Here is a 221,252-nt window from a genome sequence, read left to right as displayed (position 1 = left end):
ACGTTCGAGAAGGACGTCCCCGAACTCGTACGGCGGTACCCGGACAGTCCGCTGCCGAAGCCGGAGATCGACGAGGACGACCCCGCGGTCATCATGTACACGAGCGGTACGTCGGGCCGGCCGAAGGGAGCGGTGCACACGCACCGCAACCTGCTGGCGGTCATCGACTACCTGCGGTGCAGCAGCGCTCTGGCGGCGGAGCTGGGCGACCCGGTCGCCCCCGAGGACCGGCGGCACCTGCTGGCGCTGCCCCTCTTCCACATCGCGGCGCTGCACAACCTCGCCGTCCCCCGGCTCGTGGACGGCGGCACCGTGGTGCTGTACGAGGGCCGCTTCGAGGTGGACCGGGTGCTGCGGCTGATCGGGCGGGAGCGGGTCACCAACTGGGGCGCGGTGCCGACGATGGCGCACCGGCTGATCGAGCACGGCGACCTCAGCGGCTACGACCTGTCGTCCCTGTCGTCCTTCGCACTGGCGTCGGCCCCGTCCACCCCGGCGTTCCACGACCGGCTGCGCGCGGTGCTGCCGGTGGCCCGCCACGCGCTGGCCAACAGCTACGGGCTCACCGAGTGCTGCACCGGCGCGACCGTGGCGACCCCGGCCGACCTCGCCGAGGCCCCGGACAGTCTGGGCAGCCCGGTGGTGGCGGTGGAGCTGGAGGTGCGTGATCCGGCGGGCGTGCCGTTGCCCGAGGGCCAGGAGGGCGAGGTGTGCCTGCGCAGCCCCTACGTGATGCTCGGCTACTGGAACGATCCGCAGGCCACCGCCGAGTCCGTCCGGGCGGACCGCTGGCTGCACACGGGGGACATCGGGGTGGTGCGCAACGGCAGGCTCCGGCTCACCAGCCGGCGCTCGGACCTGATCCTGCGCGGCGGTGAGAACGTGTATCCCGCGGAGATCGAGAACGTCCTGTCCGACCACCCGGAGGTACAGGAGTGCCTGGTGATCGGTGTGCCCCACCCGGACCTGGGACAGGAGGTGGCCGCGGTGGTGGTCACCGACGCGGGCTCCTCCCTCACCGAGGAGTCCCTGGCCGCCTTCCTGAGCGGACGTCTGGCGTACTACAAGGTGCCGTCCCGGTGGCGGGTCACCTCCCAGAGCCTGCCGCGGAACGCCACGGGGAAGGTGATCCGGCGCGAGGTCCGCGTCTGAAGACCCGGGGGGCACGGACCGAGCCGGGGCCGGGCGGGTGGGCCCGGGCTCGTTCCGCGCCCCGCGTCGCGGCCGTGTCCGGGTGCCGGGTGTCCGTGGCCGAAAGGACGCCGGCCGGAGCCGGTCGGCCCCGGCGGGGTGGCCGCCCCCATGCGTCCGGCGCCCTCCGGTGGTCGGAGGGCGCCGGGGTGGGGCTCAGGCGTGGGTCAGCTGGGGCGCGGCAGTTGTTTGGCGATGAACAGGCCCTTGGCCGTCACGCATTCGCGGTCACCGGCCATGAGGGAGCCGACGGTCAGGATCTTGTCGCCGTCCACCGAGACCTGGCGTCCGGTGACCGTCAGCGGCTCGAAGAGCGGGGTGGGGCGCCGGTAGCGCAAGGTCAGTTCGGCGGTCATGCCGGACAGGCCCGCCCAGTGGTTGGCGACGCCGAGGGTGTGGTCGAGGAGCAGCGCCGAGATCCCTCCGTGCACGCAGCTGGGCGGGCCCTGGTAGGGCAGTCCGAGGGTGACGACGCCGCGCACGGAGCCGTCTTCCTGGCCGATGAGTTCCACGGGCGGCGCGAGGGCGTTCTCGGGACCGGTGACGGGGTCGTGGCGCGTGACCCCGCTGCCCTGCCACATGGCGACCAGCCGTTCCTCGCGGTCCGGGGCCTGCTCCAGGAGCTTGCCGGCGAGAGCGTCGAGCTGCTCGGTCACGTCCCCCATGTCGGTGTCCGTGTGGTCGCCGGCCTGGAGCAGGGCGTCGATCAGCCGCCGGGCGGCGGCGGTCGCCGCGTCGACGCCTTCGTCGCGGGCGGCGGAGACCAGCAGCTGCGGTCGTGCCACGCGTGCGGAGGGAACGGGGGTGGGGTGGTCGGTGGTCATGGGGTGATCCTCGCTGTTCCGTGGACGAGCACGGGCGCGTCGTCGCGTTCCGGGCAGGTGGCGTGCAGCAGGAGCCGGTCACCGTCACGCCAGACCGCGGTGCGGACGCTCTCGCCGGGGAAGAGGACGCCTCCGAAGCGTACGGACAGTTCCGTCAGCCTGCTCGCGTCGCCGTCGAGCACTCCGCCGACGAGCGCCTTGGCCATGAGGCCGTAGGAGGCGAGGCCGTGCAGGACGGGCCGGTCGAAGCCGGCGGCCTTCGCGAACTCCGGGTCGACGTGCAGGGGGTTGAGGTCGCCGTTGAGCCGGTAGAGCAGTGCCTGCTGGGTCGTGGTCGGGGCGTCGAGCACGGCGTCGGGGGCGCGGTCGGGCGCGGTCCACCCGGTCCGGGGGCCGGGCTCGCCGCCGAAGCCGCCGGCGCCGCGGGCCCAGATCTGCATCCTGCTGGTCCACAGCGGGTCGCCGTCCGGCCCGGTCGCCGTGGACTCGCGTACGATCACCGCCGCCTTGCCCTTGTCCCACACCTCGGACACGCGGGAGGAGAGGGTGGCCGTGCCGGCTGCCGGCAGCGGGCGGTGGACCTTCAGGCCCTGGCCGGCGTGGAGGATGCGGCGCAGGTCGATCTCGATACCGGGCAGGGCGAAGGAGGGGGCCGGGGCGGTGCCCGAGGAGATGCCGGTGCCGGCCACCATCGCGAAGGTGGGCAGCACCGTCAGGCCGCGTTCGTAGGTGAGGGCGAGTTCCGGTCCCGCGGCGGCGTCGGCGCCCGCTCCGAGGCTGAGGTGGTAGAGGAGCACGTCCCGGGCGGTCCAGGAGATCTTCTGGACGGTGGGGGGCGCGCCGAGCGCCTTGTCACGGTCGATCGTCATGCGCGGGCCTTCTGCTGGGTCGTGGGGGCGGGTGAGGGGTCGCGGGGCAGCCCCAGGATGCGCTCCGCGATGATGTTCAGCTGGACCTCGGTCGTGCCTCCGGCGATCGACATGCAGCGGGAGTTGAGGAACCACCAGGTGGGGTCCTGGCGGGGGCCTTCGCCGGTGAGGGAGGCGTCTCCCAGCCAGTCCATGGCGGTCTCCCACACCTCCTGCACATGCTCGACACCGGTCAGTTTGGCGATGCTGGCCTCCGGGCCGGGCTGCCTGCCGGAGACCGTGCGCAAGGTGGTGCGCAGGCCCAGCAGTCCGCCGGACTGGGCGTCGCAGAGGATGGAGCCGAGGGTGGTGAGCCGTTCGTCGTCCCTCAGCTCGGGTGCCGCGGCCACGAGGTCGAGCAGGGCCTCGCCGCCCGAGCCGAGGGAGGAGTCGTGGGAGAGGGCGACGCGTTCGTTGGCCAGGGTGGTGCGGCTGAGCCGCCAGCCGTCGCCGGGGGCGCCGACGAGCAGGGCGTCGGGGACGAACACGTCGTCGAGGAAGACCTCGTTGAACTCGGCCTCGCCGGTGATCTGCCGCAGTGGGCGGATGTCGATGCCGGGGGTGTTCATGTCGAGCAGGAAGTACGAGATCCCCTTGTGCTTGGGCACGTCGGGGTCGGTGCGGGCGAGCAGGATGCCCCAGTCGGCGTCGTGGGCCCCGGAGGTCCACACCTTCTGCCCGGTGATCCGCCAGCCGCCTTCGGTCCTGACCGCGCGGGTGGAGAGCGCGGCGAGGTCGGAGCCGGCACCGGGCTCGCTGAAGAGCTGGCACCAGGTGATCTCGCCGCGCAGGCTGGGCCTCAGGAACTTCTCGCGCTGGGCGTCGTCGCCGTGGGCGAGAAGCGTCGGCACCACCCAGCCGCCGATCACCATGTCCACGGGTTCGAGGCCGGCCGCGCGCAGCTCTTCGGCGAGGACGAGCTGGGCGACGGCGTCGGCGCCCTTGCCCCAGGGGGCGGGCAGATGGGGGGCGGTGTAGCCGCGGTCGGCGAGGAACGCGGGCCGCTCGGCGGCGGGGAGGGCGGTGGCGGCGGCGAGCTCGGCGCGGGCCTCCTCGCGCACCGCCTCGGCGGCGGGCGGCAGTTCGACGCCGAGGCGGCGGCGGGCACCGTCCAGGGTGAGCTGGGCGACGCGGCGGCGCCAGCGTGCGGTGGGGCCGAGCGCGATGCGCAGGGTCTGGGCGCGGCGCAGGTAGAGGTGCGCGTCGTGCTCCCAGGTGAAGCCGATGCCGCCGAGGACCTGGATGCAGTCCTTGGTGGTGGCGAAGCCGGCGTCGACGCCGGTGGCGGCGGCGACCGCGGCGGCCAGCGACGCCTCGCGGGGATCGTCGACCGCGCCGGGGCCGCCGGAGCGGGCCGCGTCCCAGGCGCAGGCGCGGGCCTGCTCGGCGCGGGCGAGCATCCACGCGCAGCGGTGCTTGACACCCTGGAACTGGCCGATGGGGCGGCCGAACTGCTCCCTGACGCGGGCGTGGTCGGCGGCGGTGGTCACGGCCCAGTCCGCGATGCCGGAGGACTCCGCGGCGAACAGGGCCGCGGCCAGGTCGAGCGGCAGATGCGGACCGACGCTCAGGACGTCGCCGGCCGGGACCGTGGTCGTCCCGGCGTACGCCAGGGAGGAGCGGCGGGTCAGGTCGTGGCCGCGCTGGTGCGTGGTCCTCACGGCGGCCTGCGGCAGCACGACCCACGCGGTGGTGCCGCCGTCCGTGGCCGGCAGCACGAGGAGGTCGGCCGTGTGGCCGCCGATGATCATGCCGGACTCGCCGGACAGGGTGAGGGTGCCGTCCTCGTGGCGGGTCAGGGCGAGCGTGCCGTTGCGCAGTCCGACGGCGCCGACGAGGGTGCCGTCGGCGAGACCCGACAGGTACGTGTGGTGGCCGGCCCGGTCCAGGATGGCCGCGGCGAGGGTGCTCGGCAGGAAGGGGCCGGGGGCCAGGGCCCGCCCCAGTTCCTCGATGACGACGGCGAGTTCGGTCAGCCCGTAGCCCGCGCCACCGGCCGACTCGGGCAGGTGGAGGCCGAGCAGGCCCTGGTCGGCGAGGGCCCGCCAGTACGGCGGGAGCGTTCCGTCCTCGGCGTCGACCGCTTCGCGCAGGACGTCCGCCGTGACGTGGCGGCCGGTGAAGGCCCGCACGGAGTCGCGCAGGTCGCGGTGTTCCTCGGTCAGCCCGATGGTCATGGTGTCTCAGATCCGTTCGATGATCGTCGCCGTCGCGTGGGCGCCGCCGGCGCACATGGTGACCAGCGCGGTGGACTTGTCGGCACGCTCCATCTCGTACAGCGCCTGGGTGATCAGCCGGGCGCCGGTGGAGCCCACCGCGTGGCCGAGCGCGATGGCGCCGCCGTTGACGTTGACCTTGTCCAGGTCGGCGTGATGCACCTGGGCCCAGGACAGCACGACGGAGGCGAACGCCTCGTTGATCTCGACGAGGTCGATGTCGTCCAGAGTCATCCCGGACCTCCTGAGGACCTCGCGGGTGGCTTCGACGGGGCCGTCGAGGTGGTAATAGGGGTCGGAGCCGACCATGGTGGAGGCGACGATCCGGGCGCGCCCGCGCAGTCCGAGGCGGTGGGCGCGCTCCTGGCTCATCAGCAGGACGGCGGCGGCGCCATCGCTGATCTGGGAGGAGTTGCCGGCGGTGTGGATGCCGTCGGGGAGGACCGGCGCGAGCGCGGCGAGTCCCTCGGCGGTGGTGTCCCTGAGCCCCTGGTCGCGGGAGACGACGGTGCGCTCGCCGGTGGGGCCTTCCTTGGTCATCACCGGGGCGTCGATGTCGAGGACCTGGCCGGCGAACCGGTCCTCGGCCCAGGCGCGGGCCGCCTTCTGCTGGGAGGCGAGGCCGAGGGCGTCGGCGTCGGCGCGGGTGATGCCGCGCTTGCGCGCGATCCGCTCGGCGGCGGTGAACTGGTCGGGCATCTCCCGCGACCAGCTGTCAGGTACGGGCGTGCCGGTGCCGGGGGTCTGGGCCTGGCCGAGGAAGACCCGGCTCATCGACTCCACACCGCAGCCGATGCCCACCTCGATGCCGCCCGCGGCGATCAGGCCGTGGACCAGGTGCACGGCCTGCTGCGAGGAGCCGCAGGCGCAGTCGATCGAGGTGCAGGCGGTGGTGTGCGGCAGCCCGCTGTGGAGCCATGCGGTGCGGGTCACGTTGTTGGACTGCTCGCCGGCCTGGGTGACGCAGCCCCCGATGACCTGTTCCACGGCGTCGGGGGCGAGGCCGGCCCGCTCCAGCAGGCCCTTCTGGGTCAGGCCCAGCAGTTCGGCCGGGTGCAGCCCCGACAGGACCCCGCGTCGCCGGCCGACCGGCGTGCGCGCGGCTTCGACTATGACGGCCTCGGCCATGGTTCTCCGTAGGTGTGAGGTGGCCCGTGCGGGCCGTGGACGATGACGCCCAGAACTAGAATTCATTCTGTTGCGGGAGGGCAAGCGGGCGTCCCACTCAGTGGGCCGGGCCCTTATCGGCCCGTCCCCGCCGGCGTGGGCGGTTCAGAACCGGTCCGGCCCGCGCAGGACCGCCTCAGCGCCTCCGTCGACGTACAGCACCTGGCCGGTGACGTGGGTGTTCTCCACGCTGGTCAGCCAGCGCAGGGCCTGTGCGATCACCTCCGGCTCGGCGTGGCCGTTCAGCGGCATGGGCACGGCCTGCTCGACGATCCTGCGCTGCTCCTTCGTCACCGCGACCGCGGCGTGCATCGGGGTGAGCACGACGCCGGGCCCGACGGCGTTCAGCGGGATGCCCGCGCCGGCCCACTCCTCGGTGACGGCGGTCCGGCGCAGCCAACGCGCCAGCGCCGCCTTGGAGGCCGGGTAGAGGGCGCCTCCCCCGCCCTGCCCGGCGAGGGTGGCCGCCGTGGCGAGCGCGGCCGGCTCGTCACCGCTGAGACAGGCCCCGACGACCTCGGGAGCCACGGCCTTCGTCCCGACGACGGAGCCGACGAAGGCGGCACGCGGCGCCCTGGCGCGCGCCAGGGCCGGCCTGAGGCCCTGGAGCAGTTCGGTGACGCCGAAGTAGTTGACCGCGATCGTCACCGGCACCCGCGCCGACACGCCCGCGCAGGCGGTCACGGCGTCGAGGACTCCCCCGGAGCGTTCGAGGACGGCGCGGACGGCTTCCTGCCGCCCGGCCGGGGTGCCGAGGTCGGCGCGGACCTCGGCGTCCCGCAGGTCGACGCCGATCACGTCGTCGCCCTGCGCCCGGAGCAGGCCGCAGAGCGCCTTGCCGATGCCCGAGGCCGCTCCGGTGACGGCGATCCGACGGCGCGCGGATGAGCTGCTGGTCATGGGTGCGTTCGCCTTCCGTCGTGGGGCGCGCGCCGCTTCACGGCGCACCTCCCCGTCCTGACGTACGCCCGCTCACCGGGCGCCGTGGTGCGGTCCCCGGCGGGGTCAGATGTGGGAGCCGCCGTCGGCGCGGAGCTCCGCGCCCGTGAGGTAGCCGGCGTCCGGGGAGGCCGCGAAGGCGATGACGCCCGCGATCTGCTCCGGGTCCGCCGCGCCGAACGGCGCGCGGATGCGCTGGTAGTAGCTGGTGTCGAGATCCTCGGGCAGCAGGCCGGGCCGGGCGGTCAGGGGCGTGGCGACGGTGCCGGGTGAGACCGGGACGACCCGGATGCGGCGGTGGGCCACCTCGGCCGCCAGGGACAGGGAGAACGCCAGCACCGCTCCCTTGGAGGCGGCGTAGGCGCTCATGTACGGGTTGCCGTGGGTCGCGGAGGAGGAGGCCACGTTGACGACGGCACCCGTGCCGTCGGGCAGGTGGCTCAGCGCCTCGCGGCAGAACAGGGCCGTGCCGACGACGTTGACGTCGAACAGGTGCCGCAGGTCGTCGGCGGTCAACCGGGCGATGGGTGTGGTGCGGTGCACGCCCGCGACGTTGACCAGGACGTCGATGCCGCCCAGTTCCCGGACGGCGCACTCCACCGCGTTCACGACCGCGCACTCGTCCGCCACGTCGGCCACATGGGTGCGGATCGTCCCGGCCCCCGGGGCGAGGAGGCCGGCCGTCTCGTGCAGACCGGTCTGCGAGAGGTCGACGCAGAAGACGGCCGCCCCCTCCGCGGCGAGCCGGAGCGCGGTGGCACGGCCGATGCCGGAGGCGGCACCGGTGAGCAGGACGCGGGTGCCCTGGAAGCGGTTCGTCACGGCGCCTCACACGGTTCCCGGGGGCACGGCGGCCCGCCGGAACCGGGAGCGGGGGGAACCGGCGCCAGGACGCGGCGCCGCGGAGCCCCGGCGGGGGACGGGGCGGGCACACTGACCGGGACCGCCGGGCCGGGCGGGGTCATCCGGCCGTCCCGGCCTTCCCCGGCGGCAGGAACGCCGCGAGCGGTTGCGAGCCCGACCAGTCGTGGCCCCAGTAGCTGTCGGCGGTGATCTCCTCGGCGGTGTAGTGGCTCTCGTCGACGAGGAGCCCGTCGGTGCCGTACTCCAGGTCCCAGCCGCCGGGGGCGCGCACGTAGAAGGAGACCATCTTGTCGTTGGTGTGGCGGCCCAGGGTGGAGGAGAGCGGGAAGCCCTGGCGGTTGACGTTGTCCAGGGCGCGGCCCACCGCGTCCAGGGTGTCGACCTCGACCATGAGGTGCACCAGGCCGGGCGCCTCGCCGTGCGGTGCCGGGCACAGGGCCAGGCTGTGGTGGCGCTGGTTGACGCCGAGGAAGCGCACCCGGCGCGGCGGGGTGTCCGGAGCCTGGCCGCTCAGCTTGACCGCGCCGCGCGGCAGGAAGCCGAGGACCTCGGTGTAGAAGGCGACGGTCTCCTCCATGCGAGTGGTGGGCAGGACGACGTGGCCCATGCCCTGGGCGCCGGTGACGAAGCGCTGGCCGAGACCGGTGAGGACGGGGCTGTGGTCGAGGACGGGGCCGAAGAACACCTCGACGCGCATGCCCGCGGGGTCCTGGAAGGCGATGGCCCGCTCCACGGCCAGGTCGCCGGCTTCCTGCCAGGTGAGTTCCTCGACCGGAACGCCGGCGGCCTCGACGGCGCGGGCGACCTCGGCCAGCGCGAACTGGTCGCGGACCTCCCAGCCGATGGCTTCGGCCCGGTCGGTCTCGCCGGGCAGGACGACGAGCCGGGCCCGGCGCTCGTCCATCCTCAGGTAGAGGGCGTCCGGGTCGGGCCCGGCCCCCTCGGCGAACCCCAGGGCGCCGACGGCCAGTTCGCGCCAGCGGGCGACGTCCTTGGTCCTGACCCGGAGATGGCCGAGTCCGCGGATGTGCGTCATGTTCCTCCTGCCGTCCTTCCTGCCTGTGGTGGTCGTGCCGGGGTCAGATCATCGAGCGCATCGGGCCCTGGGGCGGCTCGACGCCGATGTCGGTCAGCGCGGCGGCGTGGAAGACCGCTCCGGTGACGTGGATGGCGTGGGAGAGACCGGTGTGGGCGTCGCGCCAGAACCGCTGGATGGGGTTGGTCATCCGCATGGCGTTGCCGCCGGAGCGGGCCACGACCTCGTCGAGCGCGCGGACGGCGCGCCAGGCGGCACGGGCCTGGACGCGGCGGCCGACGGCCCGCCGCTCGAAGCCGACCCTCTCGCCCGCCGCGACCATGTCGTACAGACTGCTCACGTTGTCGAGCAGGGCTGCGCGGGAGGCGGCTATCTCGGCGGCGGCCTCGCTGACCGCGTACAGGACGTACGGGTCGTCGCGGACGGCGGTGCCGGTGATCTGGACGCGGTCGCGCTGGTGGGCGAGGTGATGGGCGAGGCCGCCCTCGCAGATGCCGATGACGGCGGAGGTGATGCCGAGCGGGAAGGCCGCGGAGAACGGCAGCCGGTACGTCGGGTTGGTCAGGCCCCTCTCCTCGGCGAGGCTGCCGTCGACGACCTTGTTGTAGTCGATGACGCGGTGGCCCGGCACGAAGGCGTCCCTGACGACGATGTCCTTGCTGCCGGTGCCGCGCAGGCCGACCACGTCCCAGGAGTCGGCCACGATCTCGTAGTCGCAGCGCGGCAGGATCACGTGGACGGAGCGCGGCGGGTTCAGCCGTTCGCCCTTCTCGTCGGCGAGGAAGGCGCCGAGGAAGATCCAGTCGCAGTGGTCGGTGCCCGAGGAGAACTGCCAGTGCCCGTCGAAGACGTAGCCGCCGTCGACGGGGCGCAGCAGGCCCATCGGGGCGTAGGGGGAGGCGATCCAGGTGTTCTGGTCCTCGCCCCAGACCTCCTCCTGCACCCGTGGGTCGGCCATCGCCATCTCCCACGGGTGGACGCCGACGACGCCCGCGACCCAGCCGGTCGAACCGTCGCAGGAGGCGATCTTCATGACGGTCTCGGCGAAGTCGCGGGGATGCAGCTCCAGTCCGCCGTACTTCTTCGGCTGGAGCATCCGGATGGCTCCGGTCTCCCGCAGCACCTTGGCCGCCTGGTCGTCCAGTCGGCCGAGCGACTCGTTCGCGGTTCCCAGGTCGCGGATCTCCTCCGCGCGTTCGACGACGGCGTCGAGTACGGAATGGGCCATGGCTGCTCTCACTTCCCCGCGGGCGTCTGCCCGGTCGTTTCGTCTGCCCCCGCGGCGCGTTCCGCGAGTCCGGCGGCGATCTCGATGAGCTGGTCCTCCTGGCCGCCGACGAGCTTGCGGCGTCCGGCCTCCAGGAGGAGTTCGGTGCCCGACACCCCGTACCTGGCGGCCTGCCGGCCGGCGTGGGCGAGGAAGCTGGAGTACACGCCCGCGTACCCCATGGTCAGCGACATCCGGTCGAGCAGGCGGTCGCCGCCCATGACGGGCAGGACGACGTCCTCGGCGGCGTCGATGATCTTCGGGGTGTCGATGCCGGTCCGGATGCCGAGCTTGTCGGCGACGGCCACGAACGCCTCGACCGGGGTGTTGCCCGCCCCGGCGCCGAAGCGGCGGGTGGAGCCGTCGATCTGCAGAGCGCCGGCCCGTACGGCGTAGACCGAGTTGGCGACGCCGAGGCCCAGGTTCTCGTGGCCGTGGAAGCCCACCTGGGCGTCGTCGCCGAGTTCGGCGACGAGCGCGGCGACGCGGTCGCCGACGCCTTCGAGGACGAGCGCGCCGGCGGAGTCCACGACGTACACGCACTGGCAGCCGGCGTCCGCCATGATCCGGGCCTGCCGGGCGAGGGACTCGGGCGGGGTGCTGTGCGCCATCATCAGGAAGCCGACGGTCTCCAGGCCCAGTTCGCGGGCGAGGCCGAAGTGCTGGACGGAGATGTCGGCCTCGGTGCAGTGGGTGGCGATGCGGCAGATGGCGGCGCCGTTGCCGGCGGCTTCGCGGATGTCGTCCTGGATGCCGAGTCCGGGCAGCATCAGGAAGGCGATCCTCGCCTGCCGGGCGGTCTTCACCGCCTCCTTGATGAGTTCCTGCTCCGGAGTGTGGCTGAAGCCGTAGTTGAAGGAGGAACCGCCCAGGCCGTCGCCGTGGGCCACTTCGATGACCGGGACCCCGGCGTCGTCGAGGGCGGAGACGATCCCGCGTACGTCGTCCACGGTGAACTGGTGCTGTTTGGCGTGCGAGCCGTCCCGCAGCGAGGAGTCGGTGACGCGGATGTCGAGATCGGCGCTGAAGGGCATGAGGGTGACTCCTTGGTGGTCAGGAAGCGGTGCGCCGGGCGATGATCCGCTGGGCGAAGCCCTCGCCGACCTTGGTGGCGGCGGCGGTCATGATGTCGAGGTTCCCGGAGTAGGGCGGCAGGAAGTCCCCCGCGCCCTCCACCTCCAGGAAGATCGCGACCCGGGCGAGGCCGCCGCTGACGGTGTCCGGATCGTCGAACTGCGGCTCGGCGCGCAGCCGGTAGCCGGGCACGTACGTGGCGACCTGGCGCGCCATCGCGTGGACGGACGCGGTGATCGCCGCGCGATCGGCGTCGGCGGGGACGGCGCAGAAGACGGTGTCCTGCATCAGCATGGGCGGTTCGGCCGGGTTGAGGATGATGATGGCCTTGCCGCGGGCGGCGCCGCCGATGGTCTCGATGCCGCGGCTGGTGGTGAGGGTGAACTCGTCGATGTTGGCGCGGGTGCCGGGGCCGGCGGACGGCGAGGCGACGCTGGCGACGATCTCCGCGTAGGAGACCTCGGTGATCCGTGAGACGGCGTGGACCATGGGGATGGTGGCCTGGCCGCCGCAGGTGATCAGGCTGACGTTGGGGGCGTCCAGGTGCTCGCCGAGGTTGACGGCGGGCACGACGGCGGGCCCCAGGGCGGCCGGGGTGAGGTCGATGGCCTGGATGCCGCGTTCGGCGTAACGGGGGGCGTTCACCTTGTGCACGTGGGCGGAGGTCGCCTCGAAGACCAGGTCGGGCCGGTCGTCCTGGGCGAGGAGCGCGTCCGCTCCCCCGTCGCTCACCGTCAGCCCCTCCTCGGCGGCGCGCTTGAGGCCGGGGCTCTGCGGATCGATGCCGGTCATCCACCGTGGCTCGATCGTCTCGGAGCGGAGCAGCTTGTACATCAGGTCGGTGCCGATGTTTCCGGAACCGACGATCGCGGCGGTCGCCTTGGTCACAGTTCGAACCTCATCCGGGTCGGGAGCGCGGGCGCGTACGGGGCGCGGGTCGTGTCCCCAACGTGTCAGCGCGGTGGCCCGGCCGCCCGGGTCCTCCCGCTCAGCGGGAGTCCGGCCGCGGGCCGGGCGCCTCATCCGTCGTAGGTGATCCTGACGCGCTCGGTGAGCGGGAGCGCCTGGCAGGCCAGGACGTAGCCGTCGGCGACGTCCTGCTCGTCGAGCACCTCGTTGTCCTCCATGGCCACCTCGCCCTCGACGAGCAGGCAGGCGCAGGCGCTGCAACTGCCCTCCCGGCAGGAGTACGGCGCGTCCAGGCCGGCGGCGAGGAGCGCGTCGAGGAGCTTGCTCCTCGACGGCCAGCCCACGGTCCGCGTGACGCCGTCGAGTTCCACCTCGACCTCGCCGGCCGGGCCGGAGTCCCGCACGGGTGCCGCGTGCGCGGTGAACGGGTCGCCCGCCAGGGAGGTGAACCGCTCGACACGTACCCGCTCCGCCGGGGCGCCCAGTGCGGTGAGGGTCTCGGTGGCGAGCTCCATGAAGGGGCCGGGGCCGCAGATGAACGTCCGGCGGTCGGCGTACGGCCGGACCAGGGCGCGGAGCGCGGGTCCGGTGGGCAGGCCCTGTACCGACTCCAGCCAGTGCAGCACCGTCAGCCGGTCCGCGAACTCCCTGGCGAGTGCGGCGAGTTCGTCGCGGAAGATCACCGAGTGCTCGTCGCGGTTGGCGTAGAGGAGGGTGACGGACCCGGCGCCGGCGTGCAGAGCGGACTTGAGGATCGACATCACCGGGGTGACGCCGCTGCCCGCCGCCAGGAGGAGGAAGTCCTCGTCGAGGGTGTCGGGGGTGAAGGTGCCCGCGGGCCGCAGCACTTCGAGCGTGTCGCCCTCCACGACGTGGTCGCAGATCCAGTTGGACCCGTAGCCGTTCGCCGTGCGCTTCACGGTGATCTTCAGCTTCTCGTCGCGCAGCGGGGAGCTGCACAGCGAATAGCAGCGGGCGGCTCCCCCCGCGCGTTCGGAGGGCACCCGGACGGTCAGGAACTGACCGGGCCGGTAACGGAAGCGTCCCTCCGGCGCGTCGACCGGTTCGAGGACCAGCGAGTGCGCGTCGGGCGTCTCGCGGACCACCTCGACCACACGGACCGTGAGAGGGGTGTCTGACCCCATGGTTGCTCTGCCTTTCCTTGCCCGGAGCAGGTCAGGCGCCGCCGGAGGCCGCCCGGCCCGGCGTCTCGCCGTCGCGGCCGGCGCGGTGTGCGCCCGCGTGCCGGGCGGCGATGTAGCCGAAGACCATGGACGGGCCGATGGTGGCGCCGGGACCGGCGTACTCGTTGGCCATCACGGACGCGGAGGTGTTGCCGGTCGCGTACAGCCCCTTGATGGGACCGCCGTCCTCCCGCAGCACCCTGCTGTGCTCGTCGCAGACCAGGCCGCCCTTGGTGCCGAGGTCGCCGACGTCGATGCGTACGGCGTAGTAGGGCGCCTTGTCGACGGTGTCGAGGTTGGGGTTGGGCAGCGTGGGGTCGCCGTAGTAGCGGTCGTAGGCGCTGTCGCCGCGTCCGAAGTCGGTGTCCTCGCCGGTACGCGCGAATTCGTTGAACCGCGCGACGGTGGCGGTGAGTTCCTCTTCCGGGACATCGATGGCGCGGGCCAGTCCGGCGATGGTGCCGGCCTTGTGGACGAGGCCGGCGTCGTAGAACCCGCGGGGGAACGGCATCCCGGGGAGGACCTGGGCGAACGGGTAGCGGGCGCGGGCCTTGGCGTCCATCACGAACCAGGCGGGGACGTGCTTGCCGTCCAGCTGGTCGTGGACGAAGTTCGTGTACGGCGAGGACTCGTTGGTGAACCGCCTGCCGGTGGCGGAGACGATCAGCGACGGCGGGATGCACCGTTCGGAGACGAGGGGGATCGTGACGCCCTTGGGGTGGCGCACCGACGGCATCCACCAGGCGTCGTCCATGAAGTCCGTGGCCGCGCCGAGCGCGAGTCCGGCGAGGATGCCGTCGCCGACGTTCTCCTGCGCGCCGGCGCTGTAGTTCTCCTTGCCGCCCTCGGGCAGGTACGTGTCGCGCATCTTCTGGTTGTGGTCGAAGCCGCCGGCGGCGAGCAGAACGCCGTCGCGGGCGCGGATGCGCAGGGTCCTGCCGTCGCGTTCGGCGACGATGCCGGTGACCCGGCCGGTGTCATCGGTGACGAGGGAGGTCATCGGGGTGCGCAGCCACAGGGGGATGCCGGCGTCCTTGAGTACCATGCGCATCCGGGCGACCAGGGCGCGTCCGCCGGTGGACATGTGGCGGCGGCGGATCACGTTGGTGGAGACCCGCCAGGCGGCGATCACGGAGGCCCAGCGTCCGCGCCAGGTCCGTTTGACCATGGCCAGGTCGTGGTAGTCCTTGCCGGTGACCCACAGCCCGAGGGGGCCCTTGAGGCTGTTGGGCCGCTGGTACCGCTCGTCCTCGCCGAGTTTGCGGGTGTCGAAGGGGACCGCCTCGACGGACCGGCCCATGGGGCGGCCGCCCTCGTACTCGGGGTGGTAGTCGGAGTAGCCCTTGGTCCAGAAGAAGCGCATCCACTTGCTGCGGCACAGCAGCTCCATGGTGGCGGGGCCGTGGTCGACGTAGGCGTCGAGGCGGGCGCCCGGCACGCGGCCCTCGGTGAGCAGGTCGAGGTAGCGGCGGACGGACTCTCGGCTGTCGTCGTGGCCCCGGGCGCGCAGGACGGGGTTGTTCGGAATCCAGATGCCGCCGCCGGAGATGCCCGTGGTGCCGCCGTACATGGCGCCCTTCTCGACCACGACGGTGGACAGCCCGGCGTCGGCGGCGGCCACCGCGGCGGTCATGCCGCCGCCTCCGCTGCCGACCACGACGAAGTCGAACTCGTGGTCCCAGACGGGGGCCGGTGTGCCGGTCATGCGGACTCCTCGCGGGTCAGGAAGGCCAGGACGACGCTCTCCCAGGCCGCCTTCTGCTCGATCATCACCCAGTGACCGCAGTCGGGGAACACGTGCAGTTCGGCGTCGGGGATGGTGCGCATCGGCACGATGGACATGTCGAGGGGGCTGACACGGTCGTCGCGGCCCCAGGTGATCAGTGTCTTCGGCTTCAGCCGGTGCAGCATCGCCCAGTACGGGGCCTGGTCGGAGGCGGCCGCGGCGGCGCGCGCGGCGGACGCTTCGCTGCCGTACATCGCGCGGGCGTTGGCCAGGGCGTCCGGGTCGTTCGCCAACTGCCAGCGTTCCTCGATGAGTTCCTCGGTGACCAGGCCCTGGTCGTACACCATGGAACGCAGCCAGCGGATCAGGCCCTCGCGGGTGGGGTGGTCGGTGAACTCCGTCAGCAGCCGGATGCCCTCGCCGGGGCCGGGGCTGAACACGTTGCGGCCGATGCCGCCGATCGTGACGAGCCGGCGGACCCGCTCGGGACGGCCGAGCGCGTACCGGGCGCCGACGATGCCGCCCATGGAGTTGCCGATGAGGTCGACCTGGTCCAGGCCGAGGGCGTCGAGGAAGCGGCCGAGGGCGTCCGGGGCGGTGGCCATGGGATGCCCGCCGACGGGGTCGCTGACGCCGAACCCGGGCAGCTCCAGGACCAGGCAGCGGAAGTGCTCGGCGAAGGCGGCGAGGTTGCCGCGGTAGTTGCGCCAGCCGGTGACGCCGGGACCCGAACCGTGCAGCAGCACCAGGGGTGGCCCGCTGCCGGCTTCGTGATAGCGCAGCACTCCCTGCTCGGTCCTGAGCTCGCGCGAGGTGGACTCGTGGCTCAACTCCGTCATCTTCCCTGCCTCCACGTCCCTGTGGTGCCGTCCTCGTGCAACGCCGGGAACGTACCCAGCGGCCGGCGGGCCGCGCCGTGACGGTCCCGGTCAGCGGGACGCCCGGGGCGCGGCGGCGGGTGCGCGGCGAGGGCGGGGGTGGCGGCGTACAGGGTTCCACTCATCGGGAACACCGTTCACCGCCGGGCCGCGCGCCCCTACGGTCGGGGCTCCGCCCGTCCACGCGGCACGTCACCGTGCCGGTCCCGTCGAGGTGAACTTGATGACGACTGAGTCCCTGACCGCATCCGGCGCGTACCCGGGCGCCGCTCCCACGGCGTCGGAGATGCGCCGGGCCATGGGAGCGTTCGCGACGGGTGTCACCGTCGTCACCGGGCTGGACGCGGGCCGGGAACCGGTCGGCTTCGTGTGCCAGTCCTTCGCCTCCGTCTCGCTCGAACCGCCCCTCGTCCTCTTCTGCGCCGACCACCGGGGGCGGGCCTGGCCGAGGATGCGGGAGTCGGGGCGGTTCTGCGTCAACGTGCTGGCCGAGGACCAGGACGACCTCTGCGCCCGTTTCGGTTCGAGCCGGGGCAGGAAGTACGAGGAGCTCGACTGGGACCTCTCGTCCTGGGGGACGCCCGCGCTGAGAGGGGTCCTCATGCGAGCCCACGCCGAGGTGTACGGCGTGCACGCGGCCGGCGACCACGACGTGGTGGTCGGCAGGGTGCTCGAACTGCAGACGCCGCCGCAGCGGCGGCCGATGCTCTTCCACCGCGGTCACTTCGGTGTGGAGGAGCGACCGGCCGCCCCCGCCGCGGCGGACCCTTTCCCCTGGGGCTGGGGAGACCACTGGGGGTGAGGGGGCGAAGGCCGGGCGGGGTGTCCCCCGTCGGGCCGGCCCGGCCGGGTTACAGCCAGTCGCCGTTCTGGCCCGCTACGAGCAGCCGGTCCATGGTCCGCGCGGACCAGTTCTGCTCCTGGGGGGCGACGGCCTGGGCGTGGGCCCGGCCGGGGTTCTCCAGGCAGGGGAACAGCTCCAGCGAGATCCTGCGGGCGGCGTCGGCCACGAGGGGCGCGACCTTCTCCAGCGGGGTCCGCGCCTCACCGGCCAGGGAGAGCGCGGCCACCGGGCCTTCGGGGCCCCGGACGGCCGACGCGACGCAGGCGATGCCGGGGACGTACTCGCCGTACTCGAAGGCCAGCCCCCGGCGCTGCCGGACGCGGTTGAGTTCCTGGTGCAGCGTCGGCAGGTCGGCGATCGTGCGGTGGGTCGCCCGGCCGATCCTCTCGCCCAGCCGGGAGTCGACCTCCTCCGGTGCGAGCCAGGCCAGCATCGCCTTGCCCAGCGCCGTCGCGTGGGCCGGGACCCGGCCGCCGACCCACGAGGGGATGGACGCGGCGAGCCGGCCGCCCGCCTTGTCGAGGTAGTGCACCTGGCCCTCGTCGAGGACGGCCAGGTGGACGACGAGCCCGGTGCGCATCTGAAGGTCGTGTATCCGGCCCGCGGCGGCCGCGCGGATCTCGGCATGGGTGCCGTCGTCACCGCCGAACCCGAGCGCCCGGCGGCCGAGGCCGTAGCCGAAGGGAGTGTGCTCCAGCCAGCGCAGCCGCACCAGTTGTTCCAGTATCCGGTGGGCGGTCGAGCGCGGCAGGCAGGTGCGGCGCACCACGTCCTCCAGCGACAGGCGGGTGGTGCGTCCCGTGAAGACGTCCATGATCAGCGTCACCCGCTCGACCATCGACGGCGGCAGCTCCTTGCGAGCGGGCGCTTCCACGGCAGGCGCGTCATCGACAACCGTCATGGGAGCCCTTCTTCCAGAATCGAACTGAAATGAATTCTGCTTTCGGAAGCTAGCAGCGCGCCCGAACCGGCGGAAGAGTCGTGCACGAGATTCCCTTCCCCGGCCGGGCGCGTCCCTTTCGCCCTTCCCGATCAGCGGGACCGCCCCTGCCCGACGTGCGCTCCTGCGTTACGAATCGCCTGTACAGCGCCTAGCGCCGACGCAGGAGGAGACCGCATGCGGATCGGAATCACGTCACCCGTGGTGGTGCAGTTGCCGGGGGTCGCCTCGCCCTGGGAGGCCGACGCCGGTGTCGACGAGCTGGGCCGGATCGCGAGGACCGCCGACCGCCTCGGGTTTCACCACCTCACGTGCAGCGAGCACGTGGCCGTTCCGCTCGACATCGCCCGCGAACGCGGCGGAACCTACTGGGACCCTCTCGTCACCCTCGGCCACCTCGCCGCACTGACCAGCCGCATCCGGCTGGTGACCCAGGTCCTCGTGCTGGGCTATCACCACCCGCTCCAGATCGCGAAGCGCTACGGCACACTGGACCGCGTCAGCGGTGGCCGCGTGACCCTCGGGCTGGGGGTCGGCACCCTCGCCGAGGAGTTCGACCTGCTCGGTGCCGGGTTCGCCGGCCGGGGGGCCCGTGCCGACGACGCGTTGCGGGCGCTAAGGGCCTCGCTGTCCCGGCGGGTCCCGCGGTTCCGCGGCGAGCACTACGCCTTCGAGGACTTCGTCGTCGAACCGCACGCCGTCCAGGAGCACGTCCCCCTGTGGGTCGGCGGCCGGACCCCGCGCTCGCTGCGCCGGGCCGTCTCGCTCGGAGACGGCTGGGTGCCGTTCGGACTCGCCCCCGAACGGCTGCGCGAGATGCTGGCCGGGGCCGATCTGCCGGAGGGTTTCGAGGTCGTCCTCGCCCCCGGCCGCCCCCTGGACCCGGGCGGGGCGCCCGAGGACACGGTCACCGCCCTGACCCGGCTGCGGGACGCCGGCGCCACCCTGCTGTCCGCCTCGCTCTCCGCACGGTCCGCGGACCACTACTGCGAACAGCTCGAAGCCCTGCACAGCCTGGCCCTCCCCCTCTGACACTCCCGATCCGACCGGCAGGAGCGACCGTTGAACGACACCGAACAGGCTCTGGCGGACACCCGCAGAGCGCTCGCCGACCACCAGGAGGCCCTGGCCCGCCTGGAGGGGCGGCTGTCCCGGCTGGAGGACGAGGCCTCCGTCACCTCCCTGGTCCTGTCCTACGGCCCGCTGGTCGACAGCGGTCAGGCCGAGGCGGTGGCCGGTCTGTGGGAGGAGGACGGCGTCTACGACGTCGACGAGCTGCTGATGTCCGGGCGCGCGGAGATCGAGGCGATGGTCCGCTCGTCCGCCCATCGGCGGTGGATCGCCCAGGGCTGCGCCCACGTCGTGGGCGCCCCCCGGGTGCGGGTGCACGGGGACGAGGCCGTCGCCGTCTGCTACTCCACCATGATCGTCCACGATGCGGAGACGGGCGCCTTCACCCTGCGCCGCGCCACCGCCAACCACTGGCGGCTGCGCCGGGGGCCCGGCGGCTGGCGGGTGACCGTGCGCACGAACCGGGTCCTGGACGGGCGCGCCGAGTCGCCCGAACTGCTCGCCTCCGGCGTGCCCGGCGACGGCCGGGTGCCGGAGGTGTGACGGGGCCACGCCCCGGGGCACCGGCCGGGCTCGCCCCGGTTCCCGGCATCCGGGGCGTGCCGCCGCCTTCGCCCGGACCGGCCGGGTGCGGGGCGACCGGTGCGGCGGGCATCGGCGGCTTCGTCCACTGCCGTGGGGGTCGCGGTCCCGTCCGGTCCCGGACGCCCACCCGCGTACACCCGGCGCAGCCGCTCCTTCGGGCGGCGGGACGGGCGCGGCGACTACCGGTGGCGGGCGGAGGGGCGTGGCCGCCGCCCCGGCGCAAGCACCTGTCCGAAGCCGGCCGGGGCGCGCTGCTCCCGCCGCCCGAGCGGAGGAGTGCCGGCGGTCGGCCGCCGCGTCCCGGCGAGGACCGGGGCCGGGCCTGAGCGGACCGTCCGGCCGCGGCGGGAAGCGCGGCCGGACGGTGCGGGTGCCCATCGCCGGCGGCCTCAGCCGGCCGGCTCGTCCGCCGGCAGGCGTGCGCTCCGGGCCGACGGCTGCTCCGGCACGGGCTCGACCAGGCCGCCGCGGGCGGGGGCCCGGCCGTGTTTCATGAGCAGGGCGACCACCACTCCGACGGCGCCGACCAGGGCCGCGTAGCCGTAGGCGTGGGTGAGCGCGCTGTCGGCGTAGACCACGGAGCTGGTGGCCGAGTCGACCATCAGCACGTGGTCGGACATGACCGCGCCGGTGAGTGCCGTGGCGATGCCCGCGGCCAGCAGGGCGGTCATGCCGCCGATCGAGTTGCCCACCGCGCTCTGGGAGGCGGGCAGGGAGTCCTGGAGGAGATTGGCGTTGGAGGAGTGCAGGAAGCCGTTGGCCCAGCCGCCGACCAGGGCCAGCAGGCCGATCTGCCACTGCAGGGTGAACAGCTGGGAGCCGAGGAACATGACCAGGAGGTAGCAGCCGGCTCCGGCGAGGAGGACGTTGCGGGCGCCGATCCTGGTGGCCAGGTGACCGCCGAGCGGTCCCGTGAACATCGCCACGATGCCCAGCGGACAGGTCCAGATGGCGAGTTCGGTGGCGGACAGCCCGGCGCCGTAGCTCAGGCCGGGTATGCCGGCCGGGGTCCGCAGCATGGTGGGGCTGATCAGCGCGTGCGCGTTCATCATGTACGACACGCAGGCGACGGCCAGAACTGTCGGGCCGAACCTGCGGCCCAGCAGGACGTCGAGCGAGATCAGCGGGTGACTGCAGACCCGCTCCCAGGCGCCGAAGCCGATCAGCATGGCGATGCCCAGGACCAGGCACGTCAGCGTGGACCCGGCGGACCAGCCCCACGCACCGCCCTGGGTGATGCCGAGCAGGAGCACTCCGATGCCCGGACCGAGGAGGAGGGTGCCGACGTAGTCGACGGGGCGGCCGACGCGCACCGGACTCTCGGGGATGACGAAGGCGTACAACGGCAGCAGGACGACCGCGTAGAGAGCGAGGAACCAGAAGACGCCCTGGGGACCGTGGTCGTCGATGAGCCAGCCGGCCAGGAAGGGGCCGGCGAGCGCGGCCATGCCGATGCCGGTCACCACGGTGCCCAGGGCGATCGGCACGAAGTCCCGCGGCATGATGTCGCGCACGAGGCTGTACGAGAGGGAGACGATCCCGACCAGGCAGCCTTGCAGGGCGCGGCCGACCAGCAGCACGGCGAAGGAGGGCGCGAGCGCGCAGATCACACTGCCCGCGAAGAAGACGAGCCCGAGCAGGAGGATGACCCGCTTCTTGCCCCACTTGTCCGCCGCCTTGCCGACCAGCGGCATGACGGTGGCTCCCGCGAGGGTCACGATCGAGGCGACCCAGGCGATGTTCAGGGTCTGGAACTCTCTGGCCATGTCCGGCAGTGCCGGGTAGACCATGGTGATCTCGAAGGTGCCGGCCTCCGAGAGGAGGATGACCAGGACGAGCACGGCCAGTGCTCTCCCCCTGGAGACCACCGGGGCGGGGGTGAGGTTGTCTGCCATCGTGTTCCTTTGCCAAGGGTGCGGGGACGTGGACGTGCCGGGAGCACACGCTTGCGGGGGGATGGAGTACGAGGCGCATCTGAGGGGGCGTCAGTCCTGCTGGAGGGTAGGGACCTCCTGGTTCCAGGGCGCGGCCCGTTCCCTCTGGGAGGCCAGGGCGGACAGGAGACCTTCGCCCCCGGCGGGGGCCGCGAACCGCATGCCGGGCGGCACTCCGTCGGCGTCCCGCCCGAAGGGGGCGGAGGCCGGCCGGCCGGTGAGGTCGTGGACGGCCGCGTGTTCGTGGACGGGCCCGGGCCGGCGGGTGCCGAGCGCGCCGAGGCGGGGGTGGACGACGGCGTCGAGTTCGCCGCCGAGTCTCTCGAAGCGGGCGGTGGATGCCCCGGCCACACCGCGGGCACTCACCTCACCGCCCGCTGTCGCGATTGCCGTCTCGACGGCGTCCCACCTGCCGGCCACGGGCTTCTCCTCACAGTCGGACCACCGCGCGGCGCGTCCGTGACCGGGCTCTGCATCCGGTCGCGGACGCGCTCTGCCTCACGACGCTGCTTCCTTGCGTTCCGCACCCGCCGTTCCGGTGCCGAGACACCGGGACGGCGGGGAACGGGGGACGGAGCCTTGGGGTGAGGGGAAGTTACGGCTCGGGGCACCCGCCGACGCGAGGTGTCCCACTCACCGGGAGCACCGGGTGCGCGAAGGGAGCCGGTCCGGCAACCGGGCGGGCCGCCGGCTGTCCAAGCCCGCGGCCTCGGCAGGACTTCCGGCACCGGCCGGTGACCACCGGGCGCCGTCCCCGCTCACAGGGGCGGGCCGCCCTGGGCGGCCGGTCAGAGGGCGCCGTACACCGGCCGGGGGTCGAGGGCTGCCGCCAGGAGCTCGCGGGTGGTCCGCCCCGCCTCCGCCGGGGTCCGGCGGGCGCCCTTGTCGGCGCTCGGGCCTGGGCGCCATCCCTCCATGACGGTGATCCGGCCGCCTTCGGCCTCGAACACCCGGCCCGTCACCCCGACCGAGTCGGCGGAGCCCAGCCAGACGACGAGCGGTGAGACGTTCTCCGGGGCCATGGCGTCGAACCCGCCCTGCCCGGGCGCGGCCATGGTGTCCGCGAAGGTCTCCTCGGTCATCCGGGTGCGGGCGGCCGGGGCGATGGCGTTGACCTGGACGCCGTAGCGGCCCATCTCGGCCGCGGCGACGAGGGTCAGGCCGACGATCCCAGCCTTGGCCGCCGAGTAGTTGCCCTGCCCGACGCTGCCCAGCAGTCCCGCGCCCGAACTGGTGTTGATCACGCGGGCGTCGGGCGTACGACCGGCCTTCGCCTCGGCCCGCCAGTGTGCGGCGGCCTGCCTGAGGGTGAGGAAGTGGCCTTTGAGGTGGACGCGCATGACGGCGTCCCAGTCGTCCTCGCCGAGGTTGACGAGCATGCGGTCGCGCAGGAAGCCGGCGTTGTTCACCAGGGTGTCCAGGCGGCCGAAGGTGTCGACGGCGGTGGCGATCAGCGAGGCGGCACCGTCGGAAGTGGCGATGTCACCGCCGTGCGCGACCGCCTCTCCCCCGCCCGCCCGGATCTCCTCGACGACCTCCCGGGCGGGCGCCGAGGCCCCGCCGGTGCCGTCCAGTCCGACGCCGAGGTCGTTGACGACGACCCTGGCTCCCTCGGCCGCGAGGGCGAGCGCGTGCGCGCGCCCCAGTCCGCGTCCCGCTCCGGTCACCACGGCCACGCGTCCCGTGCACAGTCCGGTCATGTGAGGTGAGGTCCCTTCCAGTCGAGTGGGCGGAATGCCTTCCCGCAGCGTCGGAACCGCTGCTACATTCCCCTAACAAACGTTTGGTGGAAAGGTAGCTGATCTACTCATGGGTGTCTCCACCTCCGCCCCGGACCAGGGCGTCGCCGTCGTCACCGTCGACTTCCCTCCGGTCAACGCCCTGCCCGTGCAGGGCTGGTACGACCTGGCCACCGCCGTCCGTGCCGCGGGGGCCGACCCCGAGGTGCGCTGCGTGGTGCTCGCCGCCGCCGGCCGGGGCTTCAACGCGGGCGTCGACATCAAGGAGATGCAGCGCGCGGCCGGCCACGACGCGCTCATCGGCGCCAACCACGGCTGCGCCGACGCCTTCGCCGCGGTCTACGACTGCCAGGTCCCCGTGGTGGCCGCGGTGCACGGCTTCTGTCTGGGCGGAGGCATCGGCCTGGTGGGCAACGCGGACGCGATCGTCGCCTCCGACGACGCCGTCTTCGGCCTGCCGGAGCTGGACCGTGGCGCGCTCGGCGCCGCCACGCACCTGGCCCGGCTGGTCCCGCAGCACCTGATGCGGACGCTGTACTACACCTCGCGCACGGTGACCGCGCAGGAGTTGCGAGAGCACGGCTCGGTGTGGCGGGTGGTGCCGCCCGAGCAGCTGCTCGACGCGGCTCAGGAACTGGCCAGGGAGATCGCCCTGAAGGACGGGTACCTGATCCGGCTGGCCAAGGCCGCCATGAACGGCATCGACCCGGTGGACGTCCACCGCAGCTACCGCTTCGAACAGGGCTTCACCTTCGAGGCCAACCTCAGCGGTGTCGCCGACCGTGTGCGCGACACCTTCGGCACGGACCGGAAGAAGCAGGCATGAGCAAGGACAAGACCATGACCGTGGAGGAGGTCGTCGGCCGACTGCACAGCGGCATGACGATCGGCATCGGCGGCTGGGGATCGCGGCGCAAGCCGATGGCGCTGGTCCGGGCGCTGCTGCGCTCGGACGTCACCGACCTGACCGTGGTGTCGTACGGCGGCCCCGACGTGGGGCTGCTGGCTGCGGCCGGGAAGATCCGCAGGCTGGTCGCGGCGTTCGCCACCCTCGACTCGGTCCCGCTGGAGCCGCACTTCCGCGCGGCCCGCCAGCGCGGCACGCTGGAACTGGTGGAACTGGACGAGGCGATGCTCATGTGGGGGCTGACCGCCGCCGCCCACCGGCTGCCGTTCATGCCGATCCGCGCGGGCCTCGCCTCGGACGTCATGCGGGTCAACCCCTGGCTCAGGACGGTGACTTCGCCGTACGGCGACGCGGAGGAACTGGTCGCCGTGCCCGCCCTGCGCCTGGACGCCGCGCTGGTCCACCTCAACCGCGCCGACGCGCACGGCAACGCCCAGTACCTGGGCCCCGACCCCTACTTCGACGACCTGTTCTGCGAGGCCGCCGACAGCGCGTACGTCTCCTGCGAGCGGATCGTGGGCGGCGCCGACCTCCTGAAGGCGGCCGGGCCGCAGTCGCTGCTGGTCAAGCGGGCGTTCGTGGACGGCGTGGTGGAGGCTCCGAACGGCGCCCACTTCACCTCCTGCGCCCCCGACCAGGAGCGGGACGAGGCATTCCAGCGCGCCTATGTCCGCGCCGCGGGCGACCCCGAGTCCTGGGCGGCGTTCACGGAGCGGTTCCTCTCCGGTGACGAGCAGGCGTACCAGGCCGCGGTGACGGCGTTCCACGAGGAGGAGGAGACCGCATGAGCGAGACCGCTGCGACGACGGCGACCCGCGCCGAGTACTGCGTGGTGGCCTGTGCCGAGGCATGGCGGGGCGCCGGCGAGGTCCTGGCCAGTCCGATGGGCACCGTCCCGGCGATCGGGGCCCGGCTGGCGAAGCTGACCTTCTCCCCCGACCTGCTGCTCACCGACGGCGAGGCGCTGCTGATGGCCGACGTGCCGGCCCTCGGCGCCCGCGCGGAGGTCGTGGAGGGCTGGCTCCCCTACCGTCAGCACCTGGCGATGGTGACGAGCGGGCGGCGGCACGTCATGATGGGCGCCTCCCAGATCGACCGCTTCGGCAACCAGAACATCTCCTGCATCGGCGACTGGGCCCGGCCCGGCCGGCAGCTGCTGGGGGTACGCGGGGCTCCGGTCAACACCCTGAACAACCCGACGAGTTACTGGGTGCCCCGGCACTCGGCCCGGGTGTTCGTGGAGAAGGTCGACATGATCTGCGGCGTCGGCTACGACAGCGCCGCCGCCGCCGGGCCCTCCGCCACCCGCTACCACCGGATTCCCCAGGTCGTCAGTGACCTGGGCGTCTTCGACTTCGAGACGCCCGACCGGGCGATGCGGCTGCGCTCGGTGCACCCCGGTGTCACGGTCGAGCAGGTGGTCGCGGCCACCGGCTTCCCCCTCGCCGTCCCCGACGAGGTGCCGTTCACCCGTGAACCCACCGCAGAGGAACTCCGGTTGGTCCGCGAGGTCGTCGACCCCGAGCGCGCCAGGGACCGCGAGGTCCGCTCGTGAGCGGGACAGGCGGCGCCGGCACGGCGAAGGAGGCGGGGCGCACCGGCTTCTCCACCCCGCTGACCGAACTGGCCGGGGTGCGGTATCCGATCGTGCAGACCGGCATGGGCTGGGTGGCCGGACCCCGCCTGGTATCGGCCGCCGCCGCGGCCGGTGCCCTCGGCGTCCTCGCCTCGGCCACGATGCCGGTGGACCGGCTCCGCGCGGCCGTGCGCGAGGTCAAGTCCCGTACCGACGCGCCGTTCGGCGTCAACCTCCGGGCCGACGCCTCTGACGCGCCGGAGCGCGTGCGGATCATCATCGAGGAGGGGGTGAAGGTCGCCTCGTTCGCGCTGGCGCCCTCCGCCGGGCTGATCGCCCGGCTCAAGGACGCCGGTGTCGTCGTCGTCCCCTCGGTCGGCGCCCGCAGGCACGCGGAGAAGGTCGCCGCGTGGGGCGCGGACGCCGTGATCGTGCAGGGGGGCGAGGGCGGCGGCCACACCGGGAACGTGGCCACCTCGGTACTGCTCCCCCAGGTCGTCGACGCCGTCGACATCCCGGTCGTGGCGGCAGGCGGCTTCCACGACGGCCGGGGCCTGGTGGCCGCGCTCGCCTACGGTGCCGCCGGCATCGGCATGGGCACCCGCTTCCTGCTCACCTCCGACAGCACGGTCCCCGACGCGGTCAAGGCGAAGTACCTGGCTGCCACCGTCAAGGACGTCACGGTGACGACCAAGGTGGACGGGCTGCCGCACCGGATGCTGCGCACCGGGATGGTCGACGGGCTGGAGCGCTCGGGCCGGGTCTCCTCGCTCCTGCGGGCGGTGCGGCACGCGGCCGGCTTCCGGCGGGAATCCGGGATGAGCTGGGCGGGGATGGTCCGTGACGGTCTCACCATGAAGCACGGCAAGGAACTGTCCTGGAGCCAGGTCCTGCTGGCCGCCAACACGCCCATGCTGCTGCGGGCGTCCATGGTCGAGGGCCGCACCGACATCGGGGTGATGGCCGCCGGCCAGGTCGCCGGAGTCATCGACGACCTGCCCTCCTGCGCCGAACTGGTCGAGCGGATCATGGACGAGGCCCTCGCCACCCTGCGCGCTCTGCCCACCGCCCGCTGACCGAGGCCCCACCGCGCGGCCCGGACCCGTTTCAGGGGTCCGGGCCGCCGGCCGTCCACCCGCTGTCCCGGCGGCGTTCGCGCCCGGCACCCCCGAGCCGCCCGCTCCCTCGACGGGAGCGGGCGGCGGGTCGCCTGCCGAGCGGCGGTCAGAGGCGCTCGACGATGGTGACGTTGGCCTGTCCGCCGCCCTCGCACATCGTCTGCAGTCCGTACCGCCCGCCCGTGCGCTCCAGCTCGTGCAGCAGGGTGGTCATCAGCTTGGTGCCGGTGGCGCCCAGCGGGTGGCCGAGGGCGATCGCGCCGCCGTTGACGTTGACCTTGCCGGGGTCGGCGCCGGTCTCCTTCATCCAGGCCAGCACGACGGAGGCGAACGCCTCGTTGATCTCGACCAGGTCGATGTCGTCGAGCGACATGCCGGCCTTCTTCAGCGCGTAGGCCGTGGCCGGGATCGGCGCCGACAGCATGCGGATCGGGTCCTCTCCGCGCGCGGAGAGGTGGTGGACGCGGGCGCGGGGGGTCAGCCCGTGCTCGCGCACGGCCCGCTCGGAGGCGAGGAGGACGGCCGACGCCCCGTCGGAGACCTGGGAGGACACCGCGGCGGTCAGCCGGCCGCCCTCGACGACGGGCTTGAGGGAGGCCATCTTCTCCAGCGTGGTGTCGCGGCGCGGGCCCTCGTCGGCGGTCACGTCGCCGAAGGCGACGGTCTCGCGGCCGAAGCGGCCCTCGTCGAGGGCACGGACGGCCCGCTGGTGCGAGCGCAGGGCGAACTCCTCCATGTCCTCGCGGGAGATCCCCCACTTCTCGGCGATCATCTCGGCACCCGCGAACTGGTTGACCGGCTGGTCGCCGTAGCGGGCCCGCCAGCCCTCGGAGCCCGCGTAGGGGCCCTGGGTGAGCCCGAGCGGCTCGGCGGCCTGCCGGGTGGCGAAGGCGATGGGGACCATCGACATGTTCTGCACCCCGCCGGCGACCACCAGGTCCTGGGTGCCGGAGAGGACACCCTGGGCCGCGAAGTGCAGTGCCTGCTGGGACGAGCCGCACTGCCGGTCCACGGTCACGCCGGGCACCTCCTCCGGCAGGCCCGCGGCCAGCCAGCAGGTGCGGGCGATGTCGCCGGCCTGCGGACCCACGGCGTCCAGGCAGCCGAGGACGACGTCCTCCACGGCGGCCGGGTCGACGCCGGAGCGCGCCACCAGTTCCTTGAGGACGTGGGCCCCGAGGTCGGCCGGGTGGACGGCGGACAGCCCGCCGTTCCGGCGGCCGACGGGGGTGCGGACCGCTTCGACGATGTATGCCTCGGCCATGCCTGCTGCTCCTTCTGTGGTGTCCCGCATGTCTCGTCCGCACGGCGTCGTGCCCGTACGGCCTCGTCCGTCTGCGACGCCCCGCCCCTGCGGCGGCGTCAGGTCCGCACGGCGATGCCCTCCAGCACCATCGACAGGTACTGGCGGGCGATCTCCTGCGGACTGTGCTGGCCGTCCGGCCGGTACCACGACGCGGCGACCCACACGGTGTCGCGCAGGAAGCGGTAGGTGAGCCGTACGTCCAGGTCGGCGCGGAAGGCTCCGGTGGCCACGCCGCGCTCCAGCGTCCCGAGCCAGGCTCGTGCGAACTTCTGCTGGGAGTCGGTGAGGTAGGCGAAGCGCGGCAGGCTCTGCAGGTGCCTCGCCTCCTTCTGGTAGATCGCGACGGCGGCACGGCGCCGGCCGATCTCCCGGAAGGACTCGGTGACCAGGGCCTCGATGGTCTCCCGGGGCCCGGACTCCGCGTCCAGGACCGCGTCGTAGCGCTCCCAGAGCTCGTTCAGGAAGGTGGAGAGGATCTCGTCGACCATCGACTCCTTGGAGTCGAAGTGGTAGTAGAGGCTGCCCGCGAGCATGCCCGCCTCGTCCGCGATCTTGCGCATGGTGGTGGCGTTGTAGCCCTGCGCGGCGAACACCTCGGCGGCGGTGGCCAGGAGTTCCTCGCGCCGCTCGGGTGAGGGCGGTGTCACGTTCTTCTTACTGCTGTCGGCTTTCGGCACCCGCTCATCCTCGCTCAGGCATGCTGACTGCTGACGGACAGGACCTCGCCTGTCAGGTACGAGGAGTAGCCGCTGGCGAGGAAGACGATCGTGTTGGCGACCTCCCAGGGCTCCGCGTACCGGCCGAACGCCTCCCGGGAGGTCAGCTCGGCCAGCAGTTCGGGGGTGGTGACCTTCACCAGGTGGGGGTGCATGGCCAGGCTCGGCGCGACCGCGTTGACCCGGACCCCGTACTCGGCGGCCTCCAGGGCGGCGCAGCGGGTGAGCGCCATGACCCCGGCCTTGGCGGCGGCGTAGTGGGCCTGGCCCTTCTGGGCGCGCCACCCGATCACCGAGGCGTTGTTGACGATCACCCCGCCGCTGCCCGCCTCCTTCATCCGGCGCAGCGCGGCGCGGGTGCAGCGGAAGGTGCCGTTGAGGGTGACGTCGAGGACCGTGGCCCACTGGTCGTCGCTCATGTCGACCAGGTCGGCGGTGCCGCCGAGTCCCGCGTTGTTGACGACGACGTCCAGCCGCCCGTGCTGCTCCCGGGCCAGGTCGAAGAGCGCTTCCACCTGGCTCTCGTCGGTCACGTCGCAGGTCAGTGCCGTGACCCGGTCCGCGCCGAACTCGTCGGCCAGGGCGGTGCGGGTCTGCTCCAGTCTGCGGGCGTGGGTGTCGGAGACGAGGACGTCGGCGCCCTCTTCGAGCAGCCGCCGGGCAGTGGCACCGCCGATGCCGGCGCCCGCGGCGGCGGTGACGACGGCCGTGCGGCCCTGGAGCAGGCCGTGGCCCGGGACGTAGACGGGGGCGGTGGTCATGGGCGGACCTCTCTGGGCAGACCGAGCACCCGCTCGGCGATGATGTTGCGCTGGATCTCGTTCGAGCCGGCGTAGATGGTGTCGGACCGGGAGAACAGGAACAGCCGCTGCCAGTCGTCGAGGTCGTAGGGCTCGCCGGCGGCGAGCATCCCCTCGGCGCCGCAGACGTCCATGGCCAGCTCGCCCAGTTCCCTGTGCCAGGTGGCCCAGTAGATCTTCCCGATGGACGCCTCCGGGCCGGGGGCTCCGGCCGCGACGCCATCGAGCATGCGCAGGGCGTTGAACCGGATCGTCTCCAGGCCGGTCCAGGCCCGGGCGAGCCGGTCGCGGATCAGCGGGTCCTCGGCCGCGCCGTTGCGGCGGGCCAGGTCGATCAGGGCCTCCAGCTCGCGCCGGAAGCCGACCTGCTGGCCGAGGGTGGAGACACCGCGCTCGAAGCCGAGCGTGGCCATGGCGATCCTCCAGCCCTCGCCGGGCGCGCCGACGATGTGCGAGGCGGGCGTGCGGGCGCCGTCGAAGAAGACCTCGTTGAACTCGCTGGTGCCGGTGAGCTGGGTGATGGGGCGGACGTCCACACCGGGCTGGCCCAGGGGGACCAGGAGATAGGAGAGTCCCTGGTGGCGCACCGACCCGGGTTCGGTACGGGCGACGACGAAGCACCAGTCGGACTCGTGGGCGAGCGAGGTCCAGATCTTCTGCCCCGTCACCCTCCACGCGTCGCCCTCGCGCTCGGCCCGGGTGCGAACGTTGGCCAGGTCGGAGCCCGCGTCCGGCTCGCTGTACCCCTGGCACCACAGCTCCTCCACCGCGACGATCGGCGGCAGGAACCGCTCGCGCTGCTCCGGCGTCCCGAAGGCCATCAGGGTGGGCCCGAGGAGCTGCTCGCCCATGTGGTTGACCCGGGCGGGGGCGTCGGCGAGGGCGTACTCCTCGTGGAAGGCGACCTGCTGCTCCAGGGTGGCCCCGCGACCGCCGAACTCCTCCGGCCAGCCCACGCAGGTCCATCCGGCGGCGGCCATGTGGCGCTCCCAGGCGCGCCGCTCGGCGAACGCCTCGTGCTCCCGGCCGGGTCCGCCGCGCCCGCGCAGGGCCGCGAACTCGCCTTTCAGATTGGCCCGCAGCCAACCGCGGACCTCGGTGCGGAACTCCTCGACGCTGGTCATGGATGTACGTTAACCTACCAAACACTTGTTAGGGAAGGAGGGGCGGATGCCCGCTGCCCACGACGACCGAGCCGCCGAACGCTCCACGGAACAGGACGGTCCGGTGCGCTACCACCGGCAGGGACCGGTCGCGACGCTCACCATGAACCGGCCCGAGTACCGCAACGCCCAGAACTCCGCCATGACCTACGCCCTGGACCGGGCCTTCTACCAGGCCGCCGCGGACGACGAGGTCAAGGTCGTCGTCCTCGCCGGCGAGGGGAAGCACTTCTCGGCCGGCCACGACATCGGCACCCCCGAACGCGACGCCCACCTGCCCTTCGACCGCAAGGCGGGGCTGTGGTGGGACCACTCGGACAAGGCGGGGGCGGAGAGCCGTTTCGCCCGCGAGTCCGAGGTCTACCTCGGCATGTGCCGCCGCTGGCGGGAGCTGCCCAAGCCCGTGGTCGCCTCGGTGCAGGGCGCCTGCGTCGCGGGCGGCCTGATGCTGGCCTGGGTCTGCGACCTGATCATCGCCTCCGACGACGCCTTCTTCGCCGACCCGGTGGTCCGCATGGGCATACCCGGCGTCGAGTACTTCGCGCACCCCTGGGTGATGCCGCCGCGCATCGCCAAGGAGTTCCTGTTCACCGGTGAGCGGATGAGCGCACAGCGCGCGTACGAGATCGGCATGGTCAACCGTGTCGTGCCGCGCGGCGAACTCGCCGACCGTACGGCCGCGCTGGCCCACCGCATCGCCGAGATGCCGCGCATGGGACTGGCGCTGACCAAGCGTGCCGTCAACCAGGCCGAGGACCTCCAGGGCCTGCACACCGGTATGGACTCGGTCTTCGGACTGCACCACCTGGCGCACGCGCACAACGCCGAGACCGCCGCCGATCCGCTCGGCGGTATGGACATCCGCGCCATGAAGAAGGGGCCGGCCTGATGGACCTCGAACTCACCGCCGCCGACGAGGCGTTCCGTGCCGAGGTCCGCGACTGGCTGCGCGCCCACGTCCCCGCGCAGCCGCTGCCCTCCCTGGAGACCGCGGAGGGCTTCGCCGCCCACCGGGAGTGGGAGCGCACCCTGGCCGCCGACCGCTGGTCGGTGGTCTCCTGGCCGGACGAGTACGGCGGGCGCGGCGCCTCGTGGCTGCGGTGGCTGGTCTTCGAGGAGGAGTACTACGCCGCGGGCGCCCCCGGCCGGGTGAGCCAGAACGGCATCAACCTGCTCGCCCCCACCCTCTTCGAGCACGGTACCGACGAGCAGCGCGCACGCCTCCTGCCCCCGATGGCGAGCGGCGAGGTCGTCTGGGCCCAGGCGTGGTCGGAACCCGAGTCCGGCTCGGACCTCGCCTCGCTGCGCTCCACCGCCGTCCGCGCCGAGGGCGGCTGGCTGCTCAGCGGCCAGAAGACCTGGTCGTCGCGGGCCGCCTTCGCCGACCGCGCCTTCGGCCTGTTCCGCAGCGACCCGCACGCGGACCGGCCCCACCGGGGGCTGACCTATCTGATGTTCCCGCTGGACGCCGACGGGGTGACCGTACGGCCCATCGGGCGGCTCGACGGCAAGCCCGCCTTCGCCGAACTCTTCCTCGACGACGTCTTCGTCCCCGACGAGGACGTGATCGGCGAGCCCGGCCAGGGCTGGCGTGCCGCGATGAGCACGGCCGGCAACGAGCGCGGGCTGACGCTGCGCAGTCCCGGCCGGTTCACGGCTGCCGCCGGCCGGCTCACCGAGCTGTGGCGCTCGGCGGCCGAGCCGACGGACACCGCCCTGCGCGACCGGGTGGCCGACGCGGTCATCGCGGCCCGCGCCTACCAGCTGTTCGCGTACCGGAACGTCTCCCGGATCGCCCAGGGGGAATCGATCGGCGCCGAGTCCAGCCTGAACAAGGTCTTCTGGTCCGAACTGGACATCGCGCTGCACGAGACCGCCCTCGACCTGCTCACCTCGCGCGGCGAACTGTCCGACGCCGCCCCCGACGCCCCGGCGCACGGCGCCTGGGCCGAGGGCCACACGTTCTCCCTGGCCGGCCCCATCTACGCGGGAACCAACGAGATCCAGCGCGACATCATCGCCGAGCGGCTGCTCGGCCTGCCGAAGGGACGCCGGTGATGCGGTTCCTCCTGACCGACGAGCAGCGGGAGTTCGCCCGCTCGCTGGACGCCATGCTCGCGGCGGCCGGCACCCCCGCGATCGTCCGGGCCTGGGCCGGCGGGGACACCGCGCCAGGACGCGCGCTGTGGTCGAGGGTGGCCGACGCGGGGGTCTTCTCCCTCGCCGTCCCGGAGCGGTACGACGGGGTCGGCCCCCTGCCGGTCGAACTGGCGGTCGCCTTCACCGAGCTGGGCCGCCACGCGGTGCCGGGCCCGCTGGTCGAGACCGTGGCGGCGGCCGCCTTCCTGGACCGGCTCGGGGACGCGGCGATCGCGGCCGACTGGCTCCCGGACATCGCCTGCGGCAAGTCGGCCGTCTCCTTCGCCCGGCTCACCGACGACGCTCCGTACGCGCTGGACGCCGCCACGGCGGACGGGGTGTTCGCCGTCGACGGTGACACCGTGCGCCTCGCGGAGTCGGCCGGTGAGGTGCAGCAGTCCACCGACCCGGCCCGCCGGCTCGCCCGTCCCGTCGGCGGTGCCGTCCTCGCCCGGGGGCCCGCCGTGACGGCCGCCGCCCGGCAGGCGACGCGCGTCGCCCGGCTGGTGACCGCGGCGCAGTGCCTCGGCCTGGGCCAGGCCCTGCTCGCGCGCACCGTGGAGTACGTCGCACAGCGCACCCAGTTCGGTGTGCCGATCGGCTCCTTCCAGGCGGTCAAGCACCGGCTGGCCGACGCGCTGATCGCCTGGGAGTTCGCCCAGCCGCTGCTCCACTCCGCCGCTCTGGCGCTGGCCGCGGACGACGCGGACGCCGGACGCGAGATCGCCGCCGCGAAGGTCGCGACAGGACGGGCCGCCCACGAAACGGCGCTCACCGCGCTGCACCTGCACGGGGCCCTCGGCTACACCGACGAACTCGACCTGTCCCTGTGGATGCGCAAGGCGCGGCCCCTCCGCGACGCCTGGGGCACCCCCGCGGAGTGCCGGGCCCGCGTCCTGTCCCACCCGGGGGCACCACCAGCGGCCGCACCCGCTCCGGCCTCGGCACGAGAGACGGTGGACCAGTGAGAGTGAACCAGGAGCAGGACGAACTGCGTTCTGCCGTACGGGCGTTGCTCACCCGCCACGAGGGCCCGAAGGCCTGGCGCCCGCTGACCGAACAGATCGGCGCCGCCGGACTCTGCGTCCCCGAGGAGTACGGCGGCGCGGGGGGTGGCGCGGTCGAGGCACATGTGGTGATGGAGGAGCTGGGCCGGGTGCTGAGCCCGCTTCCGTATCTCGGCTCGGCCGTCGCGGCCGTACAGGCGCTGCTCGCCTCCGGGGACGGCGACGCCTGCGCGCGGCTGCTGCCGGGCATCGCCGCCGGCACCACCGTGGGTGCGCTGGCCTGGGCGGAGGGCGGGACGTGGGACCCCGCGGCGATCCGGAGCACGGCCTCGCCGGGCCCCGGCGGCGTCTGGCGCGTCCACGGGGTCAAGCGAAACGTGCTCGACGGCGCCACCGCCGACGTCCTCCTGGTGGCCGCCCGCACCGACTCGGGGCTCTGCCTCTTCGAAGTGCTGGCTGACGCCCCCGGCGTGGAGGTCGCCGCGTCCGTGGCCATGGACAGCAGCCGGCCACTGGCGCGGCTGGGCTTCGAGGGGGCCGAGGCCCGGCTCGTGGGGGTGGACGGTGACGGCGCCCGGGTGCTGTCCCACGTCCTGGACCTGGCCTGCGTGGCGCTCGCCGCGGAGCAGGTCGGGGCGGCGGAGCGGTGCCTGGAGATCACCGTCGCCCACGTCCGGGAACGCGTGCAGTTCGGCCGGCCGCTGGGCTCCTTCCAGGCCGTCAAACACCGGCTGGCCGACGCGTACGTCCTGGTGGAGTCGGCCCGCTCGGCGGCGCTGGGTGCCGCCTTCGCCTCGGCAGAGGAAGCACCGCGGCCGGGGGACCTCAGCAGGTACGCGGCCGTCGCCAAGTCCGCCTGTTCCGAGGCGTTCTCGACGGTGGCGGGCGAGATGATCCAGCTGCACGGCGGCATCGGCATCACCTGGGAACACGCCGCACACCGCTACTTCAAGCGCGCACACGGCTCGTCCCAGCTCTTCGGCCCGCCCGCCTGGCACCGGAGCCGTCTCGCGCGCGGTCTGGCCCTGGGGTGAGGAACGGCCCGGAAGCGTCCCGGCCCCCCGACGGCGCTCCGCCGAGGGCCGCAGGGCCGCACCACGGACTCGCAGCGGGGCGCCGGAGATGACCGGTGTCCGACCCGGATGTCCACACCCGCCTCGCCACCACCGGTGAGGTACTGGGGGCGGGCATCGGCCTGCGGCCCGGCCCGTGGGAGTCCCGGGAACGCGCGCGTGAGCGCGTCCGGTCCCGGGCTGCTCGACGAGGCGGACGGCCTAATCGTCGCCGCCACCGTCGGTGGAACGCCTCCGGCCGCCGGACTTGCCGGCGCGGAGGACGGCTTCGGCCGCTCCGAGGGTCACGGCCGACACGGCGCGGGTCCAGCGGGGGCCGCCGCGGGCCGCCCACACCACGCAGGCGCAGCCGCCGACGGCGAGTGCCAGAAGGACAAGCAGCAGACCGATCAAGTTCTCCACCTCTGCGCCGAGTTGCCCGGTCGGCCAATCCTCTCAGACGGGCCGACGGGACAGCCCGGGGCCCTGTCGCCGGCACCTCATTCGTCCAGTACCACCCGGCGGGACTCCCCCGGGCCCAGTGCGAACTCCCCCTGGGGCAGGGTGATGGTGATCGGGATGCGGTCCGAGGCGGGGACCGCGATGTCCAGGACGCCGGGGCTGGCCCGGATGGTCACGCCCCAGTGGTCCCGATAGCGCAGGGAGAAGCAGTAGTGGGACAGCTCGGGGAGCGGAACGGGGTCCAGGGCCAGGCCACCGGGACGGGTCTCCAGGCCCGTGAGGCCGCCCTGGACCAGGTCCAGGGTGCCGGCCATCGCGCCGAGGTGGATGCCCTCGCCGGTGGTGCCGCCCTGGAGGTCGGCGATGTCGCCGCGCAGGGCTTCCTGGACGAACGTCCAGGCGTCGGCGCGGCGTACCCGGGCCAGGACCCAGCCGTGCACCAGGCCGCTGAGGGTCGAGCCGTGGCTCGTGCGGCGCAGGTAGTGCTCGACGGTGCGGCCCCACAGCGCGTCGTCGAAGGTGTAGCCGAGGCGGGCGAACAGCTCCACCAGCTCCGAGGGTGAGAAGAGGTAGCCGAGCATGAGGACGTCGGCCTGTTTCGATGCCTGGTAGCGGTCGACGGTGTCGCCCTCGGCCTCCAGGATGCGGTCGAGCCGGCGGATGTCGCCGTACTTGGCGCGGTAGCCGTCCCAGTCGAGTTCCCGCAGCTTGCCGTAGCCGTCGAACTGGCTGATGACTCCGTCGTGGAAGGCGATGTGCAGGTTGCGGGAGACCTCCTCCCAGTGTTCCTCCTCCGCGGCGTCGAAGCCGGTGTGCATGGCGAGTTCCGCGCGGCGGGGGGCGGGGAGGTTGCGGAGGAGTTCCAGGGCGCGGGTGATGACCCAGGTGGCGGTGATGTTGGTGTAGGCGTTGTCGTCGAGGCCGGGGCGTTCGGCGTCGGGGTACGCCTCGTGGTACTCGTCGGGGCCCATGACGCCGAGGATGCGGTAGCGGCCCAGCTCGGGGTCCCAGGTGGCGGAGCGGACCCAGAACCGGGCGATCTGGAGCAGCATCTCGGCGCCCTTGGTGTGGTGGAAGTGGGCGTCACCGGAGGCTTCGTAGTACTTGACGACGTTGTAGGCGATGGCTGAGCTGACGTGGCGCTGGAGGTGGGAGTGGTCCTCCAGCCAGCGCCCGGAGCGCGGGTTGAGGTGGAGTTGCTGGGTCTCCTCGCGCCCGTCGCTGCCACTCTGCCAGGGGTACATGGCGCCGCCGAGGCCGATGGCCTCGGCCGCCTCGATGGCGTGTTCCAGACGGCGGTGGCGGTAGGTCAGCAGGGCGCGGGAGACCTCGGGGAAGTGCAGGTTGAGGTAGCGCAGGACGAAGAGCTCGTCCCAGAAGACGTGGCCGCGGTACGCCTCGCCGTGCAGTCCGCGGGCCGGGACGCCGGCGTCGAGTTCGGCGGTGTGCGGGGAGAGGGTCTGCAGGACGTGGAAGAGGTGCAGGCGGAGGATGAGTCCGGCCTCGTCGGGCACATCCAGCTCGGCGCGGCGCCACAGGTCGCGCCAGGCGGCGCGCTGGTCGGCGACGAGTTGGTCGAAGGCGGGGGCGGTGCGGGCGTGTTCCACGGCCGCGTCCCGGGGGTCGCTGATCGCCCGGTCGTGGCCGGTGTACAGGGCCACGACCTTGTCGACGACCTGGCTGTGGCCTGAGCGGAGGGCGAGGCGGAAGCGGCGGACGCTGCGGCCTTCGGTGTCGGCCTCCTCGACCGGCGTCCCGGGCGGCACCGCGTGGCGGGCGGCAAGGGCGATCTCGATGTCGGAGGTGGTGGTGGAGCAGGCCAGCCAGGCCACATCGCCGCGGTTTCCGGCGCCGGTGCGCTGGGCGGTGAGGTGCCGGCCGTCCAGGTCGCGGTAGCGGGCGACGCCGGAGTTGGTGACGGTGCCGTCGAGGGCCGCTTCGACCTCGACCTCGCCTTCCCAGTTCTCGGCGGTCAGCTCGGTGCGCAGGGCGGCGAGGTGGGGGTTCTCCATACTCACCAGCCGGGTCTGGCGGACGAGCAGGAGGCGGCCGTCGGGGTCCTCGTAGCGGGTGCGGCGTTCCAGGACGCCGGCGTCGAGGTGGAGGGTCTGGCTGTGCTCGACGATCCGTGCGGTGCCGGGGGTGAACCAGGTGCTGTTCTCCCCGTCGACGCGTCGTACGCGTAGCGGCAGCCAGTTGGGGAGGTTGACCATGTCCTCGTTCTCGACGTCGCGGCCGGAGACGTGCGAGGTGAGGCGGTTGTAGCAGCCGGCGGCGTACGTGCCGGGGTAGTGGATGTCGTCGGCGTCGCACTCGGGGAAGGCGCCGCGGGTGGCGAAGTAGCCGTTGCCGAGAGTGCAGAGGGATTCGCGGAGTTGTTCGTCGGCGGGGGCCCACTCGTCGTACTCCCAGGTCCAGGACGTCACGATGTCTCCTCGCGCGGGCTGCGGGCGGTGTGGGAAGGCGCGGCGTCGAAGGGGCGACGCCGGGCGGGGTGGGCGCGGGGGTGGGCGGCGGGCGCCTCTTTCCGGGCGGTGGCGTGGACACGTGTCGAGTCCGCCGCCACTCCGCCGACGCCGAAGACCACGGCGTCCGCGTCTCGCGGGGGTGGCGGAACGTCGGTCTCGGCCATCGCGTGTCCTCCGCTTCACGGTTCCGGAGGATCAGCCTCCCCCGCGTGCGGGGGACGGGCCACTCGGGAAGGGGCGGGAGGCGGGGCGGCGGGCCCGTTCGGGTGAGAGGCGGGGTACGTGGTGCGGGCGGGGCGGGCTGGTCCGACGATGGGGGCATGCTGCTGGAGGAGTTGGCCGAGGTGTCGGCGCAGGTCGCGGCGGTGTCGTCGCGGTCGCGGAAGACGGAGTTGCTGGCGGAGCTGTTCGCGCGGACGGAGCCGTCCCAGTTGCCGGTGGTGATCGCGTATCTGTCGGGGCGGCTGCCGCAGGGCCGGCTGGGGGTGGGGTGGCGGGTGTTGCGGGAGCCGGTGGCTGCGGCGGAGCGGGCGTCGCTGACGGTGGAGGAGGTGGATGCGGTGTTCACCGAGGTGGCGGCGGTGAAGGGAGCCGGGGCGCAGGCGGAGCGGCGGCGGCTGGTGGAGGGGTTGTGGGGCGCGGCGACCGAGGTGGAGCAGCGGTTCCTGTACGGGCTGGTGACGGGTGAGGTACGGCAGGGGGCGCTGGGGGCGGTGGCGGTGGAGGCGGTGGCCCGGGCGTCGGGGGCGCCGGTGGCCGGGGTACGGCGGGCGGTGATGCTGAGCGGGTCGCTGGAGGAGGTGGCGGCAGCGGTGTGGGCGGGCGGGGAGGAGGCGCTGTCGCGGTTCGCTCTGGTGGTGGGGCGTCCGGTGCAGCCGATGCTGGCGTCCTCGTCCGGGTCGGTCGCCCAGGCGATGGCGGCGCTGGGGCCGTGCGCGGTGGAGGAGAAGCTGGACGGCATCCGGGTGCAGGTGCACCGGGCCGGGGAGCGGGTGTCGGTGTACACGCGGACGCTGGACGACATCACGGTGCGGCTGCCGGAGGTGGTGGAGGTGGCGCGGGCGCTGCCGGCGGAGCGGTTCGTGCTGGACGGGGAGGTGCTGGCCCTGGACGGGGAGGGGCGGCCGAGGTCGTTCCAGGAGACGGCGGGCCGGGTGGGGTCGCGGCTCGACGTGGGGACGGCGGCTCGGGCGTTGCCGGTGTCGGTGGCCTTCTTCGACGTACTCGCCGTCCAGGGGCGGGAGTTGCTGGATCTGGGGTATGCCGAGCGGTCGGAGGCGCTCGCGGCGCTGGTGCCCCGGGCGGCACGGGTGCGGCGGGCGGTGGTGGCCGATCCGGGGGCGGCGGGCGCGGTGGAGGGGGCGGAGGGGTTCCTCGCGCGGGCGTTGGCGCGGGGGCACGAGGGGGTGGTGGTGAAGGGGCTGGACTCGGTGTACGCGGCGGGGCGTCGGGGCGCCGCCTGGCGGAAGGTGAAGCCGGTGCGGACGGCGGATCTGGTGGTACTGGCAGCGGAGTGGGGGCACGGGCGACGCGCGGGGAAGTTGTCGAACCTGCACCTGGGGGCGCGGGAGGCGGACGGTTCGCTGGTGATGCTGGGCAAGACCTTCAAGGGGATGACGGACGAGGTGCTGGCGTGGCAGACGAAGCGGCTGGGGCAGCTGGCGGAGAGCGACGACGGCCAGGTGGTGAAGGTCCGGCCGGAGCTGGTGGTCGAGGTGGCGTTCGACGGGCTCCAGCGGTCGTCGCGGTACGCGGCCGGGGTGACGCTGCGGTTCGCGCGGCTCGTGCGGTACCGGGAGGACAAGCCGGTGGCGCAGGCGGACTCGGTCGCCTCGGTGCGGGCCGCGGCCGGATGGGACGGGTGAGCCGGCGCGAGGGCATCACGCCTCGGGGCCGCAGGTCGGGTCCGGCACGGGCGCCCCGGCTTCCACCGTCCGGTCGTGCGAGCAGCGCCGGAGGCTCTCACCCGGTTCCAGCGGCGCCACCCGTCAGCTGCGGGGAAGCGATGGGAGCGCTGCCGACCCTGCGCGCCGCCACCGACCCCGCCACGCTGGGGGGCCAGTACTACGGCCCCGGCGGACGCAACGAGGTCAAGGGCCACCCCCGGCTGGTCACCTCCAGCCCGCAGTCGTACGAGGCGGCCGTTCAGCAGCGACTGTGGGCCGCCTTCGAAGCTCTCACCGGCGTACGGTTCCCCCTCACCGAGTCCAGGCAGGGCCCGCCCTCCTCCGGATCGGCCACCACGGTGTAGCCGCGCGTCGGCAGCGGGCTTCGGCCCGTCGCGCGCGAGCGGGCGGCACCACGACCGGCAAGGCCCCCGCACGCCGCTCCGCCGGGCTCACCGGAAGACACCGAGAGGCGGCGTCCTCGTACGCCCGCGGGGCTCGGCGCCGACGCGCGGGCCACGCCCGGAACGGGCCCGGGCATCCTGGAGTCGGTTTCCCTTCAACGCGCGTGTACAGCTGCCCAGTTGCACATCGGAGCGGCGATTGTCATGGCGCGGACACGCCATTACGCTGACCCTCCGCGCGCCCCGGACGGCCCCACCCGTCCGGCCGCCGCCACCCCTGGACCGAGGAGCCCAGTTGCCGTACCCCCATCCCCCGTCCGCCGCGCGGCCCGGTGTGTCCACCGGCGCCGCCCCCACCGCGGCCGGTACAACGTCCGGACCGGAGTCGTCCGGAAGACGAGAGGGAACCCCCCACATGACCGCAGGTCAGCACCACCGTCGCAGCCTTCCCGTCCGACGCGGCCGCCTGGCGGCGCTCGCCGCCTTCACCGTGCTCGCCTCGGGAGCGCTGACCGGCGTCGCCCCGGCCGCCTCCGCCGCCGGGGCCGACCGGCCGTTCAACGACGCCCTGGACCACGCCGCCACCGCCTACGACGTGCCGCGCGACCTGCTGGCCGCCGTCGGGTACGGCGAGAGCCGCCTCGACGGGCACGGCGGGCGGCCCAGCCAGGCCAACGGCTACGGCGTCATGCACCTGGTCAGCAACCCGGACCAGCACACGCTTCAGGAGGCCGCGCGGCTCACCGGCCGGTCTGCGGCCGAGCTGCGCCGCGACACCGGCGCCAACCTCCTCGGCGGCGCCGCCGTGCTGCGGGCCCGCGCCGACGCCCTCGGGCTGAGCGCGGCCGAGCGGGACGACATCGACGCCTGGTACGGGGCGGTCGCCCGGTACAGCGGTGCCGAGGCCGCGACCGCCCGGCTCTACGCCGACACCGTCTACCGCTTCCTCACCGAGGGCCTGCGCGCCTCGGTCGACGGCGAGGAGATCGAGGTGGCCGCCCGCGACGTGGCCCCGGAGATCCCCCAGGCGCCGGAGGTGGGCCCCGCCGCGGTCAGCCAGGACTACCCGTCGGCACGCTGGGTGCCGGCCGCCGCGGGCAACTTCGCCTCGGGACGCTCCGCCGCGGTCAGCCAGGTCGTCGTGCACGTCACGCAGGGCTCGTACGCGGGGTCGATCAGCTGGTTCCAGAACCCGGCGGCCAAGGTCAGCGCGCACTACGTGGTCCGGTCCTCGGACGGCGAGGTCACCCAGATGGTCAAGGACGCCGACACCGCGTACCACGCGCGGAGCGCCAACGCCTCGTCGCTGGGGATCGAGCACGAGGGGTTCGTGGACGATCCGGCGTGGTTCACCGAGGCGATGTACCGCTCCTCGGCGGCGCTCACGGCCTATCTGTGCGAGCAGTACGGCATCCCGAAGGACCGCTCGCACATCGTCGGCCACGTCGAGGTGCCCGGCAACGACCACACCGATCCCGGTCCGAACTGGGACTGGGCGCACTACATGGAGCTGGTCGGCGGGGAGAGCGGGGCGGTCGACGAGCTGACCTTCGCCTCCTACGCGACGCAGCTCGACGGGTCCAGCGGGCCGCAGGTCAAGGCGGTCCAGCGGCTGCTGACCGACCAGGACTACGCGCCCGGCGCGGTCGACGGCGCCTTCGGTGCGGCGACGCGGGCGGCGGTCCGCGCGTTCCAGCAGGACAAGGGCCTGGAGGCCGACGGGATCGTGGGGAAGGCCACGTGGACCGCGCTGCTCTCGGCGGGGAGCGCGCCGACGCTGCGCTCCGGCTCGTCCGGCGAAGCCGTGAGCAGGCTGCAGCGGGCACTGACGGCGGCCTCGGGCAAGACCGTCGCCGTCGACGGCAGCTTCGGTTCCGGTACGGCGGAGGCGGTCCGCGCCTACCAGAGCGCGCGGTCGCTGGAGGCGGACGGCGCCGTCGGCCCCGCGACCTGGCAGGCGCTCCAGTCCGGACGCTGACCGGCTGACCGGTGGCCGCACGGCCCGGAAGTGGGGGATCTCGCCACTTCCGGGCCGTGATCATGTGGGCTTCCTCCATGCGGGCGAGGTGGTGCCGGGCGGAGAATGGAGAGGTTCCGTTCTTCAGGGAGGTGCCACCAGCGTGGCGAACGCACCAGTCGACCGCATACCGGCCGCGAAGGTCATCACGGACCCGGCCGCCCTCGGCCGCTACCAGCACGACGAGGCGGAGTGGGCGCCTTACGGCACGCCGCTCGCCGTGGTGCGTCCCCGGTCCGCCGAGGAGGTCCGCGACGTGGTGCGGTTCTGCCTAGAGCACCGGGTGCCGGTGATCGCCCGGGGTGCGGGAACCGGCCTGTCGGGCGGCGCCAACGCCGTGGACGGCGCGGTGATCCTCTCCTTCGAGGACATGGACCAGGTGCTGCGCATCGACACCGACGAGCGGTACGCCGTGGTGCAGCCGGGTGTCGTCAACGACGACCTGCGGGCCGTCTGCGCCGAGCACGGCCTGTGGTACCCGCCGGACCCGGCCAGTTCCCCGTGGTCGACGATCGGCGGGAACGTCGCCACCAACGCGGGCGGCATGTGCTGCGTGAAGTACGGCGTGACCCGGGACTACGTCCTGGAGCTGGAGATGGTCAACGGCCAGGGCGAGCTGGTCCGGGTGGGCCGCAGGACCGCCAAGGGCGTGGCCGGGTACGACCTGGCGGGGCTGATGGTCGGGTCCGAGGGGACGCTCGGCGTCATCACGGAGATCACCGTGCGGCTACGCCCCTCGCGTCCCCTGGAGCGGACGGTGGCCGGGTACTTCGACTCGGTGGTGGACGCCGGGGAGGCGGTCAGCGCGGTGACGGCGGCGGGGATCATCCCCTCGGCGCTGGAGCTGGTGGACCGGCACTGCCTGGCGGCGGTCGACGCGTGGAAGAACATGGGGCTGTCCGCCGACGCCAACGTGGTGCTGCTGGGCCGGATCGACACGCCCGGCGCGGAAGGCGACGCCGAGGCGGAGCGGATGCGGGAGTGCTTCGAGAAGGCGGGAGCGGGGTGGGCGGTGGTCTCCACCGACCAGCAGGAGGCGGACGCGCTGTTCCAGGCGCGCCGGCTGGCCTACCCGGCGCTGGAGCGGCTGGGTCCGCTGCTGACCGAGGACGTCTGCGTGCCCCGGATGGCGCTGCCGGAGATGCTGCGCCGGATCGAGGAGATCTCCGAGCGGCACGACATCCACGTGGCCAACGTGGCGCACGCCGGGGACGGCAACCTGCACCCGCTGATCATCACGAAGGCCGGGGACGAGGCGGCGAAGGCCCGGGCGCAGCTGGTCTTCGACGAGATCCTCGACGAGGCCATCGCGCTGGGCGGCACCGTGACCGGTGAGCACGGTGTGGGGCTGCTGAAGATGCGCGGGATGGACAAGGAGCTGGGCGAGGCGGTGCTGGGCATGCACCACGCGGTGAAGTCGGCGCTCGACCCGGCGGGGATCTTCAACCCGGGCAAGGTGGTCGCCGTCCGTCAGGGGTGAGCGGCGGCGGTGCGTGCGGGGGTCCGCGGGGACCGGTCAGTCCTCCCCGCGGACCCCTTTCGACGTGCCGCGGTCCGGGCCGGGGGCGGCCAGGCGGTGGCTGAGGCGGTGCAGGCGCAGGGCCCACTGGACCTCGACGGCGCGGCCGGGCTCCTTCCAGCCGTCGCCGAGGACGTCGCTGATCCGGGCGAGCCGCTGGTAGAGGGTGTTGGGGTGGATGTGCAGGGCCTCGGCGGTGGCGGTGTGCCGGGCGCTGTGGGTGAGGTAGGCGTCGAGGGTCTCGGTCAGGCGGGTGCCGTGCTCGCGGTCGTGGTCGGCGAGGGGGCCGATGGTGGCGGTGACGAAGCGGTCGAGGGTGCCGTCGCCCGCGCCGCTGAAGAGGGCTTCGTAGATGCCGAGTTCGTCACTGTCGGCGGCAGCGCCGGTGCGGCCGAGGGCGTGCAGGAGACGTAGTCCCGAGCGGGCGCGGCGGTGGGCGGCGCGGATGGACGCGATGGTGCCGCCGGCGGGGGCGGCGACGGCGGTGACGCCTTGGTGGCCGGCGCGGTCGCGGGCCTCGGCGGGGGTGGTGGGGAGCAGGGCGACGCCGAGGCCGCCGTACTCGACCGACCAGCCCTGGTGGTGGCGGGCGGCGCGGGCGGCGGCCGGTCCGGCCTGCGGGCCGTCGAGGACCAGGACGGTACGGACGGCGGCCGGGTCGATGCCGCCGGAGCGGGCGCGGCGCAGCAGGACGACGTCGTCGGTGGTGCCGTCGAGGAGGGCGGTGAGGTACTCGCCCCGGACGCGGCGTTCGGCCTCGGTGGCGGCGCGTTCGGAGGCGAGGACGAGGCCGATGACGGTGGCGCCGGTCTCCAGGGAGCGGACGGTGTTGGCGTCGAAGGGCCGGTGGTGGCGGGCGACGACGCAGCCGGCGTACTCGTCGGCGACGACGACGGGAGCCAGTGCCCAGTGGCCGTCGGGGGTGTCGCGGAGCCGGGTGGCGCGGTCGGCGGGGCCGGTGAAGCAGGAGGCGGGCGGCCCGGTGTCGGCGGCCAAGGCGGTGGCGAGGGCGTCCGGGTCCTGGTCGGCGGCGCCGGTGGGCAGGGCGGTGTCGTGGGCGTCGAGGACGGTGATGCCGGCGCCGAGGGCGTCGCGGAGCGCGTCGGTGACGGCGTGGAGCCCGGCGCCGCCGAGGACGATGTGGGTGAGCCGCTGATGAAGGGCGACGGCGCGGCGGTCGGCCTCGGCCCGGCGGCGCAGTTCGGCGGTGGTGCGCTGGTGGCGGTCGAAGAGTTCGGCGTTGTGCAGGGCGAGGGCGGCGTGCGCGGCGAGGGCGGTGAGCAGCGTCGTCTGGTGGTCGGTCCAGGTCCGGGGGACGCGCTGGGCGACGAGGAGGACGCCTATGGTCTCCTCGCCGACGCGCAGGGGGACGCCGAGGATGCCGCGGAGCTGTTCGCCGGCCGCGGCGGCGTCGACGGTGGAGGCGTGGGTGAGGTGGTCGTCGTGGAGGTAGTCGGCGCACCAGTGGGGCTGCCCGGTGCGGACGACGAGGCCGCCGAGGCCGACGCCCCGGGCGAGTTCGACGCCGCGCAGGGTGGAGCCGATGGAGCCGTCGACGACTTCGATGCGCAGGGCGGCGTCGTCCTGGGCCAGCATGATGTAGGACAGGTCGGTGCCCAGCAGGCGGCGGGCCTGGGCGGCCACCTCGTCGAGGACGTCCTGGGGCGCGTGCAGGGCGGCGAGGCGGCGGGCCAGGTCGTTGAGGACGGCGGTCTCGGCGGCCTGCCGGGTGCGGGCCTCCAGGAGGGCGTGGACGTGCAGGGCGCGCCGAGCCTCGGCCTCGACGGCCGGGTGGGTCTCGGCCGGGCCGGCCTCGACGAGGCGGTGGCGGCACTCCTCCAGGGCGGCGAGCGGGGCGCCTTCGGCGAGCAGTTTCAGCCAGGGGCTGGCGGTGGCGTGCTGCGGGGCGGTGCCGGCGGGCTCCGGCATGGAGGGGTCCCTTCGTGGCCGGGGCGGCTGCCCGGCCCTCGTGCGGTGTGTCCGGCGTGACGGGCCGGGCACGGCTGGTGCTGAGGGGGACCTTACGCGGCGGCGGGGCGCACGGCCGGGATCAGGGGGGTGCGCCGAAACGGGGCGGGCGGTAGGAAGTGCCCGACCGCTCCTGTGCGGTGTCCGCGATGTTCGGTGCGGGGCCTCGGCGTGGCGGACGAAGGCCCTCGCAGCGGAGCTGCTCGCGCCTTTGACCGGTGCGAGCGTGCGTGCCGGGCGCCGTGCGGGAGTGGTCAGGCACCTCCCAGCCAGCCGCGGTGGCTGTCGCTGCGGCCCGCCGCCTCGCGGTGGGCGGCGCGGGCGTGGTCGAGAACCGCGGCCGCGGCGCGGCGGCGGGTGAGCCGGGGTGGTGGCCCAGGAGGTGGCGCCAGCTGAGCGGGGCTCCGGCGAGGGGGCGGGTGACGAGGCCAAGCGTGCCGGCCGCGCGGGTGAGGCTGCCTTCGTCGGCGATGGCCCGTACGGTTCGCAGGCGACGCAACTCCAGCTCCGTACCAGGAAGTCAGGGGTGCGGCGCGGTGGCGGCAGTACGGCGGAAGGTGTGCGCCGACCTCACGGCCAGGGCGCGGGAACGCCACCCGAGGCCTCACGGGGCTTCCGGCATATGCCAGGAGCACCATCGGGTCGAGTATCGCCGAATCCCTCACGGGCCGCCGGATGCTGTGCCACAGTCGTATCCGGCCCCTCGTCGGCCCCGGCCGTACCGCCCTCGTATCGGAGTTCGTATGCCCTCGCGCTCCTCGGTCTCCCCCGCAGCCGAGCCGTCCGTGCGCGGCTCGGTGCGGGCGCTGATCGACGGGACGCGGCGGGTACGGGGCGCCCTGGACGCGGCGCGGCAGGACGCGGAGGGCGGCGAGCCCGACCCGTCGCGCCGCCGCGCCCTCTACGACCTGGCCCTCCGCCAGCTGGACGACGTGGGCGGGCACCTCGGGCGGCTCAGCGAGGGCTGGCCCGGGGCGGAGCACCCGGCGGCCCCGGGCGGCCCGGAGGCCACCGAGGGCAGCGCCGAGTGGGACCTGCTCACCGACGAGGTCTGCTGGTCGCCGGAGTTGTACCGCGTCCTGGGCCGCGAGGCCGGCTCCCGCGCCCTGTCGCTGGACGAACTCCCCTCCCTCCTGCTCCCCGAGGACCAGCCGCTGCTGACCGCGATGGTCACCGACTGCCTGATCGACGGCAGACCGCTGGACGGCACCTTCCGCGTGGTGCGGGGCGACGGCTCCGTGCGCACCCTGCACATGAGCGGGGCACCGGCCCTCGACGAACACGGCTCCACCGCCTCCATGCGGGCGGTGCTCCGCGACGTCACCGCCACCGGGGCCCCGGTCGGCCGCGCCGGCACCACCGCTCCCCCGCCGCCCGCCGCGCCCCTTCCGGCGGCCCGCACCGCGACGGCCGTACGCCATCTGGCGGCGGGCCCGGAGGCGCGGACGGACGGGACGTGGTGCGACACCCTGGTGCTGCCCGACGGGCGCACCCTGCTGGCGGCGGGCGAGCGCCCCCCCGGGCTCAGCCGCGACCTGCTGGTGGGCACGGTGCGCGGGCTCGTCGCGGGCGGCGAGGCGCCGCAGGGCGCGCTGGAGCTGGCGGCGGCGCTGCTGCCCGGCGCGGGACCGGCCCCGGTCGGGCCCGCCGTGTGCTGCGTACACGACCCGGTGACCGGCACCCTGGACTGGGGCCGCACCGCTGGCCATCCCGCTCCGCTGCTTCGGCGCGGCACCGTCGCCCTCCCGCTGGACCCCGGCGGCCCGCAGGAGGGCCTGCTCCCCGGGGACCTGCTTCTGCTGCACACCCCCGGCACCGGACCCGACAGGTCCGCGGACGTCCTGCCGGCCCTCGGGGCGCACCTCGACGCAGACGCCTGGGCCGGCCTGGCGGCCGACGCGCTCGCCACCGCCGCCGGACCGTCCGAAGACGGGCAGCACACAGCGGTACGGGTGATCGCCCTGCGGGTCGGCACCGGTACGGAGCACGCTGGGCAGGGCTGAACAGTCGGACGCCGCAGGCGTGTCCGAGCGCCCTCGGGAGCCGGGGTGCCGGTGAAGGCCGTCCGTCCACGACGCCCTCACGGGTGTGCGGGACGACGGGGTGTCGTCAGGGATCGCGCGGTGCGTGGGCGGTCAGGCCGGGGCGGCGGGCCAGCCGCCGGCTGGCCCGCCCGGGCTGGGCATGACCATCTTGATCTCCTCGCGGAGGTTCTCGATCTTCGGGTAGCCCGCGTAGTGCGCGGTGAGCCGGTACATCTCCCGCAGCCGGTCCCAGGTGCGGTGCGAGGAGTTGTCGGACATCGAGGCGAGCGCGAGGCGCGCGTACCGGTCGGCCTGCTCCGGGTCGTCGGCGATGAAGCAGGCGGAGGCGAGTGAGAGGTGGTCGAAGATCTGCGACCGCTCCCGCTGGTCCTGGCGGAGCTCCAAGGCGATCTTGGCGTGGTGCTCGGCCTGCTTGGCCGCAGCCGGCTCGTGCTCGGCGAGGGTGCGGTAGGCAAGGGCCTGCATGCCGTGCAGGTCGGCCCTGTCGAACATCTGCATCCAGTTGGGCGGTTCGGTGTCGCCGCGGTCGGAGACGAAGAGCAGCTCGGCTTCGCCGAGGGTGCGGCGCACGGCCTGGCCCCGGCCCATCGCCGCCTGCGCCCACGCCTCGATGGTGCGGAACATGGCGCGGGTGCGCGGCAGGGCCTCCTCGCCGGAGCCGGTCTGGGCCAGCTTCATCAGGTCGAGCGCCTCGTCCGGGCGGCCGAGGTGGACCATCTGGCGGGCGGCTCGGGAGAGCGCCTCCCCGGCGCGCGGGCGGTCGCCGCCCTCGCGGGCCGCGTGGGTGGCGATGACGAAGTACTTCTGCGCGGTGGGCTCCAGGCCCACGTCGTGGGACATCCAGCCGGCCAGGACGGCGAGGTTGGCGGCCACGCCCCACAGACGGCGCTGGAGGTGGTCGGGGTGGCGGTAGGAGAGCATGCCGCCCACCTCGTTGAGCTGTCCGACCACAGCCTTGCGCTGGAGGCCGCCGCCCCGGGAGGCGTCCCAGGCGCGGAAGATGTCGACGGAGTGTTCGAGCTCCTCGACCTCCTGGGAGCCGACCGGGGCCGCCTCGTAGCGGTCGAAGCCGGCCTGGTCGGCGTAGCCCCGGGGGCCCGGCAGGGCGGCGGGGGACGCGGGGGCGGTCTGGAGCCAGTCGTACATGGCGGTGGAGGAGAGCGCGGAGCCCGCGGTGAGCGCGACGCTCGCACCCATCAAGCCTCGTCGGTTGAGCATGAGGTCCATTCCCGTGAATTCGGTGAGGACCGCAGCCGTTCGCTCGGGCGCCCATGGCACGCCGTCGGAGCGCTCGCCGCTCCCGCCCGGCCGCCGTCTCCCCGTGCGCCCGCGTCGAACCAGACCGAGATCCTCGATGGTCACGACACGGCCGAGCTGCTCGGTGAACAGGGCCGCCAGCACCGTGGGCACCGGGTCGCGCGGGATCTCTCCCATGTCGATCCAGCGCCGGACCCGCGAGGTGTCGGTCGCCAGTTGGGGGTGGCCCATGGCCGCCGCCTGCCGGTTCACGAGCCGGGCGAGTTCCCCCTTGGACCAGCCGGTCAGGCCGAAGTGGTCCGCAAGGCGGGTGTTGGGTTGTCCGCTCACGTCAAGCCCCCAGGTTCTCGGCTGAGTTGACAGTAACCCCCTGTCAGTTGCGGGGCGACTATTCGCCAGGGTTCGCCAGGGTGCGCCAGATGGTGTGCCACGGGCCGGCGGGTGTCAGGTAGACATGCGCCTCCCCGGCCCGGTGGCCGTCCCCGCACTCCCCAGGGTGCGGCCCGGTGGCCGGGCCGGGCGGGCGCTTATCTCACAGGCACACGAAGGGATCTGTCAGGCTCATGTACGCAGCATCGTCCTCCGTGTCCGCCCCGTCCCGGCCGCCGCTCGGCACCCGCCCGCCCCGGGCGCGGGAGGCCACTCCCCCGGGCAGCGGCCCGTACCTCGACCCCGCGCGCCCTGCGGCCACAGCGCTCGCCTCCGGTCGGACCCGACGCGTAGCGGGGCTCGGCACACCTCAGCTCAGCGGAAGGCTGGACCTGTCCGGTCCGCAGGGCGCGCAGTTGCGGGCGGCCGTCGCCGCCGTGCACCGCGTCTGTCCGGAGTTCCACCCGGTCCAGCTGCTGCGGCGCAGCCCGCGTTCCGTCCTGCTGGTCGGGACGAGCGGGCGCACCACCGCAGTCGCCAAGTGTTCAGTGGACCAGTCGGCCGAACGGGCGGAGCGGATCAGGCACGAGATAGCGACGTACCGTTCGTTCGTCCGGCACCGTCCGCCGGTGCGGGTCCCGCGGCTGGTGGCGGCCGACCCGGACAACGGGACGCTGGTGATCGAGCGGATGGCGGGCCGGGCGGCGGCGCTCCAGCGCCACCCCGTCGAGGCGCCGCCCGCCGCCGATCTGCGGGCCGTGCTCGGCGCGGTGCGCCGGCTCAACCAGTGGCGTCCGCCGACGGGCATGTTCGGTGCCCCGCTGGACTACGCGGAGCGGATCTCCCGCTTCCACTCGCTGGGGCTGCTCACCGATCGCGACCTCGGCGACCTCCAGAAACTGCTGCACGGCATCGCCCGCTCCGGGGGCCGGGTCGCCGCCCGCGAGTTCTGCCACGGTGACGCCCTGCTGTCGAACATCCTCCTCTCCCCCGCCGGCCCCGTCCTGGTCGACTGGGAGCAGGCCGGCTGGTACCTGCCCGGGTACGACCTGGCGACGCTGTGGGCGGTGGCCGGGGAGGCGCCCATGGCGCGTCAGCAGATCAGTCACCTCGCCCAGAGCAGCGGCCCGGCGGCGCGCGACGCCTTCCTGGTCAACCTCATGCTGGTGCTCACCCGGGAGATCCGGGCCTGCGAGTCGGCGGTGCAGCGGAGCATGCGGGACACTCCGGCGGGCCCGGCCCGCGCGGGCGCCGTGCCGGCCGGCGAGGAGCAGCGGCTGCTGCTGCGCCGACTGCACGACGACTGGGCGATGGTGCGCCGCGCGGTCCGCGCGGCGGTGGGCACCCGCTGACACCGGCTCGCGGACGCAGAGCGCGGTTCCCCCTGGCGAGGGGGGACCGCGCTCTGCGTCCGCGGGGGGGGTGCGGGCGGCGGCAGAGGTGTACTCCAGTGACGCGTCCCAGGCCTGGGCGGCACGCGTCCTGAAAGGGGCCCGCAAGGGTGGCGTGGCGGGCGTGCCGGACGCCAAATGCCCGCCCCCAGACTCCTGTTGACGGATCATCGTCAAGCCGGTACCACTGGTCCACGCCCGCCGCGGTGATCACGTACGCGCCGCGGTCCGGGCTCCCGCTGTTCCGCGCGTCCGGGCGGCGCGCGGCCCCTTCCCAGGAGGCCCTGTGCGAAGAAACGTCCCTGCTCTCTTCGGTGCGGGCGGGCTCAGAGCCCGCAGGACGGGGCTGGCGGCGCTGGCCAGTGCCGCGCTGGTGCTGCCGCTGCTGGGCGCGGCCCCCGGCCCTGCCCCGGCGGAGGCGGACACCGGGCTCCAGGGGGCGTTCGCGGCGGCGGCCCGCGAGTACCGGGTGCCCGAAAGCGTGCTGCTGGGCGTGGCGTACCTCCAGTCGCGGTGGGACACGCACGGTGGGGCGCCGAGCGTCACCGGCGGGTACGGGCCGATGCACCTGACCGACGCGCGCACGGCGCTGGCCCGCTCGGCGGGCCACCACGGGGAGCACGGCGAGGACGCGCGCGGTGACGACTCCCGGCCCGCCCGCACCGCTGAGCCGGTGCTGCCCTCGGCGGACGGGGAGCTGCCGGAGCGGCTGACGACCCTGCGCGCAGCGGCGCGGCTGAGCGGGCTGCCGGCCGAGCGGCTGCGCAGCGACCCGGCCGCCAACATCCGCGGCGGTGCCGCCCTGCTGGCCGAGGCGCAGCGGGAGCGCGGGGCGGCGCCCGGCGGTGACGCGGCCGACTGGTACGGCGCGGTGGCGGCCTTCTCCGGCGCCGAGGACCGGGCGACCGCCACGGCCTACGCCGACGAGGTCTTCTCGGTGCTGCGCTCCGGTGGGGCCCGGACCACCGACAGCGGCGGCCGGGTGGCCCTCGCCCCGCAGCCCGAAGCGGTGCCGGACGCCTCCCGGGCGGCGGGCCCCGGTCTGCGCGAGGACGGCGCGAAGGGGCCGGTGGAGTGCCCGCGCACCGTCTCATGCGAGTGGCTGCCGGCTCCGTACGAGGAGTTCGGGGAGGGCGACTACGGCAACCACGACAAGGCGGACCGCCCGCGCAGCTCGCGGATCGACTCGATCGTCATCCACGACACGGAGGCGACCTGGGACAACACGCTGGAGCTGGTGCAGGACCCGGAGTACGTGTCGTGGCACTACTCGCTGCGCGCCACGGACGGCCACGTCGCCCAGCACCTGCGGACCAAGGACGTGGGCTGGCACGCGGGCAACTGGTACACCAACGCGAAGTCGATCGGGCTGGAGCACGAGGGGTTCCTCGCCGACCCGGACGCCTGGTACACGGAGGCGATGTACCGGACCTCGGCGCGGCTCGTGTCGCACCTGGCGAAGAAGTACGGCATCCCGCTGGACCGGCAGCACATCCTCGGGCACGACACGGTGCCGGGGACGACGGCGGGGACGATCCCGGGGATGCACACCGACCCGGGCCCGTACTGGGACTGGCAGCACTACTTCGCGCTGCTCGGCGCGCCGCTGAAGGCGTCGGCGGGGAAGAACGCCGAACTGGTCACGATCGCGCCCGAGTACGGGAAGAACCGGCCGGAGTTCACCGGCTGCGAGAAGGCGGGCGAACCGTGCGCGCCGCACGGGTCCAGCGCGGTGCGGGTGTACACGGCGCCGCACGAGGACGCGCCGCTGGTCCAGGACATCGGGCTGCGCCCGGACGGCTCGCCGTCCACCATCGACGTGAACGACCTGGGGTCGCGGGTCTCGGCCGGGCAGAGCTACGCGGTGGCCGAGCGGCGCGGCGAGTGGACGGCCGTCTGGTACCTCGGGCAGAAGGCGTGGTTCAAGAACCCGCGCCGGGCGCCGGTGGCCCTCCCCGCCTCGGGCCGGGTGCTGACGCCGAGGCCGGGCCTGGCGGAGGTCCCGGTGTACGGCAGGGCGTACCCGGAGAAGGAGGCGTACCCGGCGGGCATCACCCCGCAGGAGATCGTGCCGCTCCCGTACCGGATCGCGGCGGGCCAGCGCTACGCCACCGGCGGCGAGGTGCCGGGCGAGTACTACTTCGCGCCGGCCTTCGACACGTCCGGGCACACGGTGGTGCGCGGGAAGCAGCGGTACTACGAGGTCCAGTACGGGCACCGGGTCGGCTACGTGCGGGCCGAGGACGTGGTGGTGCGCGCGGCCCGGCGCTGAGGGCGCCACGGGACGGCGCCGGCCGGGAACCGCTGAGGCGGTTCCCGGCCGGTGTGGTCCGCGGTGCTCAGCCCTGCTGGAAGAGTTCGGCGGGCAGCGGCTTGAGGAGGGCGTACAGGTCGTCGGTGATGGGGCGGTCCCAGGCGGCGACGGTGACCAGGACGTTGTCGCTGCGGTCGAACTGGACGCAGGAGACGCGGCTCTCCGAGAGCTTGACGCGGCGCACGATCAGGAGGTTGTCGCCCTGCATCACGGGAACGTCCTCGGTGCCGACGACCTCGACCTCCTCGTCGTTGCCGAGGGCGAGGAGGAGCTGGGCGACCTCGAACGGGGGCTGCTTGTCGGCGAGGTCGCGGGCGGGCGAGCCCTCCGGGAGGTTGCCGATGACCATCGCCGGTCCGCGGCCGCCGAACAGGTCGTAGCGCAGGAAGACGCCCTGGCAGGAGCCGTCGGGCGCGGGCAGCAGCCCCGCGCCGAGATTGCCCGGCCAGTCCTCGGGGTCCATGGCCAGGACGTCGAAGTCCGGGCCCGCTGGTGTGGCGGCGCTGCGGCGGCGGAGGAAGGACATGCCGCCATGGTACGTGCACGGCGGTGCCGGGCGGCGGCCGGTACCGGTGCGGGTGCGGGTCGTTCAGAGGGGGGCGAGGGGGTGACCCCCGTGTCCGGGGAGGCTGCCCGGGGCCCGCGCCCGCCCGGGCGCGGGCCCCGGGCTCAGGCGGCGCCTTCACCGGAGGCCGCGGCGGCTTCCACGATCTCCTGGGAGGTGGGGACGACGGCGACGGGGGCGGGGGCGTGCAGGAGGACGGCGTGGGTGACCGAACCGAGCATCCGTACGGGTGAGAAGGCGCGGGGGCGGTGGCGGCCGACGACGACCAGGTCGGCGCCGCGGGCGGCGGCGACCAGGTGGCCGGCGGCATCGCCCGGGGAGACCTCGGCCTCCGCAGTGACCTGCGGGTAGGCGTCCTTCAGGGTGGCGACGCGCTCGGCGACCATCTGTCGGCATTCGGCCTCGGCGGCCTCCTGGTCGGCGGCGGACGGCAGGTACTCCCCCGCGGCGGCCCAGGCGACGACGGGCCAGGGGTACGCGCAGACCACGTGCAGCCGGGCGGAGCGGAGGGCGGCCTCCCGGTAGGCGAAGGCGAGGGACGGGTCGGGGCCGGGGTCGGCGGGGTCGGGGAACTCGGCGGACATGCCGAGGACGACGCGGGGGCCGGGGGCCGGTGCCGGCGCGTCGGTGTGGACCTCGCGGCCGGGGCGGGGCACGACGACGACGGGGCTGTCGGCGTCGCGGGCACAGGCCATGCCGTTGGAGCCGAGGAGGAGGCTGGCGAAGCCGCCCCGCCCGCGCGAGCCGAGGACGAGCAGCTGGGCCTCGGCGCCGAGGTCGGGGAGGATCGAGGTGGCGCTGGAGTCGAGGGTGGCGAAGGAAAGTTCCGGGAGTCCGGGGCGGCCGGCGAGGGCCTGGCGCGTCTCGGCGATGACGGCGCTGTCGGGGGCGGCGGCCCCGGCGGGGGGTCGGGCGCCGCGCGCGGTGGCGGTGCGGACGGCGTGGACGACGCGCAGCGGGGCCTCGCGCAGGCGGGCCTCCTCCAGGGCCCATTCCAGGGCGCGGGTGCTGTCGTCCGATCCGTCGACGGCCGCGATGACGGGCAGGGTACTCATGGTTCTCTCGCCTCCGGGGCGCAGCGGTGGTGCGGCTGGTTCCGCTGCCAGCTTCGCTCAGTCAGGGGCCGGAAGGCAGGGTCCTTGGTCCCGTGTCGCGGCCGGGTGGCCCACGGCGGGCGCCGGTGGGAGCCGTACGGGTTCAGTCGGGACGGCCGAGGCGGTCGCGGAGTTCGCGTTTGAGGATCTTGCCGCTGGCGTTGCGCGGGAGGGTGTCGGTGAAGACGATCCGCTTGGGCGTCTGGAAGGAGGCGAGGCGTTCGCGGATGTGGGCGAGGAGTTCGGCCTCGGTGGTCCCGGCGCGGGCGACGACGACGGCGGTGACGGCCTCGATCCACTTGTCGTCGGGGAGGCCGACGACGGCGGTCTCGGCGACGGCCGGGTGGGTGTAGAGGGCGTCCTCGACCTGGCGGGAGGCTACGAGGACGCCGCCGGAGTTGATGACGTCCTTGAGCCGGTCGACGACGGTGAAGTAGCCCTCCTCGTCGCGGACGGCGAGGTCGCCGGAGTGGAACCAGCCGCCGCGGAACGCCTCGGCGCTCTCCTCGGGCAGGCCCCAGTAGCCGTCGCAGAGCTGCGGGGAGCGGTAGACGATCTCACCGGGGGCGCCGTCGGGGACCTCCTGGCCGTCCTCGTCGACGACGCGGGCCTCCACGAAGAGGACGGGCCGGCCGCAGGAGTCGAGGCGGCCCTGGTGCTCGTCGGGGCCGAGCACCAGGGCGAGCGGGCCGATCTCGCTCTGCCCGAAGCAGTTGAAGAAGGCGAGTTCCGGCAGGCGGGCGCGGAGCCGCTCCAGCACGGGGACCGGCATGACCGAGGCGCCGTAGAACGCCTTGCGCAGGGCGGTCAGGTCCCTGGTGGCGAACGAGGGGTGCTGGGAGAGGGCGATCCAGACCGTGGGCGGGGCGAAGAGGGAGTCGGCGCGTCCCGCTTCCACCAGGGAGAGGACGCGCTCGGGGTCGGGTCCGTCGAGAACGGTGTTGTCGGCGCCGACGGCGAGGTACGGCAGCAGGAAGACGTGCATCTGCGCCGAGTGGTAGAGCGGCAGGGTGTGCAGGGGCCGGTCCTGGGCGCTCAGGCCGAGGGTGTGCAGGGCGCTGGTGTAGGCGTGGACGAGGGCGCGGTGGCTCATCATGGCGCCCTTGGGCAGGGCGGTGGTGCCGGAGGTGTAGAGGAGCTGGGCGACGGAGTCGGGAGCGGGCTCGGGTCCGTCGTACGCGGGCGCGTCGGCGAGGAGGGTGAGCAGGGAGTCGCCGGTGTCGCGCAGCGGCAGCACGTCGGTGCCGTCGGGGAGGCGCCCGGCGAGGGCGGGGTCGGCCAGGACGGTGCGGCTGCCGGAGCTGGTGAGGATGTGGATGAGGCCGGCGCCGGTGAGGTTCTGGTTGACGGGCACGTGGATCAGGCCGGCGCGGGAGCAGGCGAGGAAGCCGATGAGGTACGCGTCGGAGTTGTGGCCGTAGGCGGCGACGCGGTCGCCGGGGGCGAGGCCGTGGGCGGTGAGGACCTGGGCGGCGGCCGACACGGCCTCGTCGAGGGCGGCGTAGCTCCAGACGCGGTCGGCGTAGCGCAGGGCGGTGGCGTGCGGGGTGCGGCGGGCGCTGCGGCGCAGCACTCCGTCGACGGTGTTGCCTCGGGGTGCCGTCATGGCGTGATCCTCGGTCCACCGGGCGGGCGGGTCAAGGGCGGTGCGGCGCCGGGTGCGGCGCGTCCCGGGCGGCGGATTCCGGGCGCGCCGCCGGGTCAGCTGTCGGCGGGCACGTCACGGATGACGGCGACGGGGCAGTCGGCGTGGTGGAGCAGGGCCTGGCTGGCGGAGCCGAGCAGCAGGCCGGTGAAGCCGCCCCGCCCCCGGGCGCCGACGACGATCAGCTGGGCGCTGCGGCTGGCCTCGATGAGGGCGGGCCGGGTGCGGGAGCGGAGCAGGCGGCGTTCGACCCGCACCTCGGGGTAGCGGGCCTGCCAGCCGGCGAGGGCCTCGGCGAGCAGGCGCTGCTCGTCCTCCTGGAGGCGGTCAAGGTCGGTGACGAGGGGCATGGGTTCGCCGGGGTTGCGGTGGGCGGGCTGGGTCCAGTTGCTCCAGGCGTGGAGGGCGACGAGCGGCGCGGCGCGGCGGGCGGCGGTGGCGAAGGCGAAGCCGACGGCGCCGTCCGCCTGCGGGGAGCCGTCGAGGCCGAGGACGACGGGGCCCTCGGGGTCGGGGCGGCCCCGCAGGACGAGGACGGGGCTCTCGCCGTGGGCAGCGAGGTGGACCGCGGTGGAGCCGAGGAGGAGGCTGCTGAAGCCGCCGAGGCCGCGGCTGGCGACGACGGTGAGGACGGCGTCGCGGGATTCGGCGGCCAGGACCGAGAGCGCCTCGCCGGTGACGAGTTCGGGGTCGGTCTCCAGGCCGGGCACGGTGGCCTCGGCGCGGGCGACGGCCTCGTCGAGGAAGGTCCTGGCCTGGTTGAGGAGGCCGCCTTCGGTGGGGGCGTAGGCGGAACCGGTGAGCTGGACGTGGAGCATCGGCCAGATGAAGGCGTGGACGATGCGCAGGGGGCAGTCCCGGTCGGCCGCTTCGCGGGCGGCGGCGGCGACCGCGTCGAGGCTCTCGCCGGAGCCGTCGATGCCGACGAGTACGGGCCTGGTCATGCGGTGCTCCTGGGCGCGGGTTTTCCGGTGGGGCGGGGGGCGGCGGGCTGGGGCATGGGGACCTCCTTGGTTCCAGCCTTGCCCGCGCGTCGCCCGCGCGCGCGGGAGCGGCCGGGCCGCTGGTCCCGTAGGGGCAGGACCTTCGTCCTTTCGGGGGTTGCGGGGTGGGCCGGTTGCCCGGTGGCGCGCGGCGGAGGAGCCGGGACGGCGGGGACGGAGAGGGTTGACACGAACCCGCCATGACATGAAAGTTTCACGGGTCGAACGTCATCTCGAAAGATTCTTTCAGGGGGTGCGGTTCATGGACGGGCAGCCGGTGGACGAGGGGCGGCGGGCGGACGGGGTCTCCCGGCGCAGCCTGGGGACGGCCGCGCTGGCGCTCGGCGGGGCGCTGGCGCTGGTGCCGTTCCCCGCGGGCCCGGCCGCGGCCGGGCCCCGGGCACCGGAGCGCGTGCCGGGCGGGACGACGCTGCGGCGGGGCAGCGCCCGGCACGCGGGGCTGCTGCCGGGGCAGCTGCGCCAGCTGGTCACCGACGCGGAGCGGTTCCTGGAGCCGTCGCCGGCGCACCCCTGGTACGCCGGGGCGGTGCTGCTGGCCGGGCGCGGCGGGACGGTGGCGCTGCACGAGCCGATCGGGCACGCGGTGCGCTACGAGCGGTACGACGAGGCGAGTGACACCGGGGTGGAGTTCCCGCCGGAGCGGCGCATCGCGATGGCCGAGGACACCGTGTTCGACCTGGCGTCCGTCTCCAAGCTGTTCACCTCGCTGCTGGCGGTGGGCCGCATCGAGCACGGGGAGCTGGACCTCGGGGCGCCGGTCGCCTCGTACCTCCCCGGGTTCGCGGGCGGCGGCAAGGGCGCGGTGACCGTGGTGCAGCTGCTGACGCACACCTCGGGGTTCCCGTCGTGGATTCCGTTGTACAAGGAGCCGACGCACGAGGCACGGCTGGCACGGATCTGGGCGCAGGAGCTGGTGGCGGAGCCGGGCACCGCGTACCTCTACTCGGACCTGAACCTGATCACCCTGCAGCTGTTGCTGGAGGAGGTGACGGGGACGCCGCTGGACGTGCTGCTGCGCGAGGAGATCACCGGGCCGCTCGGGATGACCCGGACCCGGTACAACCCGCCGGCGTCGTGGCGGCCGAGGATCGCGGCGACGGAGGACTCCCGGCTGCCCTGGTCGGGGCTGGACCGGGGGCTCGTCTGGGGCGAGGTGCACGACGAGAACGCCTTCGCCATGGGCGGGGTGGCGGGGCACGCCGGGGTCTTCTCCTGTGCGTGGGACCTGGCGGTGCTGGGCCGGACGCTACTGAACGGGGGCGCGTACGGCGGGCGGCGGATTCTGCGCGAGGAGTCGGTGGAGCTGATGTTCCGGGACTTCACCCCGGAGTTCCCCGGTGACGCGCACGGCCTGGGTTTCGAGCTGTACCAGCACTGGTACATGGGGGCGATGGCGACACCCAGGTCGGCGGGGCACACCGGGTTCACCGGGACGAGCCTGGTGCTGGACCCGAGTACCGACTCGTTCCTGGTGGTGCTCGGCAACTCGGTCCATCCGGTGCGTTCCTGGCGCTCGGGCAGCGCGCCGCGGGTGGCGGCGGCCGACCGGATGGCGCGGGCCGTGCCGGTGGTGCCGCGCGAGGGCCGGACCGCCTGGTTCTCGCAGATGGCCTCGGGCACCACGGCCACGCTCACCCTGCCGCCGCTGAAGCTGCCCGACGGCGGAGCCCGGCTCAGCTGCGGCCTGTGGTGGGACACCGAGCCGGGCACCGACCCGCTGGTCCTGGAGGTCGCGGCCGACGGTGGAGCATGGCAGCCGGTGCCGTTCACCACCCGCCGCCCGGACGGGGAGGAGGCCGGGCACCCCGGGGGGACGGCGGGCGGCTGGTCGGGCCGCGCCTGGCACGGGCTGCGGGCGGAGCTGGGCGCCTGGGGCGGCCGGCGGGTGCGGCTGCGCTGGCGGTACACGACCGACCGGCTCTACGTGGGACGCGGTGTCTACGTGGACGCGGTGCGGGTGACCGGGGCCCGCCGCCCGCTCTTCGACGAGCGGCGGGCCAGGGACGCTGCACGGATCGAGGCGGACGGCTGGGTCCGCTCGGCGGACTGAGACCGGCGCCGGGATCAGCTCTTGACGGCCCGCAGGACGACGAACTTCGGGTCCGAGGCGACGGTGGCGCAGTTGCCGAAGAGGCGCCTCAGCTGCCGGTGGTGGCCGAGGTGGCGGTTGGCGACGACCCAGATTTCACCGCCGGGCCGCAGGACGCGCCGGGCCCCGGCGAACATCCGGCGGGCGGTGGCGTCGGTGACGGCCTGGTGGGAGTGGAAGGGCGGGTTGGCCAGCACCAGGTCGGTGGAGGAGTCGGCGACGGCGGCCGGGTCGTCGAGGCCGTCGGTGACCAGGAAGGTGCCCCGGTCGGGGTCGGGGGCGTTGTCGCGGAAGGTCCGCTCGGCGGAGGCGACGGCCTGGTGGGACTCGTCGACGAAGACGATCTCGGCCTCGGGGCTGGTGCGGGCGACGGCGGTGCCGACGACGCCGTTGCCGCAGCCGAGGTCGACGACCCGGACGGGGCCGGTGGGCGCCGGGAGCTGTCCGAGGAAGAAGCGGGTGCCGATGTCGAGGCGGTCGGCGCAGAAGATCCCGGCGTGGTTGGTGACGGTGCGGCCGGACATGGGGCCGATGCCGTCAGGCAGCGCGTACCGCAGCGGCCAGGGGCTCGGGGCGCGGTGGTCGCGGCGGGCCACGGTGGCGTGGATGAGGCGTGCCTTCTGCTCGGCCAGGGAGGTGCGGGTGGGGCCGACGACCCGCTCGAAGAGGCGCAGGGTGGAGGTGTGGATCTCCTTGGCCATGCCGGCGCCGATGACGAGGGTGCCGGGGTGCAGGGCGGGGGCGAGGCGGTGGAGCTGGTCCTCCAGGAGGGCCAGGCTCTTGGGAACACGGACGAGCAGGACGTCGATCCGCTCCGGCGGGGTGTCACGGGTGGTGAGGAGGCGTACGCCGGCGGCCTCTGGGTCGTCCAGGCCGGCACGGGCGAGGTTGGCGCGGGTGGCGGAGCGGGCGAGGTGGGAGTCGCTGATCTGGATCGGCCGGTGGGCGGCGAGAGCGGTGGTGAGGGCGCCCCAGCGGTCCAGGGCGACGACGAGCGCACCCGGGCCCGGCCGGTCCGGGCCGTCGGCGGCGGTCAGGGCGCCGGTCTCGGCGAGGTGGCGCAGGAGGTAGGCGTCGGCGGCGTCCCAGGCGCGGAGCTGGTCGCGGGGGTCCTCGGGGAAGCGGGTGAGGTCGTGCGTGCCCCACGCTGTGGTCAGACGGTTCATCGTCCGTCCAGGCTAGTGCCTCGGCGAGCACAGTCCGTCCCGGCGTACAGGGTATGGGCCCGCGGCGGGCGCCGTCGTATGCTCCCGGCCCATGGACGTTCAAGGAAGTCCGGCGGACCCCGGCCTGTTCTCGACCATGTCGACGCTGCGGGCGATGCGCCGGCTGAAGCCCGACCCGGTTCCCGACGAGCTGCTGGAGCGGCTGGTGCAGGCGGCGGTGTGGGGGCCGAGCGGTTCCAACGCGCAGGGCTACCAGTACGTGGTGGTGACCGACCGGGCGGTGATGGCGCGGCTGGCGCCGCTGTGGGCGCGGTGTGTGGACGCGTACATGGCGACGGCGGGCCGAACGGTGCCGCAGGGGATGGACCCGGGGGCGTACGAGCGGATGGTGGCCGCCATCCACCACCAGCGGGACCACTTCGCAAAGACGCCGGCGCTGATCATCCCGTGCTACCGCTATCCGGAGCTGAAGCCGGACGCGGCCGGGCTGAAGGAGTCGGCGGCGGCACTGGGGGTGGCGGCCTCGCTGCGGCTGGCGCGGCGGCAGCGCCGGATCATGTCGCTGACCGAGGCGTCGAGCGTGTACCCGGGGGTGCAGAACCTGCTGCTGGCGGCGCGTGGGCTGGGCCTGGCGGCCAACATCACCATCTGGCACCTGATGCTGGAGCGGGAGTGGAAGGACGCCCTGGCCATCCCGAGGGACGTGAAGACCTTCGCGGCCATCCCGGTGGGGTGGCCGTGCGGGCGGTTCGGGCCGGTGAGCCGCCGCCCGGTGGAGAGCGTGATCCGCCGCGACGGGTGGTGAGGGCGGTACCGGGGAGGGGTGGCGGCGGCTCGGAACGCTCCGGCGCACCCCACCGACACTTGACCTGCACATGATGAATACAGAGTGTTCATCCAGCGTGGCGGGCGCTGTGGAAGGCTCCGGCAGACCGAAGAGCTTCACACGCCCACCGTCCGGCCCCTCCCCCCACTCCGGCGGCCGAGCGGTGTCCGTACCGAGAGGACACCCCACATGTCCCGTCGTCACTTTCGTGGCCACCGCCCCCTGCTGGCGGCACTGGCGGCCGGCGCGCTGATCGGCACGCTCGGCGCCGCCGGGCCGGCGACCGGTGATCCGGCCACCGCACCCGCCGCGTCCGCCTCCGCCGCCGTCCTGGACGACACGTACTACCAGGACGCGCTCGGCAAGTCGGGCGAGGAACTGAAGTCGGCACTGAACACCATCATCAGCGACCAGACCAAGCTGTCGTACAGCCAGGTCTGGGAAGCGCTGAAGGACACCGACGAGGACCCCGCGAACTCCTCGAACGTGATCCTGCTCTACACCGGCCGCTCCCAGTCCAAGGAGAGCAACGGCGGCGGCAGCGGCCAGTGGAACCGGGAGCACGTCTGGGCCAAGTCCCACGGCGACTTCGGCACCTCCACCGGGCCCGGTACCGACATCCACCACCTGCGCCCCGAGGACGTCCAGGTCAACTCCACGCGCGGCAACAAGGACTTCGACGAGGGCGGCTCGGAACTCTCCGACGCGCCCGGCAACTTCACCGACGGCGACTCGTTCGAGCCCCGCGACGAGGTCAAGGGCGACGTGGCGCGCATGATCCTGTACATGGCGGTGCGGTACGAGGGCACCGACTCCTTCCCCGACCTGGAGCCCAACGACAAGGTCGAGAACGGCTCGCAGCCCTACATGGGGAAGCTGTCGGTGCTCAAGCAGTGGAGCCAGGAGGACCCGCCGGACAGCTTCGAGCAGCGGCGCAACGACGTGATCTTCGAGCAGTACCAGCACAACCGGAACCCGTTCGTCGACCACCCGGAGTGGGTCGGCGAGATCTGGTAGACCCGGCAGCACCGCCCGCCGAGCCCCCGCCCTCACCGGGCGGGGGCTCGGCGTTCTCCCGGCCCTGCCACGGCCCCCGGCCCCCGCCCCGGGCCGGCCCCCCGCGGGGACACCGGACGCCCTGCGGAGTGCGGGTCGTACGCCGGTCCGGGCGGGCGGGGGCGTTCTTCCCCCGCCGGGTGGTGGCGGTGGGCCGGGAGTACGTTGGAGGATGGGCGTCGCGCCGTCCGGCGGCGGGCGCCTCCCGCACCGCGAGAAAGGCCCCTGCCCATGGACACCATGCGCGCCGCGCGTCTGCACGTTCCCTCCCGCACCCTCACCGTCGAGGACGTGCCGAAGCCCGATCCGGGCCCGGGGCAGGTCCGGGTGAGGGTCGAGGCGGCGGGCGTCTGCCTCTCCGACGTCCACCTGATCGACGGCACGCTGAGCCCGCTCCACCTCGAAGGCGAGACGGTGACGCTGGGCCACGAGGTGGCGGGGACGGTCGACGCGGTCGGCGACGGCGTGACCGGCTGGCAGCCCGGGGCACGCGTGGTACTCCAGGCCGGAGAGTCGCGCAACGGCACGACCTACACCCGCGGCGTCGACTACGACGGCGGCTGGGCCGAATACGCGCTGGCGACGGCGGCCACGCTGGTCCCCCTTCCGGACGCCATCCCCTTCGACCAGGCCGCGATCATCCCGGACGCGGTGTCCACGCCCTGGGCCGCCATCACCGGCACCGGCGACGTGCGGCCCGGCGAGGCGGTCGGCGTGTGGGGCGTGGGCGGGCTCGGGGCGCACGGCGTGCAGCTGCTGCGGGCGATCGGCGCGTACCCGGTGGTGGCCATCGACCCGGCGCCGGCCGCCCGCGAGCGGGCGCTCGCTTTCGGCGCCGACGCGGCCCTCGACCCGGCCGAACCGGAACTGCGGGCGAAGGTGCTGGCGCTGACCGGTGGTACCGGACTGGCGGCCGCCTTCGACTTCGCGGGTGTACCGGCCGTACGCGAGCAGGCGCTCACGGTGCTCGGCCGGAAGGGACGGCTGGTGCTGGTCGGGCTCACCGCCCACCCGCTCACCGTGGCCGACGGCACCCTCTTCAGCTACCTCCAGCAGCAGATCCGCGGCCACTACGGGTCGGACGAGCACCACGTGCCGGAGCTGGTGGCGCTGGCCGGCGGCGGGCGGCTCGACTTCTCCCGCTCGATCTCCGGCGTGCTGCCGCTGGAGCAGGCGGCCGAGGCGGTACGGCGTACGGAGACCAAGGCGGGCGACCCGGTCCGGCTGGTTTTGCGCCCCTGACCCGGCCGCCACCGAGGCTTTCCGACGCCGCGTCAGCGGGGTCCGGCGACGGCCCGCGACGGCCGGTCCGGAAGGGGTGGGGACGGGCGGGCCGAGAGGGCCGGCCCCCGTGTACTGTTCTCAGCGCAGTCGGCCCTCAGTCGGCCGTCTTCGCCCAGCCCACGGACCGGATACGGAGACATCAGATGCTGGCCAGGGAACGGCAGCCGAGCCAGGCTCGGCAGCACGGCGGCGGACGTACCGAGCCCCGCGTGACCAGTCGGGGAAAGGGTCCCCTCGACCCGCACCGGCCGTCCGTGTACTTCTACTGCGGCAACGAGCACGCGGTGGTCGAGGCCGCGCTGCGCGTGCTGGACGAGCGCGTGCTGACGCCGGTCCGGCAGGCCGCCGACGCCGAGGGCGCGCGGACCGAGGAGGTCCTCGCGGTCTTCCTCGAATCGGCCCGCGACGTCTGGCAGGACCAGGGACAACTCCTCGTGGCCGCCTGCGAGTTCATCGGTGAGGACGACGAGACCCGGGACGGCTGGCGCGCCGCCTCCCTCACCCTGGGCGACGCGCTCGCCCCCCTCGTCCTCCGCGACCGGGAGCGGGGCGCGCTGCCGGGCGCGGGCGACGCCCACGCGCTGGTGGTCGCCCTGTGGTGGACGGTGGAGCGCACCTACTACATGGTGTACAGCGACGGGCCCGTGCCGCCGGAGGTCTCCGGGGCCACGACCATGCTCGGGCTGCTGGCCCGCCGCACGCTCGGCCTCGCCGACGCCTGAGCCCCGGGTGCACCGCCCGCGGCGCCCCGTCGCGCGCTTCGGCCGCCGGTCACCCGGCCACCGGGTGCCGATGGCGCGGCGAGGACCACCGAGGTACGTTTTCCGCCATGCCCTCTTCCTCCCGGCCTGAATCCGCACCGTCGCAGGCGGGGCCGCCGGACACCGGTGACGACGGGCTGGTCAAGGTCCGGGACGCGGCGGAGCACAACCTGCGCCATGTCGACGTGGACGTGCCCCGCGACCGCGTGGTGGCCTTCACCGGGGTGTCCGGCTCCGGGAAGTCCTCGCTCGCCTTCGCGACTCTCTACGCCGAGGCCCAGCAGCGCTACCTCGAGTCGGTCGCGCCGTACGCCCGGCGGCTGATCGACCAGGGCTCCGCCCCGAAGGTCGGCTCGATCACCGGTCTGCCCCCGGCGGTCGCGCTGCGCCAGCAGCACGGCGGCGGCAGCACCCGTTCGACGGTGGGCACGGTGAGCCGTGTCTCGAACGTGCTGCGCATGCTGTACTCCCGAGCCGGCACCTACCCGGCCGGGCGCACCCCCGAGGACCTGGCCGGGACCTTCCCGCGCGACGCGGCCCCGCTGGACTCGGACAGCTTCTCGCCGAACACCGCGGCGGGCGCCTGCCCGGCCTGCTCGGGCCTCGGGCGCCTGCACACCGTCGACGAGTCGAAGCTGGTGGGCGACGACTCGCTGAGCATCCGGGAGGGTGCCATCGCGGCCTGGCCGGGCGCGTGGCAGGGCAAGAACTACCGCGACATCCTCGCCGAACTCGGCATCGACGTCGACGCGCCGTTCCGCACGCTCCCGGCCGAGCGCCGCGAGTGGCTGCTGACCACGGACGAGCAGCCGACGGTCACCGTGCACCCGGTGCGCGAGGCCCACCGCGTCGCCCGGAGCTACCAGGGCACCTACATGAGCCCGCGCAGGTGGGTCAGCCACACCTTCGCCACCTCCAAGGCCGCGCACCTGCGGGCGAAGGCCGCCTCGTTCATGACCGAGGAGCTCTGCCCGGCCTGCCACGGCAAGCGCCTGAAGCCCGAGGCGCTGGAGGTGACCGTCGCCGGGCAGGACATCGCGTACGCCACCTCGCTGCCCCTGGCTCAGCTCTCGGCCTTCCTGGAGGCGGCGCGCGACCACCCCGACACGCTGGCCCTCCCGGCCGAGCGCAGGCAGGCCGGGCACGCCCTGGTCGCCGGCCTCCAGGACCAGCTGGGCACCCTGACCGACCTGGGCCTGGGCTACCTGGCGACGGCCCGCACCACCTCGACCCTCTCCGGCGGCGAACTCCAGCGGCTGCACCTGGCCACCCAGCTCCGCAGCGGCCTGTTCGGCGTGCTGTACGTCCTGGACGAGCCCTCGGCCGGGCTGCACGCCTCCGACACGGAGCTGCTGCTCACCGCTCTGCGGCGGCTGCGGGGAAGCGGCAACAGCGTCTTCGTGGTGGAGCACAACGCTCAGGTGCTCGCCGCGGCCGACTGGATCGTCGACATGGGTCCGGGCGCCGGGCGGCACGGCGGGCGGGTCCTGCACAACGGGCCCGCGCGGGAGCTGCACCAGGCGCGCGACTCGGTGACCGCCTGGTACCTCTCCCCGGACGCGCCGCCCGCCCCCGGGCCCGAGGAGCCCCGGAAGCCTCGGGAATGGCTGCGGCTGCGCGGCGTCACCGGCAACAACCTCCGCGGCCTCGACGCGGACTTCCCACTCGGCACCCTGACCGCGGTCACCGGCGTCTCCGGCTCCGGCAAGTCGACTCTCGTACGGCGCGCCCTGGCGGAGACGGTCCGCGAGCGGCTGCACGACGACGGCGGGGGCCAGGCGGCCCGTTCCGCGGCGGAGGGCGCCGACGAGGAGGAGGACGGCGTACCCGCCTGGGCGGAGAACCGGGTGACGGTGCGGTCCTCCGCCGGGCTGGAGCACGTCGGCCGGCTGGTGGTCGTCGACCAGAAGCCCATCGGGCGCACCCCGCGCTCCAACCTGGCCACCTACACGGGCCTGTTCGACAGCGTCCGCAAGCTGTACGCGGCACAGCCGACGGCACGGGAACTCGGTTACACCGCCAGCCGGTTCTCCTTCAACGTGCCGCAGGGACGCTGCCCGCACTGCCTGGGCGACGGGGTCGTCAGCGTCGAACTCCTCTTCCTGCCCACGGAGACCTCCCCCTGCCCGGTCTGCCTCGGTGCCCGCTACAACCCGGGGACGCTCATGGTCCGCCACCGCGGCCGGACCATCGCGGACGTGCTGGCGATGAGCGTGGAGGAGGCCCAGGAGTTCCTCCACGACGTGCGGCCCGCCGCCCGCGTCCTGAACCTGCTCGCCGACATCGGCCTGGGCTACCTGACGCTGGGCCAGAGCGCCACGACGCTCTCCGGCGGCGAGGCCCAGCGCATCAAGCTGGTGAGCGAACTGCACCGGGCGCCACGCGGGCACAGCCTGTACCTGCTCGACGAACCGACCTCGGGCCTGCACCCGGCCGACGTCGACCTCCTCGTCGGCCACCTCCAGCGCCTGGTGGACGACGGCAACACGGTCGTCGTGGCCGAGCACGACCTGCGCACGGTCGCCGCCGCGGACTGGGTCGTGGACCTCGGTCCGGGCGCCGGCGACGACGGCGGCCGCATCGTCGCGCAGGGCCGCCCCGAGGACGTCGCCCGCGAGGGCGGCACCGCGACCGCGGACCACCTGGCGCGGTATCTCGGGGGCCGCTCGGGCGGCCGGTGACCGGACCCGGGGCGGGGGAGGGTCGCATCGGAGCCGCTGGGGGTCTCTGACACATCCTGCGCCGTGTCCGAGTGTCCGGATGTCCGGCGCGTGCGCTCGGCGTGCCGGGCGCCGGGCGGGATGTGTCGGACACCCCTGGCATCGCCACGTGGAACGCATCGCCCTCCCTCCCTCCCTCCCTCGCCTCACCCCGCCACGCGTTCCCCGGCCCGCTCCCCGGGCGGCCCGGTGGCGGTCGCCGACACCGACTGGGTGAGGGCCCGTTCGGCGTCGTCCAGGGCGGTGCGGGCGGCGGCGATGCGGGCGCGGAACAGAGGCAGGGACAGGGGCTCTGCCGGGGTGACGGCCGGGGCGGGCGGTGGCGGCGGACCGTGGTCGGCCTCGTCCTCGGCCTCGGCCTCGCGGCGGGCCTCGTCCAGGGAGCCGATGACTACGCCGATCAGAAGGTTGACCAGGAGGAACGAGCCGAAGAGGACGAACGAGGCGAAGTACACGATCGTCCAGCGGGAGATCTCCAGTCCGGTGCGGACCGCGTCGCCGAGGCCGTCCAGGGTGATGAGGAGGAAGAGGCTGAGCGCGGCCCGGCCCAGTGAGCCGAAGTGCTCGGGGTCGTCGTCGGCGAAGAAGGTCCAGCCGACCATGGCGTACACGTAGAGGAGCAGGCCGCCGACGAGGAGGAAGCTCAGGGTGCCGGGCAGGGCCTTGCCGACGGCGACGATGACCACCCGCAGCTGCGGCAGGAAGCGGGCGGCGCGCAGGACGCGGGCGAGTCGCAGCAGCCGCAGCACGGTGGTGTTCTCGCGGAAGAAGGGCAGGAAGGCGCCGGTGAGCACGGCGAGGTCGAAGAGGTTCCAGGGGTCACGGAAGAAGGCGGAGGGCCGGTCGGCGTGGGCGGCCAGGCGGAACAGGATCTCCACGGTGAACGCGGCGAGGAAGAGGTACTCGGCGGTCTTGAGGACGGGCAGCCAGTCGGCGACGACGCCGCTGTAGGTCTCGGCGCCGAGCAGGACCGCGTTGGCGGCGATGAGGACGAAGACGGCGCGGGTGAAGCGGGGCGAGTCGACGACGCGCGAGGCGCGGACCGCCAGTCGGGTCGTCAAGCGGGTGGTCCGCGCGTCAGCCACGGCTGTCTCTCCTGTCGTGCTCGGGGCCCCGTCGTCCCGGCACGGGTGCGCCGGCGAAGGCTCCCGCCGAAGTGGATCTTACGAGTCCGCCGGAGGGCACCCGGCGCGTTCCGGCCGAGCGGGGTCGGCCAAGGCGCGGCGGGGGAAGGATGCGCTTATGGGGACAGGGACGGGGAGCCGGAGACCGGCGGGCCCGGGGCGCGGGCCGTCGGCGGGGGTGGCGACCCCGGTGGCGCTGTCGCTGGGGCTGCTGGTCGTCGCCGGCTGCCTGCTGGGCTGGTACGTGCCGGGGGCGCTGGCCGCCGAGGCGGCGTACCGGACCGCCCCGTTCTGCGCGGGCCGTCCGGAGCCGTCGGGTGCGCGGGAGTGCCTGGAGGCGGTGCCGGGCACGGTGGTCGCCAAGGAGCCCGGCGGCGGGCGGGGCCCACGGCTGCCCGGGCTGCGGTGGAGACCGGACGGGGGCACGGAGCCGTCGTGGGTGCGGCTGGAGCAGGAGGGCGCGCTCTTCGAGGCTGTGGTGCCCGGGGACCGGGTGCGGGTGGTGCGCTGGCGGGGCGAGGAACGTGCCGTGGTGGCAGGCCCGTTGCGGCAGGAGACCTCGGCGACACCGGTCGGCGGGCACCGGCTGCCGTACGCGGTCGGGCTCGGGCTGGTGCCGCTGGGCGGGGTGTTCGGGTGGGTGGCGTACGAGTGGGCGCGGCGGTCGGCGGGGGCGCGGGCGTCGTGGCTGCTGTCGGTGCCGATGTGCTGCGGGCTGGTGCTGGGGACCGTGGGGTTCTTCGGTCCGCTGGTGACGGACGGTCTGCTCGACGCGCTGCTGCTGAGCGTGGGGGCGGCGGTGCCGGTACTGGCGGCGGGGGCGTGGCTGCTGCGGTGGCGGCGGGCCCGGCCGTCGGCGCCGCCGGAAGTGCTGCCGAGGCTGCCCGAGCGGGAGCGGCGGTTCCCCGGGGTGGTGGTGGGCGCGGTGCCGAACCGCGCGGCTGGTTTCGGCACGCTGGTGGCGGGTCCGGAGGGGCTGGCGGTGGCGGCTGGCCCGGAGCCGGGCTCGGCTCGTCTCCCGCTCCCCCGGTCGGTGGCGGTGGTCCGGGTGCGGCCGCGGGCCCCGGCGGACGACCGTACCGGGCCGGCGGGGCAGGCGGGTGACTGGGTGGTGGAGTGCCGGGACGGGGACCGGGAGGTGCTCGTGGTGGCCGCCAAGAAGGACCTGCCGTGGATATTGGGCGCCCTCCGGTGAGCCGACCGGAGTTGAACGGCGGGCGGTCGCTTGTAGGCTCGGTGAATTGTGCCGGTCGACCTCTGGGAGTGCGCCGTGTCCGTTCCCCCTCGCCCGCCCGCCGGGGCCAAGCCGTACGACTCCGGGATGCTCGACGTGGGTGACGGCCACCGGATCTACTGGGAGGCGCGCGGCAACCCCCGGGGCAAACCGGCGGTGGTGGTGCACGGCGGGCCCGGTTCTGGGTGCGCCCCGCGCGCCCCGCGCGCCTTCGACCTCGACCGGTACCGCGTCGTCCTCTTCGACCAGCGCAACTGCGGGCGCAGCACCCCGCACGCCGCCGACCCCTCGGTCTCGCTGCGGCACAACACGACCGGCCACCTGGTCGCCGACATGGAGCGGCTCCGGCGCCGTCTGGGCATCGGCCGGTGGCTGCTGTACGGCGGTTCGTGGGGCTCCACGCTGCTCCTCGCCTACGCCGAGCGCCATCCGGAGCGGGTGAGCGAGATCGTCGTCGCGTCGGTGACGACGACCCGTCGCAGCGAGATCGACTGGCTGTACCGGGGAGTGGGGCGGTTCTTCCCGGAGGCCTGGGACCGGTTCGTGGCCGGCTCGGGCACCGGGCCCGACGGTGATCTGGTGGGGGCGTACGCGCGGCTGGTGGAGGACGCCGACCCGGCGGTGCGGGAGCGGGCGGTGGCCGACTGGCTGGCCTGGGAGGACGCGGTGGTTTCGGCGGAGGGGATGGGGACGCCGTACACGGGGCGGCCGTCCGCCGGGCAGACGGCGCTGGTCCGCATCTGCGCCTGGTACTTCTCCCACGGCGCGTGGCTGGAGGAGGGGGCGCTGATCAGGGACGCGCACCGGCTCGGCTCGCTTCCCGGCGAACTGGTCCACGGGCGGCTCGATCTGGGCGGGCCCGTGCACACCGCGTGGGAACTGGCGCGGAACTGGCCCGGGGCACGGCTGTCGGTGGTGGAGTCGGCCGGGCATCTGGGCGGCGCCGCGACGCTGGCACGGGTGCGGGCCGCCACGGACCGCTTCGCGGCCTGACGCCGCGTCGGCCCGGGACGTAGAGTGCGGGCCGCCGCGCGGAGAGTCCGCGCGGCCGTACGAGGGGCGGACGGATGGCGGACGACGGCCGGGGACGGGCGCTGCGGCTGCGGGAGACCGGGCGGGTGGTGGGGCGGATGGCGCCGGGGCCGCTCAACGCGGTCACCGACGTGCCGGGGCTGCTGGTGGGGCAGACCACGCTGGACGACAGCGAGCGGGGCGTGTACTCGGGGGTGACCGCGCTGGTGCCGGTGGCCCTGGAGGAGGCGCGCGCGGTCCCGGCCGGGTTCCACATGGTCAACGGGTACGGGAAGTTCGTCGGCGCGACCCAGTTGATGGAGCTGGCGGAGCTGGAGACGCCGGTGCTGCTGACCTCCACGCTGTCGGCGTTCAGGGCGGCGGACGCCCTGGTGGGGTGGGTGCTGGACCGGTCGGCGGCGCCGGTGACCTCACTCAACCCGGTGGTGGGCGAGATCAACGACTCCTGGCTGTCGGCGGAGCGGCGGCCGGTGACCGAGGCCCACGTGCGGGCGGCGCTGGACCGCGCGGACGCGGGCCCGGTGGCGATGGGCAACACCGGGGGCGGCACCGGAGCGTGCGCGCTGGGCTTCAAGGCGGGCATCGGTTCGGCCTCCCGGGTGGTGCCGCTGGAGGGCGGTCCGGCCACGGTGGGGGTGCTGGTGCAGGCCAACATGGACGGGGACCTGCGAGTCGCCGGGCGGACGGTCCTGCCCGAGGATCTGGGTCTGGAGCGGTCCGGGTACACCTCGCCGCGCGGATCGTGCGTGGTGGTCGTGGCGCTGGACGTGCCGTGCACCGGGCGGCAGTTGGAGCGGATCGCGGCACGCGGGGTGCTGGCGCTGGGCCGGGTCGGGGCGGCGTACAGCCACGGCAGCGGCGACTACGGCCTGGCCCTCTCCACGCGGGTCGCCGAGGCGCCGGTGGTGCTCTCCCCCGCCGACCTGAACCTGGTGTTCACGGCCGTGCTGGACAGTGTGGAGGAGGCGGTGGTCGACGCCCTGCTGGCGGCGCGGACGGTACGGACTCCCGGCGGCCGCACCGCCCACGCCCTGCCGCACTCGGTGCTGCTGGGATGACCCTGCCGGCGGCGGCCGTCGGACGGCCGCCGCTTCGGGTTACGCGCCGGGCACCACCCCCGCCAGGTGCGCCAGCCCCGGATCGGCCAAGGGCTTGAGGGCGAGCCGGATCAGGGCGAGCGGGTGGTCGTCGCCGGCGGGGCGGTTGGCCTTGAGGGTGCCGCAGGCCCGGCACCGGTGGATCAGCAGCCACTCCCCGTCGTCGCGGACGGCGAGGGTGAGGGCGTCCATCAGGGAGCGGCACTCCTCCCCCCGGTCGCCGGGGACGCGTCCGTCGACGTGGCGGCTGGTCAGGCAGGCGGGGCAGTGGTTGCGGTGGGCGGTGCCCGGGGCGCGTACGGGGATGTCCCGGCGGCAGCCGAGGCAGCGGAACGCGTCGCCCCGGTGGCCGCGAGGGCCGTGCAGGACGTCCTTGGGGCGCTGGGTGCGGCGGCCGGTACGCGACGCTCGGCGGGCGCGGTGTCCACGTGACATCGGGCGCTCCTCAGATCCGGCCGAGGAGGTCGAGCGGGAACGGCGGCTGGGCGAGCGGGCGCACCGCCAGCGCCATCAGCGCCACCTGGTGGTCGTCGGCACGTACGGGCGCCGAGGTGAGGGTGGCGCAGGCGGTGCAGCGGTGGATGAGCCGCCAGTCGCCGGGCCCGTGGACGGCGACGGCCAGCGGGGTCATGAGGGCGTCGCAGGGGTCGGCGGGGTCCCGGTGCCGGGTGTGCAGGCACTGCGGGCAGTGGTCGCGCGGGGCGCCGGTCGACGAGGTGCCGCAGGACGGGCAGTCGAAGGCGGTGGTCGGGTCGGTGTGGTGGGCGGTGAAGGGTTCGGACACCCGGATACTCCAAGCCGGTGCGGTGATGGTCGCGGGAACGGCGGGAGCAGGCCGAGCGGGCCTCGGAAGCCTGGTTCAGGGGGCGGTGGTCCGGTCGGCGGACGGGGTGTCCGCATCTCGGTGAGGCGCGCTCGGCGCGGTCCGGTTCATCAACACCTGCTCGGATCGGTTCGCAGGCGCGGCCGCCGTCAGGGGGCCGCGCGGTCGGGGGACAGCGGTGAACGTAGCAACAGGGCCTGAGCGGCCGCCAGCGGATTTTCGCGCGGCGGCGCACGGCGCCGGTCAGTGCGCCGGTGCGCCGTCGAGCAGGGCGAGGACGGGTCCGGCGGCCACGCCCAGGGCGAGGGAGGCGGCGGCCGCGGTGTGCGCGGTGCCGCGCGCGAGGCGGTCCTCGCCGCCGCTGGGCGGGGCGGCGCCGGGAGTGAGGGCGGGGGCGAGCCAGCGCAGGTAGTAGAAGAGCGAGACGACGGTGTTGGCGGCGGCGAGGACGGCGAGCCAGCCGTACCCGGCGTCGAACACGGCGGTGAACGCCTCCAGTTTGCCGAGGAAGACCGCGGTGGGCGGGGTGCCGACCAGCCCCAGCAGGCAGACGGCGAGGCTGACGGCGAGCAGCGGGCGGTGGCGGACCAGGCCGCGCCAGTGGTCGGTGGTGGTGGCCTGTGGCAGGGCGCAGACCACGGCGAACGCGCCGAGGTTGGTGAGGGCGTACGCGGCGACGTAGTAGAGGAAGGCGGGCTGGGCGAGGGCCGTGCGGCCGGCGACGGCGACGGGCATCAGGAGGTAGCCGACCTGGCTGACCGCCGAGTAGGCGAGCAGGCGGCGGACGTCGCGCTGGAGGAGGGCGGCGAGGTTGCCGAGGGTCATGGAGGCGGCGGCGAGGGTGGCGAGCAGGGCGGGCCAGGGAACGGTGCTCCCGGCGAGGGGTACGGCGCCGAGGCGGAAGAGGGCGGTGAGCGCTCCGGCTTTGGGGACCGTGGTGAGCAGGGCGGCGACCGGCGGGGCGCTGCCCTGGACGGTGTCGGGCACCCAGAAGTGGGCGGGTACGGCACCGGCCTTGAAGAGCAGGCCGCCGAGGACGCCGAGGGTCCCGGCGGTGAGCAGCGCGGCGGGGGCGGCCCCGGCGGGGGCGAGCCCGGGGTAGGCGGTGGTGCCGGTGGCGGCGTACAGGAGGGTGGTGCCGGCGAGCAGGACGGCGCCGCTGAGGGCGCCGAGGACGTAGTACTTGAGGGCGGCTTCGGTGCCCGGGCCGTCCTTGGCGAAGCCGGCGAGAGCGTAGGCGGGGATGCTGGCGAGCAGGTAGGCGGCGGCGACCAGCAGGATGTCCTGGGCGCCGGCGAGGACGAGGGAGCCGACGGCGGTGAGCAGGACGAGGACGTGGTGCTCGCTCTCGCGGGGGTGACCGCGCAGGGGGCCGAGGCTGAGGGCGGTGACCAGGAGGGTGGCGCCGCACAGGACGAGGCGGGCGGTGGTGGTGAGGGGGTCGAGGGCGTAGGCGCCGCCGAAGGCGGTGGTGGCGGGGCCCGGCGCGGCGGTGACGGCGGCAGCGGCGGCCGCCAGGCAGGCGAGGCCGCAGAGCAGCCCGACGGCCCACTGGCGGCGTCGTGGCAGCCAGGAGCCGAGCAGCAGTCCGGCCGCGGCCGCCCCGGCGAGGAGGAGTTCGGGCAGCAGGCCGAGCGGGTTCTCGTCGGTCGCGGTCATCGGGCCAGCCACTCCAGGACGAGGCCGGAGGCCGGCTCGACGGTGTCGAGGAGGGAACGGGGGGCGAGGCCGAGGAGGGTGGCGAGGGCCAGCAGCGGCAGGACGGCGGCGGCCTCGCGGCGGCGCAGGTCGGGAAAGGCGCGGGGGCTGCCCAGGGCCGGGGGCAGCCGGAGCGGGCCGAGGAAGACCTGCTGGTAGGCGCGGAGGAGGAGCGCGGCGGTGAGGAGGATGCCGAGGACGGAGAGGGAGGTGGCGAGGGGGCGCGCGCCGAGGCTGCCGGTGAAGATCTGGAACTCGGCGACGAAGCCGGAGAAACCCGGCAGGCCGAGGGAGGCGAAGAACGCGGTGGCGGTGGCGGCGGCGAGGACGGGCGCGCGGGCCGCGACGCCGGAGTAGGCGGCCGTGTCGTAGGTGCGGCCGCGTTCGTGGAGGGCTCCGGCGAGCAGGAAGAGCGCGCCGGTGAGCAGGCCGTGGCTGATCATCTGGGTGACGGCGCCGCTGACCGCGAGGGTCCGGGCGCTGTCATCGCCGGTCGCGGTCGCGGAGGCGGCGGCACCGAGGGCCAGCACGACGTATCCCATGTGGGTGACGGAGGTGTAGGCGATCATCCGTTTCAGGTCGGTCTGGGCGAGCGCGACCAGCGCCCCGTACAGCACGGAGACGACGCCGACGACGACCGCCACCAGGGCGTACCGGCGCCAGGCTTCCGGGAGCATCGGCATGGCGATGCGCAGGAAGCCGTAGGTGCCCATCTTCAGCAGGACCCCGGCGAGGATGGCGGACCCGGCGGCGGGGGCCTGGGTGTGGGCCGGGGGAAGCCAGGTGTGGAAGGGCACGGTGGGGGTCTTGACGGCCAGTCCGGTGCCGAGGGCGAGCAGAACGAGGCCGGCGGCGAGGGGCCGTCCGGCGAGCGGGTCGGCGCGGGTCAGGTCGGTCATGTCGAAGGTGTGCGGGGAGGCGGCGAGGTAGAGGCCGATGAAGCCGAGGAGCAGGGCGAGGGAGCCGAGGAAGGTGTAGAGGAAGAACATCAGCGCGGCACGGGCGGCCTCGGCGCGGCCCCAGCCGGCGATGACGAAGTACATGGCGACGATGGACAGGTCGAAGAAGACGAAGAAGAGGATGAGGTCGAGGGAGACGAAGACGCCGAGGCAGGTGGTCTCAAGGAGCAGGAAGAGCGCGCTGTGGGCCCGCACCCGGCGCTGCTCACGCCACGAGTAGAGGGCGCAGGCGAGGAAGAGGACGCAGGTCAGCGCGATCAGCGGCAGCGAGAGGCCGTCGGCCCCGACGTGGTAGCCGACCCCTGCCGAGGGCATCCACCGCACCCGTGTCTCGTACGCGTAGCCGTCGGCAGCGTCGTGCCCGGCCCACAGGGCGGCGGTGGCGGCGAGCAGCAGTGCGCTGGTCGCGGTCCAGGCGGTGCGGTGGACGGCGTCGGGCGTGGTGCGGGGCAGGGCGAGCAGCACCAGGGCGACGGCGGCGGGGGCGAACACCAGGGCCGTGAGCACGGCGGGGCCTTTCTGTCCGGTCCCTGCGGTACGGGGACGGGGTGGCGGGGCGGGCTCATCGGACGAGGACGAAGACGACGGCGAGGGCAGTGAAGGCGGCGACGGCCTGCGCGAGGTACTGGTGGAGCTGCCCGGTCTGCGGTCGCCGCGCCCCCGCCCCGGCCCCGCGCACCACCGCGGCCAGCGCGGCCACCCCGCCCGCGAGCCCCCGTTCGGCGATCCGATCGGTGCGGCGGGCCAGGGCGAGGGTGCCGTACGCGGCGGCGTCCACGGCACGTTCGAGGACCCGGGTGTCGAAGGCGGCGGCGAGGCGGGCCGCTGCCAGGACGGGCCGGACGACCAGGGCGCGGGCCGCGCGTTCCAGTCCGAGCCAGTCCGGGAACGGCGCGGGCAGGCGCAGCCGGGGCCCGCCCGCCGACCAGGCCCACGCGGCGGCGGCCAGGGCGAGGCCACCGGAGAGCGCCGCCTCCCACAGGTGGGGCGCGGGGTGGACGCCGGTGCCGAGGGCGTGTTCCAGGGCGGTGCGCAGGGGCGGCAGGGCGAGCGGGGCGAGCGGGGTGAGGGCGGCACAGGCCACGGCGAGGAGGGTGAGCGGGGCGAGCAGGGCGGGGCGGACGGGGGCCGCGGTCGCGGCGGGGGGTGCCGGTCGCCAGACGTACCAGAGGGCTTTGACGCTGTACACGGCGGCGAGGGCCGCCGCGGCGAGGCCGGTGGCGTACAGCAGGGGGTCGCGGGTGAGCGCGGTGGCGAGGAGGACGTCCTTGGCGGCCCAGAGGGCCAGCGGGGGGAAGCCGGCGAGGCAGAGGGCGGCGGTGGTGAAGAGCGCGCCGAGGGAGCGGGGACGGCGGGCGGCACCTGTCAGGCCGGGGAGCAGGCGGGTGCCGTGGGTGGTGAGCCAGGCGCCCGCGATGAGGAAGAGGAGGCTCTTGGCGGCGGCGTGGGCGAGGAGTTGGAGGGTGCCGCCGGTGGTGGCGCCCGCTCCGGCGGCCAGCACCATGAAGCCGAGCTGGGCGCAGGTGGAGGCGGCGAGGAGCTGCTTGAGGTCGCGTTGGGCGACGGCGACCAGGCCGAGCGCGAGGGCGGTGGCGGCTCCGGTCCAGGCGGTCAGCTCGGCGCCCCAGCCGGTGGCGGCCAGTAGCGGGCCGGTGCGCAGCAGCAGGTAGGCCCCGGCGGCGACCATGGTGGCCGAGTGGAGGAGGGCGGAGACGGGGGCGGGGCCGCGCATGGCGCCGGAGAGCCAGAAGCTGAAGGGGAGCTGGGCGGACTTGCCGAGCGCCGCGAGGATGATGCCGGCGGCCGTGACGGAGCGCCAGGGTTCGCCGGTGCGGGCGAGGTCGTCGAGGGCGAGGGGCGCCGCTCCCCCGGCGAGGGCGGCGCCGGCCGCGACGTAGAGTCCGAGGTCGCCCGCGCGGGTGGTGAGGAAGGCGGTGGTGGCGGCGCCGGTGGCCGAGCGGTCGTGCCAGGTGTGGCCGATGAGCGCCCAGGAGGCGGCCCCCATGGCCTCCCAGCCCATGAGCAGGACGGGCAGGGTGGCGGCGGTGACGGTGGTCAGCATCGCGCCGGTGAACAGCAGCATGAGGCCGGTGAAGCGGGCGGCCGCGCCGGGCGGGCCGCCGCCCGCGCGGGCGGCGAGCAGGACGAGGGCGGCGACCGCGGCGACCGTGACGGCGAGCGGCGCCGAGAGGCCGTCGACGGCGAGGCGCACCGGCAGTCCCGGCAGGAAGGGCGCGGTGGCGTCGGGCCGCATCCGGGCGGCGACGACGGCGAGGGCGCAGGTGGCGAGGGCGAGGGCGGCTCCGGCGGTGGGGGCGGTACGGTCGGCGCGGTGCCCGGTGAGGAGCAGGGCCGCGCCGCCGGTGAGCGGCAGCACGGGCAGCAGCCAGAGCAGGGCGCTCACCCGCGCAGCTCCGCAGCCTGGTCGGTGAGGTCCTTCTCGCCGGTGCGGAACAGGGCGGTGACCACGGCGAAGCCGACCGCCATCTCCAGAGCCATCGCGGTGACGGCGAGGAGGACGACGACCTGCCCGTCGGCGTTGGCGGGGGCGAGGTGGCGCCAGGCGGCCGCGGCGGCGACGATCACGGCGCCGATCATCAGCTCCAGCCCCATCATCAGCATCACCACGGACTGCTGGGTCAGCACCCCGAAGAGGCCGGTGCAGAACAGGGCGGCGGCGAGCAGCAGCAGGAGGGAGAGGGTCACCGGCCGACACCCCCGCGTGCGGGGTCGTCGGGCCGGGCGGCGCGCAGGTCCTCGCCCCACCGGTCGTAGCGGCCGCGTCGGGTGGCCAGGACGACGGTGGCGACGATGGTGGCGAACAGGGCGGTGCCGAGCGTCATCATGGTGAGCATCTGGGGCCCCATCAGGGACATGCCGAGCTCGAAGGTGGGGTCGGTGGGCGGGCGGCCGGTGGTCCCGGGCCAGTCGGTGGTGAGGATTCCGGTGGCGAGCAGGGCGAAGAGGGCGGCGCAGAGCACGGCGGCGCCGCGGGTGTTGTGGAGCATGGCCATGGGCATCAACCCGGCCGGGTTCATCATGAACATGATCATAAAGACGGCCATCACCGCCATCTCGATCGTCATCATCAGGACGATGACGACGCCGAGGTACGCGAGGCCGAGCAGCAGCACCTCTCCCGCGACGCAGAGCAGGGCGGCCAGCAGGGCGAAGGTGGCGCGGGCCATCGAGTCGAACCGGAAGACCATGACGCCGGCCGCGACCGCGAACAGCCCGAGCGCCCAGGCCAGGTAGCCGGTCAGCACAGCCTGGCCCCGCTCCCCCGCCTCACGGCAGCACCACCACGGCGACGACCAGTGCCTGGAGGACCGCGAGCGGCGTCAGCACCACCCAGGCCAGCTCCGTGTACCGGTCCATCCGCACCCCGGGCAGCCGGCGGCGCAGCCACAGCAGCAGGGCGAGCACCGCCCCGGTCTTCACCAGCGTCCAGGCCCAGCCGGGCAGGAGCGGGCCGTGACCGCCGCCGAGGAAGAGCGGGACGGCCGTCGCGGCGGAGACGAGCAGCAGCAGGCGGCGTCCGCCGAGGAGCAACAGACGGTCGACCCCGGTCAGTTCCCCGGCCACACCCCGGGCGAGGTCGCCTCCGGCGGGCTGGCCGAAGGGCCCCCAGAAGGACATGGCGGCCGCGCTCAGCAGGTGGAGCACGAACGCCACCGGCATCCACACGGCGAACCACAGGCCGCGCTGGGCGTCGGCGATCTCCGTGACGCTGAGCGAGCCCGCGCCGAGCGCGGCGGTGGTGAGGGCCAGCATGTGCGGGATCTCGTAGGCGAGGCCCTGGGCGAGGAAGCGGTAGCCGCCGACGAGCGAGAGGGTGGCGTTGGGCCCCCAGCCGGTGAGCCAGACCGCCGCCCAGGCGAGCGCCTCCATGGCGTTGAACCAGACCACCCCGTCACCGAGATCGCTCACCGGAGTAGCGCCGAGCGGCACGACGGCGGCGGCCAGGACGGCGGCGACCGGCAGCAGCACGGTTCCGGTACGGATGGCGAGGGTGTCGGCGGCCCGGGTGCGGCGCGGCTGCTGGACGAGCAGTCGCAGCACCTCTCGTGCCGGGGCTGCCGAGCGGGCGTCGGCGCACGCGACGGCGAGGGCGGCCGGGACGAGGAGGAGCGGCAGCGCGACGGCCGCCCACAGGGGCGCGGACTCAGCCACGGGCCACCTCCCCGGCGGCGACCGGGACGAGTTCGTCCGGGTCGGGATCGAGGCTCGCGAGGATGAGCCGGGCGGCCGCGAGTTCCGCTCCGCGCAGCAGCGCCGGCAGGACGTCGAGCAGGGCGCCGGACGGCGACCGCTCCCCCGTCAGGACCCCGCGCGGCCCGTGCCGGTCGTCCGGCGGGAGCGGCCTGGGGTCGTCGCAGGCGGCGGCGGTCCGCACCGTCTCGGCCAGCCACAGCACGGCCCGGTCCCAGACGTCACCGCCCGCGTCCAGGGCGGGCCCGCCGACCCCGGCGGCCAGGGCCCGCTCGCGCGGCAGCACCCCGATGCCCGAGGTCAGCCACCGCAGGGTCCGCGAGCGGGCCACCCGCCGGGTCAGGCGCCGCGTCCCGCGCGCCAGTTCGCCGGAGGGTGCCCCCTCCAGGGCCGCGTCGCGCAGGCGGCGGGCGCGGGCGTCGGCGTCCGGCCAGTCGGCCACGGCGAGGAGGCGGCCGAGGCTGTCGAGGTGGGCGGCGCACCGGCGCCGCGCCGCCGCACCCCGGGTCACCGGGGCGCCGTCGGCCGCCGCGATCCAGGGCTCGTCCCAGAACGCGGGCCGGGTCGTGGGCGCGGCGGCGGCCACCTCGACGCCGGTCACCTCCTGCACCACGTCGCCCTGGAGCACGAGCCGCACCACGAGCCCGGCCGGCCAGTCGGGCAGTGCCGGGCCGAGGGGTACGTGCAGGCGGTCCAGCCGCAGGCCGTCTCGGTCGTCGGCACGGTCGGCCAGAGGGAGGCCGGAGACGAGCACGGGGGTGTCGTGGGAGTGCGGCGCGGCGTGGCCGGCGTGGGGGTGGTCCGGGCACGCGGTACCGGTCGCGCCGCCCGGGTGGTGCGGCCGGACGGCCTGGCCCTCGCGCTCACCGTCACCCCGCAGCAGCGCCGCGTGCCCCGCGTCCAGTGCCGCCCCCGCGTCCGCCTCGCCCTCGACGCGGACCAGAGTGCGGGGCTCGGCCAGCGCCGACCAGGTCCCGTCCAGCCAGGCGGGCTCCTCCTCGCCCGGGCGGCCGACGATCACCAGCAGGTCGGCGGCGGCCGGGGACAGGGCACGCGGCCAGCGGCGGGCCCGCAGTTCGCGTTCGACGGCGAGCCGGGCGCGGGTCGCTCCGGGGAGTACGGCGGTCAGTACGGCGGGCCGGGCCAGCGCGGCCCGCCGCAGGGCGCTTCTCAGCTCCACCGGAAGGCGCCCTCCCGCCAGGCGTAGGCGACGGCCGCCAGCAGGATACCGAGGAAGAGGAACATCTCGACCACGGCCGGGGCGCCCATCTCCCGCACCACCCGCACCCACGGATACATGAAGAGCATCTCCATGTCGAAGGCGAGGAAGACCAGCGCCACCGCGTACCAGCGGACGTGGAAGCGGCTCACCGGGTGCTCGGCGGGGGCGAGGCCGCCGCTGAACGGCGGCAGGGCGCGGGCGGGTTCGCGGCTCACCGCACAGAGCCGCCCGGCGCCGTACAGGAGTAGGACGCCGAGCACGCAGACGGCGAGCAGGAGGAGCAACGGCCTTCCTTCCGCACCTGTCACACCCGCCTCCTCACCCCTGCCACCGACCGGCCGACCGCAGCCAGCATGCCAGCCGATTCTTCGCATCCACGCACAAAACGCCACACGGTACGGAGAATGGCGGGCGCGCGCCGCCCACCCCTGAGCCGGCCCGTGCCGCACCCGGCGCGCGCCCCGGAACGAGCCGAGCCACGCCCGCACCGTCTGAGTGCCGAGGCAGACGGCAGCCGGGCCGCCCCGCCGACCCGGAAGGCAGCCGAGGACGACGGCACGGTCGCCTCGTACGGCATCCACCAGGAGGTTCGAAGATCCACAGCGTCGGCGGGGACTCCGCGTCGAGGTGGTGACGGGGCTGCGGCCGGGCACCGCCTACCGGTTCAAGCACGGCGAGGGACGGCGCGGACAACGTCTCGCCCGCCTCCCCCGAGGCGCGCCCACCACGGCGGGGAAGAGGTCGACGGAGTCCGGGCGCGGCGCCCGCCGAGCTGGCCGCCACCGCGCGGCGCACCGCCGAGGGCCACTACATCGGCCTGGCCTGGGTGGCGCCGAAGACCGGCGAGCTCACCGAGTACCGGATCAGGCCGGCCGGGAAGCAGGACACCGGCCTCGTCCGGGGCGGCAAGGCGCCCGGGGGAAGGCGAGGTACACCTTCTCCGTCGGCAAGGAGGACGGGGTGAAGCACCGGGTGAAGCTGCGGGCCAAGCTGCCCGACGGGACGCGGGGCAGCTTCTCGCCGGAGCGGACCGTGGCGACCGGCGGGGAGTGAGGGCGGCGCCGCGCTGATGAGGGAGCGACCGGCGGCATCGGTCCCGGACGCGGAAGCTGGGGGGCGGACCGTTGGCCAGGGGCGACCGCCGGAGCGCGGGCGGGGTGCGGGACCGGACGCCCGTCAGGGGGCGGCGCCCGCCTCCCCGGACCCCGCCAGTTCATCCAGCGCCTCGGTGAGCCAGGTGGTCCAGAAGGTCTCCAGCTCGATCCCGGCCCGCAGGACGATGTGGCGCAGCCGGTCCTCGCGCGCCCGGCCCGGTGCGGGCGGGAAGTCGCGGCGCTCGATGGCCTCGTACTCGGCGAGCTGGGCGCGGTGCAGCTCCAGGTGGCGCCGGAGTTCCTCCTCCAGCCCCACCCCGCCGACCACGGCGGCGGCGCGCAGCCGCAGCAGCAGCGGGTCGCGGACGGTACGGGGGTCCTGGGGTTCGGCTGCCCAGCGGGTCAGTTCGACGCGGCCGGCCGGCAGCACCTCGTACTCCTTGCGGCGGCCCCGGGCCGGCTTCTCCGCGGGGAGGGTGCGGATGAGTCCCTCGCCCTCCAGGCGGCCCAGCTCACGGTAGATCTGCTGGTGGGTGGCGGACCAGAAGTAGCCGATCGACTTGTCGAAGCGGCGGGTCAGCTCCAGTCCCGAGGAGGGCCTCTCGAGCAGGGCCGTGAGGATGGCGTGCGGCAGGGACATGGGCCAATCCTAGGGAGTGCGCGGCCCGGCGCCCGCCCGCGTCCGGCGGGGTGGCACCGGGCGCGGGCGGGCGCCGCCGGTCAGAGCCTCGCGGCGAGTTCGGTGCCCTGCTTGATGGCGCGCTTGGCGTCCAGCTCGGCGGCGACGTCGGCGCCGCCGATCAGGTGCGGGGTGCGGCCCGCCGCGCGCAGCTCCTCGTACAGGTCGCGGCGGGGCTCCTGGCCCGCGCACAGGACGACGGTGTCGACCGCGAGGACACGCTGCTCGCCGTCGACGGTGAGGTGCAGGCCCTCGTCGTCGATGCGGTCGTAGGTGGCGCCGGCGACGGTGGTGACGCCCCGGTGGCGCAGCTCCGTGCGGTGAATCCAGCCGGTCGTCCTGCCGAGCCCGGCGCCGACCTTGCCGGTCTTGCGCTGGATGAGGTGGACGGTGCGCGCGGTCGCGGGCAGTTCGGGGTCGCGCAGGCCGCCAGGGGTGGCGTACGTGGTGTCGACGCCCCAGTGGCGGAAGTAGGTGGCGGCGTCGCGGGAGGCGCCGTCCCCGCTGTCGGTGAGGTGGGTGGCGACGTCGAAGCCGATGCCGCCCGCGCCGATCACGGCGACGCGGCGGCCGACCGGGACGCGGTCGCGCAGCACGTCGAGGTAGCCGACGACGGTGGGGTGGTCGACCCCGGGGATGGCGGGGACGCGCGGGGTGACACCGGTGGCGAGGACCACCTCGTCGTACGTGTCCTCGGGGAGGTCGACAGCGGTGACGGGCTTGCCGAGCCGCACGTCGACGCCCTGCTCGGCGAGCTGGACGCGGAAGTAGCGGACGGTCTCGTCGAACTCCTCCTTGCCGGGGACGCGGCGCGCGGCGTTGAGCTGCCCGCCGATCTCCTCGGCGGCGTCGAAGAGGGTGACGGCGTGGCCGCGCTCGGCCGCGGAGACGGCGCAGGCGAGCCCGGCGGGCCCGGCGCCGACCACGGCGATCCTTCTGCGCAGCCGGGTCGGGGCGAGGACCAGCTCGGTCTCGTGGCAGGCGCGCGGGTTGACCAGGCAGCTGCTGATCCGGCCGCTGAAGGTGTGGTCGAGGCAAGCCTGGTTGCAGCCGATGCAGGTGTTGATGGCGTCGGCCCGCCCGGACGCGGCCTTGGCGACGAAGTCGGGGTCGGCGAGGAAGGGCCGGGCCATGGAGACCATGTCCGCGCGCCCCTCGGCGAGGATCTCCTCTGCGGTCTCGGGGGTGTTGACGCGGTTGCCGGTGACGAGCGGGATCTTCACCGCGCCCATCAGTTCGCGGGTGACCCAGGTGAAGGCGGCGCGCGGGACCTGGGTGGCGATCGTGGGGACGCGGGCCTCGTGCCAGCCGATGCCGGTGTTGATGAGGGTGGCGCCGGCCTCCTCGATCAGCTTGGCGAGGGTGACGACCTCCTGGAGCGAGGAGCCGCCGGGGACGAGGTCGAGCATGGAGAGGCGGTAGATGAGGATGAAGTCCTCGCCGACGCGCTCGCGGACCCGGCGGACGATCTCCAGGGGGAAACGGACGCGGTTCTCGTAGGAGCCGCCCCAACGGTCCTCGCGGTGGTTGGTGCGGGCGGCGATGAACTCGTTGATGAGGTAGCCCTCGGAGCCCATGATCTCGACGCCGTCGTACCCGGCCCGGCGGGCGAGGGCCGCGGCCCGGACGAAGTCCTCGATGGTCTCCTCGACCTCGTCACCGGTGAGGGCGTGCGGCACGAAGGGATTGATGGGGGCCTGGATCGCGCTGGGGGCGACGAGGTCCTGGTGGTAGGCGTACCGGCCGAAGTGAAGGATCTGGAGGGCTATCCTGCCGCCCTCCCGGTGGACGGCGTCGGTGATCACGCGGTGCTCGGCGGCCTCGGCCTCGGTGGTGAGCCGGGCCCCGCCCTCAGCGGAGCGGCCCCGGTCGTTGGGGGCGATGCCGCCGGTGACCATGAGGCCGACTCCGCCCCGGGCGCGCGCGGCGTAGAACGCGGCCATCCGGTCGATGCCGCCGGGCGCCTCCTCCAGGCCGGTGTGCATGGAGCCCATGAGCACGCGGTTGCGCAGGGTGGTGAATCCGAGGTCGAGCGGATTCAGCAGGTGCGGATAGTCACTGGCGCTGCTCATGGCGGCCCTCCGTACGGCGATGTCGTACGGACAGTTCTAGAGGACGGCCACGATATTGTGCAACTAGTTGCAGAAGGAAGTGGCGGCGGTCACGCGCTACGCGGGATGGGCTCCGCCACCCTCCCCCTCCGGGCCTCGCGGGGCCTCGAACTCGTACGCTCCGGGCACCATGGAGTCACCTCCCGCCGCCTTCCCCTCGTGGGCCTGCGCCACGTACCCGAGCGGGAGTTCGCCGCCATCGACGGTGATGGCCTCGACGATGCCGGTGGCCGGGTCGATGTCGGCCTGGACACCGGAGCCGGCGTAGTGCGGGTACCCGCTGGCGCCGAGCTCGCCGGTGGCCTCGACACGAGCCTCCCTGATCGGGGAGCCGTGCTCCGGACGCCCCTCGGCGTCAGCGAGCTGCGGCTTCAGGACGACGGTGTACCAGCGGGGGTTCTCACTCATCTCACTCATGGCGCGAGGCTAGCGGCCCGGCCCCCCAGGACCGGCGCGGCACAGAGAGGGGCACTCGCCCGACACCCGGAAGGGGGCGCGACCCTCACCGCAGGGGACAGGTGGGGCCGGAAGGAATACCGCGCCGCTTGATACGGTGGGGGGTATAGGAGGAGGCTGCCCCGAGCGGCCACCTTCACCCGCGGACGCCCCCCCCCCCCCCCCCCCCCCCCCCCCCCCCCCCCCCGCCCCGCCCCGGAGGGCCTCTCCGCCCCGGAGGGCGCGGACCCGCACCGCGCAGCACACCTTCCCCACCGCTCCAGGAGGACGCTCCCGTGACCATCTCCCCCGCCGACCTCCACGCCCGTGAGGCGTCGAAGACGCTCGTGCTCGACGTCCGGGCGCCGGGCGAGTTCGCCGCCGGGCATCTGCCCGGCGCGGTGAACCTGCCGCTCGACAGCATTCCGGCACTCCTGCCCGAACTGGCGGACGCCGCCGGGCGACGCGAGCTGTTCGTGGTCTGCGCCACGGGCCGCCGCTCCGCCGACGCCTGCACCAAACTGTCCGACGCGGGCATCGCGGCGACCGGCGTCGCGGGCGGCACCAGCGGCTGGACCGCCGCCGGGCTGCCGGTCGAGCCGGGCCCGGCTCCGGCCCGCGCGGTCTGGGCGATGGACCGGCAGGTCCGCTTCGCCGCCGGCTCGCTGGTCCTGACCGGACTGGCCCTCGGCCGGCGCGCCCCGCGCGCCCGGCTGCTCTGCGCCGGAGTGGCGGCCGGCCTGGTCTACTCCGGCCTCAGCAACACCTGCGGCATGGCGGCGATGCTGGGCAAGCTGCCTTTCAACCACCCGGCGCCCGCGGTGCTGGACACGGCCCGCGCGGCCCTGCGCGCCTGACCGTCACTCCCCCGGGGCGGGCCCGCCCCGGGGGAGTGACGCCGCCGGCGGCACCGTCTAGATTCACCGCATGTCCGAGCCCTCCCACCTCACCGCCGTCCGCACGTCGTACGACACCGTCGCCGACGCCTACGCCTCCCTGGTCGCGGACCCGTCCGCGCTGGACCCCTTGTCGCGCGCGACCCTGACGGCCTTCGCCGAAGTCGTCCGGGACCGCGGCCTCGGCCCGGTCGCCGACCTGGGCTGCGGCCCCGGCCACCTGACGGCGCGGCTGGCCGCGCTCGGAGTGCCGGCGTTCGGCGTCGACGTGTCGCCGAGAATGGTGGAACTGGCCCGCGAGGCCCACCCCGGCCTGCGCTTCTCCGTGGGCACCATGACAGCGCTGAAGATCGGCGACGACACCCTCGGCGGCGTCCTGGCCCACTACTCGACGCACCACACACCGCCGGAACTCCTCCCCGCGGTGTTCGCCGAGTTCCATCGCACCCTGGCGCCGGGAGGGCACCTCCTCCTCGCCGGCCACGTGGGCGCCGGCACCCACCGCCGCCCGGCGCGCGCCTACGGCGGCCACCCCGTGTCGTACACCTCCCATCGCCTGCCCCCGGACCACCTGGCGGCACTGATGCGCGAGGCCGGCTTCACCGTCACCGCCCAACTGGTCCAGGAACCCGACGAGGACCTGACCTGGCGGTTCGCCAGCTTCATGGCCCGCAAGAAGGGCGCCGGGAAGCCCACCTGACCGCCTCTTCGCCAAGGGGTGTTGACAGCACACCCACACAACGAGACGATACGTATCGTCGCGCACCGCAGTGGGGCGCGCCTCCACCCGTCCTGACCAAGGAGCTCGCATGACCCCGGCACCCACCTCCCCCCGCACCCACTGGATCGAGCCCGCGCCCGGCGTCCGCCTCTGGGCCGAGGAGTACGGCGACCCGCGGGCTCCGGCGCTCCTCCTGGTCATGGGCGCGGCCAGTTCCGGACTCGCCTGGCCCGACCCCCTCGTCCACGGCCTGGCCGAGCGCCACCGCGTGATCCGCTACGACCACCGCGACACCGGCAGGTCGACCTGGTCCTATGCCGAGCAGCCGTACGCCGTGGCCGACCTGGCCCGGGACGCGGTGGCGGTCCTCGACGGCCTGGGCGTGGATCGCGCGCACGTGGTCGGCATGTCGCTGGGCGGCATCCTGGTCCAGCTGCTGGCCGCGGACCACCCCGACCGTCTGCTGAGCGCCACCGTCTTCGGCACCTGCGCGGCCAGCGAGGCGCCGTGGACCAGGGCCGACGGGACGCGGGCCACCCCAGCCGACCTGCCGCCCGTCGACCCGCGGCTGATCGCGGAGTGGTCACGGCCCCTAGAGGAGCGGGACGAGGCGGCCGAGATCGAACACCGGCTGCGCCACTGGAAGCTGCTGGGTGGCGACCAGATCCCCTTCGACGAGCCCTTCTTCCGCGACCAGGAGCGGCGGATCATCCGCCACACGGGCCACAGCCGCGCCAGCCAGGCCCACGCCCAGGCCGACCAGTCGGGTCTGGTACGTACGGCGCAACTGGCCCGGAACAAGGTCCCGTTCCTGGTCATCTCCGCACCGGCCGACCCGGTCTATCCGCCGGACCACGCCACGCACCTGAGCCAGGTGGTGGGGGCCGCCCGGCTGGAGGAGATCGCGGGCCTGGGCCATGCGCTGCCCCCGGCCGTCTGGCTCCCGCTGGCCCGTGCGATCGAGGACCACACGGCGCGCGCCGGGTCCTGAGGGGATGGCGGACGCCCGCTCAGCGCAGGCGGACGGGGAGGCGCCGGACGCTGTTGCCGACGAACCCGGCGGTCGGTGGCAGCGCCTCCTCCGCTTCGGCGAGGGTCAGCTGCGGAAAGCGCCCGAAGAGGCGCTCCAGCGCGACGGTCGCCTCCAGCCGCGCCAGGGGTGCGCCGAGGCAGTAGTGCGGGCCGTGGCCGAGCGAGAGGTGGCGGGGCCCGGTGCGGGTGACGTCGAAACGGTCGGCGTCGGGCCCGTGCGCGGCGGGGTCGCGGCCCGCCGCCGAGTAGCCGGCGAGTACGGGGACACCGGCGGGGATCACCGTCGGCCCGAGGGTGAGGTCGCGGCTGGCGTAGCGGAAGGGGAAGGCGCTGACCGGGCTGTCCCAGCGCAGGGTCTCCTCGACGGCCTGGGCCCAGGTGGCGTGCCCGCCGAGGACGAGGCCGAGCTGGTCGCGGTGGGCGCAGAGGGCGCGCACGGCGTTGGTGATGAGGTTGAGGGTGGTCTCGTGGCCGGCGACCACCATGAGGAGCAGGGTGCCGAGGAGTTCGGCGGTGTCGAGCCGGCCGCCGCCCTCGTCGCGGGCGGCGATCAGCGCGCTGGCGAGGTCGTCGCCGGGGTCGGCGGCCCGGGCGGCCACGACCTCGCCGAGCAGCGCGACCAGTTCGCGGTTGGCGGCGAGGGTCTCCTCGGGTCCGGCGCCGGTGGCGACCACACGTTCCGACAGGGCGTGCAGGCGTCCGTGGTGGGCCGGGTCGACACCGAGGAGTTCACCGATGACGGCCATCGGCAGGGGCAGGGCGAAGAGGTGCCGCAGGTCGGCGGTGCCGTCGGCCCGCGCCGCCGCCTCCACTCCGTCGAGCAGGGTGTCCACCAGTGCGGTGATCCGGGGACGCAGCGCCTCGACACGGGGCGGGGTGAAGGCGGCGGCGACCGGTCCGCGCAGCCGGCGATGGTCGGCGCCGTCCGCGGTGGTCATGCCGGGCACGGTGGCGAAGGTCCGCAGCGGCCAGCCGCCGGGGATGCGGCCCTCCCGCAGGTCGGTGAAGTGGCGGGGGTCCTTGACGACGTCGGGGTGGGCGAGGAAGTCCCGCAGTTCCTCGTGGCCGAGGACGGCCACGCCCGCGATCTCTCCCGGCAGCACCACGGGCGCCACCGGCCCCCGGGCGAGGAGCACGGCGTTGTCGGCGTGCGGACATCCCCCGCCGGGCCTCATCCGGTACGCGTCGGGGGCCGGGGAGGGGTCCTGTGCGGGAGCGGGATCGGTGGTCACCGTGTGCCTCTCGTCCGTGCGGGGCGCGTCCGGGCCCGGCCTCGGGCGTGTCGGCCGGCGGACGGTCGCGGGCCCACGCTACGCCGCCCGTGGAGCGGCCGTCAGCGGTTCGCCGGACCCGGCGCGCGACGACCCGCCCGGCGCGGAGGAGCACCGGGCGGGCCGTGACGGAGCGTCGCCGCCGAGGTCAGCAGCTGAGGTTGCCGCCGGGCTCGACACCGAGGACGTCGGCGAACCTCTTGTAGAGATCGACACGGCTCTGGACCTGGCCGGGATTTCCGCCGTCGCATTCGATGCTGCCGTTGATCGCGCGAATGGTCTCGCCGAATCCGGCGCCGTTCACGATGGCGTCGTGCGGGGTCATGCGGCCCGCTCCGGACTGGGTGTTCCAGAACCACAGACCGGTTTTCCAGGCGACGGAGGCGTTGTTCTGCACGAGATCGGGATTGTTCAGCAGATCGATACCGAGGGCGTCGCCCGCGGCCTTGTAGTTGTAGTTCCAGCTGAGCTGGACCGGGCCGCGTCCGTAGTACTTGTCGTTGCCCGCGGGGCAGCCGAAGGGCTGGGTGGAGTCGCAGTAGTGCGGGTAGTTCGCCTCGTTCTGCTCGACGATGTGGACGAGGCCGCCCGTCTCGTGGCTGACGTTGGCGAGGAAGGCCGCTGCCTCCTGCTTGCGCGTGGTGTCGCTGCCGGTGCCGGTGAAGCCCGGGTAGGCGCTGAGGGCGTCGGTGAGGCCGGAGTAGGTGTAGAACGCGTTCCGGTTCGGGAACATCGATGCGAACTGCGCCTCACTGACGATGAAGTCGGCGGCGGCGCGGGGCTCGGCCTGCGCGGTGGGCCCGAGGCCCAGTACGGAGAGCGTCAGCGCGGATGCGGCCGCGGTCAGCAGTCCGATCAGACGGGTACGCATGGGTCACTCCTTGGTCCGGCCGCCGCCGCACTCGGCGGCGGCCCAGGGGATCACGTGGGGGAGAGAAGAGCCCGCGGCGGCGAGAGGAGCCCGGTGCGGGGCGGTTGCACGCCGTGAGCGTACGACCTCACGGACGGTACGGCGCCTCGCCACGACGGCCGGTTCGTCTCCGGTCCGCCGCGTGCGCCTGCGAGGGCCCCCGCCCCGAGGGCCCGGCCCCGAGCCGTGGGCGACGGAGGGCCGGGGTTCGGCGCGTCAGCTGACGTTGACGTCGATGCAGGCGTAGAAGGCGTTGCCGGTGTCGGCGATGTTCCAGACGGCGAGCACCTTCTGGTGGCCCTTCAGCCCGCCGAAGTCCACCGGGTGGGCGACGGTGGCCCCGGGCCTGGCGCCGCCGTCGTCGAACTCGGCGATCTTCCGGCCGCCCGCGTAGTACTCCCAGGTGCTGGTCGCGTGCTGGACGGTCAGCTTCCACTCGAAGGTGGTACGGGAGGAGACCGGGGTCACCGTCCAGCCCTTGGAGTCGTCGTCGAGCTCCGAGAAGCGGGAGTTGCCGCCGCTGCACGAGCTGAGCCCCTTGGGGCCTTCCACCGACTGCGGCTCGTACTTGATGTCCCCGCAGTCGACGGTGCCGGCGGCGCACTGCGCCTGGCGGCTCGGCGGGTCGGAGATGTAGCCGTGGGCACTGGCCGTACCGGCCGGGAGGCTGAGTGCGAGGGCGGGGGCGACGATCGCACCGACGAATGCGGCGCGCTTCTTGAGACCACGCATGGAGAAACTCCTTCACTTCGTCCGGTTCCGTGCGCCTGATTCGTGGGGGGAATCCCTGGCACGCTTCTCCGGCAACGGGTGTGGGGACCTGGAAGTGCAAGGCCGGTGGCAATTCCCCATGCGCACGCGAACGCCAAAGAGCTTCCGCCATAGGGGAATTCCCACTTGGACTAGACCATACAGGCCGTCACGTGCGCGTCAAGGGTGACGCGACAGGAGCGCCCCTCCCCCGCCTTCGGCCGCCCCTGCCGCGCCGGAACGCGCCGGGCCCGCCCCCCCCTCTCGGCCCCTGGCAGGCCGAGGGGAGCGAGCCCGTGCGGGGTCGCGGGTCAGGTGTCACGGGTGAAGGCGGAACCGAGGCGTGAGGAGCGGTGGTCGACTCGGGCCCCGCGGTCGGGGCGGCCCGGCCCGGGGCCACCCGGAAGCCGCGGCTGCGGGCCTGCTGGAGCAGGGCCTCGGACGCGTGGCACCAGGCCCCGCAGGGGCCGGCGCGCGAGGCGGCACCAGCGTGAGGGCGGCCGGACGGTCCGTCAACGCGCTCCGGGCCCACACGCGGACCCTCGCGAACGCCGCGGGCCCGGCCTGCGCGCGGCAGGCCGGGCCCGGGATGCGGCGCCGGTGCGCCGGAGGTTCAGCCGCTGGTGCGGGCGGTGTCCTGGGCGGCCTCGGGGGCCTGGTCCGAGGTGACGGCGACCGCCGTCCCGGCGTCGGCCGCGGCGTAGCCGGGCGCGTCCGCGCCGGCGGGGGCCGCCGGGTCCGGGAGCGGGGCGCCGGGCTTGCGGGCGGGCGAGAGGCGACGCGCGATCGGCTCGGTCCAGCGGGCGGCGAGCGGGCCGACGATGACCAGGATCAGCACGTACGCGGTGGCGAGCGGGCCGATGCGCGGCTCCACACCGACGGCGAGACCGGCGATCACGATGGAGAACTCGCCCCGGGCGACCAGGGTGCCGCCCGCGCGCCAGCGGCCGGCGGGCTTGATGCCCGCCCGGCGGGCGGCGTAGTAGCCGGTGCCGATCTTGCTGAGGGTGGTGACGACGGCGAGGATCAGCGCGGGCACGATGACCGGCGGGATCGCGGCCGGGTCGGTGCTCAGGCCGAAGAAGACGAAGAAGACGGCGGCGAACAGGTCGCGCAGCGGGGTGAGGAGACTGCTCGCGCCCTCGGCGACCTCGCCGGAGAGGGCGATGCCGACGAGGAAGGCGCCGACCGCGGCGGAGACCTGGAGTTCCTGGGCGATGCCGGCGACCAGGAGGGTCAGGCCGAGCACGACCAGGAGCAGCATCTCGGCGTTGTCCGAGGAGACGGCGCGGCTGATCAGGCGGCCGTGCCGCAGGGCGACGTACAGGACGGCGCCGACCGTGCCGAGTGAGATGAGCAGGGTGACGCTGCCGCCCGCGAAGCTGACGCCGGCCAGCAGGGCGGTGAGGATCGGCAGGTAGACCGCCATCGCCAGGTCCTCGATGACCAGGATGCCGAGGATCACCGGCGTCTCCCGGTTGCCGAGCCTGCCGAGGTCGCCGAGGACCTTGGCGATGACACCGGAGGAGGAGATCCAGGTGACGCCGGCCAGCGCGACGGCGGCGACGGGCCCCCAGCCGAGCAGCAGCGCGGCGGCCGCGCCGGGCAGTGCGTTGAGGGCGAAGTCGACGGCGCCTGACGGGTACTGCGTCTTCAGGTTGGTGACCAGTTCCGAGGCGCTGTACTCCAGGCCGAGCAGGAGCAGGAGCAGGATCACCCCGATCTCCGCCCCCGTGGCGACGAACTCCTCACTGGCCTGCAGCGGCAGAATCCCCCCTTGGCCGAAGGCGAGCCCGGCCAGGAGGTAGAGGGGGATCGGAGAGAAGCCCACCCGCCCCGCGAGGCGTCCGAGAATCCCGAGGGCGAGGATGATCGCCCCGAGTTCGATGAGCATGGCAGTGGTGTTGTGCACGGGCTTCTATCCTCCGGTGATCAGTTCGGCGACGGCGTCCACGCCTTCGCGGGTCCCGACGACGACGAGGCTGTCGCCGATCGCGAAGCGGAAGTCGGGGGTGGGCGAGGGCACGGCGGCGGTGCGGCGCAGCACGGCGACGATGGAGGCACCGGTCCGGGCACGGGCCTGGGTGTCGCCGAGGGTGCGGCCGGCGTACGGAGAGCGCTTGGTGACGGGGATGTGCTCGGTGACCAGGTCGATCTCCCTGTGCTGGAGGTGAGCGACGGGGTCAGGGGTGAGCAGCGGAACGAGGGCGGCCGCCTCGTGGGGTTCGAGCGGGGCCGCGTCGCGGCAGTTGTCGTCGTCCTCGGGGTCGTGGAAGGCGAGGATGCGACGGCCGTCGTGGTGGACGACGACGGAGAGGTGACGACCCGCCTCCGTCTCCAGGTCGAAGCGGGTACCGACGCCGGGCAGGGCGGTACGGCGGGTGTGGGCGGTGGGCTCCATGGCGGGCTCCAGACGAGGTGCGGGTGACGGATCGCGGAAGCGGCCGAAGCATCCTGACAGGACGCCACGTCGGCGTGTCCGAAGGGGATTGTGTATCACCCGCGGTGGTCAGAACACGTCAGCTCCGTATTCCTCGGAACGTTTCCGCATTCGGGGGGCCGGGCGCGCCGATGGCACGCGCGGTCAGGGGCGACGCTGCGTCAATAACCGGTACGCGCCGGGTCGCCGCAGAATTCCGGAACGCTGTCGCGTGGCGCGTTGTCCACCCGGTGCGACCTGGGAGGACACGGGGCACAGGGGGCGTCGACGGCGAGTGGCGGCGCGAGGTGGTGACTGGCGCACCTCATGATCCCCCCTTGCCGTGCCATGGAAAAGGACCGTCGATTCCCCTGGGGAAAATGGCCCTCCCGAAATGTGCAATCGCGCACCAACAGGGCGCAATGACTCGGTAAAGGATTGTAGCGCAGGGAAAAATTAACAAAGGAAACAAATAGGGCTAAAAGGTGAGAAAGACGGCGGGGAAATGCCGCGAGCGGGGCGACCGGCCGGCATCGGCCGACACCCCGTCACCCGCCGTCCGGCCGTGGCCTCCAGGCGCCCGGGAACCGCGTACGGCTCGGGCGGGGTCAGCCCCGCCGCTCAGGCCGGCGGAGACTGAACAGACCTCGTGGCCGCGGCCGGTCGGGGTCGAAGAGGTGCGCCGCGAGCCCGGCCACGACCAGGCCGGTGGCGAGGAGCAGGCCGTGCCCGATCCCGATGCCGACACCGAGGGCGCTCAGACCCGCCAGGAGCAGCAGCCACGCCCGGCCCCGGCGGTACTCACGAGGCACGCACGGCACTCCAGCGTCCATCGCCGCGCTGAAGCGGGGGTCCTGCGCGCGCAGGGCGTCCTCCAGTGCGCGCAGCCGCGCGTCGTGGGTCATGTCGTGTGCCATCGAAGCTCCTCCCCGCTCGCCCCTGGCCGCCCTCCGCCGGACTTCGCGTCCGGGGGGCCGCCGGGCCCGTCCAGCTGCCGGGGGCGCCTGCCCGCGCCGCCCGGCTCCTCGCGGCCGCGGTTCGCCGGACTCCGTGCACCGTCACTCGCACGTCCGGGCCCTCGGCCGAACCTCGCCGCCCTGCCGGGAGCGGTCCGGTGCCTGACCGGACCGCTCCCGGTCGAGAGGGAGCAGGTCCGGCCTCCATGATCGTCCGCGCGGGGCCGGGGGGCCATCGGGTCTGGCACCCATTTCCGCAGGTGTGCAACGTGTAGACGGCACGGGTGGAGCCTCGGGCCTCTGGGTGCCAGCACCCACCGGGGCGAGGTGCGGAGCCCCTCCCTGCGCGCCCCACCGTCCGCGCGCGGGTGCCGCCTCGGCGCGCTTGGGGCCCCCTGGCCCGGCCGGGGCGCGGACGGGCGATAGTGGGGGCACGAACCGGAAGGGTACGAGTGACGTGACGCATGACAGGAACGAGGGGCGCCGGCCGGCCCTGTCGTTGTTCTGGCGGATCTTCCTGCTGAACGCCGCGGTACTGGTGGCGGCGGCCGCGCTGCTGCTGCTGGGCCCGATCACCGTCTCCACCCCGGTGCTGCTGACCGAGGCGCTGATCCTCACCGGCGGGATCGCCTTCATGCTCACCGCCAACGCGGCGATGCTGCGGATCGGCCTGGCGCCGCTCCAGCGGGTGACGCGGGCGATGACCACGATCGACCTGCTGCGGCCGGTCCCCCGTACCGAGGTGGTGGGGCACGGCGAGATCGCCGATCTGATCCGCACCTTCAACACCATGCTCGACCGGCTGGAGGCGGAACGCGCCGCCTCCAGCGCCCGCGCCCTCTCCGCACAGGAGGACGAGCGGCACCGGATCGCGCGGGAGCTCCACGACGAGGTGGGCCAGACCCTGACCGCCGTCCTGCTGGAGCTGAAGCGGGTGGCCGACCAGGCACCCGGGCCGGTCCGGGACGAGCTGCACACCGTGCAGGAGATCACCCGGGGCAGCCTGGACGAGATCCGACGTATCGCCCGACGGCTGCGGCCCGGCGTCCTGGAGGAGCTGGGCCTGGCCAGCGCCCTGAAGTCGCTGACGACCGAGACCCCCGCACCGGACGGCCTGGTCATCCGGCACCATCTGGAGCCCGGTCTGCCGCAGCTCGGACGGGAGGCCGAGCTGGTGGTCTACAGGGTCGCCCAGGAGGCGTTCACCAACACCGTCCGGCACGCCGGAGCCTCCCGCCTGGAGCTGCGGCTCGCCAGGTCCCGGCGCGGGGTGGAGCTCTGCATCAGCGATGACGGCCGGGGCGTGGGCGACAGTACCGAGGGCGCCGGACTGCGCGGGATGCGCGAGCGCGCCCTGCTGATCGGCGCCGCACTGCGGGTCGGGAGCGGGCCGGGCGGCGGGACCGAGATCCGGCTGACCGTTCCGGTCCGCCTGCCGGCCACCGCCGAGCCGGGCCCGGCGACCGCACCCGCACCCGCAGCCGGCGCCGACGACCCGACCGGCCCCGCACGCCCCGACACCAGCGACGGAAGCCCGTGATCATGTCCGAGTCACCCAAGACCCGCATCCTGCTCGCCGACGACCACGCGCTGGTCCGCCGCGGCGTGCGGCTGATCCTCGACAACGAGCCCGACCTGACCGTGGTGGGCGAGGCGGGCGACGGCGCCGAGGCCATCGAGCTGGCCCGCGCCGAACAGCCGGACCTCGCCATCCTGGACATCGCCATGCCCCGGCTGACCGGCCTGCAGGCGGCCCGGGAGCTGACCCGCCTCCAGCCGCAGCTGCGCATCCTCATCCTCACCATGTACGACAACGAGCAGTACTTCTTCGAGGCGCTGAAGGCGGGTGCGGCGGGGTACGTGCTGAAGTCGGTGGCCGACCGGGACCTGGTGGAGGCGTGCCGCGCGGCCATGCGCGACGAGCCGTTCCTGTACCCCGGGGCGATCACCGCGCTGATCCGCAACTACCTGGAGCGGGCCAAGGACGGCGGGGAACTGCCGCCGAAGGCCATCACCGACCGCGAGGAGGAGATCCTGAAGCTCGTCGCCGAGGGCCACTCGTCGAAGGAGATCGCCGACATGCTGGTGATCAGCGTGAAGACGGTCGAGCGCCACCGCGCCAACCTGCTCCACAAGCTCGGCCTGCGCGACCGGCTGGAGCTGACCAGGTACGCGATCAGAGCCGGTCTCATCGAACCCTGACCCCGGCCGGTCCAGAGGCGTTACGTCCGCATTACCGTGGGTCCGGGCAGCGTCCTGCCGCCGCCCGGACCGTCCGACCCGAGGAGCACCCACATGACGAGCCCGACCGAGACCCGACGCACCGAGCTGGTCGAACAGCTCATGGAGCGGTACCCCCACGTACCACGGGAAGCGGTCATCAAGGAGGACCTGCTGCGCGGCGGCATGGCCTTCGACCCGTCCGCCCTCAGCGACAACGAGGGCGGCGAGGTCAAGCCGAAGTCGTACTTCATCTTCTCCTTCGACCACGGCACCCTCCCGGAGCTGGGCGAGGCCGCACTGCGCCGCCCGCCGGAGGAGATCGTCCTCACCGGCGGACCGTACGAGCTGCGGCGCACCGTCGTCTCGGTCCGCGTCAACCCGTCCTCGCCGTACCGGGTGGCGGCCGACGCGGACGGCGTGCTGGGCCTGTACCTGGAGGGGCGGCGGATCGCCGACGTGGGCCTGCCCCCGATGCCGGACTACTACCGGCACACACTGGCCAACGGCAAGTCGGTGATGGAGGTGGCGCCCACCATCCAGTGGGGCTACCTGGTCTACCTGACGGTCTTCCGGGTCTGCCAGTACTTCGGCGCCAAGGAGGAGTGCCAGTACTGCGACATCAACCACAACTGGCGCCAGCACAAGGCGGCCGGCCGCCCCTACACCGGCGTCAAGCCGGTCGAGGAGGTGCTGGAGGCGCTGGAGATCATCGACAAGTACGACACGGCGCGCGCCTCGACCGCGTACACACTCACCGGCGGTTCGATCACCTCGCAGGTCCAGGGGAAGGACGAGGCGGACTTCTACGGGCAGTACGCCAAGGCCATCGAGGACCGCTTCCCCGGCCGCTGGATCGGCAAGGTCGTCGCGCAGGCGCTGCCCCGCGAGGACGTACAGCGCTTCTACGACTACGGCGTGCGGATCTACCACCCGAACTACGAGGTGTGGGACCGCCGCCTCTTCGAGCTGTACTGCCCCGGCAAGGAGCGCTACGTCGGCCGGGACGAGTGGCACCGCCGCATCCTGGAGTCGGCGGAGGTCTTCGGCGCGCGCAACGTCATCCCCAACTTCGTGGCGGGCGTGGAGATGGCCGAGCCGTTCGGCTTCACCGACATCTCCGAGGCCATCGACTCGACCACCGAGGGGCTGCGTTACTTCATGTCGCGCGGCATCACCCCGCGCTTCACCACCTGGTGCCCCGAGCCGACCACCCCGCTGGGCAAGGCGCAGCCGCTGGGCGCGCCGCTGGAATACCACATCCGGCTGCTGGACTCCTACCGCGCGACGATGGAGGAGTTCGGCCTCTCCTCGCCTCCCGGCTACGGCCCGGCCGGCGCGGGCCGCGCGGTCTTCTCGGTCAGCTCCTTCATGGACAGCCTCCGCCCGGGCTCGGAGGCTCCGGAGCCGGTGTCGGGCCGCAAGGGCTGACAGGAGCGGGGGCGGGCCGCAGCGACCGCCCGCCCCCGTGTTCCACTCCGGCGCCCATCCTGAACGGCCGACCGCCGAGCGGGAGTGACCGATGAACCGGCGCCGCCCGCTGTCCGCCGCCGTACTGCCCCTGCCCGCCGCCCTCCTCCTGGCCGGCTGCGGGAACGGCGACGGCGACGGCGGCAAGGCACCCCCGGCCGGGTCCGCGAGCGTGTCGCGGGCACCGAAGTCCCCCGACGCCGACCCGGTCCCGGAGATGAGCTTCCCCCCAGGACCTCAAGGCGGCGTTCGACGAGGTCAAAGGCCCGGAAGACGAGGTCGCCGCCCTGTGCGACGCCCACGACTACGCCCGCGCCATCCTGCACGGCATCGCCGAACAGGACCCCGAGGCGGCCCCCGCCCACTACTACGCGGCACCCGGCAGCCAGGCCGCGGAGTACGCCGAGCTCCAGATCGAGAAGCACACCGACGCGGGCATCACCCTCACCGGGGAACGCACCTACTCCCACTCCCGCTCCGCCGCGAAGCCGAAGGCCGACGGCTTCGTCGTCACCTTCTGCTCGGGCAGGAGCGGTGACCGGCTGCCGCCGCGACCCGCGCTCCGGGGGTTGCCCGGTCCCCACCTCTGCGAACGGCTGCTGGACGCGGGCACGGAGGTCGACTGTGCCGACGGCCTGCTCACCGGCGGCCTCACAACGTCACCCACCTGAGGGCACTCCCCCGTCGTGCGCTTCGTCGAGTGTGACGGCACTCTGCCGGGCCGCGCCGAGGAGCAGACCCGAAGTCCCGGAGCTGGACGGCGGGACGCTCCCCGGCTGGAGCCTCAGGAGGCGGTCAGGCCCACTGCGCGGCCGTGCGGTGGATCACCTCACGTGCCTCGGCGACGGTCCTTCGCACCAGCTCACCCGCCGGTGCCACGTCGCGGATCAGCCCTTGGGAGGGGCCGACGGACCAGATCCCCGCGTCGAGGCCGCCGCCCTCGAAGACGAGGCGCCCCCGCGCACCGGTCACCAGTGGCCGGACGGCGGCGGCCAGCTCGGCCCGGCCCACTCGCATCACGCCGCCCTGGGACGACGGGATGCTCGATGGCCAGGAGTTCGGTGAAGCGGGTCCGCAGCCGTGGCACGGGCGGTGCGCTCTCACTCATAGGTCTCACCGCGCTCGGCGCGCTCGACCAGCGAGGCGGGCGGCAGGAAGCGGTCCCCGTAGGCCGCGGCCAGTTCCCGCGCCCGTGCGACGAATCCGTGCGGCCCTCCCTCGTACTGGTTGACGTACTGGAGCACGCCGCCGGTCCACGCCGGGAAGCCGATGCCCTGGAGGGAACCGACGTTGGCGTCGGCCACGCTGGTGAGTACCCCGCTCTCAAGGCAGTCGACGGCGTCGAGGGCCTCGGCGAAGAGCATCCTCTCCTGGAGGTCCCTCAGCGGCAGCACCCGCCGGCCCGAGCCGTAGCGGTCGCGGACCCCCGGCCAGATGCCGAGCCGCTTGCCGGCGGCGTCGTAGTCGTACCAGCCGGCGCCTTCGCGTCGCCCGACGCGCCCTTGCTCCAGCATCCAGTCGACGACGTCCTCCGAGGGATGGGCCACCCAGGCCCGGCCCTCGGCCTCCTCGGCCGCACGTGTCTCCACCCGGATCTTCCGGGTCAGCGAGAGGGTCAGCTCGTCGAGCAGTTGCAGTGCGCCCGCCGGGTAGCCGGCCTGGAGCGCCGCCTGTTCCACGGTGGCCGGTTCGACTCCCTCGCCGACCGCGGCGACCGCCTCCGCGATGAAGCACCCGATCACGCGGGAGGTGAAGAAGCCGCGCGAGTCGTTGACGACGATGGGCGTCTTGCCGATCTGAAGGGCGTAGTCGAAGACCTTGGCGAGGGTCTCGTCGCTGGTGTGCTCGCCACGGACGATCTCCACCAGCGGCATCTTGTCGACGGGGCTGAAGAAGTGGACGCCGACGAAGTCGCGCCTTCTGGCAACGCCCTCGGCGAGCTGGGTGATCGGCAGGGTCGAGGTGTTGGACCCGAGTACCGCGTCCGGCCTCACGACGTCCTGGATCTCCTGGAAGACCCGCTGCTTGAGCGGGGCCGACTCGAAGACCGCCTCGACGACGAAGTCGACTCCCGCGAAGTCCGCCGCCTCGGAGGCCGTCGTGATCCGTGCGAGCAGCGCGTCGGCCTCGTCCTGGCTCCTGCGCCCGGCGGCGACCGCCTTGGCCTCCAGCCCGCGCGCGTAGTCCTTGCCCTTCTCGGCCGCCTCGCGCGTGACGTCCTTGAGGACGACGTCGGCGCCGGCCTTCGCGCTCACGTAGGCGATGCCCGCGCCCATCATGCCGGCCCCGACCACTCCCACCCTGTGCGCGGTGAACCGCTCGGGCTTCCCCGGCCGGCTCGCGCCCGCGGTGATGTGGCGCAGGTCGAAGAAGGACGACTTGATCATGTTCTTGGTGACCTGGCTGGTGAGCAGGCTGACCAGGTAGCGCGTCTCGACCAGCGAGGCGGTGTCGAAGTCGAGGTGGGCTCCCTCGACCGCGGCGGCCAGCGCGGCTCGCGGCGCGGGCGCCGGTGCTCCCCTGGTGCGCCTGCGCAGGAGGCCGGTCAGGGCGGGCAAGGTGGCGGCGACACCCGCGCTCCGCACATCCCCGCCCGGGAGCTCGAAACCCTTGGTGTCCCAGGGCTGGACGGCGTCGGGGTGCTCCGCGATCCAGGCGCGTGCCCTGGCCTCGGCCCGCGTCAGGTCCTCGGTGACCTCGTCCACCAGCCCCAGCTCCAGCGCGGCCCGGGGGCCGAACCTGCGGGCGGGCAGGACGACTTCGGAGAGGGCCTTGTGCAGGCCGAACATGCGGACCGTACGGGTGATGCCGCCACCGCCCGGAAGCAGGCCGAGGCTGACCTCGGGCAGGCCGAAGCGGCTGCCGGGCCGGTCCGTGGCGATCCGGTGATGGGCGCAGAGCGCGACTTCCAGGCCACCGCCGAGCGCGGTACCGTCCAGCAGCGCCACGACGGGCTTGCCCAGACGCTCCAGTCTGCGCATGAGGTCCTTCATGCCGTTGATGTAGGCCGTCTCCTCGGCCGCCCGGTCCGCGCTCCCCGCGCTCAGCCGGTTCAGGTCGCCTCCCGCGAAGAAGGTCTCCTTGGCGGACACGAGCAGCACACCGGCGATCTCGTCCCGCTCCGCCTCCAACCGGGGGACGGATTCCTCCAGTCCGGTCAGGAAGGCGTCGTTCATGGTGTTGACCGACGAGGAGGGGTCGTCCAGGAGGAGGGTGACGATCCCGTCGGTGTCCCGTACGTAGGTGATGGCGGATGCGGGCATGTCGATGGCTCCCCTTCGCTGTGCGGCGGCCGAGTGTCAGAGGCGTTCGATGACGGTGGCGATGCCCATGCCCGCGCCCACGCAGAGCGTCGCGAGGCCCCTGCGTCCGCCGGTGCGTTCGAGCTCGTCGAGGACGGTGCCGAGGATCATGGCCCCGGTGGCGCCCAGCGGATGGCCCAGCGCGATCGCTCCGCCGTTGACGTTGACCTTCTCGTCGGGGATCTCAAGGTCCCGCTGCCACTTCATGACGACCGCGGCGAACGCCTCGTTGAGTTCGAACAGGTCGATGTCCTCGGTGGTCAGTCCTGCCTTCGCCAGAACCTTCCTGGTCGCGGGGGTCGGTCCGGTGAGCATGATGGTGGGCTCCGCACCGGTGACAGCCGTCGCGACGATCCGGGCGCGGGGGACGAGCCCGAGTCGCTCCCCCGTCTCCCGGTCGCCGATGAGGGTGAGCGCGGCGCCGTCGACGATGCCCGAGCTGTTACCGGCGTGGTGCACGTGGTGGACCCGCTCCAGGTGGTGGTACTTCTGCAGCGCCACCGCGTCGAAGCCCGCCTGGGCGCCCGCGGCGGCGAAGGACGGGGGGAGGGCCGCGAGGCTCTCCACCGTGGTACCGGGACGGCGGTGCTCGTCGTGGTCCAGCACCAGGACCCCGTTGAGGTCGTGGACGGGCACGACCGACTTCGCGAATCGTCCTTCCCGCCAGGCGGTGTCGGCCCGCTCCTGCGAACGGGCCGCGTAGGCGTCGACGTCCTCGCGACGGAAGCCCTCGATGGTCGCGATCAGATCGGCACCGATGCCCTGGGGCACGAAGTACGCGTCGTAGGCGGTCGTGGGGTCCTGCGCGTAGGCACCGCCGTCAGACCCGATCGGAACGCGGGACATCGATTCGACCCCGCCCGCGAGGACAAGACTCTCGTAGCCGGAGGCGACTTTCTGTGCGGCGATGTTGACGGCTTCCAGCCCCGAGGCGCAGAAGCGGTTGACCTGGACCCCGGCCACGGTGTCGGGCAGACACGCGACCATGGAGGCGGTACGGGCGAGGTCACCGCCCTGCTCGCCCACCGGGGAGACGACGCCGAGCACGATGTCGTCGATCCGCTCCGGGTCCAGCTCGGGGCTGCGTTCCTGGATCGCGTGGATCAGGCCCACGACCAGGTCGACCGGTTTCGTGCCGTGGAGGGCGCCCCCGCGGTTCTTGCCGCGTGGCGTCCGGACGGCGTCGTAGATGAAGGCGTCGGACATGACGCTCCCTTTCTTGGACCGGGGCGCTGCCCGGGAGGGGTCTGGTTCCGGTGCCGGAGAGGTGGCGGCACCGGGCTACAGGCCGAGGTCGCGGCCGACGATCTCCTTCATGATCTCGGTGGTGCCGCCGTAGATGGTGGTGATCTTCGAGTCGAGGTAGTCGTGGGCGATGCGGTACTCGAGCATGTAGCCGTAGGCGCCGTGGAGTTGCAGGCAGCGTCCGACGATGTCGACGTAGTGCTCGGTGGCCCAGAACTTCGCGGCGGCCGCGTCCACCCCGGTGAGTTCACCGCGTGAGTGCCGGGCGAGCAGGTCGTCGAGGTACGCGCGTCCGACCCGTGCCGTGGTCACCATCTCGGCGAGCTGGAAGCGGGAGTTCTGGAAGCTGCCGATCGGCCGGCCGAAGGCCCTGCGTTCCCTGACGTACTCCAGCGTGCGCTCCAGCACCCCTTCGATGGAAGCCACGGCGTTGGCGGCGATGGAGATCCGCTCCTGCGGGAGATTGCGCACCAGGGAAGCGAAGCCGCTCCCCTCCTCGCCCAGGAGGTTGGCAGCGGGGACGCGTACGTCCTGGAAGGACAGTTCGCTGGTGTCCTGCGCGTGCAGCCCGATCTTCTCCAGGTTGCGTCCACGGGAGAACCCGGCCCGGCCGGCCTCGATCACCAGCAGGCTGATGCCGCCGTGCCGGTCCGGTCCCGTCCTGACCGCGGTGACGACGAGGTCGGCGTTCTGGCCGTTGGAGATGAAGACCTTGCTGCCGTTGACCACGTAGTCGTCCCCGTCGCGGACGGCGGTGGTGGCGATCCCGGCCAGGTCGCTGCCGGTCCCGGGCTCGGTCATCGCCACCGCGACGACGAGTTCACCGGCGGCGATCCCCGGGAGCCAGCGAGCCTTCTGCCGTTCGTCGGTCAAGTCGGTGAAATAGGGGACGACGATGTCGTTGGAGAGCGTCACGGCTGCGAGGCCGTCCGCGGCGGGGTGGCGGGAGAACTCCTCACCGATCACCGCGTTGAAGCGGTAGTCGGCCGCCCCGGCACCCCCGTACGCCTCGGGGATGTTGAACCCCAGGATTCCGGCGCGGGCCGCCTCCACGAAGAGTTCCCGGCCGACCCTGCCCTCGGTCCGCCAGCGCTCCGCGTGGGGAGCGGCGTGCTTGTCGGCGAAGGCGCGGGCCGTCTTCCGGAGCAGTTCGTGCTCCTCTTCGTAGAGCGCGCGCTTGGCGGTGATCACGTCGGTCATCAGGACTCCTGTTCCGGATGGAGGCGGTGGCAAGGGGCCGGCGCTGCCTGCCGTCAGCGGCCGGGCAGCAGGACCGGTTTGGTCGTCAGGCCCGCCTGCTGGTCGGCGACCGCCCGGTCGAGGCCGGCCAACGGGTAGGTGGTCACCAGGCGGTCGAGGGGCAGCAGGCCGCACCGGTACCGCCGCACGAGTTCGGGGATGAGCACCGCGGGATCAGCGTCCCCTTCGACGCTGCCGCGCACCTCGATCCCGCGCATCACCAGGGACCGCACATCGAACGGAACGGTGGCGGGACCCAGCCCGACCAGGGCCAGCGTTCCACGTGGCTGGAGCGATTCGAGGGCGCCGGCGATGACCTCGGGCCGCCCCGTGGTGTCGAGCGCGTGAGTCACCGCCGTCCGCACCCCCCGCAGCGAAGGGTGGACCTCGGCGCCGCAGCGTTCGAGGAGGGCACCGCGGCTCCCGACCGGCTCCACCACCACGACCTCGACCCCCTCGGAGAGCGCGGTGAGCGCCGCGGCCGACCCCACGCCACCGCCGCCCAGCACGAGGAGCCGGTCGCCGTGCCGGGGGCTCAGGACGTTGAGCACCGCCCCGGCTCCGGTCAGGAAGCCGCACCCCAGCGGCGCGGCCGCCTCCGGGGGCACGCCCTCGACGGGCACACACTGCCGAGCGCTGGTCAGGACGGCGGAGGCGAACGACGACTGGCCGAAGAAGGAGCCGAAGACGGGCTCGCCCCCCACGCGAAGTGTGGCCGATCCGTCGAGGCGCCGCCCGGAGCTGTTGAGCGCGGTCGCCCATGCGCAGTAGCCGGGCCGTCCCGCCCGGCACCGGGCGCAGCCGCCGCACGACGCGAAGGAGACCACGACCCGGTCCCCGGCCGTCAGGCCCGTGACGGCCGGGCCCACGTGCTCGACGGTGCCGCACCCCTCGTGGCCGAGCACGGCCGGGCGTTCGCCGAGCCGCTGCCGGGTGACGAGGTCCGTATGGCACACGCCGGCCGCCTCGATCCGGACGATCACCTCGTCGGACCTGGCCTCGTCGAGTTCGGCGTCGACCAGTTCGCTGGGGGCCGCGCCGCGGGACAGTACGGCGGAGATCCTCATTCCCGCTCCAGGCCGAAGTAGAAGAGATGGCCTTCGTCGGAGACGGTCGCGCCCTTGCCGTTCATCACACCGAGGAGGGTGGTGTCGTCCACTCGCTTGAAGTGGTCGAGAACGGGCATGCCGTCGTACACCATCGTGGCGGTCACCTCGCCGCGGAATTCGACGTTCCACAGGCTGGCCTCGCCGCGGCCGGACGTGGTGTCGGAGTAGAGGGAACCGTCCCCCGCCCGGCAGATCAAGGGCTTGGCGTCGTCCAGCGCCACGAACCGTTTGCCGTGCCACCGGCTGCGGGCCAGCACCCGCTGTACGGGATGGCCGGTCGGGAAGGCGAAGCCGCGCCAGGAACCCAGGACGGCCGAGACGGCCACCGCTTCGAGGTCGGCCCACAACGCGTCGAGTGCCTGGGCGGAGACCGGACCCGCCGCGTCCCGCAGGGCGTCGTACCTCTCCCGTGCCGAGAGAGCGTCGGCGTTCACCGCGCGCCCAGCCGGCGTAGCAGGGTCAGCTGGCCGTTGGTGCGGCGGACGAAGTCCGCCGGCGACCGCCCGGGCGAAGACCCGAGGGGAAGGAGGCGTTGCACGGCGACCGTCTGGGACTGGGTGTACTTGCGGATGCCCTCCGCGCCGTGCCGACGGCCGAGTCCGCTGTCGCCCATCCCTCCCATCTCGGCCTCGACGCTGCCCGCCGCGGCGGCGGCACCGTCGTTGACATTGACCGATCCGGCCCGGATCAGCCCGGCCATCCGGGCCGCCTCTCGCGTGTCCTTCGACCAGATCGAGGCGGACAGACCGTAACTGCCCTGGTTGGCCAGGCCGATGGCCTCCTGGTCGGTGGTGTACCGGTACAGCGACACGACCGGTCCGAACGTCTCCTGCGCGCAGACGTCCATGTCGGGCGTCACTCCTTCAAGGATCGTGGGCTCGTGGAAGAGCGGCCCGACGTCGGGACGCGCCCGGCCTCCCGTGAGCACCGTGGCCCCCTTGGCGAGGGCGTCGTCGATGTGGGCGCGGACGGCGGTGAGCTGCGCGGAGGAGACCAGTGAGCCGAGATCGGCCCCGTAGTCGTACGACTTCCCCAGCCGCAGCGACGCGGTAAGCCGGACCAGTTCGTCCCGGAAGGCCTCGTACACCCTCTCCTGCGCGTAGACGCGTTCGACGTGGATGCACATCTGCCCGGTGTTCGCGAAGGCGGCCACGACGGCGCCGACGGCGGCCGCGGCGATGTCGGCGTCCTCGCGCACGATGAGCGGGTTCTTGCCGCCCAGTTCCAAAGAGGCCCCGGTCAGGCGGCGGGCGGCACGCTCGGCGACGGCCCGGCCGGTGGTGGTCGACCCGGTGAAGCAGACGAAGTCGACGGCGTCGGTCAGGGCGGTCCCGACGGCGGCCCCGTCCCCGGCGACGATCCGCCACAGCGGGTCGGGCAGCCCTGCTTCTCGCAGTAAGGAGCGTGTCCACAGCAGGGTGAGCGCGGCTTGCGGGTCGGCCTTGGAGACCACACCGTTCCCGGCGAGCAGCGCCGGAAGCACGTCGCCCACGCCGAGATAGAGCGGGTAGTTCCACGGGGAGACGACGCCGACCACCCCCCTGGGCACCCGTCGCTGTTCGACCCTGGTCAGCCAGGGGACCATTCCGCGCACCCGCCGCGGCGCCAGGTACCGGGCCCCGCGGCGCGCGTAGTGACGGGCGATGGCCGCGACCTGCGCCACCTCCTGCCAGGCGTGGTACCGGGCCTTCCCGGTCTCCCACTGGATCAGGTCGAGGACCTCGGCCTGCCGGCCGAGGAGCAGATCGTGGAAGGCGAGCGCGATCCCGGCCCGGCGGGCGAACGGCACGCTCTCCCATCGGCGCTGGGCGGCGGCAGCCACCGCCACGGCGGAGTCGACGTCCTCAGGAAGGCAGGAGGGGACAGGCGCGACGGGCGACAGGTCGAACGGCGCGAGGGCGGTGAGGGGCGGCGCGGACCTCGGCCCCTGACGCCCGGCGTCACGGTGCACCCACGAACACCACCGCCTGACCGACTCGTCACTCACCCAGGACGGGCGTTGACCGGCAGCCGCCTGGAGGGGTGGCGCTTCCGACGGGTCCTGCTCAGCGTCCATGAGGGGCTCCTGGAGATGTCCGAGGGGTGCGCGTGGGGTGCGTGGAGGGAGCGTCGGGCCGCCCGTCGGTGCTGGGGGCGCGGGAGAGGCCGGGCACGCCACGAGACTGCGGCGGTTTGGGTCGTGCACGGGTCTTGCTGCCGACCGGACGCCTCGTTATGTTAATCAGAAATCACACCGCTGGACAAGCTTGCGACCAGCTCGAATCAGGGCCGATGCCCGCTGGCGCGAGGCATCGTCCCCTGCGCGAAGGGCGGGAAAGTACATGCAAGATCTCACCAGGAGGCGCGCCCTGTCGATCGGCGCCCTACTCGGCATCGCCACGGTGACCAGCGCTCCGAACGCCTGGTCATGGTCGTCGGCCGGCTCGATCGCCGGGACCGACACGGTCACCGACCCCTTCCAGGTCTGGGACCCGGACGCGGACGAGGTCGCCGCCCGGCTCCTCGCCGACGGTTCGATCCCCTCGGTCAACAGGGCCTGGGACTCCTGGGTCCGCAACAAGGACGCCCTGCCTTCCGGCATGCCCGGCTACCTCACCTCCTACCTGGAGGAGGTCAACCGGCTCCCCTCATGGGCCGACCCCCAGCTGCTCGCCGCCTCCGAGAAGCTCTACAAGCGGCTGAACAGCTACCTGTTCGTGTCGGAGAGCCTGGGCAGCGGAATCCTCAGCACCGTCATCCCCCGCGAGGCCAGGGCGGTGTACTGGTCGGCCGGCGGCGCCGACATGAGGGACCGCGCGGCCAAGACCTTCACCTTCGGATACGACCTGCACAGCCCGACGACCTGGCAGCCTTCGGGGTTCTTCGTCGTGAGCGCCAACAAGACGCGCCTGGTGCACTCCGTGGTCCGCAACCTGCTGGTCACCTCGGAACGCTTCATGGAGACCGCCGACCAGCCCAAGCCCATCAGCAACGGCGACATCCTGGTCACCTTCCACTCCGTGGCCACCGTCGCGTACAACAACATGAAGAAGTGGGGCATCAAGCTCTCCGCGGAGGAAGAGGCCGCCGACCTGCACGCCTGGCAGGTGGCACTGCACCTGCTGGGCGTACAGCGCCAGTTCATCCCGGCGAGCTGGGCCGAGGCGCGCAAGCAGGCCGACCAGATGTTGTGGCCGGTCGTCTCACCGACGGTCGAGGGCACCAGCCTGGCCACCACTCTGCTCGGGTACATCGAGGACGCGACCCTCGGCCTGACCACCGGCTTCGTCCACGAGATGGTCCGCTTCCTGATCGGCGACACCTACGCCGACTGGCTGGGGCTGCGGAACGACTGGGCGTCTCGCGGACTCATCAAGGTCGCGTGGCCGACGTACGTCGCCTTCCGGGAGGGCCTCTCCCCGGTCGTTCCCGACGGGCTCTACCTGTTCGACCAGTTCGTGCGGGGCGTCGCGATGCTGTTCCTGAACCACGGGACCTCTCCTACGCAGACCCCGATCACCCTGCCCGCCGCGAACCGTCCGGGAGCCTGATCCGCCGTCCCTGCTCCAGGGTGCCTCGCGGCCGTTCCGGTGGATCGCGGGGCACCGCACGACCTGGGGTCTTCGGCGGCACTTCGACCGGAGGCGCCGCGACCCGGCCGCCTTCCGGCCACCCCGGTCACCTCCCCTTCGCCCCGAGGGCACCGACAGCCAGGGCGATGACACGGTCACGGTTCTCCTGGGTGTCCCGCCAGTGCAGCCTCCGTCCGGCCTCCACCACGACACCGAACGCCGCGTGCACCAGAACCCGGGCCTGCCTCGGGTCCAACTCAGGCCTTGCCAACCTCAGTTGATGCTCCCATACGGCGATGTGCTCGCGCTGCGCGAGAACCACCGGCTGCCGCAGCCCCTCCGGCAGGCCGGCCACCTCGGCTTCGGCGACGCTGGTGAGTTCGGTGTACTCGAAGCTGTAGGCCACGTAGGTGGAAGCCAGTGCGACCAGGGCCTCATGCGGACCGGCCCTCCCCTCCAGACTCCGGGCCACCGCCTGCGTGAGCAGCTCCGCCGCCTGAAGGCACGCCGCCGCCAGGACATCCATTTTGGTGGGGTAGTGCCGATAGAGCGCGGACGGAACCAGTCCCACCGCCTCCGCGATCTGCCCGTTCGTGACCTTGGCGAACCCGTGCCTGGCGAAGAGCGGGACGGCGGCGGCCAGGATCTCGGCGCGGCGCGTGCGCGGCGCCGGACGGGTGGGCAGTTCGACGGGGAGCACGGCGCCGGACGGCCTCTCGGGGTCGGTCGCCGCCACACACAGCGCGGACGCCAGGAGGACACTCTCGGCTCGACGCTGAGCGATCGAGACATGATGCATCGTGATGGAGCCGATCGCGCCGAGGGCCGACACGGCACAGAGTTCCGCCGACGGTGTCGCACTCTCGCGCCGTACCGACTCGGTCACTCTTTCCACCACACGGCCGAACTTGGCCCGCAGGACCTCGCGGTCCTCAGCGTCGAGGTAGCGGGCCTCCCACCGGTACAGCCCGCCCGAGGCGCGATGAGCCACGGCGACGCGGGTGACCGCCCGCAGCGCCTCTCCCAGGTCCGCCTCCGGCTGCACGTCGTCCAGCGCCTCGGCCAGCCGGTCCACCATGGCGTTCGCACACTCGGAGAACAGCGCGTACTTGTTCGGGAAGTGCCGGTACAGAGCCGCGGCGCTGATCCCGACCCTCGCGGCGATCTCCTCCATGGACGCCGCGTGGTAGCCGCGCTCACTGAACACGCGGCCGGCCGCTTCGGAGATGAGCTGCCTGCGGTTCCGTGGCCGGGTGGCCGCGAGCGGATCGGCGCTCACCGAGGGGTGGGGACGTACGGGAACTGGGCCATGCGGACAAGTCAATCACAGGACACGCAGGCGAAGAAGCGGACGGGCACCTCCCCGCCACCCAGTGATCGGCACTTCACTTCTATGTGATTTTTGATTAACAAAACTCTTTCTGGGGCAGCCGCTTCACGGGCATAATGGCGCCCGCCCCCACCCCCTTCCCCATTCGAGTGCAAGGAGTGGCATGGCCACGGACACTGCTCCCGCCTGGTCCTTCCGCCATCACTGGATGGCCCACGCGGCGACCCACGCGAGGATGCGGCCGGACAAGCCCGCCCTGCGACACCTCGGCACCACCACGACCTGGGCCCAGCTCTCACGCCGGTCACTGCAGCTGGCGGCCGCGCTGGCCGGCCACGGCGTGCGGGAGGGGGGCCGGGTGGCCCTACTCACCCTGAACCACCCGTGGTTCGTGGAGAGCGTCTTCGCCGCGAACAGCCTCGGCGCCATGGCGGTCCCGCTCAACTTCCGACTCTCCCCGCCCGAGCTGGAGCACATCCTCTCCGACTGCACGCCCTCCGCGATCGTGGTCGACGCGCAGTTGCTGCCCCGACTCGCCGATGTGCCGTCGGTCGACTCCATCGGCACCGTGATCGTCGTCGGCGGGGAGGGCGAGACTCCGGGGCGCCACCTCGCGTACGAGGACCTTCTGGCCTCGGCCCCGCCCATGGAACTCCCCGACATCAGCGAGGAGTCCACCGCTCTGATCATGTACACCTCCGGCACCACGGGCCGACCCAAGGGAGTGATGCTCTCCCACCGCAACATGCAGGTGCAGGCCATCACCTGCATCCAGGCGATGGACATCTTCGACGACTCCGACGTCGGCTTCCTCACCGCCCCCTTCTTCCACATCGCCGGACTCGGCTCGATCGTCGCCAACTTCCTGGTCGGCAGCGCCGTGGTCATCCACCCGCTCGGCGCGTTCGACCCCAAGGCCGTGCTGGACGCCTACGAGCGCGAGGGAGCCACCGTCGTCTTCAACGTGCCCCAGCAGTGGGACCTGATCTGCGCCCAGCCCGGCATCGACCAGCGCGATCTTCGCCTGCGCGTCATCAGCTGGGGCGCCGCTCCAGCGAGCGACGCGACCCTCCGGGCCATGGGCGAGAGCTTCCCCGGGGCTCTGAACGTGGCGGTGTTCGGGCAGACCGAGACCTCCCCGATCACCTGTGTCCTGCGAGGCGAGGACTCACTACGGAAGCTGGGGTCGGTGGGCCGGCCCATCCCGACGGTCCAGTACCGCATCGTCGACCCGGACATGAACGACGTACCCGTCGGGGAGGTCGGCGAGATCGTCTACCGCGGCCCCACGGTGACCCAGGGGTACTGGAACAAGCCCCGCGAGACGGCGGAGGCGTTTCACGGCGGTTGGTTCCACTCGGGAGATCTGGTCAAGCAGGACGACGAGGGATTCGTCTGGGTGGTCGACCGCAAGAAGGACATGATCATCAGCGGCGGTGAGAACATCTACTGCGCGGAGCTGGAGAGCGCCATCGCCGGGCACCCTTCGGTGTTCGAGGTCGCAGTGGTCGGGCGCCCCGACGAGCAGTGGGGCCAGGTGCCGGTCGCCCATGTCGCACTCACGCCCGGCGCCGCCCTGTCGCTCGCCCAGCTCACCGAATTCCTCGGCGGGCGACTGGCTTCCTACAAGATGCCCAAGGACCTGGTGGTGACCGAGGCGCTCCCGCGCAACGCCGGAGGGAAGGTAGTCAAGGGCGAGCTGAGGCAGCGGAGGAACTGAGGCGGTTGCGCCCGCACGCCGCAAAGAAGGTCCACGGGCAAGCCACCGGGGCCGGCGGACGGTCCGAGTGACGGAGTGCCTCGGCTCCGTCAATCGGCGCGTGCGCAGGGGGGCGCGAGGGGGTGTCGCAGAATCCGACCGTCTCCGACAGGCTCACCGCTGACCACTTGCTGACTTCAGTGAGGGCACCTCAGGTCTGCAGTCGGCTCATACCGCCTCGACGCTTCCCCCTCCCCCACACCCGCCAGGCGGCGTTCCCCCAAGACCTGGCAGACCTCTTCTTGAGCAACGGGACGTCGCCCGTCACACCCCGACGCCCCGGCTCGCGATCTGCGGGGCGCAGAGGGCGGGCAGGGCGGCGCGGGCACGCGACCGGCCCCGTTCCGGTCGCTGCCCCGCCGGGGTGCCGAGGTCGGTCACGAGCCGCAGCAGCCGCCCGCCGGAGCCTGGTCGACCCCCGCCCCGGCCGTGGCGGGGGCGCCGAGCTGGACGAGCTGCGGCGCGGGGGCGCAGCAGCCGCCACCGTCGACCTCAGCGGCGTCGCGGGCGTCGAACAGTCCGGCGCCGCCACAGACGCCGGTCTCGGGCAGAGTGAGTTCCACCTGGTCGGCGGAGTCGAGGTCCCCGGCGATCGCTGCGGCGACGGAGCGGACCTGCTCGTAGCCGGTCATCGCCAGGAACGTCGGAGCGCGGCCGTAGGACTTGATGCCCACCAGGTACACGCCCTGCTCCGGGTGGGAGAGCTCGCGGTGACCGTGCGGGTAGACGGTGCCGCAGGAGTGCTGGTTGGGGTCGATCAGCGGAGCAAGCTCGGTCGGCGCCTGGAGGCGCTCGTCGAGGCCCAGGCGCAGCTCGTCGAGGAAGGACAGGTCGGGGCGGAAGCCGGTCAGCACGATCACCTCGTCGACCGGGTCCAGGTGGCGTCCATCCTCGCCGACCAGGACCAGGCGGCCCTCGGCGTCGCGCTCGATCGCCTCGGTGCGGAAGCCGGTGACCGCGTCCGCGTGTCCCTCCTCGACGGCGGCCTTCGCCGCCAGGCCCAGAGCGCCACGCGCGGGGAGCTGGTCGGCTTCGCCGCCACCGAAGGTGGAGCCGGAGATACCCCGGCGCACGATCCACACGCCCTTCGTTCCCGCGCCGTCGTCGGACTTCGCCAGGTCGGCGAGGTAGGCGAGGGCGGTGAAGGCGGAGGCGCCGGAGCCGATGACGGCGGTACGCCTTCCCGCGTACCGGGCGCGCACGGCTGGGTCCCTGAGGTCGGGGACGCGGTAGGTGATGCGGTCACTTGCCGCCCGTTCGCCGAGCGCGGGCAGGCCGCTGCCGCCGGCCGGGCTCGGGGTTGTCCAGGTACCGGAGGCGTCGATGACCGCCCGGGCGAGGACGCGCTCCTCGCGGTCGCCGGCGGCGGTGAAGTGTACGACGAAGGGCTGGGTTTGGCGGTCGGCGTCGACGACGCGGTCGCGGCCGGCGCGGGACACGCCGGTGACGGTGGCACCGAAGCGGACGCGCTCACCCAGGACGTCAGCGAGAGGCTGGAGGTACTGCTCGACCCAGTCGCCGCCTGAGGGGTAGGCGTTCGCGTCGGGCCGCGCCCAGCCGGTGGGGGCCAGCAGCTTTTCGGCGGCGGGGTCGGTCACCTCGCCCCAGGTGGAGAACAGCCGCACGTGTGACCACTCGCGCACCGCGGCGCCCGCGGACGCCCCGGCCTCCAGAACCAGCGGCGCGATGCCGCGTTCGGCGAGGTGGGCGGCGGCGGCCAGGCCGATCGGGCCGGCCCCGATGACCACGACAGGCAGCTTGGAGGTGGGCGCGTTCACGGCGACTCCTTTGATTCGACGTCCGTCGATGGCTTACGCCGTCAGCATGGCACCTGATTCGACAAGCGTCAACATAGACGGTTGTCGAATTTAAGGGTGAGTTCATGGCGTACGCCGATGCCGCGATCAACAAGGGCGGACAGTCCGGGCCGACCGCCACCTGCTTCTGGCGCGAGCAGGGCTTGGCACCGCTGACACTGGAGGCGTTCGGGCGGGCGGCCGGATCGCGGCGGCTCTGGCCACCCGCACCCCAGCAGGCCCCGGCCGCCGCCGGCCTGTAGCGACCGACACCTGGCGGGCGAGGGCGGGCCCGTGACTGCACGCGACTCAACCCCCTCGCCCTCTGATTCGACATGTGTCAACATAGACGCATGTCGAATACGAAGGTGCCGCCGCCGCTGGAGCCGGAGACCGTGGTGCCGTGCTGCCCGCCGCTGACCGAGCGGCCACTCACCGCCGAGGAGGCGGAGCGGACCGCGAAGATGTTCAAGGCACTCGGCGACCCGGTGCGACTGCGGCTGTTCTCGGCGGTCGCCTCGCACCCCGGCGGGGAGGCATGCGTGTGCGACATCTCCGACGTCGGCGTCTCCCAGCCCACGGTGTCCCACCACCTGAAGAAGCTCAAGGAGGCCGGACTACTCACCTCCGAGCGGCGCGGCACCTGGGTGTACTACCGCGTCGAGCCGTCCGTGCTTGCCGCCATGGGCCAGCTGCTGGTAGGCGCCTCCGCTCCGGCATGACCACACCCGGACTCCCGTCGGTGAAGCCCTGTCACGTTCCGCCGCGGGCAGTCGCCAAAGGCGGTAGTGGACGAGGCGGGCGGTTGCCATCCCGACGGAATGGAGGAGGCGGAAGACCGGCTGGGCCCGCCCCGCCCCGGCGGGCGAATGCCGCCTGGCCGCCGACGACCACGACCTCCACGTCCTGCGTCACGGGGCCGTGGTCACCGCGTCGGCGGCGAACCTCCTTCGCCAGGCGAGGGCTACGTAGACCAGGCCGATCAGCACGGGGACTTCGATGAGCGGGCCGACGACACCCGAGAGGGCCTGGCCGGAGGTGACGCCGAAGGTGGCGATGGCGACGGCGATAGCCAGCTCGAAGTTGTTGCCCGCAGCCGTGAACGCCAGGGTCGTGGTGCGGTCGTAGGCCAGGCCGAGACCCTTGCCGAGGAGGAAGGTGCCGAAGAACATGACCGCGAAGTACACCAGCAGCGGCAGCGCGATCCGGGCGACGTCCAGCGGCTGCGAGGTGATCGTCTTTCCCTGCAGGGCGAAGAGGATCACGATCGTGAACAGCAGCCCGTACAGCGCCCACGGGCCGATCTTCGGCAGGACCGTCCGCTCGTAGCCCTCACGGCCCATCTTCCGCTCGCCGACGCGACGGGTCAGGAAGCCGGCCAGCAGTGGGACGCCGAGGAAGACGACCACGTTCAGCGCGATCTCCCACATCGAGATGTCCAGGTGCTCGCCGGCGCCGAGGCCGAGCCAGCCCGGCAGCAGGTCGAGATAGAACCAGCCCAGCAGGCCGAACGCGATGACCTGGAAGACGGAGTTCAGAGCGACGAGGACGGCGGCGGCCTCGCGGTCGCCGCAGGCCAGGTCGTTCCAGATGATGACCATGGCGATGCAGCGGGCCAGACCGACGATGATCAGGCCGGTGCGGTACTCGGGCAGGTCCGGCAGGAAGATCCACGCCAGGGCGAACATCACCGCCGGTCCAAGGAGCCAGTTGATGACCAGGGAGGAGGTCATCAGCTTGCGGTCGCCGGTGACGGCGTCGAGCTTGTCGTAGCGGACCTTCGCCAGAACCGGGTACATCATGATCAGCAGGCCGAGGGCGATCGGCAGGGAGATACCGCCGATCTCCACCTTCGCCAGCGCATCGTTCAGCCCAGGGATCACCCGTCCGAGCCCGAGGCCGACGGCCATGGCGATGAGGATCCACACCGCGAGGTAGCGGTCGAGGGTGGAGAGCTTCTTGACGATCGAGTCGTCCCCGCCTCCGGCCGGAGCGGGGGTGATGGTGGGCTGGGGGGAGGTCACGGGCAGGCCCTCCTGTTCTCGGCGGCGGTGCGGGCGGAAGCGGCAAGCTCGGCGAACTGCGCGGACAGGCCGGCCAGGACCTCGGGCTTGAGCTTGTAGTAGGTGAACCGACCGCACGGCTCGGTCTCCACGATGCCGGCCTCACGCAGCACCTTCATGTGATTGGACAGGTTGGTCTGCTTGGCTCCGGTCTCCTCGACCAGGTGCGTCGTGCACAGGGTCTCGCACGCCAGCAGGTTCACGATCTTCAGGCGGAGCGGATCGCCCAGCACCCGGATCACATCAGGATCGACTGAAGTCAGCATGTACTGATACTTTCACATCACCGCCCGCTGATACCAGCGAGGGCTGAAGTCATCGGCGGCTGGATTTCGCCATGCGACAGGAGAGAGCGATCATCATGGCCGACAAGCCGTCCGTCCTGTTCGTCTGCGTCCACAACGCCGGCCGGTCCCAGATGGCGGCCGCCTGGCTGACCCACCTGGCCGGCGACCGCGTCGAGGTCCGCTCCGCCGGCTCCAACCCGGGCGACCAGATCAACCCGGCCGCCGTCGAGGCCATGGCCGAGGTCGGCATCGACATCTCCAAGCAGACGCCGAAGATCCTCACCGTCGACACGGTCCGCGAGTCGGACGTCTGCGTCACCATGGGCTGCGGCGACACCTGCCCCGCCTTCCCCGGCAAGCGCTACCTCGACTGGAAGCTCGAGGACCCGGCCGGCCAGGGCGTCGAGGCCGTGCGCCCGATCCGCGACGAGATCAAAACCTTGGTGGTGGACCTGATCGACAAGATCACCCCGGCGAAGCCAGAGGCGGCGACGGAGGCGACGACGTGAGCGAGATACGCGAGGTCGTCGTCATCGACTCCGGCCTCACCTGATACGCCGCCGCGCTCCACACCGCCCGCGCCCACCTCACGCCCCTGCCCTTCGGCAGCTCCGCCTTCGTCGGCGGCGCGCCCACGACTCTCCACGTGGTCCGGTGGTCCAGTTGACGAGTTCCGAGACCTGCCCGACGAACGCCACGTCGTCGTGGCTGATCCGGCGGAAGCGTGCTCCCGACGGATTGTCGATCACCGGCCCCACCAGATGGCAGAGCCGATCGGCGACGGAAGGCGAGCTCGGGTGACGGGAGTGTGTCGACTCCGTCAAACCGCGCGTGAGCAGGGGGGATGCGGGGGAAAGGTCAGGACCATGACAGATACCGTCACGCTGCCGAACCGACCCGCGCAACCCGTCCGACAGCTCCTCGCCGCCTCCGTCGGCAACGCTGTCGAGTGGTACGACTGGTACGCCTACACCTTCCTGGCGACCTACATCGCCGCCCAGGTCTTCCCCAAGGACGCCGACGACTCGTTGGTGCCGTTGCTCTCCACCTTCGCCGTCTTCGCGGTCGGGTTCTTCATGCGGCCGGTCGGCGGTCTGCTGATGGGCGCTGTGGCGGACCGACGCGGGCGGCGGGCAGCGCTGACGGTGACGATCCTGCTGATGGGCGGGAGCAGTCTGCTGGTGGGGCTCACGCCCACCTACGCCTCGGCGGGGCTGCTGGCGCCGGTGGTGCTGGTGGTCGCGCGGCTGCTGCAAGGGCTTTCGGTGGGCGGCGAGTTCGCCGCCTCGACGACCTTCCTGGTGGAGTCGGCCGGGCCCGGCCGGCGCGGCCTCTTCTCCAGTTTCCAGTACGTGTCGACCACGGTGGGCCAGTTGGCCGCGTCCGGCGTCGCCGCGCTGCTCGTCTCCTCGCTGTCGCCGGGGCAGATGGACGGCTGGGGCTGGCGCGTCCCCTTCGTCCTCGGTGCGGTGCTGAGCCTGGTCGGCTTCTGGATCAGGCAGGGCGCGCACGAGACCCGCAGCGAGGCGCAGCAACGCGCCCCCAAGCCACGCCTGTTCGACGCGCTGCGCCATCACCCGCGCCAGTCCCTGCTGATCTGCGGCATCACCGCCGGCGGGACGCTCGCCTACTACACCTGGACCTCCTACCTCCCGACCTACGCCGAGCTGAACGTCGGCATGGACAAGGCGGACGCGCTACTGGTCGGCACCGTCTCGCTGGCCGTCTTCGCGCTGCTCCAGCCGGTGGGCGGGATGGTGTCCGACCGGTACGGACGCAAGCCGCTGCTGCTCTTCTTCGGGCTCGGATTCGCCCTGCTGTCGGTGGCGCTGCTGCGGGCGCTGACCGGGTCGCTGCTGTCGCTGCTGCTGGTGCAACTGGCGGGCATGGTGCTGCTGACCGGGTTCACCTCGATCTCGGCCGCGGTCAACGCCGAGGTGTTCCCGGCGCGGGTACGGGCGGCGGGGATCGGATTCCCCTACTCGCTGACCGTGGCCCTGTTCGGCGGCACGGCCCCGTACATGGGGACGCTCTTCAAGGACCTCGGCCACCCGGGACTGTTCCCCTGGTACGTGAGTGTGCTGTGCCTGGTCTCGTCCGTGGTCTACCTGCGGCTGCCGGAGACCGCCCACAAGGAACTGGACCGGTGAGCCGCTGAGTCCGGACGCCCGCGTCAGCCCGCACACACCTCGGCCAACCACGGCCTGAGGACGGGCAGGACGGCGCCCGGCTGCATGGCACCGGTGTGGTCGAGGCCGTCCAGGACCTGGACCTGCCAACCCGCGGCCTCCAGCCGGGCGCGGTCGCGGGTCAGCGGACCGGCCATGTCGACGGTCACGCCGCCCCAGCCGGGCCCGTAGGGGATCACGTCCGCCGATCCGGCGAAACAGAGCCGGGGACAGCCGACCCGGCTCTGCGCCGCCTCCTCGTCGAACCCGTCGAGGGCCTGGTAGAGACCGAGGAACTGGGCGGTCTGCGCGCCGTCCGCCGCGATCTCCAGGCGGAGGCCGGGGGCAGGCAAAGTGGCCCGGGGCCGAAACCGGCGCTGAGCGTCGCGGCGGTGGTCGCGGCGGCCGTCGAGGTGGCCGACGAGGGCGGGGGGCGGCCCTGTCGATGCGCGCGGTCGCCGACCGGCTGGGCCGCTCGCCGATGGCCCTGTACACCTATGTTCCGGGCAAGGCGGAGCTGGTCGACCTGATGTACGACCGGGCGCACGCGGAGCTGCCCGGCGCGTACCCGCTGGACGGCGGCTGGCGGGCGGCGGCCACCGCCTGGGCGGCCGATCTGCGCGCGCTCTACCTGCGCCACCCCTGGCTGCTCCAGGTCTCGTACGCACGGCCGGTGCTCGGCCCCTGCGAGCAGCGGGTGATGGAGTCGCTGGCGGGCATCCTCTTCGCGACCGGTCTGCCGGCGAGCGCTCTCCGGGCGGCGGCCGCCTCCCTCTTCGACCTGGTGCGGGGCGGGGCGCGGACGCGGGCGGAGGCGCGGCTCGCCGCGACGGCGACCGGGGTGGAGGACACCGAGTGGTGGGCGGAGCGCTCGGCACGGCTCGACGAGGTGGCGCCCGACTTCGCGGAGCGGTTCCCGCTGTCGGTGCGATGGTCGGCCGAGGGCACCGGCGGCGGGGCGCCGACCACATGGGAGGAGCGGATGGACGCCACCCACGCGGCCGGGCTCGCGCTGCTGCTGGACGGGGTGGAGGCGGCGGCCGGGGCGCCGCCGGGCGGGGTCAGCCGGCGCTGACCGCCTCACGGCACTCGGGGTGCCCCCAGCTGCTGCCGTTCTTGGTGATCTTCTCGCCCGCCGCGTAGGGCCGACCGCAGGCGCAGCGGCCGGGGAACTTCGCGGTGATGGCGCGTCCGGTGCCTCCGTTTCCACTTCCGGTCTTGCGCGCACCGGCGCGGGCGCCGCCCTTGGGCCGGGCCTTGGGGGCGGCGGCGCGGGAGGGGTCGGGCTCGGGCCAGGGCGAGCCGAGGGCGCTGCTCGCCGCCTCCTGAGAGGCGGCGACGTCGGTGGCGGCCTGGTCGGCGAGGGCGTTGAGGGCGTCGCCGCCCACCTGGTGCGCGGCGACGTGGACGAAGGTGACGTCGCGCCCGGCCAGCAGGGCGTCGATGGCCACCACCAGTTCCTGGTTGGCGACGGGCTTGCCCGCGCTGGTCTTCCAGCCGTTCCGCTTCCAGCCGGGCAGCCAGGTGGTGACCGCCTTCATCGCGTACTGCGAGTCCATCCGCACCTCCAGGGGAACGGACGGGTCGGTGGCCTTCAGAAGCTCTTCGAGGGCGGTCAGCTCGGCGACGTTGTTGGTCGCGGTGCCGAGTGGTCCGGCGGCCCAGCGCTCGGGGCTGCCGTGGGCGTCGGCGGCGACCCAGCCCCAGGCGGCCTTGCCCGGGTTCCCCTTGGAGGCTCCGTCACAGGCGGCGATGATGCGATCGTTCATGGCCCGCATCATGCCAGCGCGGGTACGGGGTACGTCCACTCCGGCCCCGGGCTGGGCGGCCGGAGCGGCCTCGGCCCACGCCTGCACTCGACGGAGCCGTTGACCGGGCGGATCGTCTCGCCGGAGTGGCCGCCGACGATGGCCTTGTGCACCGTCCTGGTGCCGGAGCCGTCCGGAACCGGGGCGGGCGTCCCGGCCAGGTCCCGTCACTCCCGCCGTCCCGCCGCGACCACCGCGACCGCCGCCGCCACCAGCAGCGCCGGCAGGAAGAGTGCCACGTCCGGTGCCACCCGGCGGATCAGGACGGCGCCGCAGGCCCCGGCGAAGAGGCAGGTGAGACGCGCGACGGCCCACCCGTCCACACCCCCCGGCTGCCGCGCGGCGAACCCGGCGACCAGCGTGGTGAGCGTACTGGTGAAGAACGTGGTGGGCGCGCCCTCCCGGCCCAGCGACAGCACGGTCGTCGCCTGCACGCCCATCGCCGCCGACAACGGGACCAGCAGCACCCAGGCCGCCGCGCCCCCGGGGTCGGGCCGGTCCGCGACCGTCCAGACGACCGCCACCCCGGCCAGCACCACCGCCTCGGCCCCCAGGCACAGCAGCGCCCCGCGCGGCCAGGCCCGCCGCCCGCCCCGACGCGCGGTCAGAGGCACCGCCAGCACCGTGCCCAGCACATACCCGCCCAGCGCCAGCGCGGGCGCCCACACCCCCTGGCTCCGCTCCATCGCCGCGGCTGCCCCCAGCAGAACGAGATTGCCGGTCATGATCCCGGCGAAGGCCCCGCCGAGCGCGACCACGGCGAGGACGTCGGCGGCGCCGGAGGCGAAGCTCAGCAGGAGGAGCGCCGAGCGGCCACACCTGCGGGCACGGCCTGTCGCCGGCTGACGGTCCCGCACTTCCCTACCTCCCGCCGCCCGGTTCCGCCTTCGGGCGCCGGCCGGGCTCCGGCACACCCGGCCGGTGCCTCAGGGCGCCTCCTGCCCGCGGGCCGCCTCACCGCACTTGGGCATCCGAGTTCACCTCGGGGTCCCACCCCAGTTCCCGCAGCCCCCGTCGGATGGCCTCCCGGCGGGGCGGGTCGATGGCGCCCAGTTTGAGGTCGGCGCGGGCGCGTTCGTCGACGGCGAGGGCGAGGGCGGCGTCGATTCGGCCGGTGCGGCGCCAGGCGGCGCGGCGGCCTTCCTCGGCGCGGAGGTAGCTCTCCGTCTCGTCGTACTCGGAGGTCCCTTCGGTGGCCGCGCTGAGCTGGCCCTCCCACTCGGAGAGCTGGCGGGCCAGGTAGACGTCCACCGCCTCCCGGGCCATGGCGGCGTCCTCGGACTCCTGCGGTTCCGCGCCCTGCGCAAAGTCACTCATAGCGGCACCGTAGACGGGGGCGGGTCGCCGGGCAGCTCGGAGCGGGCGGGGGAGGGACCGGTGCACGGGCGCCGCCCCGGAGCGCGGGGCTCCGGGGCGGCGGTCGCGTCGCAGGCGGGTGCGGTGCGGCTACGGCAGGACGATCTTCCAGCTGTTGACGCGGCCGGTGTCCGAGCGGGCGGTGTCCTGCACGCGGAGCTTCCAGGTGCCGTTGGCGGTCTGCGCGGAGGCGTTGACGGTGTAGGTCTCCTGGACGTTGTCGGCCGAGTCCGAGGAGCTGGCGCTCTTCAGCCGGTAGGCGGTGCCGTTGGGGCCGACCAGGTCGATGACGAGGTCGCCGCGCCAGGTGTGGGTGATGTCGACGGTGACCTGGAGGGTGGCGGGGGCGTTGCCGGTGCGGCCGGTGACGGCTATGTCCGAGGTGACCGCGGCGCCCGCGTCGGGGATGGCGACGGGCGTGGTGTTCTCGAAGGTGGTGCCGCCGCTGCCCCCGCCGGAGCGGGCGCCGACCGCGACGCCGGCCCAGGCGTCCTGGACGGCCTTGTACTCGGCACTGCTGGTGCCGTACAGCTCGCCGGCGGCGGCCAGGGTCCCGGTGCGGGCGCCGGCGTAGTTGGTGGTGGAGGTGAACTTGGTGGTGAGGGCCTTGAACCAGATCATCGCGGCCTTGTCGCGGCCGATGCCGGTGACGGGCAGGCCGTCGGCGGTCGGCGAGTCGTAGCTGACGCCGTTGACCGTCTTGGCGCCGCTGCCCTCGGAGAGGAGGTAGAAGAAGTGGTTGGCGACGCCCGAGGAGTAGTGGACGTCGACGTTGCCGATGCCGGAGTACCAGGAGTCCTTGGACATGCCGTCACGGGAGGGCTTGTCCATGTACCGCAGGGGGGTGCCGTCGCCGTTGATGTCGATCTTCTCGCCGATGAGGTAGTCGCCCTTGTCGGCGGTGTTGTCCTCGTGGAACTCGACGGCCGTGGCGAGGATGTCACTGGTCGCCTCGTTGAGACCGCCGGACTCGCCGCTGTAGACGAGCTTGGCGGTGACGGAGGTCAGGCCGTGGGTCATCTCGTGGGCGGCGACGTCCAGTGAGGTGAGCGGGGCGGCGTTCCCCGAGCCGTCGCCGTAGGTCATGCAGAAGCAGCTGTCCTGCCAGAAGGCGTTGACGTAGTTGTTGCCGTAGTGGACGCGGGAGTACGCGCCGACGCCGTCGCCCCGGATGCCGGAACGGCCGTGGACGTCCTTGTAGTAGTCCCAGGTGGCCTGCGCGCCGTAGGCGGCGTCGGCGGCGGCGGTCTCGGTGTTGCTCGCCTGGCCGTTGCCCCAGACGTCGTCGGGGCCGGAGAAGAGGGTGCCGGTGCCCGAGGTGGAGCGGTTGAGGTTGTTGGTGCGGTGGTTGCCGCGCCCGGCGTCGGTCAGGTTCCACGTGGAGCCGGACTGGGTGCTGCCGAGGGTGACGGTGCCGCTGTACTGGGTGTTGCCGGTGCCGTTCTCGACGGCCTGCCACTCGTGGAGCTTCTCGCCGGTGGCGGCGTCGGTGACCACGTGCAGTTCGTTGGGGGTGCCGTCGTGCTGGAGGCCGCCGACCACCGTCTCGAAGGCGAGGACGGGCTTGCCGTCGGCGTTCCAGACCACCTGGCGGGGCGCGCCGTCGGCGGCGGGCTTCTCCGCGTCGTGGGCCTCGGCGGCGTTCAGCGCCTGCTTCTTCGCGGCCGACGGGGCGATCTCCGCCTTGGTGGCGATGCCCTTGAGCGCGTTGCGGGACGCCTTGGTCACCCTCGCGGGGGTGCCGTCGGGCTCGGCGGCGACGACCAGGTCACCGCCGAGCACCGGGAGTCCGGCCCAGGTGCGCTCGTAGCGGGTGTGCAGGGTGCCGTCGCGGTCCTTGACCACGTCGCGGACGAGCAGCTTCTCCTGGTCGCCCAGTCCGAGTTCGGCGGCGACGGAGCCGGTCTTCGCCTCGGCGGCGCGGATCAGCGCGGCCCGCTGGGCGGGGCTCAGGTCGGCCGGCAGGGCGCCGGTGCGCGCGGCGGTGGGCTTGGCGGCCGGTGCGGGGTCGGCGGCGGTCGCCGGGGCCGTGGTGGCGGTGACGGCGAGCAGCGCGGTGACGGCGGCGAGGGCGCCGCCCGCGACGGCGCGCCGGTGGGAGGTGGGTCTCAACACGGACTCCTTCTGCGTGACCGCGGGGTACGCGGTCCGGGGGTGACGGGGCGGCGGGTGGCCGTCCCGGGCAGAACGGAAAGCGGAGTAGCACCGTGGGGGGAGGGCCGCGTGGCGGTGGTGCCGTGGGGTGCCGCGCGGTGGCCGAGGGGAAGATTCGCAGAGCGCGCCGCCCATGTCAGGTGCGCGTCAAAGGAATGGCCGGATCGCGTCCGCACCGGTCGGGCCCGGGCACCCGCGGCCACTCCCGGGAACGGAGGGTTCCGCGCTCGCGTCCCCGCGTACCGGCCCGCCCGACCCCCGGTCGTCACCCCGCGCCCCGCCATTCCGAAGCCCGCTCCGGAATAGTTCCCTCCAGATCCGGGTCGGCCGGAAACCGCCGCCCGCGACCGCGCCCGGTCGCCGACTCCCTCACCCCGGCCGCCCGCTGGCCCCGGCTGCTGAGGACCGCGTACCTGACCGGGGACCACCACGAGGCGGAGGACCCGGTGCAGGTGACACTGGCCAAGCTGTACCCGGCGTGGCCCCAGGTGCGGGACCTGGAGGAGCCCGACGCGTACGTGCGGCGCGCGCTGGTCAACAACAACCTGAGCCGGTTCCGCAAGCGGCGGGTGGTGCAGTTGCTCACCCCGAGCTGCCCGAGCGGGCTCAGGAGGGCGGCGCGGCCCGTACCGAGGAGCGTTCCCTGCTCCTGGAGGCGCTGGGCACCCTGCCGCCCCGGCAGCGCGCGGTGGTCGTGCTGCGGTACTGGGAGGACCTGAGCGAACAGCAGGCCGCCGAGGTGCTGGGCTGCTCCCCGGGCAAGGTGAAGAGCCAGGCCAGCAGGGGCCTGCGCAAACTCCGCGACCATCCGGCTCTGGCCGAGTCCCAGCCGCGCCCCGGCCGGGAGGAGCCCGCCGATGAACGCCCCTGACCCGGGTCGGCCCGAGGACGGCGCGGCATCGTCGCTACGGCGCGCCCTGCACAGCACCGCCGGTGAACTGGCCCCACCGCCCTATCCGGCGGAACGCGTCCGCCGTCTGGGCCGCCGCCGGGTGCGCGCCCGGCGGATCGCGGTCGCGGTCCCGGCGGCGGTGACGGTGCCGCCGTGGCTCGGCCCCGGCGGCGGCACGCCGCCGGCCGGCTCCGCCGCGAGCGGGCAGCCCGGTCACCGCGTACCGCCCTCACTGGCCCCCGCGCAGCCGCCCGCCCCGTCCGCCCGGCCCTGGCCCGCCGTACGGACGGTCCGGGCGGGCGAGCGGGTGGAGATCGGGCGCGGGCAGGTGCTGACGCTCACCGAGGACCAGGTCTGCCACCGCGACACGGGCGAGCCCGGGGGCGGCGACGACGCCTGCAAGAGCGTCAGCGACGGCAACCAGCAGGCCGGTTCCGGGAGCCTCCAGAGTTCCGGCACGCCGCTGCGCCCGCTGTACGTCGGTCCGGGCCGCGAGGCCCGGATGACCGTGGAGGTGGACGGCGAGGTGCTCCGTGCCCAGATCCTGACCCTGGAGGGGAGCCCCGGGTACGCGGTGGGCTACGTCTGGGGGGCCGGCGCGAGCTTCGACGGGCCGCCTGCGGTGGTCCGGGTCCGCGATGCGGAGGGCGAGCTTCTGGCAGAGTTCCCCTGACGGGACCCCGCCCCTGTACCGGCGGGCTCCGGAGCGGCGCGGGGGGACTGCACCGGGGCCCGCCTTCCCTTCCCCGCGCTCCCCGGCCGGGGCCGCACGGCCAGGTCCAGGCCGACGTCCTCGCACGCGACGCGACCGGCGCATCGCATCGGATTCGCGGTGGGCGGTTCAGCTGTCGGTCCACTCACTCCACTTCGAGGACGATCTTTCCGGTGGTCCGCCCGGTCTCGCCCAGCCGGTGGGCGGCAGCCGCCTCGGACAGCGGGAAGGTCGCCTCGACGCGCGGGCGGAGGGCTCCGGCGGCGACCAGGTCGGCGATGGCGTTCATGCCGGCGTGGTCGGCCTCGACCAGCATCGTCGCCGTGCGCACCCCGCGCTCGGCGGCCCGCGCCGCCTCCTCGGGCGTGCCGCCGCCGAGCAGGGAGACCAGGGTGCCCCCGGGGCGCAGCAGACCGATCGAGCGGGTGCGGGTGTCGCCGCCGAGCGGGTCGAGCACCATGTCGACGCCGTCGACCGCCTCGGCGAAGTCGGTGGTGCGGTAGTCGACGACCTCGTCGGCACCCAGTTCGCGCAGCAGGTCGTGCTTGGGAGCGCTGGCCGTGCCGATGACGTACGCGCCGTGCGCCTTGGCGATCTGCACGGCGGCGTGGCCGACACCGCCCGCCGCCGCGTGGATCAGCACCCGCTGTCCGGGGCCGATGCCGGCGGTGTCGATCAGCGCCTGGTAGGCGGTGAGGGAGACCAGCGGGAGGGCGCCCGCCTGGACGTGGTCGATCACCATGGGCTTACGGGTGAAGGCGCGGGCCGGCCCGACGACGTACTCGGCGTGCGAGCCGGAGCCGTGCGGGTAGGGCAGCATGCCGAAGACCTCCTCGCCGGGCGCGAAGAGGGTCACCCCGTAGCCGGTGGCCTCCACCACGCCGGAGGCGTCCCAGCCGAGCACGAGCGGGAGCCGGTCGACGAAGCCGGCCCGCGTGCGGTGCTTCCAGTCGGTCGGATTGACCCCGGCGGCGCGGACGGCGACCAGGATCTCCCCCGGTCCCGGCTCGGGCCTCGGCACCCTGGTCTCGTGGAGGACCTCGGGGCCCCCGTAACCGTCCTGGACGATGGCGCGCATGGTGGCCGGCTCCTGCGTCATGGTTCCAGCCTCGCGGAGGGCCCCGGCCCGCACCAGCCGGACGGGTGGGCGGGTGAACTTCTCCGGCCGGTCAGCCGACGGGGCCGACGAGCAGCTCGGCGGCGTCCGCCGTGAAGACGGCACGGCCCCGCTCCACCTGTGCGGTGCGCTCCGGACCGGGGACGACCAGCCGCCGGACAGCCGCCAGCAGTTCGTCCGGGTCGCGGGCGTACGTGCTGAGTCCGGCGGCGGCCATGCTCCGCGCCCCGTCGCGGCCGTGGCCGGGCAGTGGCCGCCAGGCGACCACGGGGACGCCGGCGGCGAGGGCCTGGGCCGCTGTCTGCCCGGCGGCGTTGTCGACCAGGAGCCGGGCCGTGCCCATCAGACCGGCCAGGTCATCCGTCCAGCCCAGGGCGACGGCGCCGGGGACGCGGGCCGCCCGGCGGCGCAGCCGCTCGTCGCGGCCGCAGAGCAGCACCGGCCGGCAGCCGTGACCGGCGAGGAGCCGGGCGGTTCCCACCGTCCGGGTACCGACGCCCCACGCACCGGTGGACAGCAGGACCGGCGGCGCCCCGGGCGGCAGGTCCGGCAGCACCCGTACGGGGTCTCGCGGCAGGTCGGCCGCCCGGTGGAACTCCGGCGGGACGACGGGCCCGGAGACGGCCGCCGGACGGCCGGTGGCGGCGCGGGCCGTGGCGGCGCCCCGTTCGGTGAGGCAGACGTACAGGTCGTTGCCGGGGTGCAGCCAGCCCCGGTGGACGGCGAAGTCGGTGACGAAGACGGAGGCGGGGACGGGCAGGACGCCTTCCGCGCGGAGCCGTCCGGTGATCTGCGCGGCGAGGTGGAAGGTGGGGACGACCAGGTCCGGGCCGAAGGCGCGGACGCGGCGCAGCAGCCGTCCGCGGGCCGTCACGGCCAGCGGCGCGCTGCCGGGTCGGGGCCCGTCTCCCGGGGAGAGGAAGAGGGCGTAGATGGCCGCGTACAGCGCGGGGGCGTGCCGCACCGTCCCCCGGTAGAAGCCGCGCAGGGCCCGTCCCGTGGGGGGCGGCAGGAGGGTGAGGACGTCGCAGACCTCGGTGGTGGCGCCCCGGTCTCGTAGCCTGCGGGCCAGTTCCGCGCAGACGGCGTCGTGCCCGGCGCCCATACTCGCGCCCAGCAGCAGGACCCGCAGCGTTCCCATGCTCCTCCTGTCGCCCGGCCGGTGGACTCGTCCCCCGCTTGCATGCCGCGTCCGGGCGGGGGCGCAATCGGCCCGATCGGGTGACCGGGCCGCGGCGTGCCCCACCGTTGGACGAGCGGTCCGCCCGCCGAGCACGGAAGCTGAGGGTCAGGCGTGCCGCGAGGAAGGGGACTGGCATGTGCGAGGAGTGGGCGGCATGACGCGGCCATCCGGGCCCGGGGCCGCACCCCGGCGGACCGTGCTGGTCACGGGGGCGTCCTCGGGCATCGGCGCCGCGGTGGCGGATTCCCTGCACGCCGACGGCCGGTGGCGGCTGCTGCTCAGCGGCCGCGACGGCGAGCGGCTCACGGCGGTCGCGGACCGGACCGGCGGCGAGGCGATCCGCGCCGACCTGGCGGCCGAGGGCGGCTGCGAGCACCTCGCCGAGGAGGCGGTGCGCCGCGCCGGGCGGGTCGACGCGCTGGTGGCGGGGGCGGGGATCGGCTGGGCGGGTCCGTTCGTGACGATGCCGCCGGAGGAGATCGACCGCGTCCTGACCGTCAATCTCACCGCCACACTGCGCCTGGTCCGGCTGCTGCTGCCGCCGATGGCGGCGCGCGGTACGGGGCGGCTGGTGCTGATCGGGTCGATGGCCGGCTGGGTCGGGGTGGCGGACGAGGCGGTCTACTCGGCGTCCAAGGGCGCCCTTCTGGCCTTCGCGGACAGCCTGCGCCGGGAGCTGACCGGGACCCGGGTGCGGGTCTCGGTGGTCTCGCCGGGCGCGGTGGACACACCGTTCTTCGCCCGGCGGGGCACCCCGTACCACCGGCGCCGCCCCCGTCCGGTCGCCGCCGAACGGGTGGCGCGCGGGGTGCGGGACGCGCTCGTACGGGGCCGGGAGAACATCCTGGTGCCGGGGTGGCTGACCCTTCCGGCACGGCTGCACGGAGCGGCGCCGGGACTGTTCGGAGCGGTGGCGGACCGTGCTGACCCGCGCCGTGCCGGCTGAGGCGGAGGAATCACGGTGACCGTACTGACGGTGGTACTGGCGCTCCTCGCAGCGCTGGGCAACGCGGGCGCCTCGGTGCTCCAGCGGCGCGGCACCACCCTGGAGGACGGCGGCCGGCAGGCCGGGTCCCGGTGGTGGTCCTGGGCCACGCGGCTGGTCCGCCGCCAGGTGTGGCTGTGGGGCGCCGCGCTGCTGGCGTTCTCCGGGCTGTGCCAGGCAGCGGCGCTGGCGGCCGGCCCGCTCGCCGTGGTGCAGCCGGTGATGACCGCCGAACTCCTCTTCACGATGGTGATCGGCGGGGCCGTCTTCCGCCGCCGCCCCGACGTCAGGACACGGTGGGCGTTCGTCGCGATGGCCGTCGGCCTGGCGGCGTTCATGGCGCTGCTCTCCCCCTCCGGCGGCCACTCGATCGTGCCGGGATCGCGGTGGCTGTGGTGGGGGGTGGTGCTGGCGGTGCTGACGGCGGTGCTCACGCTGGTGGCGCGGCGGCTGCCGCCGGCTCCGGCGGCGGCGGTCCTCGGCACTGCCACGGCGATCGGGTTCGCCTGCACCGCAGCGCTGGTCAAGGACGCCGTGGGGCGGCTGCCGGACGGCGGGCTCGGGGCGCTGGCGACCGCCTGGCAGGCGTACGCGGCCATCGGAGTGGGGCTGGGCGGCTTCCTGCTGCTGCAACTCACACTGCGGGCGGGCCCGCTGGTGGCCTCGCAGCCGGCCATGACGCTGGGCGACGCCTTCCTCAGCGTGCTGCTGGGGCGGGTCCTGTTCGGCGAGGAGCTGACCTTCGGAGTGCGGCTGCTGCCGGAGCTGCTGGCGCTCGCGCTGCTGATCGTGGGCACCATCCAGTTGGCCCGCTCCCCCTTGCTGACCTCGACCGACGGCCAGGAGCGGCAGTGGTGAGCGCTCCCGGAGCGGCGGGGGCACTGGCCGGCGGCGCGCTGGCCGTCGCCGCGTGGCACATCGGTCCGGCGGCGACCTGGCTGCCCGGTCTCCGTACGGCGTTCTGCCCGGGGCTGGACGGCCGGGGCGCGCCCGGCCGGGCGGCGCTCACCTTCGACGACGGGCCGGACCCGGTGAGCACCCCGCACTTCCTGCGCGCGCTCGACGCGCTGTCGGTGCGGGCCACCTTCTTCGTCCTCGGCAGCCGGCTGGAGCGCCATCCGGAGCTGGGCCGGCGGATCGCGGCGGCCGGGCACGAACTGGCGGTGCACGGCTGGGAGCACGACCGGCCGTGGCTGCCCCGGCCGGGCCGGGACGCGGCGGAGCTGGCCCGGGCCGCGGCCTCGGTCCAGCGGATCACGGGGCACCGGCCGCTCTGGTACCGGCCCCCGTACGGCATCCTGACCGGGGGCCGGTGGGCCGCCGCCCGCCGGACGGGGCTGCGGCCGGTGCTGTGGTCGGCGTGGGGCCGCGACTGGACCGCGTCCGCGACCCCGGACGGTGTCGTCGCCGAGGCCGCGTCCCGGCTGGGGCCCGGCGGCACGCTGCTGCTCCACGACTCGGACGCGTACGCGGCGCCGGGCGCGTGGCAGGTGACCTTGGCCGCGCTGCCCCGGCTGGTCGCGTACTGCCGCGGGCTCGGGCTCGTGGTGGGGCGGCTCGCCGACCACGGGCATCCGGGCGGTGGCGTGCCGTACGGCTTCCCGGGTGCGCCGGGGTGAGGGCCGCCGCCACGGTCGTGCACGGTCTCCCGTCGTCCTGTCCCGTGGGGCAGAGCGCGTCAGGGGTGGCCCTCGCGGGCAGGTGATGCGGCGCACCGCGTTGTCCGCGGCGGCGCCGCCGGGGCGTGGTGATGGGCGCTGCTCCCGGTCTCCCGAGGCTTCGCCAGGCGCAGTCGGCACCCCATGCCCCGGCTGCCGGGAGAGCGGAACCGGTCGGCGTGATCAGGCCGCCGGGCCGGGCGGCGCGGAAGGCGCGCCGCCCGGCCCGGCGGCCGTGGCCTCAGTCGGTGGTGCCGGTCGTGAGGTCCTCGCGGACGGCGGTGAGCATCTGCGCCGCCTCGGGCAGACCGGCCCGCTCGCAGCGGGTGGCGGCCTCGGCGAGCCGGTCCACCGCCTCCTGCGTGCGGCCGAGACCGCGGGCCTCGATCAGGGCGGTGATGCGGACGGCCTCGGCCCACTCCTCCTCGCCTTCGGCGTCGCCGGCCCCGAAGGCGTCGACGGCTTGTTCGGCCTCGGGGAGGGCCTCGGCGAAGCGCTCGGCCAGGGCGAGGACACGCGCCCGCCGGTAGTGGATGCTGCCCCGGGCGAACCAGTGGACGAACTCCTCGTCGTCCTCGGGGACGCAGGCGTACAGCGCGTCGGCGTCGGCGAGGCGGCGCAGCGCGTCGTCGACCGCCTCGGCGCCGTGGGCGTCCGTGGTGAGGCGCGCGAACTCGCAGGCCGTCTCCAGCAACGCCGACGGGTTCGGTGCCTCGGCGTGCGCGGCGAAGGCCCGGTCGTAGGCGGTGTGCGCCGCCTCCCAGTGGCCGGCCAGCGCCAGCGCGGTGGCGGCCTCGGCGGCGACCGTGGTGAGGGTCTGCGCGCCGTCCTCCCAGTCGGCGACGGTGTCGGCCAGCCGCAGGAACTCCTCGGCGGCGGGCAGGTGCTCCCCCAGCGCGCGCAGGCTCCGGCCGAGGGTCAGGCGGGTCTGGGCGAGCAGCCGTTCGTCGAGTGCGGCCGCTGACTCGTCGCCGACGACGGACTCCAGGACGGCCACCGCGTCGGCCTGCCGGCCGGTGCGGGCGAGGAGGTCGGCGAGCTGGAGCCGGGCGTCGGCCGCGTCATTCGGCTCGCCCTCGCGGTCGAAGCGGGTGGCCGCCTCGGAGAAGTGGCGCACGGCTCCGGTGAGGTCGCCGGTGTGCGTCCCGGCGTGGCCGAGCAGCAGGTACGTGGGCGCCATCGGGAAGAGCGCGTCCTCGTACCGGACGGCGTCGGTGAGCGCCTGGTGGAGGAGCCCGGCGGCTTCCTCGGGTCGGCGAAGGCCCAGCAGCACCTGGGCGAGCAGGGCGCGGACGCGGGTCCCGCGCCAGGGGCGGCCGGATGCCTCGATCTCCTCCAGGGCGACGCGCAGTTCCGTCTCGGCGGTGGCGTGGTCGCCGAGCCGGGCGGCGACGTCACCGGCGAACATGCGGGCGGCGGCGCGCTGGTGGGCCACGCCGAGCCGGCCGGCCTCGCTGTCCAGCGTGGCGCGGAGCGACTCGAACCGCTCGCGGTCGGGCACGGGGATCTCCGGCATGCCGGCCAGGGCCACGCGGTACGCGGCGAAGACCCGGCAGTGCAGCACGGTGAGGTACTTCTCGGCGGTGGCCGAGCCCGGGGCGGGGCCGGTCGCGGGGAGCGGCTCGGGTTCGGCGCCGGTGGCGTCGTGGGCGGCGATCCGCTTCTCGAACAGCCGCTCCGCCTCCCGCAGTACGGCGTCGAGCGCGGCCCACAGCCCGGCGCTGCCGGGGCCGCCGGCCTCGTCCTGGCCGTCGCCGGAGCCGTCCCGGGCGTCGCCGCCGTCGTCACCGCCGGGGATCAGGACGTCCCAGGAGAGGGCGCGGGCCCGGGCGACCAGGGCGTGCCAGGCCATGCCCGCGGCCTCGTACAGCTCGGCGGTCTCCTCCAGCGCGGTCCGCGCCTCCCGGTCGCGGTCCTCGGCGGAGAGGGCGTGGGAGTGCTGTTCGGCGAGTTCGGCGCGGAGCCGCGCCTCGGGGCCGAGCGTGTCGTCGTGGGCGTACCCGTCGGCCTCCGCGATCTCGGCCACCCGGTTCCACAGCGGGGTGTCGCCGGGGTGGCCGGCGGTGGCCATCCGGCGTGCCTCGCGGACCAGTTCGGTGAAGTCCTCGGGGATCTCCCGGGCGGGGCCGGCGGCCGGGGCGGGAGTGCGTACGGCGGCGGGTCCGGTGCGGGCGGTACGCAGGCCGAGCGGCAGCGGTTCCTCCAGCAGCGGGCGCCGGTCCAGCCGTAGGCGGCGCTCGCCGCTCACGGTGGTGGTGCCGTTGCGGGTGTCGAAGGCGACCGCCAGCCGGTCCGCCTCCTCGCGGACCTCGGCGAGGAGTTCGCGCGCCGTGCGGTTGCGGCCGGGCGGGCCCCCGACGAGCGTGTCCGCGTGCCCCTCCTCGACGAGCTGGGCGAGGAGCACCTCGGTGCCGGTGAGGAAGCCGAGGCGGGCCAGCGGGGCTCCGGTGGCCTCGAAGAGCGGGCGGTTCTCGGCGAGGATCTCCACGCCGCGCCCGGCGTTGCGGGAGAGCGCGCAGAACTCCAGGTGGAGGCCGATCTCCTCCTGCATGCCGGTACGGCCGCGGACCTGCCGGTAGCCGGTGAGGTGGTGCGAGCGGGCTTCGTCCACCCGGCCCAGGCGCAGCAGCGGGAGCAGGGCGTGCGCCTGGCTCATCTGCGGTTCGTCGGAGCAGCTGACGGAGCCGTCCAGGACGGGCCGCCAGGTGTCGAGCGCGCCCGTGTCGTCCCCGGCGGCGGTACGGTGCAGCGCGTGGTGGCGGGTCTCGCACGCCTCGCAGTCGCTGAGGCGGGTCCGGGGCCTGGTGGCCCAGAGATCGTAGGCGTCCGGCACTCCGGTGCCGGTGTGCCGGGCGAGGTGGTAGCGCATGGCGGCCACCGGCTGCGGGCCGTGCCCGGCGTCCTCGTACCGCTCGCGCATCCGGTCGATCCAGCCGTGCACGGTGGCCAGCGGCATGTCCGGGACCTGGAGCAGGGAGGTCGTCACCCACTTGAACCGCCAGTCGGTCTGGTGGTCCTCCCACTCGCTGAACGCGTCGGGGCTGCTCTCGCGCAGCTTCAGCAGCCGGGCGAAGACCACCGGCGACTTGCGGTGCTCGCCGGTGAACTCGTAGGCGGCCATCAGTTCCAGGAGCGCCGTGACCAGGAGCGCGGGGTCGTCGAACGCCTCAGCGGTCTCGGCCAGTTCCTCGGCGGTCACGGTGCGGTGCACACCGTGCGGGCGGCCGTCGTTCTCACGCAGCGCGTCGAGCACCGCTTCCGGGGTGTCCAGCATTTACGCGTCCTTCCGGGGCTCGGTGCCGGACCCGGCCGGGCCGGCCGGGTGCATGGCGTGGGTGAGCAGGCCGATGAATGCCCGGTTGAGCAGGGCGCTCTCGCTAGCCCTGAGCGGGCGGCGGCTGAGCAGCAGGGCCTGGCCGTAGAGGGCTTCGGCGGCGGTGGTGGCGAGGCCGCGCTCGGTGATGGTGAGGGCCTGGCGCACCAGCGGGTTGAGGTGGTTGAGGACCAGTTGGGCACGGGGCGTCTCGTCGCGCAGCGAGCCGAGGATGTCGGCCCACAGGCCGTCGCTGTCGGAGGCGAGGGAGGAGCGGGTCCGCTCGTGGCGGGCCTCGCGGTTGTCCAGGAGCAGGGCGGGCGCGGTGACCGGTTGGAAGTCCCGGAGGACCACGTCGCAGTCGTGGGCCGCGATGGTCTCGCGGGCGAGCGCGAGGAAGGCCGCGGCGCGGAGTTCGGCCGACGGGTCGACGGCGTCGAGGTGGGCGGTGACGGTGGCCGGGTCGAGGTCGGTGACGGTGCTGCCGGGGCGGATCTCGGGGAGCCGGTGGACCAGGTCGCGGTCGTAGGTGTAGCCGCCGTTGACGACGCCGAGTCCGGCGGCCGAGGCGATGGGCGCGACCTGGCGGAACTCCTCGACGCTGCGGGTGACCAGGACGGTGGGGTGGTTGCGGGCGAACTCCTCCAGCGTGACGTTGCCGTCGGTGGTCTCGAAGGGCAGCCAGGGCAGGACGACGCGCAGCAGTTCGTCGTCGTAGCGGGCGAGCGCCTTGACGGCGAGGTGGTGGGTGTCGATGAAGCGGTGCAGCAGGGCGGGGTCGCTGGCGGCGAGGCCGGTCAGCCAGTCGCGGATGCGCTGCCCGAGGGCGTCGCGGACCGCTGCCAGGGTGCCGTCCTCGTACAGGGCCTCGCGGGAGGCGGTGGGGCGCAGGCTGGTGGTGTCGACGACGCAGCGGACGAAGAAGGCCCAGTCGGGAAGGAGTTCGGGCGCCTTGTCGGTGAGGAGCATCCCCTTGAGGTGGACCCGGTGTCCGGCGCGCTGGGCGGGGCTGACCGCGGTGGGCAGGACGTAGGCGACGCCGCGCAGCCCGGCGGCGGGCAGGTCCAGCTCGATGGTGTCGAGCGGGGTGAAGTCGAAGGTGGCGCGGCAGTACGCGGTGAGGGCTTCCCGGCGGGCGAGCGGCGAGCCGTGCGGGCGCTCCCACGGCGGGGTGTCGTTGACCTGGGCGGCGGTGCCCCGGGGGTCGACGACGGTGACCTCGTGGCGCAGCAGGCCGCCGAAGTGGCGGGCCAGTTCGGTGACGCGCTCGGGGGTGGTCCACTCGGCGTTGTCGGCGCGCGGGGTGAGGCGGACGGTGGTGCCCGGTTCGGGCATCGCGGCGGCCGGGAGGGTGCGGATGGTGTAGCGGCCGTCGCTGTGGCCGCGCCATTCGACGGTGGGCGCGCCGGGGTCGGTGGCGGGGCGGCTGACGACGGTGATCTCGTCGGCGACGACGAAGCAGGCGAGCAGGCCGATGCCGAACTGGCCGATGAACTCCCCGCGCGCGGACTCCAGTCCGGCGCCGTCGAGGCCGCCGTCGGCGTGCCGCTTGGAGCTGCGGCCGATGGTGGCGAGGAAGCGGTGCACGTCGGCCTCGGTGAGGCCGATGCCGGTGTCGGTGACGGTGAGCGTCTCGCCGGTCCGCACGGTGATGGCGGCGGGGGCGCCGGGGTCGGCCACCTGCCGGGCGGTGATCGCGTCGGCGGCGTTCTGGAGGAGCTCGCGCAGGTAGACGCGGGGGCTGGAGTAGAGGTGGTGGGAGAGCAGGTCCACCAGGCCGCGCAGGTCGACCTGGAAGCTGTGGGCGGACTCGGAGTGGAGCACCAGTGGGTTCCCTCGTCGGGCGCGCGCCGGTGCGGCGTCGCGCGGGTGGGGTGAGCCGTCCGGCGGGGCCCCGGCTGTGGGCGGGGCCCTCGTTCACGGGCGGGTGGTCGGGCGGTGGTGCGCGCGGGCTCAGCGGGCGGCGGCGCGGTTCTCGCGGTAGGCGGCGGCCGGGTCGGCGTCGAGGTAGTACCAGGGGAAGCGGGTGACGATCCCGTTGGTGCCGTCGAAGCAGAGCTTGGCCAGGTCGTGGTCGCCGGTGAGCGAGAAGGCCATCGCGAAGGTGTTGTAGACCTGGAGCCAGCCCTGGTCGTACGCGAAGTCCTCGTGCCAGATGGAGCGTTCGGCGGCCTCGGTGAGCGAGGCGGTGACCTCGGGCTGTCCCAGGTACTCGGCGTCGGCGCCGGAGTCGAGGGCGAGCCACTGCTCGATGTGGGCCAGGGCGACGAGCTGGCCGAGCATGCTGCCAGCCGGGGCGTCGCGCAGGGCCTGGCCGGCGAAGGCGTGCGTCTCCTCGTGGGAGCCGCCCCACTTGTGGCACAGCTGCTGGATCTGCTGCTGATGGGCACCGAGGTGGTGCGGGTGACGCCGCACGGCCGCCTCGAAGCGGCGGCGGGCGACGGTCTGCCCGACCTGGAGGCCGCGGCCGCTCATCTGGAGGAAGTACCAGGGGCTGACCCACTCCGGCTCGCGCTCGGCGGCCGCGTACAGCCACTTCTCGGCGGTCCGCAGCCGGTTGTGGAAGACCTGGAACTGCTCGCGCGAGACGTGCTGGGCCCGGGCGCCGGTGCGTGCCTCCCACCCCCAGTTGACGTGGCGGGCCCCGGCGACGAGCAGCGGCAGGGCCGAGTCGGGCTCGGCCTCCACGGCCTGGGGTATCCAGTTCTCCACGTTCGCGGTCTCGGCGACCGCGGTGATCAGCCAGGTGCGGTCCTCGGACTCGGGACGCTCCGTCAACTGCTGCCGCACCGCCGTCCAGTCGGCGGCCTCGGCCGCCGCGCGGATGCGCCCGATCTCGGGCTCTCCCTGGTTCTCGTCCACCTCGGCGGTGGGACGGCCGATCCATCTCCTCAGCGAGGACCCCGCCCCCCGGAGCAACGCCATGACACCCAACCCCCTGCCGCGCCCGGCCCCCTCGGACCGTCGACGCCTCGTTCGCAGGTAGTTAAGTATCACGCCCGGCCGACACCCGCACACTCGTTTGACGTGCGGGTTCGCGGGCCGGCGCGGCCCCATTCGCCCCTCCCTCCAGTACGCAATACCGCTCCATGGAAATGTGACGGCGGGTCCGGGATTCACCCCCGCCCGGGCTGCGTCCGGAATCCCCCCACCCGGTCCGGGACACGCCGAGAATCGCGCACGTACTTCCGAACCCGACCGGCACACCACCCCTGAGCTGCCACTTTCCCAACTGGACTGCATACCCGGGCATCTGCGGCCGACCTCGCGAGAAGCGCGTACGCATTTCCTTCACTCCTTGATCACATTCCGCGACCCGTATCCCGCGGAACGGCCGAAGGTAAGCGCGGCCCGGGCGCCGAGGCGTGATACCGCGTGAAGAGCGGGCCCTCGATCACGCTCCGCCGACCGGCCGCGTGAACCTCGGCCGGAAACCGCCGGGCGGGCCACTCGGCAGGCATCCCGGCTCCACCCCGCCACCCCCTCGGCCCCACCGAGAGGCGGCTGCCCGCCCCGGGTGCCGGACGGCCGCAACGCAAGGGGACGTCCTACGCGCGCTCCGGCGCACCCCCCGCCCGCAGCCCCGGAGCCAGCGCGAGGGTCACCGCGGCGGCGGCCACCGCCAGGACGGCCATCGCGGTCGAGGGCGCGACGTACCGGGCGAGGCTTCCCGCGAGGAGGGCTGCGAGCCCCTGGCAGGCGAGCATCCCGGAGGAGTGCAGGCCGAGGGCGTGTCCGCCGAGGGTGCCCGGGGTCAGGGCCAGCAGTCGCTCCTGGAGCAGCAGACTCGCGGAGAAGCCGAGCGAGGCGAGGGTGACGGCGACCAGTGCGAGCGGCAGGGGCGGGGCCGTCGCGAAGACCAGGTAGGGGAGGGCGAGCAGCAGGCGCAGCGGCGCCCCGAGCCCCGGCCGCCACCGCGGGGGCAGGAACCGGCCGGTGAGCAGGTCACCCGCCAGCATGCCGAGCGCGGAGCAGGCGAGGAGCAGCCCCGCGTGCCGGGGCGCGTACGGGATGAAGAGGGACTCGCAGCCGACGATGAGGCCGTTGGGCACCCACAGCGCGAGGTAGACCCGCCGGCGGGGACCGGAGGACCACAGGAGGGCGTTGGTCCGCCAGGTCGCGGCAGGCGACGGGCGGCCGGCGGCACGCGGCGGCCGGGCCGTCAGACCGAGGCGGGCCACGGCCGCGGCGGCGAGGTGGAGGGCGACGCCCAGGAGGAGTGTGCCCTGCGGGGAGAGGGTGGCCACCAGCAAGCCGCCTACGGCGAACCCGCCGAGCTGGGCGGCACCGTCGGAGAGGTTGAACAGGGAGCGGCCGAGCAGGTAACCCTCCTTGGACAGCACGTCGTTGAGCAGCCCGTACCGCACCCCGCCGCCCGGCGCGGCCAGCAGGCCCTGTCCCAGCAGGACCGCGAAGGCGGCCGTGAGGGGCAGCTCGGGCAGAGCCTGGACCGCGGCGCCGAGGGCGAGCAGGAGTGCCAGGCAGGTGGTGGCCGCGCGCGGTGGCAGGCGGTCGGCGGCCGACAACAGGGTGGCCGCACCGACGACATGGGCGAGGGACGGGCCGAAGAGGGCGAGGGCGGAGAGCAGGGGTGAGCCGGTCCGCGCGTACACGAGGGTGCCGAGGGCGAGGCCGCTCACCGTGGCGGCGACGCCCGACAGGGTGGCGGTCAGGAAGAACGGGGTGAACTCGGGGGTGCGGAAGAGGTCTTGGTAGCCGCGCATGCCGGGGAGTCTGGGCAGGGCCGCCACCGGGCCGTTACTGTTTCGCACGGGGGCGAAACCATGGGCTGGTGGCTGGTGGGCGCGGACACCCTCGCGACGAGCCGCTTCGTCGTCTCACCGCTGACCGAGACGGTGGCCCGGCTGATGGACCTGGAGACGGGAACGGCCGCGTACCCCGGGGAGCGCGCCTGGCTCGACGCCCATCTGGCGGCCTACCGCGCACGGCTGGCCGCCGACCCGGTCGCCGCCGCCGTCGTACGGGCCGGGTTCGCCACCCGCTGGACAGCGGATTTCCTGACACCCGCACCGGTGGTCGAACACCCCTCGTTCGAGGAGGAGTTGACACGGTTGCGCGCGACACCGACCGGGGACGCGTACGCGGATCTGGCCGTCTCGCTCGGCAGGCCGCTCCCGGCCGGGCTGCGCCGCCCGGACGTGGTCGAGCGGGCGGCGGGCCTGCTGGAGTGGGTGTGGACGCAGGCGGTACGTCCGTACTGGCCCCGGCGGCGCCGGATCGTGGAGGCGGACATCCTCGCGCGGACGCAGTGGCTGAGCCGGGGCGGCTGGGCGGCGGCGCTGGAGGGGATGGGGCCGGGGACGCGCTGGCTCGGCGAGGGCCGGCTCCAGATCAACTCGCACCCGTATCCGCCCCGCCAGATCCACGGCGCCGCCGACCTGCTGTTCGTGCCGGTCACCCCGCGCCGGGGCTGGGTGACGTGGGACGAACCGCACCGGTACGCGGTGGTGTACCCGTGCGACGGCGTGCTGGCAGGGCCCGAACGGCGCCCGGCGCCCGGTCCGCTGCGCGCGCTCCTCGGCGCCGCGCGGGCGGAGGTGCTCCTGCTCCTCGGCGCCCCGAAGAGCACCACCCACCTGGTGGCCCTGACCGGCCAGGGGCTCGGATCGGTGGGTCGCCACCTCAAGGTGCTGCACGAGGCGGGCCTGGTCCGGCGCCGGCGCGCCGGACGGTCGGTGCTCTACCAGCGGACGGAGGCGGGCGAGTCACTGGTCGAGGCCGGGAGCGGCGCGCCTGGGCAGCCCCGGTGACCCTCCGGCCGGCGCGGCGGCGCAGACGTGGCCGGCGCGGCGCGTACGTGGCGGATGCCGACCTCGTACGCGCCGGTGTGACCCTCCGCGAGGTGGCGGGGAGCGCCCCGTCTCCGTGCGCGGCCCGATCGCGCGTGCCCCGACGGGGTCCGTGCGGGCCGAGGCGCGGGCCTTCGCCGACGCACGGGCTGCGGCCGGTCGAGGCGCTGTACACCCCTGGAAGGCGAGCGGCCCCGCCCCAGGGCGTGCGCGTCCTGCTCGACACCGGCCGGCAAGCTCACCGTGCGGTTCTGCGCCTTCACCCGGTGGAGGGTCATCCGCGGGCGGCGGTGCAGGCGGCTGGTTCCGCCACCCCGCGCGCATCCTGGCGGAACGGCGCACGATGGGAGGGAGCGACACGCGACCGAACACGCGCGGGAGGACGCATGGCACACCACCACAAGCCCAACCGGACGGTCGAGGGCGACTCGGACCGCGCCCGCGGCAAGGGAATGCCCCGGCGCCCCGACGAGGACAGACTGGAACGGCGGACGGTACGCGACCGGGAGGAGGCGGGCCTGCCCGGCGACGCGCCCGAGAGCTCCGAGACCGCCTATCGCGCGAGCCACGAGGAGGTCGACCGGGAGGCGGACGCCGGCGAGATCCCCACGGGTGACCGTACCCGCGGGTCCCGCGCCCCTTACCCGCCGACTCGTTACGAGGAGTGACCCGAGTGGGGCGTCTCCGGGCGGGTCAGCCCCGCGCCCGGGGCGCCCCGCCGAGGGAGACCACCACGGCCGCGGCCTCGCCGTCGGGCGTGCGGTAGCTCACCGGGTCACCGGGCCGGTGTCCCATGAGGGCGCGGCCCAACGGGCTGTCAGCCGTGACGAGGGACGCGTCGTAGCCCTCGGTGGCCTCGCCGATCCGGACCGTCTGCTCGGTGTCGTCGTCGAACCGCACGGTCACCGTGGAGCCCACACCGACCACCCCGGCGGGCGGCGGCCCCGCGTCGTCGGCCTGCCGGAGCCGTGAGGTGATGTCCGTGATCCGCGCGTCCAGCCGGGCGAGGTCCCCGCTGCGCCGCAGTTCGTCGGCGGCGTCGGCGCGGTCGCCCGCGACGGGGTCCGGGTCCCGCAGGGTGGCGGCGACCGTCTCACGCTCGGTGCGGGCATCGGCCAGCTCCTGCTCCAGCGCGTGGCGGGCGGCGGCGCTGATCGGCGGGGGATCGCTGGTCATGCCTGCTCCTAAGGATGACGGAGGTGGGGAAAGAGGAAGGAAGGGGAGGCCGGCGCGTGCCGGGCGAGGGGGCGCGCCGCCTCATTCCGGCCGGGGCACCATGCGGTGCAGGCCCTTGCGGTCGTAGTAGCGGGCCATGGCGAAGCCGAAGACGAGGGCGGCCGCGAACCCGATCGCGATCATGACCCAGGCACGGGCGAGGCCCGCGTCGGCCTGGGCGTCGAAGTAGAGGATGGCCCGGACACCGGCGGCCAGTTGGCGCATGGGCTCGAAGACGCCGAGGACCCGGTAGAACTCCGGCACGGCCTCCAGGGGCACGGTGGCGCCGGAGGAGGGCAGCGCCAGGGCGATGAAGACGAACATGGCCACGAGCTGACCGATCCCGCCGAACGCCGCGTTGATCGCCTGCACACCCAGCCCGACCGTGAGGCTCGCGCAGTAGGAGAACAGGGCGAGGAGCGGGAGGTGGGGTGCGTCCATCCCGAGGATGCCGACGGTCGCCACCATGATCAGGGCGGTGGTCAGCACGGCGAGGCCGGCGGTCATCCCCATCTTGACCAGCAGGGTGGCGGCCCGGCTGACCGGGACGGTGGGCCTGCGGCTGTGCCAGGGGCCGATCTCACTGTCCGCGTACCCGAGCCCGGTGTCGACGCCGTTGTGGATGATGTTGCCCGCCAGGAACCCGGCGAGTACCAGCAGCAGCGTGTAGTAGAAGGCGCTGAGCCCCAGGCCGCTGCGGGAACCGATCGGGTGCCCGACCTCGGTGGTGACGGCGATGGGGTCGCGCAGGAGCAGGCGCTCGGAGGGGCTGGCGCCACCGCCCGACGACTCGGTGAGCCGCTCGCCGAGGACCCGGGACGCCTCACCGGCCGCCCGCCCGGACACCTGGTCGGCCAGCGCCGAGCCGAGGCTGCCCATGCCGGGATTGGTCAGCAGGGTGAGGGTGGGCCGCTTGTCCGCCGCCCCCTCGGCCAGCGCGCGCACCGAGTCGGTGAAGTCCGCGGGGATGACCAGGGCGCCGTAGACCCGACCGGAGGCCAGTTGGTCGTGGGCCTCGGCCCGGGTGAGGCGCCGCCACTGCACGTCCTCCCCCGGTGAGGAGGAGACGATCTCCGAGCTGAGCTGGGCGCCGAGGTTCCGCCGCTCGCCGGGCAGCGGTCGACCGGTGTCCGCGTCGACCAGGGCGATGGGCAGACGGTGCAGGCTGCTGTCGGGCGTGAGGATGCCGCCCATGTAGAGCAACGAAAGCAGCAGGGCGACCAGCCCGCTCAGTACGGCGGGCAGGAGCCACAGCTTCCAGCGGCGCAGCAGGGACCCCGCGCTCGCACCGGCGGCGGGGGTGGGGGTGGGCGGAGGGGACGCGGAAGCCATACAACTCCACAGCTCTCGGGGCGCCGGGCGCCGGGGCGGCCCCTGCGCGGCAGGTGCGGCACGACCGTAGACCCGTCGCGGGGAACCGCCGCCGTCCGACACTCCCCCGCCCGTCCGCTCACCCCGCTCGGCGGAAGGCTGCCTCGCCCGCACTCGTACCGGTCACCGTCGGCGGCGCCCACCAGGTGCCGCAGCGGCCGGTCCGGGCCGCGCCGGGGTTCAGGCGGGCGGTGGGCCGCCCCCACCCGGTGTCCGGCGCGTGCGGCGAGGTGGTCGCGGCGCAGGACCCGCGTGGCCGTCGGCGTCGGGCAGCCGGTCGAGCGCGGCGAGATCCTCGGGCACCGGCGCCCCGGCCACGCGGTGCCCCGCGCCCGGCGGACGAGCCTCGGCCGGCCTTCCCTCAGCCGGGTCGAGGCCGGCCGGCGCCGACGCCCGCAGTGGCCTGGAGCGGCTGCGGGCGTTCGCGTACGAGACCGTCCGGCTCGGCGTCGCCCTGCTCCGTCGGGCATGACGCTGTGCGCCGGATGCGAGCGGAGCTTCGGTGGGCCTCGCGGTACCCGGCGGCGAGGATATCTCGCCGCTCGATATATCCTCGCCCCCATGGACCGAAAGAATCCGTCCCTGACGGAACCGCAGTACTTCATCCTCGCCGCCCTCTTGGACGGGCCCCTGCACGGCTACGGCATCATCAAGGCCGCCGGGCAGGCCACAGACGGGCGGCTGCGGATCGCTGTCGGCACGCTCTACGGCGCGCTGGAGCGGATGGAGCGGGCGGGACTGGTGAGGGCCGACCACGAGGAGATCGTGGACGGCCGGGCGCGACGCTACTACCGGCTCACCGAGGACGGCTCCACGGTGCTCCACCGGGAGGCGCTGCGAATGCGGCAGGCCGCCGCGTTCGTCATCGAGCACGGGCCCAGGACGGGGGCGGCACCGGCATGAACCGTCTGCTGCTCGCGGCCTACCCCGCGTCCTACCGTGCCCGCCACGGGCAGGAGGTGCTGGGCTGCCTGGCCGAGGCGTACCCGGGCCGCTCCTGGCCGCCGCCCCGGGAGACCGCCACCCTGATACGTGCCGGGCTGGAGGCCCGCGCCCGCGAAGTCGCCGAAGATCCGGCCCGGCCCTGGTGGCTGGACGGCGTCCACCTGGCCGCCCTCGTCCTCGCCGCGCTGGCGCTGGTGCCGTACCTCCAGGACGTGTGGCACTGGGGACTGCGCATCGACCCCGGCGAACACGCCATCGCCTTCCACTTCTCGGGCTGGTACCCGTGGGCGGACGGGCCCACGCGGACCAGGCTTCTGCCCTACGGGCTGCTCCCGCTGGTCTGCCTGGTCGCCCTGTTGCGCGGCAGGGCGTGGATCGCGCTGCCGGCCTCGGTCGCGATGATCCACGCGGGCGCCACCTTCGGCACCTCCACGCTCTTCGGCACCGAGGGCATGGCCGGGCTCGGCTACTACGGGCTGGGCGCGCCCCTGACCGCGCGCGACCTGGTGCTGTCGGGGACGCTGTGCGCCGCCTGTGCGGTGCTGGCGGTCTGCCGCCCCAAGCGGCTGCGCCGCCACTCGTACCGCTGGCTGATCCCGCTCACCGTCGGCCTGTTCGTGGCCGGGCAGTTGCACGTCATCGCGATCAGCCCGGCCTTCCAGCGCGGCCTGTTCGTCGTCGAGGTGGCCGGGCTGCTCGCGGCGTGGGTGGCCACCGCCGCCACCGGCGACCGCCGGTGGCTCATCCCCGTCGCGGTGTTCGCCTTCGTCCGCGTGCAGGCGATCGTCGTGCAGCCGCGCGGCTTCATGGGCTCCCTGCCGGACCTGGTCGTCCTCCTGCTCCTGATCGCACCCCTGCCCGTCCTGGCCATCGCCGCCCAGCGGCGGCAGCAGCGCACCCTCCTCGAACTGCCGTAAGGAAGAAGACGGATGGCTCAGCAGAAGACGACGGCACCCCGGCAGTCCCCTCCTGGCCGGACCCCGCCGGCCGCACGGACGCGACGGCGCTGGATCACGGCGCCACGTGCCCTCCTGGGATTCGTGGCGGTCTACCTGGCCGCCGTCTGCACGCCCTTCGGACAGCGGGCCGAGAACGCCCTGTTCGGCGGGGAGGGCGCCCGGCCCGCCTGGATCTACGACTGGTCGGGCGCGGCCTACGGGTCGTCGGCCCTGCCGCCCCTGGAAGGCACTGCCGTGCCCACCCTGGTCGTGGGCACGGCGGCCGTCGCGGTCGTCGCGCTGGTGCGGAAACGCTGGTGGCAGGGGTGCGCGGCGATCGGAGTCGTCCTGGCGACGGTCGGCGGCAAGGAGGTACTCAGGACCGTCCTGCCCCGCCCGGACCTGGTGGGCGCCCGCGTCTCCCTCCTGGAGGCCAGCTTCCCCAGCGGGCATGTGGCCGTCCCCGCCGGGCTGGTCCTCGCCGCCGTTCTCGTCGCCTCCCCGCGCGTACGCCCGTACGTCACGGCGGCCGGCATGCTGTGGCTCGCCGTCACCGCCGGCGCCGTCCTGGCCACGTACCACCACCGCCCCAGTGACGTCCTGGGCACCACGCTGCTGGCCTGCGCCTGCTACTGCCTCGCGACCCGTCTGCTGCCGCCGGCCCACGCCCCGGTCGCCGCGCACCACTCGCGTACGCGGCCCGCGGTCGCCCTGTGCCTGTCTGCGGCCGGCGGCCTCGTCGCCGGCGCACGCGCCGACTCGCTCACGGAGTCGCTGGTCTTCGCGGCGGCGGCCTTCCTGTGCGCGGCCCTGTTCTGGTTCACCACGGCACAGCCCCTCCCGCGCGCACCACGCCCCGACGGGACGTCACCGGGGCTCGCAGCTCCCCCCGCGCGCCCCTGAGGCGACGCGGCCTCTCCGGCCTCGGGTGCCGGTCCCGGCGGCGGCCCTCTCGGCGAGGGCGAGGGCGAGGGCGTCGGCGATACCGCCCGCCGCGCCCGTGACCAGGGCGGTCGCGGGCGGGCAGGTCAGCGGCCGGGAGCCTCGGGCGTGTCGGTGCGCTCCAACTCGCGGGGGTCGGTGAAGGCGGGGTCGAACCACGTGGGGGTGTCGGCAGGGGCCAGCGCCTGCCTGACCCGGTAGGCGGAGAACTCGGCCAGCTCCGGCAGGTCGTCCACCGCGAACCAGGCGACCTCCAGGGACTCGTCGTCGTTGACCCGGGCCTCACCGCCGACGGCGCGGCAGCGCAGGGTGATGTCCATGTACTGGCAGACGTCCTGATTGGGGTAGGCCACCGGTTTCAGGGCCTGGACCAGGACGACGCGCTCGGGGACGCAGAGCACGGCGGTCTCCTCGTACACCTCGCGCACCGCGCACTGGGCGGGCTGCTCCCCCGGGTCGGGGATGCCGCCGATGATCGACCAGCGGCCGTTGTCGGCGCGGCGGCCGAGCAGGACGCGCCCCTCGTCGTCGAAGACGACGGCGCTGACCCCGGGCAGCCACAGGAGCTGGTGGCCGGCGGAGGCGCGGAGGGTGCGGAGGAAGTCGGGAGTAGCCATGCGTGCGACCCTAACGTCTGGCCAGGGCCCCTACGCAGGCGCGTGGGGGCCCTGGCCACAGGGGGCGTACGCCCCCGCTCAGGCGTCCGGGGCGGCGGCGCGGCGGCGGCGCACCGCGCCGGTGGCGGCCCAGCCGAGGCCGACCGCGGCGAGGGCCACGAGGGCGGCCTCGGGGAGCGCGCCGAGCCGGGTGGCCCAGGTCTGCGAGGAGCGCAGCGGCACCTCCGCGACGAGGGAGGCGGGCTCGAACATGCCGGTGCGCTGGACCAGTTCACCGTCGGGCCGGATGACGGCGCTGACGCCGCTGGTGACGGGGACGGCGACGGCGCGGCTGTGCTCGACGGCGCGGACCCGGGACATGGCGAGCTGCTGGTAGGTCATCTCGCTGAAACCGAAGGTCGCGTTGTTGCTGGGGACGGAGAGCAGCTGCGCCCCGGCGTCCACGGTCTCCCGTACGGCGCCGTCGAAGGCGGCCTCGTAGCAGGTGGCGATGCCGACCTGGCTCCCGGCGAGGTCGAAGACGCCCGGATCGGTCCCCCGGCTGAACTCGGTGCGGACCATGTCGACATAGCCCTCGCTGAAGAAGCCGATCAGGGAGCGCAGCGGGATGTACTCGCCGAAGGGCTGGATGATCCGCTTGTCGTAGGTGTCGACGGGGCCCTTGTCGGGGTCCCAGAGGATCTGCTGGTTGTAGAGCTTGCCGTCCTCGGCCAGGACCACGCCGCCGACCGAGATGGGCGCCTTGACCGTGGTGGCCGCCTTCTCGATGACGGAGCGGGCGTCGTCGTTGGTGAAGGGGTCGATGTCGGAGGAGTTCTCCGGCCACAGGACGAAGTCGGGCTGGGCGGCCTCGCCCTTGGCGACGCGTGCGGCGAGGCGGGCGGTCTCGCGGGCGTGGTAGTCGAGGACGGCGCGGCGCTGGGCGTTGAAGTCCAGGCCCATCCTGGGCACGTTGCCCTGGACGACGGCGACGGTGGCGGTGCCGTTCTCGGCGCGGTCCGAGACGAGCGGGCGGGCCGCGAGGGCCGCGGCGGGCGGGAGGAGGAGCGCGGCGGCGGCACCGGCGGTGGCGGCCCGGCGCAGGGTCCCGGTGCTGCGGCGCAGGTACAGCTGGCGGGCCAGCTCGCCGAGGCCGAAGCCGCAGAGTGCGGCGGCGAAGCCGAGCAGCGGGGTGCCGCCGGCGGCGGCGAGCGGCAGGAAGATCCCGTCGGCCTGGCCGAAGGCGACCTTGCCCCAGGGGAACCCGCCGAACGGCACGCGGGCCCGCGCGGCCTCCCCGGCGGTCCACAGCGCGGCGGCCCACAGCGGCCAGCCGGGGAGCCGGGCGACCAGCGTGGTGAGGCCGCCGACCACGGCGACGAAGAAGGCTTCGGCGACGGCCAGCGCCAGCCACGGCCCGGGGCCGACCTCGACGCCGGTCCACACCAGCAGCGGCAGCAGGAACCCGAGGCCGAAGAGGGCACCGAGCCCCAGCCCCGCCTTGAAGCCGCGCCCCCGCAGCAGCAGCCCGAAGGCGGCGAAGGCCGGCAGAGCCAGCCACCACAGCACCCGGGGCGGGAAGCTGACGTAGAGGAGCACGCCGGCGAGGCCGGCCCCGGCGGCGAGGTACAGGGCACGCAGGAGGCGGGCGGTGCGGCCGGGCCCGGCGGGCGGCGGGGGCGGGGGCGGGGGCGGGCCGGGAGTCCCGTCGGCGGGGGCGATGGTGGCGGTCACGCGTCGGAGTCTACGGCTCGTGACCCGGGCGTGCTCAGGGCCTCCGGCGGGGCCGGGCCGGGGGCGGGGTCAGCGGCCTCGGCGGATTCGGGCGGCCTTGCGCGCCTCGGCCAGTTTCCGTTCCTCGGCGCTCCGGCGGGACTCGTTCTTGGCCCGGCCGGACTTACCGGGGACGGTCCCGATGCCGCGGAACTGGGCGCCGCCGCGCTTGGGGCGTTCGGCGCTGGGCGCGCTGCCGTCGACCGGGACGCGGGACGGGGCCTTGGCGCCGGTGAGGCGGCTGAGTTCCGCTTCGCCGGAGCGGACCTGCGTGACCCGGGGCCGCAGCCCCGCGTCCGCCATGAGCCGCAGCACGTCCTTTCGCTGGTCGGGCGTGACCAGGGTGACGACGGTGCCGGAGCCGCCGGCCCGGGCGGTGCGTCCGCCGCGGTGGAGGTAGTCCTTGTGGTCGGCCGGCGGGTCGACGTTCACGACGAGGTCGATCTCGTCGACGTGGATGCCGCGCGCGGCGACGTTCGTGGCCACCAGGACGCTCACCTCGCCGCCGCGGAACCGCTCCAGAGTGCGGGTGCGCAGCGGCTGGGACTTGTCGCCGTGCAGGGCCGCGGCGCGGACGCCGCTGCCGCGGAGGTGGGCGGTGAAGCGGTCGACGGACGCCTTGGTGGCCAGGAACATGATCGTGCGCCCGTCGCGGGCGGCGATCTCCGTGGCGGTGGCGAACTTGTCCGCGCCGTGCACCTGGAGCACCTGGTGGTCCATGGTGGTGACGGCGGCGGCCACGGGGTCGGCGGAATGGGCCACCGGGTCGTGGAGGTGGTTCCGGACCAGGAGGTCGACGTTCCGGTCGAGGGTCGCGGAGAACAGCATCCGCTGGCCGCCCTCGGGCACCCGGTCCAGGAGCCCGGTGACCTGGTCCATGAAGCCCAGGTCGGCCATCTGGTCGGCCTCGTCGAGGACGGTGGTCTCCACCCGGTCGAGCCGGACGTCCTTGCGCTCGACGAGGTCCAGGAGGCGGCCGGGGGTGGCGACGACGACCTCGGCCCCCTCACGCAGGGCGGTGGCCTGCCGGCCGATCGACATGCCGCCGACCACGGTGGCCGTCCGCAGGCCCAGCTCGCGGGCGTACGGCGCGAGCGCGTCGGTGACCTGCTGCGCCAGCTCGCGGGTCGGCACGAGGACGAGCGCCAGGGGCTTGCGGGCCTCGGACCGCCGACCCTTGAGGCGTACGAGGAGCGGCAGCCCGAAGGCGAGGGTCTTGCCGGAACCGGTCCGTGCCCGACCCAGGACGTCCCGCCCGGCGAGGGCGTCCGGGAGGGTGGCCGCCTGGATCGGGAAGGGCGTCTCCACGCCCCGTTCGGTGAGCAGTTCCCGTATCCCGGCGGGCAGGCCGAGCTCGTCGAAGGAAGCGGCGGCGGGGAGGCGGGGGGTGTGGCCGACCGGCCACGCGAAGTCGCCCTCGGCATCGGCGGGGCGGGTGGTGCGGTCCGGACGGGCTGAACTGTTCATGGGCTCCATTGTGGGTCAAGGAGGACAGCCGGGGCCCCGGAGGGCGGGCTCGGGGCCTGCCCCCCGCCGTGGGGCGGCACGCGGTGGGCGGTGATCCGGCTCCGTTCGGGAGCGGCCGGGCGGGTCCTGGTACCGCAACCGCGTTTGCAGTACTAGTAGGAGGAGCTGGCCTCGGGCAGGCGGTTGCGGATGGCGCGGACGGCGGAGCGGGCGTCGTCCACGGTGACGGTGAGGCTGTGGCCGTCGGTCAGGCGCAGGACGAGGCCCTCGCCGCGCCGCACCACGACGGCCATGCCCCGTTCCGGGCGCCAGCGGTACCCCCAGCCGCCCCAGTGGCGCGGGCAGACGCTGGGCGCGTAATCGACGTCGGCGACGGTGCCCAGGAGGATGCGGCGGCGGGGGAAGCCGAGGTGGCCGCAGCGCACCTCCAGCGCGTCGTCGTCGACCCGCACGGCGACGTGGACGAAGGCGAGGGTGCCGTAGAGGATGAGCAGCCCGGCGGCGATGCAGCCGACCACGGCCATGACCAGCGGGGTGATCCCGGAGGCCCAGGAGGAGTCGACGGCCAGTTCGACGCCGAGGGCGAGGCAGGCGAGGCCCGCGACGGCCAGGAACCACTGGAGACGGCCGGAGGCGCGCCCGGTCCAGGTCTCGACGGGCGCGTGCGGCCCCGGGTGCGGCGGGACGTCGGCGGGGCGGGACGCGGGCTCGGGTTCCCTCATACGGCCGACCATACGGAGACTCCCGTGCCGGGGCAGTTCGCGCGGGGCGTACGAGGGACCCCGCGACCGCCCCGTCCGGCGCCTGGAGCGCCGGGTCCGTCAGCGGTCGGCGGCGACGGGGGCGAGCAGGCGGCCCTGCTCGTAGCTGAGGGCGGCGGCGGGCAGGGACTCGGCGCGGCCGCTGAGCAGCACGGTGAGGGTGCCGGTGGCGGGCGCGGCCGGGTTCGGGGCGATACCGAGGCGGCGCAGGGCCTGGGCGGCGACCGCCGGGGCGGAGCCGTGCAGGGTGAGCGGACCGGTGCCGGAGTGCTCCAGGGCGGTGCGGATGGCGTCGCCGACGAGTTCGTAGTGGGTGCAGCCGAGGACGAGGGAGGTGACCGTGGCCGGGGTGAGCGCGGCGGCGGACGCGATGGCGTCGGCGACGGCGGCCGGGTCGTCCCACTGGACGGCGTCGGCCAGGCCCGGGCAGGGCACCTCGGTCACCGGGGTGCCGCCCGCGAAGTCGGCGACGAGCCGGCGCTGGTAGGCGCTTCCGGTGGTGGCGGGGGTGGCCCAGATGGCGACGTGGCCGCCGCCGGCCGCCGCCGGCTTGATCGCGGGGACGGTGCCGATGACGGGCAGCCCCGGCTCGAAGCGCTCGCGCAGCGCGGGCAGCGCGTGCACCGACGCGGTGTTGCAGGCGACGATCAGGGCGTCGGGAGCGTGCGCGGCGGCGGCCTCGGCGGCCGCTACGGCGTGTGCGCTGACGTCCGCGGGCGTGCGGGGGCCCCACGGCATCCCGTCGGGGTCGGAGGAGAGGACGAGATCGGCGTCGGGGCGCAGCCGGCGCACGGCGGCGGCGGCCGGCAGGAGGCCGATCCCGGAGTCCACGAGGGCGATCTTCACCCGGCCACCATAGTCGATGACCTGCGGCGGGCCGTCGCCGCGGGGCTGGTGCCAGGGGTGCGCGGGGCGGGTGCGGCAGGGGTGGTCCGCGCCTGTTTGCGCCCCGGCGTCCCGCGCAGGCCCCGACCGTACGCCTCGTCGAGGGCGCGCTACGGGCTGGGGCCGCGGCCGGGTACCAGGTAGCGCGCCTCGCGGTGGACCACGAGGCCGTCCGGCCCCTGGGTGAGCAGGGCGAGGGCGCAGACGAGGGGCGGCACGTCGCACTCGTCGAGCGGGAAGCGGACCGGGGCGCCGCGCCGTCTCCCACCGCAGGCCCGATGAGGGGGACTTGCCCCGATGTCACCCCGGGGCGGAGAGGACGGAGCACCTCCGGCCCGCCGGAAGCGGCTCTTCCGGAGAAAGAACACTGGCAGGCGGCGCGTCGCCTCATCCTGGAGGCGGATCTTCATACCTCATCGGAACCCGAGAGTTGGCATGATTTCGACATGTTCACCCACATTGATGAGGCCGCGTGGCCCCCGGACCGGAAAACAACCCTCTGATCGGGCTCCCCAATGACCGCGTCGTGGGCTTAACTTAGGTGCCATGACCTCCCTCCGCGCCAGCTACGGCAGCGGCTACCATTCCGCGCCATCCTTCCAGGACACCCCGATCTACGACTCGCTCGTGGCGGAGCGGGGCACGCCGCAGATCGCCCCGATCCGGGTCCCCTCGATGTACAACACGGGCTCCGCGCTCCCCGCGCTGCCCTCGGCGCTGCCCGCACTCCCCGCCGCCCCGTCACCGCAGCCCGCGGGGTACGGGTACCCGCAGCAGACGCAGGCCCCGGCGCCCGCCTTCCAGCAGGCCCCCGCGCCGTACATCCCGCAGCAGCAGGCGCCACCGCGCGGCTACCAGCCCGCGCAGCCCTACACCCAGCCGCAGCCGCCCCAGCAGCCGCGCCCCGCGCCGGCGGGGTACGAGGCGATGCGCCCGGCGGCCCAGCCCTCGGGATACGAGGCGATGCGCCCGGCCACTGCCCGGCCGAACCCGGCCCCGCCGCAGCAGCCGTACGAGGACCCGTACAACGGGCCCTACCGAGGCGGGTACTGACCGGCGGGTCCGCCCGAGAGCGCGGAGTGGACGAACGGGGAGGTACGGCTCGGCGGGCCGGTGGCAGGATGGCTCCATGTCCCAAGCCGAGCTGACCTCCATCCACGTCTACCCCGTGAAGGGGACCCGCGGTCTCACCCTGCCGACGGCCGCCGTCGAGCCGTGGGGGCTGGCCGGCGACCGGCGCTGGATGCTGGTCGACGCGGAGGGCCGGTGCGTCACCCAGCGCGGCTTGCCCGCCCTGGCGCTGGTCTCCGTCGCGCCGCTGCCCGGCGGCGGCCTGCTGCTGACCGTCCCCGGCCGGGAGCCGTGGGAGGTGCCGGTGCCGGGTCACGGCGCGCCGGCCGCCACCGTGGAGATCTGGAAGGACAAGGTCCGCGCGGTCGTCGGCGACGCCGCGGCGAGCGCCCGGGTGAGCGCCTTCCTCGGCAGCGCGGTCCGGCTCGTCCACCTCGCCGACCCTGCGCGCGACCGCCTCGTGGACCAGGAGTTCGCGGCCCCCGGCGAGACCGTCAGCTTCGCCGACGGCTATCCGCTGCTGGTGACCGCCACCGGCTCGCTCGACGCGCTCAACACGCTGATCGCCGAGGGCGACCACGCCGCCGAGGGCCCACTGCCGATGGAGCGCTTCCGCCCCAGCCTCGTCGTCTCCGGCACCGGAGCGTGGGACGAGGACGGGTGGGCGCGCGTCGCCGTCGGCGAGGTCACCTTCAAGGTCGCCAAGATGTGCGGGCGCTGCGTGGTGACCACCACCGACCAGCGCACCGCCGAGCGCGGCAAGGAGCCCCTGCGGACCCTCGCACGCCACCGCCGTTTCGGTTCCCAGCTCGTCTTCGGGCAGAATCTGATCCCCGAATCGACCGGTACGGTCCGCGCGGGGGACCCGTTCACCGTCCTCGCGCGACGGCCCGTGGGAGCCTGATCCGCTCGGGCGGGACTCGTCGAGGGTCCCGCGGAGTGGTTCCGCTCGCCTCGGGCAGCCGTTCCCGCGTGGCGGACCGCACGGCCGGACGTGACCGAGAGGGGGTGCGATGCGGACGATCACCGGGCTGTGGCGCTGGCGCCGCAGCCCGCTCTACCGCCGGACCGACCGCGTCGAGGCGTGGCTCGCGCTGCTCTGCGGCGCGCTCCTGGTGGTCGGCGCCCCCTGGGTGGCGCTGACCGTCGGCTCCGCCACCGAGCGCGCCCTGCTGGAGACGGCCGCCGCCGAACGGGCCCAGCGGCGGCAGACCGTCGCCACGGTCGACCGGCCGCTCGGCCGACCGGTCTACGACGCCGACCCGGAGACCGCGCAGGCCCCGCACTCCCGGACCCGGGTGGTCGCCCGCTGGACCGCGCCCGACGGCACGGCCCGCACCGGCAGGATCGTCGCACCCCCTGGTTCGGACACCCCGGGGGCCCGCTTCCGGATCTGGACGGACCTGCGGGGCTCCGCCACCCCGCCCCCGATGCCGCCGATGATGGCGCAGACCCACGCCTGGCTGGCCGGGATCGGCGCCGCCACCGCGTGGGGCGTTCTCGTCGAGGGCGTGCGCCGGGGCGCGCGGTGGCGCATCGTCCGCTTCCGGTACGCCTGTTGGGACCGGGAGTGGGAGCGGGTCGGCCCCGACTGGGGCAGAACCGGCACCGGAAGCTGATCACCGCGCTCCTGCCGCACCGACCGGTCAACTCCCCCATCCGGCGCGCGCTACGGTGGACCGGCCGGGCTCGTCCGGCGACAGTCCGCAGGACCCGCGTACACGAGGTGGGGGCACAACAACACCATGGCACAGGGCACGGTCCAGGTGACGCACACCGGTACTTCGCGGTGGCGGCGCCGCACAGGCGAGTACGCCTCCCTCACCGCCGCCCTCGAGGCCGCGGCCGACGGTGACGTCCTGACCGTCGCCCCGGGCACGTACCGGGAGAACCTCGTGGTGGACCGGGCGGTGACACTGCTCGGGCAGGAGGGGTCGGCCGGGTCGGTGCGGATCGCGCCGCCGGAGGGGGTCCCGCTGGCCGTGCGGGCCTCCGCGCGGGTCCAGGGGCTGCACATCGAGGGGCAGGACGCGGCGGTCCCGGCCGTCCTGGTCGAGGACGGCACCCCGGAGCTGGCGGGCCTGCGGATCGTCACGCGCTCCGCCGCCGGGATCGAGGTCCGCGCGGGCGGGCGGCCCACGGTCCGCGCCTGCACCGTCGACAACCCGGCGGGCGTGGGCATCGCCGTGGTCGACGGCGGCGGCGGGATCTTCGAGGAGTGCGAGGTGATCGCGGCCGGCCAGTCCGGGGTCGCGGTGCGCGGCGGCGGACGGCCCAGGCTGGACCGCTGCCGGGTGCACCACGCGGCGGGGGCGGGCCTGTCGGTCACCGGCGACCACTCCAGCCTGGAGGCGCTGGGCTGCGAGGTCTACGAGATCAACGGCTCCGGCGTGCAGATAGCCTCGCGGGCGGCGGCCGTCCTCACCGACTGCGCGGTCCACCGGGTGACGGGCAACGGCGTCACCCTGGACACCGACGCCGTGCTGACCCTGGCCGACTGCCGCGTCCACGACGTACCGGAGAACGCGGTGGACCTGCGGTCGCGTTCGGTGCTGACGCTGACCCGCTCGGAGGTGGCCCGGTTCGGGCGCAACGGCCTGTCGGTGTGGGACCCGGGGACGCGGGTCGACGCCCACCGCTGCGAGATCCACGAGGGCACCGGCGACTACCCGGCCGTCTGGGTCAGCGACGGTGCCACCGCCGTGCTGGACGCCTGCCGGGTGCACGACGTGCCGGACGCGCTCTGCGTGCTGGACCGGGGTTCGCGCGCCGACGTGGTCGACAGCGACCTGGCCCAGGTGCGCAACATCGCGGTGTCGGTCAGCGGCGGCGCCGCCGCCGAGCTGGACGACTGCCGGATCAGCGGCGCGGGCCGGGGCGCCTGGTTCCGCGACCACGGCAGTGGCGGCACCCTCGCCGGCTGCACGATCGACGCGGTGCAGACCGGCGTCATCGTCACCAAGGGCGCCGACCCGCTGATCGAGCGGACCACCGTCACCTCGCCGACGGAGGCGGGGTTCTACGTCTCGGCGGGTGGCCGCGGCACCTTCCAGGGCTGCCGGGTGACGGGCAGTGAGGGGTACGGCTTCCACATCATCGACGGCTGCCGCAGCACTCTGCGCAAGTGCCGTACCGAGCGGTGCGCCCGGGGCGGCTTCGAGTTCGCGCAGGCGGGCGCCGACGGAGAGGGGGCCGTGGTGGAGGAGTGCTCCAGCGACGAGAGCACCCAGCTGGGCTCGACGGCGCCGGCCACCACCGCCCCGGCTCCGGCCACCCGGACCGTCGGCCTGCTCGGCGGCGTCCCCTCGCCGCGCGCCACCACACCGGCGGCCCCCGAGGCCGTAGCGGAGCCGGCACCCGAGACCCGCCCGGCCGACACCGTCCTCGCCGACCTCGACGCGCTGGTGGGCCTCGCCAGCGTGAAGCGGGAGGTACGGGCGCTCACCGACATGATCGAGGTGGGCAGGCGCCGCCGGGAGGCCGGGCTCAAGGCCGCCTCGGTCCGCCGCCACCTGGTCTTCACCGGTTCCCCCGGCACCGGCAAGACCACCGTGGCCCGGCTCTACGGGGAGATCCTCGCCGCCCTCGGCGTGCTGGACCGGGGCCATCTGGTCGAGGTCTCCCGGGTCGACCTGGTCGGCGAGCACATCGGCTCGACCGCCATCCGCACCCAGGAGGCGTTCGACCGGGCGCGCGGCGGGGTCCTGTTCATCGACGAGGCGTACGCGCTCTCGCCGGAGGACTCCGGCCGGGACTTCGGCCGGGAGGCGATCGACACCCTGGTGAAGCTGATGGAGGACCACCGGGAGGCGGTCGTGGTCATCGTCGCCGGGTACACCGTCGAGATGGAGCGGTTCCTCTCCGTCAACCCAGGGGTGGCCTCGCGCTTCTCCCGGACCATCACCTTCTCCGACTACGACCCTGAGGAACTGCTGAGGATCGTGGAGCAGCAGGCCGACGAGCACGAGTACCGGCTCGGCCCCGGTACCGGCGAGGCGCTGCTGAAGTACTTCACGGCGTTGCCGAAGGGCCCGGCGTTCGGCAACGGCCGGACCGCCCGGCAGACCTTCGAGGCGATGGTGGAGCGGCACGCCGGGCGGGTCGCCCAGCTCGCCGCGCCGAGCACCGACGAGCTGACCCTGCTCTACCCGGACGACCTTCCCGTGCTCCCCTGAGCGGGCTGCCCGTCGGCGGCGGTCAGTTGCTTGGGCAGGGCGGCGGCGGGCTCGGCCAGCCGGTCGAGCAGGCGGGCCCGCTCCTCGGCGAAGGCCGGGTCTGCCTGGTAGTCGGAGTGGCCGAGGATCGGGGCGGGCAGCGGGTGGGCGGCGGTCCGGCCGTGGGCGAGCGGGTCGGCCAGCGGTGCGCGGTCGACCTCGGGCCGCCCCTCGGCGCTGACCCGCACGGGACCGCCGATGGGGTCGGTGCGCCGCCAGAGGTTGCGCCAGCAGTCGACCTCGCCGTGCAGCGTGGTCAGCGCGACCGGGCCGAAGTGGGCGGGGAACCAGCGGCCGTAGAGCCGCTCCAGCGGTGATCCGTAGGTGAGCAGGGCGACTCGGCGGCGGGCGGAGGGTCCCAGCTGCCAGGCGGCCGCGGCGGCCAGCACGCTGCCCTGGGAGTGACCGGAGAGGACCACCCGGCCGCCGGTCTCCCGGGTCCAGGAGGCGATCCGCCAGGTGAGGTCGGGCACGGAGCGCTCGGCGTAGCAGGGCGGGGCGAAGGGGTGGGCGGCGCGGGGCCAGAAGGTGCCGACGTCCCAGAGGATGCCTATGGTGCGGCGGGCGGCCGGGTCGCGGTAGGCGCGGCGCCCCCAGGTGACGAAGAGCAGGAAGCCGAAGCCGATCAGCCAGGAGCCGAGGGCCTGCGCGGTGGCGGCGGCGCCGCTGACCACGGCGGGCAGCTCGCGGGCCGCCTCGCCGGGGACCCGTGCGGTGGTCCAGGCGCCCAGCAGGGCGCCGGCGCCGAGCAGCAGGGTGACCGAGGAGACCACGCCGACGACGACCGGTGCGCGGTCGGTGAGGGCGGCGCGGGCGCGGGCCGAGGCGATCCTGGCAGTGCGGGTGGCGTCGAGGGATTCGCCCGGGTGGTCGGCGGCGACCTGGGCCTCCTCGCGGCGGGCGTGGCGGTGGGTACGGACGGCGTACCAGACGAGGAGGGCGAGGAGGATGACGAGGAGCGGCGGGAGGACCGACGCCTGCCAGGAGAGCAGGACGGGCGGGCCGGGGATCGGGCCGCCGGGGGCGCCGGGGCTGGAGCCGTTGTCGAGCCAGTCGGCGACGCGCTGGGCGACGCCGCCGGACATCACGCCGCCCAGCGCGCAGGCGAGCATCGCGACGGCGGGGCCGCCCAGTCCCTTGAGGACGGTGCGGCGCTCCGGGGTGGTGGCGTGCAGCCGGCGGGCGGTGGCGGCGAGCGCGACGACCAGGACGCCCTGGGCGAGGACCAGCGCGCCGAAGGTCTCGTCGCCCGGGAGCCGCCCGGCGGACTGCCAGCCGGGCCGGGACCAGGCGGCGTAGCAGAGACTGAGCAGGCTGAGGGCGTGGGCGGTCAGCGGCAGGACGCGGACGAGGCGGTCGAGGCGCTCGTCGAGGCGGCTCTCGGCCCGGCCGCGCCGGGAGACGACCCAGACCACGGCGACGGCGGTGACCAGCAGAGCGGCCTGGACGGCGGAGCCGACTGCACCGAGCGGCGGCGGGCCGCCGGGCAGCCGGTCGTGGTCGGCGGCGGGACCGGCGACGGCGGCGCCGATGGTGAGCAGCCCGGCCGAGGTGTGGGCGGCGCGCAGCCGGGCGCCGAGGCGGCGGCCGTACCAGAAGCCGGGTCGGCCGAGCGCGGCGTGCGGGGCGCTCTCCTCGGCCTCCTGCTCGGCCCGGTCGACGGCGGGGAGCGGCTGCTGCGACTCGTAGCTGCGCCAGGTGCGGTGGGAGAGGTACCAGAGCAGCGCGGTGAGGGCGCCGGGGACGAGGGCGGCGACCGCGAGGCGGCGGCCGGGCTGGGACCACCAGCCGCCGTGGCCCTGGAGGTCGGTGGCGAGGAAGCCGAGCCAGGCCCGTTCGCCGGAGCAGCTGGCGGTGCCGGCGCACTGCCAGGCGACGAGGTCCAGCGCGACCTCGCAGGCGGCGGCGGTGAGCAGCACGGTGAGGCTGAGCGCGACCAGGCGCGCGAGCAACCCGTAGAGGCGGACGGCGGTGCGCCGGCCGGTGGTGGAGGGCCGCATCCAGTGGGCGAGGTTGACCACCATGAAGGGCAGCAGGAGCAGCCAGAGGGCGCGGGTGCCGTTGCCGCTGGTGAGGTTGGACCAGACGTACGCCTCCGGGACGGGCTTGCCCCGGTAGTCCTCGGGGCGCCGCTCGGCGTCGGCGTCCTGGGCGCGGCGGTGGACGGCGGCGGTCTGGTCGCCGCTGACGCGGACGGTGCAGGGGTCGGCGAGCATCTCGGCGGGGGTGCTGCCGCCGACGCCGTGCACGAGGAGTTCGAGTGCGGTGTCCTCGGCGATGCCGCCGTGGGGCGCGGGCCCGCCCGGTACGGGCGGCGGGGCGTCGGACGCGGGCGCGCCCGGCTGCGGTTCGGGCTGGTCCTGGTGCACTGTTCCCCCGTTGGTCCGGGCGCCGGTCGCCGCGGGTGGACGGCCCAGGTCGGGGCGGTCGGAACCGGGAGCGGGCAGTTGGTCGCACCGGCGCGGAAGAAGGATCTCCACGCGCTGCCCTCCTTACACCTGCCGTCACCGAATCTCCTTGTCGTGATCCAGCCGTAGCAGGGTCCGGGAGGGCGTCTGCGGGGCGCGTGGGAGGATGAGCGCGCGCAGGGCGGAGCCGGAACAGGGACGGCGGCCCGCTGGACCGGGAGGACGGAGCGTGACGTGGGCGAGCAGCAGAGCCTCCTCGCGGAGCAGCGGCGGGCGCTGATCGCCGACGAGGTGCGCAGGCGGGGCGGCGTCCGGGTCAACGAGCTGACGCGCCGGCTGGGCGTCTCCGACATGACGGTCCGTCGGGACCTGGACGTGCTGGCCCGCCAGGGTGTGCTGGAGAAGGTGCACGGTGGCGCGGTGCCCCCTGCCGACGCCAGCGCCCACGAGCCGGGGTTCGAGGCGAAGTCGGGGCTGGAGCCGGACGCCAAGGAGTCCATCGCCCGGGAGGCTGCCGCGCTGGTGTCGCCGGGGACCGCCATCGCCCTCTCCGGCGGCACCACCACGTACGCGCTGGCCAAGCGGCTGACCGGGGTGGCGGACCTGACGGTGGTGACCAACTCGGTACGGGTCGCCGACGTCTTCCACGCGGCACAGCCGGGGGCGGAGCGGCAGGCGGCGGTGGTGCTGACGGGCGGCGTGCGCACGCCCTCGGACTCGCTGGTCGGGCCGGTCGCGGACCAGGCGATCCGCTCACTCCACGTCGACGTGCTCTTCATCGGCGTGCACGGCATAGCACCGGAGGCCGGCCTGTCCACGCCGAACCTCGCGGAGGCCGAGACCAACCGCTGCCTGGTCCGCTCGGCGCGCCGGGTGGTGGTCGTCGCCGACCACACCAAGTGGGGCACGGTGGGGCTGAGTTCGTTCGCGACGCTGGACCAGGTCGACACGCTGGTGACGGACGAGGGGCTGGACGAGGAGGCCCGCTCCGAGGTCGCCGAGCGGCTGCGGCTGCTGGTGGTCGCCGGCCCTCAGGGCTGAGCACCGGCGCGGTTCAGCCGGGCCAGCGCCCGGTGGTGAGGAAGGCGTCGAGGGTGCGGGCGTAGGGCGCGATGTCCAGGCCCTGCGAGGCGAGCCAGGCGTCGGAGTAGTACTTGTCGAGGTAGCGGTCACCGGGGTCGCAGAGGAGCGTGACGACGCTGCCCGTGCGCCCCTCGGCGCGCATCTCGGCGACGATGCGCAGCGCGCTCCACAACCCGGTCCCGGTCGAGCCCCCGGCGCGGCGCCCGATGGCACCCTCCAGCATCCGCACGGTGGCGACGCTGGCGGCGTCGGGGACCTTCATCATCCGGTCGACGGCACCGGGGAGGAAGCTGGGTTCCATGCGGGGGCGGCCGATGCCCTCGATCCGCGAGCCGCTGTCGCAGTGCACCGCCGGGTCGCCGAGCCGCCAGCCGTCGAAGAAACAGGAGTTCTCCGGGTCGGCGACGCAGACCCGGGTGTCGTACTGCATGTAGTGCACGTAGCGGGCGATGGTGGCGGAGGTGCCGCCGGTGCCCGCGGTGGCGACCACCCAGGCCGGTTCGGGGTGCCGCTCCCGGCGCATCTGCTGGTAGATGCTCTCGGCGATGTTGTTGTTGCCGCGCCAGTCGGTGGCCCGCTCGGCGTAGGTGAACTGGTCCATGTAGTGGCCGCCGGTCTCCGCCGCGAGACGGGCCGACTCCTCGTACATGGTCCGCGGGTCGTCCACGAAGTGGCAGCGGCCCCCGTGGAATTCGATCAGCCGGCACTTCTCCGGGCTGGTGGTACGGGGCATGACGGCGATGAAGGGGACGCCGATGAGTTGGGCGAAGTACGCCTCGGAGACGGCGGTGGAGCCGCTGGACGCCTCGATGACGGGGCGTGAGGGACGGACCCAGCCGTTGCACAGCCCGTAGAGGAAGAGGGAGCGGGCCAGCCGGTGCTTGAGCGAGCCGGTGGGATGGGTCGATTCGTCCTTGAGGTACAGGTCGACACCCCATTCCTCGGGCAGCGGGAACCGCAGCAGATGGGTGTCGGCCGAGCGGTTGGCGTCGGCCTGGACCTTGCGGACCGCCTCCTTCAGCCACTCTCGGTAACCGGGGTCGCTGCGATCCACGTCGGCGGTGGGCAGGGGGCGGGCAGCGGCCGGGGCGTGCTCGGGGGTGGTCACCGCGGACTCCTCACACTCGGGGTCCGGCCGTCGAAGCCGGCGGACGCCTCGATCATAGACACCTCCCTGACCCTTCTCACCTGCATAAACGCCTCTTTGAGGCGCTCAAAGGGACTGCTGGGGCAGGCGCTTTGGCCGATGGTGGGGGCGCATGCCCGGCAGGGAGGCGCGCCCCCGCGCTGCCCCCGTGAGAGGTGGTACGCCACCCTCTGGTTGGGCAGACTGCACTCGGCGGGACGTGGTGTTCCGCCCGGGGCGGACCCGATGTCCGTACCGCCGGGGGGCACTGTCGAAGGGCTCCAGAAGCTGGAGGGGTGGGACGTCATGGGCAAGTCGGAGTTCTCGGCCACGGGGGTGGGCATCGTGCGGCGGCTGCGTTCGCTGACGCGGGCCGGCGAGGTCCGGGTCGTGGACGGCAGGCTCGCCCTGCTCACCAGCTGCGGGCGGGTCATCGACAGCGCACCGGCCCGTGAAGTCCGCGTGGAGCGGAGCTGGTTCGGTTCGGACGACCAGGCGGTGATCGCCTTCAACGACACCCGGTACCGGCTGCGCCTCGGCGGGCCCGCCGCAGCGGCCTCGGCCCCGCACGTGTCGCCGGTGCGCAGACTCCGCGAAGCCGTCGGCCAGGCCCGGGGGGTGGGCTGAGCGGCGGGCCGGGCCGCCTGGGTGCGATCACCGGCGCGGCGGGCGGGCACCGGGTGCCACCGCCGTCCGGGGGCTTGCGAGTTGCAGGCCCCGACCCCCTGCGTCACTCTGGTCACACATCACCCTGGGTTTGCCGGCGATCACGCTGAGAACCAGCCGCCGGCCCTCTGAGCAGGCAGCGGCCGGGTGCGGTCGCCGCCGACATCCGAACGCCGTCTTTGCCGGACTCAATTCGGGGAGTCGCAACCGTGATCAGCCAGCCGACCAGGCAGCAGTGCGCGGTGGAGCTTCAGGCCCTGCCGCCCCGGATAGGCCAGGTACGCAGAATCGTCTCGGCGCAGCTGCGCTACTGGCATCTCGATCCGCTCGTCGACCGAGCCGCTCTCGGAGTGACCGAGCTGCTCACCAACGTCCACCGGCACGCGGAACCGGACAAGCGCTGCACGGTGCGGCTGGAACTGCTGCTCGACCGCCTCACCGTCTCCGTCCGCGACCGGGACCCGCGTCTGCCGGTGGTCCGGGACGCCGAGTCGGACGCCACCTGCGGGCGCGGCCTGGCCCTGGTGGCGGCCGTCAGCGAGTGCTGGGGCGTACGCCCCTGGGAGACCAGCGGGAAAGTCGTGTGGTTCACCCTGCCCGCTCCCTGCCCCGTCCCGGCCGAGCCGGGCGGCGCGGCCCTGTACGGCGCGACGACGCCCGGCCCGTTCGCCGACTCCGCCCTGGGCGGCGCGCCCCCCGGCCTCGCCGCCGGCCCTCCTGCTCCCGCCCGGTCGGCCTTCGTCGGCTGACCCCGCGGTGAACGGACGGCCCCGTCGGCCCCTTCCCCGAGGGGCCCGCGGGGTCGTTCCTCCGCCAGGGGCGGCGCTCAGACGGCGACGAGGGCCGCCAGCGGATCGTCCAGCACGGGCTGCCACGCCAGTTCGGCGGCGCCGACGAGGCTGTTGTGGTCGAGGGTGCAGGAGAGGATCGGCACGCTTCCGCTGCGCCCCCACAGGCTGCGGTCGGCGACGACGGCCCGCAGCCGGTCCGGGTCGGCTTCGAGCAGGGTGCGGTGGAGCCCGCCGAGGATGACCCGGTCGGGGTTGAGGATGTTGACCAGGCCGGCGAGACCGAAGCCGAGGCGGTCGACGAGGGCGGTGACCGCCTCGCGCACCGCCGGGTCGCCGGGGCGGGCCACGATCAGGTCGCGCGCCTGCTGGAGCAGAGAGCCTTCGGGGCCCGGCCGGTGCCCGGCGGCCGCGAGGAAGGCCATCGGGTCGGTCTCGACGTCGAGGCAGCCCCGGCCGCCACAGTGGCAGGGGCGGCCGTCGGGGTCGACGGGGAGGTGGCCGACCTCCAGGGCCAGTCCGGAACTGCCACTGTGCAGCCGCCCGTCGAGCACCAGCGCACCGCCCACACCCCGGTGGCCGGTGGCCACGCAGAGCAGGTCGCGGGCGCCGCGTCCGGCGCCGTGGCGGTGCTCGGCGAGGGCGGCGAGGTTGACGTCGTTGGCGGCGAAGGCGGGACCCGGCACCCCGGCGTCGGCCACGCACCGGCGGAAGATCTCCCGGACCGGGGCGCCCGGCGGCCAGGCCAGGTGGAGCGGGTTGAGGGCGGTGCCTTCGGGTTCAGCGACGGCCGAGGGCACCGCCAGTCCGGCGCCCACACAGCGCCGCCCGGTCTCGGCGAGCAGCCCTGCCCCGGCGTCCACCACGGCACCGATCACCTCGGCCGGGTCGGCACCGACCGTCTCACAGCCGGGGGTGGTGGCGACGATCTGCCCGCCGAGGCCGACCAGGGCGGCCCGGAAGCCGTCGGAGTGCACCTGTGCGGCGAGGACGACCGGCCCCTCCGGGTCCACCGACAGGCGGTGCGAGGGGCGCCCCTGGGAGCCCTCGGCTGCGGGGCGGGCGTCGACGCGGATGAGGCCCAGCGTGGCGAGTTCGGCGGCGACGACACCTGCGGTGGCCCGAGTGACGCCGAGTTCCGAGGTGAGGACGGCCCGGGTGGGGGCGCGGCCGGTGCGGACGAGTTCCAGGGCGGGGCCGAGCGCGCCGCGCCCTCTTTCGAGCCGGGTCCGTGGGGGTGTGCCACCGGCCGTGCGGGGCGCCGACTTGCCGTTCATGACGGCGAGTCTCCCATGTCCGGGCACGGGGCCCGCGCCCGCCGCCGGGGTTCAGCCGGCTAGCCCGGTGACCCTCAGGGTGAGGTTGAGGCGGCCCGTCGCGGGGCCGACGGAGGGCTCGGCGGTACCCGGGTACACCTTGGGCACCCCGTGGTACACGAAGCGGGACGGACCGCCGAAGACCAGCAGGTCCCCGCTCTCCAGCCGGATGTCCTGCCACGGCCTGCCGCGCCCTTCGGTGTTGCCGAGCCGGAACAGGCAGGCGTCACCGACGCTGAGCGAGACGACCGGCGCGTCGGACCGCTCGTCCTTGTCCTGGTGCATCCCCATGGTGGCGCCGGGCCCGTAGAAGTTGACCAGCGCCACGTCCGGCCGGTACGCCTCCCCCGCCGCCTCGTCCTGGTACGCGTCGGCGACGGCCCGCCGCCCCAGCTCCACCAGCCACTCCGGCAGCGGCGCGACCGGCGCACCGTTCACGTCCTCGGCCGTGCGCGTGTACCGGTACGGGCTCCAGTGCCACCCCAGACCGACACTCCGCACCGACATCGTCCCTCCCCCGGGCAACGCGGTGTGCCGCATCGGCACCGGCCCCCTCGCCCACCCGCGGCACGCCTCGACCAGCCCCCGCTGACGCTCCTCGGACAGCCACTCGGGTACGTGCACGGCGCCCGGGGCGGGCGTGGTGCGGGAACGGGGGATGAGCGCGGCCATGCCGGGATGCTCCCACGAGCGGGTGTCGGGTGCTGGGGCAGCGCGGGGGCTGGGGTGTAGTTGGCTCCGCCCCGATCTGCGGCTTCTCGACCGTGCCGGTCCCTGGTTGGCCTCGGCGCCGGCCGGGCTGGGTTTCGGCTGGGCTCCGCCCCGATCTGCCCCTCTTCGCCCGTGCCGGTCAACGATTGGCCTCAAACGCCGGCCGGGCTGTGGGGTTCGCGGTCCCTCCGGTACGGGGGTGGGGCGTGGCCGCGCCGCGGTACCTCCTCACAAACTGCCAGGTGCGGGGACAGTTGGAGCATGACGGGTTGGCGGCAGTTTGCTGCGGGGGCACCCCGACACGACCCCACCCCACGGTCTCGTACGCGGCCAACCGCCGGTGGGTGGATAGGGCCGTCACCCATTGCCCGCTCCCCCACAGTCACCACCGTCCTCCCCTCAGCAGGCCACAAAGACTCCTCGGGGACGGTCTGTCTTTCCTCCTCCCACCGGCGGGACGACGCCGACGAGAGGGAAGGGCGGGGCCGTGCCGGGGTGCCCCCGCAGCAAACTGCCCCGAGCCCGTCTTGAAGCGACTGTCCCCGCACCTGGCAGTTTGTGAGGAGGTACCCCGGTGCGGCCACGCCCGACCACAACGGCGAACGAACCGCGAACCCCTATAGCCCGGCCGGCGTTTGAGGCCAATCGTTGACCGGCACGGGCAGAAGGCGGCAGAACGGGGCGAAGCCCAGCCCCAGCCCGGCCGGCGTTTGAGGCCAGTCGGTGACCGGCACGGGCACGGCGGGGCCCGCCGAAACGCACCCCCGGCCGGGGCCTGAGGCCGACAAAAGCTCAGTCCCCCCCAGCGAGCATCCGCGCCGCCACCGGATGATTCCGAATCAGCTCCCCCAGACTCGTAGCACCGCGAGTCACCTTGGCAAAGGCGTTCCACGCGGGCCGTACCCCGGTCAGCGCGGCGTGCAACACCCCGGGCCGCCGCGCGAAGAGCTGATGGAGCCTCCGCCCCACAGCCATCTCCACCCCGAGCCCCGCCTTGATGGCGAAGGCGTAGTTGAGGGCCTGCCGCCGGGCGTCCACCGCGTCGTGCGCCTCGGCGATCCGCAACGCCCACTCCCCGGCGAGCCTCCCCGAACGCAACGCGTAGGAGATCCCCTCACGCGTCCAGGGCTCCAGCAGCCCGGCCGCGTCCCCGCAGACCACCACGCGTCCCCGGGAGAGCGGCGAGTCGTCGGTGCGACAGCGCGTCAGGTGACCCGAGGAGAGCGAGGGTTCGAAGCCGGCCAGCCCGAGCCGGGCGATGAAGTCGGTGAGGTAACGCTTGGTGGCGGCGCCCTCACCGCGGGCGGAGATGACGCCGACGGTCAGGGTGTCTCCCTTGGGGAAGACCCAGCCGTAACTGCCGGGCATCGGACCCCAGTCGATGAGCACCCGCCCCTGCCAGTCCTCGGCCACGGTCTCGGGCACCGGGATCTCCGCCTCCAGACCGAGGTCGACCTGGTCCAGCTTCACCCCGACGTGTGCGCCTATCCGGCTGGCACTGCCGTCCGCCCCGACCACGGCGCGGGCCAGCAGCGTCTCCTCCGCACGCTCGCCGGAAGGCCCGGAGGTCTGTACGAACACGGCGACCGTCCGCCGGTCGGGAACGGCCGGACCGTGCTGCTCCACCCGGAGCACGGTCGCCCCGGTCCGCAGCTCGGCCCCGGCCTTCTGCGCCGCCTCGACCAACCGCTGGTCGAACTCGGAGCGGTTGACGAGGCCGAAGAGCATCTGCCGGGACCGGCGCGTGCGCGCGAAGCGGCCGTTCAGTGAGAAGGTCACCGCACGGACCCGGTCCTGGAGAGGCAGGTCGAAACCGGGTGGCAGATTGTCCCGGGACGGGCCGATGATGCCCCCGCCACAGGTTTTGTAGCGGGGCAGTTCCGCCTTCTCCAGCAGCAGGACGCGACGCCCCGCCACGGCCGCCGCATAGGCCGCCGACGCTCCGGCGGGGCCTGCCCCGACCACGACGACGTCCCACACCTGCCGGTCGTCACCGGCTGAGTTCTCGCTGCTCACGATGGTCTACCGCTCCCGATCCAGCTTCCTGCCGCGCCTGTCCACGGGCATCCTACGACCGCTGCCCTCCCCCGGCCGCTGTGGGAGGATCGGCCATGCATTCGACGCGCGCCCATCCGCGCGCCCCTCGTACAACGTCGCACCCACCAGGAGCGTGCCCATGCCGTCCACTCCGGTCGCCGAGACCGTCGCCGCACTGATGCCGCGGGCCAAGGAGGAGCTCACCGAGTTCGTGGCCTTCCGTTCGGTCGCGGACGAGGAGCAGTTCCCCCGCGCGGAATGCGAGGCGGCGGCCGACTGGGTGGCAGGCGCGCTGCGCGGCGAGGGGTTCCAGGACGTGGCTCTGCTCGACACGCCGGACGGCACCCGGTCGGTCTACGGCTACCTGCCCGGCCCCGAGGGGGCGCGCACCGTACTGCTCTACGCCCACTACGACGTGCAGCCGCCGCTGGACGAGGCCGCCTGGGTCACCCCGCCGTTCACCCTGACCGAGCGGGACGGGCGCTGGTACGGGCGCGGCACCGCCGACTGCAAGGGCGGCTTCATCATGCACCTGCTGGCCCTGCGGGCGCTCAAGGCGGCCGGCGGGGTCCCGGTGCACGTCAAGGTCATCGCGGAAGGCTCCGAGGAACAGGGCACCGGTGGCCTGGAGCGGTACGCCGAGACCCACCCCGAGCTGCTGCGGGCCGACGCGATCGTCATCGGCGACTCCGGCAACTTCCGCGTCGGCGTGCCGACCGTGACCGCGACCCTGCGCGGCATGGCCATGGCGCGGCTGACCGTGGACACGCTGGCGGGCAACCTCCACTCGGGCCAGTTCGGCGGCGCCGCCCCCGACGCGCTCGCCGCGCTGATCCGCGTCCTGGACTCGCTGCGCGCCGAGGACGGTTCCACCACGGTGGACGGTCTGGCCAACGACGCGGTCTGGCCCGGCCTCCAGTACCCCGATGAGGAGTTCCGCAAGGACGCGAAGGTTCTCGACGGGGTCCGGCTGACGGGAGCCGGCACGGTCGCCGACCGCATCTGGGCCCGCCCGTCCGTCACCGTCATCGGCATCGACTGCCCGCCGGTGGTCGGGGCGACGCCGTCCGTGCAGGCGAGCGCCCGCGCGCAGATCAGCCTGCGCGTTCCTCCGGGGGTGGCCGCGGAGGACGCGATGAAGCTGCTGACGGCGCATCTGGAGCGCCACGTGCCGTGGGGGGCGCGGGTCCGGGTCGAGCAGATCGGCCAGGGCCAGCCCTTCAGCGCCGACACGAGCAGCCCCGCGTACCGGGCCATGGCCGAGGCGATGGCAGCCGCCTACCCCGGTGAGCAGATGCAGGAGGCCGGCCAGGGCGGTTCGATCCCCCTCACCAACACCCTCGGCTCCCTCTACCCGCAGGCCGAGATCCTCCTCATCGGCCTCTCGGAACCCGAGGCCCAGATCCACGCCCCGAACGAGTCGGTCTCCCCGGAGGAACTGGAGCGGCTGGCGGTGACGGAGGCGTACTTCCTCCAGAACTACGCGCGGACGTCCGACGCCGGCTGACCTGCGCCACCCGGACGACCGGTGACGCGTACGGCTGCACCCCGCCACAGGACCCGGCGGGGTGCAGGCCGGCCCTCGCGCACCTGCTGACCACCAGTCCACCGGCGACGAGCCGCCCATGACGACCTCACCGGCGGGCGCACCCGTCGCCGTGGAACGGCCGGCGTAGCGGCCAGGGCTTTCGAGAACGCGGCGACGTCGGGCCGCTGACGGTCCGTCGGGGCCCGTGTGGTCGACCAGTCCCCGCATACCCGCAACGACCGACGCCCCGGACCAGGACGACGTCGTCGGCGACCAGGCGCAGGCCGTCCAGGACGGCCAGGACGGCCGCGATCGCGTCGGCCGAGCCGGGGGCGGTGGTGACGGCGCGACACCGACGCGAGCGGTACGCGAAGGACGGCGGCCCGAGGGATTAGCTCCCGCCCAGCCGCCGGGAGCGAACAGGGAAGTGTCGGGCGACGGCCCGGCGTTCACCGGCTCCCAGCGCTCGGATGCGGTCGGGCTGGGCCGCGGTGTCGGAACGGAAGGCCACCGCGGTCGCGTGGAGTCCCCGGGCCAGGGCCTGGCCGAGGCTGCCCGACGGGCGCACACCTGCGCCCGTCGGCTCTCGCCCGGCGAGCGGAATCCTCACCACTCCGGTGCCCCGCGCCTTGGAACCGCGCACCCGGGGCCGGGCTTCAGGCCCTCGCAGCGGTAGCGGGGAGTATCGAGGAAGTCCGGGTCGTTCAGCGGGTGGGCGGCCGGGCGCCAGTGGTGCCGAGACGTGTCTTCGGCAGGGCAGGCACTCCAGGGTGGCCGCCGGACGAGGGCCGCGCACGGTTGGACACGCCGCCGCTCCTCAGCGGCATCGTCCCGGCGCGCGGCCCTCTTCGGGTGGGCGCTCGGGCCCGAGGCGGACGGTCGGCACGTTGACAGGCCGAAGCGCCGTCCGGGGGCGGACCGATGGCCGTGGGGCGGGTGGGACGCGGGGCCGGGACGTCCCGCTCCTCGACGGCATCGCGGTGCCGGGCGCCCCTACCGGCGTGGCTTACCGGCACGCCTGCACGAGGCCAGAGCCGTAACCGCCTCCGGAGCACCGGAGGGCACCCCGCGGCACCACCTACGGCAGCCCGCCCTCACCGCAACGGCACCCCGCGCTCCAGATACAGCGGCCCCCCGCTTCCCCGCGCCGCCACCGCCCACCGCAGCCGCTCGAACCGCACCGGCGGCAGCAACCCCTCGGCCTCGTCCAGGCTGGCGAACCGGCACGCCCGCAGCTCCGGCCCCGGCAGGAGCATCCCGACGACGTCGCGGCTGCCCAGCCGCCCCCCGTCGAAGAGCAGCCGCAGCCCGCCGAACCCGGGGGGCATCGGCGGTTCCCAGTCCATGACCAGCAGGCGCAGTTCTCCCTGGTCCAGGCTGAGCCCTGTCTCCTCGGCGACCTCGCGCACCCCTGCGGCGGCGGGCGCCTCCCCCCGCTCGACTATCCCGCCGGGGAACTCCCAGCCGGGTTTGTACGTCGGATCGACCAGCAGCACCCGGTCCCGTTCGTCGAAGAGCAGGACCCCGGAGGCGACGGTCTCGGCCGTCGGATCGGGTGTCTGGACGATGTCGCAGGCCCGTGCGCCGCCGTCGTGGAGCAGGTCGGCGATGCGCCGTGCGCTCTGCGCGGGCGACAGGCCCCGGGTGTCGAGGACGTGGGCGTCCGCCGCGAGCCAAGCGGCGAGTACGGCTCCGTACGCGGCGGGGTCGTGAGGGTGGCGGGAAGCGGTCCGGGTTCCGGTCGGCGTCTTGGCGGCCCGCGCCCGCAGGATCGTTTCCCCAGGGTCGACGAGCACATGGCTCACCGCGATACGGCGTGCGGCGAGGGCCCCGAACATCTCGTCCCGGTACTCCTGGCGCAGCAGACTGCCGGGGACGATGACGTCGCCGCCGGTCTCCGCGAACAGCGCGGCTGCGGTGTCGACGACGAGTCGGCGCCACATCGGGAGTTCCTGGAGATCCGCCACCTCGGCCAGCCGTTTCGGCGGCAGCAGCCGGACGAGTTGCTCCTCGACCGTCTCCGGGTCGAAGAGCACGCTCCGCGGGAGCAGCTCCGTCAGTTCCTTCGCCACGGCGGTCTGGTCCGCCCCGAGCGCACCGTTGATCCAGATGATCACGGTTCCCCCTCATCCGTAGACGCCAGTGGCTTGCCCGTCCCACAGTGCCACGGAAACCCACCGTATTCAGAGAGGGCCGCCCGCCGCTGAATGCGCCGGTCGTGCGCCCCTCCGAGCGACCGTGCGCCGGGACTGCGCGCCTGGCGGACCCACCCAGCTCCGCCCTCGCGAACGCCCCGCACACGTGAGGGCGTACGCCCCGTCAGGCGGCTTGTCGGCGGCTCCCCGCCGACCCTCCCCAGCCGTCCTCCCGGAGGACCGCGGCTGCCGCGCCGATGAGTCCGGCGTCCGCCCCGGTCCGCGCGGGGACCACTGTCAGACCGCGCACGAAAGCCAGCGTGGCGTACTGGTCGAGCGCCCGGCGCAACGGAGCGAAGAGCACCTCTCCGGCGGCCGCCACCCCTCCCCCGACGACCGCGATACGCACCTCGGTCAGCGTGGCGGTGGCCGCTATCCCGGCGGCGAGCGCCCGGCCCGCCCGGGCGAAGGAGGCCCGGGCCAGCGGATCGCCCGCGTGGGCCGCGGCGGCCACCGCGGCGGCCGAGGTGTCGCCGTCGGGCCCGGGACGCCACCCTTCCGCGAGGGCGCGGGCGGCGATGTGGGGGCCGCTGGCGATGCGCTCGACGCAGCCCCGGCCGCCGCACGGGCAGAGGTCGCCGTCGACGTCGACGCTGATGTGGCCGATGTGGCCCGCGTTGCCGGTGGGGCCCGTGTAGAGGCGGCCGCCGAGGACCAGTCCGCCGCCGACGCCGGTGGAGACGACCATGCAGAGCGCATTGTCGTAGCCACGCGCCGCGCCCTGCCAGTGCTCGGCGGCCGCGACGGCGACACCGTCGCCGATCAGCCGCACCGGACGCGCCCCCACCACCTCCCGGACCCGCTCGACCAGCGGGAAGTCGCGCCAGCCCGGGATGTTGACCGGGCTGACCGTACCGGCTGAGGCGTCGACCGGCCCCGCGCTGCCGATCCCGAGTGCGCCGACCCGCTCCCACTCGGGCCGGGCGGCGAGTTTCCCGAGCACCGCGTGGACGGCGGCCACCACCCGCTCGCCGTCCTGGTCCGCCGGGGTCGGCCGCTGTGCCCGTCGGACGACGCACCCCTCCCGGTCGACGAGGGCGGCGGCGATCTTGGTGCCGCCGACGTCGAGCGCGGCGGTCAGGTCGGTACGGGTCACGGTCGGAGCTCCTGGGGAGGCGCCAGTCGCGGGTGCCCCTGAGTACGTCTCTTGGTGCTGATCCATTGTCCCCCCGATTCTGACAACGTTGTCCACACTCTATGCTCGATGCCACGGCCCCGACAGGCCGGGCCAGACCGGCCGTTCGCGCGGCCGGGCCGGGCGTGCGCTCCGCGTCAGGCGGGGCCGGCAGCCGGGCGGCTGGCCACGCCAGGCACCGGACCCGCGTCCGGCCCGAGGACAGGACAGCGCACCGTGGCCCACACCGTCCGCCGCCCCGCACCGCGTTACGGCAACCGCCCGACCATGAAGGACGTGGCCGCCCGGGCGGGGGTGGGGCTGAAGACCGTCTCCCGGGTGGTCAACAGCGAGCCCGGGGTGACGGTGGAGACCGAGCGGCGGGTCCGCGAGGCGATCGACGCGCTCGGCTTCCGGCGCAACGACGGCGCCCGGGTACTGCGCAAGGGACGCACCGCCAGCGTCGGCCTGATCCTGGAGGACCTGGCCGACCCCTTCTACGGGCCGCTCAGCCGGGCCGTGGAGGAGGTCGCCCGCGCCCACGGCGCCCTGCTCATCAACGGCTCCAGCGCCGAGGACCCCGAGCGCGAGCGGGAGCTGGCCCTCGCCCTGTGCGCCCGCCGGGTGGACGGCCTGGTGGTCATCCCGGCGGGCGAGGACCACCGCTACCTGGAGCCGGAGATCGCCGCCGGAGTGGCCACCGTCTTCGTCGACCGCCCGGCCGGGGGCATCGAGGCCGACGCGGTCCTCTCCGACAACGCGGGCGGAGCCCGCGAGGGCGTCGCTCATCTGCTGGCCCACGGCCACCGCAGGATCGGCTTCGTCGGCGACCTGCCCCACATCCACACCGCCGCCGAGCGTCTGCGCGGGTACCAGCAGGCAATGGCTCAGGCGGGGGTTCCGGTCGACGAACGCTGGGTGTCGATGGGGCCGACCGGCGCCGAGCGGGTGGCGGCCGAGGCCGCGCGCATGCTCGCGGGCCCAGAGCCGGTCACCGCCCTGTTCGCGGGGAACAACCGGGTGACCGTCACGGCGCTGCGGGTGCTGGCCGACCGGGAGGAGCCCGTCGCGCTGGTCGGCTTCGACGACGTCGAGCTGGGCGATCTGCTGCGCCCCGGGGTGACGGTCGTGGCCCAGGACGCCGCCCTGATCGGCCGCACCGCCGCCGGCCTGCTCTTCGGCCGCCTGGAGGGCGAACCGGCGCGCCCCCGCCGGGTGGAGCTGCCGACCCGGCTGATCGTGCGGGGCTCGGGGGAACTTCCGCCCGCCGGTCGGTAGACCCGCGCTACGCCCCCGTGTTCCCGACCGGGCGTGCGCGCACAGAGGTCGGCGCGGCCGTCGCGGCGGGCGTACTCCTCGATCATGCGGTGAGGCGGAGCACAGGGAGAAGACCTCGCGCCGCCGGTAGGTGGTGTCGTCAGCGAGGCCGCGCGCCGGGCGCGCACGCCTCGTCGGCGCGGGCTCCGGTGGCGTCGAGGTAGGCGTGGACGCCGTGGGACCTTCTGGGCGGCGTGCCGTGGCCCGTTCGCGCTTGCCCACCGCGTGGAACCAGCGCCGCTCGGCCTCGGCGGCGAACGGCACGGGTACGCGCGGGGCAGCCCGGGAGGCGAGCGGGTTCCGCCGGACGGCGGTGGGCCGTGGCGCCCGGCGGCCCGTCAGGCTCCGCGCTCGCGGCCGAGTTCGGCGCGGCGCGGGCGGGCGTACGTCTCCAGGTCGGCGCGGGTGAGGCCGCTGAGGCGGGCGACCTCGCCGTCGTCGAGGGCGCCGCACTCCAGGCCGCGCAGGAGGTGAGCGGCGAGGGCCTTGGCGGTGGCGGGCTCGTCCATGACGTCACCGCCGGTGCGGCTGGCGTAGGCGGCGAGGCGGGCCGCGGCCTGCTCGAAGCTCTCGCGGTAGAAGGCGAAGACGGCGGCGTAGCGCGTGGGGATGTGGGCCGGGTGCATGTCCCAGCCCTGGTAGTAGGCGCGGGCCAGTGCGCGGCGGACCAGGCCGTAGTGCAGGCGCCAGGCGTCGTGGACCTTGGGGGTGGGGCCGACGGGCAGGACGTTGGTGGAGCCGTCGCTGACCCGGACTCCGGTACCCGCGGCGGCGACCTGCATGACGGCCTTGGCGTGGTCGGCGGCCGGGTGGTCGCCGGCCTGGTGGGCGGCGGCGACGCCGAGGCAGGCGCTGTAGTCGAAGGTGCCGTAGTGCAGACCGGTGGCACGGCCCTCGGCGGCGTCGATCATGCGGGCGACGGTGGCGGTGCCGTCGGGGCCGAGGATGGACTGGCTGGTCTCGATCTGGATCTCGAAGCCGAGCCGCCCGGCGTCCAGCCCGTGGGTCCTCTCGAACGCCTCCAACAGGCGGGCCATGGCGGTGGCCTGAGCGGCGTAGGTGACCTTGGGGAGGGTGAGGACCAGGCCTCCGGGGAGCGGCCCGGAGGCGAGCAGCGCGGTGAGGAAGAGGTCCAGGGTGCGGATGCCGCGGTCACGGACGGCGGCCTCCATGCACTTCATCCGGATGCCCGTGTACGGGGCGGCGGCGCCGTCGGCGCAGGCCGCCGCGACGGTACGCGCGGCGCGGACGGCGGCCTCGTCCTCCTCGGCGTCCGGGCGGGGGCCGTAGCCGTCCTCGAAGTCGATGCGCAGGTCCTCGACGGGCTCGCGGGTGAGCTTGGCGCGGACGCGGTCGTACACCGGCTGGGCCAGGTCGTCGGCGAGGCCGAGGACGGCGGCGAAGGAAGCGGCGTCGGGGGCGTGCGTGTCGAGGGCGTCGAGAGCCTCGTCGCCCCAGTCGCGCAGGGTGGTGGGGCCGAAGGCATCGGCGGGGACGTAGACGGTGTGGACGGGCTGGCGGGTGCCGGGGTCGCCCGGGTAGCGGCGCTCCAGCTCCGCGTCGACCGGGGCCAGCAGGGCTCCGACCTCCTCGGTGACGCCGCTGCCGAAACTGGTGGCCGCCTGCTCGCGTCGCCCCATGCCCACACTCTCCTCATTTCCGATTACCGGAATCAAAGATCCGCGCGCTGCGAAGTTAGCCGGGTGGCCTGCCCCGGTCAACACCGGCCCGGCGACGACGGGCACCCCGCGGCGGGCACGCCGGAGCCCCCGGCACCGGCCGGGTGGGCCGGGGGCGGGGGCTCAGGGCGTACTGCGCGGGGTCGTCAGCCCTTGCGGGCCTTGACCTCCTCGGTGAGCTGCGGGACGACCTCGAAGAGGTCGCCGACCACGCCGTAGTCGACCAGCTCGAAGATCGGGGCCTCTTCGTCCTTGTTGACGGCCACGATGGTCTTCGAGGTCTGCATGCCGGCGCGGTGCTGGATCGCACCGGAGATGCCGTTGGCGATGTAGAGCTGCGGCGAGACCGACTTACCGGTCTGGCCGACCTGGCTGGTGTGCGGGTACCAGCCGGCGTCGACTGCGGCACGCGAGGCGCCGACAGCCGCGCCGAGCGAGTCGGCGAGGGCCTCGATGACCGCGAAGTTCTCCGCGCCGTTGACGCCACGGCCGCCGGAGACGACGATCGCGGCCTCGGTCAGCTCGGGTCGGCCGGTCGACTCACGCGGGGTGCGCGAGACGACCTTGGTGCCTGTGGCCTTCTCCGAGAAGGAGACGGTCAGCGCCTCGACCGCACCGGCGGCCGGAGCGGCCTCGACGGGGGCCGAGTTGGGCTTCACGGTGATGACCGGGGTGCCCTTGGAGACGCGGGACTTGGTGGTGAACGCGGCCGCGAAGACGGACTGCGTGGCCACCGGGCCCTCGTCGCCGGCCTCCAGGTCGATGGCGTCGGTGATGATGCCGGAGCCGATACGCAGCGCCAGACGGGCCGCGATCTCCTTGGCCTCGGCCGAGGAGGGCAGCAGCACCGCGGCCGGGGAGACGGCCTCGTAGGCGGCCTGGAGCGCGTCCACCTTGGGGACGACCAGGTAGTCGGCGAACTCGGGGGCGTCGGCGGTCAGGACCTTGACCGCACCGTGCTCGGCGAGCGCGGAGGCGGTGTCGGCGGCACCGGCACCCAGCGCGACGGCGACGGGCTCGCCGATCCGGCGGGCCAGCGTCAGCAGCTCCAGGGTGGGCTTGCGGACGGCACCGTCCACGTGGTCGACGTAGACGAGAACTTCAGCCATGGGACTTCAATCTCCTGCTTGCGAAGGGTGAGAGGGCGGTGGGGTGGCCGGTCCCGGCGCTGTCGCGCACGCTGCGGCCGGTGAGGCTGCGCCTCAGACGAACTTCCGCTCCGCCAGGAAGGCCGCGAGCTGCTTGCCGCCCTCGCCCTCGTCCTTGACGATCGTGCCGGCCGTGCGGGCGGGGCGCTCCGTCGCGGACTCGACCTTGGTCCAGGCGTTCTCCAGGCCGACCTCGTCGGCCTCGATGTCGAGGTCCTCCAGGTCCAGGGACTCCACCGGCTTCTTCTTGGCCGCCATGATGCCCTTGAAGGACGGGTAGCGGGCCTCGCCGGACTGGTCGGTGACCGAGACGACCGCCGGGAGGGATGCCTCCAGCTGCTCGGTGGCGGTGTCGCCGTCGCGGCGGCCCTTGACGGTTCCGTCCTCGACCGAGACCTCGGACAGGAGGGTGACCTGCGGGACGCCCAGGCGCTCGGCCAGGACCGCCGGGAGGACACCCATGACGCCGTCGGTGGAGGCCATGCCGCAGATGACCAGGTCGTAGCCGGTCTTCTCGATCGCCTTGGCCAGCACCAGCGAGGTGCCCATGACGTCGGTGCCGTGCAGGTCGTCGTCCTCGACGTGGACGGCCTTGTCGGCACCCATGGACAGCGCCTTGCGCAGCGCGTCCTTCGCGTCGTCGGGGCCGACGGTCAGCACGGTGATCTCCGCGTCGTCCGCCTCGTCCGCGATCTGGAGCGCCTGCTCGACCGCGTACTCGTCCAGCTCCGACAGCAGACCGTCGACATCGTCACGGTCCAGGGTCAGGTCATCGGCGAAGTGCCGGTCGCCGGTGGCGTCGGGCACGTACTTCACACAGACAACGATCCTCAAGCTCACGCCGGCTCTCCTACTGCATCGTCTTTTCTTGGCTGCGTACTGGAACGCAGCATAGGCGCCTGAAGAGGCGAATCCCGATGGGGGCGAGACCGCGCTCCGACCGAAATATTACTCGTCAGTACACCCAGCTCCTGCCCGGTAAGCAAGCGCTTTGCACTGTGATCTGGCCTACCCCGGCCGACCCGGAACGATTCAGTCCCGCAGGGCGTTGTAGCGCCCGTCGTGATGGACCAGCGGACGGCCGGGTCCGGCCGGATCGCCGGCCACCACCTCGGCCACCACGACCCGATGGTCCCCCGCCGGGACCCGCGCCACCACCCGGCACACCAGCCACACCGGTACCGATTCGAGCAGGGGCACCCCTTCGGGCCCCTCCCGCCACCGGGTCGGCGGCGCGAACCGGTCGGCTCCGCTCCGGGCGAACCTGTCGGCCAGCTCGCGCTGGCCCTCGCCGAGCAGGTGGACGCCGACGTGCTCCGCCTCGGCGATCACCGCCCAGCTGCCGGAGGCGGTGCCGACGCCGAAGGAGACCAGGGGCGGTTGCGCCGAGACCGAGGTCAGCGAGGTGGCGGTGAATCCGGCGAGCCGGCTCCCGCGCGCGGTGATCACCGCGACACCGGCCGGGTGGCGCCGGAACGCGGCACGCAGCAGCTCCGGCGAACCGTCGAGCGGGGCGCGGACGTCCGCGCCTCCTTCCGTACCGCCGTACGCGCTCCCGAGGTTCGACACGGAGGGCGAGGGGAGTCTGAGGGCGGTGCGGTGTTCGGCGGGCATGACGTCACCCTGACGAGAGGTGGGGCGGGACGTCAAGTGGGGCCGCGCGCGCCACTCTGCTCCATGCCGGGTCATCCGCCGAGGTCACAGGGCCCGGACGAGCCCTGCCAGCACGTCGGCCTTGCGTGGCGCACCGGTGGCGCGCAGGGCGACCCGGCCCCGGCTGTCGAGGATCAGCACAGTGGGTGTCCGTTCGACGCCGACGGCGCGGACCAGGTCGAGGTGGGCCTCGGCGTCGATCTCCACATGGCGGACCCCCGGGACCAGGGCGGCGACGTCGTCGAGTACGCGCCGGGTCGCGCGGCAGGGCTGGCAGAAGGCCGTGGAGAACTGGACCAGGGTCGCCCGCTCCCCCAACTCGGCCCCGAGCAGCCGGGCGTCCAGCAGCGCGAGCGGCGCGCCGCCGGCGCCCCCGCCCGCATCGGCTGTTCCGCTCTCCGGCCTTTCCGCCATGACCGCCCCACCCTTCGCCGGACCCGCCGCAGCGGTCGTACCCGTCGCACTCATCACCTCCATCCTGCCCGCCCGGTTCCCCGTCCGCGTCGACGGCCCCCGCCCCCTTCCTCCGAGGCGCCCGCCCGTCGCCCCCGAACCGCCGGCGAGCGCTCCCGACTCCCCGCACGAGGCGCACGAATTTCACGGTCCGAGCAGGGAAGAACCAGGTCAGACGTGACGAAGCTCTCGCGGCGTACCGGAACCGGGGCTGGTCTCCGGCTCGTTCTTGGGGCACGATCTGCGAAAAGCCGAAAACCTACGGCTCCGTAACTTCCGCCGGGAGAGCCCTCCCCGGGCACAGAAGGGTCCCCACTTACATGGCAGAACTCGTCTATCGACCGGTCATCGGTGCCGCGCAAACGATGTTCAAGGCACTTGACCTGAAGATCGAGTGCCGGGGCTCCGAGCACATCCCGCGCGTCGGCGGTGCGGTGCTGGTCAGCAACCACATCAGCTACATGGACTTCATCTTCAACGGCCTGGCGGCGCTGCCGCAGAAGCGGCTGGTGCGGTTCATGGCGAAGGACTCGGTCTTCCGCCACAAGATCTCCGGTCCGCTGATGCGCGGCATGAAGCACATCCCGGTCGACCGCAAGAAGGGTGAGGCGGCCTACGCGCACGCGCTCAACTCCCTGCGTTCCGGCGAGATCATCGGGGTCTTCCCCGAGGCCACCATCTCCCAGTCGTTCACACTGAAGTCCTTCAAGACCGGAGCGGCCCGCCTGGCCCAGGAGGCCGGGGTCCCGCTGATCCCGATGGCGCTGTGGGGCACCCAGCGGATATGGACCAAGGGCCACCCGCGCAACTTCCGGCGCAGCCACATCCCGGTCACCATCCGCGTGGGCGAGCCGCTGGAGGCGCCGGCCGACCAGTACGCCGGGGCGATCACCCGCCGCCTGCGGGAGCGGATGCAGGAGCTGCTGGAGGCGGCGCAGCGGGCCTACCCGGTGCGCCCCAAGGGTCCGGACGACACCTGGTGGATGCCGGCCCATCTGGGCGGCACGGCGCCGACCCCGGAGGCGGTACGCGAGGCCGAGCGGAAGGACTGACGTCGCGTCGGCCTCCTCGCCGGACGGGCGCCTCCTGGCACGGGGGCGCCCGTCCGGCGTTCCGCCGCCGGTCAGCGAGGGCCGGCCGGGAGCAGCCCGCTCAGCTCCACCCGGTCCCGAGCGGCCCGCAGGGCGGCGCGCGCACCCGAGGGTGGCGGTGGTGTGGACGCCAGGCAGGTCTGCCTCGCCGAGTCCGGGGCGCACCGGCCACGCCAGGCGTTCGGCGGTGAGGGAGCAGCGGGGGGCGCGGCCGGGTTCGCCCCCGCCCGGGTCCTGCCGGTGCCAGCCGTCGCCGCCGGGCGGGGCGACGGCGACCAGCCCGTGGACGACCATCGCTGTTCCTCGTCGCTCCGGCGCAGCCGCTGGCAGCAAAGACCGGCCGGGGCGGCTCCGGCGCGCAGCAGGGCCCAGAGGGTGTGTGCCTTGGCGTGGCAGATGCCGGTGACGCGGGGGATCACCGGCGTCGTCGGAGTGTCGACCCGGTCGCGTACGTACGTGAAGGCGGCTTGCGCATACTCATGCGCGGGCAACCGGTCGGCACCCAGGGTCTGAGCCAGGCGGCGGACGGTGGGACTCCGGTGGTCGACGACCTCGTCGGAAGCCGGACAGGCGGGCGAGTTCCAGGTCTGCGCGATGCTGGACGACATGACGGGGACGTAGCCCGCGGCCACCCGCAGGCAATGCCTTGACGGGTGGCCGCATGCCTATGAGACCTAGCGGTGTGCCGGGGTCAGCGGCCCATCTCCTCGCGGAGGGCGGCGGCGAAGGCGTCGACGTCCTTCTCCTGGGTGTCGAAGGAGCACATCCAGCGGACCTCGCCCGCCGGTTCGTCCCAGAAGTAGAACCGGAAGCGCTTCTGGAGGCGTTCGCCGACGTCGTGCGGGAGCCGGGCGAAGACGGCGTTGGCCTGCACCGGGTGGACGATCTCCACACCGTCGACGGTCTCCACGGCCTCGGCGAGGCGGCGGGCCATGGCGTTGGCGTGCCGGGCGTTGCGCAGCCAGAGGTCCTTGGCGAGCATCGCCTCCAGCTGCACCGAGACGAACCGCATCTTCGAGGCGAGCTGCATCGACAGCTTTCGCAGGTGCTTCATGTGGCGGGCGGTGTCCGGGTCGAGGACGATCACCGCCTCGCCGAAGAGCATGCCGTTCTTGGTCCCGCCGTACGAGAGCACGTCGACGCCGGCCGCGTTGGCGAAGGCGCGCATGGGGACGTCGAGGGAGGCCGCGGCATTGGCTATCCGGGCACCGTCGAGGTGGACCTTCATGCCGCGCTCGTGGGCGTGGTCGCAGATCGCGCGGATCTCGGCGGGCGTGTAGACCGTGCCCAGTTCGGTGTTCTGGGCGATCGAGACGACCTGCGGCATGGCCCGGTGCTCGTCGTCCCAGCCGTACGCCTCGCGGTCGATCAGCTCGGGGGTGAGCTTGCCGTGCGGGGTGGGGACGGTGAGCAGCTTCAGCCCGCCGACCCGCTCGGGCGCCCCGCACTCGTCGACGTTGATGTGGGCGCTCTCGGCGCAGATCACCGCACCCCAGCGGTCGGTCAGCGCCTGGAGGGCGACCACGTTGGCGCCGGTGCCGTTGAAGACGGGGAACGCCTGCGCCGAGCCGCCGAAGTGGCTGCGGACGATCTGCTGGAGGTGCTCGGTGTAGTCGTCCTCTCCGTAGGCCACCTGGTGCCCGCCGTTGGCCAGGGCGAGGGCCGCCATGACCTCGGGGTGGGCCCCGGCGTAGTTGTCGCTGGCGAATCCGCGGACCTGCGGATCGTGGCGGCGCCTCGCGTCGGTGCGGGGCGGGTTCACGGCTTCTCGGTCAGCCACAGACGGTTTCCGTTCACTTCCCTGGTCGGGCGTCCCCACGTCTCGGTGATGGCCTGGGCCAGCTCGGTGACGTCGGTGAAGCCCGCGAACTTCGCGTTGGGGCGCTCGGCGCGCATCGCGTCGTGGACCAACGCCTTGACCACCAGGATCGCAGCCGCCGCGCGCGGGCCGTCGTCACCCCCGGCCTTGCGGAAGGCGTCGCCGAGGGCGAGCGTCCACGCCTCGGCGGCTGCCTTGGCGGCGGCGTACGCGGCGTTGCCCGCGGTCGGCTTGCTGGCGCCGGCGGCGCTGATCAGCAGGTAGCGGCCGCGGTCGCTGCGCTCCAGGGCGGGGCGGAAGGCCAGCGAGGTGTTCTGGACGGTGCGGATGAGGAGCTTCTCCAGCAGGTCCCAGTCCTGGAGCGCGCTGTCGGTGAGGTCCGCGCCGCCGCGCCAGCCGCCGACCAGGTGGACGAGGCCGTCGATCCGGCCGAAGTCCTTCTGGACCCGGGCGGCCCAGTCCTGGGTGGCGTGCAGGTCGAGGAGGTCGATGGTCTCGCCGATGACGGTGGCGCCGCCGTGGGCGTAGCGGGCGGCGTCCACTGCCTCGGCGAGGCGCTCGACGTCGGCGTCGGCGCCGATCACGGTGGCGCCGGCCTCGGCCAGGCGCAGCAGGGTGGCCCGGCCGGCCGGACCGGCCGCGCCGGCGACCGCGACGACGGCCCCTTCGAGGGACTGCGGGGTCGTGCTGTGCTGTGTGTCGTTCATGGCCGTCACCTTCCCGCCGGGGCGGAGGCGTCCGCACCGGTCTCACTGGCGGACCCGGCCGTTGCCGGGCCCTGGGCAGTGATCCCCTTCGTGGAAGCAGTACGCCGACCCGCTTCAGGTTTCACTGTCGCGTCCTCGGTATTCAAGACATCCTCCACCTGGTCGTCAAACGCCCCGTAAATCTTCATGGGAGGCAGAGTGTAGCCATCCGGCGCCTGCACCCCGTCGTACGGCCCCATCGCCTCCAAGGCGGCGGCGTACGCGCCCTCCGTAAACCAGCGGCGACCGACGCGGTAGAGGAAACCCCAGCCCTTGCCGCCCACCCGCTCATCGTGGTCGTAGTCGTGCCACCCCTTCTTCTCCCGCAGCTTCTCCAGCAGCATCTCGAAGCACGGCCGATCTTCACGCTTCGGCTTGCGCCCTCCCGCCAGGATGCTCTCAATGCGGGCCCACTGCTCGTCGGAGACGGCGAGCGGGATCTTGGCCCCGCTCTCGCGATGCCACTCCAGCATCGGGTCCTTGGTCCCGCCCTTCTGGCCGGATGCGGAGGGGCCGACGATGTCGACGCGGATACGCAGGAGCTCAAGCACCCCCTTCTTGTCCGCCTTCGTCAGCTCCTTCATGTTGACACCGACGCGGTCGATGATCGAGCGGAGGTCATCAGCCCGCTCCTCCTTGTGCTCGGCCTCCTCCAGCCACTCAGCAATGCGCTCCTGCTCCTCCCGCAGCTCCTTCTCCTTCTTCGCGATCTCCTCCTTCAGCTCTTCCAGGAGCGCCTGGTCCTCCTCGTCGTCCGCATCGAGGGAGGCGACCAGGGCCGCGATCTTCTTACGCCGGGCGTTACGCAGGCGGAGGAGCTTCTCGTCGATCTCCTTCATCCGGGCCCGGTAGGAGTCAGCCCGCTCGGGGATGCTTCCCAGCCACTCATCGATGAGCCCCTTGATCGCCTCGGGGTCGGTGAGGAGCTTCTCAACCTCACCCCAGACGATCGCCTCTGTCTCGACGCCATCGATCTGCTTGCAGGTGTGCCCCTCGGCCGCCGTGGCGTGATTGGAGCACCGGTAGATGTGGTCGTTGCGCTCCGGCCGATTGGCGCCGTACCGGGAGGAGCCGCAGAGGCTGAACAGGTGACCCGAAAGCAGGTGGCTGGAGTAGTTGGTCCGGGGATTGCCCTTCATGCCCTCCAGGGCCCCTTCCAGGGCCTTGCGGCGCTCCTCGTCCTCAAAGAGAGGCGGCAGCTCGACGCGGTAGGTGGTGGTGATCTCCTCGCCGTCCTCGTTCATGCCCGAGAAGCTGAAGTCGACATACCCGCGCACGGCCAGGCGGAGGCGGAGGATGAGGTTGTTGCCTTCCCAGAACTTGCCGGTCCGGGTGCGGAAGCTGGCCTCGTTCAGAGCGGCGGCGGCCTCACCCCGCGCCATCTTCTGGTCGATGAGAAGCTCGGCAGCCTTGAAGATCACCTTCTGCTCATCGGGGTTGACGACGGGTTCGCCCTCATCGTCAAGCATGTAGCCGTACGGCGGGGTGCCCGACGCCCAGCCTCCTCCGGCGATCTTCTGTATGCGCCCGCCCATCGTCCGCTCCAGAATCAGGGCGTGCTCAACCTCGGCCATGTACGCCAGGAGGGAGAGCTGAATGCCGAACATCTGATCGTCGGAGTCAATGCGGCCGTCGCCGGTGGCGACCCGCACGCCGAAGTCGGTGACGTCGTAGACCCAGCGATGGATGTTCTTCATCGTGCGGCCGATGCGGTCGAGCTTCGCGAAGACGACGACGTCGATCAGCCCAAGCTCGATGTCGGCGGTGAGGCGGTCGAGGTCGTCTCGGTGTGCAAGTTTGCCTGACACTCCCCCGTCGCAGTAGACATCCACGATGGCGTGAGGCGTGCCCTTGAGCTGGTAGTCAATCCAGGCTCGGCAGCGCTCCTCCTGCACGTCAAGGCCGTAGCCGTCGAGTTGCTTGGCCGTGGACACGCGCAGGTAGATGGCCACCCGCAGTTTCTTGGTCTTGCGCGGCAGCGTCTTGGTACGCATGATCCCTCCTCTTGTTTCACTTACACAGAAACGCGCAAAGCCCCCCAAGTCGCATGACCCGGGGGGCGCAGGCGCCATGTGGACGTGTAGCTACATCACTTCTTCTTGGCCGGCGGCCCGAGCAGGATGCGAGCCAGTCGCTCTCGCTCAGCGGGCGTCCACTTCGCACGCCTCCACTCGACGCCGACGACGGGACTCTGACTCACTGGCGGCACCCCCCTTCGAAGCTGTCTTCCACCTCTCGGAGTTGACGTTCATGGATGATCTCGACGCCGGTCGCCCAGGCCAGGTCTTCCAGCTCGGCGAGCATCCGCCAGGCGGCAGCCGACCTGCCGAGGCCGACGCGGTAGATGACCGAGGGCCTTCGCCCCTTCAGGAGGTGGAGCAGGCGGAAGGGGATGACGTTCTCGGGCTTGACCTCCGGGAACATGCGCTTCTGGTGGTAGCCGTAGACCACCGCGATCGGCTCATGCGTCACTTGCACATCAGGCCCTCGTAGGAGGAGCGCGACTGGGCGGTCAGGTGCCAGCCGCCCTCGCCGCACTGGTACGTCCTGTGCTCGATACGCAGGCCGCGCCTCGACTGCCCCGCTCGGCGGGTCCGCTTGGCCTGCGCCCTCCCGAGCGCCTTCTCCGCGTTCTGGCGGGTCATGAAGTCTCGCTTCTGCCCGCAGGTGCAGGGCTGCCAGTCGTTCATGTTCACTTGCTTACTCCTCAGAGCTCGTTGATGGCCTTGGCCGTGCCGCGCTTGGCGGCCGGCTTCCTCTTGGCCTTGGTCGGGTCGTCCTTGACGAACTTCGTGCACCCGCACGAGTCCAGTTGGCACTTGCCTCGACTCGCACCGTCGAGCGCGTGCATCCAGGGGGCGTGGCCACACGCCTCGTCCCAGCAGTAACCGGGCCACGAGGTCTTGCCGTCGTGGTTGGCGAGCATCGCCCCGGAGGACGTCAGTGGCACCAGCCGACCGGTCCCCCCGAAGGCCATCCTCCTGGCGAAGGCTTCCGCCTCGGCGGACGAGCCGAAGGGGCCGAAGTTGAGGCCCTTACTGCCGTCCGCCCAGGTGTGGACCATCGCGAAGAGGTCCCGCATCTGTACGACCTCGGCGACCTCCTTGATCACCGCCTTCGCGAGCTGCTCGGGGGTGTCGAAGGTGGGGTCTTCGAGGATGTCGACGACCCTCTTGATCTCGTGAGCCCTCGGCGTCAGCCTCACGCGTCGCCCCGCTTCCGGACCTCGTTCGCCAACAGCGGGAAGGGGTAGTCGTACGTTCCGTTACGGAAGCAGACCCGTATGTAGATCTCGCCCACATCCTTCGTGAAGCTCCGGATCTCCCCCAGCTCCCCCTTGCTGGCGACCGCGCCGCTCCAGTCATCGGTGATCATCTCGACCGTGTCACCCACGGCCAGACCCAGCTCCTCGCCGAGCTCCTCGCCTACGTCACGCATCGCGCGATTCCTCTCTGCCTCATCAGGCCACCGGCGAGACCCGGTGACGACCCCCTTCCAGGGGTTTCGGCTGGTCACACTTGCACCACTACTCAGCGAACTTGAGCTGGCACGCGTCGACGTATTGGCGGAGGCCCCCCGCCTCGACGGGGACGTCACCATCCTCGTCCTCCTCACCGACGACCTCGGCCGTCACCTCGCCGTCGAAGAGGACGAAACCGCCGCTCGCGGTGGTGGCGTCCGCCGGCACGAGGACCGCGCTCCCGATCGTCAGCTCGGGGCCGGCGAGCCGCTCCAGCTCGGCGATCAGACTGCCGAGGTCGGAGCGGGCATCGTGCGACGCGTCGATGTAGGCCCGGTTGTGCTCGCTGATCTTGCCCGGCGCAACCCGGCCGTCCTCACCGAGGAAGCGGTCGAGGTGGCGGATGCGGTAGCTCTCCGCGTCGCAAAACTTCTTGGCCAGCGCTCGGATGTCGCGCTTGATACTCACTACTGAATTCCCCTCTCGATGACGATGCTCAACTTACACTCCTTGCGACAGTTGCACAAGGTCAGCCACGCCATACAGCTTCAGGTGCAGATCCCGCACCGAGCCGTCGTTGATCAGCGTGTGGTCGAAGGCCCACCCGTCGAGGGCGACCTCGCTCTCGTGGACCCGCCCCATCTTGTCCTTCGCCGGGCCCACGCCGGGCCTTCTCACCCGGATCAGTACGCCCCCACGGTCGGCGATGGCCTGCGCCTCGCTGGGGAAGCGACAGTCCGTGACCACCAGGGCGGGGGTGTCAGTGTGCTGCGCGAGGAACGCGTCGACCCACACGTTGGGGCCGAGCAGCTTTCGGCCGGCTTCCGTCCCCGTACGCTGAAGCAGGGCCCGCACTTCAGGGTAGTGGTCCTTCGCGTACTCCCACCCGACGTCCTTGATCAGGGCGCTCAAGCGCAGGAGGCCGGAGCCGTACGGGCCAGGGATCACGGGGTCGACGGCGAGGAGGAACTCGCGGAGCTTGTCGGCGAAGGCTGCCTGCTTCCAGCCGTACTGCACCAGGGCCTCGGCCGCCGAATTCTTCCCGGACCGCGAGTAGCCGGACAGGCCGACGATCAGTTGGTCACTCATCCTCGTCGTCCTCCTCGTACTCGGGGTCGAAGTCGATGGTGACGCGGGCCACCCGGCCTCGCACGATCTCCGCGTACACCGGGTAGGAACCGTCCCCGTACATGGTCGGGACGCTCAGGCCGACGCCCGAACCGGCCGGCTCGACGACGTCGTAGTTCTTCTGGTCCCAGGGGAGCTTGCCGCACCACTCGGACCAGGTCTTGATGTGGTGGCTCGCGTCTCCGGTGATGGTGTAGCAGGGGTCCCCCACGAACACCGTGCCGGAGTCCACATCCACCATGCCGAGCTTTACGCGTTCACTCACTGTCGGGCTCCTTGCGGTAGTTGGGCGCGATCATGTCCGCACCCTTGTTGATGCAGACCGAGATCGAGGCGCCGATCGGACCGGCCGCCGCCGAGATCTTCTTGGCCCACGCCCGCAGCTTCTCCTCGGACTCACGATTCGCTGCGCGCACCAGGTCTTCGAGCTCCTCCCGTGCGTCCTCGTACTCCTGGCCGTACAGCCCGCCCAGGATCGCGGCCATCTGTATCTCCACGGTCGGCGCCCAGCGCGGGCCGTCCTTGGTGTACTCCCAGCCGTCTCGCTCTCGCGCCATCAGGCGGGCACCCCCTCGAAGTAGAAGCTGTCGTTGACGTCGTACGCACGGACCAGCTCGCCGGACAGGCCGGCGAACTCTCGGTCGCGGGTAATCGCGGTGCGCTGCACTCGGGCAATGCCCTCGACGAAGTCGATGCCCAGCCGGGTGATCGACCAGCGCTGCTCTTCCTCGCGCTTCGCCAGGCCGAACCAGGCCAGCCTCGCGAACACCGTGTACTCCTTGTTGTCCAGGCCGAGCTCGCCCCGCTTCAGGGCCTGTCCTCCCGCCGCGTACAGCTTGCCGAGACCGGCGACCTCGGACTTGCCCAGGTTGTAGCGCTTCTCGCCCACTGTGGTGCTCCTCTGCTTGTGGTCTGGCTCATCAGGGCGTGGGCTACCACTCCACGCCGACCCCCGAAGGGGTTTCGCCTTGTCGTCATCGAGCGAGGGCCGCACGCGATCCGCCGACCCGCTTGCTGCCGAGGTCCGCACGCGCTCCGGCCTTCACGCCGTCGCGCCACCCGGTGCCGGTCAGGCGACGCTTGGGGGCGGTCTTCACCTTGGGGTGCTTGCTCTTGAAGTACGCCTCGACGGCCTGCTCGCGCTTGACGAGCACCAGCTCGGCCCCGGTCGACCCGGACCGCTCGGCCTCCTGGGCTGCCGACTCCTCGGCCAGTTGCAGGCGCTGACGCACTGCGCTGGCGAACCCGGCGAGCCAGCTCTTGCGGTAGCTCGTGGTCGACTGCCCGTACTGCGGGCGTATGTGCTTCATGCCGTTCGTGGCCTGGAGCTGGAGCGTGGCGAAGAGGACTTCGATGCGGGCGAGCGTCGAGGCGTGGGCGTAGACGCGCACCCGGCGGTAGCGCTTCCCGGTGTCCCAGTCCGTCAGCCCCCAAAAGACGTTCTGCGCGCCGAGCGCGTGGCTGATCGCGAAGAGGAGGTTCGACCGGTCGGCGACGTACTTGCCCTCGATCTTGAACTCCCGCATGTCGAGCTCGTCGGTGCTCGGCTCGGCGTCGGCGAGCATGGCCTGCTCGATGCCGTACTTGGCCATGAGGGCGGCGGCCTTGGCGAAGTACGCCTGCGCCTCCTTCGGGTGGGCGGCAGGGTCCTCAGCCTTCGCGAGGAGCGCGCGGATCATGGCGGCCTTGGGGTTCTGCTCGGTCATGGGTTCACCTCTTGGGGTTTCGGCTTGACTCATCAGCGGGGCGGGAGCCACCCGTCCCCGGACCCCCGAAGGGGTTTCGTCACACTTGCACGTCAGCTCGTGGTCTTGTAGCCGTCGAAGCAGTAGACGTACGAGGTGTTGCCGACCTTCGCCCAGCACAGGCGGTGCCCGAAGACCTCACCCCAGAACACGTGCTTGAGCGCCTTGTTCTTGCGCTCCCACGCCTTCCGCTTGACCGGGTCGTTGAGCTTGGGGTTCAGGTACGTCACCGCCCCGGCGCGGTCGACCCAGTACGAGTGGCCCTTGCCGTTGCCTCGCTTGCCCGCGTCCCAGAAGCAGTTGCGGGAGTTGGAGTCATCGTCTCGGCACGGCTTGCCGGGGAGGCTGGGCGTCGACACGTGTGCCACCGGCTGCGGGTTGACGGCCGGCGAGGCTGAGGCCGGGGAGCTCCACACCTGGAGTCCCAGCAGGACGGTGACCAGAGAGGCGACGATCAGGGGCTTCTTCACTGGAGGTTCCTCGCTTCGGGGGGAGAGAAAGGGCGCCGGTACGCGGCGGGGGTGGTGTCCACTTCGGGGGGAGCTTGTACTGAAACGCGGTCAGCTCGGGCACCTCGTCCGGCTCGGCGACGGCGTTCTGGACAGCGGTCCGGTAGACCAGGGCGAACAGGGCGACCGACTGCTTGACGATCTCGCTGTAGCTCAGGCCGGTCGGGGCCAGGTCGGTGAGGTTGCGGGCCAGCTCCTGATCGACTCGCGCGCTCAACTGCCGAGGCAGGGTCACAGCCAATCCACCTCCAGCACGAGCGGGGTGATGTCACCCTCCTTGTCGATCAGCCCCCTGTCGATCAGGGTCTGGGCGGTGTGGCCGTAGCTGCCCTGGAGGGTCCAGGCCATGCCCGACCTGATCAGCGTGGCGAACAGGTCGAGGCTGTCGTCACTGCTCAGGAGCCCGGCCTCGTAGTCCATGAGGTCGATCACGATGTCCTTCATCCGTCCCATGTGGGTGCCCGCTTTCGTCGGTGGTTGGCTCATCAGGGCCGGAGATCCACTCCGGCCGACCCCCGAAGGGGTTTCGCCTTGTCTCCTACTCCTCGCGGACGCTCACGCTGTAGAAGCGCTCGTCGCCCATCGGGTCCTTCGTCACGACCTTGATCTCCACGGGCTCGCCGGGGGTCGGGGGAATCAGCTCGGCCGAGACGATCGAGGCCGGCCGGGCGAGGCCGGAGAGGAAGGCGTAGAGCTGGTACCGGACTTCGAGAGCGTTCACGTCACTTCCCCATTTCGTCGAGGCGGGCCTGCCACTCGTCGGCCTGGGCGTCCCGGCCTCGGGCCTCCCGGCGCAGGGACTCGGCCTTGCTCTGGTGGTGCGAGACCTTGTACTGGAAGAGCTGGGCGATGCTCTCGCGCTCGAAGTCGGGGTACTGCTTCGCGAACTCGGCCAGGGCCTCCTCGACGTAGACCCGGAGGACGTCCCAGGTCTTCGCTCGGAAGTCGACCTTCTTGCCCTGCGGGGCGCTGCGGAACGAGCCTCGGTAGCTGGACTCGAAGTGCCAGGTCTTGCGCGTGCGGTTGTAGGTCAGGTACTCCTCGATCGCGTACTTCCGGCCGCGCACCTTGACGTGATCCAGGGTGAGGTCATCCCCGAACTTGGGGTCGGTGGAGAGCTGGACTCGCGGGATCAGGTCTTCACCCGGGCCACCCTCGGTGGTGTAGGTCTTGCGCTCGGCCGCCAGGATGCGGACGTAGTACTTACCGGTCTCGGTCTCGACCTCGTGCGTCGTGTACTCGATCATCTCTGTCACACCTTCACAGTGGTTGGCTCATCAGGAGAGGAGATCCACTCCCCCCGAGCCCCCAGAGGGGCTTTCGCCTTGATGTGGCGACAGTATCACGTCTGCGCAGGTTGCACGTTCAGCCGTAGCGGATCTCTCCGAGCGCCGCGAGCTGGATGATGGCGTCCGCCGTACCGGCGTCGATGTGCGCGGTGTCGATGCCGCTCTTGTCGTCCCGGTCGATCCAGGACTGGAGGATGTACCCGTGGTACTCGCGGTTCACGAACTGCTGGTCAAGGTCGAGCAGCCTGGCGTACGCCACCCGGATCTGGCCCTTGCTCAGGTGGTGGACCGCCTCGACCTCGCGCGCCCCCCCGAAGAAGGGGTCGTAGCAACCTTCGACGATGGTGTACGTCTTCGCCTTGGGCAGGCTGGCGAACTCCGCGTCGGTCGGCTCGATGGCCCAGTAGGTGATACCCCCCTCGGACCCGATGTCCATGATGTCCTGGACGTTCTGGTCAGTGATGGCTGCGAGGATTCTCTCGGTGACCACTGTCATGCCCCTTGAGTCGGTGTGGTTGTCAGGCGTTGATGGAGATGCGGACGGCGGGCTCGTTGCTCTCGTACTTCTGCTGGCGGATCTCGCGGCGAGCCAGGGTCGTGGCCCTGTCCTTGCGCTTCGAGTCGCGGATCTGACCGTCGTGGATGCGGAACTTCGGGGTCACTGCGGTTCTCCATTCGGTTCGGCAGGCTCGTCAGGAGCGGGATGCCAGCCCGCCCGACCCCCGGAGGGGTTTCGCCGTCACAGGCCAAGCAGGTCGATCAACTCCTCGACCGTCACGGTGTCGGCGTTCGACACGATCGAGACCGTGCGCACCTCGACCGAGAGGGCCTCGGGCTCGGGCTCCTCGACCAGCTCGGGGACCGGCAGACCGGCCAGCTCCAGGACGTACGCCTCGTAGTCCTCGATCGAGCCGTGCTCGTCGCCCTCGTCGTCGCCCTCCGCGTGCCCCTCCAGGAAGGCCATCGCCTCGTGCTTGTGGCCGCCGACCATCAGGGACTGGGCCAGGTCGTCCGCCTCGGTGCAGGTGAAGTGGCCACCCACCCCGCTCGCCGTCATGCCGTCGCCGAGGACGTTGGCGACTACTCGCAGGGCACCGCTCAGCTCCGAGAGCTCCTCGTCGGTGTCGAGCTCGGCGCCCTCGTCGTTCTGGACCTCCACCAGGTAGCCGTAGGACTCCGTCCAGTACCCCTCGGGGCGCTGCCCCTTCACGCCTCCACCGCAGATGGCGCACTGGTAAGGGTGACCGATCGCCGTGTAGAGGATCGGGCCGTTGTCGACGAGGCAGCGAACCACGTTGCTCGGAACCTTGGTCATCTTTACTGTCCCACTTTCACACTTGGCTGTCATCTTCAGGAGACGGGAGCCATCCCGTCCCGACGCCTCCCGGCGTTTCGACTTGGCGTGGGCGCGACCTCTCCCCCGGGCTGCTCATCAGGACCCAAGTACCGCCCTGGGCCGACACCTCACCCATCCAGCCGGCGAGGTGTTTCGCATGGAGTGGTGCAATCGAGGCTCAGGCGCTACCTCCTGAAGAACTCGACCTCCCAGCTACTCGCGTCTCGATATCCGCGACGATCGAGTAACGGGTTGACGTGCTTGGTGATCTGCATGTTGGCCTTTCGGCTTCGGCATGAATGGGTCAGTACGTGTTGGCTGGCTCATCAGTGACGGGGAACCACCCCGCCAGACCCCCGAAGGGGTTTCGCCTGTTCACTCGTAGTAGGAGGCCGCGATCTCGTCGGCCCTTCTGAGCACCTCTCGCCGCTCATGCTCCTCCAGCTCCGCCAGGAGCTCGGCCAGCTCCTCGGTGCTGTACTTCGGGGTGGCGTATTCGTGCACGCTGTCTCCTCGGTTGGCTCATCAGCGACCGGGACCCGCCCGGCCGGACGCCCCGAAGGGCGTTTCGCCTTCAGTCCCGCGCCGCGACCTCCCGGCTGCGGTACCTCGCCCACTCGTGCACCTGGCCCTTCTCGATCCAGGGCAGCGGGTCGCCCTTCTGGCGAGGGCTCCACTCCATCTCCCGGCCGAGCGCCGGGCGCACCGCCCCGACGATCTGCTTGCCCGACTTGAGCGCCTCGCGCAGTTCCTTCGCGGTCACCTTCGCCCCTCCCTGGGGTAGTCACAGAATCACGCTTGCGCAGGTTGCACAATCGGTCAGAGGGTCATGAACACCACGTCGGGCTCGCCCGGCGTCCAGTTCGGGACCCGCTCCGTCTCGACGAACCCGAACCGCTTGTAGTAGCCGGGCAGGAAGCCGTCGAAGCAGTCCAGCTTCCGGGCCCCCTTGTGCATCACGGCGTCCCACGTCAGGGACTCCCCCCGCCCCTTCTCCGTGGAGAAGAGACCGATCAGCGTCCCATCCGAGGTGACCCCGAACCCCGACCTGAAGTCGTCGGTCATGTAGTAGCGAGCGTCATCCGGCATCTCGTTCGGGTCGGACGTCATGGCCGCGATGCGCTCACTGTCGTGCCGGGCGACCCCGAGGGCGAGGGCGTACTCCCACGGCTGGACCAGGTGCACGGTGATGGGCGTCATGACAGTGGTCACGCTGGACTCCTTCGGTTCGAGCAGGCTGGCTCATCAGCGGACGGCTACCAGCCGACCGGACGCCCCGGAGGGCGTTTCGCCTTCATCCGATCTCGATCTGCGTTACCTGCGACTTCCACCCCGTCCTCACCCGTACCTGGGCGTCATCGGGTGCGTCATCACCGGCCGCCTCCAGGAGCTTCCTCAGCTCTCCGAGCGTCAGGCCGCCCTTCTCGTCCGTGGCGCGGGTGCTGAACTTCCGCATGATCGCCATCACTCACCGTCCGTCCGTTCGCAGGCCGGGACGAATCCCTGGTCGCAGTCGTCTTGCTTCGAGTCGCGCCACCCGTCATTGAAGGTGGCCACCGAGTCCGCCGGAGGGTGGGCCGGGGCCTGCGGCGTGGCGGCGATGACCAAGGTCAGGGCACACCCCACCCCCAGGCCGGCGAGTCCAGCGAGGAGTGTCTTCATCGGCCCAGAACCTGGGCCTTGTGCGCCTCGAACCGCTTGACGTCCGCTCGGTACTGACGCTCGGCGAACTCCAGCGAAAGAGCGACGAGGTTGTTCTTGCGGAGCTCGCGTCCGATGCGAGCGCGCATCCTGCCAACGGCGATGGACTGTTCGGTCTTGTTGAGGCTGACCATGGGGACTCCTTCGATTCGAGCAGGCTGGCTCGTCAGCGGCCGAGAACCCATCTCGGCCGGACGCTCCGGAGAGCGTTTCACCTTGTCACACTTACACGGTCAGGCCAGCGTCAGGAGCGTCACGCGGGTGACCTCGACCTGGACGCCCGCCGTCTCCATGAGGTGCGGCTCGTAGGGGCGGTACGCGGCGTCCTCGACCAGCCGCTCGGCGGAGAAGCTGTCACAGCCGCTGATGTTCTGCACCCACCACTCGGCGAGCTCCTCCGGGAAGGGCCAGACCTCGGCAACGGCGTCGCCCTCGCCGCTACCATCCCAGAACTGGATGACGTACCCGGGCTGACGGAGAGCGGGCTTCGGCGGGGTGAGCTCCACCAGGTACTCCGGGTAGCCGAACTGGTCGGCATGGCGCTGGCAGCGCCCCTGGTTGCCTCTGGCGGTGGCGAAGTAGTGGGTGGCGGGCTTGGAGCAGATGCCGCAGATCATCGGGTGACCCTCCCGGTCTCGAAGTTGAAGATGCCGAAGCAGTTGGAGCACGTGGGGTCGGCGACGTAGTCGGCCAGCGTGGCGCCGGTCAGCCAGTCCATCTCGCCGTACTCGGCGTCGTAGACCTTGATGACACCCTCGTCGGTGACCTTGAAGGCTTCCGGACACCCCTTGCACCTGATGTGGATCTCGGTGCGGATCGTCGTTCCGGCCATGCCGCTCCCCCTCATGCGTGGCTACACTTGCACATCGTGTGCGAAGAGTCGTGCCGACGGCGTCGGCGACTCGGTACTCCCCGTGGCCTTTGCGGCTACGTCTACCGACTGCGTCGGTCCCGTCCGGGGGAGCTTTGCGGGAGGACCCGGAAGGGCCCTCCCCCCCGCACTACGTGCGGGTCGTTCATCGTGTGCGTTTCGGCAGGTCGCACATCCTGTCACCATTCGCTCCCCCGGCCCGTTCGGCATTTCCGCTTCCCGGTCCGTTCGGATTGAACGGTGAGCCCTGGTCACCTACTGGCACTGGCAGCGTTCGTAGCCCTCCGGATCGTGGCATCCCTCTCCGAAGCGTACGGCCTGAACACGGCTGCTCGATCGAACGAGCGTCGTTTGGTGGCTGTACCCCAGGGGTTCGACCTCAGCCTCGCGTTCCTGCCTGGATCACTGGAGCGGATACCCGCTCCTACCAGGCTCTCCCGTCCGGGGGGCCTGTGCCCTGCCTACTCTCCCACCCACCTCCGGGGAGGTGGTGCGACATCCCTTGCGGGGGCCGGGAGAGCGTCGTTCAAGTCTGTCCGTGTTGCGTGTCGTGCTGTCTTGCTGGGCTGTACTTTACCGGGTTTCCCCGGGCCGTGCAACTTGCGCTTCGCTCGGCTTGCACATCCGCAGGTGAGCCGCTGTTCGCCACTCGGTAACCGTTCCCCGGACCTTCGACATCCCGGTTCACTCACCCGCCGTACTGCCTTGCTGGGCTCAACCCTACAGGAGCTGGACCATCTGTGCAAGTGTCGCCTACCTGGTTCGCGGTGCCTGCCTTGCGGCCTGCGGTGCGTCCCGTGGTGGCGACAGGCAGAACATTGGCACACTTGCACGCTCGACGCAAGTCGTGCAGGTCAGAGCCCTGATCGCGGGCCCCTGAGCGCCCCTCTGCGGGCCCGCTGGCCGGTCACTGGCCCGTTCGCCCGTCCCGCTGAGGGGAAGCCGCGAGAGCGCGACGCAGGAGGGCGCGCGAGGGTAGCACGGCCGGGCGGGGGGTGGGGGGTGACCCCCGGAGCGCGGTTTCGCGCACCGCCGTGTCTTACCGGCCGGGATCTTGCCACGGTTTCAAGGTCGTATTGCGGAGCGGCTCTTGCTACCGGAAGAGCAGGTACATCACGGGAAGCACGGCTCCGCCGGCAGCCATGCCTACGACCAACCTCTGCGTCGCGAGGGCGACTGTCATCTGATCCACTGCGACATCCTCGCGGACAACAACATCGATCAGTGGCGCCTGAACCTTCACGTCAGCCTTTGGTCCATCGATCAGTAGCGTCATCCGGACCGCCTGCTTTCGAGCCAGCAGGAAGGGAGGGATGGAGATCTTCTGCGGCGCTTCCGGGTGTATGTCCACCGAGGGGGCGACCGTTGACGAGGGGCTCGTCTTGATATCGAGCACTCCGACCACAGTGCCGCCGAGGGCTACTTGCAGCGGTTGGCCGTCGTGGAATTGCGCCGCAGTGATGGCGAGGCGGCCAGAGTTCCGCAACTCCAGCTCCACGACACGAGGGCGACTCACTGGAGTGCCGAGATGCCTGACTGTAAGTGCTCCCGCTTGGCTGTGGGAAGCGACGAACAGGGACGCGTTCACGAGCGTGCTGTAGCTGAGCCGTCGCCTGGGGTTCGAGGCTCGTATGGTGGCGAAGGCGCCCAGAGCGCCAACAGCCAGCGCCACAATCGACGTGATGGTGAACTGCCAGAAGGAGCCGTCTTCATACCAGGTCTTGGCCAGGGTCAACATGCCGCGAATTGTAATCCGCCCCGCTCGCCTTGGGGCTCCGCGTCATGAAGGGTCAGATCTTCGGCAGGGTGCCAGCGATGGCGTCACGGATGTGCTCGGGCCCCAGCTCCAGCCCAGGATTGGCGGCGGCGAAGAGACGCAGCAGACCGAGCGGGGAGTCGGGGGGCGCGGGCTCAGTAGCCAGCTCGGCGCCCGCGATCTGGAGCGCGAAGGCGAGGTCATCGTCAGAGGTCATGGCCCCAGCGTAAGCGGCAAGCGCGCTTGCCGGCTCTGAATTGCGGGGCGCGGCAGCGCCCCCAGGGAATTTGCCGGCTCTGCTCCGTTGCGCCCTGCGGGCGCCCCATCGGTAGCGCTCCACTCACCCCTTCGCCGTTGCGCTCAAGGCCGGACGGCCGCCGCCAGGCGGCCCAGCCCAAAGCCTCGAAGTCTCTGTGTAAGTGTGACCACGACCACATCGGAATGATGGAAACTTCCTCCCCCCGGGCTCCGTATCAGTAAGTACAAGGGTAAGTACGAAGAGCGGAGTTGCAGGCTGGAGGCCCTGTCGGGCCTCGCTTGACGAAGCTCCTTACGACTTGCCGCAAGCACAAGCACTTCCCCTCGGGTTGACAGTGAGCGAGCAGCTACCTGTTCAGGTAGGACGTCACCGAGGGGATCAGCTTCCACGTCGGGGGTGATCCGGTTGCCGAACTGGCAAGGTTCCGACAGGCGCTCGCGCCTACCGAAGGACTGGCCCAAGATCCGGCTCCGGGTCCTGCGGCGAGACGGAGGGCAGTGCACCGCGCTGACACAAGCGGGTGAACGCTGCGACTCGTCCGCAACCGACGTGGACCACATCGTGCCGGGCGACGATCACAGGCTGTCGAACCTGACATCCCTGTGCGCCTGGCACCACAAGCAGAAGAGCAGCCGGGAGGGTGCGGCGGCCCAGGCCGCCAAGCGTCGCGCGATCCAGAAGAAGTTCCAGCGCAGCGAGCAGCATCCCGGCCTCCTCTGAGACCCGCGCTCCAGGCCCTCCCTGCCTGTAGAGCGCGAGCGCCCCCGAGCCCTCCTCTCCTCGGGCGAGGCGCCGGCCCCAGGACCGCTACCCCCTGGGGCCCGAGACTTCCGCGCGTTCCGGCCCGAACTCGGGTGAGCGCGCGGTACGAGGTGGCGGTCATGGTCCCCGACCGGCAGAACCAACTCGGACCACGCGCATACCGGGCCGCGCGCACAACGCCCGGAACTCGTTTCAAGGAGGTGCGCCCTTGCTCTGTACTGGTTGCCCCGGCCCATGTGCCGGCTGCCCGCTCGCCGGCCCTCGGTGAGCGGGTTCGAGTGGGCCTGGCTCGCGTGGGGTGGCGCCTTCCTCGTCATCGAGGGGATCGCCCTCAAGCGCAAGGCCAAGGGCGACACCCTGTCCGAGCAGGTCTGGAAAATCTTCCACACCTCGCAGGGCCAGGAGAAGACGAAGACCACGCAGGCGCGACGCGCCGTCCTGGTCATGTTCCTCGCCTGGCTCGTCGCCCATTTCGTGAGTGGCGGCGCGGTCTGACCGTTCCGGCGTAGGCCGGCAAAAAAGAAGGTCCCCGTCTCGGCATGGCCGCGCCCGGCATTACGCCCGGCGCGGCCCTTGCTGTTCGGGATCGCGACGAGGGGGTGAGGACCATGGGAGCCCGTGGACCAGTTCCGAATCGCTCTGAAGACCTCGCCCGACCTCGGTCGCGCAAGGGGGGCGAAGAGCGGCCCATCACCAAGGGCGAGATGAAGGCGGTCAAGATCCCTGCGGCGGATCGCGACTGGCACCCCATCGCCCGGCGACTGTGGGACTCGCTCAAGACATCCGGCCAGGCCGACTTTTACCAGAACAGTGACTGGGCGTTCGCCTACTCGCTGTGCGAGGACTTGTCGTACTACAAGAAGTCCGGCAAGCGGTCGGGCCAGATGCTCCAGACCATCTACTCCGCCTTCGAGCGACTCCTTGTCGCCGAGGGCGACCGGCGCCGTGTGCGCATCGAACTGACCGAGCCCGTACCCGAGCAGGACTCTGCCGCCGTGGTCGCCATCGCGGACTACAAGAAGGATCTCGGGCTCTGAACGCCGTCTGCCCCCACCACAAGGCAGGGGCAGACGGTAGGTCATTCGCGCTTCTTCCTGAACTCATCCGCTACAGCACGGATGGACCGGACAGCCACGACGGCTTTCTTGGCGATCGGTGGAATCCGGTCGAGGACTCGCTCGAACACCACCAGCGCGGCCATTGAGACCGCACCGACGATCGCCCAGTATTCAGCATTCATCTTCACTCCAGAAAAAGAAATTTTGACGCTGTCACCCGCCAAGATTTCTTCTCCTTTCCGGCGTCTGACGATACAGCAGCTTGCCCCTGGAGCGCCAATACGCAGGTGAAGGGCATGATTTCGGGGGTGAGAAATGGCAGCCATTACGCCGCTCACTTCCGAAGAGATCGACGCCCTGGAGCCTGAGTACCTCGGGCCTACCTGGCAGAAGGACGCCTTCGGCAGGTGGAAGCTCCCCGAGTTCACGCTCGGGTGGCAGATCGCCGGCTGGTGCGCCGAGTATCTGGACGGCGAAGGCTCGACCGACGAGCAGCGCGTCCCGTGGAAGTTCACCACGGAACAGCTCCGCTTCCTCCTGTGGTGGTACGCCATCGACAAGGACGGCGAGTTCATCTACCGGACCGGGGTCCTCCAGCGCTTGAAGGGCTGGGGGAAGGACCCTCTCCTCGCGGTGATCTCGCTCGTCGAGTTTGTCGGGCCGTCGCGCTTCTCCCACTGGGACGAGAACGGCGCCCCGGTCGCGAAGGCCCACCCGCAGGCGTGGGTGCAGGTCACGGCCGTGAACCAGGAGCAGACCACCAACACGATGGGCTACCTGCCCATCCTGATGGGGCCGAAGCTCATGCAGACCTACGGCATCAAGGCCGGCGCCGAACTCATCCGCGCCGACCGGGGACGCAAGAAGCTCCAGGCGGTCACCAGCTCGTACCGGGCGATCGAGGGTAAGCGCACGACGTTCACCCTGCTCAATGAAACGCATCACTGGATCGCGAGCAATGGCGGCCACAAGATGTTCGAGACCATCGACGGTAACTCCACCAAGATGGACTCCCGGTACCTGGCGATCACGAACGCCTACCTCCCTGGCGAGGACAGCGTGGCCGAGCGCACGCGCGAGGCGTACAACAAGGTGCTCGAAGGCCGCGCGATCGACGTGGGGATGCTCTACGACTCGATCGAGGCGCACCCCAAGACCCCGCTCACGCCCGAGGCGCTGCGGATCGTGCTTCCCAAGATCCGGGGCGATGCCGCCTGGCTGAAGATCGAGACGATCATCAAGTCCGTCATGAACTTGACGATCTCGGCCTCGCGCTCCAGGCGCATGTACCTGAACCAGGTCGTGGCCGAAGAGGACGCGATCTACGGGCCGGCCCAGTGGGACCCGCTCGCGGACGACGGCAAGAGCTTGAAGCCTGGCGACGAGATCGTCCTCGGGTTCGACGGAGGCAAGAGCTCCGACAGCACAGCCCTGGTGGCTCTTCGCGTACGCGACATGCACGCGGTGCTGCTCAACATCTGGGAGCACCCAGAGGGCGAGGCCGCGAAGGACTGGACCGTGCCTCGGCATGAGGTCGACTCGGCCGTGCATGAGGCGTTCCGTCTCTTCGAGGTCCGGGCGTTCTTCGCTGACGTCGCCCTGTGGGAGTCGTACATCGCCGACTGGTCGGAGACGTACGGCGACCAGCTCGGTGTTCGCTCGCCCTCGGGCAAGGATGCGATCGGCTGGGACATGCGCTCATCGCAGAAGACGGTGACGCTGGCGCACGAGCGCCTGATGCGCTCCATCTTCGACGGGAAGCTCTCGCACGACGGAGACCTGACGCTGCGCCGGCACGTGCTCTCAGCTCGCCGGCGCACGAACAACTACGGGCTGTCGTTCGGCAAGGAGTCGAAGGACTCCCCGCGCAAGATCGATGCCTACGCGGCGCTGATGCTCGCGCACGAGGCCCTGAACGAACTCCGAGCTCGCGGCAAGAAGGTCCGCAAGCGGACCGGTCGCGGCTACTTCATGTAGTGCAAGTGTGACAGAAAGGTGGTGAGGCATGGCCGACACCAGCCCAGCATCGCTGGCGAAGGAACTCCTCGCCATCCTCGATCGCGACGAAGAGCGCATTCAGCGGATCGACGACTACATCCACGGAAAGCACGACGACCCGTACATGCCGCCTCACGCGGACGACGAGTACCGGCTGCTCGCGAAGCGGGCGGTGTCCAACTGGATGCCGCTCCTCGTCGGGACTCCGGCTCAGGCTCTGTACGTGGACGGCTTCCGGCCCGGCACATCCGGTTCCGGCCTGCCGAACGCCTCGTCCTCGACGAGCCCGGCCTGGAACCACTGGCAGCGCTCGCGCATGGACGCGAGGCAGGCCGCGATCTACCGGGGCGCCCTCGGCTTCGGCCACTCCTTCGTTCTGACGGAGAAGACCAAGAAGGGCGTCGTCTCCAAGGGCCTGTCCGCCAAGCGGACCGCAGCCCTGTATGAGGACCCGGCGAACGACGAGACCCCGTACGCCGCGCTGACCGTGACGGCCTGGCCCCGAGGCGAGAGCCTCGGTAAGGCCCGGCTCTTCGACGGCAAGCGCGAGTACGCGGTCACCTTCAAGTCGAAGAGCGACCCCAAGTCGGTGCGCGTCGCGGCCGGCAAGCTGCACGGCGCGAGCGAGTGTCCGGTCACCCGGTTCGCCGCTCAGGTCGACCTCGAAGGCCGCACGATCGGCGTCGTCGAGCCGATGATCCCGCTCAGCGACCGCATCAACCAGACCATCTTCGATCTCCTGGTCGCGCAGACCTACACCTCCCACGAGGTGCGGTACGCCACCGGCATGGCTCCGCCCATGCAGATGGAGATGCTGGACGAGAACGGCAACGTCACGACCGACGTGAGCCTCGCGGTCGACAGCCGGCCCAGGCTCGACTCCGAGGGCAACCCGGTCCCCGCGTCCATCAACCACAACGCCCGACGCTTCCTCTTCGCGGAAGACCCGGACGTGAAGTTCGGCTCGCTGCCGGCTGGCCCGATCACCCCGCTGATCGAGTCCGTGGACATGAGCATCCGGCACCTCGCGGCCGTCTCGCAGACCCCGCCCCACCACCTGCTTGGCCAGATCGCCAACCTCTCCGCCGAGGCCCTCCTCGCCGCTGAGCAGTCCCTGGCCCGCATGGTCGCGGAGTTCCGCTCCATCTTCGGCGAGTCCTGGGAGCGCGTCTTTCGGCTGGCCGCAGAGATGGAGGGCGACATCGGTGCGACGGACGACTTCTCCGGCGAGGTTCAGTGGCGGGACATGGAGTCCCGCTCCCTGGCGCAGGCCGCTGACGCTCTCGGCAAGCTCGCCGACCAGCTCGGCATCCCGAAGCGCGGTCTGTGGAAGCGCGTCCCTGGCGTGACGCAGACCGAGTACGAGGACTGGGAGCAGATGGCCGAGGAGGACGACTCCGTAGGCCAGCTCGCGACCGCCCTCACTCGCGCCACACCCGAGCCGGCCGCCCCTGATCCGGGGGTGATCGCCGCGTGACGAGCCCGGCCCGACAGGCTGAGGCTGATCGCGCTGCAATCGCGTTCCAGACGGCGCTCACCCAGATCGGGGCGGGCACCATCGCGGAGGCGATGACGCTGTGGGGGGACGTCCCGGCTACGGCTCGGGCGTCCACCTCCGCTTCCTGGTTGCGCCGGGCCATCACGATGGTGATGAGCCGGCGCCGCATGAGCCGAGATCTGGCTCGTGCGTACTACCGCCTGGCCCGCGCGCTGCGGACCGGGACGACGGTAGCCGATCCGCACCACCCCGAGCCCACGTACATCACCCTCGATGTGCTGCGCCGGGAGTTCGCAGAGCTGGCGGGGGAATCCGCTGAGCAGCCCCAGGAGGGCCGTTCAGAGCCCTCCGGCACCAGCACCCCAGAGACCCCGTCGTCGGCCGCGAGCAGCGAGCCTGTGGAAGCCGACAACGATTCACCCCCGACCGACCGGGAGCTGGAAGACGAGCTCGACCGTATCCGGGTCGAGGAGATCGAGGGTCTGCGGGAAGCGGAAGAGCTGATCGAGCGAGAAGCGGAGCAGGAGCTGCGCACGGCACTGGAGGCCCTCGGGCCGAACAACCTCCAGGGGAAGGTCGACAGGATCGATGGCGGCAGGACCGCTGACGAGGTCGACAAGCTCCGGGGCGAGGCCCACCGGCAGGCCGGCGCACGCCAGGCCGCAGCCGCCGAGCGCGTCGCCATGAACGGCGGACGTTCGGCCGTCTGGAACCACGCCAGTCGCGACAAGCGAGCCATCGGCTACATCAGACTCTCGCGCTCCGGCACCCCCTGCGGGTGGTGCGCGATGCTCATCTCTCGTGGTCCCGTCTACCGCAGCTCGGCCTCGGCCCAGTACGCGGACGGCGACAAGTACCACGACAACTGCCACTGCTACGCGGAGCCCGTGTTCTCGCGCGAGCAGTACAGCAGCTCGCCTCTGTACGAGCTGAACCGCCGGTACGAGGAGCTGTGGCCCAAGGTCACGAGCGGCCTGTCCGGCAAGGCGGCCGTGTCCGCCTGGCGCCGGTTCATCCGGCAGGAACAGAAGGCCGCAGCCCAGGAGGCTCGGCGACAAACCCCGAACGTCCAGGAGGCGTGACAGTGCCCGAGCAGGAAACCCCCAGCACCGAGACCACCGAGTCCACGGAAGAGACCGTCGAGACGCCCCCGGAGGGCACCGAGCCCGATGGCGAGAAGCCGGCGGAGGAGTCCACGGACGAGAAGCCCTCGGAGGAAGCCGTTCCTCCGGAGGTGCTGCGCAAGAAGCTCACCGAGGCGAACGCCGAGGCGGCCAACTACCGCACGAAGCTCCGCGAGGTCGAGGCTCGGTTCGCCGACGCCAAGACCCCCGAGGAGTTCGAGGCTGCGGTCGCCGAGCTGAAGGCGCAGAACGAGGCGCTGGAGCGGACGATCCTGCTCAACACCGTGGCCGCGAAGTACGAGCTTCCGGCCGCTCTCGCGACGCGCCTGGCCGGCGCCACTCCCGAGGAGCTGGAGGCGGACGCGAAGGAGCTCCAGAAGCTCGTCGCGCCCGCGCCGCCCGAGTCCCTGTCCGGCGGCCTCGACCCCGACGAGGACTCGGACGACTTCGATCCGGTCAAGGCGGCGCAGGCAGCCCGCCGAGCCCGCTACTGATCACCCCCTGGCCGTGTGTGCAACCTGCGCACGACGAGCCTCGCTCTTCTACTGAAGGAGTAACACCCCGTGACCCACTCCCCCATCAAGCCGGAGAAGATCGCCGCGACTGCGGCGGTCGCCCTGGAGCAGGCCCTCGTCGTCCCCGCGCTCTTCCAGCGCGAGGGCATCGACGCGTACAAGGGCGCCGCGAACGACACCATCAACGTCGTCGTCGAGGGCGTCCTGCCGTTCCGGACCTACGACTGGCGTTCCGGCCAGATCGGCGGCCCCAACCCGAATGGCGGCATCCGTAAGGCGATCGAGTTCGACGACTACGCCGAGAAGACCGTCGCGGTCTCCTTCGGCGGCAACATCTACTCGGCGGTCAAGCTGACCGACGAGCAGCGTGACTTCGACCTGGGCGGCTGGGCGAAGCTCATGACCAAGCAGACCGAGGCCATCGGTCGCGGCCTGGAGCGCGAGGCCGTCAACCACCTGCTCGGCCAGGACTACGCCGTCACCCTCGGCGGTGCGGTCACCGGCCGCGACCTGCGCCGGACCCTGATCCGCGCCCGCGACGTCCTCAACAAGTTCCGCGTCCCGTCCGAGGGCCGCGTACTCCTGGTCGGCACCGACTGGGAGGTCGAGCTCCTGTCCGACGAGAAGCTGAACCTGGCTTCCAACGTCGGCGAGTCCGAGGCGGTCTCCGCCCTGCGCGAGGCTTCCATCGGCCGGCGCTTCGGCTTCGACATCGTCGTCTCGCAGGAGGTCCCGAGCGACGCCGCGTTCGCGCTGCACCGCTCCGCGTTCATCTTCGCGACCGGCGCCCCGACCGTCCCGCAGTCCGTTGTGGGTGGCACCGCCTCTCACAACGGCGTGGCGATCCGCTACATCCAGGACTACGACGCGCAGTACCTGACCGACCGCAACGTGGTCAACACCTACAAGGGCTTCCGCTCCGTCCAGGACCAGCTCATGGGCGTGGACGAGGCCACCGGCCAGGCGTTCATCTCCGAGCACGAGCACTTCGTGCGCGGCATTCGCCTCGACCTGGACGCGGCCTCCGACGTCCTGCCCGACCCGGACGGCCCGAACGAGGCCGCCCAGGAGCTCGCGGCCATCACCGGAGTCAAGGCCGAGGCCACCGAGGGCTGACCGTCCGAGGGTGTGGGCGGGACTGTGCAACCTGCGCAACCCCGCCCCTCCCCGCGAGCGAAGGAGAATCACCTTGGCGGACTTCGCCACACTCGACGAGCTGAAGGGCCGCCTCGACTGGACGCTCGACGCTGACGAGGAGCGCATCGCTACCGCCTCCCTCGAAGACGCATCAGACCTTGCTCGCGCCTACGCAGGGCGCGACTGGGAGCCCGTGACCGCAGCCCCGCGCCTCGTACGGACGATGGTCCTGAAGGCGTGCAAGCGGTACATGAACAACCCCTCAGGCTTCACGCAGTCCCGCGCGGGCGACGAGACGCTGGCCTGGAACGATGATGCCGGCGAGGACGCTGGGACCGTGTACTTCACCAAGGACGAGCAGGACATGCTCGCCAACCTCGGTGGACGCAGGGCCGGCCTGGTCTCCGCAGGCGTCACCGCCTGGAACTCCAACATCCGCCGCTACCGCAGCCGGCGTAGCTGGCGCAGCGGCAACGACCTCCCGGCCGGCTTCGTCCCGGCGGGCTCCGGCAAGGACGTCCCGTTCTTCGGGGATGAGGTGGAGCCCTGGTGAGCTCCATGCAGCGCAGACGCGGCGTGGCCGCGCGGATCTGGAAGAGCGAGCTGCGGACCGACAGCCGAGGCAACGAGGTTCTCGTCGCCGACGCGGACGGCCCGCACGAAGTGCGCTGCGCCCTGATCCCGCAGCGTTCCGCCCGAGCTGAAGTGCCCGGTCAGCAGCAGATCAACATCACCCGCATGATCGTCGCCGCCGACCTCGAAGACGTGACCCTCTGGTCACGCGTCGAAGTGCACGGTGCCGTCTGGGACATCGTGACGCCGCCGGCCTACCACCACGGCGAGCGCAAGACGCGGCACTGGTCGATCGACATTCGGGAGAGGCCGAGCTGATGGCCGAGATCTACAAGGGGCTCAACGGCAAGAAGATGTCCGAGGTCATCGCCTCCCTCGATGAGGTGCAGGGCGAGATCTGGGAGCGCACCTTCGAGATCGCGGCCCGAGCCGAGGCTCTCCTGGTCCAGCACCGGGCCGAGGGCGTCGCCAAGGTCGACATGCTCAAGGGCGACATCGACGGCTACGTGGTCCTGGAGGACACCAACCGGAACAACACCGGCTCCGGCAAGGGCAAGGCCAACTCGGCGGCCTCAATCGAGTTCGGTCGCGCGGGCTACGACGTCGAGGTGGTCGACAGCTCCGGCCAGGTCGTCAGGGAGTACGAGGTCGGCGCCATGGAGGGCCTCTACATCCTCACAGAGGCGTCCCACCTGCCGAAGAAGCGGCGCGCGGTACGGACCCCCAAGACGGTCCGGATCAAGCAGAAGAAGCGCAAGAAGAGCGGGGGTGATGGCTGATGGCCGGCCTACCTCCGGAGATCAGAGCTCTCGCCGAGCTCTCCCCCGTCGAAGACCTGATGCTCGCCGTGCTCCGGAAGGGGCTGCCCGGCATTCAGGTCCGGTCGCTCATCGCGAAGGGTCAGACCTTCCCGCTCGTCATCGCGCGCCGAGACCCTTCCTTCGGGATCTGGGGAGGGGACGCCCGCTTCCTCGACGCGGCGCGCGTGGGGATCAACGTCCTCTGCGAGGACCCTGACGGTGACCAGGATGCGGCGATCCTCTCCGAGGCCGTCCGCGTCGTCCTGCGGGACGCCTGGCTGAGCCAGACGGTCTACCCGGGGCTCGGGCACATCACGCGTGTTGACCTCGCGTCCGCCCCGCGCCGGCAGACGGACTGGGCCACCTCCACGGGGCCGGTCCAGTACGCCGACCTGCCGACCGGGGTGTGGCGCTACGAGTCGACGTACGACATCGAGATCCGCAAGCCACGCAACCGCCCCTACCCCAACTGACCAGATGTGCAAGTGTCGCATCTGAGTAAGGAGAACGCCTCGTGGCACTGAACGACAACGCCACCCTCGTCATCGGTTCCGGCAATTACCTGACCGCCCCGGTCGGCACCGACATCCCCGACGACCTTCTCGTCCCTGTCTCTCCGTGGGAGGCCGTGGGTCACACATCGCTGGAGGACATCTTCTCGATCACCTCCGAGGGCGGAGAGGCCACCACCATCGGCTCTCTCCAGAACAAGAGCCTGCGCACCAAGTACTCGGCGCGCACCGAGACGATGGCCTTCACGCTCCAGCAGTTCGACGTCAAGGGGCTGAAGCTCTACTACGGCTCGAACGCTCCGGTCCTGCCTGACGGCAGCGTCGGCGTCCCGACCGACCCGATCCCCACCACGGCCGCGTTCCTCGCGGTGTTCCTCGACGGCGAGAACGTTTTCGCCTTCTACGCCCCGAAGGCCGAGATCTACCGTGGTGACGACGTGTCCTTCGGTGACACGGAGAGCCTGGCCGGCCTGCCCCTCGGCGTGAAGCCGATGGCCTACGGCGCGAACAACTGGACGTACGCGATCACCCCGCTGGGGACCGTCTCCGCTACCGGCGCGACCGCCGGCACGCCCGGCACCTTCACCCCGGCCGGCTCGGCGGTTCCCTACGACCTGGTCGACCTCGACCTCGTCACCCCGAACCCGTCGACCGCATGGGCTGACGGTCAGTACGTCGCGCTCGGCGACGGCTCCATCGCTCACTACGACGGCTCCGACTGGATCTCAGGCATCGCCTCGACCTGATCCCGAACTCCCCGGCTGTGCAAGTGACGCGGACCTCCTTGCGCGGCCGGGGCCACCCCGGGTGGCCCCTCCCCGATGGTCCGCACCTGTTCACCCCTACCACTTGGAGGTCCGCAACCCCATGGCCAGCTTCACTCTCGACGACATCCGCGCCGCAGCCGACGCGAAGTACAGCTCGACCGACATCACGGTCGACGAGAAGACCACCGCCCGCCTGCTCAACCCGCTCCGCCTGTCGAAGGAGAAGCGCGAGGAACTCCAGGGCATCCAGGACCGGATGGACGCGGACGGCGTGGACCAGGAGGAGCTCCTGGCCGAGGCCATCCTCATCGTCGTGGACCACCCCAAGAAGGGCGAGGCCCTCCTGAAGGCCGTCAACGGCGACCTCGCCGTCCTGGCCCAGATCTTCAACACCTACATCGAGGGCGCGCAGGTGGGGGAAGCCTCGGCCTCTGCGAGCTGATCGACGACTTCGGAGAGGGGGTGTACGCCGACCTCCGCTTCCACTACGGCATCGATCTGGTGGACGTGATTGAGGGGCGTGGCCCCTCCCCGAAGTTCGTCCTCGCGCTCGTGCGGAGGCTGCCCGACACATCCCTGACCGTCGCCCTCGCGTCGGGCGGCAGGGAGCACTTCGGCTGGGGCATCGACCGCCACATGCAGGCCGACGTGTTCGACGCGATCAACCAGAACACCAGGGCTACCGGCCAGTGGGGCAAGGGCAAGGCACCCAAGATCCCGGCGTGGCCTCGCCCGAAGGCGCTGAAGAAGCCCACCAAGTCCAGCGGCCCGACGACGGCCGGCAAGAAGACCTCCGTCGCGGAGATCTACAAGCGGTTCACAGCCCGGAGGTAGCCCATGCCCCAGGGTCAGGTCATCGGTCGCGTCAGCGTCCGCGTGCTACCCGACACCGACGAGTTCCGAAGCAAGGCGAGCAAACAGCTCACCAAGATCGAGAAGCAGCTCAAGGTCGAGGTCCAGGTCATGCCCAACATGGCCGGCTTCGAGCGCGAGATGCTCACCGAGATTTCGAAGATCAGCCAGCGCAACCGCCAGTCGGACGCACGCAAGGTGAAGATCTACACCCGCATCGACACGAGCACCATGAACGGCGAGCTGGCGCGGGCGATCCGGGCCTACAACAACCGGGCCAAGTCCGGCCAGAAGGTGAAGCTCCAGTCCACCTTGGATGCCGGCGCGGTCGACGTGGAGATCTCGGCTCAGTCGCTTCGGAAGATGACCGACCAGCTCAAGGACTGGCGGGACGACAACTCCCCCCTGAAGATCAAGGTCGAGCCGGACGTCTCGGCTCTGAGCTCGGCCGCGACGAATGCGCGCCTCGACGTGCTGACTCGTCCCCGCACGGTCTCGATCATCCCGAAGCTGAACGAGGCGGCGGTCGCCAAGGTGGCCACTGCCCTCGCGGCGCTCTCCGGTATCCGTGTGCTCAACAACCTCTTCGAGAAGTTCAGCAACATCCTGAAGAACCTCGACAAGAGCGTGCCGATCATCGGCTCCTTGGCCTCGGCGATGGCCGGCCTGGCAGCGCTGGCCTTGACCTCGGCGAGCAACCTCTTCGCGCTGTCCGCGTCGCTCGCGCAGATCGGGGCCTTGGCCCTGACCATGCCCGGCCTGCTCGGCGGCTTCGCGGTTGGCCTCGGCGTCACGATCGCCGCCCTGCGCGACTTCAACACGGTCGTTCCGCAGGCCAAGGCCGCACTCTCCGAGATGCAAGACACGATCAGCTCGAACTTCTGGGAGCAAGCACGCAAGCCGATCAGCGACATGGTCGACAACCTGCTCCCCCGCTTCGCCAAGGGCTTCGACTCGTCGTCCACCGCGATCGGCAAGTTCTTCGGCTCGTTCGCCACCGACCTCACGGCAGCGCTCGACCCATCCCTGGTCGACGCGATGTTCGGCTACCTCAACGAGTCGATCGCCACCGCGACCGGCGGCACCAAGGTCTTCTCCTCGATCATCGCCCAGCTCGGCGAGGTCGGCGCCTCCTACCTGCCGAACCTGGCCGGCTGGTTCGTCGACATCTCCAAGCAGTTCGACGTCTGGCTCCAGAAGAAGGGGCAGATCGGGCTCCAGGAAGAGATCGACGCGGGCATCACCTCGCTGAAGGATCTCGGCGGAATCCTGTACGAGACGGGCGGCATCCTCGCCGGCCTCTCCCGCGCAGCCACTGAAGCCGGCGGCTCCACCCTGGGAATGCTCCGCGACTCCCTCGCGAGCATCCACGAGGTCGTCGACTCGGACGGCTTCCAGAAGGGCATGGTCGACGTCTTCACCGCCGCCCACCTGGCGATGTCGAACCTGGCCAACGGCGCCGGCCCGGCCGTGAAGAACCTCTTCATCGAGCTCGGCTCGCTCCTGACGACGATCCTGCCGCAGGCCGGCTCGATCCTCGGTGTGGCCCTGGGCGCCATCTCTGACGCCCTCTCGCAGACCGCCGTCACGGACGGCGTGAAGGCCATGTTCACCGCGCTCTACCAGGCCGTGCAGCTCCTCGTCCCCGCGATGGCTCCGCTCGGCCAGGCCCTCGGCGCACTGATGCAGGTCGTCGCCGCGATGCTCCCGGTCTTCGCCGGGCTCGTCACCGCAGCAGTCGTCCCGCTGGCCCAGGCGTTCACCGCCCTGGCTCCGCAGGTCATCCCGATCGTGGAGCTACTCGGTGGCGCACTGACCTCCGCGTTCCAGATGCTCGCACCGATCATCGCTCAGCTGGTTCCGGTTGTCGGAGAGATGCTCGGCGCAGCCTTCGGGTTGCTGGCCGCGATCCTCCCTCCGATCGCCGAGCTCTTTCAGATGATCATCGCGGCGGTCGCCCCGCTCGTCGAGCAGCTCGTCGGAGCCCTGGCTCCGATCCTGCCTGTCCTCGGCGAGGCCCTGGCGCAGATCTTCACGGCGCTCCAGCCGATCGTTGAGATCGCTCTCCAGATCCTGACGGCCGTCATCGCCCCGCTGCTCCCCATGCTGTCGGAGGTGGTCCAGGCTGTCCTGCCACCCCTGGCGGACGCGATTCAGCGAGTGGTCGAAGCCCTACAGCCCTTCCTCCAGGCGCTCCTCGCCATCGTCGACTTCGTCATGCCGATCCTGGTCCCGATCATTCAGTTCCTGGTCGAGATCCTGGCCGGCTCGCTGGTCGCCGCGATCGAGGGTGTGGCCCTGGTTCTCGAAGGGCTGAAGACGTTCTTCGTCGGCGTCTGGGACTACATCGTCGGCTACTTCACGATGATCTGGGGCGTCTTCGAGGGCATCTTCACCGGCAACTGGGACACGTTCAACGAAGGCTTCTCCCAGCTCTGGGAGGGCATCAAGGGGATGCTCAAGGGCGTCTGGGACGTCATTCTCGGCGCGCTGAAGACGTTCCTGAACGTCGGTATCCTCGGCGCGGCCGGCAAGGCGTTCACGGCCCTCAAGACTCTCTCCTCGTCCGCGTGGACTGCGATCCAGGCCGTATTCACGGGCGCCTTCACGGCGATCCGTGGCTACATCGGCGTATTCCTGACGGGCGCCAAGGGCCTGTTCATGGACGGCATGAAGGCCATCGGGAAGTTCTTCACCGACGGCTGGGCGTCCATCACGCGCGGCGTCACGTCGTTCTTCAGCGGCGCCGTGTCCAAGGTGACGTCGGGTCTCGCGTCGATCAAGGGGTACTTCTCCTCGGCCTGGTCCTCGATCAAGTCGGTCGCCAGCTCCGCGCTGAGCAGCCTCGTCTCGACCGTAGGGACCTGGATCAGCAAGGCCGTCGCCAAGGTCAGGGAGCTGCCTGGTAAGGCGAAGTCCGCGCTCGGTTCCCTCGGCTCCACCCTGAAGGATGCGGGCATGAAGCTCATCCGTGGCTTCATCGACGGCATCGCGAGCATGTTCGACAAGGTCAAGGACACGCTCGGCAACCTGACCGACAAGTTGACCTCGTGGAAGGGTCCGGAGTCCCTGGACCGCGTCCTCCTGACGAACGCCGGCAAGCTCGTCATCGACGGCTTCATCAACGGCCTGGAGTCCCGGTACGACGCTGTGCGCAAGACCCTCCGGGGCCTGACGCAGGACGTCGCCAACACCGAGTTCGACGCGCTCGGCGTCGGGCAGGTCAGCGCGTCGGGTGGCCTCACGGCCGCCGTGAACAGCGCGCTCGCGGGCTCGGAAGGGGGTGGCACCACGAAGATCCTCAACTACTACGCGGCGCCTGGCTCCTCTCTCGGGGCCGAAGAAGATCTGTTCGCCGCCGGCAATCGAGCAAGGTTTGGATGGTGATCATCAGTGCCCAAGCTCCTGCTCGCCAGTGAGACGGACACGCTCAACCTCAACGAGATCATGGACAAGGGCTTGGGCTACCAGGCCAAGACGGGGGTGACGGGCTTCGGCCTGCCCCCCGTCTCCGTCCAGTGGCTTGAAGGTGCCGGAGACGGCGCCACCTTCCGGAGGCGTCGAGTCCTCACGCGGGACATCGACATCCCCCTGGAGATCCTGGCCCGGGACCGTCGACACCTCCAGGAGCTCACCGACCGGCTGGCCCTCGCGCTGGCCGGTCGGTGCACCCTTACCCTGCTCGACGATGACGGTACTCGGTGGGCCACCGAGGTCTACCGCGTTGGTGGAGGCGAGTACGCCTACGGCGGAGACACGACCGGTGAGCGCGATTTCCAGACCGTTGTGACCTTCCGGTCGCCGGACCCGTACTGGACCTCCTCGGAGGCTCAGATCAGATCGATCGGCCAGGACGACTCGGTGTCCAGCTTCCTCTCCTCGCTTGCCTCGGTGCCCGTCGCGGCGTCGCAGGCAATCGGCGAGATCCAGCTCGACAACCGGGGCACCGCAGACGCTTACCCCACCTGGGAGGTGACGGGGCCGGGAACCAACTTCCTGGCCGTCTCCCCCTCCGGTGAACGCCTCGCCTGGGGCGGCACGCTCCTGGCGAACCAGCGCCTGATCATCGATACCCGCAAGGGGACCGTCGTGGACCAGGAAGGCAACAACCGCTACGCCGAGCTCGAAGAGGCGCCCCGCCTCTGGACCGTCAAGCCCGGCCTGTCCACCGCGACCGCTCAGCTCGAAGACATCTCGCCCCGCTCGAAGATCACCTGCTCGTGGCGGCCGAGGAAGTGGATGGTGATCTGAGTGCGTCTTGAGGACATCACGGTCGAGGTTCGCGACAAGTCGCTGACTCGTCGCGGCCTCGTCCGGCCCGAGGAGCTCCAGCTTGAGCTCACCGACCACTTCAACAACGTAGGCGAGTGGAAGCTGACGCTCGCTGCGGAGAGCCCTCTCGCCAACATCCTGCGCACGCCGGGGGCCGGCGTCATCGTCACCGGCCCGACCGACGTACTCATGTCGGGGCCGATGGTGAAGGCGGAGTTCGCTGCCACGCAGGAGGACCCCGGAGGGAGCATCACCTTCGAGGGCGTGTCCGACACGGTGTGTCTCGCCGACGCCCTCGCCTTCCCCGACCCGACGAACCCCAACGGCGCCAGCCAGACGCTCGCACACGACGTCAGGCAAGGCCCGGCGGAGGATGTCATGCACTCCTTCGTCATGGCGAACATCGGTCCGACAGCGCCCGTCGAGCGCCGCAAGACGCACCTGGCGGCGAGCACCAGCTCGGGGCGCGGGCCGGCCGTCATCAAGTCCGCCCGCTTCCCCGTGCTGGGCAACCTGCTCGCCGAGCTGGCGGTGTTGGGCAAGCTCGGCTTCCGTGTCGTGCAGCGCGGGAAGGGCCTGGTCTTCGAGACCTACGAGATCACCGACCGCACCAGGCTGATCCGCCTCGACGTGCAGAACGGCTCGCTTGCAGGACAACGTGTGGCAATCTCGCCTCCCGGCGTCACACGTGCTGTCGTCGCAGGTCAGGGCGAGTTGGTGAAGCGGCAGTTCCTCCAGGTGCAGACGCCCGAGTCCGTCGCCGCAGAGGCCGACTGGGGGCGCCGGATCGAGCAGTTCATCGACCAGCGCCAGACCGACAACTGGGAGGAACTCCAGCAGGCCGGCGACGAGGCGATGGAGAGCTCCGGCTTCACCGCCGTCAACGTCCAGGTCGTCCCGATGGAGGACGGAGCCATGCGCTTCGGCCTCGACTGGGGCCTGGGAGACAGGGTCTCCGTCGTCGTTGAGGAGCAGGAGCTCACGTCCAACGCGACCGGCGTCGTCATCAGGATCGACGCGGACGGGTTCCGCGTCGGCGTCTTGCTGGGAGACCCGGCCGGCTTCAACGCGAGTGCCGCGATGGCGAAGCGTGTGACGAACACCGAGGCCCGTGTCTCGCAACTTGAGCGGACGTCCGACGCGGGCGTTGCCGCCGACAACCAACTGATGTCGATCATGGGAGTGTGGTGAACAGATGGCCACGGCGCCGAAGAACTTCTGGCGGGGCGAGCTCCCTGACCTGGACACGATCATCTACACCGCCCCCGCGAACGGGCAGGCGATCATCACCGACATCCTCGCGACGAACGTGAGCGCTTCGAGCGCGCTCATCGCGATCAAGGTCAACGGCGTCCCGCTCCTCGCGAACGTCGGCATCCATCCGAACGGCGTCCTCACGCTGCGGATCTCGCAGGTGCTCGAACCCGGCGACACGATCAGTATTCAGGGCAACTCGGCCACGGCCTACGCCCACATCAGCGGAGTGGAGGTCGCGTAAGTGCCCACAACTTGGTACCCCTACGACAACGGCACGGTCGGCCCGACCGGACCGGAGGGCCCGCAGGGTCCGCCCGGCGCGAAGGGTGAGGCCGGCGTCGTCCAGTCCGTCAACGGACAGGGCGTGGAGAACGTGGTCCTCGCCGCGTCCGACGTCAACGCACTCCCCTCGAACGCCAACGCCACCGTCTCGGCCTCGTACATGAGCATCGACAGGCCGGCCGGGAACTACCGGGCCTTCCGCTGGCTGACCGCTGGCGCGAGCCGATGGGAAGCGCAGGCCGACGACGTCGCCGAGACCGGCTCGGCCGCAGGCTCCGACTTCCGCCTGGCCGCGCGCAACGACGACGGCTCCTTCAACAAGACCGTCATCCACGCGAAGCGCTCGGACGGCACGATCAGCTTCGGAACGACCGTGCACCACGGCAGCGCTCAGGTCACGTCGTACGGCGCGGTCGGGCTGCGCGACATCGCGGCGGACCCGGCGACCACCTCGGGCGGAACCTACGTCTACTCCAAGTCCGGGAAGATGTTCGTCAAGCAGGCGGACGGCACGAGCTTCCAGATCGCGCAGGTCAGCTACCCGGTCACCTCGGTGAACGGCCACACCGGCAACGTCACACTCGGCGCGGCCGACATGAACGCCCTCCCCCTGATCGGAACGGTCGAGGGCGCGAACTTGTCCATCAAGGGCAACGGGGCCGGCCCGCTCACCGTCTACGGTGGCACCGCGACCGACGAGCGCTTCGCCGTCAAGGCGTCCGGCAGTTGGTACTCCAACGGCATGACCAACACCGCCTACAACATGGGCGTCGGGGACACCGCGAGCGACTTCGCGGGCGGCAAGTACGTGCTCGCCTTCAAGGACCGCAGCATCGCCCCCACGCGCCCGCCTGTGGCCGGCGCGGTCATGTACGCCGAGGAGGGCAAGCTCAAGGTTCTCCAGTCCGATGGCACCACCTTCCAGCTCGCTCCCGGCGGGGGCGGAGGCGAGGGAGGGGGCGGCGCGGTCGACTCCGTGAACGGCAAGGTCGGCGCCGTCACGCTGGACGCCTCGGAAGTGAACGCCCTTCCGCTCGCCGGGGGCACCCTGGACGGGCCGCTGAACATCAGCCCGACGTCCGGCAACACCTTCACCGCGTTCGGCAGCGAGGACCCGGCCACCTACTTCCGAGTCACGGCGGCCGGCCACGCGTACAGCAACAGCCTCCGCTCGACCTTCTACAACCTGGGCGTCGGCGACACGACCGCAGACTTCGCGGGCGGCAAGTTCGCCCTGGCCCTGAAGAACGCCAACATCGTCCCGACCGGCAACCCGGCCAACGGGGTCGTCACCTACGCCGAGGCCGGCAAGCTGAAGGTCCGGCAGTCGGACGGCACGATCGTCACCGTTGCCAACGCTCCGGTCTCCTCTGTGAATGGCCAGACTGGCGCGGTGTCCTTCGACATCGGCGACCTGGGCGGCGTCGCCTGGACCGACCGGGGCGCCGTAAACGGCGTCGCGTCGCTCGACTCGGGGCAGCGCGTCCCGGTGGCGCAGCTCCCCGACGTCGCGGCGCCTGGAGAGTTCACCCCGACCGACCTCGGCCTGAAGGGCTGGGCGTTCGACCCGGTCCTGACGCAGTCCACCCCGGCGTTCTCGGGCACGACGACCCGCTTCGCTGCGGTCAAGCTGGCCGCCCCTGCGACGATCTCGCGGATCGTGTGGCACTTCGGCGGCTACTCGGGCGGCCTGATCTCCGGGTCCTGGGCCGCGATCTACAACACCGCCCGTACGCGGGTTGGTACGGCCACCACGATCGAGGCAGGCAACGAGCCGGCCGAGCAGCACGGCGAGGGCGGCATGGCCTCGTACACGACGCTCGACAGCGCGGTGACGCTCCCGGCCGGCATCTACTACGTGGCCTGGCGATTCAACTACAACACCACCACGGGTGACGGGCCGATGATCCTGGGCCTGGAGAACTCCTTCGGTGGCCCGGCGAACCAGTTCGGCGTGAACGGGGTGTGGCGCTTCGGCGTCATTTCCGGCACAAACACCACAGCGCCCACCACCTTCCCGACCAGCCCCGGCACCGGAGGCAACCGCTTCTGGGTCGCCCTCGCGTAAGGAGGTGTGCAAGTGGGACTACTGTCCGCAGACCACCTGCCGCGAGGCGTCGTGGCGCTCATGAACGACCTGGACAGCACCGAGTACGTCGGCAACACCGAGACGATGGTCTACCAGCTCCCGTTCCGCGCCGCACCGAAGCGCATCTACAAGGTGCACCTCCAGGCGTACTCGGCAGACACGGATGGCGTGGGCGACAACGCCAACACGAACATCCGCTACGCCAAGAGCAGCTTGCTCATCCGAGTCCGATGGGCGGCCGGCACGACCGTCACCACCTCCGGGACGGTCATCGGCGCCCATCGGGTGTCGGTCTTCGATGACGACTCCACGACCGCGACGAGCGCGGATTGCTCCTTCTACCTGATCAACCCGCCGGCCGGGCAGCTCACAGTCGGCCTCTCGATCTGGGCTGCCCGCACGCCGGACACCACGTACGGCAAGGTCCGCTTCCTGACGAGCGCCGGCTCCCATCTCGCCGTCGAAGACGTCGGCCCCTTCTCTGAGTAAAGGAGGACCCTCCCCGTGTCCATCAGCTCCTACCCCTTCGACGGTCAGGCCGTCTCCGAAGGCCAGTACAGCTACCTCTTCCGCGAGCTGGCCTCGCACTCCGGCATCGCCGACTCGGTCGGCGGCACCAGCTTCAATACCTACGGCGACAGCTCGGGGATGCGGGTCAAGGTGAACCCCGGCTTCGCGATCGTGCGCGGCCACGCCGTCCAGTCGACCGCGACCGAGGCGGTCACCATCGCGGCGGCCAGTGCCGCACAGCGCTACGACCGAGTCGTACTCCGCCTCGATCCGACCGCGAACTCCATCACTCTCGCCGTCGTCCAGGGCACCTCGGGCGGCGGACTCCCCGCCCTGACGCAGACCGACACCGGGATCTTCGAATTCCCGCTGGCCACCGTCACCATCCCGGTCGGCGCCTCGACGATCTCGGCCGGCAACGTCCAGGGCGAGCGGCGCTTCCTCGGTAACAGCGTGGGCGGCTGGACCACCGCGACTCGCCCCGAGGGCGCGCGCACCGGCCGGCTCGGGCTGAACACCTCGACGAACCAGTGGGAGTATTGGACCGGTACGGCCTGGAAGGATCTCGCTCCTACCGTCACCTGGTCGACGATCGAGGGCTCGCCGGCCACCTTCCCTCCCGCCTCGCACACGCACCCCTGGGGTGATGTCACCGGCAAGCCGGCCACCTTCCCGCCCAGTTCCCACAACCACGCCTGGGGCGACATCACGGGCAAGCCCACGACGTTCGCGCCGAGCTCGCACTCGCACTCCTGGAGCTCGATCACCGGCAAGCCCTCGACGTTTACGCCGAGCTCGCACAACCACTCCGGCTACCTGACCTCGGGCTCGACGATCTCCTGGGCCAACGGCTCGAAGAAGCCGCACTCCAACTCGGCCTCCGGGTCGGGCACCTGGTACGCGGTATGGGTCGAGGGTGACGGAACCTTCTGCCGGAACACCTCCTCGATCAAGTTCAAGGAGAACGTCCGCGACTACGGCATCAACCCCGATGACATCCTCAAGCTCCGCCCGGTCATCTACGACCGCAAGGACACAGTCGACGAGGAGACCGGCGAGACCAAGACCGGCCGCAAGGGCGAGGTCGGGCTGATCGCCGAGGAGGTCGAGGCTGCCGGCCTCGACTGGATGGTCAACTACCTGGACGGCGAGGTCGACGGCCTGCGGTACGACCTCCTCGGCGTCGCCCTGGTCCCGGTCGTGCAGCACCAGGCCGAGCAGATCAGGACCCTCGAAGAGCGCCTGGCCGCCCTCGAAGAGCGCCTGGCGGGGTGACCCCCACCATGGACCCCAATGTGCAAGTTGCACTCGTCACAGCAGGAGGCACCGTAGCCGTGACGCTCATCGGAACTGTCGTAGAGCTCCTGCGCAGGCAGGGCAACGCGATCAACGAAGTGCGCGAGAACGCGCAGGAGGCGCGCGACCAGGTCGCGAACACCCACTCGACGAACCTCAGAGACGACCTCGACCGCGTGATCGACGGGCTCGAAGCGGTACTGGCCGGCCAGGCCCGACACGACGAGGCCCTACGTCAGCACGGCCGCGAGATCGGCGGCCTGCGCACCGACCTGGCGCACGAGCGCGCCGAACGCCTGGCCGTGGCCGAGCGCCTCGACGGACACATCGCCGTGACCGTCGCCACCAGCAACACCTGACCCACCCCGCCCGAAGGCCCCGTCTCACACAGAGGCGGGGCCTTCGCCATGCCCAAGGAGGCTCATTCTCTTGTCCATCTCGATCATCTCCCGCTCCACCTGGGGCGCCCGCGCCTGGAACGGCACCCCTGCAAACGTCCCGCTCTCGCGGCGCACCGAGTTCTTCGTCCACTGGTTCGGTGGCGTCCCCGGCAACCCGACCGGGGCAGCCCTCGCCCGCGAGGTCGAGCGCCTGCACATGAACGGCAACGGCTGGGCCGGCGTCGGCTACAACTTCATCGTCGACCAGAACGGCGCCGTCTACGAGGGGCGCGGCTGGGGCCTCCAGGGCGCCCACTGCCCCGGTCACAACGTCTCCGGTTTCGGCGTCCTGGTCGCGGTCGGCAAGGGTGGCGCGAAGGCGTCGGCCAAGGCGCTGTCGGCGGCCCGCGCCCTGTACGACGAGGCGTGCCGCAAGACCGGCCGACCCCTGGCCAAGAAGGGCCACAGGGACGGAATCGCTACTGAGTGCCCCGGCCCGGACCTGTACGCATGGGTCAAGAGCGGGATGCCGGCTGACGGCTACGACGCGCCCTCCGGCGGCGGCTCTGGCTCGCGCGTGGCCCGCTACCAGGTCACGATCAACGGGCTGAAGTACGGGTACGGCGCGCAGGGCTCCCACGTCACCACGGTCGGCCAGGCCCTGGTTGCCAAGGGCTTCGGCAGGCACTACGCCGAGGGGCCTGGCCCGAGCTGGTCGGACGCGGACACGCTGAACTACGCGGACTTCCAGAAGAGCCTCGGCTACACCGGCTCCGACGCTGACGGCGTGCCCGGCGAGAGCTCCCTGAAGAAGCTGCTCGGCACCCTGCCGGGCGCGACGGCCTCGAAGCCGGCCGCGAAGTCGACGATCGTCGCGCTGAACAGCGCGGTGAGGCCGGGCGCCACACACTCGCAGGTGAAGGAGCTCCAGCAGCTCCTCGTGAAGGCCGGCTACGGCCCCATCCCGGGCGCATACACCACGTACTACGGCGCCGAGACCCAGAAGGCGGTCGCCCGGTTCCACAACAAGAACTCGAAGTTCCGCTCGGTCGGGAAGTCCTACGACCCCGCGATCGGCAAGCTGGGCTTCACCGAGCTCCAGAAGGAGGCCGGCCGGAAGTGAGTAAGCACCGCAAGGTGAGCGCGAAGGGCAGGGCGGCGATCACGCAGTACCTGCCCACGAAGTACAAGAGCAAGTCTGGGCTGGTCGCGTCTTTCGCGGGCGTCATCCTGTCCGTCGCGGTCCTGTTCACCACCGACTACCCACAGATCGCGGTCGCCATCCAGGCGCTCACCGCGTTCGGGTTCGTCGAGAACTCCGACTCGGAATGAGAGAAGCCCCCGCCGGCCGTCAGGTCAGCGGGGGCCTCTTTGTCGTCTTCACTTCTTCTTGGCTTCGATCTCCTCCAGGCTGGTCACCTTCGGGCGACGCCGGGCCGGCGCCTTCTTGGCCGTCGCCTTCCTGGCCGTCGCCTTCCTGGCGGGCTCGGGCGCCGGCTCGGGCTCCGGCTCCTCCCCGGGCTCTGCCTCCTCCAGCCACTCCTCGAACGGCTCGGCGTGCTCCTCGCAGAGATCCTTGGAGATGCTGCGGCCGTCGCCTGCTGTGATGGTGTAGGTGGTCGCGGGAGTCTTCTTGTCGATGTCGCAAGCTCGGATCAGCATGGGCCCCTCCGTGTGATTGTGGGTGCGAGGCACACAATACCTGTGCACAGTTGACCTGTGCGCAGTACTGTGGAAGTGTCACATCGAAGGTCACGAGGAGAGAGAGGATCATGGGTAAGCGCAAGATCCAGGACGAGTCGGAAGTTGTCCGCTGGTTCGAGGAGGGGCGCACGTACGCTTGGATGATTGCGGAGTACAAGCGTAAGTACAACATCGACACAGTTCCTTCAATGTGGGGGAACTTCCGGCGGCGGCGGGGGCTCGATCGTCGAATCGTTCGCGATGACGAGCTGATCCCCTGGTTCGTGAAGGAGGAGCACCGCTGGGCCTACCCGCTCGCAATGCTCCGGGCGGAAGCGCGGCGCCGGGCCGGCAAGGAGCTCACCGAGACGGACACGTCCCGGCTGGGAAACTGGCTGGAGATGCTGGAGGAGGAGAATGCAGTCGTCCACTACGACCCGGACACCGACGAGGGCTTCTTCTACATCCCTCGCGAACCGGAGGACGACGACCTCATCCGCCGGCCCAACCGGAAGACCACGCCCCGCCCCAACGCTGACCGAGACTGAGCTTCAGCCGGCAGCCAAGTGAAGCCCCCCGCATTCGAGCTGCGGGGGGCTTCACGCTTGCCAGGGTAGGGGTTCGATCGTGATTCGAACAAATTTTCTACCTGCCCGTACAACCCTGCGGTGACCTGCGGAGTCACACATTCCGAGCGTGAAGATTCTTCGAGGTCGTTGAAATGCGAACTTGACAGAGCGTTGAAGATCCATGCAAGATGGGCACACAGCGACACTTACACAGCAAGGGGGGTCGAAGCGTGCCGCACTACCTGGGAGTTGGTCCGTCTACCGAGTCCGGGGGCTGGACCGGGAGGCATCTCTCCTCCGATGGGAGGATCGCGTTCGTCGTCAGCGAGGACGACGAGGACTGGCACATCGACGCGAGGCCCGGCTACTCGCCAGCCCAGATGAGGACCACTCTCGCGCAGGCAAGAAGGCACGGCCTGGAGCCGATGGACGCCGACGAGTGCGAGCCCGAGGTCCTGGAGGACGGCACCGTACGCATCTACCTGGTGCCCATCGAGCAGCCGGAGGCCACCTACGCCCAGAAGCAGGAGCACGCCCTGGGGCTCGGGCGAAAGACGCGGACCTTCATCCTCACCGCCTGCGTGGCCGGCGCCCTGCTCACGCCCAGCCCGCTCCACTTCGACTACACCCCCGACAAGAAGCACGCCGACACCGTTTCGACGAGAGGATACTGAGTGCCCCTGAACCTCCTGGAGATCCCGCAGCAGAGCAAGCCCCTCCACCCGAACGACGCCGTACCGCGAGACGGGCACGGCAAACCGCTCGTCGTCCCCGAAGCCGGCGGCAAGCCGAAGGCCCTGGTCCGCACCACCACCTTCATCGACTGCATCGAGGACAAGAGCAACCTCGTCGACTGGGGCAAGAGGATGGTCCTGGTCGGCGCCCAGAAACGCCCCTCCCTCCTGGACGCCGCAGCCAAGCTGGACCCGAACGTTCCGGGCGACAAGCGCAAGCTCGACGCCCTGGCCGAGCGCGCGATGGACATCTCCGGCGCCAACGACAAGCGTGAGAAGGGCACCTACCTCCACGACCTGTCGGAGTACGTGGACCGTGGAGAGCAGCTCCCCCGGCACGCCTCCCGGCAGGACGTCGAGGACATGATGGCCTACATGGTGGAGACCGCGCCGCTCACCGTTCACGCGGTCGAGCAGTTCGTCGTCTGCTCCGAGCTGGGCGTCGGGGGAACCTACGACCGCACATACGGCTACGAGGGCCCCGGCCCTGACGGCAAGCCTGTCTCGGGCCGCTTCATCGGCGACCTGAAGACCGGGTCCGTCGAGTACGGCGGGCTGAAGATGGCGATGCAGCTCGCGATCTACTCGCGGGCGAAGAAGTACGACCACACCCGCTTTCCTGCTCCGATCCGGGACCAGGACGAGAAGGGCTTCCAGAAGTGGAAGAAGATCGAGGTCTCCCCCGAGGAGGCCGCGAAGGCGTACACCGTGCCGGAGCCGGTGAATCAGAACTGGGGCATCATCGTCCACTTGCCTTCGGGCGAGGGGGTGTGTAAGTTGTACTGGGTCGACCTGAACGTCGGATGGAAGGCAGCGCAACTTGCGCTCACCATCCGTGAGATGCGCGGGTTGTCCCGAAAGGCCATGACGCCGTTCATGAAGCAGGCCGCATGAGCCGGAGTTGACTTCACCCGACACAGTGTGTAAGTTGAACAACGCCAACGAACGAGGAGATGCGATGCCCCACAAGAAGAAGAATCGAACGCAGTGCTGCTACGACGCCTTGGATCGCTCCATGTGCTCCGAGCTCACACCGAGCGGCCTGTCCGAGTTCTGCTGTGGGTGCGGTCGCCTCTACCAGGAACCGAGCAAGACATCGAGAGAGGGGAACAACACCGCGTGAAGATCACGATCAAGTACGGCAAGACATACGAGGACACCTGGGCCGTCTTCGAGGGCGGAGCCCCGGAGGTCAGGGCCGAGATCATCGACTACTTCGGCATGGACCCCGAGACGCAGGCCGGGCTCAGCCTGAGCAGCATCGTCGTCAACGCGACGCAGATCGCGCACGGCAAGGCGCTGATCGCCACGTCGCTCGGCGCGACGGTCATCGAGGAGACCTCGAAGAGCGAGCCGGCCAAGCCTGCGGGCGACCCGTGGGCGGCGGCCTCGGCGAAGCAGTCCCCTTCCGCCTGGTCCGGTAGTGCAAGTGTCGCAGAGGCCAAGGTCGAGGACCCCAACGCGTACATCCTCGGGGAGATCGCCAAGCAGGCCACGGTCGACGGGCTCAAGAAGCTCTGGGCCGCGAACCAGTCCTTCTTCGCCGACCCGGCGGTCATGGCCGCCTGGAAGGCGAAGGGCAAGGCCATCCAGACGGCCGCATGAAGCCCCGGGACCCCCTCGTAGACCTGCTGGCCGCGATCACGATGATCGTCGTGATCGTCGGTGGCGCCTGGATCTGGACGACCGCGCCGTGCGGGCTCTGGACCTTCTCCAAGGTCGGCGAGGTGCCGGCCCGGTGCATCAGCACCAAGTAGCTCAACTCACCCTGTAACGGCCCGAGCGGGCCAAGAACAAAGGACATCACCACAGTGGCACTCAACCTCATCGAGATCCCCGTCCAGGGCGGCGGCTGGTTCAAGCCGAAGGACAACGTCAACGCGGTCGCCATCCTCATCGAGGTCCACTCCTTCGACCGCCAGCGGCCCACCCCGAACGGCCCGAAGGACAGCGTCCTCGCGGACGTGACCGTCTTCCAGGACGCGACCTCGCTCGCGGCCGGCACGCCCCAGGTGTCGAAGGGCCAGAGGATCGAGCAGACCATCCTCGCTCGCGACCTGGAGACCATCGTCGGCGGCGCGACCATCGTGAAGCTGGACCAGGTCCCCCCGAAGAAGCCCGGCGCGCACCCTGCGTGGGTCTGGCGCCCGCTGACCGACGCGGCCGTCCGCAAGGCCGTCATCGACTACGCCGGCAAGCGGGACGAGGAGGCCGAGGCCGCTGTCGCCGACGCCCCCGACTTCGACTGACCTGACCTGAATGTGTAAGTGTCGCATCGAGAGAAGGGAGGAACTTGAGCGGGCGCCAGCCCGCAGAGAGGGGGTCTCAGTGAGACCGAGCTGGGACGAGTGGGCCCTGGCCGTCGCGGAGGTAGTGGCCACGAGAGCCGACTGTTCACGCGCCCAGGTGGGTGCCGTGATTCTGAACCGGACGCACCGCGTCCTTGCCGTTGGGTACAACGGAGCCATCGCCGGAATCCCCGGCTGCGCGAGTGCGGGCAACTGCCCGCGAGGTCGCATGTCCACCGATGAGTGCGCTCGGGACAGCGACTACTCGAACTGCATCGCCACGCACGCCGAGCGCAACGCCATCGAGCACGCCGACCCGTACGAGCTGGCCGGCGCCACGCTCTACGTGACCCGCAAGCCCTGCCCTGCCTGCCAGACGCTGATCGAAGCGTCCGGCATCAAGACGACCGTCTACCGAGAGGAGAATCCCCAGTGCTGACCCCAGGGCGCAGCCTTTCGCTTCACGCCGAGTCCGGGCGGGAGCTCCCGCGCGTGGACGCGTTCGCCGACCTCTACGCGATGGGCGTGAGGCCGAGGCATGGCGAGGTCATCATGATCGCCGGCCGAAGCGGCACGCAGAAGTCCGGCTTCGCA

Annotated in this window: 216 protein-coding genes, 9 other RNA genes and 3 pseudogenes (2 of these 228 only partly in view); 94 read left to right on the top strand and 134 right to left on the bottom strand. The window is 72.8% G+C overall.

Annotated features, from left to right (window positions below):
- A protein-coding gene (locus tag ACSLIC_RS25875) for a class I adenylate-forming enzyme family protein (RefSeq protein WP_436740108.1) crosses the window boundary here: on the top strand, positions 1–1,152 show its 3' portion. The gene continues 492 nt to the left of window position 1, outside the view; 1,152 of the gene's 1,644 nt are visible here — the last part of the coding sequence; the start codon falls outside the window, past its left edge; it ends in the stop codon at positions 1,150–1,152.
- A 206-nt stretch (positions 1,153–1,358) separates the two neighbouring features.
- Here the strand turns inward: ACSLIC_RS25875 and ACSLIC_RS25870 are convergent, their stop codons facing one another.
- From ACSLIC_RS25870 to ACSLIC_RS25810, 13 genes are all read right to left on the bottom strand, one after another.
- A complete protein-coding gene (locus ACSLIC_RS25870; protein WP_436740107.1) occupies positions 1,359–2,015 on the bottom strand; it encodes a PaaI family thioesterase in 657 nt (218 codons plus the stop codon).
- Positions 2,012–2,884 carry a MaoC/PaaZ C-terminal domain-containing protein gene (locus ACSLIC_RS25865; protein WP_436740106.1) on the bottom strand — a complete coding sequence of 291 codons (873 nt, stop codon included), beginning with the start codon at positions 2,882–2,884 and terminating at the stop codon, positions 2,012–2,014. Before ACSLIC_RS25865 ends, ACSLIC_RS25870 begins: the two co-directional genes overlap by 4 nt.
- Positions 2,881–5,100 (bottom strand): acyl-CoA dehydrogenase, encoded by a 2,220-nt coding sequence (locus tag ACSLIC_RS25860; protein WP_436740105.1) that lies wholly within the window; start codon positions 5,098–5,100, stop codon positions 2,881–2,883. The genes ACSLIC_RS25865 and ACSLIC_RS25860 overlap by 4 nt, the downstream gene beginning before the upstream one ends.
- 6 nt (positions 5,101–5,106) lie before the next feature.
- The gene (locus tag ACSLIC_RS25855; protein ID WP_436740104.1) at positions 5,107–6,267 is read right to left on the bottom strand and encodes a steroid 3-ketoacyl-CoA thiolase; all 1,161 of its coding nucleotides are present in this window, start codon (positions 6,265–6,267) and stop codon (positions 5,107–5,109) included.
- Positions 6,268–6,411: 144 nt separating this feature from the next.
- Positions 6,412–7,206: an SDR family oxidoreductase gene (locus tag ACSLIC_RS25850; protein WP_436740103.1), complete on the bottom strand. Its 795-nt coding sequence runs from the start codon at positions 7,204–7,206 to the stop codon at positions 6,412–6,414.
- Positions 7,207–7,311: 105 nt separating this feature from the next.
- On the bottom strand, positions 7,312–8,067 hold the full coding sequence (locus ACSLIC_RS25845) for an SDR family NAD(P)-dependent oxidoreductase (protein WP_436740102.1): 756 nt from the start codon (positions 8,065–8,067) through the stop codon (positions 7,312–7,314).
- A gap of 139 nt (positions 8,068–8,206) precedes the next feature.
- Positions 8,207–9,145: a VOC family protein gene (locus ACSLIC_RS25840; protein ID WP_436740101.1), complete on the bottom strand. Its 939-nt coding sequence runs from the start codon at positions 9,143–9,145 to the stop codon at positions 8,207–8,209.
- A 43-nt stretch (positions 9,146–9,188) separates the two neighbouring features.
- Positions 9,189–10,373, bottom strand: a complete 1,185-nt coding sequence (locus ACSLIC_RS25835) for an acyl-CoA dehydrogenase family protein (RefSeq protein WP_436740100.1) — start codon at positions 10,371–10,373, stop codon at positions 9,189–9,191.
- An 8-nt stretch (positions 10,374–10,381) separates the two neighbouring features.
- On the bottom strand, positions 10,382–11,446 hold the full coding sequence (gene dmpG / locus ACSLIC_RS25830; RefSeq protein WP_436740099.1) for a 4-hydroxy-2-oxovalerate aldolase: 1,065 nt from the start codon (positions 11,444–11,446) through the stop codon (positions 10,382–10,384).
- A gap of 19 nt (positions 11,447–11,465) precedes the next feature.
- Positions 11,466–12,374 (bottom strand): acetaldehyde dehydrogenase (acetylating), encoded by a 909-nt coding sequence (locus tag ACSLIC_RS25825; RefSeq protein WP_436740098.1) that lies wholly within the window; start codon positions 12,372–12,374, stop codon positions 11,466–11,468.
- 131 nt (positions 12,375–12,505) lie between these two features.
- A complete protein-coding gene (locus ACSLIC_RS25820) occupies positions 12,506–13,540 on the bottom strand; it encodes a 2Fe-2S iron-sulfur cluster-binding protein (protein WP_436740097.1) in 1,035 nt (344 codons plus the stop codon).
- Positions 13,541–13,571: 31 nt separating this feature from the next.
- Complete coding sequence (locus ACSLIC_RS25815) at positions 13,572–15,284, bottom strand: FAD-binding protein (RefSeq protein ID WP_436740096.1); 1,713 nt, start codon at positions 15,282–15,284, stop codon at positions 13,572–13,574.
- On the bottom strand, positions 15,281–16,144 hold the full coding sequence (locus tag ACSLIC_RS25810) for an alpha/beta fold hydrolase (protein WP_436740095.1): 864 nt from the start codon (positions 16,142–16,144) through the stop codon (positions 15,281–15,283). Before ACSLIC_RS25810 ends, ACSLIC_RS25815 begins: the two co-directional genes overlap by 4 nt.
- 262 nt (positions 16,145–16,406) lie before the next feature.
- Between ACSLIC_RS25810 and ACSLIC_RS25805 the strand changes: the two genes are divergently transcribed.
- The gene (locus tag ACSLIC_RS25805) at positions 16,407–16,985 is read left to right on the top strand and encodes a flavin reductase family protein (protein ID WP_436740094.1); all 579 of its coding nucleotides are present in this window, start codon (positions 16,407–16,409) and stop codon (positions 16,983–16,985) included.
- A 49-nt stretch (positions 16,986–17,034) separates the two neighbouring features.
- Here the strand turns inward: ACSLIC_RS25805 and ACSLIC_RS25800 are convergent, their stop codons facing one another.
- Entirely contained in the window at positions 17,035–17,928 is an 894-nt protein-coding gene (locus tag ACSLIC_RS25800; protein ID WP_436740093.1) for an IclR family transcriptional regulator, read from the bottom strand.
- A 216-nt stretch (positions 17,929–18,144) separates the two neighbouring features.
- Here ACSLIC_RS25800 and ACSLIC_RS25795 point away from each other — a divergent pair, with 216 nt between their 5' ends.
- Positions 18,145–18,999, top strand: coding sequence for an LLM class F420-dependent oxidoreductase (locus tag ACSLIC_RS25795; RefSeq protein WP_436740092.1), 855 nt, complete (start codon positions 18,145–18,147; stop codon positions 18,997–18,999).
- A 30-nt stretch (positions 19,000–19,029) separates the two neighbouring features.
- Entirely contained in the window at positions 19,030–19,581 is a 552-nt protein-coding gene (locus tag ACSLIC_RS25790; RefSeq protein WP_436740091.1) for a nuclear transport factor 2 family protein, read from the top strand.
- A gap of 431 nt (positions 19,582–20,012) precedes the next feature.
- On the opposite strand, the gene ACSLIC_RS25785 is transcribed toward ACSLIC_RS25790, so the two are convergent.
- The 3 genes from ACSLIC_RS25785 to ACSLIC_RS25775 form a co-directional block, all read right to left on the bottom strand.
- On the bottom strand, positions 20,013–21,518 hold the full coding sequence (locus ACSLIC_RS25785) for an MFS transporter (protein ID WP_436740090.1): 1,506 nt from the start codon (positions 21,516–21,518) through the stop codon (positions 20,013–20,015).
- Positions 21,519–21,608: 90 nt separating this feature from the next.
- Positions 21,609–21,977: a hypothetical protein gene (locus tag ACSLIC_RS25780; protein WP_436740089.1), complete on the bottom strand. Its 369-nt coding sequence runs from the start codon at positions 21,975–21,977 to the stop codon at positions 21,609–21,611.
- 368 nt (positions 21,978–22,345) lie between these two features.
- Complete coding sequence (locus ACSLIC_RS25775; protein ID WP_436740088.1) at positions 22,346–23,257, bottom strand: SDR family oxidoreductase; 912 nt, start codon at positions 23,255–23,257, stop codon at positions 22,346–22,348.
- A gap of 109 nt (positions 23,258–23,366) precedes the next feature.
- On the opposite strand from ACSLIC_RS25775, the gene ACSLIC_RS25770 reads away from it, so the two are divergent.
- Genes ACSLIC_RS25770 through ACSLIC_RS25755 form a run of 4 tightly spaced genes read left to right on the top strand, consistent with a single transcriptional unit; the run spans position 23,367 to position 26,855 of the window.
- On the top strand, positions 23,367–24,122 hold the full coding sequence (locus ACSLIC_RS25770; RefSeq protein ID WP_436740087.1) for an enoyl-CoA hydratase family protein: 756 nt from the start codon (positions 23,367–23,369) through the stop codon (positions 24,120–24,122).
- Entirely contained in the window at positions 24,119–24,991 is an 873-nt protein-coding gene (locus tag ACSLIC_RS25765; RefSeq protein ID WP_436740086.1) for a CoA transferase subunit A, read from the top strand. Before ACSLIC_RS25770 ends, ACSLIC_RS25765 begins: the two co-directional genes overlap by 4 nt.
- On the top strand, positions 24,988–25,758 hold the full coding sequence (locus tag ACSLIC_RS25760; protein ID WP_436740085.1) for a CoA-transferase subunit beta: 771 nt from the start codon (positions 24,988–24,990) through the stop codon (positions 25,756–25,758). The genes ACSLIC_RS25765 and ACSLIC_RS25760 overlap by 4 nt, the downstream gene beginning before the upstream one ends.
- Positions 25,755–26,855 carry an NAD(P)H-dependent flavin oxidoreductase gene (locus ACSLIC_RS25755; protein ID WP_436740084.1) on the top strand — a complete coding sequence of 367 codons (1,101 nt, stop codon included), beginning with the start codon at positions 25,755–25,757 and terminating at the stop codon, positions 26,853–26,855. Before ACSLIC_RS25760 ends, ACSLIC_RS25755 begins: the two co-directional genes overlap by 4 nt.
- Positions 26,856–27,003: 148 nt before the next feature.
- Here the strand turns inward: ACSLIC_RS25755 and ACSLIC_RS25750 are convergent, their stop codons facing one another.
- The 4 genes from ACSLIC_RS25750 to ACSLIC_RS25735 all read right to left on the bottom strand — a co-directional run bounded on the left by ACSLIC_RS25750 (position 27,004) and on the right by ACSLIC_RS25735 (position 30,843).
- A complete protein-coding gene (locus ACSLIC_RS25750; RefSeq protein WP_436740083.1) occupies positions 27,004–28,161 on the bottom strand; it encodes an acetyl-CoA C-acetyltransferase in 1,158 nt (385 codons plus the stop codon).
- Positions 28,162–28,259: 98 nt separating this feature from the next.
- On the bottom strand, positions 28,260–28,880 hold the full coding sequence (locus ACSLIC_RS25745) for a TetR/AcrR family transcriptional regulator (protein WP_436740082.1): 621 nt from the start codon (positions 28,878–28,880) through the stop codon (positions 28,260–28,262).
- A gap of 14 nt (positions 28,881–28,894) precedes the next feature.
- Positions 28,895–29,680 carry an SDR family oxidoreductase gene (locus ACSLIC_RS25740; RefSeq protein WP_436740081.1) on the bottom strand — a complete coding sequence of 262 codons (786 nt, stop codon included), beginning with the start codon at positions 29,678–29,680 and terminating at the stop codon, positions 28,895–28,897.
- On the bottom strand, positions 29,677–30,843 hold the full coding sequence (locus ACSLIC_RS25735) for an acyl-CoA dehydrogenase family protein (protein WP_436740080.1): 1,167 nt from the start codon (positions 30,841–30,843) through the stop codon (positions 29,677–29,679). The genes ACSLIC_RS25740 and ACSLIC_RS25735 overlap by 4 nt, the downstream gene beginning before the upstream one ends.
- Before the next feature lie 46 nt (positions 30,844–30,889).
- Here ACSLIC_RS25735 and ACSLIC_RS25730 point away from each other — a divergent pair, with 46 nt between their 5' ends.
- The 4 genes from ACSLIC_RS25730 to ACSLIC_RS25715 are packed head-to-tail and all read left to right on the top strand — an operon-like array spanning position 30,890 to position 35,062.
- Positions 30,890–31,771, top strand: coding sequence for an enoyl-CoA hydratase (locus ACSLIC_RS25730; protein WP_436740079.1), 882 nt, complete (start codon positions 30,890–30,892; stop codon positions 31,769–31,771).
- Positions 31,771–32,940 (top strand): acyl-CoA dehydrogenase family protein, encoded by a 1,170-nt coding sequence (locus ACSLIC_RS25725; RefSeq protein WP_436740078.1) that lies wholly within the window; start codon positions 31,771–31,773, stop codon positions 32,938–32,940. The genes ACSLIC_RS25730 and ACSLIC_RS25725 overlap by 1 nt, the downstream gene beginning before the upstream one ends.
- Positions 32,940–33,989 carry an acyl-CoA dehydrogenase family protein gene (locus ACSLIC_RS25720; RefSeq protein WP_436740077.1) on the top strand — a complete coding sequence of 350 codons (1,050 nt, stop codon included), beginning with the start codon at positions 32,940–32,942 and terminating at the stop codon, positions 33,987–33,989. Before ACSLIC_RS25725 ends, ACSLIC_RS25720 begins: the two co-directional genes overlap by 1 nt.
- A 2-nt stretch (positions 33,990–33,991) precedes the next feature.
- Positions 33,992–35,062 (top strand): acyl-CoA dehydrogenase family protein, encoded by a 1,071-nt coding sequence (locus ACSLIC_RS25715; protein WP_436740076.1) that lies wholly within the window; start codon positions 33,992–33,994, stop codon positions 35,060–35,062.
- Positions 35,063–35,302: 240 nt separating this feature from the next.
- On the opposite strand, the gene ACSLIC_RS25710 is transcribed toward ACSLIC_RS25715, so the two are convergent.
- The 3 genes from ACSLIC_RS25710 to ACSLIC_RS25700 form a co-directional block, all read right to left on the bottom strand.
- A complete protein-coding gene (locus ACSLIC_RS25710) occupies positions 35,303–35,503 on the bottom strand; it encodes a hypothetical protein (RefSeq protein ID WP_436740075.1) in 201 nt (66 codons plus the stop codon).
- Between the two features lie 77 nt (positions 35,504–35,580).
- Positions 35,581–37,968, bottom strand: coding sequence for a glycoside hydrolase family 65 protein (locus tag ACSLIC_RS25705; RefSeq protein ID WP_436740074.1), 2,388 nt, complete (start codon positions 37,966–37,968; stop codon positions 35,581–35,583).
- A complete protein-coding gene (locus tag ACSLIC_RS25700) occupies positions 37,965–38,174 on the bottom strand; it encodes a hypothetical protein (protein WP_436740073.1) in 210 nt (69 codons plus the stop codon). The genes ACSLIC_RS25705 and ACSLIC_RS25700 overlap by 4 nt, the downstream gene beginning before the upstream one ends.
- A 156-nt stretch (positions 38,175–38,330) precedes the next feature.
- Between ACSLIC_RS25700 and ACSLIC_RS25695 the strand changes: the two genes are divergently transcribed.
- The 4 genes from ACSLIC_RS25695 to ACSLIC_RS25680 all read left to right on the top strand — a co-directional run bounded on the left by ACSLIC_RS25695 (position 38,331) and on the right by ACSLIC_RS25680 (position 43,797).
- Complete coding sequence (locus ACSLIC_RS25695) at positions 38,331–39,875, top strand: ATP-dependent DNA ligase (protein ID WP_436740072.1); 1,545 nt, start codon at positions 38,331–38,333, stop codon at positions 39,873–39,875.
- Between the two features lie 140 nt (positions 39,876–40,015).
- Complete coding sequence (locus ACSLIC_RS25690; protein ID WP_436740071.1) at positions 40,016–40,261, top strand: hypothetical protein; 246 nt, start codon at positions 40,016–40,018, stop codon at positions 40,259–40,261.
- 454 nt (positions 40,262–40,715) lie between these two features.
- Entirely contained in the window at positions 40,716–42,278 is a 1,563-nt protein-coding gene (locus ACSLIC_RS25685) for a peptidoglycan-binding protein (RefSeq protein ID WP_436740070.1), read from the top strand.
- A gap of 142 nt (positions 42,279–42,420) precedes the next feature.
- Complete coding sequence (locus ACSLIC_RS25680) at positions 42,421–43,797, top strand: FAD-binding oxidoreductase (protein WP_436740069.1); 1,377 nt, start codon at positions 42,421–42,423, stop codon at positions 43,795–43,797.
- A 36-nt stretch (positions 43,798–43,833) separates the two neighbouring features.
- Here ACSLIC_RS25680 and ACSLIC_RS25675 read toward each other — a convergent pair whose 3' ends face one another.
- Both ACSLIC_RS25675 and ACSLIC_RS25670 read right to left on the bottom strand, forming a co-directional pair.
- On the bottom strand, positions 43,834–45,765 hold the full coding sequence (locus ACSLIC_RS25675; RefSeq protein WP_436740068.1) for a GAF domain-containing protein: 1,932 nt from the start codon (positions 45,763–45,765) through the stop codon (positions 43,834–43,836).
- Positions 45,766–46,210: 445 nt separating this feature from the next.
- Positions 46,211–46,309, bottom strand: a pseudogene (locus ACSLIC_RS25670) (LysR family transcriptional regulator); the annotation flags it as partial.
- A 238-nt stretch (positions 46,310–46,547) separates the two neighbouring features.
- On the opposite strand from ACSLIC_RS25670, the gene ACSLIC_RS25665 reads away from it, so the two are divergent.
- On the top strand, positions 46,548–47,807 hold the full coding sequence (locus ACSLIC_RS25665) for a PAS domain-containing protein (protein ID WP_436740067.1): 1,260 nt from the start codon (positions 46,548–46,550) through the stop codon (positions 47,805–47,807).
- Between the two features lie 132 nt (positions 47,808–47,939).
- Here the strand turns inward: ACSLIC_RS25665 and ACSLIC_RS25660 are convergent, their stop codons facing one another.
- A complete protein-coding gene (locus tag ACSLIC_RS25660; protein ID WP_436740066.1) occupies positions 47,940–49,436 on the bottom strand; it encodes a DNA-binding protein NsdB in 1,497 nt (498 codons plus the stop codon).
- 233 nt (positions 49,437–49,669) lie between these two features.
- Here ACSLIC_RS25660 and ACSLIC_RS25655 point away from each other — a divergent pair, with 233 nt between their 5' ends.
- On the top strand, positions 49,670–50,827 hold the full coding sequence (locus ACSLIC_RS25655; protein ID WP_436740065.1) for a phosphotransferase: 1,158 nt from the start codon (positions 49,670–49,672) through the stop codon (positions 50,825–50,827).
- Between the two features lie 385 nt (positions 50,828–51,212).
- A complete protein-coding gene (locus tag ACSLIC_RS25650) occupies positions 51,213–53,138 on the top strand; it encodes an N-acetylmuramoyl-L-alanine amidase (protein ID WP_436740485.1) in 1,926 nt (641 codons plus the stop codon).
- Positions 53,139–53,205: 67 nt separating this feature from the next.
- Here the strand turns inward: ACSLIC_RS25650 and ACSLIC_RS25645 are convergent, their stop codons facing one another.
- The 4 genes from ACSLIC_RS25645 to ACSLIC_RS25630 form a co-directional block, all read right to left on the bottom strand.
- Positions 53,206–53,706, bottom strand: coding sequence for a hypothetical protein (locus tag ACSLIC_RS25645; RefSeq protein WP_436740064.1), 501 nt, complete (start codon positions 53,704–53,706; stop codon positions 53,206–53,208).
- 143 nt (positions 53,707–53,849) lie between these two features.
- The gene (locus tag ACSLIC_RS25640; protein ID WP_436740063.1) at positions 53,850–54,800 is read right to left on the bottom strand and encodes a universal stress protein; all 951 of its coding nucleotides are present in this window, start codon (positions 54,798–54,800) and stop codon (positions 53,850–53,852) included.
- Between the two features lie 142 nt (positions 54,801–54,942).
- A complete protein-coding gene (locus tag ACSLIC_RS25635) occupies positions 54,943–56,445 on the bottom strand; it encodes a fatty acyl-CoA synthetase (RefSeq protein WP_436740062.1) in 1,503 nt (500 codons plus the stop codon).
- A 95-nt stretch (positions 56,446–56,540) separates the two neighbouring features.
- The gene (locus tag ACSLIC_RS25630) at positions 56,541–57,428 is read right to left on the bottom strand and encodes a universal stress protein (RefSeq protein ID WP_436740061.1); all 888 of its coding nucleotides are present in this window, start codon (positions 57,426–57,428) and stop codon (positions 56,541–56,543) included.
- A gap of 301 nt (positions 57,429–57,729) precedes the next feature.
- On the opposite strand from ACSLIC_RS25630, the gene ACSLIC_RS25625 reads away from it, so the two are divergent.
- Positions 57,730–59,538: a serine hydrolase gene (locus ACSLIC_RS25625; RefSeq protein ID WP_436740060.1), complete on the top strand. Its 1,809-nt coding sequence runs from the start codon at positions 57,730–57,732 to the stop codon at positions 59,536–59,538.
- Positions 59,539–59,552: 14 nt separating this feature from the next.
- On the opposite strand, the gene ACSLIC_RS25620 is transcribed toward ACSLIC_RS25625, so the two are convergent.
- A complete protein-coding gene (locus ACSLIC_RS25620) occupies positions 59,553–60,743 on the bottom strand; it encodes a methyltransferase (protein ID WP_436740059.1) in 1,191 nt (396 codons plus the stop codon).
- A gap of 136 nt (positions 60,744–60,879) precedes the next feature.
- Between ACSLIC_RS25620 and ACSLIC_RS25615 the strand changes: the two genes are divergently transcribed.
- The 5 genes from ACSLIC_RS25615 to ACSLIC_RS25595 all read left to right on the top strand — a co-directional run bounded on the left by ACSLIC_RS25615 (position 60,880) and on the right by ACSLIC_RS25595 (position 67,351).
- Positions 60,880–61,548, top strand: a complete 669-nt coding sequence (locus ACSLIC_RS25615) for a nitroreductase family protein (protein ID WP_436740484.1) — start codon at positions 60,880–60,882, stop codon at positions 61,546–61,548.
- Between the two features lie 210 nt (positions 61,549–61,758).
- Complete coding sequence (locus ACSLIC_RS25610) at positions 61,759–62,586, top strand: endonuclease I family protein (protein WP_436740058.1); 828 nt, start codon at positions 61,759–61,761, stop codon at positions 62,584–62,586.
- 270 nt (positions 62,587–62,856) lie between these two features.
- Positions 62,857–63,867: a zinc-binding dehydrogenase gene (locus tag ACSLIC_RS25605; RefSeq protein WP_436740057.1), complete on the top strand. Its 1,011-nt coding sequence runs from the start codon at positions 62,857–62,859 to the stop codon at positions 63,865–63,867.
- A 251-nt stretch (positions 63,868–64,118) separates the two neighbouring features.
- The gene (locus ACSLIC_RS25600; protein WP_436740056.1) at positions 64,119–64,631 is read left to right on the top strand and encodes a TetR family transcriptional regulator; all 513 of its coding nucleotides are present in this window, start codon (positions 64,119–64,121) and stop codon (positions 64,629–64,631) included.
- Between the two features lie 107 nt (positions 64,632–64,738).
- On the top strand, positions 64,739–67,351 hold the full coding sequence (locus tag ACSLIC_RS25595; protein ID WP_436740055.1) for an ABC transporter: 2,613 nt from the start codon (positions 64,739–64,741) through the stop codon (positions 67,349–67,351).
- Positions 67,352–67,536: 185 nt separating this feature from the next.
- Here ACSLIC_RS25595 and ACSLIC_RS25590 read toward each other — a convergent pair whose 3' ends face one another.
- Entirely contained in the window at positions 67,537–68,475 is a 939-nt protein-coding gene (locus ACSLIC_RS25590) for an ion transporter (protein ID WP_436740054.1), read from the bottom strand.
- Positions 68,476–68,704: 229 nt separating this feature from the next.
- Between ACSLIC_RS25590 and ACSLIC_RS25585 the strand changes: the two genes are divergently transcribed.
- The 3 genes from ACSLIC_RS25585 to ACSLIC_RS25575 all read left to right on the top strand — a co-directional run bounded on the left by ACSLIC_RS25585 (position 68,705) and on the right by ACSLIC_RS25575 (position 71,838).
- On the top strand, positions 68,705–69,709 hold the full coding sequence (locus ACSLIC_RS25585; RefSeq protein WP_436740053.1) for a hypothetical protein: 1,005 nt from the start codon (positions 68,705–68,707) through the stop codon (positions 69,707–69,709).
- A gap of 75 nt (positions 69,710–69,784) precedes the next feature.
- On the top strand, positions 69,785–70,741 hold the full coding sequence (gene pip / locus ACSLIC_RS25580) for a prolyl aminopeptidase (RefSeq protein WP_436740052.1): 957 nt from the start codon (positions 69,785–69,787) through the stop codon (positions 70,739–70,741).
- Between the two features lie 74 nt (positions 70,742–70,815).
- Positions 70,816–71,838: a P1 family peptidase gene (locus ACSLIC_RS25575; RefSeq protein ID WP_436740051.1), complete on the top strand. Its 1,023-nt coding sequence runs from the start codon at positions 70,816–70,818 to the stop codon at positions 71,836–71,838.
- Between the two features lie 39 nt (positions 71,839–71,877).
- Here ACSLIC_RS25575 and ACSLIC_RS25570 read toward each other — a convergent pair whose 3' ends face one another.
- The 13 genes from ACSLIC_RS25570 to ACSLIC_RS25510 all read right to left on the bottom strand — a co-directional run bounded on the left by ACSLIC_RS25570 (position 71,878) and on the right by ACSLIC_RS25510 (position 85,092).
- Complete coding sequence (locus ACSLIC_RS25570) at positions 71,878–72,312, bottom strand: RNHCP domain-containing protein (protein WP_436740050.1); 435 nt, start codon at positions 72,310–72,312, stop codon at positions 71,878–71,880.
- A gap of 10 nt (positions 72,313–72,322) precedes the next feature.
- Positions 72,323–72,661 carry an RNHCP domain-containing protein gene (locus ACSLIC_RS25565; protein WP_436740049.1) on the bottom strand — a complete coding sequence of 113 codons (339 nt, stop codon included), beginning with the start codon at positions 72,659–72,661 and terminating at the stop codon, positions 72,323–72,325.
- A gap of 282 nt (positions 72,662–72,943) precedes the next feature.
- Positions 72,944–74,359: an NADH-quinone oxidoreductase subunit N gene (locus ACSLIC_RS25560; protein WP_436740048.1), complete on the bottom strand. Its 1,416-nt coding sequence runs from the start codon at positions 74,357–74,359 to the stop codon at positions 72,944–72,946.
- The gene (locus ACSLIC_RS25555; protein WP_436740047.1) at positions 74,356–75,864 is read right to left on the bottom strand and encodes a complex I subunit 4 family protein; all 1,509 of its coding nucleotides are present in this window, start codon (positions 75,862–75,864) and stop codon (positions 74,356–74,358) included. The genes ACSLIC_RS25560 and ACSLIC_RS25555 overlap by 4 nt, the downstream gene beginning before the upstream one ends.
- Before the next feature lie 55 nt (positions 75,865–75,919).
- Positions 75,920–77,761 carry a proton-conducting transporter transmembrane domain-containing protein gene (locus ACSLIC_RS25550; RefSeq protein ID WP_436740046.1) on the bottom strand — a complete coding sequence of 614 codons (1,842 nt, stop codon included), beginning with the start codon at positions 77,759–77,761 and terminating at the stop codon, positions 75,920–75,922.
- Positions 77,758–78,063: an NADH-quinone oxidoreductase subunit NuoK gene (gene nuoK, locus ACSLIC_RS25545; protein WP_436740045.1), complete on the bottom strand. Its 306-nt coding sequence runs from the start codon at positions 78,061–78,063 to the stop codon at positions 77,758–77,760. The genes ACSLIC_RS25550 and nuoK overlap by 4 nt, the downstream gene beginning before the upstream one ends.
- Entirely contained in the window at positions 78,060–78,566 is a 507-nt protein-coding gene (locus tag ACSLIC_RS25540; RefSeq protein WP_436740483.1) for an NADH-quinone oxidoreductase subunit J, read from the bottom strand. Before ACSLIC_RS25540 ends, nuoK begins: the two co-directional genes overlap by 4 nt.
- Positions 78,567–78,645: 79 nt before the next feature.
- Entirely contained in the window at positions 78,646–79,530 is an 885-nt protein-coding gene (locus tag ACSLIC_RS25535; protein ID WP_436740044.1) for an NADH-quinone oxidoreductase subunit H, read from the bottom strand.
- Entirely contained in the window at positions 79,523–80,749 is a 1,227-nt protein-coding gene (locus ACSLIC_RS25530) for a hypothetical protein (RefSeq protein WP_436740043.1), read from the bottom strand. Before ACSLIC_RS25530 ends, ACSLIC_RS25535 begins: the two co-directional genes overlap by 8 nt.
- Positions 80,740–81,075 (bottom strand): NADH-quinone oxidoreductase subunit A, encoded by a 336-nt coding sequence (locus ACSLIC_RS25525; RefSeq protein ID WP_436740482.1) that lies wholly within the window; start codon positions 81,073–81,075, stop codon positions 80,740–80,742. The genes ACSLIC_RS25530 and ACSLIC_RS25525 overlap by 10 nt, the downstream gene beginning before the upstream one ends.
- 892 nt (positions 81,076–81,967) lie before the next feature.
- The gene (locus tag ACSLIC_RS25520) at positions 81,968–82,525 is read right to left on the bottom strand and encodes a PadR family transcriptional regulator (protein WP_436740042.1); all 558 of its coding nucleotides are present in this window, start codon (positions 82,523–82,525) and stop codon (positions 81,968–81,970) included.
- Positions 82,526–82,605: 80 nt separating this feature from the next.
- On the bottom strand, positions 82,606–84,636 hold the full coding sequence (locus ACSLIC_RS25515) for an FAD-dependent oxidoreductase (protein WP_436740041.1): 2,031 nt from the start codon (positions 84,634–84,636) through the stop codon (positions 82,606–82,608).
- A gap of 96 nt (positions 84,637–84,732) precedes the next feature.
- Positions 84,733–85,092 carry a hypothetical protein gene (locus ACSLIC_RS25510; RefSeq protein ID WP_436740040.1) on the bottom strand — a complete coding sequence of 120 codons (360 nt, stop codon included), beginning with the start codon at positions 85,090–85,092 and terminating at the stop codon, positions 84,733–84,735.
- A gap of 314 nt (positions 85,093–85,406) precedes the next feature.
- Between ACSLIC_RS25510 and ACSLIC_RS25505 the strand changes: the two genes are divergently transcribed.
- The 3 genes from ACSLIC_RS25505 (at position 85,407) to ACSLIC_RS25495 (ending at position 87,718) form a co-directional block, all read left to right on the top strand.
- On the top strand, positions 85,407–85,967 hold the full coding sequence (locus tag ACSLIC_RS25505; protein WP_436740039.1) for a rhodanese-like domain-containing protein: 561 nt from the start codon (positions 85,407–85,409) through the stop codon (positions 85,965–85,967).
- Positions 85,968–86,037: 70 nt separating this feature from the next.
- On the top strand, positions 86,038–86,706 hold the full coding sequence (locus ACSLIC_RS25500) for a class I SAM-dependent DNA methyltransferase (protein WP_436740038.1): 669 nt from the start codon (positions 86,038–86,040) through the stop codon (positions 86,704–86,706).
- Between the two features lie 109 nt (positions 86,707–86,815).
- The gene (locus tag ACSLIC_RS25495; RefSeq protein WP_436740037.1) at positions 86,816–87,718 is read left to right on the top strand and encodes an alpha/beta fold hydrolase; all 903 of its coding nucleotides are present in this window, start codon (positions 86,816–86,818) and stop codon (positions 87,716–87,718) included.
- A gap of 19 nt (positions 87,719–87,737) precedes the next feature.
- Here the strand turns inward: ACSLIC_RS25495 and ACSLIC_RS25490 are convergent, their stop codons facing one another.
- The 6 genes from ACSLIC_RS25490 to ACSLIC_RS25465 all read right to left on the bottom strand — a co-directional run bounded on the left by ACSLIC_RS25490 (position 87,738) and on the right by ACSLIC_RS25465 (position 94,026).
- Complete coding sequence (locus ACSLIC_RS25490) at positions 87,738–88,991, bottom strand: cytochrome P450 family protein (protein ID WP_436740036.1); 1,254 nt, start codon at positions 88,989–88,991, stop codon at positions 87,738–87,740.
- A gap of 187 nt (positions 88,992–89,178) precedes the next feature.
- Positions 89,179–89,901: a chitinase gene (locus ACSLIC_RS25485; RefSeq protein WP_436740035.1), complete on the bottom strand. Its 723-nt coding sequence runs from the start codon at positions 89,899–89,901 to the stop codon at positions 89,179–89,181.
- Positions 89,902–90,156: 255 nt separating this feature from the next.
- Entirely contained in the window at positions 90,157–90,672 is a 516-nt protein-coding gene (locus ACSLIC_RS25480; protein ID WP_436740034.1) for a lytic polysaccharide monooxygenase auxiliary activity family 9 protein, read from the bottom strand.
- A 631-nt stretch (positions 90,673–91,303) separates the two neighbouring features.
- Entirely contained in the window at positions 91,304–92,602 is a 1,299-nt protein-coding gene (locus ACSLIC_RS25475) for a cation:proton antiporter (protein WP_436740033.1), read from the bottom strand.
- A gap of 6 nt (positions 92,603–92,608) precedes the next feature.
- Positions 92,609–93,091 carry a cation:proton antiporter regulatory subunit gene (locus ACSLIC_RS25470; protein WP_436740032.1) on the bottom strand — a complete coding sequence of 161 codons (483 nt, stop codon included), beginning with the start codon at positions 93,089–93,091 and terminating at the stop codon, positions 92,609–92,611.
- A gap of 626 nt (positions 93,092–93,717) precedes the next feature.
- Positions 93,718–94,026 (bottom strand): DUF3040 domain-containing protein, encoded by a 309-nt coding sequence (locus ACSLIC_RS25465; RefSeq protein WP_436740031.1) that lies wholly within the window; start codon positions 94,024–94,026, stop codon positions 93,718–93,720.
- A 532-nt stretch (positions 94,027–94,558) separates the two neighbouring features.
- On the opposite strand from ACSLIC_RS25465, the gene ACSLIC_RS25460 reads away from it, so the two are divergent.
- The 3 genes from ACSLIC_RS25460 to ACSLIC_RS25450 all read left to right on the top strand — a co-directional run bounded on the left by ACSLIC_RS25460 (position 94,559) and on the right by ACSLIC_RS25450 (position 97,716).
- Entirely contained in the window at positions 94,559–95,605 is a 1,047-nt protein-coding gene (locus ACSLIC_RS25460) for a HAMP domain-containing sensor histidine kinase (protein WP_436740481.1), read from the top strand.
- Positions 95,606–95,607: 2 nt separating this feature from the next.
- On the top strand, positions 95,608–96,267 hold the full coding sequence (locus ACSLIC_RS25455) for a response regulator (protein WP_436740030.1): 660 nt from the start codon (positions 95,608–95,610) through the stop codon (positions 96,265–96,267).
- Between the two features lie 93 nt (positions 96,268–96,360).
- A complete protein-coding gene (locus ACSLIC_RS25450; RefSeq protein WP_436740029.1) occupies positions 96,361–97,716 on the top strand; it encodes a radical SAM protein in 1,356 nt (451 codons plus the stop codon).
- A gap of 834 nt (positions 97,717–98,550) precedes the next feature.
- Here ACSLIC_RS25450 and ACSLIC_RS25445 read toward each other — a convergent pair.
- The 7 genes from ACSLIC_RS25445 to ACSLIC_RS25415 form a co-directional block, all read right to left on the bottom strand.
- Entirely contained in the window at positions 98,551–98,772 is a 222-nt protein-coding gene (locus ACSLIC_RS25445) for a hypothetical protein (protein WP_436740028.1), read from the bottom strand.
- Between the two features lie 83 nt (positions 98,773–98,855).
- Entirely contained in the window at positions 98,856–101,018 is a 2,163-nt protein-coding gene (locus tag ACSLIC_RS25440) for a 3-hydroxyacyl-CoA dehydrogenase NAD-binding domain-containing protein (RefSeq protein ID WP_436740027.1), read from the bottom strand.
- Positions 101,019–101,054: 36 nt separating this feature from the next.
- Positions 101,055–102,263: an acetyl-CoA C-acetyltransferase gene (locus ACSLIC_RS25435; protein WP_436740026.1), complete on the bottom strand. Its 1,209-nt coding sequence runs from the start codon at positions 102,261–102,263 to the stop codon at positions 101,055–101,057.
- A 75-nt stretch (positions 102,264–102,338) separates the two neighbouring features.
- A complete protein-coding gene (locus tag ACSLIC_RS25430) occupies positions 102,339–103,502 on the bottom strand; it encodes an acyl-CoA dehydrogenase family protein (protein ID WP_436740025.1) in 1,164 nt (387 codons plus the stop codon).
- A gap of 53 nt (positions 103,503–103,555) precedes the next feature.
- Entirely contained in the window at positions 103,556–104,608 is a 1,053-nt protein-coding gene (locus ACSLIC_RS25425) for an alcohol dehydrogenase catalytic domain-containing protein (protein WP_436740024.1), read from the bottom strand.
- Positions 104,605–105,084 (bottom strand): DUF4334 domain-containing protein, encoded by a 480-nt coding sequence (locus tag ACSLIC_RS25420; protein WP_436740023.1) that lies wholly within the window; start codon positions 105,082–105,084, stop codon positions 104,605–104,607. Before ACSLIC_RS25420 ends, ACSLIC_RS25425 begins: the two co-directional genes overlap by 4 nt.
- Positions 105,081–106,706 carry a succinic semialdehyde dehydrogenase gene (locus ACSLIC_RS25415; RefSeq protein WP_436740022.1) on the bottom strand — a complete coding sequence of 542 codons (1,626 nt, stop codon included), beginning with the start codon at positions 106,704–106,706 and terminating at the stop codon, positions 105,081–105,083. Before ACSLIC_RS25415 ends, ACSLIC_RS25420 begins: the two co-directional genes overlap by 4 nt.
- Before the next feature lie 265 nt (positions 106,707–106,971).
- On the opposite strand from ACSLIC_RS25415, the gene ACSLIC_RS25410 reads away from it, so the two are divergent.
- Entirely contained in the window at positions 106,972–108,180 is a 1,209-nt protein-coding gene (locus ACSLIC_RS25410) for an oxygenase MpaB family protein (protein ID WP_436740021.1), read from the top strand.
- Between the two features lie 127 nt (positions 108,181–108,307).
- Here ACSLIC_RS25410 and ACSLIC_RS25405 read toward each other — a convergent pair whose 3' ends face one another.
- Complete coding sequence (locus tag ACSLIC_RS25405; RefSeq protein ID WP_436740020.1) at positions 108,308–109,480, bottom strand: TetR/AcrR family transcriptional regulator; 1,173 nt, start codon at positions 109,478–109,480, stop codon at positions 108,308–108,310.
- Between the two features lie 214 nt (positions 109,481–109,694).
- Here ACSLIC_RS25405 and ACSLIC_RS25400 point away from each other — a divergent pair, with 214 nt between their 5' ends.
- Positions 109,695–111,251 carry a long-chain-fatty-acid--CoA ligase gene (locus ACSLIC_RS25400; RefSeq protein WP_436740019.1) on the top strand — a complete coding sequence of 519 codons (1,557 nt, stop codon included), beginning with the start codon at positions 109,695–109,697 and terminating at the stop codon, positions 111,249–111,251.
- A 416-nt stretch (positions 111,252–111,667) separates the two neighbouring features.
- Here the strand turns inward: ACSLIC_RS25400 and ACSLIC_RS25395 are convergent, their stop codons facing one another.
- Positions 111,668–113,068, bottom strand: a complete 1,401-nt coding sequence (locus tag ACSLIC_RS25395) for an NAD(P)-binding domain-containing protein (RefSeq protein ID WP_436740018.1) — start codon at positions 113,066–113,068, stop codon at positions 111,668–111,670.
- Between the two features lie 104 nt (positions 113,069–113,172).
- On the opposite strand from ACSLIC_RS25395, the gene ACSLIC_RS25390 reads away from it, so the two are divergent.
- Both ACSLIC_RS25390 and ACSLIC_RS25385 read left to right on the top strand, forming a co-directional pair.
- Positions 113,173–113,349: a hypothetical protein gene (locus ACSLIC_RS25390; protein ID WP_436740017.1), complete on the top strand. Its 177-nt coding sequence runs from the start codon at positions 113,173–113,175 to the stop codon at positions 113,347–113,349.
- 90 nt (positions 113,350–113,439) lie between these two features.
- Positions 113,440–113,808 (top strand): ArsR/SmtB family transcription factor, encoded by a 369-nt coding sequence (locus tag ACSLIC_RS25385; RefSeq protein ID WP_436740016.1) that lies wholly within the window; start codon positions 113,440–113,442, stop codon positions 113,806–113,808.
- A 189-nt stretch (positions 113,809–113,997) separates the two neighbouring features.
- Here ACSLIC_RS25385 and arsB read toward each other — a convergent pair whose 3' ends face one another.
- Together arsB and ACSLIC_RS25375 are read right to left on the bottom strand one after the other, a co-directional pair.
- Complete coding sequence (gene arsB, locus ACSLIC_RS25380) at positions 113,998–115,110, bottom strand: ACR3 family arsenite efflux transporter (RefSeq protein ID WP_436740015.1); 1,113 nt, start codon at positions 115,108–115,110, stop codon at positions 113,998–114,000.
- Entirely contained in the window at positions 115,107–115,415 is a 309-nt protein-coding gene (locus ACSLIC_RS25375) for an ArsR/SmtB family transcription factor (RefSeq protein ID WP_436740014.1), read from the bottom strand. Before ACSLIC_RS25375 ends, arsB begins: the two co-directional genes overlap by 4 nt.
- Positions 115,416–115,510: 95 nt before the next feature.
- Between ACSLIC_RS25375 and ACSLIC_RS25370 the strand changes: the two genes are divergently transcribed.
- Both ACSLIC_RS25370 and ACSLIC_RS25365 read left to right on the top strand, forming a co-directional pair.
- Positions 115,511–115,945: an arsenate reductase ArsC gene (locus tag ACSLIC_RS25370; RefSeq protein ID WP_436740480.1), complete on the top strand. Its 435-nt coding sequence runs from the start codon at positions 115,511–115,513 to the stop codon at positions 115,943–115,945.
- A gap of 357 nt (positions 115,946–116,302) precedes the next feature.
- Positions 116,303–117,586 carry an MFS transporter gene (locus tag ACSLIC_RS25365; protein ID WP_436740013.1) on the top strand — a complete coding sequence of 428 codons (1,284 nt, stop codon included), beginning with the start codon at positions 116,303–116,305 and terminating at the stop codon, positions 117,584–117,586.
- Between the two features lie 23 nt (positions 117,587–117,609).
- Here ACSLIC_RS25365 and ACSLIC_RS25360 read toward each other — a convergent pair whose 3' ends face one another.
- Positions 117,610–117,957: a hypothetical protein gene (locus tag ACSLIC_RS25360; protein ID WP_436740494.1), complete on the bottom strand. Its 348-nt coding sequence runs from the start codon at positions 117,955–117,957 to the stop codon at positions 117,610–117,612.
- On the opposite strand from ACSLIC_RS25360, the pseudogene ACSLIC_RS25355 reads away from it, so the two are divergent.
- A pseudogene (locus ACSLIC_RS25355) lies at positions 117,901–118,679 on the top strand (TetR/AcrR family transcriptional regulator C-terminal domain-containing protein). The gene ACSLIC_RS25360 and the pseudogene ACSLIC_RS25355 sit on opposite strands and share 57 nt — an antisense overlap.
- On the opposite strand, the gene ACSLIC_RS25350 reads toward ACSLIC_RS25355, so the two are convergent.
- The 4 genes from ACSLIC_RS25350 to ACSLIC_RS25335 form a co-directional block, all read right to left on the bottom strand.
- Complete coding sequence (locus tag ACSLIC_RS25350) at positions 118,666–119,385, bottom strand: ribonuclease H family protein (RefSeq protein WP_436740012.1); 720 nt, start codon at positions 119,383–119,385, stop codon at positions 118,666–118,668. The pseudogene ACSLIC_RS25355 and the gene ACSLIC_RS25350 sit on opposite strands and share 14 nt — an antisense overlap.
- Positions 119,386–119,579: 194 nt before the next feature.
- Positions 119,580–120,269, bottom strand: coding sequence for a YoaK family protein (locus ACSLIC_RS25345; RefSeq protein WP_436740011.1), 690 nt, complete (start codon positions 120,267–120,269; stop codon positions 119,580–119,582).
- A 97-nt stretch (positions 120,270–120,366) separates the two neighbouring features.
- Positions 120,367–120,729 (bottom strand): hypothetical protein, encoded by a 363-nt coding sequence (locus tag ACSLIC_RS25340; RefSeq protein WP_436740010.1) that lies wholly within the window; start codon positions 120,727–120,729, stop codon positions 120,367–120,369.
- 129 nt (positions 120,730–120,858) lie between these two features.
- Entirely contained in the window at positions 120,859–122,880 is a 2,022-nt protein-coding gene (locus ACSLIC_RS25335) for a M4 family metallopeptidase (protein ID WP_436740009.1), read from the bottom strand.
- Between the two features lie 437 nt (positions 122,881–123,317).
- Here ACSLIC_RS25335 and ACSLIC_RS25330 point away from each other — a divergent pair.
- Together ACSLIC_RS25330 and ACSLIC_RS25325 are read left to right on the top strand one after the other, a co-directional pair.
- A pseudogene (locus ACSLIC_RS25330) lies at positions 123,318–123,793 on the top strand (SigE family RNA polymerase sigma factor).
- Positions 123,780–124,487 (top strand): hypothetical protein, encoded by a 708-nt coding sequence (locus tag ACSLIC_RS25325; protein ID WP_436740008.1) that lies wholly within the window; start codon positions 123,780–123,782, stop codon positions 124,485–124,487. Before ACSLIC_RS25330 ends, ACSLIC_RS25325 begins: the two are co-directional and overlap by 14 nt.
- Before the next feature lie 184 nt (positions 124,488–124,671).
- Here the strand turns inward: ACSLIC_RS25325 and ACSLIC_RS25320 are convergent, their stop codons facing one another.
- On the bottom strand, positions 124,672–125,604 hold the full coding sequence (locus tag ACSLIC_RS25320) for an NADP-dependent oxidoreductase (protein WP_436740479.1): 933 nt from the start codon (positions 125,602–125,604) through the stop codon (positions 124,672–124,674).
- 91 nt (positions 125,605–125,695) lie between these two features.
- Entirely contained in the window at positions 125,696–126,784 is a 1,089-nt protein-coding gene (locus ACSLIC_RS25315; RefSeq protein ID WP_436740007.1) for an MGDG synthase family glycosyltransferase, read from the bottom strand.
- A 196-nt stretch (positions 126,785–126,980) separates the two neighbouring features.
- Between ACSLIC_RS25315 and ACSLIC_RS25310 the strand changes: the two genes are divergently transcribed.
- Genes ACSLIC_RS25310 through ACSLIC_RS25300 form a run of 3 tightly spaced genes read left to right on the top strand, consistent with a single transcriptional unit; the run spans position 126,981 to position 129,430 of the window.
- Positions 126,981–127,772: an SDR family NAD(P)-dependent oxidoreductase gene (locus tag ACSLIC_RS25310; RefSeq protein ID WP_436740006.1), complete on the top strand. Its 792-nt coding sequence runs from the start codon at positions 126,981–126,983 to the stop codon at positions 127,770–127,772.
- A 15-nt stretch (positions 127,773–127,787) separates the two neighbouring features.
- The gene (locus ACSLIC_RS25305; RefSeq protein WP_436740005.1) at positions 127,788–128,669 is read left to right on the top strand and encodes a DMT family transporter; all 882 of its coding nucleotides are present in this window, start codon (positions 127,788–127,790) and stop codon (positions 128,667–128,669) included.
- A complete protein-coding gene (locus ACSLIC_RS25300; RefSeq protein WP_436740004.1) occupies positions 128,663–129,430 on the top strand; it encodes a polysaccharide deacetylase family protein in 768 nt (255 codons plus the stop codon). Before ACSLIC_RS25305 ends, ACSLIC_RS25300 begins: the two co-directional genes overlap by 7 nt.
- 280 nt (positions 129,431–129,710) lie before the next feature.
- On the opposite strand, the gene ACSLIC_RS25295 is transcribed toward ACSLIC_RS25300, so the two are convergent.
- The 4 genes from ACSLIC_RS25295 to ACSLIC_RS25280 form a co-directional block, all read right to left on the bottom strand.
- Positions 129,711–132,743: a hypothetical protein gene (locus tag ACSLIC_RS25295; RefSeq protein ID WP_436740003.1), complete on the bottom strand. Its 3,033-nt coding sequence runs from the start codon at positions 132,741–132,743 to the stop codon at positions 129,711–129,713.
- Complete coding sequence (locus tag ACSLIC_RS25290; protein ID WP_436740002.1) at positions 132,744–134,606, bottom strand: HSP90 family protein; 1,863 nt, start codon at positions 134,604–134,606, stop codon at positions 132,744–132,746.
- A gap of 129 nt (positions 134,607–134,735) precedes the next feature.
- Positions 134,736–135,707, bottom strand: a complete 972-nt coding sequence (locus ACSLIC_RS25285) for a hypothetical protein (RefSeq protein WP_436740001.1) — start codon at positions 135,705–135,707, stop codon at positions 134,736–134,738.
- A gap of 623 nt (positions 135,708–136,330) precedes the next feature.
- Entirely contained in the window at positions 136,331–137,506 is a 1,176-nt protein-coding gene (locus ACSLIC_RS25280) for an MFS transporter (RefSeq protein WP_436740000.1), read from the bottom strand.
- 60 nt (positions 137,507–137,566) lie between these two features.
- On the opposite strand from ACSLIC_RS25280, the gene ACSLIC_RS25275 reads away from it, so the two are divergent.
- The gene (locus ACSLIC_RS25275; protein ID WP_436739999.1) at positions 137,567–138,553 is read left to right on the top strand and encodes an ArsR/SmtB family transcription factor; all 987 of its coding nucleotides are present in this window, start codon (positions 137,567–137,569) and stop codon (positions 138,551–138,553) included.
- Between the two features lie 425 nt (positions 138,554–138,978).
- Positions 138,979–139,260: a hypothetical protein gene (locus tag ACSLIC_RS25270; protein WP_436739998.1), complete on the top strand. Its 282-nt coding sequence runs from the start codon at positions 138,979–138,981 to the stop codon at positions 139,258–139,260.
- A 25-nt stretch (positions 139,261–139,285) separates the two neighbouring features.
- On the opposite strand, the gene ACSLIC_RS25265 is transcribed toward ACSLIC_RS25270, so the two are convergent.
- The gene (locus ACSLIC_RS25265; RefSeq protein ID WP_436739997.1) at positions 139,286–139,768 is read right to left on the bottom strand and encodes a GreA/GreB family elongation factor; all 483 of its coding nucleotides are present in this window, start codon (positions 139,766–139,768) and stop codon (positions 139,286–139,288) included.
- A gap of 81 nt (positions 139,769–139,849) precedes the next feature.
- Positions 139,850–141,139: a YhgE/Pip domain-containing protein gene (locus ACSLIC_RS25260; RefSeq protein WP_436739996.1), complete on the bottom strand. Its 1,290-nt coding sequence runs from the start codon at positions 141,137–141,139 to the stop codon at positions 139,850–139,852.
- Positions 141,140–141,739: 600 nt separating this feature from the next.
- Between ACSLIC_RS25260 and ACSLIC_RS25255 the strand changes: the two genes are divergently transcribed.
- The 3 genes from ACSLIC_RS25255 to ACSLIC_RS25245 are packed head-to-tail and all read left to right on the top strand — an operon-like array spanning position 141,740 to position 143,964.
- The gene (locus ACSLIC_RS25255) at positions 141,740–142,081 is read left to right on the top strand and encodes a PadR family transcriptional regulator (protein WP_436739995.1); all 342 of its coding nucleotides are present in this window, start codon (positions 141,740–141,742) and stop codon (positions 142,079–142,081) included.
- Positions 142,078–143,040, top strand: coding sequence for a hypothetical protein (locus ACSLIC_RS25250; RefSeq protein WP_436739994.1), 963 nt, complete (start codon positions 142,078–142,080; stop codon positions 143,038–143,040). Before ACSLIC_RS25255 ends, ACSLIC_RS25250 begins: the two co-directional genes overlap by 4 nt.
- A gap of 12 nt (positions 143,041–143,052) precedes the next feature.
- Positions 143,053–143,964, top strand: a complete 912-nt coding sequence (locus ACSLIC_RS25245) for a phosphatase PAP2 family protein (protein WP_436739993.1) — start codon at positions 143,053–143,055, stop codon at positions 143,962–143,964.
- A gap of 125 nt (positions 143,965–144,089) precedes the next feature.
- Here the strand turns inward: ACSLIC_RS25245 and ACSLIC_RS25240 are convergent, their stop codons facing one another.
- From ACSLIC_RS25240 to ACSLIC_RS25220, 5 genes are all read right to left on the bottom strand, one after another.
- On the bottom strand, positions 144,090–144,620 hold the full coding sequence (locus ACSLIC_RS25240) for an NUDIX hydrolase (RefSeq protein WP_436739992.1): 531 nt from the start codon (positions 144,618–144,620) through the stop codon (positions 144,090–144,092).
- 78 nt (positions 144,621–144,698) lie between these two features.
- Positions 144,699–146,333: an apolipoprotein N-acyltransferase gene (gene lnt, locus ACSLIC_RS25235; protein WP_436739991.1), complete on the bottom strand. Its 1,635-nt coding sequence runs from the start codon at positions 146,331–146,333 to the stop codon at positions 144,699–144,701.
- Positions 146,334–146,402: 69 nt separating this feature from the next.
- Positions 146,403–147,839 carry a DEAD/DEAH box helicase gene (locus tag ACSLIC_RS25230; RefSeq protein ID WP_436739990.1) on the bottom strand — a complete coding sequence of 479 codons (1,437 nt, stop codon included), beginning with the start codon at positions 147,837–147,839 and terminating at the stop codon, positions 146,403–146,405.
- 152 nt (positions 147,840–147,991) lie between these two features.
- Complete coding sequence (locus ACSLIC_RS25225; protein ID WP_436739989.1) at positions 147,992–148,561, bottom strand: hypothetical protein; 570 nt, start codon at positions 148,559–148,561, stop codon at positions 147,992–147,994.
- A gap of 99 nt (positions 148,562–148,660) precedes the next feature.
- Positions 148,661–149,446, bottom strand: coding sequence for a glutamate racemase (locus tag ACSLIC_RS25220; RefSeq protein WP_436739988.1), 786 nt, complete (start codon positions 149,444–149,446; stop codon positions 148,661–148,663).
- Between the two features lie 585 nt (positions 149,447–150,031).
- Here ACSLIC_RS25220 and ACSLIC_RS25215 point away from each other — a divergent pair.
- The 4 genes from ACSLIC_RS25215 (at position 150,032) to ACSLIC_RS25200 (ending at position 154,731) form a co-directional block, all read left to right on the top strand.
- Positions 150,032–150,538: a DUF6643 family protein gene (locus ACSLIC_RS25215; protein WP_436739987.1), complete on the top strand. Its 507-nt coding sequence runs from the start codon at positions 150,032–150,034 to the stop codon at positions 150,536–150,538.
- 76 nt (positions 150,539–150,614) lie between these two features.
- Entirely contained in the window at positions 150,615–151,460 is an 846-nt protein-coding gene (locus ACSLIC_RS25210; RefSeq protein WP_436739986.1) for an MOSC domain-containing protein, read from the top strand.
- A gap of 109 nt (positions 151,461–151,569) precedes the next feature.
- On the top strand, positions 151,570–152,175 hold the full coding sequence (locus ACSLIC_RS25205; RefSeq protein WP_436739985.1) for an Rv1733c family protein: 606 nt from the start codon (positions 151,570–151,572) through the stop codon (positions 152,173–152,175).
- Between the two features lie 126 nt (positions 152,176–152,301).
- Positions 152,302–154,731, top strand: coding sequence for a right-handed parallel beta-helix repeat-containing protein (locus tag ACSLIC_RS25200; protein WP_436739984.1), 2,430 nt, complete (start codon positions 152,302–152,304; stop codon positions 154,729–154,731).
- On the opposite strand, the gene ACSLIC_RS25195 is transcribed toward ACSLIC_RS25200, so the two are convergent.
- Positions 154,701–157,139, bottom strand: coding sequence for a hypothetical protein (locus ACSLIC_RS25195; protein WP_436740478.1), 2,439 nt, complete (start codon positions 157,137–157,139; stop codon positions 154,701–154,703). The genes ACSLIC_RS25200 and ACSLIC_RS25195 overlap by 31 nt on opposite strands.
- 273 nt (positions 157,140–157,412) lie before the next feature.
- Here ACSLIC_RS25195 and ACSLIC_RS25190 point away from each other — a divergent pair, with 273 nt between their 5' ends.
- Positions 157,413–158,219: a DeoR/GlpR family DNA-binding transcription regulator gene (locus ACSLIC_RS25190; protein WP_436739983.1), complete on the top strand. Its 807-nt coding sequence runs from the start codon at positions 157,413–157,415 to the stop codon at positions 158,217–158,219.
- A 13-nt stretch (positions 158,220–158,232) separates the two neighbouring features.
- Here ACSLIC_RS25190 and ACSLIC_RS25185 read toward each other — a convergent pair whose 3' ends face one another.
- On the bottom strand, positions 158,233–159,369 hold the full coding sequence (locus tag ACSLIC_RS25185) for a PLP-dependent cysteine synthase family protein (protein WP_436739982.1): 1,137 nt from the start codon (positions 159,367–159,369) through the stop codon (positions 158,233–158,235).
- Between the two features lie 324 nt (positions 159,370–159,693).
- Between ACSLIC_RS25185 and ACSLIC_RS25180 the strand changes: the two genes are divergently transcribed.
- Together ACSLIC_RS25180 and ACSLIC_RS25175 are read left to right on the top strand one after the other, a co-directional pair.
- Entirely contained in the window at positions 159,694–160,014 is a 321-nt protein-coding gene (locus tag ACSLIC_RS25180; RefSeq protein WP_436740477.1) for a hypothetical protein, read from the top strand.
- A 248-nt stretch (positions 160,015–160,262) separates the two neighbouring features.
- A complete protein-coding gene (locus ACSLIC_RS25175; protein WP_436739981.1) occupies positions 160,263–160,802 on the top strand; it encodes an ATP-binding protein in 540 nt (179 codons plus the stop codon).
- A gap of 77 nt (positions 160,803–160,879) precedes the next feature.
- Here ACSLIC_RS25175 and ACSLIC_RS25170 read toward each other — a convergent pair whose 3' ends face one another.
- From ACSLIC_RS25170 to ACSLIC_RS25160, 3 genes are all read right to left on the bottom strand, one after another.
- Positions 160,880–162,118: an ROK family protein gene (locus tag ACSLIC_RS25170; protein ID WP_436739980.1), complete on the bottom strand. Its 1,239-nt coding sequence runs from the start codon at positions 162,116–162,118 to the stop codon at positions 160,880–160,882.
- A 51-nt stretch (positions 162,119–162,169) separates the two neighbouring features.
- On the bottom strand, positions 162,170–162,829 hold the full coding sequence (locus ACSLIC_RS25165; RefSeq protein ID WP_436739979.1) for an alpha-ketoglutarate-dependent dioxygenase AlkB family protein: 660 nt from the start codon (positions 162,827–162,829) through the stop codon (positions 162,170–162,172).
- An 831-nt stretch (positions 162,830–163,660) separates the two neighbouring features.
- Complete coding sequence (locus tag ACSLIC_RS25160) at positions 163,661–164,884, bottom strand: geranylgeranyl reductase family protein (protein ID WP_436739978.1); 1,224 nt, start codon at positions 164,882–164,884, stop codon at positions 163,661–163,663.
- Positions 164,885–165,044: 160 nt separating this feature from the next.
- Between ACSLIC_RS25160 and ACSLIC_RS25155 the strand changes: the two genes are divergently transcribed.
- Positions 165,045–166,412, top strand: a complete 1,368-nt coding sequence (locus ACSLIC_RS25155; RefSeq protein WP_436739977.1) for a dipeptidase — start codon at positions 165,045–165,047, stop codon at positions 166,410–166,412.
- Between the two features lie 1,115 nt (positions 166,413–167,527).
- Here ACSLIC_RS25155 and ACSLIC_RS25150 read toward each other — a convergent pair.
- Positions 167,528–168,550, bottom strand: a complete 1,023-nt coding sequence (locus tag ACSLIC_RS25150; RefSeq protein WP_436739976.1) for an NUDIX domain-containing protein — start codon at positions 168,548–168,550, stop codon at positions 167,528–167,530.
- A 202-nt stretch (positions 168,551–168,752) separates the two neighbouring features.
- Positions 168,753–169,724: an ROK family protein gene (locus ACSLIC_RS25145; protein ID WP_436739975.1), complete on the bottom strand. Its 972-nt coding sequence runs from the start codon at positions 169,722–169,724 to the stop codon at positions 168,753–168,755.
- A gap of 255 nt (positions 169,725–169,979) precedes the next feature.
- Between ACSLIC_RS25145 and ACSLIC_RS25140 the strand changes: the two genes are divergently transcribed.
- Positions 169,980–171,020, top strand: a complete 1,041-nt coding sequence (locus ACSLIC_RS25140) for a LacI family DNA-binding transcriptional regulator (protein ID WP_436739974.1) — start codon at positions 169,980–169,982, stop codon at positions 171,018–171,020.
- Between the two features lie 377 nt (positions 171,021–171,397).
- Here ACSLIC_RS25140 and ACSLIC_RS25135 read toward each other — a convergent pair whose 3' ends face one another.
- The 5 genes from ACSLIC_RS25135 to ACSLIC_RS25115 all read right to left on the bottom strand — a co-directional run bounded on the left by ACSLIC_RS25135 (position 171,398) and on the right by ACSLIC_RS25115 (position 175,953).
- Positions 171,398–172,699: a DUF6986 family protein gene (locus ACSLIC_RS25135; protein ID WP_436739973.1), complete on the bottom strand. Its 1,302-nt coding sequence runs from the start codon at positions 172,697–172,699 to the stop codon at positions 171,398–171,400.
- A gap of 185 nt (positions 172,700–172,884) precedes the next feature.
- On the bottom strand, positions 172,885–173,847 hold the full coding sequence (locus ACSLIC_RS25130) for an electron transfer flavoprotein subunit alpha/FixB family protein (RefSeq protein ID WP_436739972.1): 963 nt from the start codon (positions 173,845–173,847) through the stop codon (positions 172,885–172,887).
- A gap of 93 nt (positions 173,848–173,940) precedes the next feature.
- Positions 173,941–174,726, bottom strand: a complete 786-nt coding sequence (locus tag ACSLIC_RS25125; protein ID WP_436739971.1) for an electron transfer flavoprotein subunit beta/FixA family protein — start codon at positions 174,724–174,726, stop codon at positions 173,941–173,943.
- Between the two features lie 192 nt (positions 174,727–174,918).
- Entirely contained in the window at positions 174,919–175,500 is a 582-nt protein-coding gene (locus ACSLIC_RS25120; protein WP_436739970.1) for a flavin reductase family protein, read from the bottom strand.
- Positions 175,501–175,584: 84 nt separating this feature from the next.
- Positions 175,585–175,953, bottom strand: coding sequence for a thioredoxin family protein (locus ACSLIC_RS25115; protein ID WP_436739969.1), 369 nt, complete (start codon positions 175,951–175,953; stop codon positions 175,585–175,587).
- A 359-nt stretch (positions 175,954–176,312) separates the two neighbouring features.
- On the opposite strand from ACSLIC_RS25115, the gene ACSLIC_RS25110 reads away from it, so the two are divergent.
- Complete coding sequence (locus tag ACSLIC_RS25110; RefSeq protein WP_436739968.1) at positions 176,313–177,044, top strand: lysophospholipid acyltransferase family protein; 732 nt, start codon at positions 176,313–176,315, stop codon at positions 177,042–177,044.
- A gap of 71 nt (positions 177,045–177,115) precedes the next feature.
- On the opposite strand, the gene ACSLIC_RS25105 is transcribed toward ACSLIC_RS25110, so the two are convergent.
- From ACSLIC_RS25105 to ACSLIC_RS24915, 39 genes are all read right to left on the bottom strand, one after another.
- Positions 177,116–177,691 (bottom strand): hypothetical protein, encoded by a 576-nt coding sequence (locus tag ACSLIC_RS25105; RefSeq protein ID WP_436739967.1) that lies wholly within the window; start codon positions 177,689–177,691, stop codon positions 177,116–177,118.
- A gap of 83 nt (positions 177,692–177,774) precedes the next feature.
- Complete coding sequence (locus tag ACSLIC_RS25100) at positions 177,775–178,845, bottom strand: threonine aldolase family protein (protein ID WP_436740476.1); 1,071 nt, start codon at positions 178,843–178,845, stop codon at positions 177,775–177,777.
- A complete protein-coding gene (locus tag ACSLIC_RS25095; RefSeq protein ID WP_436739966.1) occupies positions 178,842–179,609 on the bottom strand; it encodes an SDR family NAD(P)-dependent oxidoreductase in 768 nt (255 codons plus the stop codon). The genes ACSLIC_RS25100 and ACSLIC_RS25095 overlap by 4 nt, the downstream gene beginning before the upstream one ends.
- A gap of 5 nt (positions 179,610–179,614) precedes the next feature.
- Positions 179,615–181,642, bottom strand: coding sequence for a recombinase family protein (locus tag ACSLIC_RS25090; protein ID WP_436739965.1), 2,028 nt, complete (start codon positions 181,640–181,642; stop codon positions 179,615–179,617).
- A gap of 202 nt (positions 181,643–181,844) precedes the next feature.
- The gene (locus ACSLIC_RS25085) at positions 181,845–182,120 is read right to left on the bottom strand and encodes a hypothetical protein (RefSeq protein ID WP_436739964.1); all 276 of its coding nucleotides are present in this window, start codon (positions 182,118–182,120) and stop codon (positions 181,845–181,847) included.
- Positions 182,117–182,338 (bottom strand): hypothetical protein, encoded by a 222-nt coding sequence (locus ACSLIC_RS25080; protein ID WP_436740475.1) that lies wholly within the window; start codon positions 182,336–182,338, stop codon positions 182,117–182,119. The genes ACSLIC_RS25085 and ACSLIC_RS25080 overlap by 4 nt, the downstream gene beginning before the upstream one ends.
- 17 nt (positions 182,339–182,355) lie before the next feature.
- Positions 182,356–182,853 carry a hypothetical protein gene (locus tag ACSLIC_RS25075; RefSeq protein WP_436739963.1) on the bottom strand — a complete coding sequence of 166 codons (498 nt, stop codon included), beginning with the start codon at positions 182,851–182,853 and terminating at the stop codon, positions 182,356–182,358.
- On the bottom strand, positions 182,850–183,086 hold the full coding sequence (locus ACSLIC_RS25070; protein ID WP_436739962.1) for a hypothetical protein: 237 nt from the start codon (positions 183,084–183,086) through the stop codon (positions 182,850–182,852). The genes ACSLIC_RS25075 and ACSLIC_RS25070 overlap by 4 nt, the downstream gene beginning before the upstream one ends.
- 8 nt (positions 183,087–183,094) lie before the next feature.
- Positions 183,095–183,158, bottom strand: an RNA gene (locus ACSLIC_RS25065) — hammerhead ribozyme type II.
- 16 nt (positions 183,159–183,174) lie between these two features.
- Positions 183,175–183,576 (bottom strand): hypothetical protein, encoded by a 402-nt coding sequence (locus ACSLIC_RS25060; protein ID WP_436739961.1) that lies wholly within the window; start codon positions 183,574–183,576, stop codon positions 183,175–183,177.
- A gap of 33 nt (positions 183,577–183,609) precedes the next feature.
- A complete protein-coding gene (locus ACSLIC_RS25055; protein ID WP_436739960.1) occupies positions 183,610–184,197 on the bottom strand; it encodes a hypothetical protein in 588 nt (195 codons plus the stop codon).
- Entirely contained in the window at positions 184,190–184,501 is a 312-nt protein-coding gene (locus tag ACSLIC_RS25050) for a hypothetical protein (RefSeq protein ID WP_436739959.1), read from the bottom strand. Before ACSLIC_RS25050 ends, ACSLIC_RS25055 begins: the two co-directional genes overlap by 8 nt.
- Entirely contained in the window at positions 184,494–184,793 is a 300-nt protein-coding gene (locus ACSLIC_RS25045; protein ID WP_436739958.1) for a hypothetical protein, read from the bottom strand. Before ACSLIC_RS25045 ends, ACSLIC_RS25050 begins: the two co-directional genes overlap by 8 nt.
- Complete coding sequence (locus ACSLIC_RS25040; RefSeq protein ID WP_436739957.1) at positions 184,793–185,125, bottom strand: hypothetical protein; 333 nt, start codon at positions 185,123–185,125, stop codon at positions 184,793–184,795. The genes ACSLIC_RS25045 and ACSLIC_RS25040 overlap by 1 nt, the downstream gene beginning before the upstream one ends.
- A gap of 17 nt (positions 185,126–185,142) precedes the next feature.
- Positions 185,143–185,205, bottom strand: an RNA gene (locus ACSLIC_RS25035) — hammerhead ribozyme type II.
- A 5-nt stretch (positions 185,206–185,210) separates the two neighbouring features.
- Complete coding sequence (locus tag ACSLIC_RS25030; RefSeq protein WP_436739956.1) at positions 185,211–185,942, bottom strand: DUF2786 domain-containing protein; 732 nt, start codon at positions 185,940–185,942, stop codon at positions 185,211–185,213.
- Positions 185,943–186,034: 92 nt separating this feature from the next.
- Positions 186,035–186,451, bottom strand: coding sequence for a hypothetical protein (locus ACSLIC_RS25025; protein ID WP_436739955.1), 417 nt, complete (start codon positions 186,449–186,451; stop codon positions 186,035–186,037).
- Positions 186,452–186,721: 270 nt separating this feature from the next.
- A complete protein-coding gene (locus ACSLIC_RS25020; protein WP_436739954.1) occupies positions 186,722–186,934 on the bottom strand; it encodes a DUF7417 domain-containing protein in 213 nt (70 codons plus the stop codon).
- A 27-nt stretch (positions 186,935–186,961) separates the two neighbouring features.
- An RNA gene (locus ACSLIC_RS25015) (hammerhead ribozyme type II) lies at positions 186,962–187,022 on the bottom strand.
- Positions 187,023–187,028: 6 nt separating this feature from the next.
- Positions 187,029–187,211: a hypothetical protein gene (locus tag ACSLIC_RS25010; RefSeq protein WP_436739953.1), complete on the bottom strand. Its 183-nt coding sequence runs from the start codon at positions 187,209–187,211 to the stop codon at positions 187,029–187,031.
- 1 nt (position 187,212) lies between these two features.
- A complete protein-coding gene (locus ACSLIC_RS25005; RefSeq protein ID WP_436739952.1) occupies positions 187,213–187,737 on the bottom strand; it encodes a hypothetical protein in 525 nt (174 codons plus the stop codon).
- A gap of 118 nt (positions 187,738–187,855) precedes the next feature.
- Positions 187,856–188,275 (bottom strand): hypothetical protein, encoded by a 420-nt coding sequence (locus ACSLIC_RS25000; RefSeq protein ID WP_436739951.1) that lies wholly within the window; start codon positions 188,273–188,275, stop codon positions 187,856–187,858.
- A gap of 22 nt (positions 188,276–188,297) precedes the next feature.
- Entirely contained in the window at positions 188,298–188,441 is a 144-nt protein-coding gene (locus ACSLIC_RS24995) for a hypothetical protein (RefSeq protein ID WP_436739950.1), read from the bottom strand.
- Between the two features lie 77 nt (positions 188,442–188,518).
- Positions 188,519–189,094, bottom strand: coding sequence for a hypothetical protein (locus ACSLIC_RS24990; RefSeq protein ID WP_436739949.1), 576 nt, complete (start codon positions 189,092–189,094; stop codon positions 188,519–188,521).
- Between the two features lie 20 nt (positions 189,095–189,114).
- Positions 189,115–189,177, bottom strand: an RNA gene (locus ACSLIC_RS24985) — hammerhead ribozyme type II.
- A gap of 21 nt (positions 189,178–189,198) precedes the next feature.
- Positions 189,199–189,274: hammerhead ribozyme type II (locus ACSLIC_RS24980), an RNA gene on the bottom strand.
- Between the two features lie 153 nt (positions 189,275–189,427).
- An RNA gene (locus tag ACSLIC_RS24975) (hammerhead ribozyme type II) lies at positions 189,428–189,488 on the bottom strand.
- A gap of 2 nt (positions 189,489–189,490) precedes the next feature.
- Positions 189,491–189,619, bottom strand: coding sequence for a hypothetical protein (locus ACSLIC_RS24970; RefSeq protein ID WP_436739948.1), 129 nt, complete (start codon positions 189,617–189,619; stop codon positions 189,491–189,493).
- A gap of 7 nt (positions 189,620–189,626) precedes the next feature.
- Positions 189,627–189,689, bottom strand: an RNA gene (locus ACSLIC_RS24965) — hammerhead ribozyme type II.
- A complete protein-coding gene (locus ACSLIC_RS24960; protein ID WP_436739947.1) occupies positions 189,690–189,878 on the bottom strand; it encodes a hypothetical protein in 189 nt (62 codons plus the stop codon).
- Between the two features lie 56 nt (positions 189,879–189,934).
- On the bottom strand, positions 189,935–190,327 hold the full coding sequence (locus tag ACSLIC_RS24955) for a hypothetical protein (RefSeq protein ID WP_436739946.1): 393 nt from the start codon (positions 190,325–190,327) through the stop codon (positions 189,935–189,937).
- 19 nt (positions 190,328–190,346) lie between these two features.
- An RNA gene (locus ACSLIC_RS24950) (hammerhead ribozyme type II) lies at positions 190,347–190,409 on the bottom strand.
- Entirely contained in the window at positions 190,410–190,580 is a 171-nt protein-coding gene (locus tag ACSLIC_RS24945; protein WP_436739945.1) for a hypothetical protein, read from the bottom strand.
- Between the two features lie 193 nt (positions 190,581–190,773).
- Positions 190,774–190,950, bottom strand: coding sequence for a hypothetical protein (locus ACSLIC_RS24940; RefSeq protein ID WP_436739944.1), 177 nt, complete (start codon positions 190,948–190,950; stop codon positions 190,774–190,776).
- 18 nt (positions 190,951–190,968) lie between these two features.
- Positions 190,969–191,033: hammerhead ribozyme type II (locus ACSLIC_RS24935), an RNA gene on the bottom strand.
- A gap of 16 nt (positions 191,034–191,049) precedes the next feature.
- Positions 191,050–191,433: a hypothetical protein gene (locus tag ACSLIC_RS24930; protein WP_436739943.1), complete on the bottom strand. Its 384-nt coding sequence runs from the start codon at positions 191,431–191,433 to the stop codon at positions 191,050–191,052.
- Positions 191,430–191,648, bottom strand: a complete 219-nt coding sequence (locus ACSLIC_RS24925) for a hypothetical protein (RefSeq protein ID WP_436739942.1) — start codon at positions 191,646–191,648, stop codon at positions 191,430–191,432. The genes ACSLIC_RS24930 and ACSLIC_RS24925 overlap by 4 nt, the downstream gene beginning before the upstream one ends.
- A 1,132-nt stretch (positions 191,649–192,780) precedes the next feature.
- Positions 192,781–193,425: a hypothetical protein gene (locus ACSLIC_RS24920; protein WP_436739941.1), complete on the bottom strand. Its 645-nt coding sequence runs from the start codon at positions 193,423–193,425 to the stop codon at positions 192,781–192,783.
- Positions 193,426–193,477: 52 nt separating this feature from the next.
- Positions 193,478–193,660: a hypothetical protein gene (locus ACSLIC_RS24915; protein WP_436739940.1), complete on the bottom strand. Its 183-nt coding sequence runs from the start codon at positions 193,658–193,660 to the stop codon at positions 193,478–193,480.
- Positions 193,661–194,251: 591 nt separating this feature from the next.
- Here ACSLIC_RS24915 and ACSLIC_RS24910 point away from each other — a divergent pair.
- The 3 genes from ACSLIC_RS24910 to ACSLIC_RS24900 all read left to right on the top strand — a co-directional run bounded on the left by ACSLIC_RS24910 (position 194,252) and on the right by ACSLIC_RS24900 (position 195,501).
- Positions 194,252–194,422, top strand: coding sequence for a hypothetical protein (locus tag ACSLIC_RS24910; RefSeq protein WP_436739939.1), 171 nt, complete (start codon positions 194,252–194,254; stop codon positions 194,420–194,422).
- Positions 194,423–194,728: 306 nt separating this feature from the next.
- The gene (locus ACSLIC_RS24905) at positions 194,729–194,959 is read left to right on the top strand and encodes a hypothetical protein (protein ID WP_436739938.1); all 231 of its coding nucleotides are present in this window, start codon (positions 194,729–194,731) and stop codon (positions 194,957–194,959) included.
- Between the two features lie 44 nt (positions 194,960–195,003).
- Positions 195,004–195,501: a hypothetical protein gene (locus tag ACSLIC_RS24900; RefSeq protein ID WP_436739937.1), complete on the top strand. Its 498-nt coding sequence runs from the start codon at positions 195,004–195,006 to the stop codon at positions 195,499–195,501.
- A 41-nt stretch (positions 195,502–195,542) separates the two neighbouring features.
- Here the strand turns inward: ACSLIC_RS24900 and ACSLIC_RS24895 are convergent, their stop codons facing one another.
- Positions 195,543–195,746: a hypothetical protein gene (locus tag ACSLIC_RS24895; protein ID WP_436739936.1), complete on the bottom strand. Its 204-nt coding sequence runs from the start codon at positions 195,744–195,746 to the stop codon at positions 195,543–195,545.
- Between the two features lie 91 nt (positions 195,747–195,837).
- Between ACSLIC_RS24895 and ACSLIC_RS24890 the strand changes: the two genes are divergently transcribed.
- From ACSLIC_RS24890 to ACSLIC_RS24785, 22 genes are all read left to right on the top strand, one after another.
- On the top strand, positions 195,838–197,499 hold the full coding sequence (locus tag ACSLIC_RS24890) for a terminase (RefSeq protein WP_436739935.1): 1,662 nt from the start codon (positions 195,838–195,840) through the stop codon (positions 197,497–197,499).
- A 28-nt stretch (positions 197,500–197,527) separates the two neighbouring features.
- Positions 197,528–198,997: a phage portal protein gene (locus tag ACSLIC_RS24885; protein WP_436739934.1), complete on the top strand. Its 1,470-nt coding sequence runs from the start codon at positions 197,528–197,530 to the stop codon at positions 198,995–198,997.
- Entirely contained in the window at positions 198,994–200,100 is a 1,107-nt protein-coding gene (locus ACSLIC_RS24880; RefSeq protein ID WP_436739933.1) for a hypothetical protein, read from the top strand. The genes ACSLIC_RS24885 and ACSLIC_RS24880 overlap by 4 nt, the downstream gene beginning before the upstream one ends.
- 2 nt (positions 200,101–200,102) lie before the next feature.
- Positions 200,103–200,636, top strand: a complete 534-nt coding sequence (locus ACSLIC_RS24875) for a hypothetical protein (RefSeq protein WP_436739932.1) — start codon at positions 200,103–200,105, stop codon at positions 200,634–200,636.
- Positions 200,637–200,705: 69 nt separating this feature from the next.
- Complete coding sequence (locus ACSLIC_RS24870) at positions 200,706–201,773, top strand: hypothetical protein (RefSeq protein ID WP_436739931.1); 1,068 nt, start codon at positions 200,706–200,708, stop codon at positions 201,771–201,773.
- A gap of 73 nt (positions 201,774–201,846) precedes the next feature.
- On the top strand, positions 201,847–202,347 hold the full coding sequence (locus ACSLIC_RS24865; protein WP_436739930.1) for a hypothetical protein: 501 nt from the start codon (positions 201,847–201,849) through the stop codon (positions 202,345–202,347).
- Between the two features lie 5 nt (positions 202,348–202,352).
- Positions 202,353–202,685 (top strand): phage head-tail adapter protein, encoded by a 333-nt coding sequence (locus ACSLIC_RS24860; protein WP_436740474.1) that lies wholly within the window; start codon positions 202,353–202,355, stop codon positions 202,683–202,685.
- Positions 202,685–203,146 carry a DUF5403 family protein gene (locus ACSLIC_RS24855; RefSeq protein ID WP_436739929.1) on the top strand — a complete coding sequence of 154 codons (462 nt, stop codon included), beginning with the start codon at positions 202,685–202,687 and terminating at the stop codon, positions 203,144–203,146. The genes ACSLIC_RS24860 and ACSLIC_RS24855 overlap by 1 nt, the downstream gene beginning before the upstream one ends.
- The gene (locus ACSLIC_RS24850; RefSeq protein ID WP_436739928.1) at positions 203,146–203,640 is read left to right on the top strand and encodes a hypothetical protein; all 495 of its coding nucleotides are present in this window, start codon (positions 203,146–203,148) and stop codon (positions 203,638–203,640) included. Before ACSLIC_RS24855 ends, ACSLIC_RS24850 begins: the two co-directional genes overlap by 1 nt.
- Before the next feature lie 41 nt (positions 203,641–203,681).
- Positions 203,682–204,425 (top strand): hypothetical protein, encoded by a 744-nt coding sequence (locus tag ACSLIC_RS24845; RefSeq protein ID WP_436739927.1) that lies wholly within the window; start codon positions 203,682–203,684, stop codon positions 204,423–204,425.
- A 121-nt stretch (positions 204,426–204,546) separates the two neighbouring features.
- Positions 204,547–204,888 (top strand): phage tail assembly protein, encoded by a 342-nt coding sequence (locus ACSLIC_RS24840; protein ID WP_436739926.1) that lies wholly within the window; start codon positions 204,547–204,549, stop codon positions 204,886–204,888.
- Positions 204,889–204,908: 20 nt separating this feature from the next.
- Complete coding sequence (locus tag ACSLIC_RS24835; RefSeq protein ID WP_436739925.1) at positions 204,909–205,280, top strand: hypothetical protein; 372 nt, start codon at positions 204,909–204,911, stop codon at positions 205,278–205,280.
- Between the two features lie 3 nt (positions 205,281–205,283).
- A complete protein-coding gene (locus ACSLIC_RS24830) occupies positions 205,284–208,685 on the top strand; it encodes a phage tail protein (RefSeq protein WP_436739924.1) in 3,402 nt (1,133 codons plus the stop codon).
- A gap of 6 nt (positions 208,686–208,691) precedes the next feature.
- Positions 208,692–209,549 carry a phage tail family protein gene (locus ACSLIC_RS24825; protein ID WP_436739923.1) on the top strand — a complete coding sequence of 286 codons (858 nt, stop codon included), beginning with the start codon at positions 208,692–208,694 and terminating at the stop codon, positions 209,547–209,549.
- A complete protein-coding gene (locus tag ACSLIC_RS24820; RefSeq protein ID WP_436739922.1) occupies positions 209,550–210,761 on the top strand; it encodes a siphovirus ReqiPepy6 Gp37-like family protein in 1,212 nt (403 codons plus the stop codon). It abuts the gene before it with no gap.
- A 4-nt stretch (positions 210,762–210,765) separates the two neighbouring features.
- Positions 210,766–211,068, top strand: coding sequence for a hypothetical protein (locus tag ACSLIC_RS24815; RefSeq protein WP_436739921.1), 303 nt, complete (start codon positions 210,766–210,768; stop codon positions 211,066–211,068).
- Positions 211,069–213,177, top strand: a complete 2,109-nt coding sequence (locus ACSLIC_RS24810) for a hypothetical protein (protein ID WP_436739920.1) — start codon at positions 211,069–211,071, stop codon at positions 213,175–213,177.
- 12 nt (positions 213,178–213,189) lie between these two features.
- A complete protein-coding gene (locus ACSLIC_RS24805; protein ID WP_436739919.1) occupies positions 213,190–213,687 on the top strand; it encodes a DUF7298 domain-containing protein in 498 nt (165 codons plus the stop codon).
- 15 nt (positions 213,688–213,702) lie between these two features.
- The gene (locus ACSLIC_RS24800) at positions 213,703–214,983 is read left to right on the top strand and encodes a tail fiber domain-containing protein (RefSeq protein WP_436739918.1); all 1,281 of its coding nucleotides are present in this window, start codon (positions 213,703–213,705) and stop codon (positions 214,981–214,983) included.
- 59 nt (positions 214,984–215,042) lie between these two features.
- On the top strand, positions 215,043–215,363 hold the full coding sequence (locus tag ACSLIC_RS24795; RefSeq protein ID WP_436739917.1) for a DUF2746 domain-containing protein: 321 nt from the start codon (positions 215,043–215,045) through the stop codon (positions 215,361–215,363).
- Between the two features lie 70 nt (positions 215,364–215,433).
- Positions 215,434–216,507 carry a peptidoglycan-binding protein gene (locus ACSLIC_RS24790; protein WP_436739916.1) on the top strand — a complete coding sequence of 358 codons (1,074 nt, stop codon included), beginning with the start codon at positions 215,434–215,436 and terminating at the stop codon, positions 216,505–216,507.
- Positions 216,504–216,716 carry a DUF7439 family protein gene (locus ACSLIC_RS24785; RefSeq protein WP_436739915.1) on the top strand — a complete coding sequence of 71 codons (213 nt, stop codon included), beginning with the start codon at positions 216,504–216,506 and terminating at the stop codon, positions 216,714–216,716. The genes ACSLIC_RS24790 and ACSLIC_RS24785 overlap by 4 nt, the downstream gene beginning before the upstream one ends.
- Before the next feature lie 48 nt (positions 216,717–216,764).
- On the opposite strand, the gene ACSLIC_RS24780 is transcribed toward ACSLIC_RS24785, so the two are convergent.
- Entirely contained in the window at positions 216,765–217,046 is a 282-nt protein-coding gene (locus ACSLIC_RS24780; protein WP_436739914.1) for a hypothetical protein, read from the bottom strand.
- A gap of 110 nt (positions 217,047–217,156) precedes the next feature.
- Here ACSLIC_RS24780 and ACSLIC_RS24775 point away from each other — a divergent pair, with 110 nt between their 5' ends.
- From ACSLIC_RS24775 to ACSLIC_RS24740, 8 genes are all read left to right on the top strand, one after another.
- Positions 217,157–217,615, top strand: a complete 459-nt coding sequence (locus ACSLIC_RS24775) for a hypothetical protein (RefSeq protein ID WP_436739913.1) — start codon at positions 217,157–217,159, stop codon at positions 217,613–217,615.
- Between the two features lie 401 nt (positions 217,616–218,016).
- On the top strand, positions 218,017–218,310 hold the full coding sequence (locus tag ACSLIC_RS24770) for a hypothetical protein (RefSeq protein WP_436739912.1): 294 nt from the start codon (positions 218,017–218,019) through the stop codon (positions 218,308–218,310).
- Positions 218,311–219,264, top strand: a complete 954-nt coding sequence (locus ACSLIC_RS24765) for a hypothetical protein (protein ID WP_436739911.1) — start codon at positions 218,311–218,313, stop codon at positions 219,262–219,264.
- Positions 219,265–219,489: 225 nt separating this feature from the next.
- A complete protein-coding gene (locus ACSLIC_RS24760; protein ID WP_436739910.1) occupies positions 219,490–219,975 on the top strand; it encodes a hypothetical protein in 486 nt (161 codons plus the stop codon).
- Positions 219,972–220,127 carry a hypothetical protein gene (locus ACSLIC_RS24755; protein ID WP_436739909.1) on the top strand — a complete coding sequence of 52 codons (156 nt, stop codon included), beginning with the start codon at positions 219,972–219,974 and terminating at the stop codon, positions 220,125–220,127. Before ACSLIC_RS24760 ends, ACSLIC_RS24755 begins: the two co-directional genes overlap by 4 nt.
- Before the next feature lie 54 nt (positions 220,128–220,181).
- Complete coding sequence (locus tag ACSLIC_RS24750) at positions 220,182–220,619, top strand: hypothetical protein (RefSeq protein WP_436739908.1); 438 nt, start codon at positions 220,182–220,184, stop codon at positions 220,617–220,619.
- A gap of 10 nt (positions 220,620–220,629) precedes the next feature.
- Positions 220,630–221,097 (top strand): deoxycytidylate deaminase, encoded by a 468-nt coding sequence (locus ACSLIC_RS24745; RefSeq protein ID WP_436739907.1) that lies wholly within the window; start codon positions 220,630–220,632, stop codon positions 221,095–221,097.
- A 53-nt stretch (positions 221,098–221,150) separates the two neighbouring features.
- On the top strand, positions 221,151–221,252 hold the 5' end (the start) of the coding sequence (locus tag ACSLIC_RS24740) for an AAA family ATPase (RefSeq protein ID WP_436739906.1). It continues 720 nt past the right edge of the window; the window shows 102 of its 822 coding nt (coding positions 1–102); the start codon lies at positions 221,151–221,153; its stop codon lies beyond the right edge, outside the window.

Source organism: Streptomyces sp. BBFR102, assembly GCF_051397025.1.
In the GTDB taxonomy this organism is placed as follows: domain Bacteria; phylum Actinomycetota; class Actinomycetes; order Streptomycetales; family Streptomycetaceae; genus Streptomyces.
Note: the sequence above shows the minus strand (reverse complement) of the source record. Positions and strands in the feature narration are given on the sequence as shown.

What these genes read in the sequence shown, in the direction of transcription:
- ACSLIC_RS25390 (WP_436740017.1), top strand. Translation starts at nt 113,173, where the DNA reads ATGGCGTACGCCGATGCCGCGATCAACAAGGGCGGACAGTCCGGGCCG.
- ACSLIC_RS24940 (WP_436739944.1), bottom strand. Translation starts at nt 190,950, where the DNA reads ATGGTCAGCCTCAACAAGACCGAACAGTCCATCGCCGTTGGCAGGATG.
- ACSLIC_RS25735 (WP_436740080.1), bottom strand. Translation starts at nt 30,843, where the DNA reads ATGACCAGCGTCGAGGAGTTCCGCACCGAGGTCCGCGGTTGGCTGCGG.
- ACSLIC_RS25315 (WP_436740007.1), bottom strand. Translation starts at nt 126,784, where the DNA reads ATGGGAACGCTGCGGGTCCTGCTGCTGGGCGCGAGTATGGGCGCCGGG.
- ACSLIC_RS24885 (WP_436739934.1), top strand. Translation starts at nt 197,528, where the DNA reads ATGGCCGACACCAGCCCAGCATCGCTGGCGAAGGAACTCCTCGCCATC.
- ACSLIC_RS25285 (WP_436740001.1), bottom strand. Translation starts at nt 135,707, where the DNA reads ATGGCGTTGCTCCGGGGGGCGGGGTCCTCGCTGAGGAGATGGATCGGC.
- ACSLIC_RS24890 (WP_436739935.1), top strand. Translation starts at nt 195,838, where the DNA reads ATGGCAGCCATTACGCCGCTCACTTCCGAAGAGATCGACGCCCTGGAG.
- ACSLIC_RS25765 (WP_436740086.1), top strand. Translation starts at nt 24,119, where the DNA reads ATGAGCAAGGACAAGACCATGACCGTGGAGGAGGTCGTCGGCCGACTG.
- ACSLIC_RS25200 (WP_436739984.1), top strand. Translation starts at nt 152,302, where the DNA reads ATGGCACAGGGCACGGTCCAGGTGACGCACACCGGTACTTCGCGGTGG.
- ACSLIC_RS25215 (WP_436739987.1), top strand. Translation starts at nt 150,032, where the DNA reads ATGACCTCCCTCCGCGCCAGCTACGGCAGCGGCTACCATTCCGCGCCA.
- ACSLIC_RS25500 (WP_436740038.1), top strand. Translation starts at nt 86,038, where the DNA reads ATGTCCGAGCCCTCCCACCTCACCGCCGTCCGCACGTCGTACGACACC.
- ACSLIC_RS25030 (WP_436739956.1), bottom strand. Translation starts at nt 185,942, where the DNA reads ATGACCGAGCAGAACCCCAAGGCCGCCATGATCCGCGCGCTCCTCGCG.
- ACSLIC_RS25540 (WP_436740483.1), bottom strand. Translation starts at nt 78,566, where the DNA reads ATGGTCTTCCGGTTCGACTCGATGGCCCGCGCCACCTTCGCCCTGCTG.
- ACSLIC_RS25515 (WP_436740041.1), bottom strand. Translation starts at nt 84,636, where the DNA reads ATGAGCAGCGCCAGTGACTATCCGCACCTGCTGAATCCGCTCGACCTC.
- ACSLIC_RS25110 (WP_436739968.1), top strand. Translation starts at nt 176,313, where the DNA reads ATGGCAGAACTCGTCTATCGACCGGTCATCGGTGCCGCGCAAACGATG.
- ACSLIC_RS25675 (WP_436740068.1), bottom strand. Translation starts at nt 45,765, where the DNA reads ATGCCGGAGCCCGCCGGCACCGCCCCGCAGCACGCCACCGCCAGCCCC.
- ACSLIC_RS25815 (WP_436740096.1), bottom strand. Translation starts at nt 15,284, where the DNA reads ATGACCGGCACACCGGCCCCCGTCTGGGACCACGAGTTCGACTTCGTC.
- ACSLIC_RS25170 (WP_436739980.1), bottom strand. Translation starts at nt 162,118, where the DNA reads ATGAACGGCAAGTCGGCGCCCCGCACGGCCGGTGGCACACCCCCACGG.
- ACSLIC_RS25760 (WP_436740085.1), top strand. Translation starts at nt 24,988, where the DNA reads ATGAGCGAGACCGCTGCGACGACGGCGACCCGCGCCGAGTACTGCGTG.
- ACSLIC_RS24925 (WP_436739942.1), bottom strand. Translation starts at nt 191,648, where the DNA reads ATGGCCGGAACGACGATCCGCACCGAGATCCACATCAGGTGCAAGGGG.
- ACSLIC_RS25370 (WP_436740480.1), top strand. Translation starts at nt 115,511, where the DNA reads ATGGCCGACAAGCCGTCCGTCCTGTTCGTCTGCGTCCACAACGCCGGC.
- ACSLIC_RS25470 (WP_436740032.1), bottom strand. Translation starts at nt 93,091, where the DNA reads ATGGAGCCCACCGCCCACACCCGCCGTACCGCCCTGCCCGGCGTCGGT.
- ACSLIC_RS25260 (WP_436739996.1), bottom strand. Translation starts at nt 141,139, where the DNA reads ATGGCTTCCGCGTCCCCTCCGCCCACCCCCACCCCCGCCGCCGGTGCG.
- ACSLIC_RS24755 (WP_436739909.1), top strand. Translation starts at nt 219,972, where the DNA reads ATGAAGCCCCGGGACCCCCTCGTAGACCTGCTGGCCGCGATCACGATG.
- ACSLIC_RS25425 (WP_436740024.1), bottom strand. Translation starts at nt 104,608, where the DNA reads ATGAGGATCTCCGCCGTACTGTCCCGCGGCGCGGCCCCCAGCGAACTG.
- ACSLIC_RS25750 (WP_436740083.1), bottom strand. Translation starts at nt 28,161, where the DNA reads ATGGCCGAGGCATACATCGTCGAAGCGGTCCGCACCCCCGTCGGCCGC.
- ACSLIC_RS25855 (WP_436740104.1), bottom strand. Translation starts at nt 6,267, where the DNA reads ATGGCCGAGGCCGTCATAGTCGAAGCCGCGCGCACGCCGGTCGGCCGG.
- ACSLIC_RS25385 (WP_436740016.1), top strand. Translation starts at nt 113,440, where the DNA reads ATGTCGAATACGAAGGTGCCGCCGCCGCTGGAGCCGGAGACCGTGGTG.
- ACSLIC_RS25495 (WP_436740037.1), top strand. Translation starts at nt 86,816, where the DNA reads ATGACCCCGGCACCCACCTCCCCCCGCACCCACTGGATCGAGCCCGCG.
- ACSLIC_RS25610 (WP_436740058.1), top strand. Translation starts at nt 61,759, where the DNA reads ATGTCCCGTCGTCACTTTCGTGGCCACCGCCCCCTGCTGGCGGCACTG.
- ACSLIC_RS25570 (WP_436740050.1), bottom strand. Translation starts at nt 72,312, where the DNA reads ATGTCACGTGGACACCGCGCCCGCCGAGCGTCGCGTACCGGCCGCCGC.
- ACSLIC_RS25400 (WP_436740019.1), top strand. Translation starts at nt 109,695, where the DNA reads ATGGCCACGGACACTGCTCCCGCCTGGTCCTTCCGCCATCACTGGATG.
- ACSLIC_RS25410 (WP_436740021.1), top strand. Translation starts at nt 106,972, where the DNA reads ATGCAAGATCTCACCAGGAGGCGCGCCCTGTCGATCGGCGCCCTACTC.
- ACSLIC_RS24855 (WP_436739929.1), top strand. Translation starts at nt 202,685, where the DNA reads ATGGCCGAGATCTACAAGGGGCTCAACGGCAAGAAGATGTCCGAGGTC.
- ACSLIC_RS25005 (WP_436739952.1), bottom strand. Translation starts at nt 187,737, where the DNA reads ATGATCGAGTACACGACGCACGAGGTCGAGACCGAGACCGGTAAGTAC.
- ACSLIC_RS25655 (WP_436740065.1), top strand. Translation starts at nt 49,670, where the DNA reads ATGTACGCAGCATCGTCCTCCGTGTCCGCCCCGTCCCGGCCGCCGCTC.
- ACSLIC_RS25340 (WP_436740010.1), bottom strand. Translation starts at nt 120,729, where the DNA reads ATGAGTGACTTTGCGCAGGGCGCGGAACCGCAGGAGTCCGAGGACGCC.
- ACSLIC_RS25465 (WP_436740031.1), bottom strand. Translation starts at nt 94,026, where the DNA reads ATGGCACACGACATGACCCACGACGCGCGGCTGCGCGCACTGGAGGAC.
- ACSLIC_RS25730 (WP_436740079.1), top strand. Translation starts at nt 30,890, where the DNA reads ATGCCCGCTGCCCACGACGACCGAGCCGCCGAACGCTCCACGGAACAG.
- ACSLIC_RS25135 (WP_436739973.1), bottom strand. Translation starts at nt 172,699, where the DNA reads ATGGGGCGACGCGAGCAGGCGGCCACCAGTTTCGGCAGCGGCGTCACC.
- ACSLIC_RS25365 (WP_436740013.1), top strand. Translation starts at nt 116,303, where the DNA reads ATGACAGATACCGTCACGCTGCCGAACCGACCCGCGCAACCCGTCCGA.
- ACSLIC_RS25690 (WP_436740071.1), top strand. Translation starts at nt 40,016, where the DNA reads ATGGGAGCGCTGCCGACCCTGCGCGCCGCCACCGACCCCGCCACGCTG.
- ACSLIC_RS25615 (WP_436740484.1), top strand. Translation starts at nt 60,880, where the DNA reads ATGTCGACGCTGCGGGCGATGCGCCGGCTGAAGCCCGACCCGGTTCCC.
- ACSLIC_RS25695 (WP_436740072.1), top strand. Translation starts at nt 38,331, where the DNA reads ATGCTGCTGGAGGAGTTGGCCGAGGTGTCGGCGCAGGTCGCGGCGGTG.
- ACSLIC_RS25630 (WP_436740061.1), bottom strand. Translation starts at nt 57,428, where the DNA reads ATGACCAGGCCCGTACTCGTCGGCATCGACGGCTCCGGCGAGAGCCTC.
- ACSLIC_RS25280 (WP_436740000.1), bottom strand. Translation starts at nt 137,506, where the DNA reads ATGCGCGGCTACCAAGACCTCTTCCGCACCCCCGAGTTCACCCCGTTC.
- ACSLIC_RS25350 (WP_436740012.1), bottom strand. Translation starts at nt 119,385, where the DNA reads ATGATGCGGGCCATGAACGATCGCATCATCGCCGCCTGTGACGGAGCC.
- ACSLIC_RS25700 (WP_436740073.1), bottom strand. Translation starts at nt 38,174, where the DNA reads ATGGCCGAGACCGACGTTCCGCCACCCCCGCGAGACGCGGACGCCGTG.
- ACSLIC_RS25840 (WP_436740101.1), bottom strand. Translation starts at nt 9,145, where the DNA reads ATGACGCACATCCGCGGACTCGGCCATCTCCGGGTCAGGACCAAGGAC.
- ACSLIC_RS25645 (WP_436740064.1), bottom strand. Translation starts at nt 53,706, where the DNA reads ATGTCCTTCCTCCGCCGCCGCAGCGCCGCCACACCAGCGGGCCCGGAC.
- ACSLIC_RS25440 (WP_436740027.1), bottom strand. Translation starts at nt 101,018, where the DNA reads ATGCCCGCATCCGCCATCACCTACGTACGGGACACCGACGGGATCGTC.
- ACSLIC_RS25450 (WP_436740029.1), top strand. Translation starts at nt 96,361, where the DNA reads ATGACGAGCCCGACCGAGACCCGACGCACCGAGCTGGTCGAACAGCTC.
- ACSLIC_RS25835 (WP_436740100.1), bottom strand. Translation starts at nt 10,373, where the DNA reads ATGGCCCATTCCGTACTCGACGCCGTCGTCGAACGCGCGGAGGAGATC.
- ACSLIC_RS25080 (WP_436740475.1), bottom strand. Translation starts at nt 182,338, where the DNA reads ATGAACGACTGGCAGCCCTGCACCTGCGGGCAGAAGCGAGACTTCATG.
- ACSLIC_RS25770 (WP_436740087.1), top strand. Translation starts at nt 23,367, where the DNA reads ATGGGTGTCTCCACCTCCGCCCCGGACCAGGGCGTCGCCGTCGTCACC.
- ACSLIC_RS25375 (WP_436740014.1), bottom strand. Translation starts at nt 115,415, where the DNA reads ATGCTGACTTCAGTCGATCCTGATGTGATCCGGGTGCTGGGCGATCCG.
- ACSLIC_RS25785 (WP_436740090.1), bottom strand. Translation starts at nt 21,518, where the DNA reads ATGGCAGACAACCTCACCCCCGCCCCGGTGGTCTCCAGGGGGAGAGCA.
- ACSLIC_RS25800 (WP_436740093.1), bottom strand. Translation starts at nt 17,928, where the DNA reads ATGACGGTTGTCGATGACGCGCCTGCCGTGGAAGCGCCCGCTCGCAAG.
- ACSLIC_RS24990 (WP_436739949.1), bottom strand. Translation starts at nt 189,094, where the DNA reads ATGACCAAGGTTCCGAGCAACGTGGTTCGCTGCCTCGTCGACAACGGC.
- ACSLIC_RS25210 (WP_436739986.1), top strand. Translation starts at nt 150,615, where the DNA reads ATGTCCCAAGCCGAGCTGACCTCCATCCACGTCTACCCCGTGAAGGGG.
- ACSLIC_RS25870 (WP_436740107.1), bottom strand. Translation starts at nt 2,015, where the DNA reads ATGACCACCGACCACCCCACCCCCGTTCCCTCCGCACGCGTGGCACGA.
- ACSLIC_RS25205 (WP_436739985.1), top strand. Translation starts at nt 151,570, where the DNA reads ATGCGGACGATCACCGGGCTGTGGCGCTGGCGCCGCAGCCCGCTCTAC.
- ACSLIC_RS25275 (WP_436739999.1), top strand. Translation starts at nt 137,567, where the DNA reads ATGGGCTGGTGGCTGGTGGGCGCGGACACCCTCGCGACGAGCCGCTTC.
- ACSLIC_RS24915 (WP_436739940.1), bottom strand. Translation starts at nt 193,660, where the DNA reads ATGACCTCTGACGATGACCTCGCCTTCGCGCTCCAGATCGCGGGCGCC.
- ACSLIC_RS25560 (WP_436740048.1), bottom strand. Translation starts at nt 74,359, where the DNA reads ATGACCGCGACCGACGAGAACCCGCTCGGCCTGCTGCCCGAACTCCTC.
- ACSLIC_RS25575 (WP_436740051.1), top strand. Translation starts at nt 70,816, where the DNA reads ATGGCGGACGACGGCCGGGGACGGGCGCTGCGGCTGCGGGAGACCGGG.
- ACSLIC_RS25245 (WP_436739993.1), top strand. Translation starts at nt 143,053, where the DNA reads ATGGCTCAGCAGAAGACGACGGCACCCCGGCAGTCCCCTCCTGGCCGG.
- ACSLIC_RS25725 (WP_436740078.1), top strand. Translation starts at nt 31,771, where the DNA reads ATGGACCTCGAACTCACCGCCGCCGACGAGGCGTTCCGTGCCGAGGTC.
- ACSLIC_RS25155 (WP_436739977.1), top strand. Translation starts at nt 165,045, where the DNA reads ATGCCGTCCACTCCGGTCGCCGAGACCGTCGCCGCACTGATGCCGCGG.
- ACSLIC_RS25045 (WP_436739958.1), bottom strand. Translation starts at nt 184,793, where the DNA reads ATGGCGCGAGAGCGAGACGGCTGGGAGTACACCAAGGACGGCCCGCGC.
- ACSLIC_RS24745 (WP_436739907.1), top strand. Translation starts at nt 220,630, where the DNA reads ATGTGTAAGTGTCGCATCGAGAGAAGGGAGGAACTTGAGCGGGCGCCA.
- ACSLIC_RS25430 (WP_436740025.1), bottom strand. Translation starts at nt 103,502, where the DNA reads ATGACCGACGTGATCACCGCCAAGCGCGCGCTCTACGAAGAGGAGCAC.
- ACSLIC_RS25130 (WP_436739972.1), bottom strand. Translation starts at nt 173,847, where the DNA reads ATGGCTGAAGTTCTCGTCTACGTCGACCACGTGGACGGTGCCGTCCGC.
- ACSLIC_RS25810 (WP_436740095.1), bottom strand. Translation starts at nt 16,144, where the DNA reads ATGACGGAGTTGAGCCACGAGTCCACCTCGCGCGAGCTCAGGACCGAG.
- ACSLIC_RS24900 (WP_436739937.1), top strand. Translation starts at nt 195,004, where the DNA reads ATGGCCGCGCCCGGCATTACGCCCGGCGCGGCCCTTGCTGTTCGGGAT.
- ACSLIC_RS25620 (WP_436740059.1), bottom strand. Translation starts at nt 60,743, where the DNA reads ATGAACCGTCTGACCACAGCGTGGGGCACGCACGACCTCACCCGCTTC.
- ACSLIC_RS25295 (WP_436740003.1), bottom strand. Translation starts at nt 132,743, where the DNA reads ATGCTGGACACCCCGGAAGCGGTGCTCGACGCGCTGCGTGAGAACGAC.
- ACSLIC_RS24840 (WP_436739926.1), top strand. Translation starts at nt 204,547, where the DNA reads ATGGCCAGCTTCACTCTCGACGACATCCGCGCCGCAGCCGACGCGAAG.
- ACSLIC_RS25000 (WP_436739951.1), bottom strand. Translation starts at nt 188,275, where the DNA reads ATGACAGTGGTCACCGAGAGAATCCTCGCAGCCATCACTGACCAGAAC.
- ACSLIC_RS25865 (WP_436740106.1), bottom strand. Translation starts at nt 2,884, where the DNA reads ATGACGATCGACCGTGACAAGGCGCTCGGCGCGCCCCCCACCGTCCAG.
- ACSLIC_RS25860 (WP_436740105.1), bottom strand. Translation starts at nt 5,100, where the DNA reads ATGACCATCGGGCTGACCGAGGAACACCGCGACCTGCGCGACTCCGTG.
- ACSLIC_RS25105 (WP_436739967.1), bottom strand. Translation starts at nt 177,691, where the DNA reads ATGTCGTCCAGCATCGCGCAGACCTGGAACTCGCCCGCCTGTCCGGCT.
- ACSLIC_RS25795 (WP_436740092.1), top strand. Translation starts at nt 18,145, where the DNA reads ATGCGGATCGGAATCACGTCACCCGTGGTGGTGCAGTTGCCGGGGGTC.
- ACSLIC_RS24920 (WP_436739941.1), bottom strand. Translation starts at nt 193,425, where the DNA reads ATGTTGACCCTGGCCAAGACCTGGTATGAAGACGGCTCCTTCTGGCAG.
- ACSLIC_RS25020 (WP_436739954.1), bottom strand. Translation starts at nt 186,934, where the DNA reads ATGAAGGACATCGTGATCGACCTCATGGACTACGAGGCCGGGCTCCTG.
- ACSLIC_RS25435 (WP_436740026.1), bottom strand. Translation starts at nt 102,263, where the DNA reads ATGTCCGACGCCTTCATCTACGACGCCGTCCGGACGCCACGCGGCAAG.
- ACSLIC_RS25095 (WP_436739966.1), bottom strand. Translation starts at nt 179,609, where the DNA reads ATGAACGACACACAGCACAGCACGACCCCGCAGTCCCTCGAAGGGGCC.
- ACSLIC_RS25265 (WP_436739997.1), bottom strand. Translation starts at nt 139,768, where the DNA reads ATGACCAGCGATCCCCCGCCGATCAGCGCCGCCGCCCGCCACGCGCTG.
- ACSLIC_RS25070 (WP_436739962.1), bottom strand. Translation starts at nt 183,086, where the DNA reads ATGCGTGACGTAGGCGAGGAGCTCGGCGAGGAGCTGGGTCTGGCCGTG.
- ACSLIC_RS25775 (WP_436740088.1), bottom strand. Translation starts at nt 23,257, where the DNA reads ATGACCGGACTGTGCACGGGACGCGTGGCCGTGGTGACCGGAGCGGGA.
- ACSLIC_RS24930 (WP_436739943.1), bottom strand. Translation starts at nt 191,433, where the DNA reads ATGATCTGCGGCATCTGCTCCAAGCCCGCCACCCACTACTTCGCCACC.
- ACSLIC_RS25665 (WP_436740067.1), top strand. Translation starts at nt 46,548, where the DNA reads ATGCCCTCGCGCTCCTCGGTCTCCCCCGCAGCCGAGCCGTCCGTGCGC.
- ACSLIC_RS25625 (WP_436740060.1), top strand. Translation starts at nt 57,730, where the DNA reads ATGGACGGGCAGCCGGTGGACGAGGGGCGGCGGGCGGACGGGGTCTCC.
- ACSLIC_RS25850 (WP_436740103.1), bottom strand. Translation starts at nt 7,206, where the DNA reads ATGACCAGCAGCTCATCCGCGCGCCGTCGGATCGCCGTCACCGGAGCG.
- ACSLIC_RS25320 (WP_436740479.1), bottom strand. Translation starts at nt 125,604, where the DNA reads ATGCGCGCCATCGTCCAGGACGGTTACGGGGGCCCCGAGGTCCTCCAC.
- dmpG (WP_436740099.1), bottom strand. Translation starts at nt 11,446, where the DNA reads ATGCCCTTCAGCGCCGATCTCGACATCCGCGTCACCGACTCCTCGCTG.
- ACSLIC_RS25120 (WP_436739970.1), bottom strand. Translation starts at nt 175,500, where the DNA reads ATGCCCGCCGAACACCGCACCGCCCTCAGACTCCCCTCGCCCTCCGTG.
- ACSLIC_RS25230 (WP_436739990.1), bottom strand. Translation starts at nt 147,839, where the DNA reads ATGAACAGTTCAGCCCGTCCGGACCGCACCACCCGCCCCGCCGATGCC.
- ACSLIC_RS24770 (WP_436739912.1), top strand. Translation starts at nt 218,017, where the DNA reads ATGAGGACCACTCTCGCGCAGGCAAGAAGGCACGGCCTGGAGCCGATG.
- ACSLIC_RS24815 (WP_436739921.1), top strand. Translation starts at nt 210,766, where the DNA reads ATGGCCACGGCGCCGAAGAACTTCTGGCGGGGCGAGCTCCCTGACCTG.
- ACSLIC_RS25480 (WP_436740034.1), bottom strand. Translation starts at nt 90,672, where the DNA reads ATGCGTGGTCTCAAGAAGCGCGCCGCATTCGTCGGTGCGATCGTCGCC.
- ACSLIC_RS25415 (WP_436740022.1), bottom strand. Translation starts at nt 106,706, where the DNA reads ATGGACGCTGAGCAGGACCCGTCGGAAGCGCCACCCCTCCAGGCGGCT.
- ACSLIC_RS25180 (WP_436740477.1), top strand. Translation starts at nt 159,694, where the DNA reads ATGGGCAAGTCGGAGTTCTCGGCCACGGGGGTGGGCATCGTGCGGCGG.
- ACSLIC_RS25310 (WP_436740006.1), top strand. Translation starts at nt 126,981, where the DNA reads ATGACGCGGCCATCCGGGCCCGGGGCCGCACCCCGGCGGACCGTGCTG.
- ACSLIC_RS25165 (WP_436739979.1), bottom strand. Translation starts at nt 162,829, where the DNA reads ATGGCCGCGCTCATCCCCCGTTCCCGCACCACGCCCGCCCCGGGCGCC.
- ACSLIC_RS24860 (WP_436740474.1), top strand. Translation starts at nt 202,353, where the DNA reads ATGCAGCGCAGACGCGGCGTGGCCGCGCGGATCTGGAAGAGCGAGCTG.
- ACSLIC_RS25250 (WP_436739994.1), top strand. Translation starts at nt 142,078, where the DNA reads ATGAACCGTCTGCTGCTCGCGGCCTACCCCGCGTCCTACCGTGCCCGC.
- ACSLIC_RS25685 (WP_436740070.1), top strand. Translation starts at nt 40,716, where the DNA reads ATGACCGCAGGTCAGCACCACCGTCGCAGCCTTCCCGTCCGACGCGGC.
- ACSLIC_RS25805 (WP_436740094.1), top strand. Translation starts at nt 16,407, where the DNA reads ATGACGACTGAGTCCCTGACCGCATCCGGCGCGTACCCGGGCGCCGCT.
- ACSLIC_RS25635 (WP_436740062.1), bottom strand. Translation starts at nt 56,445, where the DNA reads ATGACGGCACCCCGAGGCAACACCGTCGACGGAGTGCTGCGCCGCAGC.
- ACSLIC_RS24850 (WP_436739928.1), top strand. Translation starts at nt 203,146, where the DNA reads ATGGCCGGCCTACCTCCGGAGATCAGAGCTCTCGCCGAGCTCTCCCCC.
- ACSLIC_RS25115 (WP_436739969.1), bottom strand. Translation starts at nt 175,953, where the DNA reads ATGGCGGAAAGGCCGGAGAGCGGAACAGCCGATGCGGGCGGGGGCGCC.
- ACSLIC_RS25640 (WP_436740063.1), bottom strand. Translation starts at nt 54,800, where the DNA reads ATGAGTACCCTGCCCGTCATCGCGGCCGTCGACGGATCGGACGACAGC.
- ACSLIC_RS25740 (WP_436740081.1), bottom strand. Translation starts at nt 29,680, where the DNA reads ATGACCACCGCCCCCGTCTACGTCCCGGGCCACGGCCTGCTCCAGGGC.
- ACSLIC_RS25485 (WP_436740035.1), bottom strand. Translation starts at nt 89,901, where the DNA reads ATGCGTACCCGTCTGATCGGACTGCTGACCGCGGCCGCATCCGCGCTG.
- ACSLIC_RS25240 (WP_436739992.1), bottom strand. Translation starts at nt 144,620, where the DNA reads ATGGCTACTCCCGACTTCCTCCGCACCCTCCGCGCCTCCGCCGGCCAC.
- ACSLIC_RS25055 (WP_436739960.1), bottom strand. Translation starts at nt 184,197, where the DNA reads ATGAGTGACCAACTGATCGTCGGCCTGTCCGGCTACTCGCGGTCCGGG.
- ACSLIC_RS25325 (WP_436740008.1), top strand. Translation starts at nt 123,780, where the DNA reads ATGAACGCCCCTGACCCGGGTCGGCCCGAGGACGGCGCGGCATCGTCG.
- ACSLIC_RS24945 (WP_436739945.1), bottom strand. Translation starts at nt 190,580, where the DNA reads ATGGCGATCATGCGGAAGTTCAGCACCCGCGCCACGGACGAGAAGGGC.
- ACSLIC_RS25225 (WP_436739989.1), bottom strand. Translation starts at nt 148,561, where the DNA reads ATGAGGGAACCCGAGCCCGCGTCCCGCCCCGCCGACGTCCCGCCGCAC.
- ACSLIC_RS25820 (WP_436740097.1), bottom strand. Translation starts at nt 13,540, where the DNA reads ATGGGGTCAGACACCCCTCTCACGGTCCGTGTGGTCGAGGTGGTCCGC.
- ACSLIC_RS24830 (WP_436739924.1), top strand. Translation starts at nt 205,284, where the DNA reads ATGCCCCAGGGTCAGGTCATCGGTCGCGTCAGCGTCCGCGTGCTACCC.
- ACSLIC_RS25605 (WP_436740057.1), top strand. Translation starts at nt 62,857, where the DNA reads ATGGACACCATGCGCGCCGCGCGTCTGCACGTTCCCTCCCGCACCCTC.
- ACSLIC_RS25720 (WP_436740077.1), top strand. Translation starts at nt 32,940, where the DNA reads ATGCGGTTCCTCCTGACCGACGAGCAGCGGGAGTTCGCCCGCTCGCTG.
- ACSLIC_RS25090 (WP_436739965.1), bottom strand. Translation starts at nt 181,642, where the DNA reads ATGCGTACCAAGACGCTGCCGCGCAAGACCAAGAAACTGCGGGTGGCC.
- ACSLIC_RS25510 (WP_436740040.1), bottom strand. Translation starts at nt 85,092, where the DNA reads ATGAGTGAGATGAGTGAGAACCCCCGCTGGTACACCGTCGTCCTGAAG.
- ACSLIC_RS25595 (WP_436740055.1), top strand. Translation starts at nt 64,739, where the DNA reads ATGCCCTCTTCCTCCCGGCCTGAATCCGCACCGTCGCAGGCGGGGCCG.
- ACSLIC_RS25445 (WP_436740028.1), bottom strand. Translation starts at nt 98,772, where the DNA reads ATGCGAGTGGGCCGGGCCGAGCTGGCCGCCGCCGTCCGGCCACTGGTG.
- ACSLIC_RS25270 (WP_436739998.1), top strand. Translation starts at nt 138,979, where the DNA reads ATGGCACACCACCACAAGCCCAACCGGACGGTCGAGGGCGACTCGGAC.
- ACSLIC_RS25455 (WP_436740030.1), top strand. Translation starts at nt 95,608, where the DNA reads ATGTCCGAGTCACCCAAGACCCGCATCCTGCTCGCCGACGACCACGCG.
- ACSLIC_RS24775 (WP_436739913.1), top strand. Translation starts at nt 217,157, where the DNA reads ATGGGTAAGCGCAAGATCCAGGACGAGTCGGAAGTTGTCCGCTGGTTC.
- ACSLIC_RS25520 (WP_436740042.1), bottom strand. Translation starts at nt 82,525, where the DNA reads ATGTCCCTGCCGCACGCCATCCTCACGGCCCTGCTCGAGAGGCCCTCC.
- ACSLIC_RS24780 (WP_436739914.1), bottom strand. Translation starts at nt 217,046, where the DNA reads ATGCTGATCCGAGCTTGCGACATCGACAAGAAGACTCCCGCGACCACC.
- ACSLIC_RS25255 (WP_436739995.1), top strand. Translation starts at nt 141,740, where the DNA reads ATGGACCGAAAGAATCCGTCCCTGACGGAACCGCAGTACTTCATCCTC.